Below are 179,239 nucleotides of genomic sequence, written 5' to 3' on the forward strand. Positions count from 1 at the left end.
GCGTTGCAGAACCTGGCCATCGCGTTTGACCATTACAACGAATCGCATCCGCACAGCGCCCTGAAATACTGCTCACCACGCGAGTTTCGCCAGCGAGCAAATTCATCAACTTAAGCGTGGCCGCATGTCCGGTCATGCAGGGGCAAGTCCAACGACAACGCGTGCTTGCTGAACGCATATCACTCGCGCATCCAGTATTTAAAGGGCAAGATAGCGACCACCGATCCGTCGTATCCGAACGACGACTCCAAGGATGAGGGGGACTGACTGGCGCGTTTTGTTGCAATGGTCAAAGCGTACAGATCCCATTCTGAAATTTCAAACCGAGGGACATCATGTGTATTAGCTTGGTCTGCACCTCATAGCTAGTCTCGTCCTGTACATTTGGCGGTGAGAGCGTCGCGCGCAAAGGCGATACCTGTTGCCCGACTGAAGATGCTGGACTGAGGACGCGCATGGACGATCCATGCGACATCCGCCGAAAAGCAATCAACCGCGCCGCAAGTTGACCAAACCGGCCCGGACCCTCGCGCCCGACATCAACAGAAACAACGTGCCCACTCCGCATCCGCGGCACGACACACCTTAAAATCTTCCACGGAGTCCCGGCATCCAGTCCACAGTACCGACACACCCCGCACCACCATCACAACTCCCTCCCGAGCAAAACCCCGCCAAACTCCGCCAACTCCTCGTAACCTCAAGGCGTCCCAGCCTGATAGCACGACTGCGTGCCGCTCGTCTGATAGATAAGCCGATAACCACTCGTAGCCGTCGCACCCGCTTGCCTGGAGGCAAGCGTCAGCCAGCCTTTCCTCGTCTGCGGCAAAGGCTTGATCACATAGGCGGCGAGGTGCGGATCGGTTGTGGCCGCGTCGGCCCCGACAATGCGCCGCACATGCGACAGGCGCTCCGCATACCAGCCGAGAAACGGCCGATATGCGGGACCGGCGTAATGGCTGTCGATGATCATCCACGGGTCGTGTCCGGGCTGTCCGAGGTTCGCGGCGGTGTCGGTCGGGCCCAGCAGCGCCAGGAAGTCGCCTCCAAGCCGCGAATCCGGCTGGCCGATGCGGCTCAGGTCATACTTCGCGCGGTCGGCACCGGCCTGTAGATCGCTGAAGCGCTTACCCGTCCACGTGATGACGTGTGCGAGCTTGTAATCGGCGGCGAACGTGCCACTGCCTACCGTGTCCTTTTGTGTCACATAAAGCAGATCGCCGGGCAGCAGGTATTGCTCCATCGTCGCAAGATTGCCGCGGTTGATGTCGAGCAGTACGCCCGTCAGCGGATCCACACCCGAAGACGGCGTGCTGCACGCCTGCACGCCGATCGCTCCAGACAACTGATTCGTCGCCAGTCCCGCGAAGTTGTAGACCCACGACGTGAAGTTGGAGCAGTCCGCGCCGTTCCACATCAGCGCCGACGTGATGGCGGGCGGCGTTTGCGCCGTGGAGGTCTGAACACTCTGCGAGCCGTCCGCCCCGCGCTGCGCGGTGCAGGTCATTTTCGGCGAATGCGGATCGGCCGAACCGCCGCTGGTGCTGCCCGCCGACGAATCGCGATAGTCGATGCTTGCGGTGTTCTCCGGCGGCGTCCAGCCCGGAACGTGATGGTGGCAGTAATTGAGGTTCTGATCGACCCAGTAGTTTTCGATCGCCATCACGAGTTCGCGCCTGAACGTATCGATGTCCGTGCAGGCAGGCGGCGCCGAGATCGCGCCATAAATCGCCGCGTGCGGTCCCCACGTGCTCGTGGTCGGGTAGGTCGACCAGTTCGTGCTCGTCATGCCCGGCACGAGCGACGCCTGCACACTGTTCTTGCGTCCCTGGAAAAGCCACAGGTTCTCATTGAGCAACGCCACACGGTCGCCGCACGCACTCGCCGACGCGCTAGCGGTCTGGTGGTCTGAAGCCCGCGTGGTCCCAAGCATCGAGAGCGCGGTGACGCCCGAGTGGTTCAGCGGGTTCGTCGCAAAGTTGGCGGCGCCGGTGGTGACGTAGCAGGCGTCGTCCGCGGGCGCGACGAGCGAGCCGTCCGCGGCGATATTGCCCGCCCCGGCGTGGCAGGCCGCGAGCGTGTCGCCATTCGCGGACTGCGCGACGATGCTCTGCACGCTCGCAACCACGGTCAGGTCGTTATCGACACGGCTTTGCGATTCGGCGCCGAGCGCGAACGCCATGCGGTTGCCGTCAGCGACCGTGCTGCTAGTGCTGGCCGTGGTGCTAGTTGCCATGAAGGCGGGCGGCGTCTGCTGCGGATCGATGCCGCCGAGGAACGCGGAGACTCGTGTGGCCGCGGCCGCGACATTCGACGCCGTGAGCCCGCCCGCCGTCTGCGCATCGACGACCACCGCGCTCGAATACGGCGTGATGACCATCGTCGACGGCTCGGCGAGATACACCGCAGACAACACGGATTGTCCGACCGGTGCGCGCACGCCGGTCGCTTCCTCGGTATAGCTGCCGCCGGTCGATTGCACGAGCAGCGGCCAGTGCGAGGCGCGCGGCAACACGAAGTGGCCGTCGGCGTCGGTCACGACGGTCGCGAGCGGTGTCGCTGCCGCATGCCCGTTTGCGTCGACGGCATAGACGGAAACCGTCGCGCCGGAGACTGTCCCGAGATAGACACTGCCGCTGATCGAAGGCTGCGGGCTGGCAGTGCCGCCGCAGCCGGCAAGGGAAACTGGCAGTAGTGGGAGCAGGGTGGGGAGGGCGGTAAAAGCGCCCGAAGCGCGCGGAAAATGCATTGTTGTCTCTCAGCTTCTCGTGAATCTGTTTGGAACGTCATCAAGATTAACGGCAGCTTACAAAACAACTTGATGCAGAGTTCCGAGCGCGGCACACGTTATGCGAATTATCGGAAGAAGCTCTTTCTCAACCGGCAAGGAGATGAAAATGGCTCAGCATCCGGCTCGTTCGCAGAACCACCGCCATCCGGACCAACCGCGAATGGAAGAAATTACGCGTGCGCTCGAAGGCGCCGCGTTTCCTTCCACGCGCGACAAACTGGTCGAGTTTGCAGAGCGCCAGGGCGCCGACGGCGAGGTGCTAGCTGTGCTTAGGAGAATGGGCGACCGCCATTTCGACAGCATCTCGGCTGTCGTTCGCGAGGCATCGAACGTGGAGTAGCGCTGCATGTCTTTAGAGATTGCGGCGGCTTGTGCAGGCCTCGCGTGCAATGACCTGAAAAGCCTGACAGGAGTTTGCGATGTCGAAGCCCCGGGGCAATCAAGACCCGCGTAAATCGCCAGAATTGAGCACCAGCGCAAGCGTGCCGACGAGGATGAAACTGAACGCCCACACGGCGTCAAGGTTGAACCAGCTGCGCGACACGAACTTGAGCCCTAGATAGCGATACACGAGCCACGCGATCAGTCCGCCGGCGAGCACCATTGCCGCGGCATGCACGCCGGAGACCAGCAGCGCCATGCCGAGCCGCGCTTCCATCAATGTCTGCGCCGCCTGGTGCGCCCGGTCGGCATCGTCGGCGCGGCAAAGGCCCAGATAGATCGGCACGAGCATCAGCCCGGCGCCGTGCGCAATTGCGATCGCGAACGACCACAGCGCAAGCCGCGATGGCGCGATCCGGGCGAGCACGCGCGGATGTCGTCGCCAGAGCAGCAGGACAACGCCGAACCCGATCACGAGCACGCTCGCGCCAGTCTGGATTTCGCGCTGCCATGCAAACACGACGGCGAGCATGGCAAACGGCATCACCATCAGAAAGATGGCCAGCACATGTCCGGCCGCGAGATAGAAAAGAGCGGTGAAGAGCGCACGCGAGCGCCTTTGCATCAGGGCGTTCGACACCGCAAGCGGCCATCCCATCGCCGGATTGGCGCCGTGATAGCAACCGCTTGCGACGACCGCGAGCCAGAGGCCGGTCTGCGACCAGCCGCCGCTCAAATGCCCACCGACGGGTAGCAGAACGAATCCGTCGAGCAGTCCCCCCCTTCGAGACGAATCTGGTGCGCGCGGTAGCCATCGGGAAACTTCACCCAGAAGTCGTCGGCGAGTGTCAGGCCGCCGCCAGGATCGGCGTGCGCCATGACTTGCGCCGCGGGCACGCCGTTCGGATAGAACTGGTTGTCCCACGTCGAGTAGAGCGAGTTGGTCCAGTACACGCGCTTGCCGTCGCGGCTGATCTCGACCATCTGCGGGCCGCCTGCAAACGCCTCGCCGTTCGGATGCGGCGTGCGACGCACGATTCCGCCGAGATGAACCGAACCGGCGAGCTTCGGCTTGCGCGGCTCGGTCACGTCGTACTGCCGCATTTCGCCGGTGCCCCAGCAGGCGACGTAAAGAAATTTGTCGTCGATGGAAAGATCGATGTCGGTGACGAGCGGCGGTACCGCGCCGAAGCCCTGCAGCAACGGCGGCAGCGACGCCGCGTCGGCCGGCTCGGGCGGAATGGTCGCCGTCTTCTCGATGTGGAACTGGCCGCCCTCGCGCCACCATGTCCAGATCGAGCCTTCCAGGTTGGTCGTGTCGACCACCACGCCGATAAATCCATATTCGCGGCTCGGATCGTGAGCGGGACGCACTTCCAGCGCCATTTGATGATTCGCGCCGAGGTCGATCGTCTGGACATTGCGCCGGGCGCGCAGATCCCAGAAGTGGACTGCGTGTCCGTATTTGTTCGACAACAGATCCTCGGGCACGATGCCGTTCTCGAACTGCGGCGGCAACGCCCACTCGCTCGACACCATATAGTCGCGCGGCAGATTCCACCAGAAATCGTAATGTTTCTCCTGCGGTCCGCGATCGATTTCCCAGCGGCCGAGCACGTCGAACGTTTCACAGTCCATGATGAAGATGCCCGGCGGCCCGTCGGTCCCATCCGGCCCCGCGCCACCGAGCGTACTGACGTAAATGCCCTCGGGGCCGCAATGAACCGTGTGCGGACGCGAGTAACCTGTCTTGCGAAAAATTTCCTCGGGCTCGATGATTTTGTGAATCCGCGCCTGCGTCGGATGCGGCTTCGTATCCACGATGTAAATACGCGACGAGCGCATACCGGGAATAATCAGGAAGCGCCGCTCGAGGAAGGCGTGGCCGGTCAGCGGCGACAGCGCCGACGAACACGCATTCCAGCCGAAATGATGAAATTCGTCGCCCCTGTTCGGCACCGGCACTGTGTGGACGACCTGGCTGTAGGTGGGCGAGCCGGGCTTCACGTCGATAACGGCGAGCGCGTCGGGCTGCGAAAAATCGGGGCTGAGCAGGAGCGTGTACGCGTATTCTTCCGCGGGCGCATCCATTGCAAGTTTTGGCGACGCGTGGAACGTAGGATCCGGGCGCATACCCATGACGGCTCTCCTCTGTCTGACCGCGCGCGGGCTTGGCGCCGAGCGCGCTCCGGCTTTAGATGTAGTTCACGGCGGCGCCGAGAGCAACCGGAACTTTCATGGAGCTTGCTGGCGCCGATCTTGCCAGCGTCGTGCGTCGCAGCGCCTTAAGCGCTCCGTCGGCCGCCATCGGGCGTCAGCGCTGGCGTCTTTACGCGAGGTTCGGCGGGCCGGCCCGCAGCACGTCGACGTGTTTGGGGATCAATCCAAGGTCGAGAAACGCATCCGCGATCTGCTGCTGCTCGGCGAGAATGGCGCGAGTGATCCGCTCCGTGCCGAACTGCTGACGGGCCACGACGACATCCACGACCGGTTTCGGCAAGCCCCACAGCTGCGCCAGTTCGCTCGACATCTGATCCTTGTTGAGGCTGCCCCATTGATCGACTTTCTCGATCTCTTCAATCACGATCCGTATCACGTCGGGGTTCCTGGCTGCATAACTCTGCGACGAGAAGTAGTAGCCGCGATTGCCCACGACGCCGCTGGCATCCGCCAGTACCCGCGCACCGAGCGACTTCTGCGCGGCCGCAAAGAACGGGTCCCAGATCACCCATGCGTCGATGGACGCGCGCTCGAACGCAGCGCGTGCGTCGGCGGGAGCGAGGAAGGCGACATTCACGTCGGCATACTGCAAGCCATGCTGACGCAGCAGCTTGACGAGAAAATAGTGAACATTGCTGCCGCGATTCAGCGCAATCTTTTTGCCCTTCAAATCCGCTATTGCACGGATTGGCGAACCCGGTGGCACGAGCACGGCTTCGGATTGCGGTCGCGGAACCGTTGCTGCGACATAGGCGAGCGGCGCGCCGGCCGCTTGCGCAAAGATCGGCGGTGCTTCGCCGACATCGCCGAAGTCAATCGAGCCTACATTTAGCGCCTCCAGTTGCACGGGGCCCGCGGCGAACTCGGTCCAGCTCACCGATACGTTCAGCGGCGCCAGCCGTTTTTCGAGGGTGCCGCGCCCCTTCAGCAGATTCAGATAACCCTTCTGGTTGCCGATCCGCAAAGCGCGTGGCCCGCGCGCTGGTGCCGCTGGCGCCGGCGCTTGCGCAAGAGCGAGCGGTGCGGCCACTGCGGCTGCCGCGGCTACGGCAGCGCCAGTGGAAAGCTTGAGAAAGGCGCGGCGATTGGGTCGTGTCGTTGTCGTGGCCATGGCAGTCGGGAAGGTTAGGGATGCATCTGGCGAGCCATCCTACCTGCGGGCGCGAAGTTGACGAACCGATCTTTCGCCGTAAGCAAATGACGACAGATGGAATAGACGGGAGCCTGGATTGCGCGGAGGCGCGGTTCCCGGTTGCGCTGAATTCAGACGACCATTGAACCGCCATATGGTCTACCGCACATAACGCTGCAATTGGCCCATGACAAACTGTAAGGCAGAAGCTGGCGATTCCCAGGACGAAACACCATCCACTCTGCGACCACCCTGCATGAGGAGTTATGGAAAGTGCCTCTAATCAAGCTTTGGACTCCGTATTGAAGCAGGTGACCGACGAAAGGCTCGACGCATTGAGCGAGGAGATGGACACAGTCGGCATAAGCGCACTTCGGGACGTCCTTTCGCCGGCTGAAATAGCAATGGCGGGCAACTACGTTCAGCGCGAACTGGACAAGCATGAACGCCAGCACTTTATTTACGCCGGACGCCCGTGGCTCGATGCCTCACCGCTCGCGACGTTTGGGCAATCTCCGCATCTGCGGCGCATACTCGCGGGGCTGTACCGCCGAGGCACCGGGCGAGCCGCACCCGATATCGACATTGTCGCCGCGCTTCGCGTGCTGTCGGGCGACCTCGGACTCAAGGCATCGAACCTCTTCCACTACGACACTTATGTCGTCACCGCCCTGTTGCCGCTGATCATTCCGAACGCCCCCAACGAGCCGCGCGGCGATCTCGTGATGTATCCGAACCTGCGCCGGGTGCGGTCTTCATCGGTGATTAATCTGGCCGAAAAAGCACTGGTGCAAAATTCACTGACGCGCTCGGTACTCGCGCGAGAAACGGTGCAGCGTGCGCTCGGCGCACGCATTTTGCCGCTGGAGCCGGGCAATCTGTATTTTTTCTGGGGAATGCGATCGCTCCACGCGAACCAGGCGTGCCTGCCGCACAGCGTGAGATCCACGGTCCTGTTTCATTTTGCCAACCCGCACTCGGGAGGCACAGTGGACAGACTGCGCGAGTGGGCTCATCACAGGAATTCCGCGCCGTCCGAGCGTGCGAGGGTTCCGCTCACTCAGGCTCGGAACACATTCGACGACCAGCAATGAATCTGGATCGATCGTGCGACCGTTTCTATCCGAGTAAGGAAGCGTTACGTTAGAAGCCGGCCCCACTCGAAATCGACGCGATCGGGCCTCATAGGGACCACGCCTGCGCCTGGAGTGAACGTGAGTTCGCCGAAGTACACAGCATTGCCCGGCGCATACAAGTCGACGCGAACATAGTTGAAGTCTTCGGCCAGTACAGCGGCCATGTCCAGTATCGAATTCAGATTCTCCGGAGGCGGTGGCGGCGTTGTGCTGCGGGCATACGGGCCAATGCCCACGTCGAGATGATTCCAGTGAACGTCGAATACATCGCCACGTGTGTTATTGCCGAACCGGTCCGAGATGACGACGATATACATCATCGGTCGTCCCGACTTTCCGCCGAAGCAATGAACCTTGTAGTCAGCGGGAATCTGGCGATGCTCGTCGAGAAGAAGTTCTTCGAAGAAAATCCGTGGCCGAATCTGCCGGTAGTGACGCTCCCGTGCAATCAGGTAGAAGTCCGTAGACATCCAGCGATTGGCCATAGTCCGCAACCCGTCGAAAGTGACTTTCGACTTATCCTGCACGATCTCCACAAAGCTACTGCCATGATTCGCCTTCATCACAAAGGCGTTGGGTAGCGCATCGAAGACCGGCTGCGTGAAAACGTCGGGCGACGAAATCAGCGGGACCAGATGTTGTTCGCCAACTTTCGCCTTGACATAGTCTCTCACGGTCAACTTATCGGTCAACGCGGCATATCGCGGGTCAGGCCGCAGGCTGCGCTGCAGGATTTTCTCGTTGAATGTCGTGGGACGAAGCAATCTCGGAAAGCGCCCGATGTGCTTCCGATGCAGAAGGCTGAGGAACAGCGCATCTGGAAGCAACTGTTTTGCGTTGTCCTTCACCAGCTGAAGGATCGCACTGGACGGCTGCCACATGGTCTGTCTCCGAATAGAGGGCACTCAGTTATGAACCATCGCGACAGGTCGGTCAGTGGACGCGACATGTCGCACGCGCGAACCGACCGTTTTGTTGGGGTCGGCCGCGCGCGATATGTCCATTGCTTCGCCAGGTTTCTGGCGGTCAGCAATGGATTAGGTGTCCTGGCATCTAATTGTCATACTCAAACGCCCGCCCGCTCGTGCAGTAGCCAAAGCAGCGGGGTGGTTCAGCATATCCCGGAGAAGGCCTCTCGAAAGCTAGTGGCGCAAATCGTAGAGATATCGGCTAATTTGGTTGTATGGTTCGCGGAAGGCGGTCGGTGGCTTGTCTTCATTGGCTCCAGCCGAGCGGGAGAGAGGCGAGGTTTGCCTGCACAAATGCCGCAATTCCGCCTTCGTCAACAATCTGTCATATCCGTTTACGGATACCGCGTTTTGACCGCTCTGGCAGGTGGATCGTGCTCATATATCTGCCGCGCGGCCTGAAGTCCGTCGCCATGGCATCCCCCAGACATTCCTTAGTCTGAACATTGTTGTCTGAAGCACAACACGGTGATCGCCGCGAGGGCTCTACTGACAACTAAAGCTCGAACCTACAATTCGTCTCGACAAAGGCATTCCGTGCAACGAGTTAAACGTTGGACTGAGCGGCCGGATATACATGGCTCCATAACGACGAATCGCGGTTTCGATTCGTTAGTAGTCCAGCGGAGCATGTCCATTCGGCTGACTGAACGCGCCGACCAAACCCTTCACTTGTCTTCTTTACAACGGAGTTGAGCATGAAATTGCGTGCCGCTTTGCGAGCCACCGTCTGTTCCACAACCTTGCTGGCGATTGTGCCGGCCCCTGCGTTTGCCGAGCCGTTTTCAGTGAAGGTCGATGGTTTGAATCGAGGGCAATTCGCGAACGAACAGGTGTACGGCGGATTCGGCTGCCGAGGTGAGAACGTCTCTCCACACATCTCGTGGTCGCATGTTCCGGCGGGGACGAAAAGCATCGTCGTCACTATTCACGACCCTGATGCGCCGACCGGCGGTCTCGGCTGGACACATTGGGAAGTAGCCAACATTGCGCCGTCGCAGACGTCGATCGAAAAGGGCGCGTCCGGAAATGCAAACCTGCTGCCGGCGGGTGCTGTTGAAACACTGACCGACTTCGGCGACTCGAAATACGGTGGACCGTGTCCGCCTCAAGGCGAGTCGCATCGATACGTCGTCACAGTTTCCGCGCTCTCTGTGACGGGCATCGATGTAAAAGCGGCGTCGAGCCCGGCGCTCGTCGCATACCAGATGCATGGAAAGGTTATCGGGCAGGCGCGCTTTGTCGCGCGATATCACCGTTCGCTGGAGTGATTGCGTCTTTCAATAGAAGGTTGTCAGGCAGTCTTTCGCCATGCGCCTTCAGTCATCTAGTCAGGAATTCTTGTGTCAGTGTCACACGGCGCAAGATCAAACGTCTTGTGAGAGTGCGGTCATTCGACCAGACCATATTTAATCGAACGTCTCACACACGACATGCACCTTGGTAAATCGTATCGCCTCACCGAGTTCCTCATCTGGACACGAAGGCAGATCTACGCACTCGTCATTTGTGGCTCGGTGCCCGTCATTCTCTACAAGTACGCGTCGATGACGTGGCTCTCGGTGCCGTTCACCATCGTCGTACTGCTCGGCACGGCGACGTCGTTTATCGTGGGCTTCAAAAACGTGCAGACGTATAACCGTGCAATGGAGGCACAGGACGTCTGGACCGAGATTGTCGGCGCGAGCCGCAAGTGGGGACAACTGTCGTGCGCGTTTCCGCCTGAACGGAATTTCAGCCGCGAACTGATCTGCCGGCATCTCGCGTGGCTAACCGCATTGCGATACGAACTGCGTAGCCCTCGAATCTGGGAAAGCATGACCCGGCGCTTCAATCTCGAGTATCGGCGTCACTATCATGTTCCCGAATGGGAAACAGCAATCGAAGACGTTCTGACGAACTATCTTTCCAGCACCGAGAGTACGCGCGCGCTCGCCTCACCGTCGGCGACAACGGCGATATTGAGCATGCAAAGCGATTGCCTTAAGTCACTGCACCTCGCTGGGCATCTGAACCTGTCGTTCTATCTCGAACTTCAGCGGGCGACTGGCGACTTCATCGCGCTTCAGTCGAAAGCCGAGCGCCTGAAAAACTTCCCTTACCCTCGCCAATACGCGACGATCAGCGCGTTGTTCGTGCGGTTTTTCTGCTTTCTATTTCCGTTCGGTCTGCTGCAGGAATTCGACAAACTCAATAGCGGCGCAAGCGGACTCATGCACGGCAACATGATCTGGCTCGTCGTGCCATGCAGCGTCATGGTTTCGTGGATGTACACGTCGCTCGCGCAAGTGGGCGAAAGCACGGAAAACCCTTTCGAAGGAAGCGCGAACGACGTCCCCATTTCCACGCTGTGCGCCGCGATTGAGCGCGATCTGCGCTGGATGCTCGGGGAGCCGGTCGAACATGCGGCGCGCCAGGTCATCGCGCTTTAGATTGGTGTCTCACGGACAACACAGTGAGGCGCTTCGCATGGCTTCCGACCGTCTGCCGCCAGGACTACGATGGTTCTGTACGGCATATCGCCGGCGCCGGTGCGTGGCTCGTGTGCACCGGTTTTATCCTCGCTGGAGCAACCATGACTCAACGCATCAACTATATGCAGCAATCGCCGGAACTGTTCAAGAAGTTCGTCGCGTTCGGCCTCGCGGTGAAAGAGACTGGCATTGAAACGTCGATCTGCCAACTGGTGTCGCTGCGCGCATCGCAAATGAACGGCTGCGGCTTTTGCGTCGACATGCACGTGAAGGAGGCGAAGATTCACGGCGAGCGCGAACTGCGTTTGCATCATGTCGCCATCTGGCGCGAGTCGACGCTGTTTTCTCCGCGTGAACGCGCGGCGCTCGCATGGACGGAGATCCTGACGAAGCTGCCGGAAGGCGGCGTGCCCGATGACATCTTCGAACGCGCTCGCACTCAGTTCACGGACCAGGAACTGTCGAACCTGACATTTCACGTAATGGCGATCAATGGCTGGAACCGCGTTAACGTGGCGTTCAGGACTGTGCCAGGATCAGCAGACGCGGCATTCGGACTCGGCAAGGCGAACCTGTCCTGAGCGACGAGTCCAGTCGCGTATCTTCAGCAACACGGAGGACACCATGCCTGAATTCAGAAAGCTTGCGATGATCGCCGCGGCGTGTCTCGCGCAAGCGGCTCACGCCGCGCCCGACGCCGTCGTCACGCCCTTGATGGAGAAGCCCCTAGCGGATTATCCGGGCAAGGAAGCGCTGATGATCACCGTTGTGTATCCGCCGGGCGCCGCCGATCCGGTGCATGTGCATCGCGCGCACGGTTTTATCTACGTGCTCGAAGGCACCATCGTGATGGGTGTGAAGGGCGGCAAGGAAGTCACGCTGACGCCCGGTCAGACTTTCTATGAAGGCCCGAACGACGTGCATACGGTCGGCCGCAACGCCAGTGCCACACAACCAGCCAAGTTTCTCGTGCTGCTGTTGAAGGACCAGAATGCGCCAGTGCTCGTGCCCGTGAAGTAACGTATCGATAGTACTCGCGGCGCGCTCAGCAAAGAGCCGCCGCGGGCCTCAATGACATGGCCTGGCAATTCAACGCGCATCAGTGAATGCGTATCGGTGCTTTCCACATGACGCTTGCCGACGTCGCGGGCAATCAGACCGACAGCTAAACGAAGGGTCCGGGCATGGCTAATGCAACGGCATCCAGACCGGTTCTGATACAGAAATGGAAAGCCATGTCCACCACGCACACCGTCACCAGACGTCCATCGACGATCGCTCCCGCCATCTTCGAACTGTTCAACCCCATACCCTACGGACTGTTCGTCGGCACCTTGATCTTCGACGTCATCTACATGGCGACGCGTAATGTATTCTGGGGCAAGGGCGCCGCCTGGCTCGTGACAGTGGGCCTCATTATCGCGATCGTGCCGCGCCTTCTCAATCTGGGGCACGTATGGGTGCAGCGACGCCGCCGGGTATCGCGCATCGAACGGCTGGACTTCTGGCTCAATCTGCTTGCAATCGTCGCAGCAGTCATCAATGCATTCGTGCATAGCCGCGACGCCTATGCGATGGTTCCGGAAAACGTGATTCTGTCCGTTATCACTGTCGTGCTGCTGAGCATCGCTCACGTTGCAATGGCAATCGACAGACTTCATCGCGTGGAGGCGACTCATGAATAAGCTCGCCACGACCAGCGCGCTCGTCGTCGCCATGTCGGCGCTGATGAGTGGGTGCAACGAACACGCGCAGTACGATGCGTCGCATCAGGCTGGCGCCAATCCGCCGATGCCGGAGGCGCGCAATTTCTTCGCGCCGCCAATGCAGGTTCCAAAATACGTGGGTTGGCAGAACGGCGCCACGCCCAAGGTGGCTGACGGCCTGAAGATCGAGAAGATCGCCTCGGGGCTCGAGCACCCTCGTCAGGTCTATACGCTGCCCAATGGCGACGTTCTTGTAGCGGAATCCAATAGCCCGAACGAAGAGGCTGTTACCACGCCGAAGCAGGTCATCGCGGGACTTATCGAAAGCAAGTCGGGGAAGAAGGCGAAAGGCGCTAATCGCATCACGCTGCTGAGAAAGTCTGCGAATGGCAGCGGCGAATGGGAGCGTCACGTGTTTATCGACAATCTGCACTCGCCATTCGGCATGCAACTGGTTGGCGACACGCTCTACGTTGCCGATACCGACGCAATCCTGAAGTTTCCGTATAAGGCGGGCGTAACCAGCATTAGTGAGCGCGGCGTCGAGCTTGCCGATCTTCCCAATACGGTCAACCACCACTGGACGAAATCGTTGCTGGCCAGTCGCGATGGCAAGAAGCTGTACGTAGGCGTCGGCTCCAACAGCAACGTCGGAGAGAACGGCCTGGAAGTCGAGTACCGGCGCGCAGACGTACTGGAAGTCGATACGGCTACCGGTGCAAGCCGCATTTACGCAGCGGGCATTCGCAATCCGACGGGGCTACAGTGGGAACCGAAGACGGGACAACTGTGGGCCATCGCGAACGAGCGTGACGAGATCGGCGCAGACCTGGTGCCGGATTATCTGACGTCGGTGAAAGAGAATGCCTTTTACGGCTGGCCATACAGCTACTACGGCCAGCACGTCGATCCCCGCGCTCAACCGCAGCGTCCCGACCTCGTTGCCAAGGCGATTGCGCCTGACTTCGCAATCGGCTCCCATGTCGCGCCGCTGGGACTGATGTTCTATACCGGCAACAACTTGCCGGCGCAGTATCGCGGAGGCGCGTTCATCGGCGAGCACGGCAGTTGGGACCGCTCGCCGTTGAGCGGCTACGTGGTCTCGTACGTGGCGTTCGAGAACGGCAAGCCGGTGAGTGCGCCCAAAGATGTCGTGACGGGTTTTACATCCGCCGATCAGAAGCAGTTGTATGGCGCGCCCGTGGGCGTCGCCCAGGATCGGGACGGCGGCCTCCTGATCGCCGACGACGTCGGCAACGCTATCTGGCGTGTGACTGGTACAGGCGGCTGATGTACAGGTAACGTGGCGCGCCTTCATTCGGCCGGGGCGCTCGTCATGCTGGAACACGCCGAAGTGCGCTGCGACGACAGGCATCAGCATATCGTCTCGAGGCACGAGATCCATCATTCGTACCGGAGCTTCAATGCCCACTCGCAACCGCACTTCGCATTCCGACCAGCCGACGTCCGACGTACCGACGGAAGCGACTGCGCCTTCAGAGACCGCGCGACGCCTCTTTCTCAGGCGAGGCGGCGCGAGCCTCGCAGCCGCACTCACGGTCGGCTCGGCCAGCAGCGTGTTGGCCGCAGGTCCAAACGGTGCCGATACGAACCAGGTGAAACTGCCGCTGATTCAGGACCCGGACACCGAGCAAAAGGAAGAAACGCCAGACGCGAACTTGCCGCCTGATGAGCGTGTGGGATATGCCATCGTCGGACTCGGGCGGCTGTCGCTGGACCAGATCCTGCCTGCGCTTGCGCAGTGCAAGTACTCGAAGGTTGCCGCGCTGGTTTCCGGCGACAGGACCAAGGCACTTCGCGTCGCACGTCAGTACGGCGTGCGGGAAGCGGACATTTACGACTATCAGAATTTCGAGCGCCTCGCCGACAACCCGCGCGTACAGGTCGTATATATCGTGCTGCCGAACGGCATGCATAAAGAGTTCACGCTGCGTTCCGCAAATATCGGCAAACATGTTTTGTGCGAGAGGCCGATGGCAAACAGCGCGGCGGACTGCGAGGCAATGGTCCGGGCGATGAAACGCGCCAACCGCAAACTCATGATCGCGTACCGCAGCCAGTACGAGCCGATGGACCGCATGATTGTGAAAATGGTGAAGGAAAAGCAGTTGGGGCCATTGCGTGAGTTCGTCGCCGGAAATTCGCAAAACGTCGGCGATCCGGGGCAATGGCGGTTGAAGAAGTCGCTGGCGGGTGGCGGCGCCATGCCCGACATCGGACTGTATTGCCTCAACGCGGCGCGCTTCCTGTCCGGCGAGGAGCCGCTGGAGGTGGTTGCGTCGGTGCACCGGCCGGAAAACGATCCGCGTTTTGTCGAAGTGGAGGAATCGGTGCACTTCATTCTGCGCTTTCCGAGCGGATTCACGGCAACGTGCATGTCGAGCTACGCGAGTCACGAGTCGCGCTTCTTCCGGCTGCAAGGCTCGAAAGGCTGGGTCGAAATGGATCCCGCATTTGGTTACAACGGCCTGCGGTTGCGCCACGGCATGCTCGTGGAGGGCAAGTCCGCGACAACCGAGTTGCAGATCGATCCGCAGAACCAGTTTGCGCGGGAGATCGATCACATGTCCGTGTGCGTCAAGGACGACATCCAGCCGCACACGCCAGGCGAGGAGGGCTTGCAAGATCAGCGCATCATCGACGCGATCTACGAATCCGCCCGCACCGGGCGCGCGGTCAAGCTTGCGCAACCGTCAGCGCCGACGCGTGGCCCCGAGCCGCAGCAGGAGACGTTCTGAAGCACGCGTGCGAGCAGAACGGGCTTTGCGGCACGCACACCGAGGTTCGACTGTCGCACTACCTAGAAGCGGTAGTTGAGAGACGCCAGCGTGTTCAGTTCGCTGCGGCGCTCGGTGATCGGGCTCGCCGCCGCATAGTGCTGCAGCCGCCCGACAGTGACCGCGACCGAGCCTACCCAGTGCTTCGAAAAGTCGTAGCTGAAGTAGCCGTTCAGATGAATATCCCGAACGCCAGAACCGGTTCTATAGACCGGCAGTCCTGATGCCGCGCTCTGCTGGCTAGACACGCCGAAGAAGGTCCGCGTGTAGAGCGCATCGGCCCATGTGAAGCCCGGGCCAATAGAGAAAAGGCCGCTTCCCACAGGCACCGACGCAAGCAGGTCCACCGGAACGGTTTTGCCCTGGCCGTGCCCCGCAATGTCCTGATACAGGGCGACGGAGCCCGTGAACATCCATACCGTGTAGTCGGCGAACAGTTTGAGTTTCGGGCCACCATGCACGTTGCCCAAACCGTGCAGGTGCGGATCGTCCTTCTCGTTGCGTGACTGGAAATCGAAACTCAGCGCCGCGCCGACGTGATAGTTTGTACTGCGCAGCGCATTGACGCCCAGCACGTCCGGCCCCTGCGAGAAGACCCGGTCATCGTAGGAGATATCGAGCGAAGGGAATGGGAACACCGTGGTATGGCGCGAGCCGGGCGACTCCGGCGTCACGATGACGCCCGGCCCGACCGCCACTTTCCATTTGCTGTCACCGGGGGCCGCTGTCGCTTCGGCCGCGCGCGCGGTCGAAGCGGGCAGAAAACCCACCAGCGATAGCGCGAGCGCCGCGGCGCCCACGGTTCGATGCGTGAACGTCCGCGCTTTCATGCGTCGTCCTTGCCGATGGCAGCAAGCTGCCGCAAGCGGCGCGCGAGCGCTTTGGATACAACGGGGCTACGCGGCTCTCCAGATCCCGAAGCCGCTTCGCTCTCGCGCAGAAACGATGCCGTTTCGCGCGCAACGATCTCGCGTTCGTTGTCCGATGTGATCATGTGGTACGAATCGTCGAGGTAGATGGTGCGCAGAAAGGTCGAACCGAGCGCCAATGCCGCGGATTGGGCGGTACGCGGGCTCGACGTTTCATCGTCGATCGCGTGGATGACGAGGCAGTCGTTGCGGATACCACGAATCTGCGAGCGGACGAGCGATGCAAGGCGGCTTGCTTCGTGCAATGCGGGCAGTGCAATCGTCGACGGACCGACTTCGCTGAAATTCGAGCGCTGCATCGAGCGCGCGATCTTTGCACGCAGCGCTTCGTTGCGCAGGCCGTAGGGTTCCGACTCGCGATACTGCCAGCGCGAACGTAGGGGCGTGTAGTAAGCCCAGCCAAGAAGAAAGCGGTACCAGGGAATGGCCCAACCGTTGTAGGCGAGTGTAAGCGACAGCAGCACGACCGCCTGCGCTTGCGGGCGTCGATGGGCGAGTGCGAGCGCGAGCGCCGCGCCCATCGACAATCCACAGATAGACACCCGGTCGAATCGCGCGGCGAGCGCATCGAATTCGCTGGTTGCGGCGTCGAGCCAGTGTTCCATTGTCTCGCCGCCCGTGCCGGCGCTATAGCCGTTGAGCACCGGGGCGCACACCGTGAAGCCCTCGTCGCGCAGGAACCGCCCCAGGTAGCGCATTTCGAGCGGCGAACTCGACAGACCGTGCAGCAATAGCACGGCGTGTCCGCCGCCTTCGAGAAAGATGGACTGCGTTAATGATTTCATGTGTCGGTCGCCACGCGCAGCACGAGGAAATCGCCTGCGTGAGTCGTAAATTGTTCGCAGATGCAGTCGACGACGCGCGCAGTGCCTCCGGCAAGGTTCGAACCGGCGGCGAATCGCACGCGATGTGAACCGGCCGAGAGCCCGTTCGAGAGCCGTCGGATATCGTCCGGATCGACTTCGGAAAGGCGAGGCCCCGGCGCCAGATCGGCAGGCAATCCGGCGAAAGCGTGCGATGCGACGGCCAGGGCGGACGCTGTGCCGGCGCCATTGCGCCGCAGCGGCTCACGTTCGAGTGCCTGAATCAGAATGAACGTCTTGTGATGGTGCGATAGATGCCTGAGGAGCCGGTGCGTTTCGTCAATGGCACGACGGGCGATTGCGCGCTCGTTGTCATGGCGAAGCAGCATTTCGTAGCGCGATTGCGCCACTGCAGCGATCAGTTCGGCGCGAAACTGCACACGCCGCAGTTTTTCGAGCAACGTGATCAGCACGAGCGTGACGACTGGATATGACACCAGCAACAGCAGGTCTGCCCGGTCGAAGACTGCGATGGTCACGTAGGGCGGCACGAACAGATAATCGGCGAGGCCCAGTCCTGCCAGCATCACGGTCAGCGCCGGAGCAAGGCCGAAGTGGTATTGAACGAGCACCGCCGCAATGCAGAACGCGGTGCCAGGCATGACGGGCCCGAGCAACGGATGAAGCAGCATGCGTACTGCGCTCGCGATGGCCAGCGCGGCAGCAGCGGCGAGCCACCGTCGCTTCCCTTGAGGTGCCCAGCAACGGGCGTTACGGACTTTCATATGCTATTCGGGGCCGCGTCGGCTGCGCTATTGAAGTAACGGTGTTTCTGTTCAGCGGGCTGTGTCTCGCCAAAGCCTGCACCATTAACAGTGCAGGGAATTCGCGCTTCCCGGTAATTTGGTTCGAGGTGTTTCAGACGCTGCTCCCGGTTTCGATCCGTTGGAGCGCATTTGCTAACGGCATCAAGCTTGTCATGCAGAAAATGGAGTTTGTTTCCTGGGCGAAGTCCAAACTGGCGCTTGCAAGATTTAACTTGAGTGCGCTTCCTCATGTACGGTCCGGAACTCCGGCAAAGCTGTGTCTTCGTCAGCCGCTGCGTCTATTCCTGCGCCTTAATGGGTTTACGGCTTCGGGCGCAAAAAGTTGAGCTATGGATAATGCGCTGCTGACGTGCAGAAGCCCGCTCTGGCTATTCGGAGGGTTAACCCAGGCGACGATATGGGCAACCTGACCTGTTCGAACTACTTCAAAAGCAAACGCCCGAGTATCAGTAATTCTTCGAATTGAGTGACCAGCTCAAAACATAAAGCAAATAGGAGCGTATAACCTGGCCCCGGAGATTTTCGTAGCCATCGCAGGATCGGAACTGCAAAACGGGTTCTGACGGCGTCTCGCGTCATTGTCCACGTGGTGGCCGCTCCGAAAGCCGCGCCCGCCAGTATGTCTGTCGGATAGTGCCAGCCGAGATAGACGCGCGGCAGGCATATGAAAATCGCCGTGTGCAGTAGCGCAAGTACACCGACGGCGCGCCAGACGAGAAAGATGCCGGTGGCGACCGACACCCACAGCATGGCGTGATCGCTCGGAAACGAGCTCCACGTCGGCAAAACGGCAGCGCCCAGATCGTCCGATGGAAATTGCAGGTGCAGCTCCGGGTTATAAACCGGCCGCATCCGGAACGGTAAGAAGTGAGCGACGATTCTGAACGTTGCGAGCGCGAGCAACGCGCTCAGGATCGTCGCAACGACCATTTCTCGTTCCCATTCTGCCCGCTGACCGGGTTTGAACCAGATCCACCATAACACCGCCACGAGCGCCAAACCTTTGAACGTGTATAGAGCCGCAAGGACTCTGATCGGGTGGTTCAGTATGGGCAGATCTGCAGCAACGCCGGTCAGGAAAGTCTGGATTGCGGTATCGAAGACATTCATCGGCAACCCTCGTAGCCTGTTTGTTATAACCAGAGTTCTTTTTGCGCCGGTGGCCATGCCGTCATGGCGGAAGGGAAGACGTGACCCCCGCAGTTGCGTCCACGATTTATAGGCCTTGTTCTCAATCCGGTATGTGGGAAGAACCACCTAAGTTTTCGCCCTTGACCTCGCGAGGCACGATTGTATTCGGCGTGGCGGGCCGCTTTAGGTGGCAAATGCCCAATAGTCCCTAGGAATTTCGGAGCATTGGCTGGGAATTTGCCAGTCGTCTTCACATGGATGTCATCCACTATCTGCAATGCATTTAAAACGGGAATTCCGCGATTGTTAAATCTTGCAAGACGCCGGAATAGCCACGTCTTTCTGTGGACAAATGAAAAATCGTATGAGAAAGTTGCGCGGAATTTGCAACTTTCTTTTCATTACATTGGAATTTGCACTGCAGCGGCTTTAGTGCAACGCACCGCGAAAAAGTCCCAACAGGCTATTAAGGGGCAATACAAATGAATATGGGAAGCGAAAAACGATCAGGCATGCGTCTGGCCGAAGGAGACCCTTTTCCAGGCCGCCCGTTGCAGCTAATGCCTGCCTTTGCTCCCCTTATGCCGCGATCATTTGGACCTTCGTAAAACCAATGCCTGGCAGGGCGGCAGGCCGGCTGCGTAGCCGCTCAGCAGCTTTCTAGCCGAGGCTCAGCCATTACCCCGTAACTTGAATTCCTGCACGGCGAGGACGGATTCGCTCGCCCTGGAAAACTCGTTATCCGTGAACACCTGAAGGGGAAAATGGCTAGTCGCGCCTGTCCAAAAGACACACGGCTGAAGTTCTTCGTCCATTCAATATAAATAGTTATCCTAAATGTAATGGCTGTAAACAAACACGCTTGTCGTTTCCAATTCGAATTGTGAATCCTTACAGGAAAATAACCATGAATAAGGCATATCGGACAGTCTGGAACGCGTCACTAGGGGCTTTTGTGGCCGCCTCGGAACGGGACAAAACGCGCGGCAAAGGGAATTCGGGAACCTGTGCCCCGGTAGTCGATGGACGAGACGGCGATCGTCGCAGCACGTTGTTGCACGGAGCGAGTCTGCGCATCTTGCCAGCGCTCGTGCTGGCGGCCCTCGGCGCATGGGGCACGCAGGCGCAGGCACAGGTCAATTGCTCAACATCACCTTATAACTTCTTCAACGGCAGCGATTCGTGCGCGGGCTTTTTGTCCACGGCCAGTGGTGGCGGTGCGACTGCGCTGGGTTACGCCGCTAACGCTACAGGAATCAATGCCACGGCCGTCGGCTATCAGGCGATCGCCAATGCAACGAATGCGCTTTATCTGGGGGCGCGCAATGCTCCGGGCACCGGCGCGACCGCTGAATCGGCGATTGCGATCGGTACCGATGTTGCCGCTAGCGGATCGGCCGCCATTGGTATCGGCGTCGACGCAGTCTCCAGCGGCAACCTGTCAACAGCCGTCGGCCCGTCGGCGAAGGCGACCGGAGACAACGGGGTTGCACTGGGCGCGAGTTCCAGCGCAGCCGCTTCCGGCGCTGTGGCATTGGGCAGCGGAGCCATCGGTTCGCAAACCAATGGTGTAGCCGTTGGTTCGGGAGCCAATGCTGCCGGTGTCAATGCAATCTACATGGGCTCGCGCACCGCCGCGGGCACCGGTTCGTCCGGACAATCGTCGATTGCGATCGGTACTGACGTCACCGCTACCGGCGACTATGCTGCCGCCTTCGGCTTCCAGTCGGTGGGGAGCGGAGCCGCAGCTGTTGCAATGGGCTATATCGCCGACAGCTCGGGCACGCATGCCGTGGCCGTCGGTTTTCAGTCGATCGCGAGCGGCCTCAACTCCGTGTATCTGGGAGCGCGTACCGTCGCGGGCACGGGCGCAACGGCGGCGGGAGCGATTGGTATCGGCACCGATGTGCGAGCTTCGGGTCCCTCTTCGCTGGCTGCGGGCACGGTGGCCGCCGCCACTGCCCAGAATGCAGTGGCCTTGGGGGCGGGAGCCGCCGCGTCGGGACTCAACTCGCTCGGCATGATGAACGGCTCCAGCGCCAGCGGCGCCAATTCGATAGCGTTGGGCGGGGCGGATTCCGTCGCCGAAGGCGGGTCGTCCGCACCGGCGGCAGTAGCGGGCGCCGCAGCGTCGGGCATTCGTGCGGTTGCGATCGGCTCAGGCGCGAGTTCGGGCGGGTCCTCGTCGATTGCGATAGGCGATTCGGCTTCGACGGGTACCAATGCCAATGCCATTGCGATGGGCACGACGGCGACGGCCTCGGGAAGCAGCGCTGTCGCGTTGGGCAACCAGACCGTGGCGAGCAACGCGAATGCGACCGCGGTTGGCTCTTCGTCGCAAGCCCTCGCGGCCTCGACGGTTGCGATCGGCGATAGCAACAAGGTTGCCGCAGCGGCCGGCGCCGGTTCCATAGCGGGCGGCCACAATTCTCAGGTGCTGAGCGGGACGGGCGCTGTCGCGCTCGGTCAGGCGCAGACGGTCAGCGGCAATGGCGCCGTCGCCATCGGCGACCCGAATAGCGCGACCGGCAATGGCGCGATTGCGGTCGGCGCGGATAACACGGCGACCGGCAACGGAGCGATCGCCCAAGGCAACGGCAACATCGCGAATGGCCAGGGTGCGGTCGCCCTGGGCAACGCCAGCAACGCGAGCGGCGCGAGCGCGCTCGCATTCGGCGATACAGCAGTCGCGAACCAGGCGGGCGCGATTGCACTCGGCGCCGGCGCGTCGGCCGGCAACGCCAACAGCGTGGCGCTCGGCTCGGGCTCCCAGACCGGCACCGCAACGCCGACCGCGAGCACGACCATCAACGGTACGGTCTACAACTTCGCCGGCACCGCGCCGACCAGCGTGGTGAGCGTGGGCGTGGCAGGCACGGAGCGCCAGATCCAGAACGTGGCGGCGGGCCGTCTTAGCGCGACGAGCACGGACGCCGTGAACGGTTCGCAGTTGTACCAGAGCAATCAGGCGATCGACGCTCTCGCAGCGACCGTCGCGACTGACAAGACTCACTACTTCAGCGTCAACGACGGCGGCACGCAAGGCGGCAATTACAACAACGACGGTGCCACCGGCGTCAACGCGTTGGCGGCAGGCGTGGGCACCGTCGCTGCCGGCGCGGGCAGCACCGCTATTGGCCAGGGCGCGACGGCGAACAATGCAAACGACGTGGCGCTCGGCAGCGGCTCGACGACCGACGTGACCGTGGCGACCACGGGCGACACCATCAACGGCACTGCATATGCGTATGCCGGCACTTCGCCCGCGAGCACGGTGAGTGTCGGCAGCCTCGGTCACGAGCGCACCGTGACGAACGTGGCCGCGGGCCGTGTCAACGCGAACAGTACCGATGCAGTGAACGGCTCGCAGCTTTACGCCACCGATCAGGCAGTCGATAACCTCGCCAGTGTCGTGACGGCGAATGCGAAGCACTACTACAGCGTCAACGACGGCGGCACGCAGGGCGGCAACTACAACAACGACGGCGCCACTGGCCTCAATGCTCTGGCCGCGGGTGTCGCGGCGACGGCGAGCGGCGCGAGCAGCTTCGCGGGTGGCAACGGCGCTTCGGCACTAGCCAATAACGCCGTTGCGCTAGGTTCGCTGTCGAGTGCGTCGGTCGCGGGTGCCGTTGCGATCGGTGCCGGTTCGGTGTCCGACCGGGCGGTGCTCTCGGGCGTCGGCTCGATCGCCAACGGCTCGCATGCGATTCCGTTCGATACCAGCGATCAGACGTTGCTCGGCGCGGTGTCCTTCGGCAGCGCAAGCGGCAACACGTATCGGCAGTTGACGAACGTCGCCGACGGTACGCAGCAGCACGACGCCGTCACCATCCGCCAGTTGGCAGGCGCACTGTCGTCGTTTGCGGTGACTGGCCAGATGTACTTCCATGCGAATTCGACGGCGGCGGACTCGCTCGCGGTCGGCGCGGAGTCGATCGCCGTGGGACCGACCACGGTCGTCAACGGTGACAACGGTGTGGGCATGGGTAACGGGGCGATCGTCGACGCAACCGCGCCCGGCGGCGTCGCGATCGGCCAGGCCGCGCATTCGGCGCAGGCGGACGCGATTGCGGTGGGCAGCGGCTCTGTCGCGAGCGGCGCGCAGTCGATTGCTCAAGGCGCGAATGCGAGTGCCGCAAACGCCGGATCCGTTGCAATCGGTTCAGGCGCGCACAGCAGTGCAATCGACGCGCTTTCGCTCGGGGCCGGCGCGGGCGCGACGTTTGCCAACAGTGTCGCGCTCGGAGCCGGATCGGTGACGACGGTCGGCGCGTTGAGCAACTACATCGCTTACGGACTGAGCAGTCCGCAGTCGTCGGCGGGCGAGGTCAACGTCGGCAACCGGCAGATTACCGGCCTTGCTGCGGGCAAAGCCGGCACGGACGCCGTGAACGTCTCGCAGCTCGATGCGGTGACCAACCGGTTGACGACGCTCATCAACCAGCAGACCACCAATAACGGCGGCAGCTTCTCGTCGTCGCCCGGTACGCCCACGCCCCCGACGCCTTCGGGATCGAACTCGTCGGCAGGCGGGCAGGGCGCCGTGGCTTCGGGCAACAACAGTTCGGCGGTCGGTAACGGCTCGACGGCGTCGGGCAGCGGTTCCACAGCTGTAGGAGCCGGCGCGACATCCACGGGCAGCGGCTCGACGGCGCTCGGCGCGAACAGTAACGACGGCGGACGTGCGAATGTGGTTGCGGTCGGTTCCAGCGAGTCCACCCGGCAGGTGATCAACGTGGCGGCCGGCACCGCGCCGACCGACGCGGTGAACGTTCAACAGCTGAACGCGGCGTTGTCGCAGGCAAACGCATACACGGACGCCCGCGTGAACGAACTGCAGAACGGCATCAATTCGACGGCGCGCAACGCGTACTCCGGCATCGCTGCAGCGACTGCGTTGACGATGATTCCCGAAGTGGACAAGGACAAGACCTTATCGCTCGGTATCGGCACGGCGGGCTTCCGCGGTTACCAGGCGGTCGCGATCGGCGGTACCGCGCGCCTCGCGGAGAACCTGAAAATGAAGGCCGGCGTGGGCATGAGCCCAGGCGGCACGACCGTCGGCGTCGGCGCCGCAATGCAATGGTAAGTCGTGAGAGCGGGACCGCAGCCGCGTGTCCCGCGTTCTCTGCGTTTGCCGCGTTTTCCGCCACACACAGTCTATGGAGCACCTGATGAACCGACTATTTCTTGCAAGCCTATTTACGACCGGCGTCCTTCTCGTGAGCGGATGCACGGCAGCGAGTGGTCCGTCCTTTAACGCCTATTCCGTCGACGCAAGCAACGGCGTCAGGACCTACCGGGCGGAGTGCCACGGCCTCCTGGAAAGCGCGGCGACCTGCACGAAAGTGGCGCAACACATCTGCGGCGACAAGTCTGTACAGCCGATCGAACGGATCGACCGCGTTCGCGAAGCCGACGACAACCGCAATGACCCTCGCGTTCTGCTGTTCAGTTGCGCTCAGGCGTCCGACAGCAAGACGTCGGCCGAACCGCCTTCGACGGTTGACGAAGGCGCGAGGATCGGAGACGTCGATCACCGTTCAGGAACTAAAGCGATGTAACCGTGAGGCAGCGCGGCCACGCTCGTCTCGGGCGTTGGCCGCCGTCTCGCCGACCTGAGCGACCTGCGCACGTTCAAAAACAAACGCACCGGCAGGTCGCGAAAACCGTACTTGCATGCCAGATCCCAACAAGCGCGGGGGAGTCTTACTCATCGCCTTGTTAAAAGCATGCACGCGGGGTCGACCTGCGGACGCATCCAGCGCCCTGTCATCCGGCGCTCGCATGCAAAACCGGGATGCCGCATCAATGCGTCGTTGCTTTCCAGGTCTTCGTTTCCTAATCTGGTCGGGAGGCTCCGGTCGGAGAGGCCGGTGAACCGTCACGCGATTTCCTGGAGGTCCGAAGTGTCCTTTGATCGTACGGAGACAGCCGTAGTATTCATCGACCCGCAAGTCGATGTCCTGAGCAAGTCGGGTAAGAATTGGGGCGCGGTGGGAGCGAGCGTGACGGAGAACAGGACGGTCGAAAACATGCTGCGAATCTTCAAGGCGGCAAAGACCGCGAAATTTCCCGTCTTTATATCGCCACATTATTTTTTCCCGACCGACCGCCTGTGGAAATTCAACGGACCGTTGGAGTCCGATGAATTCGCTACCGGGACGTTTGCGCGTAGCGGTCAGTTGAATCTCGAAGGTTTCGACGGATCGGGCGCTGACTGGCTCGACGAATTCAAGCCCTACATCAACGACGGCGAGACGGTTGTTGTGAGCCCACATAAGGTCTTCGGACCGCAAACCAACGATCTCGTCCTTCAACTGCGCAAGCGTGGCGTGAGCAAGGTGGTACTGGGCGGCATGCTTGCCAATATGTGCGTGGAATCGCATCTGCGCGACCTGCTCGAACAGGGATTCGAGGTCCACGTCGTGAGCGATGCGACTGCGGGACCACGTCACCCCGTTTGGGGCGATGGATATAAAGCGGCAATGGTCAATTACGCGTTTCTCGCGCACGGCGTGGTGACCACCGACGAAGTTGTCGCTTCAATGAAATGACGCACGCGTAACCAGCATTTCCCAAACTAACTGCGTTCGACGATTGCCTCATCAATGCGCCGCTTCCGACTCGGCGATATGCCGCGCGATCGTCGCATTGACCTGGTCGGCGTGCGTGAGCGGCCCCATATGTCCCGCGCCCTCGACGATTGCAAGGCGTGCCGCAGGCAGCAGCATGGGCAACCGCTCGGCGATCGCCCGCGTCGGAACCGGCGCATGTTCGCCGCGCATGATCAACGCCGGCACGCGCAGGCTCGTGTAAGCGCTGGCGGGCGTGCGTTCATCGAGAAGCGCGCGAAAGTCGAGCGGCGCCTTCGGCGCCCAGCGCGTGAGCGCGGCCTGCACCGAGGGCCGCAGCGCATCCCATGCGCCCCGTCCACTCCAGTAGTCGACGAACGAAGCCGCCGCACCGCGATAGTCGCCGCAGCTGACTCCGTCGGCGGTGCGCTTCGAGATCGCGACGATTTCCGAAAGCGCTTCGACTCCGTAGGTGCCCATCGCCTTCAGCAGGTGAAACGCCGACGGTTCGTACAGCGTCAGGCTCGCAATGCGCTCGGGCCGCTCGACAGCCGCGCGCAACGCCACGCCACCGCCGTACGAGTGGCCGACGAGATGCACCTTGCCACAGGCGGCGTCGATGATGCCGACCGTCCTCGCCGCCTCGTCGGCAAGCGTGAACGCGCGCTCGCCGCTCCATGGGCCGGTGCTGTCGCAGCCATAGTGCTCCGGCGCGACGAACGCGTGGCGCGAGCCAAGCGCCTCGCCGAGCTTGCGCCATTGCGTCGCGCCGGAGCCCGAGCAATGCAGAGCGATGACGGTCGTTGGAGATGAGCAGGTTCGCGATGCGATGGCGTTATTCATGTCGTTCCTGAGGAGTCGGGTAGTCGAGGAGTCGGAAGCACGGACGCCGTGCCGGGGAGTCTCTACTATCGGTGCGACGCCGCCGCCTGGCTATGCTCGAGACGCCGGAAGATTTGCTCTGCCATCCGAACTGATTGACGGACAGTGCCGCGTTGAGCGAGGTCAGCCGTCGATATCGAGCGACTGCATGCGACGTTCAAGCTCGCACATGTCCACGGCAGATGCGAGGTACGCGTCCCGACGGCTGTGTTCAGCGCGGTCGAGCAGCTCTTGCAGCAAGAGAAACAGATAGATGAACATGATGCCCTCCGGTCGACGACCTGGTCGATTCAGTACCAGCGCGAACGGGGCGCGACGCAACAGCATCCGGTGGGATGCACGGTGGCTCGCGCTACGGCTGGACGCGGTGTATTGCAGAGTCCATGCCATATCGCTGCAAGCCTTGTTTAGCGGTGATTCGGACATTGCCGGGCGCGACGAATTCGATAAACTGTCGTAGCGTCGCCAACACGGATTCATGCGAAAGTCGGCATGACACGAACACCTGTTTGTTGCGGCGGGAAATGTGAGCGGAGCTTGAGAAAGCAGGCGTAGGGATTGCTCTTAGTTTCTGTCGCCTCCGTGAGGAGGCGTTATCGCACAGCAACGGAATCATCACTCGAAAGACGAACAACCCGAGGAAACACGCCAGCCGCGCCGGCATGGCGTCGCCCCTGTTTCGCTCGCACCGAAGGACACGCACCATGAGCAGACTGCTGACAAACTGGTCGACGCTTTTCGCCGTGACGATGCTGGTCGCCGGTTGCGTGGCTCCCGTCATGCCGTACACCGGACCGCACCTTACCCCGACGGAGTGCCGCGACCTCGCGGCACTGAGAACAAACGCGCCGCCGACCATGGCGCAACACCAGAGCGAACTCGGTGCTCTGAGAAAGGCGGGCTACGACCCGTCCCCGTGGTATGACCCGTACTATCCGGACGACCTCCAGGCGGCACAGCGCCTCGTCGACTACTGGTTCCAGACCGAGTGCCAGCGGCCTCAGTCCGGCTGACCGTCATTCCACAGCAGTCGAGGCGAGGACGAACCAGGACGCTCATTTGTAATGGTCCGATAGGGAGCATCCGGAATACAGACTGGCGCAACGCTCGTTTCTCTGGCTATGGACCATGTCCGGGCGCGGGCAGATTGCGCAAGTAACGAGCGAGCCCGTCAGATTCAACGGACTCGCGCAGTCCGCGCCCAGGCGCCGATCGTCTGTTAAGCCGCCCTTGCAGGAACCTTCGACAGAAGCGGCCCCAAACCTTCGGCGAACGTCAGATGCGAGATGACAGCATCGCGCAGTTTCGGGTACGGAAGCTCTGCGATCATTGCCGTCTGCACCGAAGCCATGACCTCTCCTGCCTCCGGTCCGATCATCGAGAATCCCAGGATACGGTCGTCTTTGGCGTCGACGAGAACCTTCATGAATCCCTGAGTTTCGTCGGTCGCTTCAGTTCGCAGCACATTGCTCATTGGGAGTGTCGCGACGCGAACCGCAATACCGTCGCGAAGTGCATCGCGTTCGTTCAGACCCACGCGTGCGAGCGGCGGATCAGTGAATAGCGTGTACGGAACCAGGCGGCCGGTTGTCGTTCGATCTGTGCCCGCGAGGTTGTCGCGCACTATCCTGAAGTCGTCTACCGAAACATGCGTGAACTGCGGACTGCCCGCGACTTCGCCGATTGCCCATACGCCGGGTGCCGATGCCTGCAACCTGTCGTTGACGCGAATGTATCCGCGTTCGTCGACTTCGATGCCTGCCTGCTCCAGCCCGATACCGGCCGTGTTGGGAACCCGTCCTGCCGCAACGAGGATGTCACTGCCTTCAATCACCCGTTCCCCCGAAGCGGTTCTCAGCACGACGCGAACCTGCGTACCGGAGCGGCCTTCGACACGGACCGTTTCAGCACCCGTCACGATATCGATTCCTTCGTTATTCAGAATGCCACGCATCTCTTCGCTGATGTCCACGTCTTCGCGAGCCATCAGGCGGGCGCCGCGCTCGACGATAGTCACGCGACTTCCGAAGCGGCGATAAGCCTGTGCCATCTCGATGCCGATATAACCGCCGCCCAGCACGACCAGATGCGCTGGCGCGTAGTCAAGATCGAGCGCGCCGATATGCGTCAGCGGTCCGGCGGCCAGCAATCCGGGCACATCGGGAATTGCAGCGTGCGTGCCGACATTCACGACCACCTGATCGCCGGCGAGCGTGCGCGTGCCGCCGTCTTTCAGTTGCACCGCGATCGTCTTCGGTCCGATGAAACGGCCGGAGCCCATGATCAACTCGGCGCCGCTCGACGCATACGCCTGCACGTGAAACGCCGCCTCTCTCTCGATCATGCCGCGCTTGCGTTCGCGGACCTTCGCCATGTCGACGGCGATCGGACCGGTCGTCGTGCCGAAGTCGCCGGCATGCCGCGCCAGATGCGCGACCCGCGCGCTCCATATTTCGTTCTTGCTCGGCAGGCAAGCCACGGCAGGGCATGACCCACCGACCCACTGCCGTTCGACTACGGCGACCCGTTGTCCCGATCGTCCCAGATGCCACGCCAGAAGCTTGCCGCCCTGGCCGCTGCCGAGAATCAAGGTATCGAAATGTTCAACTTGAGACATGAAATCCTCCAGTACACCTGCGAGTGAGTGTGGCCAGTGCGGCGGCGATCCGGCTTTCCGCCGGATCACAACGATGCGGCGAGCGGCACGTCACCGCGTGACGAATCCGCCCGACTACGCACGTGTTATTTGACCGGCGGGAAATCGACGTCAGTGTCGTTAATGCGATTGAATGTATTCGTGAAGATCGTCATGGCGATCGCCAGCGAAATCTCGGCCAGTTGCGTGTCGCTGTAACCGGCGGCGCGAATGGCGGTGAACTCGTTTTCATCGATCGTGCCGCGCGTGCTCTGCAGCGTCAGCACGAAGTGGACGAGGGCGTCACGCTTCGCATCGCCCGTCGCCTTGCCCGCGCGAATCTGACGGAGCGTCTCGGGCGAGAGGCCGGTCATCTTTCCCAACATCACGTGAGCGGCCACGCAGTAATCACATCCCGTCTGCTCGCTGACGAGCAGCTTGATGGTTTCCAGATCCTGTTTGCTGAGACTGCTAGACGCGAGCGCGCCTTCCGCGTCGAGCACGGCGTTCAATGTCGCGGGTGCGACGTGACCGACCGTCGCGAACAGGTTCGGCACGCTGCCGCCTGCGATCTTCCGTACCCGTGCATAGACTTCGGCGGTGGCGCCCGTGGCGTTCGAAACTGCGGGAATTGCAATGCGACTCATGATCGACCTCATGCGGTGGTGGTTAGGAGCCTCCACTTTAGGGTCGCGAAATGATCTTGTTGAGCCTTTGGATTGCCAATATCATGCTCAAAAGTATCAACCGAGGTAGCTATGTCACTCACGCTCGATTGGCTCAGCCGTCTGCTCGGCATGATGACGGTGCGCGGGCAGCTCGAACTCCGATGCTCGTACGGCGCTCCGTGGCAAGTCATCTACGACGATTCCGCTGCCGGGGAAATGCCGTATCACATCGTGCTCGGCGGATCGGCCATTCTTGAGACGCCGGGCGAGGGCAAGCCGCAAGATCTTGGCGCTGGCGACATCGTGATGTTGACGCACGGTTCGGCCCATATTCTTCACGACGGCAGCGGCGCGCGCCCGAAACCTGCGCGCCAGCGCCAGACGTTGAACCTGACCGTCAGCGAAAATAAAGGCAGTGGTCAGCGCCTTGAAATGCTTTGCGGTCGAATCGTGCTGGCGCCGCCGCATGACCGCCTGATCCGCGCATATCTGCCGCCTCGGCTCGTTGTCCGGACATCGGCCGCAAGGGCTTCGTCCAGCGCTGAGACGCTTGCACAACTGAAAGGGCTGATGGCGCTCATGCAGGCGGAATCGAGTGCGGACAGGCTGGGCGGCTATGCAATGCTGAACGCGCTGTCTACGGCGTTGTTCGCGCTTGCGTTGCGTATGTCCGGCGAGTCTGACGAGGCGCCGACAGGCTTGCTGGCTCTCGCGGGACATCCGCGCCTCGCCCCGGCGCTTGCAGCCATATTCAACGATCCGGCCTATCCGTGGACTCTGTCTGAACTGTCCGAACTTTGCAGCATGTCGCGCGCGACGTTGCTCCGCCACTTTCAGGACAAGGTCGGACGCTCGCCCAATGAACTCCTGACAGATGTCCGGATGGCATTGGCCGCCAATGAGTTGAAAAAGCCAGGCGTGTCCACCGAAGTCGTAGCCGAGACGGTCGGCTATCAATCCGTCGCGGCGTTCCGTCGGGCCTTCACCCAACATCTGGGCATGACGCCCGCCGACTGGCGTCGTTCGGAGGACAAGCAGCACGGACAGTCATGATTTGCACCCGCTCCGGCCCGTCGCAGCGAAGATTGTCGCTGCGACGCAAATAAATATTCGAAGCATTCGACGGATTTTTCCCGCTGCCGCGTTTAAAAAGAAACGAAGCCCTGCCGCGCTTCGATACTGGATGAATGGGAGAAACCGACATGACATCGAAAACGCCGCTTCACTTCGGACGCAACGTGCTCGCCGTCGCGGCGACCTGCGCCGCCGCGCTGACCGCGGCACCTGCTATCGCCCAAGCCGTGATCATCGCGCCTGTCGCGCCACCGCCGCCCCGCGTCGAAGTCTTGCCCGCGCCGCGAGCGGGCTATGTGTGGGACCAGGGCCGCTGGCGTTGGCACCACGGTCGTTACGAGTGGGCGCCGGGCCATTGGCAGCCGGTTCGCGCCGGTTATCACTGGGTGCCGGGACATTGGGTGCAGCGCGGACCGAACTGGCGCTGGGTCGAAGGCCATTGGGCGTGAAGGCCTCACATGACTCAAGGAGGCAAGCTGCCATGAAAACACTGTTGATATTGCTGCTCGTGGGGTCGCTCGGCGGTTGTGTGGTCTACCCGGCGCGGTCGGTCTACTATCGTCCGGCAGTCGTCGTGTATTGAACAACCGCTTGAACGACCGCTTGAACGACCGCTTGAAAAACCGCGCCCGGATAATGCACGCGCAACGGACCTACGAGGATAAAGCCGACGTGAAGCGCATCGCACGTGTGTCGAAGGGTGCGGCCTCTTGAGCGAACGCGATCCCGACGCGGAATTGCTGGAGCAGGTCGGCCGGCAAGATCCGGCCGCTGTGCGCACGCTGGTTGCGCGCAAACTGCCGCGTCTGCTCGCGGTCGCCACGCGCATGCTGGGCGATCGCATGGAAGCGGAAGACGTCGCGCAGGAAGTATTCGTGCGGATCTGGAAACAGGCCACGCGCTGGCGAGAAGGCGAGGCGAAATTCGACACGTGGATTCATCGCGTCGCACTCAATCTTTGCTATGACCGCCTGCGCGGCCGGCGCGAAGATCCTGGCGACGACCTGCACGATGAGGTCGATCCCGCCCCGCCGCCGGATGCACGGCTCGAAGCGCGCGCCCGCGGCGAGCGTGTTCGCGAAGCACTCGCCGCCTTGCCCGCGCGACAACGCGAGGCACTGGTGCTCACTTATTACCAGGAGATGTCGAACACCGACGCCGCAGCACTGATGGGCGTCACCGTCGATGCGCTGGAAAGTCTGCTGGCCCGCGCGCGCCGCAATCTGCGCGCTCAACTGGCCGACAGCGGCCTTAGCAAGGACAATTCATGACGCCGGAAAGATTCCACCAGATCGTCGAAGCCTATGGCGCCGATCCACGCCGCTGGCCGCAACCGGAGCGGGCAGCGGCGCAGGGCTGGGCGGACGCGCATCGCGCGCAAGCAGATGCGTACCTGGCTAAAGCCGCCGAGCTGGACACGTGGCTCGCTGCCGACCATGTTGCGCCGCCGGACGCGGCACTGCAGCAGCGCATTATCGGCAGTGCGCCGCGGCGGCGGCCTGCTGCGCAGCGGCGCGCATGGTGGTGGTCAGGCGCGGCGGTCGCGGGTGTCGGCTTGCTCGGCGGCGCGGCCGGCGCTTTGGCCGTGTCGTTTTTCGTATTGACCGAGACGGTTCCGCCGATGCACGAGTCGTCATATCTAACGTCGAGTTTCGGTGGTTCATCCGCCGACTGGAGCGGCGAATGAACAGCCGGACATGGAAAATCGTTCTGGTGGCCTCGCTGGTGCTCAATGTGTTCCTGCTGGGCGCGATTGCCGGTGGCGCCTATCAGTGGTTTGCGGCGCGCGGTGCCACGACGCCGCTCGTCGCGCAACAGCGCGCGTTGCGCTTTGCCGCGCAGACGCTTTCAACCGAGCGCCAAAAAGAGTTTGCCGACAGCCTGAAGACCGGGCGCCGCGAGGCGCGACAATTCGCGCGCGAGGCACGCGAAGGGCGGCGCGAGGTGTTGCGTCTGCTGGCCGCTCCGCAGCTCGATCGCCCTGCACTCGACGCCGCCCTCGCTCGCACGCGTGCCGCCGACAGCAATCTGCGCGCGCAGGTGGAAAGCAGTGTGGCGGATTTCGCGTCGGGGTTGTCGCCTGAGGAGCGGGTCAAGTTCGCCGACAGCCTCCGCTTGCGCGGACAGTGGCGCGAGCCGCAGTCCGGCGCCAGCGTCGCGCGGCCGGCGAGTCCGGCATCTTCGGGCGATTAAAAAATCAGACGGGCGCGACGGATATCTCTCGCACCGCACGTTCAAGCTGTATCTAACGCCGAAGAGGATCGCATGGCTGCGCAACCGAACCTTACCGCCGCTGCAATTGCGCTGAATCGTTTCGGCCTGGGCGCCCGCGCCGACGATACGCCGCCCGCCGACCCGAAGGCCTGGCTACTCGCGCAGTTCGATCAGTATCAGCCGAAGCCAGCTGCGTGGGCGAGCCAGCCTGACTCGCTGGCAATCTCGGGCGAACTGGAGCAGCAGCGCATGCAGTTGCGTATGCAGACCCAGCGCAATCCGGGCGGCGTGAGCATGCCCGCACAAACGAATGCTCAGACAGGCGAGCAGGCGGCATCGCAAAGCGACACGAAAAAAGATAAGGAAGCCGAACGAAAGGCGATTCGTGCGGAAATACGCGACAACTATCGATCGTCCGTGAATGCGCGGGTGGTGAGCGCACTGACAACACAGACGCCCTTTGTCGAGCGGCTGGTTCATTTCTGGTCTAACCATTTCGCAGTGTCGACGGAAAAGCCAGCTGTGGCCGCGCTCGCCGGCTCATTCGAAGCCGAAGCGATCCGTCCACATGTGCTGGGCCGCTTCGAGGACATGCTGGTCGCAGTGGAACGTCATCCGGCCATGCAACTGTTTCTCGATCAGACGCGCTCGGTAGGGCCGGACAGCGTCGCGGCGATGCGGGCGGCGCAGCGAAATCCCCAGAGCAAGCGCGGCCTCAACGAAAATCTCGCGCGCGAAATCATGGAGCTGCATACGCTAGGTGTACGCAGTGGCTATAACCAGGAGGACGTGACCGAATTCGCCCGCGCACTGACCGGTTGGAGTCTCGCTACCGGACCTCGGAATCCCGGAAATACCGCCAACGCCGGCAGTTCAGCCAGTGCAGGCATGCAGGCAAGCCGTCCGATGCAAGAGGCCTCGGCGCCGGGCAGCTTCGTGTTTCGCGACGCCTTGCATGAACCCGGCTCACGAACCATCATGGGCCGCCGTTATGATCAGCCCGGCGAACAGCAGGCGCTTGCAATCTTGCATGATCTCGCCAGCGCGCCCGCAACAGCGCAGCACATCGGCTCGAAACTGGCCCGTCATTTCATTGCCGACAATCCGCCGGCAGGCGTGAGCGAGCGGCTTGCGGGCGTGTTCGAGCGCAGCGGCGGCGATCTGCCGTCCGTCTACCGTGCATTGCTCGACATGCCGCATGCGTGGTCGCCCGTCGCTGTCAAGTTCAAGACGCCGTGGGAATGGGCGATCTCTTCGATGCGCGGGCTCGGCTGGCAAGACCTTGGTAATCAGCAGGCTGCGCCCATCCTGGCGCAACTTGGTCAACCCGTGTGGCGGCCGGGCTCGCCTGCCGGTTACGACGATATTGCTGCAAGCTGGGCCGCGCCCGATGCGCTGGTGCGCCGCGTCGAAGTGGCGCAGCGCCTGGCCGCGCGCGTCGGCGACCGGCTCGACGCGCGTTCGCTGGGGCAGGTGCTGCTCCCGGGATCGCTCAGCGCGCCGAGTGCTGTGGCCGTCGCACGTGCCGAAAGCGCATCCACGGCCATCGCACTTTTGCTGGTCTCGCCCGATTTTCAACGGAGATAGTCCATGTCTTCACGCCGTCAATTTCTGCAGATTGCTGCTGCCGGAGCGGGCGCAATTCTCGTATCGCCGCGCATTGCTTTCGCGAGCGTCGTCACGGATCGGCGTTTCGTGTTCGTGATTCAGCGGGGCGCCGCCGATGGCCTGAACATCGTCGTGCCCTACGCGGAGCCTGCCTATGCAACGTTGCGCGGCGCGCTTGCGATCGATGCATCGAGCGCGCGTCGCCTGGACGGCACCTTTGCGCTGCATCCCGCGCTCGTGCAGATCGGCGCCATGTACGCGGACCGTCAGGCGCTGTTCGTGCACGCGGTGGCGTCGCCGTATCGCGACCGCTCGCATTTCGACGGACAGAACGTGCTCGAGACGGGCAGCGCGTCGCCATATCGGGTGAAGGACGGCTGGCTGAACCGGCTCGTCGCTCAATTGCCGAGCGCACGCGAAAACGCGATTGCGTTCGCGCCGACTGTGCCCATGGCGCTGCGCGGCAATGCGGAAGTAACTTCTTACGCGCCTTCAGCATTGCCGCAAGCGCCGGACGATCTGCTCATGCGCGTCTCCCAGCTATACGATCAGGACGCGCAGTTGCGCCCGCTGTGGGAATCGGCAATGACGGCGCGCGGTCTTGCGGGCGACGCGGGCGCGCGCCAGGACCCCGCGAGCCTCGGCAAACTGGCCACCAGTTTCCTGTCACGCGATGACGGCCCGCGTATCGCAATGATCGAAACCGGCGGCTGGGACACGCACAGTGCGCAGAACACGCGCCTTGCGAATCAGTTGAAGGCGCTCGACACGATGCTCGCGGCGCTGCGCGACAACATGGGCCCGGCCTGGAGCAAAACCACCGTACTCGTCGCGACCGAGTTCGGCAGAACCGCGGCCGCGAACGGAACTGGCGGCACCGATCACGGCACGGGTTCGGTGGCGATGGTATTGGGCGGAGCGGTCGCGGGCGGGCGGGTCATCGCGGATTGGCCCGGTCTCGCGCCTCGCGATCTTTACGAAGCGCGCGACCTCAAACCGACCACATCGCTCGACTCGCTGATTGCCGGTGTCGCGAGCGAAGGCCTCGGTCTCGACCCTCAGCGCACGGCTCGCGCGCTATTCGGTCAGACCGTCGCGACGAAGCCGCTCACAGGTATCGTGCGTGCATAGTGCTGCGCGCGCTAACCTCGGCTGACTCCCACGTCCACATGCTCCGGCGACTCGATCGCTTCCATCAGCAACGCAATGAACGCGGTCACTGCCTGTGGAAGCGTGCGGCCCGCCATCGTCTGAATCTGCAGCGTGCGCTGGTGCAGTTCGGGGTTTGAAATCGGCACCATGGCAAGTGAGTCGGACACGAGGCGGCTGTGTACCGTCAGATAGCCGGTCAACGTTATCGCGTCGGTGTAGCGCACGAAGTTTTGCAACGCCACGTGATAGTTGCTGGCGATTACCGGCTCGAAGATCAGCCCTTCGAGACTGCATGCGATATCGAACAGTTGCCGTATCGTCAGAGTCTGGCTCGGCATGGCGAGCGGCCACGGCAGCAGATCCGCCAGCGAGACGCTGGCGCGCGCAGCGAGCGGATGGCTCTGCCGCATCAGCGCGTACACCGGTGCGCGCTGTGCGTAATGCACTTGAACGTCCCGCTCCGGCACCATGTTGAAACATACCGCCACGTCGTGCGTGCCTTCACGCACGCGCTGCGTCGCTATCGACGGCGCGGAGACGTCCAGCTGGAAATGCGCTCCGGGATGCATCTTGAGGAACTGCGCAAAAACGAGCGGCAGGAAGTCCGGTGCAACGCCTTCCGAACTCGCAATGCGAATGGTCGCGCGTTCGCCGGCCGAAAGGCCGCGAATCTCTCCGGTGACACGTTCGTCCTCCAGTTGACTGCGGCGGGCGTGGTTGGCGAGGAGCCGCCCGGCATCGGTGAGTACCATGCCGCGCGGACGGCGCTCGAAGAGCGGCGTTCCCAGTTGCTCCTCGAGCCTCGCGATTTGCCGGCTCAAAGCCGACACGGCAACGAAAAGCCGCTCGGACGCCTTGCTCAGCGATCCGCTGCGCGCGACTTCGAGGAAATAGCGCAAGGCTGTCTGGTCCATTGGATGCGTTAGTCCCGGTGACGACCTTTGCCGTTCTGGCAAAGGTGGGTGAGAAATATTGTAATTGTGCAGAAATATCGGCCACCACAGCATGGGTGTTGACCCGCTGCCGCATGCGCCGCGCACTCTGACGCGGCGGCGCAACGCAGTTTCCAGCGCACCCGACGGAGACCGAGTTGACCCGACATACCGCCATTGAGCTAGCCACCGAAGGCTACCGATCCGGCCAGTTTCTCGCCGACCTGCAACGCCGCGTCGCGCTGCGCACTGAAAGCCAGGAGCCGGAGCGCAACTCGCTTCTGCGCGCCTATCTCACCGACGAACTGACGCCGCGCCTCGAAGCATGGGGCTTCGTGTGCCGCATCGCGGAGAATCCGCACGAAGGCGCGGGCCCATTTCTGATCGCGCATCGGCATGAAGGCGACGATCTGCCGACCGTGCTCAGCTACGGTCATGGCGACGTGGTGCGCGGCTACGACGCGCAATGGGCCGACGGCCGCTCGCCATGGGAGGTGAGCGTTGACGGCGAGCGCTGGTATGGCCGCGGCACCGCCGACAACAAAGGCCAGCACAGCATCAACCTGGCCGCGCTGAAAGCCGTGATGGATGCGCGCGGCGGCAAGCTCGGCTTCAACCTGAAGCTGTTGTTCGAAACCGGCGAAGAGGTCGGGTCGCCCGGTTTGCACGCACTCTGCACCAGCTTGCGCGCCGAACTTGCCGCCGATGTCCTGATCGCCTCCGACGGCCCGCGTCTCGCCGCCAGCCGCCCGACGCTCTTTCTCGGCTCGCGCGGTGTAACCAATTTCCGGCTCGATGTGAACCTGCGCGACGGCGCGCATCACTCGGGCAACTGGGGCGGCTTGCTGCGCAATCCGGGCATCGTGCTCGCCAACGCGATTGCGTCGATGGTCGATGCCAACGGCCGTATCGCGATCGAAGGGCTTCGTCCGCCGCCGGTGCCAGACGCGGTGCGGCGCGCGCTGGCCGACATCAGCGTGGGCGGCAACCCCGGTGAGCCCGAAGTCGATACCGACTACGGCGAGCCGGGCCTGACGCCCGCCGAGCGCGTGTTCGGCTGGAACAATCTGGAAGTGCTCGCGTTTCGCACCGGTAACCCCGAAAAGCCCGTGAACGCCATTCCGCCGTTCGCGTTTGCGCACATGCAGCTGCGCTTCGTGGTGGGCACCGCCTGGTCCGATATCGCCGGCATCGTGCGCCGCCATCTCGACGCGCACGGTTTCCAGATGGTCGAAGTGAGCGTCGAGCGCGGCGCGCCCGCGACGCGCGTCGATCCGGAGAACCCGTGGGTACGGTGGGCGTTGCGCTCGCTTACGCAAACGACCGGCGCGCAGCCGGTGCTGCTGCCGAACCTCGGCGGAACGCTGCCGAACGATGTGTTCGCCGACGTGCTCGGCATGCCCACGTTGTGGGTGCCGCATTCGTACCCCGGCTGTTCGCAGCACGCGCCGGACGAGCATCTGCTCGCGCCGGTAGTCGAAGAAGGTCTGCGCATCATGGCGGGCCTGTTCTGGGATCTCGGTACGCGCGAGGGCGACGCCCCCGACGCGAATCCGGCCGCCAATCTGCCCCGTCAACCGTATCGAGGACAGCGCAATGAGTACTGACACCGCCGCCATGCAACAACCGCTCGACGCCGCGCAGTCGCACAACATTGCGCGCCTGATCGTGGCGACATCGATAGGAAACGCGCTCGAGTTCTACGACCTCGTCGTGTATGGCTACTTCGCTTCCACGCTGTCGCGGCTGTTTTTTCCGACGCACGACCGCACCGTTTCGCTGTTACTTACGCTCGGCACGTTCGCGTTGTCGTATCTCGCGCGTCCGGTTGGCGCGCTGGTTCTCGGTTCATATAGCGACAGGCACGGCAGAAAGGCCTCGCTCACACTGTCGATTGGGTTGATGACGCTCGGCACAGGACTCGTCGCCGTCATGCCGCCGTATGCGACGATCGGCATCGCCGCGCCGATCCTGATCTTCCTGTCGCGCTTGCTGCAGGGCTTTTCGGCCGGCGGTGAATTCGGCAGTTCGACGGCGTTTCTCGTCGAGCATGCGCCGGCGCGCAGCGGCTTCATGTCGAGCTGGCAGTTCTCGAGCCAAGGCGCGAGCACCTTGCTCGCGTCGTTGTTCGGCGCCTTGCTGACCGGCCTGCTGACGCCGCCGCAACTGGAAGGGTGGGGCTGGCGTATCCCATTCCTGTTCGGCATGCTGATCGGTCCCATCGGCCTTTACATTCGCCGGCGCATGGACGAAACACCGGAATTCGCTCGCGCCGAAAAGCTCGCGTCGCCGGTGCGCGTGGTGCTTGCGACGCAAAAGGAACGGGTGCTCGTTTCTATCGGCTCGCTCGTGCTCACCACGACCGCGAATTACATGCTGCTGTATATGCCGACGTACGCGACGCATCAGCTCAAGCTCTCGCCGTCGTCGGGATTCATTGCGACGCTCGTGGCGGGTTTCATCATGATGGCACTGGTGCCGGTGGTCGGACACCTGTCGGACAAGCTCGGGCGCATACGCATCATGTTGCCGGTCGGCGTACTGTTTCTGGTGACGGTGTATCCGGCCTTCATGCTGATGAACGCCTATCCGTCGTTGCCCATGCTGCTGGCCTGTGTGATCTGGGTCGCGCTGCTGAAAGCAACGTACTTCGCGCCGATTCCCGCGTTGATGGCGGACCTTTTCCCTGTTGAAACGCGCACAACCGGCATGGCGTTCGCCTACAACATCGGCACGACGATTTTCGGCGGCTTCACGCCGGTGGTGGTCGCGGCGCTGATCGCCTTCACACATAACAATCTGGCGCCCGGTTTGTATCTGATGATCGCCGCTGTAATCAGCCTCTTCACGCTGATGTGGGCGCGCCGTCGTCTGCATGTGCGGTGAGTGCGCGGGGTTCATCGCGGGTCATCACCTCTGCACGCACAACAACTGTCCAGAAAACTCACAGGAAATACGCATGAACGAAGCATTGCAGCAGGCCATCCAGTTTTCCATCGAGCATGAATCGACGTGGGATCGCCAGGTCGATGCCAACTGGGGCGTGCATGTGAAAGACCCGGCGCCGTGGAACCGGCTGCTCGGACCCGTGCATGACCGGGGGCCGGTCTCGGGCGCGATTGCGCTCGACGGACACAAGCTCGCGACGTGGGGTGAGCCCGACCGCGCGGACCTCACGTTCAGCATTGCGAAGACGTATCTGGCGCTGCTCGCGGGCGTGGCCCACGACCGCGGCCTGCTGTCCGATCTCGATGAGCCCGTGCGCGTGCGCGTGCCGGGGATCGGTTTCGACGACGATCACAACGCAAGCATCACGTGGGCGCAATTGCTGCAGCAGACGAGCGAATGGCAGGGCACCTGCTTCGGTTTGCCCGATCAGGCGGATCACTATCGCGCGGTCACGTTCGGCGAGCCGCCGAATGGCAAGAAGGGCGATCTGCGTCCGCTACAGCAGCCGGGCACGTATTGGGAGTACAACGACGTGCGCATCAACCAGCTTTCGCTTGCGCTGCTGCATCTGTTCGGCGACCCGCTGCCGGACGTGTTCCGCGAGGCGATTGCACGGCCTTCAGGAGCAAGCGAAGCCTGGGATTGGGTCGGCTACGACCACTCATGGGTGGAGGTGGGCGGACGCCGCATGCAGTCGGTACCGGGCGGCACGCACTGGGGCGGCGGCATGTCGATCAGCGCGAACGATCAGTTGAAGATCGCGCAGATGCTACTCGACGAAGGCGTCGCATCCGGACGCCGTGTGCTGTCGAAGGAGTGGATCGAGCGTATGCAAACGCCTTGCGCGATCGCGCCGTTTTACGGCTATCTCGTCTGGCTCAACACCGGACAGAAGATGTTCCCGAGCGTGCCGGCATCGAGCTATTTCGGTGTGGGCGCGGGAAGCTCGTTCATGTGGGTCGAGCCGACCCGGAGGCTCGCCGTCATAGTGCGCTGGCTTAATCCCGAGCATGCGGATGAGTTCTTTGGGCGTGTGTTCGATGCAGTCGCGCAGTTGCGGTGACGGCCACTGGGGTGAGCACGGCACAGATGCACATTGAGAATTCGCTCGGCCGAAACAACCGGATCGTGGACAATGGCGCTCCGGGAACACGATCGCGCCGGACAGCCGGCCGCGTCGTGGTCCGCACAAATAAAACGGCGGCAAGGTATCCGCCTTCAATTTGCTACGGCGTCAGCGAAACGGAAACCGTCCAGTGCGCACCAATCAAAGTGCCTTCTTTGCCTCTTTGTTTCTGTCGAGACTAGCGGACCAGATTCTGCTCTTTCTGGTGCCCCTGGTCGTCTATCAGACTACGCATGAGACGTCGTGGTCCGGTATTGCGTTCTTCATCGAGGCGCTCCCGAGGTACCTGGTGTTTCCCTTTTGCGGCGTCCTTTGTGACCGGATATCGCCCGTCAGGATTCTGCGTGTGAGCCAGTTGTATCGCGGCTTCGCGTGTATTGCAGGCGTTATCGGATACGCAATATTCGCCGGCATTGGTTGGCTCGTCGTACTTTCAGCGTGTTGTGGCGTTCTCACGAGTCAGGGACTCGTCGCACGAGAGGTGTTGCTGCCCCAGGTATTCAAAAATCAAAAATTCGAACGAGTCCTGTCGCACTCGCAACTCGCCGACCAGATAGGCGTGGTTGCCGGCCCCGTATTAGCCGCGTTGATGTTGGGTTGCTGGAGATGGGAGTTCGTTGTCGTGGCAACGGCGATTCTGTTTTTCGCCGCGGACTGGGCGACCGTCTTATGGCAACGCACGAGCGACTTCGAACTGTTAGCGCCTGAGGTTGCCAGGGGGCCCTGGTCCGCGCCAATCAAGGTCGCGTTAGATCACGTCGCGCGCCTGCCGAAACTGAAAAAACTCGTGGCGCTGGCTGCGGCGGAAAACCTCGTCATTGGCGTTACGCTGGCGACTTCGGCGGCGATGGTGACCGGCGTGCATCATCAATCCGATGCTTTCTATGCGCTTTTGCAGACTGCCGGGGCTATCGCAACCGTCGTCATTTTGCTGGTGATCGCGAGAACCGCAATACCTCGGCGAGTGCTGGGCCTGCTGTCATTCGTGGCAATATGCGCTGGCGGGATCGTTGCAGGTGTCAGCCCGTCCCCCTGGGGCTACGCGATCGGCTTTCTGCTGATTGCAGGCTTCGACAAGATGTTCAGCATCTACATTCGGACTGTGCGGCAGACAGTCATTCCACCAAGAGATTACGGCAAGACTCTCGGTGTGGTCATCATGCTCAACAATTCGACGCAGCCGCTTGCGGGCTTACTGGTCGGCCTGTTCTCGGGACACAACCGCGTCGGTCTGGTAATCGTATCGATCTCGCTCATGATGGGCGGCTCAGGGGTTCTTGCTCTGGCCATCGAGGCTCGGCGCCGCCACGCGAACAAACGCCTTTCGACAACTCCACCGAAAGCATGATCAAACCAATGCACAGCCAACGCTGTTTCATCCCGGTGATTCCGCCGCGCCGCCTATCTTGCTGGACGCCCGCGACTGCACGCTCGACAGATGCTCGCGCATGCATCGCGCCGCCGTTTCACCGTCACGGGCTTTCATCGCGTTGACGATTGCCTGATGCTGCTGGGCAAAATAATGCCGCGTCTCCTGGCTGACGGTTTTCTTTCGAACCTCCGGCTTGACGCGCATGCCGTTGATCACTTCCATGAGCGCAATGAGCGCGGGATTGCGGGTGGCCTGGCTGATCAATAAATGAAAGCGGTGATCCCATTGCTGCCACTCCTCGTCGCTGTTCGCGGCCGCGTTTTTCCGCGCGCACTTCTCAAGTTCGAGCAGATCGTCCCAGCTAGCCTTGGTCGCGGCGAGTTCCGCCAGCGCGGGCTCGAAAAGTAGCCTCATCTCGGCGATATCCGCTGGACTGGTGCCCGCGCGCAAGCCGCGCAGCGTGGGACCGAACTTGAGCGGCCGTGCTCCCAGATACGTGCCGCGTCCAACTCCGCGCCATACGCGTCCCGACGCCTCCAGCGAGGCAAGCACCGAGCGCAATTCCCTTCGACTGACGCCAAGTTCCTCAGCCAGCTTCCTCTCGGGCGGTAACGCGTCGCCGTCTTTGAGCTGATGACTTGCGATATACCCGAGCAGGCCGCTCAACGCTGTCTCTTCCATTCCATTCGTCCGAACCAATGAATATTGGTATCAAAGATAACAGATTGACGGCGCACTGACGCTATGAATTTCATGCAGTGCTTTTTTGGCTTGTATTACGCGGCTATATTCCAGGTTAGCATCGAGGAAAGGGTGGCGTCATCCAAGGCCCGCTGATCGAATTGATACCTTTAAACATTGGTCCAGCAACCGGTCGCAGCGATCAAAAGAGGAGTAGGGCATGTCGTTCACAACTCGTCCCGAACTGATTGGCACGTTCGGAATGGTGGCGTCGACGCATTGGCTGGCCAGCGCGTCGGCCATGGCCACGCTGGAAAAAGGCGGCAATGCCTTCGATGCCGCTGCAGCCGCGGGGTTTGTACTCCAGATCGTCGAGCCGCATCTGAACGGTCCCGGCGGTGAGCTGCCGGTGGTGTTCTACAGCGCCCGTGAAGACCGGGTTCGAGTGCTTTGCGGCCAGGGCGTGACGCCCGCGAGCATGACGATCGGGCGTATGCGCGAGTTGGGGCTGGAAGTGGTGCCGGGGACCGGACTTTTACCGGCGGTGGTACCGGGGGCATTCGGTGCATGGATGGCCATGCTGCGCGACTATGGCCAGTTGCCGCTCGAAGACGTGTTGAGCTATGCGATCGGCTATGCGGAGAACGGCTACCCGGTGCTGCCGCGCATGGCTTCGTCGATCCTCGCGATCAAGGATTTTTTTCTCACCGAATGGCCTACCTCGGCCGAACAATGGCTGCGAAATGGCGACGCGCCCACGCCGAATCACCTCTTCGCCAATCCGGCGATCGCCACCACCTACAAACGCATTCTGCGAGAAGCGACCAGCCGCAGCGACCGCGCCGAGCAGTGCGAACGGGCTCGCGAAGTGTTCTATCGCGGGTTCGTGGCAGACGCCATCGACCAGTACTTTCGGTCCACAGCCGTTCTCGATACTTCAGGCCAGCGCAATCGCGGCTTGCTCTCCGCCGACGATTTCGCTCGGTGGGAGCCCTCTTATGAAGATCCGGTGTCCTACGACTACGGCGACCTTCGCGTCCACAAGACGGGTCCGTGGGGGCAGGGACCGATGTTCCTGCAGCAACTTGCGCTGCTCAAGGGCTTCGATCTCGCGGCGATGGATCCGCAGGGACCGGATTTCGTCCACACGGTTATCGAGTGCTCGAAGCTCGCGTTCGCCGACCGCGAGGTCTTCTACGGCGACCCGGCGTTTGCCCATGTGCCGCTAGATGTGCTGCTCAGCGACGCCTATAACGACGAACGTCGCAAGCTCATCGACCCGCAGCGTGCGTCGCTCGAATTTTGTCCGGGAACGCTCGGCGACAGCGGGCGCCGCGCCGCGCGCATCATGGCGCTCGCCGGGAAGGAACAGTTTGGGGGCTTCGGGCAGGGAGAGCCGACCTTCGCGCCGCTGCCTGAACTTCGAGGCGACACCGTACACCTCGATATCGTCGACCGGTGGGGCAACATGGTGTCGGCTACGCCGTCCGGCGGCTGGTTGCAGGCGTCGCCGGCGGTGCCCGGACTCGGGTTCAACGTCACCACGCGTGCGCAGATGTTCTGGATGGAAGAGGGCCTGCCATCGTCCTTGGGTCCTGGCCGACGTCCTCGCACGACGCTGTCGCCCACGCTCGTTACCCGCGCGGGCAAACCTTACGCGGCATTCGGCACGCCCGGCGGCGACCAGCAGGATCAGTGGTCGCTCCAGCTGTTCCTGAAACATGTGCACGCCGGCATGAACTTTCAGGCCGCCGCGGATTCGCCGTCGTTCCAGACCGCTCATTTTCCCGGCTCGTTCTACCCGCGCGCGATGCAGTTGGGCAAGATGTCCGCCGAAGCACGCTTTCCGGAAAGCACGCTCGCCGAATTGCGCGCGCGTGGACACGATCTGACCGTGGCGGAGCCGTGGGCATTGGGGCGGGTCTGCGCGGTGGGCATCAGAAATGGCCTGATGCGCGGCGCGGCGACGCCTCGCCAGATGCAGGCATATGCGATCGGGCGATGAACTTCGTGCCCGCGATCAACGCGCTCATTCCTCCATGGAGAAACTCGCCATGTCCGCTGTAGCTGCTCGTCTTGAACGGCTCCCGTTATCGGGATTTCATCGCAAACTTCTGCTGATCGGCGGGCTGGGGTATCTGTTCGACGGACTCGACTCGTCGTCGCTTGCGTTCCTGTTACCGGTCGTCAGCAAGCTGTGGCATTTGACGAGCGCCGAGACTGGCCTCGTTGCCAGCAGTACCTATATCGGGTACTTCTTCGGCGCTTTTCTGTCGGGCGTATTCGCCGATCTCATCGGCCGCCGCCGCATCATGATGACGGCGCTGGCGATCTACTGTGTCGCGTCGCTCGCGAGTGCAGCGGCAACCGACTGGCACACGTTCTTCGCATTACGCATCGTCGCGGGTTTTGGCTCCGGCGCGGAGACCGTGGTGATCGCGCCATTCCTCGCGGAATTCGTGCCGCGGCGCTACAGGGGAATGTTTTGCGGCGCACTGGTCGGTTTCATGTCGTTCGGCTATCTGAGTTCGTCGATTCTCGGCTTCGTCGTGGTCAGAAATTTTGCCGATGGCTGGCGGTATCTCGCCGTGGTCACGTCGTTGCCGGTCGTCATGCTGCTCTGGTGGCGAAGGACGCTGCCGGAGTCGCCGCGATGGCTCGAAAGCCAGGGCCGAACCGAAGAAGCGAATCGCATCGTAAGCGCGATCGAATCATGGTTCACCGGCCGCGGCATTCATCTTGCGCCGGTTGCCTCCGTCCGCATGATGCCGGCGACGGCACCGGCCAAGGGTCGCGCATTGCAGAACGTGTTGACGTTGTGGTCGCCGCGACTCGCGCGTACCACGGCGGTGAGCTGGCTCATGTGGTTCTCGGTCGCGTTCGCGTACTACTCGTTCTTCTCGTGGATCCCGAGTCTGCTCCTCAAGGAGGGGCTCACCATGACCAAAAGCTTCGGTTATTCGATCGCGATCTATGGGGCGCAGATCCCTGGCTATTTCTCTGCGGCATGGCTCAATGAACGCATCGGACGCAAAGCGGTGGTCGCCTCGTACATGCTGCTGGGCGGCATCGCGGCGATCGCGCTTGCGTTCTCTCACACGGGAATCGGCATCATGCTTGCGGGCATATGCCTGTCGTTCTTCATGAACGGCGCATTCGCGGGCGTCTATGCGTACACCCCGGAAGTGTTTCCCACTGCAGTCCGCACGACGGGCACGGGATCGTCGTCATCGTTTGGCCGCATCGGCTCGGTGAGCGCGCCGATTCTGGTCGGCCTCGTCTATCCGGCGTTCGGGTTTCTGGGCGTATTCGCGATGACCACGACAGTTCTGCTCGTCGGAGCATGCGTGGTTTTCTGCCTCGGTATCGAGACTCGCAACCGTTCGCTCGAAGATATCGAGGCCGAGGAGTTCGGGCGTGCGCAGGATGTTCGAGGTCCGCTCAGTTCCACGGAATTAGGCGGCTGAACGCCGCGATGTGCCAACTCTTCGTTTATAGAACATGCAAGCCAACAGCATCGTGACTACGCCGCCCGTCCCGCAAACGCTGGACATTTCCCATCTGGAACATCTCGCCAGGGCCATGCGGCTCAACGGTCAGCCGGTGGCGCTTTTCCGTGCGGTTCATGAGGTGGCGGCAAGCGTGATCGGCTTCCGCCTGCTCACGATCATGTCTTACGACGCCGGGCGCGAGGAAGTCGAGCGCGCTTATACGAACATGCCAGACGTGTACCCAGTTGGCGGGCGCAAGAAAAAACGCGGCACCGCGTGGGCCAGACAGGTTCTGCATGACCTTGAGCCATTTCGCGCAGAAACGCCGCAAGGCATTCTCGAAGCGTTCGACGACCACACGGTGATGACCGGCATGGGCCTCGGATCGATATTGAATATCCCTATCGCGTACAACGGCGTGTGCATCGGCACGATGAACCTCACACACCGGGAAGGGTGGTACACCGAGCGGCACGAAGCGCTTGGCTTGCTGATCGGTTCGTTCCTCGCTCCCGCTCTGATCGCGGGCAATACGGTATCCGCCGTCAGTTCGGGTTCTCTCTGACATGACTACAACTCCCCGCGCTACGGCAACGGCAACGGCGACGGCAACGGCAACGGCAACGCAAAGCGCGGAATCGCAAGGCCGTTGGCTGCTGGTCTTCGTCCTTTCCTATCTCGCGCTAATGGCCGATGGCGCCGACGTGATGATGTACGGCCTGACCCTCACGCGAATCAAGGACGATTTCGGGCTCAGCAATGTGCAGGCAGGAGCGTTGGGAAGTTTGACGTTGGTAGGCATGGCCGCGGGCGGGATACTGGGCGGCTGGCTGAGCGACCGTGTGGGCCGGGTGAGGGTGGTCGTATGGGCGCTGACGCTCTTCTCGCTCGGCGCGGGACTGCTCGGGCTCACTCACAGCTTTCTGCAGTTCGCGATTGTTCGCTTCATCGGTTCGTTGGGAATCGGCTGCATGGTGCTCGTCACCACGCTGGTTGCCGAATACGTGCCCACCGAAAGACGTTCGTTGATTCTCGGCGCGTTGCAGACCGCCATTTCGGCCGGCTATATTGTGGTGATCGCGCTGAGCAGCTGGATCTTGCTGCACTATGGCTGGCGCACGCTGTATTACGTGTCGGCGGTTCCCGTGGTTTTTGCGCTCGCGATCAAATTTGCCGTGCCCGAGCCGACCAGCTGGCGGGCAAGCCGTGCAGCCGACCGCAATAGCCAGAACGAAAGCGGCACTCATGGCCAGAGTGGAGCGCGATTGCGCGACGGCCGCTACGCCGTGATTTTCCGCACCCGACAGACGCGCACGCTGTTCATCCTGTGGACTCTCGCCTCTGTTTTCATTCTTTCCGGCTTTTATGGTTTGAACAACTGGCTACCCACGTACCTCGAAAGAGAACTGCATATCAAGTTCAGTTCACTGACCGGCTACATGATCGGCACCTACGTGGTCGCCTTCATCGGCAAGATCTTCGCCGGCTGGCTGGGCGACCGTTGGAGCCGGCGCGGCGTATACGTGCTGGGTTGCGCGGGCGCCGCGCTCTTCTTGCCGGTCATCATCTTCTGGCATACGCGGGAGAACATTGCTGCGCTGATGCTCTTTTTCGGCTTTCTATATGGTGTTCCGCTCGGCACGATCGGCACTTTCATGTCCGAGAGCTTCGCCACTTCGATCCGCGGCACTGCTGTTGGCGGTTCCTATAATGTTGGCCGGTTCTGCGCGGGCGCAGCGCCTATTGTTATCGGCTACCTCGCCACGCAGTTCTCCATCGGCTTCGGCTTTCTTGTCGTGGGTGCGGTTTTCTTTCTGAGCGGCGTCACGGCGCTGTTTATCCCGGACCGCCTGTACGACACCGAGCGGCCATCCACGCCATGACGCTTCGAGTTTCACACCAAAACATTCAGGATGCGGTGGATCGTCGTCTCCCGCGCAGAGGCAAGAGGATCGTCCTATCAGCGAAGCGATGGAAGATAGGAGAATCGTAGCCACTTTCTGCGGATGGCGAAACGGTGATGCGCGCTCTTGTACGCATTCCCGAACTCACCACTGCAGTTCACCAGGAAGCGGCAACCGGCGGCTGTGAAATGTTAAGGATCGACGAAGTCACGAATAGCGAAAGTTTCCCCGATCGATGCGATGTCGCGGTGATAGGCGGCGGCATCGTCGGCGTCAGCACCGCGTATGAACTGGCGCGGCGCGGTGTCCAGGTGGTTCTGCTCGAAAAGGGCGTTATTGGCGGCGAGCAGTCGGGGCGCAATTGGGGTTGGGTGCGTCAGCAAAACCGCGACCTCTATGAGTTGCCGCTCGCCATGCAAAGCCTCAGGCGCTGGGAGGAACTAAGCGGAGAACTCGGCGAGGACATTGGCTTTCGCAGGGCTGGCATTTTGTATGGCACGGAGCTTCAATCGGACGTCGCGCAATGGGAGTCGTGGATTGCGCGCGCACGCGAGATCGGTTTCAACAGTGAGATCCTCAGTGCGCGAGAACTGGCGGCGCGCATTCCGTCCGGACGTGCAAGGTGGGCTGGCGGTCTGTGGTCGGTCACGGACGGCCGCGCCGAGCCGTCGAAAGCCGCGCCTGCAATTGCACGCGGGGCGCAACGGCTTGGCGCCAGGGTCTTCCAGAACTGCGCAGTACGCAGTCTGGACATGAGTGCAGGACGCGTCGGCGGCATCTGGACGGAGCGCGGCCGGCTCGCTGCCGACACCGTTGTGCTTGCCGGAGGCGCCTGGAGCGCGTTGTTCTGCCAGCATCATGGTATCGATCTGCCTGCCATTAACGTAATCGGAACGGCGTTGCGCACCGCTGAGGCACCGGCGGTCGTCGAAGGCTGCTTCTCCGGACCTGACTTCGCGTTGAGGCGGAGGTTGGACGGCGGCTACACCATCGCGGTCCCCGGCTATGGACGGGTCGAACTCGCGCCGCAAAACCTGCGGCATTCGGTGAAGTTCCGCACCATGTTCCGCAGCAAGCTGAAGAAGAAACTCAAGGTTCGCGTCGGTGCCAGCTTCTTCCACGGACCAGAGGCGAACGCGACGTGGCGCGACGATGACATCTCGCCATTTGAACGGACACGGATACTGGACCCGCGTGTCGATAGCGAATGGCTCGAACGCGGCCTGCGCAATGTGGCCCGCGTGTTTCCCGAGTTGTCGGGCTTGCGGATCGCTCACGCATGGGCGGGCGCAATCGACACGACGCCGGATCTTGTCCCGATCATCTCGAAGGTCGATGCGAAACCGGGTCTTGTGATCGCCTCCGGCTTTAGCGGTCACGGCTTCGGGCTAGGGCCCGGCGCGGGCTTACTGGCGAGCCGGCTGGTAATGGACGAGGCGCCGCAGTTCGACATGGCCCCCTACAGACTGACGCGCTTTTCCGACGGAACGAAACTGAACAGCCCCGAAATGATGTGAGTTGAATTACGGGGACTAGTTCTCGTGGCACTGCAATGCGCGGTGAATGGAGTGCGCCTTTGCAATTAAACGCGACGTGCTACGATTGCCATCGTCAAGTTTTTGGCTGTCGCACGTCCATGCACAAACTGGCTTACCTGCTCGTTCCTTTGACGCTCGCCGCACCGTTATCAGCCTTCGCGCTTGGCGGTGAGAATGTGGAATACGACCAATGCATTCTGAATTCTTTAGCGAATAGCCAGAGCAGTTACGCGGCACGTGTCATCAGAAATTCGTGCCAGGCACTGTACGTAAACGGTGCACTGCTTTTGCCGCGCGAGAAGTCTTATCACGTGTGTATCTTGCAAAATGTCCAGAACGTGAGAGGGGCATTTGCAGTCAACGAAATATTGCACGCCTGCCGCCGCCAGAATCGGATGTGAGTTGTGCGCGCCGCGATTCGATATCGGCAAGCGCGAGCCGGTACCCGGTTCGCGGTTCACCGACCGCGCGGATAGAAAATGCCGACGTGACGTAGCTCGCTCAAACAGGCAGGGTGTGCCTGCCTGTTTTTCTACTGTTTAGCCGGCGTGCGCGAAGGCGCGTGTCGTGCGAGTCCTGGGCGGCCGGTCCCGCAGCAGCAGTGGCATCAAACGCCGGTTGGCTGTGCGCGCGGCCCACTCGCAATACTCGGCGCTGCCGAGCACCCAGCCATTCAGCGTGGACTGCATCAGTTTTTCGACTTCGAGTTGATCAGGGGACTGTGCGCCCAGATCCCGATAAGCCTCGTGACGCTCGAACGGCGTGTTGCCGAGCGCGCGATAAAGCGGGTGATCCTTGATAAAGCTATCGACACGCAGCCCGATATGGTGCGAGTAGCTCGACCACCGGTATTTTCCCGGCTCGTCTACAAGGTTGCCTCGCACCGGCGCATGATCGATGATCTGGCTCGCCAGCAGAAAATATCGATCCGGCTCGATCACGGTTGCCCGGTACCCGCCACGCCACATCGTGCCGCGTCGTCCGTGGCGTCGATTAAAGGTCTCGACATAGCGGCGGCCCACCGCCTGCATCGCCATGGCCACGCTCGACTCATATGACGGCGTGACCAGAAATTGCACCGCACCTGGCATCAGGACCCAGGCGTGGACTGCCAGGTCGGCGACGCGCGCTGCGTCTGCCAGGCAGGCGAGGAAGTACAGGTAATCTCCTTCGTCCAGGAATGCGGGCCCCGTGAGCCCCTGCAAAATAACGTGTTGCGGTTGATCTGGAACGTAATGACGTGCGAGCCGTGTCATGCTGAATTAACCGGAAATCCGATGTGAGAAAGCGTTCCGACAGGTAACGAATGTGTGACGGTGCGTGAAGCAGGTATGAGATGGAATTCTAGTGGTGATAGGCGCGAGTATTCATCGCGAATAGGCCTTTGTTCTAGCCTCATTTCGCTGAATTGGCGTGCGCTGCCATCGCTGGTTTTATGCCAACGCTGAATCGCAGTGGGGTGCTAACGCAACTCGCCGGTCTGATTGTGTCGATGCGGAAGGACGAAGTGGGATCGATGGGCTGGCGGATGCGAAGCAGCGATCAGGCGCAATCACGTGCGTCTGGGAGACCTCGGCGGTCAGACAGGTCGTCGGCTTCTTTGGAAAGTGCGCCTGATGTCGTTATCAGGCGCACCTGGGACTTTGCGAGACTGTGAGTCGCCTACGACTGTCCGGACACCTGCTCGCGCCACCGGTAAGCCTGCTTCCACCCAAGCAAACGCTTGAGCTTTTCATTACTCAGCAAGGTCTCGAATTCACCGAGCGGTTTTTTCACCGGCACATTCGGGTAGTAAGTCTTCAGCAATTCCGCGACCGGCCGGTCGGAGGAGACGTCGTCTGCGGCTACATTCATCACCGTGAAGCCCAGTCCATCCTTTTCGATGCCGAGACGGCAGGCCGTTGCCAGATCGCGGCCGTCGATATAGCTCCATGCAATGCGCTTTCTCAAGGCGGGGTCCTTGAGCCAGGTCGGGAATTTCTGGTAGTCCACCGGGTCGAGTACATTGCCGATGCGCAAGCAGTAAATATCCGCGCCCGTGCGCGCATGAAACGCCTTTGCTGTCACTTCATTAATGACTTTCGACGTGGCGTAGCTGTCCATCGGGTCGACGGGATACTCTTCATCGAGCGGGAAGTACGCCGGGTCGCGATGCCGGTGCGCGAACACCACGCCGTAGGTCGTCTCGCTCGAAGCGACGATGACCTTCCTGATGCCGAGCTTTGCAGCCGCGTCCAGCACGTTGTAGGTGCCCATCACATTGATACGGAACACCTCGTTGTCCGTGGTGACGAGAATGCGCGGAATGGCGGCGAAATGCACGACGGCGTCAATCGGCTTGGGCTCGATGTCGTCGTCGAATTCTTTTGCCGTGGTCGTCGACGAAAGTGCATTGAACACCTGTCCCGCATCGGTAATGTCGGTGATCAGAGTCCGCGCGGTGCCTTTGGCCATTGGCACGCGGTCCAGATTGAGTACTTCGTAGCCGTGCGCCACCAGATCTTCTACTACCCATTTGCCGGCAAGTCCGCTGCCGCCCGTCACAATCACTCGCTTGGTCATGCCTTGTCTCCTTTGCAGTTCATCAAGCCACCCGACGGCAATGCGCCGCTGACGACACCAGACGCATCGTAACGCCACACCCTGCGCGATGCTGTGACGCCCGTCATAGGCATGTGGGCATTCATCGCGCTATCTGCAGACAATCTACGGGTCAATCCCGATACGAATCTATGACGCGCGTCACAGATTTCCGCATGTCCGCGCTCCTATGATCTGTTCCGAGCCTGTAAAGGAGGAGCGATCGGTGACTGCAATATCGTCGAAGAAGGAACCCCCGTCCGGGCGTGCCGCTGACTGGATCAGGGCGTGTTTGCGCATACGCGAGCTGAACGTGCTCTCGGTGCTGCTGCTCGTTGGACTGCTGATCAGCGTTTTCTCGCCGTACTTCCTCACGACCAACAACCTGATGGGCGTGTTCCGCTCGTTTTCGTTGATTGCGCTCATGTCGATCGGCATGATGCTCGTGATCATTACGGGCGGCATCGACCTCTCGGTTGGATCGGTCATGGGCCTGTCGTCGCTCGTTACCGCGCTCGTCTTCCAGCATGGTTACAACGCGCCGGCGGCCATTGGGGCGGGGCTCGCCGTGGGAATCGCGGTCGGCGCATTCAATGGCTTCATGATCACGTGGATACAGTTGCCGCCTTTCATTGCGACGCTTGGCACGCTGTCGATCGGGCGCGGCCTCATGTACATCATCACCAAAGGCGTGCCCGTCACGCCCGACGTTCCCGACAGCTTCACATTCATCGGCCAGGGTTACATTGGATTCGTGCCTTTTCCGGTCGTCATTCTTCTGGCCATGACGGCCGTCTTCTCCGTCGTCATGCGACAGACGCGCTTTGGCCGCTACGTGTACGCGACTGGCGGCAATGAAGTGGCCGCGCGCTTATCCGGCGTGCGCACCGCGCGCGTGAAATTCACGGTCTATGTGCTATCCGGCCTGATCGCATCGATGGCAGGCGTCATTGCGTTCTCGCGCTTCGTGTCGGCCGAGCCGGCTTCTGGCTTCGGTGCGGAACTCGATGTCATCGCGGCGGCGGCCATCGGCGGCGCGAGTCTGTCGGGCGGGGCGGGCAGCGTGGAGGGCGCGATCATCGGCGCGGCTCTCGCGGGAATCATTACGAATGGCGTCGTGCTGCTCAACATCGATACCTATGCGCAGCAGGCCATCACCGGCTGCGTAATTCTCATTGCCGTCAGCATCGACATCTGGCGCGTGCGTCGCAAGGAACGCTAGGAACACTGAACGCTGCAACCATAACATCAGGAGACATGCATGAAACTCACGCAACGATTCACCGCGAGCGCCCTGGTCGCACTAGCCGCATCGGTTGGCGCAACGGCTCACGCCAAAGACGCAAAAGATATTTCCGTCGCTGTTATTCCCAAGGTCGCGGTGCCGTTCTTCGACGACTGCAACAAAGGGGCAAAGACGGCGGCCGACAAAGCCGGTGTGAAATATCAATGGGTGGTGCCGCAAAACACGCAGGGTTCCACGCAGGTACAGATTATCGAGGACCTGATTTCGAGGCATGTGGATGGCATTGCGATATCGGTGAACGAGCCGAAGTCGGTCGAAAGCGTGATGAAGCGCGCAGAGCAAAGCGGCATCAGGGTGCTGACGTATGACTCGGATTCGCCCAGAAGCGGACGCTCCATGTATATCGGCACCAACAACGAACAGGCGGGCGCGACCATGGCGGAGACGATGGGCAAGGCGCTCAATGGTCAAGGCGAAGTGGCGATCATTACGGGCCAACTGGGCGCGGTCAATCTGAACGAGCGTATCGCCGGCATCAAGAAAGGGCTGGCGAAAGATCCGGGCATCAAGATTGTCGAGACGCAAGGCACCGACGACGATCTGGCCCGCGGCGTCTCTGTGGTCGAAACCACGCTGCGTGCGCATCCGCAACTCAAAGGCATCTTCGGCGTGAGCCAGGTGGGCGGGCCGGCGGTCGCGAAGGTGCTCAACACGAAGGAGTTCGGCACGATGAAGGGCAAGCTCGAAGTGCTTGCCTTCGACGATCTTCCCGACACGCTTAAGGGGCTCAAGGAAGGCTATATCCAGGGCATCATGGTTCAGCGTCCGGTGACAATGGGCTCGCTTGCTGTCGAACACCTTGTTGCGCAGATCCAGGGCCAGGAAGCGCAGCCAAAGGACATCGACACCGGCGTGACCGTTGTCACGAAAGACAATATGACCAGCTACACGAAGTGATGAGCCACGTGACAGGCGTGCCTTTTCTGGAGATGCGTAACATCTCCAGAACTTTCCCTGGCGTCAAGGCGCTCGACCGCGTGAATCTGGAAATACGCGCGGGCGAAGTGCTCGCGCTTGCCGGAGAAAACGGCGCGGGCAAAAGTACGCTGATGAAGATACTGACCGGCATTTACGCGCCCGATGCCGGCGGCACTATTCTTGTCGAAGGGCAGGAAGTTGCACTCGCCGACAGCCATCACGCTCGCGCACTTGGCGTGAACATCATTTATCAGGAGCTTGCGGTTGTCGGCAATCTCACTGTGGGTGAGAACATTTTTCTGGCGAGAGAACCGCGTACACGGCTCGGACTGATCGATCGTCCGCGCATGTATCGCGAGGCGCGCGAAGTGCTGGCCACCATCGACATGGATATCGATCCGGCTACGCGCGTGAGTGAATTGAGTGTCGGCCAGCAGCAGATGATCGAGATCGCCAAGGCCCTCTGCGCGCGGTCCAAGGCCATTATCATGGACGAGCCGACAGCATCGCTCAGTCATCACGAAACCAGCGTTTTGCTGGGCATCGTCAAGCGCTTGCGCGAAAGAAACATTGCGGTGGTCTATATCTCGCATCGGCTCGAAGAGATTTTCGAACTCGCAGATCGCGTGACGGTACTACGCGACGGACGCACGGTCGGCACCGCGCCCATTGCCGACATGACGCGCGAGACGCTTGTGCGCCTGATGGTGGCCCGCGAGTTGAGCGAACTCTACGGCGAGCCGCAGTCTCATGCGAGCCGCGATCCCGTGCTCGAAGTGCGAGCGCTGTCGCTCAAGCCGGTCAGGAAGGCAGAGCCTCGCATCCGCGATATAAGCTTTACGCTGCATCGTGGCGAAGTGCTCGGGATCGCCGGGCTTGTCGGTTCGGGCCGCACCGAGATAATGGAAATGATCTTCGGAATGCGTGCGTGCACGGGATCGGTCAAGGTAGAAGGCAAGCCGGTGTCGATCCGCAATCCGCACGATGCGATCAGGTCGGGCATAGGTTTCGTTACCGAAGACCGCAAGGCCCAGGGGCTCATACTCGGCATGACTGTGCGCGAGAATTTCAGCCTTACTCATCTGGAGCGCTATTCGCCGTTCCAGTTCGTGCAGCATGCGCGAGAACGTGAGAGCTGTCGGCGGTTCGTCCGTATGCTGGGAATCAAAACGCCGGGCGTCGAGCAGAAGGTCGTCAACCTGAGCGGCGGCAATCAGCAAAAGATCGTGATCGCCAAGTGGGTCGCGCGCAGCCCGAAAGTGCTCATCGTCGATGAACCGACACGCGGCATCGACGTAGGCGCGAAAGCGGAGGTGCACGCGCTCATTGCGCGGCTCGCGGCAGAGGGCATTGGCGTGATCGTCATCTCTTCGGATCTTCTCGAAGTGCTCGCCGTCAGCGATCGCATCTTGACTGTGCGGGAAGGACGCGTCAGCGGGGAATTGAGCAGGGCGCAAGCTTCGCAGGAAAAAGTGATGGCGCTCGCCACCGCTTGATAACCATCAAACGAAGTAATGGATACGAATATGACCACGATCGTCGTTATACACACCGGCCCAGTCACGGTCGATCCCCTCAAGGCGCAGTTCGCCGAGCAGTTGGCCGATGCGCGTGTCGTCAATATCGTCGACGACAGCCTGCTGACCGATGTGCGTTCGGCGGGCCGCCTGACGCCCGAAGTGACACGCCGTTTATATAGCTATATGGCGAACGCCGAAGCGCTCGGCGCGGACATCATTCTCAATGCGTGTTCGTCGGTGGGCGAGGCAACCGACCTCTTGCGCAGCATGATCCGCACGCCAATCGTCAAGGTTGACGAAGCGATGGCCGAGGAGGCCTGCGCGCTTGGACCGCGGATCGGCGTTCTCGCAACTGTGTCCACGACGCTCGAGCCGACGGTGCGTCTGATCCGCAAAAAAGCCGCCGAGCGCCGCATCGAGATTCAGGTGACGGAATCCATCGCGCCAGGTGCATTCGAAGCGCTGCTTGCGGGCGACGCCGCGAAGCACGACGAGATCCTCAAGCGCACGATTGTCGAACTTGCCGATCAGGTGGATGTGATCGTGCTCGCGCAAGTCTCGATGGCGCGCCTCGTGCCGTCGCTCGGCTCGCTCTCAGTGCCGGTACTGTCGAGTCCTCAAAGCGGCGTAGCTTCGGTCAAGCGCGCATTAGCGGCGCTCTGAACTCGCGTGGAGCCGGATTCGCGGGCAGTGCAGCAAAGGCCGGCGCTTTGGTGATGTACCGCGTGACGAAGGCGGGTGTCAGCACGATTTTGCGCTCATGCATGTCGACGAAGCCTTCTGACTTGAGGTCGCTAAAGTGCCGGTTGACCGATTCGCGCGACGTGCCGATGAATTCCGCGAGCTTGTCCTGTGCGATCGGCAAGTCGATCAAAACAGTATCGCCATGCTCCGGATGATCGAAGGGCGTGCCCACTTGCCCCGAGAACATGACGAGTATGTTGACGAGCCGCTTTCTCACGTCGTGTAACGAGAGATTCTCAATCAATTGCTGTGCTTCCTGCCAGCGCAGATAGTGGTTGCGCAGCACGAACTGGTTGATGACGTCGTAGCGCGCAAGCAGTTCCTTGAAATCCGCTTTACGGATATAGCAGACCATGCTCGGCGTGAGCGCCTGTGCGTGATGGGAGTAGTTGTCCTCATTGAGAACATCGCCATCGCCGAAAATCATGCCAGCCTTGACGAAGGCAAGTGTGATTTCCTGGCCGTCTTCGGTGAGGCGATAAAGCCTTACGCTGCCGCTCTTGAGCAGGTACACATGCTCGCTCGATTCATCCGGCCTATAGATAACGGTGTTCTTGCGTAACGTGCGATGGTCGCTGAAGGCGGGCATCACCTCGTCGAGGCAATGACACTGGATCAAAGAGAGCAATTCGCTCTTGCCGACAAACCACATTGCCGTCTCCTTAAAGTTGCCTTGCGAACTTTGGCGCCTTATCAGGCGTTTGTAATAACGCTGCTTTGGTCCGATTCATTCTACACACGGAGCCTCGAAAGGCGCTGAAGACAACGCGCCAGAAATGTTCGCGAGAGCTGGCTGCGGAAAACCGTTTTTGCGCAACGCAGCGCGTCGCAAAGCCAACGACGACAGGGTCGAGGGCAATGGCATGTTGCGCGAGCGACGCGCGGCGCTACCCGCGAACCGCGCTCGGCGCGAAACGAAACCAAGGGAAATTCCCTACAAAATCATCAGATGTCTGATGTATATTTGGTCCAGTGACGAGCGAGAGAGCAACATGCGCCTAAGCGTAGAGCGATCGATGAGCGACAAGATCCAGGAGTCGCTGTTGACCATGATTCGTGAGCGCAAGCTCAAGCCTGGTGATCAGATTCCCACGGAATTGGAGCTCTGCGAGCTGCTCGGCGTTGGCCGTTCGAGTTTGCGCGAGGCCGTGGCGCAGATGATCTCGCATGGGCTCCTCTCACGCGTGCAGGGACGCGGCACCTTCATCAGACAAATTTCGCTGAAGCTGCAAGGCGGTCTGGATGATCTGATGTCTGTGACCGACATGATCAGGAGCGTTGGCGCGGTGCCTTCCACGAGCCGTATTCAGATGGACAGCATTGCGGCGTCGGAGAGTCTTGCCGAAAAGCTTGGGATCGCGCCCGGCGAAACATGCATCCGCATCGAACGGGTGAGGCGTGCCGACGATGCAATTGCCGCTTACTGCATCGACACGATCCCGAAAACGCTTTTCGATGAAGCTCAAGGTGAATTAGGCGAATCGCTCTTTGGCATGTTCGCGCGCACAGGACGGCGCTTATCGCATACGCACACATCGATACAGCCGACCATCCTCACGCCGCGCGATCTGCCGGAACTGGGCGACGGATTCGGCATGTTTCTCCTGCTGGACGAAGTAGATTTCGATCAGAGCGGCGAGCCGCTTTGCTATAGCAACGACTACTACAACACGAGCATCTTCAAGTTCGATCTGGTGCGCAAGCGTCGCTAAAGACGTGTCCAGGTCGATGGGCGCCGGAAGCAACATCGGAGGAGGCACCGATGGAGTTTGAAGCCTTTACCGCAGGTGAGCTGGCAGCGTATCTCGGCGCCATTCCCAAGGTGCGCGCGCTGCTTGGCGAGCCTGACGATCTGGACGTAGCCGAAGTGGGCGACGGCAATCTGAATTACGTGTACTTCGTAACGAATGCGAAGGCGCCGCAGCGCAGCGTCGTGGTCAAACAGGCGCCGCCTTTTCTGCGGCTCGTCGGCAAGACGTGGCCTCTGTCGTGCCAGCGCATGGAGCACGAAGTCGCAGCACTGCGCCGCTTCGGCGCGCTCTGCCCACAGCACGTGCCGAAGGTGTATCACGCCGACAGCAAGCGTTTCCTGATGGTCATGCAAAGGCTTGCCTCGCATTGCATCCTGCGGCAAGGCCTCATTAACGGCATAACCTATCCGAAGCTTGCTGCGCATCTGTCCACTTATCTTGCGCATACGCTTTTTTACGGCTCCGATCTCTTTCTGGCGCCGGATATCAAGAAGCAGGCTATGAGCGCGGCCGTCAATGTCGAGTTGTGCAGGATTACCGAAGATCTCGTATTCACTTTTCCCTTCGAAGACCATCCGTCCAATGTGTATAGCCCAGCACTGCCGTTATCCGTGCTCGAGCGCCTGAGAACGAACGAAGCATTGCGTATTGCCGCAGGCGACATGAAATGGGCATTTATGAATCGCGCGGAGACGTTGCTGCATGGCGACCTGCATACCGGCTCCATCATGGTCAACGAGGAAGAAACGTTTGTCATCGATCCGGAGTTTGCGTTTTACGGGCCGATGAGCTTCGACATCGGCGCCTTGCTGGCCAATCTGCTGCTGGCCTATTTTTCCCGCGACTGGCATGGCCGTGCTGACGGGCGAGACCCGGCGCCTTACGAGGAATGGCTGCTCGCGCAGGCGATCGGTATATGGAATGGCTTTAGCGAGCAGTTCGTCGCGCTCTGGCGCGATCACGAAAGCCGCAGCGAACGCCGCTTCATCGGCGGACAGACCGACTCGCGCGCAGTCGAAGGCTATCGCGCGCATTTCATGCGCCGCCTGCTTGCCGATACGCTCGGCTTTGCGGGCTGCAAGATGATTCGACGCATCGTGGGCATGGCGAAGGTCGCGGAAATCACACGCATACCGGATGCGCAGGCACGGGCACGGATCGAAGTGCGGTGTCTGCGTTGTGCCGAAGCCTTGCTCGTGGAACGCGACGCGCTGACCGATATCGAGCAGGTCGCCATGCTTGCGCGCGAGATTCGGCGCGAGACGCACACACACGTTTAACGCACACGGAGCTTTCATGGTTGCGCAGTCCCTGTTCCCCGCACTGGCCCCTACGATCGAATGGCGCGACGACGCTCTTCTGCTGCTCGATCAGACCCGCCTGCCGCATGAGGTCGTGGTGGAGCATGTCGCCGATGCAGCCGCCGTATGGCGGGCCATTCACGAACTGCGCGTGCGCGGCGCGCCCGCCATCGGGGTTGCAGCAGCGTATGGCTTATGTGTGGCCGTTCGGGATGCGCGCGCATTGCCGCTCGCCCAATTCCGGGCGGAACTCGAACGGCGGGCGCGTTGGCTCAATACGGCACGTCCCACAGCTGTGAATCTCAGCTGGAGTCTCGGACGCATGCTGCAACGTGCGCACACGTGTGGCGCGAGCGATTCGACTGCGCTTTACGAGGCGCTAGTCGAAGAAGCCCGGCAGATTCATGCGGAAGACCAGACGCTGTGCGAAGGCATCGGCCGCCACGGCATGCCGCTCATCAAGCAGGGCTGCGGCGTGCTCACCCACTGCAACGCCGGCGCACTTGCGACCACTGGCCTTGGCACCGCCACGGCACCGATTTACGCAGCGCATCGCGAGGGCATAGCGTTCAAGGTATTCGCGGACGAAACGCGGCCGCTGCTGCAGGGCGCGCGGCTGACTGCATTCGAATTGCAACAGGCAGGCGTCGACGTGACGCTGATCATGGACAGCGCAGCCGCTTCGATCATGTCCCAAGGGCTCGTCGATGTAGTGATCGTCGGCACCGATCGCGTGGCGGCCAATGGGGACTTCGCCAACAAGATCGGCACGCTCGGGGTTGCCATTGCAGCGAAGCATTACGGCATACCGTTCTACGTGGCCTGCCCGTCGTCGACACTCGACTTTCGCACGCCGACCGGCGCGCAGATCGAGATCGAGGAGCGGTGCGACGAAGAGGTTACGCATTTCGCGGGGCAGCGCACGGCGCCGCACGGCATCAAGGCTCGCAATCCCGCATTCGATGTAACGCCGCACGAACTCGTCACCGGTTTCATCACTGAACGCGGCATCGCGAAGGCGCCGTTCGAACGGTCGCTCGGCCAGTTCTTTCCGGCGGCGGGGAACGCGGCATGAAGGCGGCGCAGGAACGCGCGCTGCGCCGGGGCATCGTCGAGACCTCGCTCGAGATGGAGCGGCTCGGCATCAACCAGGGCACCTCCGGGAACGTGAGCGCGCGTCTGGGCGAGGGTTTTCTGATTACGCCGAGCGGCGTGCCGGCTCGCGAGTTGCGCGAAGAAGGCATCGTCTGGTTACCGCTCGACGTGGACGACGACGCCGAGGTGCTGCATGTAAAGCGCCCGTCGTCTGAATGGCGCATTCATCGCGACATTCTTCGCGCGCGGCACGAGATGCATGCGGTCGTGCATACGCATTCGACCGCGGCCACTGCTATGGCAATACATGGACGCGATATTCCGGCGCTGCATTACATGGTTGCGGCAGCGGGCGGCGATTCGATTCGCTGCGCGCCCTATGCGCTCTTTGGCACGCAGTTGCTCTCCGATCATGCGCTCAAGGCATTGCAGGACCGGCGTGCGTGCCTGCTTGCGCATCATGGCGTAGTCGCCCTGGGTGACGATCTCGCGCGCGCCCTGTGGCTCGCGCACGAAGTGGAAGTGCTGGCAAGGCAGTACCTGCTCGCCTGTCAGCTGGGTCCGCCGCCGCTTCTGTCGGACGTGCAAATGGAAGAGGTTCTGGAAAGGTTCAAGACGTATGGCAGACCGAGGCATGCCGAGCGTTAGTGCGCTTGCTTCAAGGGAAATTATCGTTAGCACCGCAGTGAATAATCTACAACGGAGACGACTATGGCCTGGAGTTCAGCAAGATTCGACGGATGGGACGTATTGGGTAAGCCGACCTGTGCGGTGCTGCTGTGTGCGGCAGCCGCGCTTGCCGGTTGTTCCAAAAGCGACAACAGCTCGACCAGCACCACTTCGGGCCAGGCCGCGAGCGCGCCGGCCAGCGCGCCCGTGGCCAACGCGTCGGGCGGCAAGACAAAAGTTGGATTTTCCGTTTCTACGCTCAATAACGCTTTCTTTGTCGGCCTGAAGGCTGGCGTGGAGAAGGGCGCTAAAGAGCAGGGCTTCGACCTCGTGCAAACCAATGCGAATGGCGACGCGCAGCAGCAGGTGAACGACGCGATCAATCTTCTGAGCCAGGGCGTGACAGCGCTCGTGCTCAATCCAATCGATTCCAAGGCCATTATTCCCGCCGTCGAAAAAGCCAATTCGATGAACATTCCGGTGTTCATGCTGGATCGCGGTTCGGACGGCGGCAAGGTCACGTCTTTCGTTGCATCGGATAACGTCGCGCTGGGGCAGACGGCGGCCAAATGGATTGCCGACCAGTTGACGAAGCGCTACGGCTCCGCCAAAGGCAACGTGGTCGATCTGATCGGGCTCGTCGGCACGACGGCCGCCACCGATCGCGAGAAAGGCTTTAGCGACGAGATCGCCAAATATCCCGACATCAAGGTGGTCGCTCGTCAGGAAGGCGCGTTCGATCAGGAGAAGTCCCTCAACGCAATGACCAATATCCTGCAGAAGTATCCGCAGATCGACGCGGTGTTCGGCGCCAACGACGACAACACGGTCGGCGCGGAAAAAGCGATCGACAATGCCGGCCGCTATAAGCCGCTCGGCGACAAGCAGCACATTCTGGTCATCGGTGCGGACGGTACCGCGCAGGCGCTGTCGGCGATTCGTGCCGGCAAGCAGGACGCGACCATCTCGCAGAACCCGATTCAGATGGCGGCGAAGTCGCTGCAATTCGTCGCCGACTACAGCGCGAAGAAAGAGGTGCCGGCGAATTATGCGTGGCCGACGCTGCTGATCGACAAGTCGAATATCGATTCGGATGCGACGAAGAAATACGGGCTGTGGTCTGAGGAAGTCAAACAGTAAGACAGGCCGCGGGCTGCGTCGCATCGGACAGCGCGCAGCCCGCAAACGGAAAGAGGCGACATGACAGTGCAAGCCGAAGAACGGGAGCCCGCGCCCGTGAACAGATCCGTGCCGTTGCTGCGCATGCAGGGCATCGTCAAGAGTTTTCCGGGCGTGAAGGCCTTGCGCGGCGTGAGCCTTGAATTGCAGGCGGGGCACGTCATGGCGATCGTCGGCGAGAACGGCGCTGGCAAGTCGTCGCTCGTCAAGACGCTGTCCGGCGCGTACGAGCCAGACGAAGGCACGATCGAAATCGACGGAGTGCCGCTTGCGCGCGGCACCAATGCAGCGATAGATGCCGGGGTCGCCGTCATCTATCAGGAACTCTCGCTGATCAACGACATGACGGTCGCGGAGAATCTGCTTCTCGGCCGCATGCCTGCGCGCAAGGGTTTCATCATGCAGCGCGAGGCGAATCAGCTCGCACGGGAGGCGCTCGCGCGTGTGGGCCTCGACAACGTGCCGCCGTGGATGCGCCTCGGCGATCTGCCGCTCAACAAACGCCAACTGGTCGAAGTGGCGAAAGCCATTACACGCGATGCGCGCATCCTCGTCATGGATGAGCCGACCGCGGCGCTGCAAAGTCAGGACATCGTCAATCTGTATGCCGTGGTGCGCAGGCTGCGAGCGGCGGGCATGGGCATCATCTTTATTTCACATCATCTTGAAGAAGTGTTCGAACTCGCCGATTCGGCGGTCGTGATGCGCGACGGCGCCACTGTCGGTGCGCGTCCCATGTCGGAATGGACCGAAGCCGCACTCGTGCAGGCGATGGTCGCGCGCAATCTGGAGTCGTTCTACCCCTGGGAGCCGCGCGAATACGGCGATGTCGTGCTCGAAGTCCGTAACCTCGTCAGCGCGCCTCTGCTGCGCAATGCGAGCTTCAATGTGCGGGCGGGAGAGATTGTCGGTATCGCGGGAATTGCGGGCGCGGGGCGCACCGAACTGCTCAAGACGATTTTCGGCGCGCTGCCGGCGACGGGCGGCGAGATACTCATCAAAGGCAAAAAGATCGCGAATCACTCGCCGACCGAAGGCGTGCGTCACGGGCTCGTGTACACGTCGGAGGATCGCAAGCTCGAGGGGCTCGTGCTCGATGCCAACATCGAAGAAAACATTGCACTGTCCAGCCTTAAAGCGCTGGCGAACGGCGGATTTGTTAGCGGTGCGAGGAAGCGCAAGCTGGCGCGAGATGCCAGCACACGATTCGGCGTGCGGGCGTCTTCGGTCCTGCAGGTCACGCGCACGCTGTCGGGCGGCAATCAGCAAAAAGTGATTCTCGGGCGCGCCACCGCAACCCAGCCCGTCGTCATCATGCTCGACGAGCCGACGCGCGGCATTGACGTAGGGGCGAAGACGGAAATCTACGCGCATATGGTGGCCATGGCGCGGGCGGGCGGTGCGGTCGTCATGGTGAGTTCCGAATTGCCGGAGCTGCTCGGCATGTCGGATCGCGTGCTCGTGATGTATCGCGGCAGCATCGTGACGGAAATTCCGCGCGAAAAAGCGCATTCGGAAGCTGTCATTCAATGGGCTACAACAGGAGCAGGCGCATGACCTCCACGGCAGCCAACCGTGCGGATACGGAGGCGCTGTCGCGCCGCGTGATCCGCCAATTGAGAAGCGGGATCGGGCCACTGTTCGCCGCGCTCGTCATCATCTGTATTGCTTTGTCGATTGCATCGCCCGAGTTTCTGACGACCAGTACGCTGACCAACATCATGGTGCAGGTGTCGGTGGTCGGCATTGCGGCGGTGGGCGGGACCTTCGTCATCATTACGTCGGGAATCGATCTCTCGGTCGGTTCGCTCGTCGCGTTGACGGGCATGGTCGCTGCGACTGTCATGGCCGGGTCGAGTCCGGGGGCGATCGGCCTCGGCATTGCGGGGCTTTGCGCGGCGCTCGCGGTCGGCGCTGCGGCAGGCGCATTGAACGGTCTCGCGGTTGCGTGGCTGCGGCTCGTGCCCTTCATCGTCACACTGGCGATGATGGCCATGGCGCGCGGTTTGACTCTCGCCATTTCGGATGGCCGCACCAAGTTCGATTTTCCGAATGCCTTCACGGCATTCGGCGCAAAGACGGTCGCCGGCTTGCCGATGCCGATGATCGTCATGCTCGTGATCTTCGTCATAGGTCATGTGTTGTTGCGAAAGACCACGTTCGGCCATCAGGTGTTCGCGGTGGGCGGCAATCAGGAAGCCGCGCGTCTCGCGGGTATCCCGGTGCATCGCGTCGTGTTCCTCACTTACATGCTGGCCGGCGTGACGGCCGCAATTGCCGGGATCGTCCTTGCGGGGCGGCTCAATTCCGCGTTGCCTTCCGCAGCCAACGGGCTGGAGTTGCAGGTGATCGCCGCTGTCGTGATTGGCGGGACCTCGCTTGCCGGAGGACGCGGGTCGATTGTGGGAACGTTCATCGGCGTCGTGCTCATCGGCGTGATCAATGTGGGATTGTCGCTGCTCGGCGTGAATCCCTTCTGGACGCAGTTCATACAGGGCGGCGTCATATTCGCGGCTGTCCTGCTGGATGCGCTCAGTCAGCGACGCAAGCAGTGAGCGTCTTTTTGCATTCTGTGAAAGCACCCCGAACCGGAGGAGCACGACATGAAAAAAATCATCAACGAACCCGATGCCTTTGTCGATGAAATCATCGAAGGCCTGCTTATCGCGCATCCGGCATGGATCAAAAGCGCAACTGCGGACAAGCGGGCGCTGGTACGCAAGGACGCGCCGAAAGCGGGGCGCGTGGGCATCGTGACGGGCGGCGGCTCGGGTCATCTGCCGGGCTTTCTCGGCTACGTGGGCGAGGGTTTGTGCAGCGGCGTCGCGGTGGGCAACGTTTTTTCATCGCCGTCTGCCGAGCAGATACTGGAAGCGACGAAAGCTGTGAATGGCGGCGCCGGTGTGCTCTACGTGTATGGGAACTACGGTGGCGATGTGCTCAACTTCGATCTCGCGGCCGACCTGGCCGAGCCGGACGGCATCGAGATCCAGACGGTCGTGCTGACCGACGACGTGGCCTCCGCGCCCAAGGAACGTGCCGCGGACCGGCGCGGCGTGGCCGGCATGCTGTTCGCCTTCAAATGCGCGGGCGCCGCGGCGGAACGCGGCGACTCACTGGACGAAGTGGCGCGTATCTGCGGCAAGGCCAATGCCAATTGCCGCACCATGGGCGTGGGCCTGTCGCCGACGATCCTGCCCGCTGCCGGCAAACCGACCTTCACCCTGCCCGAAGGCGAGATGGAGATCGGCATTGGCATTCATGGCGAGCCCGGCACGCACCGCGGCAGCCTCGAATCCGCGGATGCCATTGCCGAGCGCATCACGCGTGAGATTCTCGACGATCTGGATGCGGAGAAAGGTTCACGCGTCGCGTTACTCGTCAACGGACTCGGCGCGACGCCGTTGGAAGAGCTCTATCTGCTCTATCGACGTTCGGCGCGACTTATCGCGGATCGCGGATTGAAGGTGGCGCGCTCGTATGTGGGCGAATATGTGACGAGTCTCGAGATGGCGGGCGCATCCATCACTGTGATGCTGCTCGACGACGAACTTCAGGCGCTGCTCGAAGCACCGGCAAATTCGCCGTTCTTCCGCGACGGCACGCCATCCTGACGAGGCATGCGATGAGTGTATCCAACAACGAACTGCGCGAGTTTCTGACGCGCGCATTGAATGCGCTTCCCGCTCACGCCGACGAACTGCGCGACCTCGATGCCGCCTTGGGCGATGGCGATCTCGGCATCACGGTTCGCGCGGGATCGGCAGCGGTCGTCAATGCGCTTGCCGCATTGCCCGACGGCGCATCGCTCAGCGATGTGCTGCTGGCCGCGGGCAAGGCCTTCTCGACCGCCAACCCGTCCACGTTCGCGGCGCTCGTGGGCGGCGGTCTGCTTGCTGCTGCCAAGGCGGTGCCCGGAGTACAAGGGATGGGGCGCGCCGAAGCGCTGGCGATTGGGCGCGCGGTGGCGGCTCGCATCGTCGAACGCGGCAAGAGTCAGCTCGGCGACAAGACGGTGCTCGATGCGCTGCTGCCGAGCCTCGATACGCTGGAGGCATCGCAAGGCAGCGCCGTCGAGCTTCTCGACGCGATGATCGCGACGGCGCAGGAAGGCGTCACCGCGACGGCCTCCATTCAATCGAAAAAAGGCCGTGCCGCGTGGGTGCAGGAACGAAGCATCGGCCATGCGGACCCCGGAGCAACGGCATACGTGCGCTTCTTACAGGCGCTGCGCGAGGCGTGTGCTGGATAGCGCAATTCGAGGTGGGGCCGCTTTGCTTGCTCGGGTAAGAAAACTGCGTTGAAGGGGCGCCGGCCTTTCTACATCCGAAGCTCTGTATCGCGCGCAATCCCGCAATCGGGCTGTTGAACGTCATGCTGCTCCCACTGGCACCGTGTACGGTGCCAGTCGGGACCGCTTGCGTCGTATGGACCTGTCGCTTCTCCATTAGTGCAGGCTCCGTTCAACCTCGAAGCCAGACACCGGCGTCTGGTCGACAACACTTCCTGTCTACACGAAATGTCTCTGAAGGACACTGGCTGTCCGGAAAAGACCTTACGTGGCGAACTGCATCCACACTACTATCACTCGCACAACAGTCCGTCGGATCGGGCTGCGATCGTTCATAGGCATGACGCGGCGCACCAATGTCGCGCGCAGGGCCGTGCGTTCGGCATAAGCGCACGAGATCATAGTTAGATATACGAAATAAATATTCGACGCCGTTAAATTGTCGAATGTGGCGTGAGTGGAGCCCCGGCGGCGGCAACGCGATCTGAATCTGGCTGTGGTGAAAGCGTTATCGATGCGTGTGGCGAGGCGAGCGCCCAGACGGCGAGTATGGCGTTCTCATATCGGAGACAGCATGATTTCACTTGATACTCGTATCTTGAAGATAGCGGCCGTGGGCGCGTTCTGGATGACATCGGCGGCCTCGGCAGCCACCGGCGCCGCGAGACCGCCCGCGGGGCCCGTAGCCGCCTGCGAACGTCTTCAAGGCTTTGTCGTCCCTCCATTCGAAATCGGCTTGTCCACTTCCGGCGCGACCGTGGTTTCCGTCAAGCCGGTTGCTGCGAGCGGGACTGGCGCAAAAGCTTTACCGGATTACTGCGAGGTCACAGGCAAGATATCTCCGCTCGACAGATCCGCGCCCGACATCCAGTTCAAGGTCGGACTGCCTGCGCAATGGAACGGCAAGATCGTCATGTTCGGCGGTGGTGGTTTCGACGGCACCATCCCCGACATAACGGGGAACGTACCGAACGGCCCGGTCGACGAACTGGTGCCGCTTGGCCGCGGCTACGCAACCTTTGCGAGCGACTCGGGCCATCAGGCCAACGCGCTCGGCTCACAGGACGGACGCTTCGGCTTGAACGACGAGGCAGTGAGAAATTTTGGCGGTGACGCGTTGAAGAAAACGCACGACGCGGCGCTCGCCATCATCAAGGCGCGGTATGGGCATTGGCCGCATAAGGCTTATTTCGCCGGCGGATCGACGGGCGGCCGCGAAGCCGTGACAGCGATTCAGCGCTGGCCGTCCGATTGGGACGGTGCGATTGCATGGTATCCCGCATGGGACGACGCTGCCGCGCTGCTCGGCGGTCAACGCATGAACCGTGCGCTCGCGAAACCCGGTGCCTACCCCTCCGTTGGCAAACGCAAAGCGCTGTACGACGCGGCGATGCAGGCATGCGACTCGCTCGACGGCGTTGCCGACGGGCTTATCAGCGACCAGCAGCAGTGTAACGCCCGGTTCGATCCGGTTACCGCTACGTTGAACGGCGCTCCGCTGCGTTGCCGGAACGGCGCGGACACCGGCGACAATTGCCTTTCGGACCCACAAATCGAGGCTCTGAAAACAATAAACTCGACGACGCATTTTCGCTTCCGGCTCGTGAGCGGCGAAACTCAATACCCCGGATACAACGTCTGGGGAGCGGACCTGGGCATCACCACACGGAGTTCGCCAGTCGAGCCCGTGGTCACGTTTCTCGCTTTCGGAACGTCCCAGCCGGCCAATCCCATGCCTGCAAGGGCGCCATACATCAGCGTTCTAACCGACCAGTGGTTCAAGTACGCCGTGACGCGCGACCCTGACTTCAATTCACTCTCGATCGACCCCGAGCAGCCCGGCGTGTGGGCGAACCGTATTAGCGAACTGAGTTCGCAGCTCGATGCAAGCACGGACATCTCGGCTTTCAGGAGGCACGGCGGGAAGTTGCTACTGGTGCATGGATTAGCCGATGTTCTGGTCAGTACGCGCGCGACCGAGGAATACTATCGGCGGCTACAAGAGCAGTTCGGCATCCGTCAAGTCGATTCCTTCGTACGCTTCTACGAGATTGCAGGAATGGGCCATGCGGTGAGCAGTACCTTCAACGCGACCTGGGATTCACTGTCCGCGCTCGAGCAGTGGGCCGAGAGAGGCAAGGCCCCTGTCGCGCAGGTAACGACCGATACCGCTGGCGTGCCTGGCCGCACGCGGCCGCTGTGCGACTACCCCGAGTGGCCGCGGTACGTAGGTGGCGACGTCAATCGGGCCGAATCGTTTCAATGCTCGCGATGAGCGATTGGCGTGACACCGATTAAGTCGCCGACAGGGCCGCCACAGAAAATGCGGCCACAGCCGCAACGACAAAAGGCGTAAAACGCAGAGATATCGGCAGGCGTGGGCAGGGCCAGCAGCTATTCTTCAGACGTTGTTGCCAACGCATTTGCGCTCGGCTCTGCTGGTCATCTGCAGCCCTTCCACCGATAGGCGGAAAAAGGGGGTGTATGTCACGTCCTCAACTACCTCGGCCTGCGCGACGCGCACTGCGGCGTCGAGATTCGAACGCGGGCTTCCTGCTGGCCATCGGCATTTCGCTGACTGAACTATCCCTGACACCTGTGGCACTCGCGACGGGCAGCCTTCCACAAGGCGGCACTTATGTGGCAGGCACCGGCGCGATAGCAGGTCAGGGCAACGGGCTCCTGATTACTCAGCCGGGTTCAACGCGCGGGGTGATCGACTGGAACAGCTTTTCGATCGGCAAGACCAACAGCGTGACGTTCGAGAACGGCTCCGGCGCGACGCTGAACCGGGTGACGGGCGGTTCACCGTCTGCCATATTCGGCAGGCTGAATGCGACGGGCAGCGTCTATGTGATCAATCCGCAGGGCATCGTCGTTGGACCATCGGGCGTTATTGCAACCGGCGGACGCTTCGTGGCGTCGACGCTGGACATCTGCAATGACGCCTTCATGCAGGGCAGCGGCTCGCTCACGCTATCGGGCACCTCGAACGCAGCCGTGATCAATCTCGGCAAGATCAGTTCGAGCGGCGGCGATGTATTCCTGATTGCGCGGCATAACGTCATCAACGCCGGCACCGTCGCCGCGCTCAACGGCACGGCGGAACTGGCTGCGGGCGAGCAGGTGCTGCTGCAAGACTCTGCCGGCAGCAAGCAGGTGTTCGTGCAGACAGGCAGTCAGGGTACGGTCGTCAACAAGGGGCGAATAGCCGCCGCGCAGGTCAGCTTGCAGGCCGCCGACGGCAACGTGTATGCGTTGGCTGGCAAGGGCACGCGCATCCGCGCGACGGGCACCGCGAGCCGCGACGGCCACGTATGGCTCGTCGCTGACAGCGGCCGTGTCGAACAACTCGGCAAGATCGCCGCAAGCAACGCTGACGGCAGCGGCGGAATCGTCGACACGCAAGCGGCCCAACTGGAGTTGGGCAGGCACGCGGTGGTGAATGCAGGTGAGTGGAATCTCTCGATGCCAAGCTTTACGATCGATGGCGACGCTGCGCATGCTTTGCAGCGCAGTCTGAGCTCGGGCACCTCGGTCGATATCAGCACGACGGGTGCCAACGGCGCGACGGGCGACCTGGGTATCGCATCGAGCGTGCGCTGGCGCGGTCCCGCTTCGCTCACGCTTGCCGCATACCACGACGTCTCGATCGCCGCGGGTACGACCATCGCGAACGATGGTGCAGGCAATCTGAGCTTGCGCGCCGACGCATCCGCCGTCGACAACGGCGGCAGCGTCATCAACAACGGCACGCTGGACTGGTCGAAGAGTACCGGCATCGTCCGTGCGTTTTACGACATGAACGGCAGCTACACTCCGGGGACGAACCTTGCCAATGCAGCATGGACAGCCGCTCCGTATAGCGGCGTCGTCACGCAGATAACCGGCTATAAGCTGGTCAATTCATTGAGCGATCTGCAGAACATCTCGCTCGATCTCGCAGGCAATTACGCGCTAGGCAAGGATCTCGACGCGAGCGCAACCAATACGTCATTCGCTTTCTCTTCGCTCGGTAATGCCGCTACGCCTTTCTCCGGTCAGTTCGATGGCTTGGGCCACGTGATTGACAGGTTCTCACAATCCGATCGAGGTTTAATGCCGGCGGTAGGACTGTTCGGTGTAATCGGTCCGACAGGAGTCGTGCGCAATCTCGGGATGACGAACGCCAATCTCAGCACCTATACCTACTCTCCAGCAGGAATTGCGTTCGGCATTCTGGCCGGGCTGAACCAGGGCATCATCACATACAGCTATACGAGCGGCTGGCGCGGCACCGCATCGTTCGAAGGTGCGACGACCGGCGGACTGGTCGGGCGGAACGACGGGTTGATCGAGCGCTCGTCGAGCAGCGCGTTCGTCGGTTCGGCTGGTCTTCTGGGTGGACTTGTCGGTACCAATACCGGGACCGTTTTGCAATCCTACGCAAGCGGAAACGTGAGTGCCGGCTACCATGGCATTGCGGGCGGATTGATTGGCGGCAACTCCGGAATCGTCTCGCAATCCTATTCGACTGCCATCGCGTATGGGGGGGTGAGCGCGGGCGGCATCGCCTATTCGAACTCGGGAACAATCGAGCAGTCGTTCGCGGCGGCTCTGGTTCAAGGTTATTGCTGCAGCCCGCCGGATACGTCAACCAGTTTCGGCGCTATCGCCGCGTACAACACCCCAGCGGCTGGCGCAGGGATATCAACGAACGTCTATTGGGACAAACAGACGACGACCCGAACCGCCAGCGCGGGGACCGGCCCGCAGCTGCCCGAGTCGAACGGGCTGACCACTGCGCAGATGAGCGACCCGGCCAGTTTTGTCGGCTGGGACTTCGGACCGACTGGCGCGTGGGTGATGCCTCCCTTATCCTCGCACCCAGTTCTCAGATGGCAAGTCACCGGGCACTGAATCACGCCGCTTGAATGAGCGTCGGGAGCGTCGCACCACGCGGCGAGCCGGTGTTCAGGGCAGATCAAATACAGAAAGCCCCAGAGCAATGAAGCCTTTGGTCCGCTTGTAGCGAGTTGCCGCTTTGTCGCGGAAGCGGGTGTCGCCGACGTTTCCGTCCCGCTAATCAGCGCATCCACTGGATATGTAAAGTTCCGCGCGCCCGACTGGGCGCAGGCGCTTATCAACGGTTGATCTCGCCTTTTCTTTCCGGAACGCGTAGCTGCTGGGCAACGGCGCTCCCGGATGTGAGGGGCGTTTCGCGTCAACTGAAGCATGTCAGCCAGTCATTTCTGCAATGACGGCAACGTGCTGGACTCCACATCACGTGAGCGGTAGCTTCTTCAAACGCGCAAAACTCGCGCTCGGTGTCTCCATGAGACGACACATGGCTAGTCTTTTCTTCAAGGAGCGCACATACGATGGCAACTGACAAAACCGCACTAATCATTGGTGCTTCCCGCGGACTCGGCCTGGCGCTTGCGTCGGAGTTCAGTGGACGCCAGTACAACGTAATCGCCACGTCGCGAGGATCGTCTCCAAAGCTGGCAGAACTGGAGGCGCAATGCTCGGGGAGAGTGACGACCGAAACCGTAGACGTAGTGGACCTGGAATCGGTAAGGGCGCTTTATGAACGCCTCGATGGTCACAAGCTTGACGTGTTATTTGTCAACGCGGGCGTTTGTAAGGCAAACGAACTCACACCGTTGCAGGTGGACGAAAGCGACTTTCTCGACATGATGCTCACCAATGCGCTCAGTCCGATGCGGATCGTCGAAATGTTCCACAACCTCGTCGCGGAAAACGGTGTAATCGCTGTGATGTCGTCCGAAATCGGAAGCATCGAAAACTCCGCCGGGTTCTGGGAACTGTACAGTTCGAGCAAGGCAGCCTTGAACATGCTGATGAAAGCCTTCTCGCAACGTCATCCTCAAGACAGCCGCGCGCTCCTTCTTGTGGCGCCGGGCTGGGTTCGAACCGACATGGGCGGCAGCAATGCGACGCTGGATATTTCTGAAAGCATTCCGCTTGTCGTGGACATGATCGAAGCAAACTTCGGGGTTCCGGGTCTGCGCTTCACGGATCGCTACAACAAGGCTATACCTTGGTAAGTGCCAGTGCGCCAACAGGGTGGGGTGTCCGGCTTCCGACCCGCGACGCCCCTTGCTGCTTTCACGCGTGTTGGTAAGCCCGTCAAGGTCCCAGGTAGAAATCAAACGGAATAAGCTCGACCGCCCATCCGCCTTCTTCGCCCAGTGTGGCGGCCGGGTGCATGGACGCGATGCGCAACGCTTCGTCACGGCTATCCGCCTCGATGATGAACAGGCCGCCCACGACTTCCTTCGATTCCGTGTAGGGCCCGTCCGTGACGTGCGTCTTGCCACTGAGCGGGCGAAGCGTGCTCCATTTGTCCAGATCGCCAAGCGACGCGGAGATCAGAACCTTGCCGGTAGCCCGCATCTTCTCGTCTAATGCGGGGCATTGGCTCACCAGAGCCTTGACGGCTTCTGGTGTCATGGCGGCGAATTTTTCGGGGGTGAAGTAGGCCAGGCCGAGGTATCTCATGGGAGTTCCTTTGGGTGGGACATACACCTACGACGAACCTGATGATCGAAAATCGACATTCTCCGAAGAGAATTTGTAGCGGGTCACGCCAGCCTGTCGTCTTCCCGCAGCACCCGCTGGACGGCCGGTCTATCCCTGATTCGCTGATACCACGCCTGCAGGTGGCGATACGGACCGAGATCGATATTCGCGTGGTACACCGATTTCATCCACGAGGCGGTGCCCCATCCTGTCAATGCGAAAAGGTAAGCATCGGCAATCGTAAAGCTGTCGCCCATCAAAAACCGCTTACCGTTTAATTGACGATCGATCCAGCCGAATCTGCTTTCGAGCTTCGGCCTCGCGGTATCGACCCACTTTCCTGCAGCCACCGCATAAAGCAGCGGAATGAAGCCCTTATGGATTTCGGTGCTCAGGAAGTTGAGCCATTCGAGCAGCCTGTAACGTTCAATCGAACCATGAGCGGGCGCGAGTTTCGATTCCGGCGACTGGTCAGCAAGGTACTGGGCGATGACGGTACCCTCACGCAGAAATGTGCCGTCCTGCAATTCCAGAAGCGGCACGTAGCCAAGCTCGGAGACATCGTAATAGCTCGTCCCGTCTGGCAGCAAATGGCGCCGCGCGTCGACCGTGACGACATCGGCATTGAGCCCCGTCTCCTGCAATACGATGCAGATTGCTTGCGAACAGCTTCCAGGCGCGTGATACAGCTTCATGCGGTCTTCCTTTAATGATCATGTTGCGAGAAGTATCCCGCGCAAAGGCTAAAAAAAGAAGAAGGCAGAAGTTTGTGATATAGGTACAAAAACTATACCGGACAGAAAAGCAATGAGGCAGAGTGCAACGGGATGTTCGATCGAAGAGGCCATGCGTCTGCTAGGTGGACGCTGGCGTTTGCTGCTGGTGTCCTATCTGCTAGATGGGCCGAAGCGCTTCAATGAGCTTCGCCGTGATGTGCCGGGCATATCGCAGCGCATGTTGACGCTCGACTTGCGGGCGCTGGAGCAAGCGGGGCTGATTCAGCGGACGGTCTTTGCAGAGGTCCCCGTGAAAGTCGAGTATCGACATCACGAGTGACGGTGAACGGCTAAAGCCAGTCATCGAAGTCATGCGCGAGTTCGGCCTCTGGCTAAAAGGGCGCCCGATTCTGGACTCTCAGGAAGCGGACCTCGAGTGTGCAGAAGATGCATCGCAATAGATGCCTTCGCGGTTTTCCGAATGGGTGACTGGTGCTTCTACCCGTCAACCGCTCACATGACATATCCTCTTGCCAATGTCACTACGGCCACAACAAGGCCACAACGCGGCCACAACGCGGCCAAAACACGAATAGACATGGAAGACCCCATCATCACCACCCGCGCAGCGGCCGAACTTCTGGGCGTATCAATCCGCACAGCACAGACGTGGATTGAAGAAAATGCTCTCGACTCGTGGAAGACGCCAGGCGGACACCGCAGGGTGCGCCGCAGCGCCGTGATGGATCTCATGGCCCGACTGGCGCGCGAAAGGATTCAGGGACCCGCACTGGTTCTGGTGCATGCGCCACAGCACAAACTTCAGCGGTACGTCGATACCCTCAGCCTCTCGCCCGAATGCACGGTGCACGTGGAGGCCGACACTTTCAGAACGTTGCTCACTGCCGGCTATCTCTTACCCATGATCGTCGTCCTTGAACTGGGTGGCGGCGACAGCGACGGTCAGCGCATTGTTCAACGGATTCTCAGTCATCCGGGGCTCGGTCATACCAGTATCGTCGTGACGGGTGAAGCAACAGGTGAGGACCTGATTAACCTGGGGGCTTCACGCAGCCGCGTGCACATTCTTCCTGCTAACTGGACCGCGGAAGCGCTGCAGAGCAAAGTGCGCCAGTTGCTGAGCGACAAGGGCGCGCTTGCTCGGACTGCAACTGGACCGGTCAGCGGGGAGCCTGCCACTAACGAGTCGCAGCGTCTACTGGCCGTCGCCGCCGCTGGCGTCGTCGATACACCTGAAGAAGAAGCGTTCGACGAAATCACGCGGCTGGCCGCAACGATCATCGAGGTACCCATTGCGCTGCTGACGCTGCTCACACCTGACCGCCAATGGTTCAAATCTCATTGGGGCCTCGACCGGCAAGAGACGCCCCGTTCATGGGCGTTTTGCAACTTCACTGTCCTGCAGGATGACGTGTTCGTCGTCGAAGATGCAACAGCCGACCGGCGTTTCGCCGAGAACCCGCTGGTGACAGGCGAGCCGCACATCCGGTTCTATGCAGGCGTCAACATCCGCGACATCCAGGGTTACGCGCTTGGTTCGTTGTGCGTGATCGATCGGGCGCCAAGAAGGCTGCCTCATTCTCACCGTGACGCGCTGGCCACGTTGGGTCGCCTCGCGTCTGACCGTATCAACCTGCGCATCAGGGAGCGGCAGCTTAGGTGGGCGGTTGCGGCATCCGCCAACACCAATCCGGCGGGGAGCGCCTGACAGTCCCGGGCGACCGGGAGCCTGGTCGCCGAGCCCGCAAACGAGCTTGTTTTGAAGGCCGAGAGACGGCGTTAGGCTTGTGCGGTTGGCGTTAGTTGGCACCGCTACGCACGCACGACTGTGACGCCCGCAGATTTGATCTGTTTAATCACTTCACGGTCGGCGTCCTTCTCGACCACGATGGTCTGTGCGAGCGAGATCTCACCGATGACGAACCGCGACGCCGCGTTGAGCTTGGACGACGACGCGAGCACGACTGTTTCTGCCGCACGCGCAGCAAGCGCGCGCTTGATCGCGGCTTCCTCGAAATCGCCTGTACTCAGGCCCGCCTGTGGATGAACGCCGGTCACTCCCATGAAGTACCAGTCTGCATGGATGCGCGAGATGCCCTCCATAGCAGCGGCGCCAACGGCAACGATTGAATGCTTGTAGAGCCGGCCGCCGATCAGAATGACCTCGACGCAGGGATGCTCAGCGAGCGCCGTCGCGACGCTCGGGCTGTGCGTGACAATCGTCGCACGCAGATCAGCGGGCAGTGACTTGACCAGCAATGCGGACGTGGTTCCGCCGTCAATGATCGCTGTCTGTCCGGGCGCAATCATCATGGCCGCTTGCCGTGCGATCCGCTGCTTGGCCGCTGTTTCAATGTCGCGGCGCGCCTCGAACGGTGCGAGCGCCGGAGAAACGGGCAAGGCGCCGCCGTGAACGCGTTGCAATAGTCCTTCCGCAGCCAGTTCGCGCAGATCCCGGCGAACGGTGTCTTCCGACACGCCGAATTCAACGCTCAACTCTCCCGCGAGCACCTGGCCATCGCGGGCGAGCGCATCCAGGATAGCTTTCTTACGTTGCGTAGTTAACATTGGGGTGCACGAAATATCTTGATATTGCACGAAACTGCACGATACCATGAGCGCCATTCGCTGTCGACTGGAGACGCCATGAGCGCAACGAAAGACCGGGTTCGCATCGTCGAGTCAACCACGCTCTCCGACGATTGGTACACGCTGAAAAAGGTGACATTCGACTTTCTCCGCCGCGACGGTACGTGGCAGCGTCAAAGCCGCGAAACGTACGATCGCGGCAACGGGGCAACTATCCTGTTGCATAACCGGCGCACAGGAAATGTCGTGCTCACGCGCCAGTTTCGAATGCCCGTGTTCGTGAACGGGCACGACGGCATGTTGATCGAGGCGGCCGCCGGTCTGCTCGACATGGCCACGCCGGAGGAGCGCATACGCCTCGAAGCAGAGGAGGAGACCGGGTATCGCGTGAGCAATATTCGCAAGGTCTTCGAGGCTTACATGAGTCCAGGATCAGTGACCGAGAAGCTCTACTTCTATCTGGGCGAATACGACGCGTCCACGCGCGTGAACGATGGCGGGGGCATCGAAGACGAGGGCGAGGATCTCGAAGTGCTCGAAATGCCGCTCGGGACCGCTTTGCAACTCGTGAGAAGTGGAGAGATCGTCGACGGCAAGACGATCATGCTGTTGCAGCATCTGGCGTTAAGCGAGATTGCGGAGGCAGGCCGAGCATGAAGGCCAACTCGCTCTGAGTGCGGGCCGTTATCGCTGTCTGCAGCAAGCGCTTTCTGAGGACGGTGAGCTCATCGTGAACGTGCCGACCCAGTGCGCTCTTCCCAACCTGACGTTCGAATCAAAGCACGCTTAAGGGAATCTTAAGGCAGCGGGTGCCGTTTTCCTCGGCAGGAGGCAGATCGCCAGCCCGCATATCGACCTGCACGGAAGGCACGATGGGGACGGGCGTCGCCAATGTGGGCGTGCGTTTCAAGTATCCACTTAACGTGCATGCCTTTCTGGCGCACGAACTCGATGACCCGGTCCGCATTCGTCGTTGCAGTGCGTCCTGACTTTGGGTCATAGTCGAGAACCGGGTCAACGATCGCGCATTCCAGTTGCCCGGACTGGAAAACCACGTGACTGACCGTGCCGGTCACCGGATCGAAGTACGGCTGAACCGTGGGCTGCATGCTGAGCTCCTCAGAGATCGTTCATTCTATTCACGAACAATATATTGTTCAATATAATGTACATGTGTGAATTAGAGGATGATGACATGAGGAAGAAGTCCGTCCCGATCGACTTTTCGGCGATGCCGGCCTCGGCAGAAAAAGCCTGCGCGCTGCTGAAGGTGCTGGCTAATCCCGACAGGTTGCTGCTGATGTGTCAGTTGTCGCAAGGCGAGCTGTGCGTGAGCGACCTCGAAGAGCAACTGGGAATACGTCAACCTACGCTTTCCCAACAGCTCGGCGTACTTCGCGACAACGAACTCGTCGAAACACGCCGCGAGGGCAAGAGCATCTTCTATTCCATCGCGAGCAAGGAGGCGATTGCGGTCATGAACGTGCTCTACGACCAGTTTTGCGCCCCTTGAAGATGAGGACTGACCATGTCGATTGATACTGCGAGTTTTACGCCCGGCCTGTCCCTGACGGGAGGTCTAATGATTGGCGCCGCAGCGGCGATGCTGGTTCTCTTCAACGGGCGCATTGCGGGCATCAGCGGCATTCTCGGCGGCCTGCTGAGCGGGTCACACAAGATGCTGGGATGGCGGATCGCTTTTCTTGCAGGGTTGATCGGTGCACCTGTGCTGGCGAACCTGCTCGGAGACCCGATAGCGCCTGATATCGAAGCAGGGTGGGTCCAGATACTTCTCGCAGGATTTATGGTTGGCATCGGCACGCGCTACGCAAGCGGTTGCACGAGCGGCCACGGTGTCTGCGGCATCTCGCGGGGCTCCGTTCGTTCGCTTGTCGCGACGGCAATCTTCATGGCAACCGGTTTTCTGACCGTGTTCGTGTCCAGACATTTGCTGGGAGGCTGAGATGAGTTTGCTCGTGGCCATGTTGTCCGGCCTGCTGTTTGGAGTGGGCCTGATGGTGTCTGGCATGGCCAATCCTGCGAAGGTGCTGGGATTTCTCGATCTCGCGGGACGATGGGACCCTTCACTTGCATTGGTGATGGCAGGAGCGATAGCTGTCGGCGCTGTAGCGTTCCTGTTTGCAAAGCGTCGCAAGAAGTCGCTGCTGGGTCTGCCCATGCAGATTCCGGCCAGCGCGAACGTGACGTTGAGACTTGTACTGGGAAGCGCGGTGTTCGGCGTTGGTTGGGGGCTCGCGGGGTTTTGTCCCGGACCGGCACTTGTCGCGCTGGGCGCCGGCCTCCCAAAGGCGTGGGGTTTCGTGGCCGCGATGCTCGCCGGCATGGGCGTGTTCGAGTTCATCGAGCGAGCTAGCCAGCGTCGGCAGGATGGTGCGCTCTGATTGGCGGTACAACCGCGCGGTGAAAGGTCTCGCGCGGATGCGCCGGTTCAGATTGCAGGCCGTGCCTGATCGTTCTTCGTTTTGGCCGAACGCTTAGCTCGACCGCTTCAACAACACCTCTTTGAATACGGGCATCGCTGAAAAAACATTCGGCCAACCAGCGTAGAACGCGAGTTGTGTCAGCATTTCAGACGCCTCGGCGTTGGTCAGCCCATTGTCCATCGCGCGATTCAGGTGATACGGAATCTGCGCCACCTGACCATTGGCGACGAGAGCGCTTACGGTCACGAGGCTTCGGTCGCGAGGGACGAGTCCGGGACGCAGCCAAAGATCGCGAAACAGCGCATCCGTCGTGTACTGAACCACGCCGGGAGCAACCGCGCCGAAGTTCTCCTGAACCATCTCTGCACGCTGTTTCTCGGCGGCTTCGTTCAACGGCAGAGGTTTAACATCGGCCGGGGAGAGTTGGTCGGGGCCAATGCTACGTTCATCAAAGACGCGTTTGACAATCGCGGAAGCAGCCGTTGCATTGGCCCACCCGGAATAGAAAGCCAGATGCGCGATCATTTCCGAGATCTCCGCGGGCGTCACGCCGTTATCGAGCGCTAAACCAAAGTGAAAAGGCATCTCAATGGTCTGGTTGCGGGCGATGAGCACGGCCAGGGTCACAATGCTCCGATCGCGGGCGGAGAGCTGCGGCCGTTTCCACAATCCGTCGAGCACTGTTTGGTTGGTGTACCGCTCGAACGCCGGAGAAGCCGACTTCAAATCAACGGTTGTCAGCGAATCTTGCATGTTTCTCGTCCTTTCCAGATTCGTACAGGCGGCCAGCAAAACGGCCACGCAAGCTACTGCGACCAGGCGCGATATGAGGCGTGCTTGCGGGCGTGCTTGCGGGCGTGCTTGCCGATTACGGTTTGCGATATTGCTCATCAGTGACTTTCTCGAGCCATTCGACGTTCTTGCCGTCGAGTGCTTCCTGAATCGCGATGTGAGTCATCGCCGTGGTCTCAGTTGCGCCATGCCAGTGTTTGTGGCCCGGCGGGCACCAGATCACGTCGCCTGCGCGGATCTCGACGCGCTCTTCGCCTTCGCATTGAGTCCAGCCGCATCCGGCGGTGACGAGGAGCGTTTGACCGAGCGGATGCGTGTGCCACGCTGTGCGTGCGCCAGGCTCAAACGTCACGGCGGCGCAAGACACTCGCGCGGGCGGCGGCGGGGTGTTGAGCGGGTCGATCCGGACAGTTCCGGTGAACCATTGTTCGGGACCTTTCATTGATGGCTGCGAGCCAGCGCGTTTCAGTTCCATGATTTCTTCGCCGATGTCCGATTAACGTAATACACATGTCCACAATGTAAGCCTTGGCCGGCTAATGGACTAGGTGGCAAAATCGGGATGCCCTTATGCGCTGGAGCATTAATGAACGAAGACTTCAACGATCTCGCCGGTTTCATTACCGTTGCCCGGGAGCGCAATTTCACTCGCGCGGCGGCGCAACTGGGTGTTTCGCAATCGGCGCTGAGTCGGACCGTGGCGGGTCTCGAGCGACGCATTGGTCTGCAACTCCTGACGCGAACGACCCGGAGCGTTTCGCTGACTGAGGCGGGGGAGCGGCTTCTGTCTGCTATCAGGCCACGCTTCGAGGAAATCGAGGCTGAAGTTGCCTCGTTACGAGGGATGACAAATCGGCCGAGCGGCACCGTCCGGATTACCACTACGGACTACGCCGCCAACACCTTTGTGTGGCCGCGGTTGCAGCCTTTGCTGCGTCGATATCCCGAGCTCAAGATCGAACTGGTGAATGACTACGGGCTAGCTGACATCGTTGCCGATCGCTTCGACATTGGCGTGAGGTTGGGCGATCAGATAGAGAAAGACATGGTCGCAGTGCGTATCGCGCCTGACATGACGATGTGCATCGTAGGTTCGCCGAAATACCTGCAGTCGAGGCCGCACGCAAAAAGGCCGCAAGATCTCACTCTTCATAGCTGCATTAATCTGCGCTTACCGACGCGGGACTCTTTACTGCCCTGGGAGTTGTCGAAAGGCCGGCGCGAGTTGCAGGTGCGCGTCGAAGGACAACTTACGTTCAACAACGTCTATCAGATGGTCGATGCAGCCCTTGCCGGATTTGGCCTTGCATACGTGCCGAAGGATCTGGTCGAGCAATACGTCCGCGCTGGGAAGCTTGCATGGGTGCTTGAAGATTGGTGTCCGACCTTCGTCGGGCATCACGCCTACTATTCGACCGGAAGAAAATCTTCGCGGGCGGTCCAGCTTGTAGTCGATGCGCTAAAGGCGGGTTATCAAAGCGTGCGGTGAACGTTGTCAGTACATCGCTACGTGTGAAGAGTTCAATGGGCGAGCGCAAGCCCGGGTCGAAACGATCAACCGGAGACCCTCCCAGATATGACCGTCCGGATCCTCGAAGCTGCGGCCGTACATGAAGCCGAAGTCCTCCACAGGCGTGGGGTCGGCCCTGCCGCCGGCACCGCTCGCCTTATCGACCATGCTGGAAACTTCGTCCCGACTATCCGCCGAAAGACACAACAGCACCTGCGCGTCCGTGTGTGCGTCGACGATTCGCTTGCTGGTGAACTGGCGCCACTTGTCGTGCGTGAGAAGCATCGCGGAAATCGTCTCGGAGAACACCATGCGCGCTGCGGTGTCGTCACTGAATGCGGGGAGGGCAAGAATCGACAAAAGCTGATCACGCCTTGAAACCAAACTCCGGGTGGCGCGCGAGAAAGACCGGCAGGTCGGTGGTCGGAGGTTTCGCCGGTACGTCGAAGAACATTTCGCACACCCAGCCGCGGTGATACGAAGCGTGGTTCACGAGATGCATGAACATGGCGCCGCGCGACATGACGGAACGCTCGCCCGAGATGAACGCGAACGAAAGCTCTTCGTCTAGCGAGGCGTCGGTCTGGGCATCGGCCCAGCTTTCGAACCATGCGTTGAGTTGCTGTTGCGCGACGCGCAAGCTTTCCAGGTCGGCGTGCAAAATCACGTTGCGCGAGGTGAAGCCGTGTTCCTTGCGTTCGAGATGCGCCTTCCAGATCAGATCGACCACGTAGTTGTGGTTAAGCGTGCCGATCATTGTCTTGAACAGCGTCTGCCGGATCTTGACGACTTCATCTGGCGGCAATGCGGCGGTAGCGTCGAACAGTACGGTGTCGGCCCAGGTTTTATAACGGGAAAGAATGCGAGCGGTTTGGGTATTGAGCATGCCGGGTTCCTCAATGATTCGTTTGCCTCGTTCAACACATCCAGTGGCGCGCGACACGCGCCGCATCGACATCTCTCCGTCGGCTGAATACGCTGTATACAATTATACATCGGGACGTAGTAGGCCGCATTTAGCGGCCACAACAGTCGCGCCACCGTACCGCATGCGAACACGGACTAACTCAACCGGAAGACCGCCACTGCGTCGCGCAACAGCCTCGCCTGATCGTCGAGCGAGGTGGCCGCGGCCGCTGCCTGTTCGACCAGAGCGGCGTTCTGCTGCGAGACCTCGTCCATCTGCGATACGGCGAGGCTCACCTGTTCGATGCCATCTCGCTGCTCGTCGGACGCGCTCGCTATCTCCCGCATGATTGTGGTGACACGCGTGATCGAGTCGCTGATCTCGTGCATCGTTTCGCCGGCGACGCTGACGAGTTGCGAGCCCGACGCCACACGTTCGACCGATTCATCGATCAGGGTCTTGATTTCCTTGGCGGCCGCGCCGGCGCGTTGCGCGAGCGAACGCACTTCCGACGCGACCACGGCGAAGCCCCGTCCCTGGTCGCCGGCGCGGGCGGCTTCAACGGCGGCGTTGAGCGCGAGGATATTGGTCTGAAATGCAATGCCTTCGATCACGCCGGTGATGTCGGCGATCTTTTGCGAGCTGCGGTGGATTTCCGTCATCGTTGCCACGACATTGCCGACGACCTGCGAACCGCGCGCTGTGACGCTATGCGCCGACTCGGTCAGCAATTGCGCGGTGCGCGCGTTGTCCGCATTCTGCCGGACTGCCGCGGTCAATTGCTCCATGCTGGCCGCCGTCTCCTGCAGCGAGGCCGCCTGTTCCTCGGTGCGCTGCGAGAGGTCGTTGTTGCCGGCGGCAATCTGCCGCGTAGTGCTGGCAATGGATTCCGAGCCGCGCGTCACTTGCCGCACAACCTTATCGAGACCGCCCTGCATCTGTTGGAGTCCGTCGACGAGCTGGCCCATTTCATCGCTCGTGCGTGCGCGAAGCGACCCAGTCAGATCGCCTTGCGCAATGCGCTGCAGTGCCGCAAGCAGGCTGGAGAGGGGCATCACGATCGCCCGACGCAATCCGTAAGCGCAGGCCGCGCAAATGGCGAGCCCCAGTGCGATCAGCACCGCGCCCACGACACGCAACCTTGCATTGAAACGCTCGGCCGAAGCAAACGCCTGCTTGCCATATGCGCTCTTCCAGCGATCGAGCGCCTCGCTGCTATTCGAGAGCACGGTCGAGAGCGGCGAGATCGCCTTCGATGCGATGCGGTCCGCCGTGTCGCGATCGCCTTTTTTGAGTGCATCGGCGAGCGGTACGATGCCACGCTGAACGAGTGCAGTGCGCGCCTCATCCACGCGATCTGCAAGCGCCTGCTCCTCTGGCGGAAGCCCGAGTGAACGGTAGGCGTGCCACGCGCGATCGGAGTCCGACAGGTGGCCGAGCGCTTTCGCGACGGCCTCCGGCACATTGGCGCCCTCGGGATGTATCAGCGCGCGATTCAGCACCGCGCGCGCGATCTCCAGCTTCAGATTGGCCCTGCCCACGGCAATCGATGCGGCCAGCTGGTTGGAGTAAGCGTAGTCGAGCGCGTCGTTCGAACGTTGTATCGCGAGCTGCCCGAGCATACCCACCGTGACGATGACCACGCCCAGCACGGCCATCACGGCCGAGAGCCGGCCGGAGATTGAAAGACGACGAAACATTTTTTGTCCCCGATTAACATCTGGTCTGAATCAGTTTGGGTCTCTGCCCGAACCGCTTTGTTGTCCCCATTCGTGAGGCGGCGCGTGATCTGCATCGCGCCGTAATGGCCGCGCGTCTGCTGCTATCACCAGAATCAGTGACGCGCGGTAATAGCGCAGTTCGTCTGCTCATTCACCGCAACGTCCAGCCTCGTTTTTGCATCCTCAATCCGGAATTCGCCCGGTAAGGCGACACCGTTCCTGACCGCTGTGACCTCGGCCAGAATCGATACCGCGATTTCCGGTGGCGTACGGCTGCCTATGTAAATGCCGATGGGCCCGCGCAGACGGTTGAGTTCATCGTCGGTGAGATCGAAATGCGTTTCGAGCCGTTCGCGCCGCGCGGCATTGTTGCGGCGCGAACCCAGCGCGCCGACATAGAACGCCGGCGTTCTGACCGCTTCCATCAACGCGAGATCGTCGAGCTTCGGGTCGTGCGTGAGCGCGATCACGGCGCAGCGCTCGTCCAGTTTCATGTCGAAAACGGTGTCGTCAGGCATCGTGCGCACGAGCGTCGTGCCCGGCAGATGCCACACGTCGGTATATTCCTCGCGCGGATCGCACACGGTGACCTGATAGTCGAGTCCAAGCGCGATCTGGCAGAGATACTTCGAGAGCTGACCTGCGCCGATCACGAGCATCCGGTAACGCGGGCCGTGAACGGTCAGCAACATGCGGCCGTTGAAATCCATGCCGTCGGCTGAGTGAGCCGGAAGGAGTTTCACCGCGCCGTTTTTCATGTCGAGCGAACGTGCGACGAGCTGGCCTGCCATCACGCGCCTGCAAAGTTCGTCGATACCGCTTGCGCGCGTCAGCGGCTCGAGCACGAGCTCGATCGTGCCGCCGCACGGCAAGCCGAAGCGGTGCGCTTCGTCGGCGGAGATGCCGTATCTGAGAACTTCCGGGCGTGTCTGCTCGATGCCCTGGCGGCGCACGCGGTCGATCAGATCGTCCTCGATGCAGCCGCCCGAAACCGAACCTGCCACCGAGCCGTCATCCAGAATGGCGAGCATCGCGCCTTCAGGCCGCGGCGACGAACCCCACGTCCTCACAACGGTCACGAGCAGCACGCGCCGGCCGCTTTCGATCCAGCGCGCGCTCGCCTTCAATACTTCGAGATTGACGCTATCCATGAACACACCGTGTAGTTGCCCGGCCTGAGCCGGGGTTCGGCGAAGTCGCGTTAATGTCGCTTTAATGTCGCTTTAGTGCCGCTTCAATGCCGCGATAGCGCCGAGCGCAACGACATCTCGCGCGCAGCCTCGGGCGTGATGGTCCGGTTGAGCATGAAGCAGGCGACACCCGCCGCGAGCAGCGGCAATGCACCGAGCAGAAAGATCGTGCCGATCGGCGTGCCGACGGCGATCAGCAAACCCGCCAGCAGCGGGCCGATGATCGCGCCGATCCGCGCCACGGCGAACGAGGCTCCGGTGGCAGTCGATCGGATGAAGGTCGGATAGATCATGCTGGAAATCGCATTGAGGCCGATGTTGCCGCCCAGCACCAGCAGACCCGAGATCAGCGCCATCGCCATGGTGAGACTCGCGCCCGTGCCGACCGCTACGCCGAGTGCCGCTACCGGAATGGCGCCGAGGATCATCGTCAGCGTCATGACCGATACGCCCTTACGGTCGATCAACCAGCCGAAGAACCAGCTGAAGCCGGCGCCGAGCTGGAACAGCGCCTGGCTGCGCGCTGCGTTGGCGTAGCCGATCTCGTCGGTCAGAAGCGTCGTCATCCATTGCGAGAGGAAGAAGTGCGTGACGAACGAAAGACCGAGCCCGAGCCACAGGAAGGCGGTCATCGCAGAACGGCCCTCGGTAAAGAGGTGCCTCACCGGCACACCCGTGCGGATCTGCTCCGGAATCGAGAAGCGTGTGTCGTCGGCGAAATGCGCGCTCGGCTTGAGCTTGCGCGCGTAGTGGAGAATGCGTTCGCTGCCAGGCTTGCGCAGCGTCAGGTAGCGGATCGATTCAGGCAGCCCGATGAGCAGGATGATGCCCGCCACTACCGCGCCAGCGCCGCCCACGTAGAAGACCGAGCGCCAGCCATACGCCGGGATGATCTCGGCAGCGAGCAGGCCGCCGCCGGAGGAGCCCGCGGTATAGCCGAGATAGAGCAGGGTGATGATGAGCCCGCGCTTGCCTGAGCGCGCGTAGTCGGTGATCAGCGAGACCGCCATCGGCATGCCGCCGCCAATGCCGAGCGCTGCGCAAAAGCGCAGGACCGACAGTTCGACCAGGTTGTGCGCGAACGGCACGGCGAACGTGAAGACACCGAACAGCGAGGTGGCGAGCAGGATCGCGCGGCGCCGGCCGATCCGGTCGGCCAGCATGGCGAACACCACCGAACCCGCCATCCACCCGACGATGCTGATGTTGAACACGGGCGTCATCAGCGCCCGGTTGATGCCCCATTCCTTGATGATGCCGGGGGCGGCGTAATTCAAAGCCTGATTGTCGAAGCCGTCCGCGAGCATGACGAGCGCGCACAGAATGAAAAGGCTCACAGTGAACCAGCTTCGCTCCTGCGTCTCGATGACGTGGGCTATATCGACGGTATTGTTTTGAGTCATGGCTGTCTCCGGATGCCTCTGCTCCACGGGTTGTTCAGTGCGGCGTGCAAGCGTGCGCTTATTCGCCGTGGCCACCCGAGGCCTCCCGTACCGGAGTTTCCGGCTTCACACCGCCTCGCCGGTTGGCCCACGTACGTTCACCCGTTTCGCGCCAGCCGCCGGAGGTCGCCGCTTCTGCGTACTCGTCCCAACGCTTGTCCCAGTCGCCGAGGTGATAGCCATGCCATGGCGGCTGCGGCGTCAGGCTCGGCAGATTCAGCTCTTCCCAGATCTTGCGTGCCGCGCTCATGTATTGCTCCTTCGGCAGCGCGAGCGGCGGCATCGGATGCTTGAGCGTCGCGTCGATCAGCAGCGTGCTTTCGAGCGGCGCGCGGCCGGACTTGGGACCGTGACCGCTCGCGCGGTAAGGCGTCACGTGCAGGTCATGCGTGAAGTCGGAGCGATAGGCGAGGGACCAGAAGATCGCATCGGCGTTTTCCGGGTCGATGTCTTCGGAAACGGCGATCACGAGCTTGCCGCACTGCGCCTGCAGCGTCGCGGCGCCTTGCAGACCGCGCCAGACTTCCGCCTGCTGCGTACCGCGCGCGAACTGCAGGAAGATCACCTTGCGCAGGTTCGTGAGCGGTTCGTGCATCACCACGCGCTTGATGCCGCGCACGCCCATCACCTTGCTCAAATGTTCAAGGTACAAAGGCTCGTAGGCAACCTTCTTCAGCACGGAGCTTTCGCTCGGTGTCACCTGACTGATGATGGAGACGAAGACAGGCTTCTTCTTCATCGTGATCGCGGTGACGTGCATCGACATGTTGTAGTCTTCGAGCGCGATGTGGCCGTGGCTTTCGCCGAACGGACCTTCGGGCTCCAGCGCGTCGGTGTCGATCAGACCTTCGATCACGATTTCGGCGTCGGCGGGAACGACGAGATCGATGGTCTTGCAACGCACCACCTCGACAGGAGCGCGCATCAAACCGCCGGCGACGGCCATCTCGTCCTGATCGATCTGCAGTTTTTGCGGACCGGTGAACAGCACGGCGGGCGCGCAGCCCAGCACGATCGCGCACGGCATTTTCTCACCCATCGCGCGATATTTTTCCCAGTGCAGATAACCGCCCGCACCCGACAGACGGCTCGCCATGCGCACGCCCAGCCGGTCTTCCGATTTCAGCGCGGCGCGGTAAGTGCCCATGTTCTGCACGCCGCTCTCCGGATCTCTGGTGACGCACAGCGTAGCGGTGAGATAGGGCGCAGCGTCGAAGCCGGGCGTGGAGACGGGCACCGGCAGACGCGACAGGCCTTTTTCCTTCAGCGCATCGCCGCTGATCACCACTTCCTGACAGGGCGCCTCGTTCACCATGACGGGCGGGACCGGCTCCGCAATCGCTTCGGTCCATGCCTTGCCGATCTGCTCGACCGGAAGACCGAGGCCGGTGGCGTAAATCTCCGGCGAGGCGGCGAGTCCGCCGACCAGAACCGGGATGTCGTAGGTGTGTCCTTCGCCGTCCACGACGTTGGTGAAGAGGAAAGCGCGACGCTGATCTTCGTGCAGGCCGCCCTGGAACTGCCAGCGCGCGAGCGGGTGCAACTCGGTGTCCTTGTTGATCGGCCGGTCGATGCGCGTCAGGAGGCCTTTGGCTTCCAGCCGGGCGATATGGTCCTGCAAGTCGCGCGGCGCGCCGCCGGTTGCCGTTTGCGAGTGGTCTTGGGGCAAGGGTGACATTCCGTTTCCTAATATGAGACCCAGCTGGGTAAATCCGTAGGATTGTATGATTGCATGTGAATAAGACGGCTGTCAACGCGACGCTGCGCCTGGAGCCCGGTCGCGGGCTCGCGACGCGGCGTCGCTCAAAGACCGCCCATGCACAGATATTTGATCTCGAGGTAGTCCTCGATGCCGTACTTCGAGCCTTCGCGGCCGAGGCCGGACTGCTTGACGCCGCCGAACGGCGCGACCTCGTTGGAGATGAGGCCGGTATTGATGCCGACCATGCCGTACTCGAGCGCCTCGGCTACGCGCCAGATCCGGCCGATGTCGCGGCTGTAGAAGTAGGCGGCGAGTCCGAACTCCGTGGCATTCGCCGCGGCGATGGCCTCTCTTTCGTTCGTGAAGCGGAAGAGCGGGGCGACGGGGCCGAACGTCTCCTCGGTCGCAAAACGCATCCGTGCGGTCACGTCGCCCACCACGGTCGGTTCGAAGAACAGCTTGCCCGCCCCATGGCGTTTGCCACCGGTCAGCACGCGCGCGCCTTGCGCGACGGCGTCGGCAATATGCGCCTCGACTTTTTCCACCGCCGCTTCGTTGATGAGCGGCCCTTGCGTCACACCGCTCTCGAATCCGTTGCCGACCTTGATGCGGCCGACCGCCGCCGCGAATTTTTCTGCGAACGCGTCGTACACGCCGTCCTGCACGTAGAGGCGGTTCGTGCAAACGCAGGTCTGCCCCGCGTTGCGGTACTTCGAAGCGAGCGCGCCTTCGACGGCGGCGTCGAGATCCGCGTCGTCGAAAACGATGAAGGGCGCGTTGCCGCCGAGTTCGAGCGAGAGCTTCTTCACGGTGGGCGCGCACTGGCTCATCAGCATGCGGCCCACTGGCGTGGAACCGGTGAACGAGAGCTTGCGCACGATCGGATTGCTCGTCATCTCGGCGCCGATCGAACGCGGGTCGCCGACCACCACGCTGAACACGCCGGCCGGCACGCCCGCGCGATGCGCGAGTTCGGCGAGCGCGAGCGCCGACAGCGGCGTGGCTTCCGCGGGCTTCAGGATCATCGCGCAGCCGGCGGCAAGTGCGGGCGCGACTTTGCGCGTGATCATCGCGGCGGGGAAATTCCACGGCGTGATCGCGGCGCATACGCCGATCGGTTCTTTGGTCACCAGCATCCGTTTGTCGGCGGCGGGCGAGGCGAGCACGTCGCCGTCCACGCGCTTGGCCTGCTCCGCGAACCACTCGATGAACGACGCTGCATAACCGATCTCGCCTTTCGCTTCCGCAAGCGGTTTGCCCTGTTCGGCCGACATGATGATCGCGAGGTCGTCCGCGTTCGCGATCATCAGCGCGTGCCAGCGCTTGAGGATCGTCGATCGCTGTGCGGCGGTGAGCTTGCGCCAGCCGCGCTGCGCGTGCTCGCCGGCTTCGATCGCTCGACGCGTTTCGGCGCCGGTCATGAGCGGCACGTCGGCGATCTTCTCGCCGGTTGCGGGATCGTCGACGGCAAACGTGCGTGCATCGTCGGCGCCACACCATTGCCCGTCGATGTAAGCAAGCGTGCGCAACAGGCTCGGGTCTGCGAGCCGGGAAAGCGGATTGGATTCAGTCATGGTCATCGCGAAGAAAGCCCGCCGGCACGCGTCGCGCGACGGGTCTGGAAGTAGGGAAACGGCGCGGGCGGTGCGCTCGTTACGACTCGTGTTGCTGCTCTTTCCAGCGTTTGATCACGCCCGTCTCGATGTCGAACAGATCGAGCATGCGGCCGACCGTGTGATCGACGATATCGGCGATCGTCTGCGGCTTCGAATAGAACGCCGGGACGACCGGCGCGATGATCGCGCCCATGTCCGAGAGTTGCACGAGCGTGCGCAGATGGCCTCCGTGCAGCGGCGTTTCGCGCACGCCGAGCACGAGGCGCCGGCGCTCCTTCAACACGACGTCGGCCGCGCGGCTGATCAGAGAACTCGTGATGCCGGTGGCGATCTCGCTCATCGAGCGCACCGAGCACGGCGCGACCAGCATGCCTCTGGTTTTGAACGAACCCGACGAAATAGCCGCGCCGATGTCGCCGGGCGAGTACCAATGCGACGCTCGCGCGCGAAGGTCGGCGGCGCGGATGTCGGTCTCATAGGTCATCGTCAGTTCGGCGGCCTTGCTGATCACGAGGTGCGTCTCGATGCCCGCCTCGGCGAGCAGTTCGAGCGCGCGGATGCCGTAGACCACGCCGGACGCGCCGGTGATGCCGACGATGATGCGCTCCGGAGTGCTGTTATTCGTGCCCACGATTGCCCTCGACGCCGCGCACGGGCGAATTCGGCTCGACGCCGCTCTGGCGGCGCGCGTGATACGACGCGTCGCGCTGCATCCACTCGCCGCGTGTTGCCTGCTTCGCGTTGCGGTCCCACTCCGCAGTCCAGTCGCCGAGCGAGTAGCCGTACCACGGCGACTCCGGCTTGAGCTTCGGCAGACCGAGGCGCTCCCACAGCGCCTTCGCGTTTTCCATGTATTCCTTCTTCGGCAGCGCGAGCGGCGGCATCGGCGTCTTCATCGTCGCGTCGATCAGCATCGCCGAATCGAGGCCCGTATCGTGGTCCGAGCGCGGACCATGGCCGTGCTCGCGGTACGAAATCAGCTTCACGTCCTCGACCGGATTGCAGCGATAGCCCATCGCCCAGAACACGGCGTCGGCATTGTTCGGATCGATGTCGTCGTCAATCGCGATGACGAACTTGCCGATGGCGGCCTGCAGCGACATCGTGCCGTACAGCGCGCGCCAGATTTCGGTCTTCTTCGAACCGCGCTCGAACTGCAGGAACACGAAGCGGCGCAGATTCGTGAGCGGCTCGTGCAGCGACACTTTCTTGATGCCGCGAATGCCCAGGTGATCGCGCAGATGGCGCAGGAACATCGGCTCATACGCAAGACGCTTGATGACGCTCGATCCGGACGGCGTGACCTGCGAGATGATCGACGTCAGCACCGCGTCCCTGCGGCGCGTGATCGCCGTGACTTCGATGGAGAGGTTGTAGTCTTCGAGCGCGACGTAACCGTGGCTCTCGCCGAACGGGCCTTCCGGTTCCAGATATTGCGGATCGACATAGCCTTCGACGACCACTTCCGCTTCGGCCGGCACCAGCAGATCGACCGTGCGGCCTTTGACGACGCGGATCGGCGCGCCGGCGAGACCGCCCGCAACGCTCAGTTCGTCGGTGTTCGGACGCAGCTTCTGCGGACCCTGGAACGCCACGACGGGCGGCGCGCCGAGCACGATGGCGACCGGCATCTTCTCGCCTTTCGCGGCGTACTTGCGCCAATGGTCGAGACCGCCCGCGCGCAGGTTCACGAGCATCATCATGCCAAGGCGCGTGGCGGATTTCAGATGGCCGCGATACGTGCCCATGTTCTGCACGCCGGTGTCCGGGTCGCGCGAGATCACGCCCGTCATCGTCATGTACGGGGCGGCGTCGAAGCCCGGCGTCGAGATCGGCAGCGGCAGCGATTCGAGGCCGTTGCCCGGACCTTCGAGATCCTTGCCTTCGATCACGATGTCGTGCACCGGGCCGCTTTCCACCACGACGGGTGGCACCGGATTGTCGATCGCGCGATTCCACGCATCGCCGATGTCGTCGAGCGACGGCACGTTCATGCCGATCCGGTAGATTTCCGGATTCGCCGCGATGCCGCCGACGATGACCGGAATGTCGTACTTGCGGCCCTTGCTGTCGACGATATTCGTGAAGAGGAACGCCTTACGCTCCGCTTCGGGAATGCCGCCGCGGAACTGCCAGCGCACGAGCGGATGCATTTCGGTGTCTTTGTTGACCGGCTCGTCGATGCGGTACAGCAAACCTGCTGCTTCGAGACGCGCGATGTGGTCGTGCAAGTCCGCGTAACCGGCATTCGCGGAAGTGTTGGAAGTAGTGTCTTGATCTGCCATGGCTGGGTGTCCCGTAAAGCACCGCATTGCGCGGCGCCCTTATTGCCTGAAGTGTTGCCCGGTGCGCGAAGCGCGCCGGTAGTATTGCGGCGAGTAAAGAAGGCGTATTAGCGGCGCATCGACGTCATCGCGTTGGCGAGCGACGCACCCGCCATTTCGCTCGCGAGCGAGAAGTCGGGAATCGTGATCTCGCGGAAGTACGTCTTCAGCGTGGCAATCGCGATCCGGTCGCGCGTGCAGATCGAGGCGACCATTGCGTCCGCACGCTCGGCGAGCTTCGCGGCTGCGACGACCTCTGCGACGATGCCCCACTCGCGTGCGTTCGCGGCGTCGATCGTCTCGGTCAGATAGACCATGTGCGCAGACGCTTTCGGCGGCACCTTGTAACGCAGCACGGACAGCACGAGCGTCGGCGGCAAGTTCTTCTGCAGTTCCGGCAGGCTGAAGCGCGCAGTATCGGCAGCAACGGCCAGGTCGCACGCGGTGACGAGTGCGCAGCCGAAACCCTCCGCGTCGCCTTGTACCTCGGCCAGAACCGGCACTTCGCTCTCGTGCATCGCGCGGTAGACGTCGAGAATCGGATCGGCCACGTTACGGCGGAACTGCGCGGCCGTCGGCGGCGTGGCCGGCGGGGCGCCGACCGCACGGCCGCGGCAGAACGCAGGACCGGACGCGCGAATGCGGATGATCTTGACGTTGTTGTCGCGGCCCGCCTTGCGGATTTCCGCGGCGAGCGCGCGCATGGCTTCGAGCGTGAGCATGTTGCCCTGCTCAGGCTGGCCGAGAGTGATCCGGTATTCGGATTCGTGGAGCGCTGCGGTGAATTCGGTCGTCATGGAGTAAAGTCCAAACAATGAAAACAGGGAAAGGCGCCCGCGCTCCGCGCATGGGAGCGGGGCCTGCGCAGGTCAGCGCGCGTAGGCGCCGGCCTCCTTGAGCTTCTGGAACACGCGCTGCGGAACGAGCGGTGCTTCGGTGAATTCGACGCCGTATTCGGACAGCGCGTCCTCAATTGCAGCGACGATTGCTGCCGCCGCCGGGATCGTGCCGCCTTCGCCCGCACCCTTCACGCCGAGCGGATTCAGCGGCGAGGGCGTTTCGAGGTGCACGATGTCGATGTTCGGCACGTCGGTTGCCATCGGCAGCAGGTATTCGCCGAAGTTGGTCGTGGTGGGCTGCGCGTTCTCGTCGTATTGCATCCATTCGAGCGTCGCGTTGCCGATGCCGTGTGCAACCGAGCCGATCACCTGGCCGTCGACGATCATTGGGTTGATGAGCTTGCCGGAGTCGTGCGCCATCACGTAGTTGAGGATCGTGATGTGGCCCGTCTCGCGATCCACTTCGAGTTCGACGACAGCGGTGCCGTTGCAATACGTCGACTGCGCGGGCGAAAAGTATTTGGTCTCTTCGAGTCCGGCAGTGAGGCCCTCGGGCATCGTGAAGCCGGGCATGCCCTGCGAGATTTTCGCGAGTTGCCCGTAGCTCATACGCTGCTCGATGCCGGCGCGCCGCGCAACGTGACCTTCTACCAGCAACAGTTCTTCGGGCTTGCACTTCCACAGGTGAGCAGCGAGCGTGAGCATCTTTTCGCCCACGGCCTGCGCGGCGATGTAGACGGAGTTGCCCGCATTCACCGTCACGCGGCTCGCGAACGTGCCGACGCCCATCGAGATGCCGCCCGTGTCGCCCGTGATGACGTCGATCGTTTCGAGCGGCACGTTCAGCTGTTCCGCGCAGATCTGCGCGAAGGTCGTCTTGTGGCCCTGGCCTTGCGGCGATGCGCCCGTGATCACGGCGATGCGGCCGTTCGCCTGCACGCGCACCGTCGCGCCTTCGAACGGACCCATGCCTGTGCCTTCGACGAAGCTCGCCATGCCGATGCCGATGAAGCGTCCTTCACGGCGCGCCTCGGCCTTGCGTTGCGCAAAGCTCGAATACTTCGCGCGCTCGAGCGCCGCTTTCTGGCAGGCCGGATAGTCGCCGCTGTCGTAACGCAGCGGGCTGCCGTCGCGATAGATGAAGCCCGCGTCGTACGGCATCTGCTCGGGCTGGATCAGGTTGCGCCAGCGTAACTCCGCGCGGTCCATGCCGAGTGCGCGTGCGGCCTTGTCGAGTATCCGCTCCATCGCAAACACCGCCTGCGGGCGGCCCGCGCCGCGCACCGGCGAGGTCGCGCATTTGTTCGTGTAGACGACGTCGAGCTTCGCGCCCATCGCCGGAATCACGTAAGGGCCGGGCGTGGTCGTGATCGAGATGTACGGCGTGATGATGCCCCACGGCAGGAACGCGCCGTTGTCGTGCACCATCTCCAGTTTCACGCCTCGAATCTTGCCGTCGTTTTCGAGCGCGATTTTCACGGTCCACCACTGGTCGCGTTCCTGCGTGACCGCGAGGAAGTGTTCGCGCCGGTCTTCGATCCATTTGACGGGGCGCTTGAGCGCAACCGCCGCAATCGCGACAAGCGCTTCTTCCGGATAGAACGGCAGCTTCGGACCGAAGCCGCCGCCGACGTCGTTCATCAGCACGCGCAGCTTTTCCGCGTCCCATTCGAGCAGTTCGACGAGATTCTTTTTCTCGTGGTGCGGCGCCTGGCCCGACGACCAGACAGTCAACTCGCCGTTGGCAGCGTGAAATTCGGCGAGATAACCGCGGGTTTCCATCGGATGCGCGGAGCCGCGGTTCTGCCAGTAGGTTTCCTCGACGACGTGCGGCGCGCCGTTGAAGGCCGCGTCGATGTCGCCAAAACCCATTTCGATATGCGCGACGACATTGTCTTTCGCGTCGGTGTGGCAAAGCGGCGACTCGGGGCGCAGGCCGTCGCGGCAATCGGCCACGGCGGGCAGCGTGTCGTATTCGACTTCGATCAGGCCGCACGCGTCTTCGGCGATATAGCGGTTGTCCGCGACCACGAAGGCCACCGCTTCGCCCGCGAACGTCACTTCCGTCGAGGCAAGCAATTCCTGCGTGCGCTCGAAACGGATTGCCGGATTCGGCAGCATCGAAGGCGCGCGGCCCCGTGCGCGGCCGCTCAGGTCCGCGTGTGTGTAGACGGCGTGCACACCCTTCAGTTCGCGAGCGGCCGTGCAGTCGATCGAGACGATTTTCGCGTGCGCATGCGGGCTGCGCAGCACGGCGGCTTGCAGCATGTTCGGCAGATGCACGTCGTCCACGTAGGAACCCTGACCTTGCAACAGCTTCTTGTCTTCGGTGCGCGTCACGCGCTTGCCGATGTAGCGCTGGTCGGTGGGCGCTCCCTTCAGATCGGAAATTTCCATCGTGTTACTCCGTAGCATGTGCCGCAGGCGTCGTCGACGCTGCCGCACGCTGATCGCGGATGCGTTGGGCTGCAAGCAGCGCAGCGGCCACGATCGGCTGATAGCCCGTGCAGCGGCACAGATTGCCCGTGATCGCTTCGCGGATTTCCGATTCGCTCGGCGAATCCGTTTCGTTCAGCAATTCGGTGAGCGTCATCAACATGCCGGGCGTGCAGAAGCCGCATTGCAGCGCGTGCGTTTCGGTGAAGGCTTTCTGCAGTTCGTTGAGCGTGCCGTCTGCGTGAGCAAGGCCTTCCACGGTCGTCAGCGAGCGGCCGTTGACCTGGGCGGCAAGCGTCAGACAGGCGCGCGCGGTGCGGCCTTCGATCAGCACGGTGCAGGCGCCGCATACGCCGTGCTCGCAACCGTAGTGCGTTCCGGTGAGTTCGAGGTCATGACGCAGGAAGTCACCGAGCATGCGCCGCGATTCGACTTCGCGCTCATAAGCGGTGCCGTTGACGACGACTCTGACAGTACGAGTCTCCATGTGCATCTCCTTAGTCACTCTACGATTGTCTTGCGACACGCGAGAACGCACGTTTCAGCGCTCTTTCGGTCAGGACGCCTGCAAGATGCTGGCGGTAGTCGGTACTGACGTGCGCGTCGGTCATGACGTCGAGCGCGCTGGCGGCGTCGCTCGCCATGCGCAGCGCGGCGTCGTCCATCGGGCGGCCGCGCAGCGCGGTCTCCACGTCGTGCATGCGGACGGGGCCGGGCGCAACGCCGCAGATCGTGAGCGACACGCGGTCGAGGTTGCCTTGCGCGTCGGCGGTGCAGAGCGCCGCGACGCCGACGATCGCGTAATCGCCATGACGTCGCGCGAATTCTTCGAAAGCATAGCCATGACCTTCGGGCCAGATGTCGAGCGAGATGCCTGCGAGCAGTTCTCCTTCTTCGAGCGCGGGCGTCATGTACATCACGGCCCAGTCGGACATCGGCAATTCGCGGTGCGTGACCGCGCCGTCTTCATAGCGTGCAATGGTCAACACGCCGTCGAGCGCGGCGGTGAAGCACGGCTGTTCCGACGAAGGATCGAGCTGGCACAGACTTCCGCCGAGCGTGCCGCGATTGCGGATCTGCTTGTGGCTCACGAGCTGATACGCCTCCCGGATCAGCGGCGCGCGTTGAATGACGAGCGGCGACAATTCGATGTCGCGTTGCCGCGCCATCGCGCCGATGTGGAGGCGATCGCCGCGCTGCTCGATGCGGGTCAGTGCTTCGACGCCGTTCAGGTCGATCAGATGACTCGTCATCAGATACCGGAAGTTCATCATCGGCATCAGCGACTGACCGCCCGCCAGCACTCGCGCGTCCTCGAGCGTGCCGAGCAGTTGCACGGCTTCGTCGAGCGTGGTCGGCGCGTGGTACAGAAATTCACTGGGTTTCATGCGTGCTCCGATAGTGCAGCGGTGGCATCTTCAATGTTGCTGTTTAGCGCCGAAGAGCCGCGCGAAGAAATTCCGGACCGACTGCCACATGGCTTTGCGCATGAGCGCGCCCGCGTCGAGCGGAACAACCGGCGCAGGTGCGGGCGGCGGGCGGCGCGTTTCGACGGCCGGGCGCGACGCATCCGTCGTGGCGGTCTGCGTTGCCTCGTTGATCCCATTAGTTTGATCGCTGGGAGCCGATGCGGCGCCGCCGGACGTCGCGTGCGTCGCGTGCGCAGCTTGCGCCGACGTAGCGGTTTCAGCGGCATACGCGGCGTCGGACTCGATCAGCGCGGTCAGATTCTTCGCGAACTGGTTCAGCAACTGCTGCGAGAGCGCTTCGATCATTCCGGCGCCGCGTCCATACTGCGCGACGGTGCCCGACAGATTCACGTCCGAGACGACGTCCACTTTGGTCTTGCCGCTGCCGGCGTCGGTCACGGCCGCGTTGATCTGCGCATCTGCGCCGCCGCGTCCCTTCGTGTCGGTGCCGCTTGCGGACACCAGGACCTTGCGGTCTGCGTCGTTCTGTTCAGCGATCTTGAATTTGCCCGCGAATTTCAGCGTGAGCGGGCCGAGCTTTACGGTGAAGCCACCCTTGTAGCTGCCGTCGGGCTGCTGTTCCTTCAGTTCCGCGCCCGGAAAGCACGGGGCGGACCGTTCGATGTCGATCATGGTCTTCCAGACGTCGGACGGCGGTGCATCGACGGTGAAAGACGAACGGATTGTGATTGCCATACTGCCTCCTCGAGACGATCGGCCGTGGCAGCCGCCGCTCCATTTATTCGGTCACTGCTGGGCCGCGCGGCGTGCGAAAAGGTGTTCGCGTGCGCACGGCCAGCGTTTCATTTCATTGAGCAAGGCTCGACAGAAAATCGTCGAACACCGTTGCGAAGACTTCACGCATGTCGAATGCGCCGAAATGCGCGGCGCCCGGCACCACGACAAAACGGCTGTGCGGCAGCGCGTCTGCGATCTTCTGCGATACCGCCGGCGCGATGCTCGCGTCGGCCTCGCCCGCGACGACGAGTGCTGGCGCTTTCACGCGGGGCAGCTCGCCAAGGTTATCCAGCTGCGAGATGGCCTGCCAGTTCGCGCTCCAGCTATACCAGTCGTCGGCGGCAAGACGTGCGCGGCATTTTTCGACGAGATCCGGGCGCGGGGTGTCGGCGGTGAACCAGCGTGCGATCGTGTCGTCCGTGACTTCGGACATCGAGCCCTGGCGGCTCATGTCGCCGCGCGCAAGGATGCGCGGACGCACTTCGTCGGGGAAGCCGCCCGCCGTGCCGCACAGAATCAGCGCGCCGGCGAGTTCCGGAAACTGGATCGCAACGCGCTGCGCAATCATGCCGCCCATCGAGACGCCGATCAGCGTGGCGCCGCTCAGGTGCTCCTTGCGCAGCACGGCGGCGACGTCGGCCGCATGATCGGCGAGCGTGACGGGCGACGTGATGACGCTCGACTCGCCGTGGCCGCGAAGGTCGATTGCGACGACGTCATAGGACGCCGCCCAATCCTCGACATATTCGTCCCACCAGCTCCGGTCGACGCCGATCGGATGAAGCAGGACCAGCGGCCGGCCCGTCCCGCGACGGGAGTAGGCGATGCGGCCTGCGGGGAGTTCGCAGAAAGTTGACTGAGACATGACTTGTACAGGTAACGCGTCGGTGACAGGTGTTTCGCGCCCGGCCGCCGGATGGGCAGCTCGCGGCGCGCAACGCCTGGAACTCCCGGAACCGCCAGGCGGACGTGCCCGAGATGAATTGCGACGACGGATCGCATGTGCCGCGATCTTGACGGATCGCTTGCGGGATTCAGGCCGTTGCGGCGGCTTTTGCCTTCAGATCGAGCACGACCGCTTTTGCCCGGCGCAGCCCTTCGGCGGCAACAGGAATGCCTGCGTAGACGCCTGCCTGCAGGACAACTTCGGCAATTTCCTCTTCCGTCACACCGTTGTTGACCGCGCCGCGCGTATGAACTTCGAATTCGTGCCAGCGGCCGAGCGACGCCAGCATCGCGAGGTTCAGCATGCTGCGCGTGGCTCGCGTGAGGCCGTCCCGGTTCCACACGTTGCCCCAGCATACGTCTTCCGTGTACTCGAGGAACACGGTGTCGAAAAGATGAGGATTCGCGTTGTTCTGCGTATGGTTCGCGCCCAGTACTTCCTTGCGGATCTTTGCGCCGATGGCACGACGTTCGGATAGCGTGATGTCTTCCATGAGTATCCTTCGAGTTTGTCCAGCGGTTGTAGGATTGTATAATGAGAGCGAGTATCGGAGCTTAGCCGTCGAATGTCAATATGATTGTATTACGAAGTATGGCGGCTCCTATTTTTCTACGGCAAAGGGAAGGGATGAATACCAATAGACTGGTTGTGCGGCCGGTGGCCACGCTGCGGCAGCAGGTGATAGATGGTCTGCGTGCGTGTATTAGCGATCTGACGTTCAAACCGGGCGACCGGCTGATCGAGCGCGAGCTCTGTGAAATGCTCGGCGTCAGCCGCACGCTTGTTCGTGAGGCGCTCAGCCAGCTGGTCGCGGAAGGGCTCGTGCAGATCATTCCGCACAAAGGTCCGATCGTCGCCGTCATGACGGGCGACGAGGCGCGCGGTCTATATGAAGTGCGCGCCGTACTGGAGGCGCTTGCGGGCCGCCAGTTCACCGAGCGGGCAACCGAAGAACAGCGTACAGCGCTGAAGAATGCATTGAACGAACTGGCGTCGATGCGCGACATGCAAGGTCAGGAAGGCACCATGCGCTTCCTGAAGCAGAAGGCGCAGTTCTACGACGTGATCCTCGAAGGAGCGGGCAATCCGGTGCTCACCGAGATGCTGCGTCTCGTCCATACCCGCGTGATGATGCTGCGTGCCACTACGCTTTCCCAGGAAGGCCGCCTCGTGCAGAGCTACGACGAGATCGCCGCGATTGTCGACGCGGTGATGCGCAACGACGCCGACGCTGCGGCGGCGGCGTGCAAACACCATGTCGAGCAGGCGGAAAGGCTGGCGGTTCAGGTTCTGGCCGTGGCAGCCAATGACTAGCAGCGGTCATCGCAACGGCGGCGTATGCCCGCAGTTTGCCTGACCTGATCCATCCCGCATAAGGCAGGGCGCGCCAATTGCGCGCGTGCCGTCCGTCTGGCTGTCGTGTCGTAATACAATAATCTGTATTGCAATCTAATTGCATTACGATATACTGCGCGCATTGACGAAAGCGGGCCTATGACCCGTACCAATCACACCGCTCGCCCTCACGGCGGAAGATCAGGAGACGGGAACCATGGGCACATCGCAGGGCGCCAAGGCGGCGCCGGTGGCTTCGGTCGACGCGCAGGCATACAGATTGTCGCGCTATCAGTGGCTGGCGCTGATTTCAGCGTTCCTCGGCTGGATGTTCGATTCGATGGACCTGAATCTCTTCACGCTCGTGCTCGTGCCCAGCGTGAGCCAGCTGCTGCATAGCACCGACGCAACGGAAATCAGCAAGATCGGCAGCTACATCATTGCGGGCAAGCTGCTCACGTGGGGGATCGGTGGCGTGCTGTTCGGCGTAGCGGCGGACCGGTACGGCCGCTCGCGTGTCATGGGCCTCACCATCCTCATCTATGCGGCCTTCACGCTCTTGAGCGCATTCGCAAAAACGTGGCCGCAGCTTGCCGTCGCGCAGGCAATGGCCGGTTTCGGTATCGGCGGCGAGTGGGCGGCGGGCGCCGCGCTCGTCGCCGAATCATGGCCGGGGCGGCAACGCAACCGCGCCATGCAGATCATGCAAATGGCGTTCGCGTTCGGCTTTCTCGCCGCGGCGCTCGACAACCTGCTGCTCGGCCGATTCGGCTGGCGCGTCGTGCTCGGTGTGGGCGCGGCGCCGGCACTCGTCACCATTCTCGTGCGCCGCTTCGTGCCGGAGCCGCAGCGCTGGGTGCAAGTGCGGGAGAGCGTCGTCGCGGAATCGGCGATGCAAACCTTCACCGCCATTTTCGCGCCGGGACTTCGGCGCAAGACGATCATCGGCGTGATCGTGTCGTCGGCGGCCATGCTCGGCTGCTGGGGCGGTCTCACGTTCCTGCCGAGCTGGATTCATCAGCTTTCGGCTGCCGCTGCCGATCAGCGCAACATCGGCACCACGGTCAGCTACGCGTTCATCCTGATGATGTTCGGCGCGACGCTCGGTTATCTGACACTGATCTGGATGCTCGACGCCTTCGGCCGACGCATGTCGTATTTCATATTTTCATCAGGATCGCTGATTGTTTCGCTCGTGCTGTTCATGACGGTGCACGACGTCGGCGGCGTGCTCTGGCTCATGCCTGTGTATGGCTATTTCGTGATCGGCGCGTTCGGCACGTTCGCCGCCTATCTGCCCGAACTTTTCCCGACCCGTGTGCGCGCAACCGGCCAAGGCTTCTGCTGGAACATGGCACGTGCGTTGACGAGCATCGGACCGATCGCAGGCAACGCGGTAGTGAGCAGATTCGGCTCGTTTCCGGCGGCGTCGGCTGCAGTGTCGCTGCTCTTTATCGTCGGCATGGTGTCAATCTGGTTCGGTCCGGAAACGAAAGGCGTTCCGCTCGACAACTGAAGCTCGCCGACAGCAGGCGCGCGTCGCCAGACAGGCTTTCCTTTTGGTTCAATGGAACAAACCTTGAATACACATATGCCGAAACCCGGCGCATCGACCCGAGACGCCACTGCGGACATTGCGCCGGCGGGCGTGTTCGACATCGGGATCAACGGGCGTTTGCCGCTGCCGCAACTGGCCGTGCTCGCGCTGCAGAACGTATTCGGCATGACCGGTATGTTCGTTTTTCCGGGAATTCTCGGGCGCGCCTTTCATCTGGCCGATGAGCAGATCGCCTACCTGTACGGAATGACGTTCATCGCATGCGGGATCATCACGATCCTGCAATCGGTGCTGCTGTTGCGTCTGCCGATCGTGCAGGGTCCTTATGCAGGCAGTTTCGGTGCGCTCCTGACGGTAGGGCATTTGCAGTCGGGCGGGCTCGGCACGGCATTCGGATCGTTCTTCGCCGCGTCGCTGATCTGGTGCGTGCTCACGGTGCCGATCCGCGGACGCAGCGTTGCAGGCGTATTCGCGAAGCATCTGCGCCTGCCGATCATCTCCGGAATGATGGTGATGCTGATCGTCGTGCAGATCGCAAGCGTTGCCTTGCCGACGTGGATCGGAAGCACTAAAAGCCCTGGTTTCCCAGTCGTGAATCTGCTTTCGGGCACGGTGGCGGTGGCGGGCATTGTGTTCGCGATGCTGTGGGGCGGACAGCGTATGCGTCGCGTGGCGATCCTGGTGGGCCTCGCGCTCGGCACGTTGGCCTATACGCTGTTTCAGCCCGTGTCGTTCACCGCGGTTGCTGCGGCGCCGTTCCTCGTCGAGCCGCGCATCTTTCCATTCGGCTTCGGCGTGAGGCCCGATCTCGTCGCCGTGTTTCTGCTCGTGCTGATTCCCGCCGGCATGGGATCGATGGCGCTCTATCAGGCTGTTGCCGAATGGGGCGATGAGACACTGAGCCCCGGCCGGATGTCAGAGGGCCTGTTCGGCGTCGCACTCGGCTCGGTGGTCGCGGCGGTCTGGGGCGGCTTCAGCACCATTGCGTATCCGGACAACATCGGCATTCTGCGCGCCACGAGGGTGGGCTCGCGTTTCGTTACACTCGCCGCCGGCTGCCTGCTGATCGTACTGGGCGGTTGCGTGAAGTTCGACATGCTGCTGGTCGTCCTGCCGATTCCGGTGATCTCGGCTGCCGCGACGCTGCTGTTCGGCATCGTCTTCATGCACGGCGTGCATATTCTCGCGCAGGTGGAATGGGACGATCGGCGGCTGATCGTATCGGGGCTCGCGTTTCTCATTGGCCTTGGTGGTCTATTCATCTCGCCCGAAGTGATTCACGCAATGCCGCTGATGCTCCAGCTCGTCGTTCAGCAGCCTGTGATTTCGGGCGGTCTGACTCTCGTCATATTGCACTCGCTACTTTGCTCGAAACAGAAGGCGCCGAACACGCCTTCGGCTGCGCCGTCGCGCACACAGAATCAGACATAAGCAGGGCAGGAGGGCGGACATCCCTGCGCGTCGTTTTCCGGTGACGCGCATAGATATAAAAAGTAGAGACCACAGAATCTATATTTCGTAGTCCGTAAAAACCGTCGACGTCGTAAACGTGACTGGACATATCCTGGCATGTCCGTCGCGCGCCGGCTCGCATGCGCTCGTCCAGGTTGGAGAAGCAGGAGACTTAGATGCGAATAAGACTGAAAGTAATGGCACTGATTATTGGCGCTGCGTTTTGTGCAGAAGCCGCTCACGCGCAATCTAGTGTGCAGCTTTATGGACTTCTCGATGCGTTTGTCGGCTACAAGAAGCCGATGAATGGTCGGGCGAGCGTGATCGCCGGTAATGGCGGCATGACCGCGCCGTACTTTGGTCTGCGCGGCACGGAAGATCTGGGCGGCGGCACCAAGGTCGTGTTCGATCTCGAAGGCTACTTCAACATTCAGACCGGCGCGATGGGCCGCACCGGCTTTCCGCAGGACGGACTGTTCTCGCGTAACGCGTATGTTGGCTTGACCGGCCGTTACGGCACGGTGACGGCCGGCCTGATTCCGCCGTTGCTCTGGTTCTCGACGATCACTTTCAACCCGTTCTTCAACTCGTTCGTGTTTTCGCCGATCGTGCTGCAGAGCTACGTCGGCGTGAATGGACAGGGTGTATTCGGCAATGCGGGCGAATGGTGGAACTCGGTGTACTACGCGTCGCCGTCGTACAACGGACTCGTAGGACGCGCGATGTATTCATTCGGCAACGAAGCGGGCCATCCCGGCCAGAACAAGTGGAGCGGCCAGGTCTCGTACAACAACGGCGGTTTCGCGACCTCGGTCGTCTATCAGCAGATCAAGTACAGCCTCAACGCCGGCGATCTCGGCACGCTGATTCCGGGGCTAACCACGCAGTCCGTAGTGAACCTCGGCGTTTCGTACAGCATGAACTTCGTGAAGCTCTACGGACAATATCAGCACGTGTGGGATTCCATCTCGAACGGCGATGTCGGCATCGACACCGCACAGATTGGTTTCGCCATTCCCGTGGGCGTGGGCCGGATTCTCGGTTCGGATGCTTATTCAAAGAGCTCCGGTCACGCGTCCGTCTATCGCAACACGTGGGCGCTTTCGTACGACTACCCGCTGTCCAAACGCACCGATGTCTATGCCGCGGTGCTGTCCGACCGCGCGAGCAGGATGGCGACCGGCACCACAGTCGGCGGCGGTCTGCGCACGCAATTCTGATTGATGGCCCACTGCGCCGAGTGCGCGGATTTCTCGGGCAATCCCCGAAAGATGGCGGAGGGATGGGCAGCGCATGGCATGCCCCCTCGCCTCACAGATTAACGATTTCAATGGAGGAGATATGTTTGAAACTGGAGTAAGGGGGCGCGGCACGCGCAGGATCGGCATGCGGCGCTCGCTGGCGGCAATGACACTGGTGGGACTGTCGAGCGGTGCAGCGCACGCACAAAGCAGCGTTACGTTGTATGGCTCGCTGGACGGCGGGCTGCGTAATCTCGTGAACGGCACCAAGGCAGGCGGTGCAGCGCTGTCTATGGCCTCGAACGGCGTCTATAAATCGAATCGCTGGGGATTTCTTGGGATCGAGGACCTGGGCGGCGGCTACTATGTACGCTTCAATCTCGAAGCGGGCTATATTCTGTCGACTGGCGCGAACAGCGCCTCTAACAACACGCTGTTTTCGCGCACGTCGACGGTTGGAATCGGTGGCCCGTTCGGTCAGGTAGACGTGGGGCATCAGTTCACACTGCAGCACCGCCTGATCAAAGACTTCGAGCCATTCGATCTGCGTTATCTGGGCATTACCGAAGCGGCGGCGATTTCGGGCGGCACGAGCGGCCGCGACGACAACGCGATCCACTATCACGGAGACTTCGGTCCGTGGACGCCCCGTGCGGTCTACGCGCCGGGCGGCATCGCGGGCAGTTTGTCTAGCGGCTCCATGATCGCGGGCGGCCTGAATTACCACACCAGGATGTTCAAGTTCGGCGCCGGCTACACGCATCGTTCGAATCCGCTTTCGACTACAGCGACCACGACCCCGTATTTTGCCAACAATCAATACACCGCTGGCGGTGCCGTGACGATCGGTCCGGTCGATCTGATGGCGGGCTATTCGCTCACTACACAGTCCGTTCCTTCGACGGTGCACGGCGAGACTCGCAACCAATACCTGTGGGGCGGTTTCCGCTATAAGGTGTCGTCGTTCTTCAACGTGACGGGCGCGTATTACGACAACAAGAACTCGACGGCCGGCGTGGACGGCAGGAAGGACGTTTCTATTCTCGGCGTCACCTATTCGCTGTCGAAAAGCACACAGTTCTATGCTGACGTCGACTACACGCATTTCACTGGCGGCTATGTCACCAACGCGACGCTCAACCCATCCGGACATGCGAAGCAGACCGGCGTCTCATTCGGTATGAACCACAATTTTTAGTGCTTTTGAGTGGCTACCGAAGGAAACCTCCTGGAGGGAAAGCGGATTCCGACTTCCGTTCTCCGGGAGGAGTACTTCAATCGATGCGCCTCGCACGGGCGTTACATAGCCAGAATTTCCCTGACTGCATCGTCGATGAACCTGACGTCGACGGGATTGGCCGCGGGGCCGCCCGCAAAATGACCCCACACTGATTCGATAGGCCGCAGTAGTGCATTGGGCATCTTCGAGACTTCATACTCACTGTCTTCCGGCGGAAAATATAGATCGGTGCGCCCGGGCATCACAATAGCTTTCGCTGTGATACTGCCCAACGCCCGATCGAAATCACCTTGATAAAGCGAATTCGCGGAGATATCGGCGTATTGCCAGCTCCGCATCATTGACAGAATATTGTTCGCGTCTTTCTTCAGGAAATCGCCTTCCCAGAAGTGAGTGATGAAGTCCTCCAGCGAGCCATATCCCATGGCTTCCATGTCGAGCCGTTGACGTAAAAACGCCTGCGAAAATCCCCACCCGGCAAATACACGTGCGGCAGCGCGCATTCCACGCGTCGGCGGCGTATCGTAGAAGCCGTCGCGGAATTCCGGGTCCAGCAGCAAAGGTGCCTTGAGCCCTTCTATAAATACGAAGTTGTGCCGCGAGCACCGTGCCGCTCCACAAAACGGCAGTATGCGTTCTACCATCTGCGGGTACATCGCCGCCCAGTGGAACGCCTGCATCGCGCCCATCGACCAGCCGGTAACGAGCCTGAGCGACTCAATGCCGAACTTCTCGGTCACGAGGCGATATTGCATCGCGACGTTGTCGTATAGCGTCACGAGCGGAAATCGTCCACGGTCATAAGGTGGAGGATTGTTGCTCGGCGAACTCGATACGCCGTTGCCAAACATATTGGGGACAATGATGAAGTACTCACGCGGGTCGAGCCCCATGTGCTCGCCTATCAACCATTCATTGTCCGCATGACTGCCGCTATAAAACGTCGGGTAGACAATCGCGTTGTTGCGTGCCGCATTCAGCCGGCCATAGGTCTTGTAGCTGAGCAGCATGTCGGGCAGCGTCGCGCCGGACTGCAGCACGACACGGCCAAGGTTGAAAGTTTCGAAGTCCGTCATGAGAGCCTCTTATTCAATTGGCGACGACGTTAAGGAATTTTCGAGTGCGTTCGTGAGTCGGGTTGTCGATAACCTGCTGCGGCGTACCTTGTTCGATGACTTCGCCGCCATCCATGAAAACGACGCGGTCAGCGACATCGCGGGCAAAGCGGATCTCATGGGTAACGACGATCATCGTCATGCCGGCATCAGCGAGCCCTCGCATCACGCCAAGTACTTCTCCGACAAGTTCTGGATCGAGAGCTGAAGTCGGCTCGTCGAAAAGCATCAGCTTGGGCTTGATCGCGAGCGCGCGCGCAATCGCCACGCGCTGCTGCTGCCCGCCCGATAATCTATGCGGTAAATAATCTTCATGCGCGGCGAGGCCCACGCTTTTCAACAGGTCCCGGCCAAGCGCTTCTGCTTCGGCGCGCGGCACGTCATAGACCTGCCGCTGTGCTTCCACAATATTGTCGAGCGCACTCAAATGACTGAACAGATTGAAATGCTGAAATACCATGCCCACGCGCGCTTCGGCGCGTGCGCGTGCGAGGTTGTGCAGCGGCCGCACCGTGCCGCCGCCGCCCGGCACTTCCCGGTAACCTACGTACTGGGAATCGACCTTGATCGTCCCCCAGTCGAGCGGTTCAAGATGATTGATGAGCTTGAGCAGCGTGCTTTTTCCGGAACCGCTCGGACCCAGAATGACGACCACTTCGCCGTGCGCGATCGACAGATCGACGCCGCGCAAAATCTCGCGTTTGCCATACGATTTCCAGACGTTCCTGCACGCGACGAACGGTTCGTCGCGCTGCCGTGGCGTGCGGCTTTCAGCGGGCAGTAGCGTGCCGATCCATGCGTGATCATTCGGCTCCACCACCTGAGCGGCGACCGGCAAGACTACTTGTGCGTCGGGCTGTTTCGCATCTGGCGTCGAAGCGCGCAGTCCGAACCACGAGAATGTAAGTTTGCGGTCGCGCTCGTGATCGAAGAGGCGTTCGAGCCATACCTGAGCTAATGAGATCCCGCTCGTCAGGAACAGATAGATCACCGCAGCCGCGCCGAAGACAGTGAAGAACTTGAAGTTCTGACCGACGACCTGTTGTGAGCGAAACGTGAGCTCGTTGACGAAAATTACCGAGGCAATCGACGTCAGCTTCAACATGCCGATGGTGTCGTTGGCGAGACCGGGAATCACCGCCCGCATGGACTGCGGCAGGATGATGCGGCGTAACGTCAACAACGGTCCCATGCCGAGTGCCGCGGCCGCAATGGATTGCGACCGGTTCACCGACAGAATGCCCGCACGAAACAGTTCAGCGCTGAACGCAGCCTCGTTCAATGCGAAGCCGATAACAGCAGTCGAGACTTCATCGAAGCGCAGACCGATCAATGGCAAAGCATCGAAGATAAAGACAAGCTGTAGCAGTTGCGGTGTCCCGCGCACGAACCAGATGTAGCCCCACGCCGCCGAGTTCAAAGTCCTGAACCGTGAGAGCCGCATTAGCGCAAGACCGAGGCCGAGCACAAGCCCAATCGCCATTGCGATCAGCGTGATTTTCACCGCAATCCACGCGCCGCCGAGCAGGAATGGCGAGCCGACATAACCTACCAGTTCCCTGAAACCGTCGAGTACCTGGACGCCATCAAGACCGGCGGCCATCGCCGGCTGAAAGACCAGCATGGCGGCGATACCGAGTGCGCCGACGACGTTTTGTTTGATTCGCAATGCCTTCATGTCAGAACCTGATTCATGACGCTACGGACACACCCAACGGCGTGCCGCGCAGGCAGCCTTTATTGAGTAAGCAGCGTGCTCGGCATTTCGAGCGACGGATCCACGCCGTAGTGCTGGAACGTTTTCTTCTGAGTCTGATTCGCCTGCATGATCCTGAGTCCGTCGGACACGGCGGCGATCATATCGGCGTTGCCTTTCTTCACACCCACGCCGATCTTCATGCCGCTCGTCACCATGAATCCGCGGGTGTAGAGCTGCGGGTTCTGTTTCGCGAGACCGTCGACGAGCGCCAGGTCGTACATCATCACGTCGGCACGATGACTGGCGACGAGGCGTGCACCCGATGCGATATCGGCTGAAGTCATGATGGTCACGTCCGATTTGCCTTCGGCCTTGCACTTCGCGGCCTGCGCTTGCGCCATCGTCAGTTCGACGGTGCCGATGCCCGCTGTGACGGTGAGGCCGCAGAGCTTTGCGATGTCATCGATTTTCTTCGGGTTGCCGGCGGCCACCAGGCCGCCAGTACCGGCCTGCATATACGTGACGAAAGTCGTTTCCTTTGCGCGTTCGGGCGTGTAGTACAGCAAGTCCCACATCACATCGATCTGTCCGGCGCGCAGTGCCGGCAGCAGACCAGGCCAGCCGGCGGTGAAGAACTCCGTTTTAACGCCCGCGCAATCGAACACGGCGCGGGCCATGTCGGCATCGGCACCGATAATCTTGTTGAAGTCCTTGCTGTCACGAAACGCATACGGCGGCGACTCCGGATCGACGCCGATCTTGATGGTCTTTCCGGCCAGGGACGGATATTTCTGTGCCACTTTCGACGGCTCGCACGATTGAGCGGATGCGCCTTGTGCGAGAAGAAGGCTGATGACAGCGCATAAGAGAAGCTTGAACGCTTTTGACATGGACATGGCGGGACCTTTGAAGAGGTTGAACAAAATATCGGTTAAACAGGTGGTATGGCGATGCGAGAAGAGGGGGAGTCAATGGCCAAGGAAGTCCATGTGACTTGCGATCGAACCCGGCGTAGTGATGCAGATCCGGCCTTCGTCGCGCGCGCGGACGATATGCTCGAGCGCTCGCCGCAAGTGAACCAGGCGGTGCGGCTGTCCTGCCAGGTATGCATGCAAGGCAATGCCCATCACCAGCGGCTCGCGGGCGGACTGCCGCAGCATCTCCTCGAAGTGATCTATCACCAGATCGGCGAACGACCTTGCGTCCATCTGACGCGCGAGGATCATTGGAATATCGTTGACTTCTTCCGGGTACGGAATAGCCCACAGCGGCTGACCGTTGCGTGTAACGAGGCGCGTGGGTTGATCGTCGTGACACCAGTTGAGCGTGTACTGGTAACCCGCTTCCGCCACGAGATCGCTGGTGACGTGACTCTCGGACAACCACGGCGATAACCAGCCCGCCGGCTGCTGTGCACTTTCCGCGGCGATTCGCTCGCGACATGCCACGATCAGCGCACGTTCGTCGGCCTCGGACAGCGTTCCCTGTCTTTCTGAATTGGTATGGCCGTGGGCGACAAGTTCATCGCCGCGTTGGGCGAACGCGGCGACCAGGTCAGGGCAGTGATCATAGAGCGCGGTATTGATGATGCCCGCTACCGGTAGCGCCAGTTCATCGAACAGATCGAGACAGCGCCATGCTCCCACGCGCAACGCGTACTCGCGCCATGCGTGATTCAGTACGTCTGGCTCAGGCATCACTGGACCGATGGTGGGGCCTAGTCCTTCGCCGAACGCAAAATGTTCGATGTTGAAACCGATGTAGACAGCGAGGCGGGAACCGTCGGGCCAGCGATAGACAGGACGGCCGCCGATCGGCGAATAGTCAAAGCGCCCGTGGCCGGCCAGCGCGCGATATGCGGGAGAATCCATGGTGCAGTGTCCTGTCGAACGGCGCGCACGCCTGTGTTCACGTCAGGACCCATCGTACGGAAGCCAAAATCGCCGCATCGTGCTTGCTGCGAACAAACTCTTGTACGCGCGCGTATTGAAGCCGCCGCTTGCTACGTCACGCTACGTCACGCGGAGAACAGCGATTTCCGGATGATCGCGTGCACGCCCCAATTGCCGTCTACCACCTGCGTCACACCGAAGTCGATCGCGACTGAGATCAGCGAAATCGCCTCGTCCTCGGACAGGCCCTTGGTGGTCATGAGGAAACGCCGCGTTTTTATGAAAGCGTCGCGCATCGCGAGGTCAAGGGTGGATTTTTCGTACACGGCGCTTTGCGCGCTGGTACCGAACTCGGCCAGATAGTTTGGATAGCTGAAGCCGTGGAGAACCCATTCGTCTGCGGTTTCTACTAACGGATACGTGAGGTCGGCGTACACCTGGTTGGCGAGCGTTTCTTTCTTGTGAAGCACTACCTGGAATTCGCCGGTGAGCGAACACTCGATCGCGGTGCCGCACAGTTCCGAGTCTCCCTGCGATGCATGCGGGTCGCCGATGGAGAGGAGGGCGCCGGGCACGCCGACCGGCAAGAACACGCTCGCGCCGCGGGTGACGCGCCAGTTGTCAAGATTTCCGCCGAAGGTCGAAGGCGGAATTGAATCGATTAGCCCGTCCTGCTGCGGCGCGACGCTGATCACGCCAAAATGCGGACGCACTGGAATCTGGACATTCTTCAGGATGTCGTGATTCTCAACCACTGTCGAATGATCGACCGGCACGCCGGGATAATCGATTGTCGGATGCATCACGCCGAAAGGATCGCGCTGGGGTGTCCAGCGAAAGTTGTAGACGGCGCGGGCGCAGGCGGTCTCGCTGTCGTTTGCGTCCGCATCGAGTTCATAGATGGTGACGACCTCGCGCGGTTTCGGCTCGGTCAATAGCTCGCGATAGTGGAATCCCCACCACGCGGCAGCATTGCTGCCGAACGCACGGCCGGCGAATTTCGGATTGGCGCACCGTCGCGGGTGAATGTCGAGGATGCGCACTTCCAGCACGTCGCCGGGTTGCGCGCCGCGCACGGCGATAGGTCCGGTGCAGATGTGCACGCCGAAGCCTTCTCCCGCGCCACGGCCGTAAATGGACGCATCCATGGGCCCCGCGCCGCGCCGGTTCACGTTCTTACGCGCTGCGGTCCAGTGGAACACGCTTTCGGCGCCAGGATCGCCGCGCACCATCCGCTCCCAGTCGTCCGCTGCGTGTTGCGTGAGTGTTTCGATAGTCACGGTGTCTGCACTGTCGATTTCCAGCACGGGCTTGAGATCGTGACTGAAGTAGCCCCAATGAATCGTATTGGCGGTTGCGCGCAGCAGATGATGACGCGGCTTGCTGGACTCGCGGGTGGGCGATGAGGAAGGAACTTCGGGTTGCGTCGCAATGTACGGCTCGTCCGCGGCTTCCTGTACGGCACCCTGGCCGGCGAGTTGTGCATGCACGAGCAGGTTCCCCGCGTTGACGGGCAAGCCGCGTGAGATACGCCGCACGAGATGGCGCGCCAGTTCGAGACTCGCTTCGTGCCGGAAAGTGCGCGGCGATGCCCGATATTGCTCCCGGAACGCGCGGCTGAAATAGGCCGCGTCATTGAAACCCCAGCGGAAGCAGACATCGGCAATGGAGAGCTTTTCATATAGAGGATTGACCAGATCCGCGCGGCAACGCTCCAGCCTGCGCGAGCGCAGATAAGTCGAGAAATTCTGCCCGACTGCTTCGAAAAGCTTCTGTAAATAGCGCGGCGAGACGCGCTCCTGTTTCGCTATCGATGTGAGCCCGAGATCCGGATCGGCCAGATTGGCCTCGATCGTTCGGCACACGCGCGAGAAAAGGGCGGCTTGAGATGGAGTGAGACCACTGAAGCTGCCTTCCTTGTCATGACCGACGAGAGACGCGACGAGGAACTCCGCAAGCGCGAGTTCCAGTGGACGCAACTCGTCGAGCGTCAACGTTTCCACGCTTTCCGCCACCGAGCGCAGAAAGCCGGAAAACACATGGCCGATACCGGCGTCTCCTGGCAACCGCCCGGCACGCAATGAAAACGGTGTTAGAAGACGTGCGTTGATCGCAGCGCGGGGCACTCGGATCACAAACGCCCGAAAGTCTGACGTGAACGAAAGGAGCGCTTCCTCGCGCGAGGAAGCATAGACGATATCGCCGGTAGCAACGCTCTCGCTCGCACCGTCGGCAACGAGCGTCAGGCAGCCGTCGATATGCAGCACGATCAGAAGACTGTCTGCGCCGTCGACATTGAGTTCGATGGTTTGCGCGAAAGCGGCGAGCGCGATCAACTCGAAGCCGTTGGTCGACATGCGTGACCTGACGGTGCCATGCAAGTGGGGCGCGGCTGCCTCAGGCGCGCCGGAACGCAGGCCGAATCGGCCCAGCGCCTCTTTCCATGCTCGCAGGCGATCTGTCTCGGCGTATGACTCGGTGGTGAAACGCTGTAGATCCAACCCAAGGCTCCCGTACGCTGACGAACGTCAGTCGAGTTGTTCAAGGGCAATGTCCGTGCCATCGATAACAGCCCGGTTGGCGCCGCAGCGCTGCGCCACGGCAGTGCGCGGGCGCACCGCCGTGGCGCGCGCGCACAGCTCACGCGCGAGGTCGTTTCTTCGGAGGAAAAATGCTGCGGGGGATCTTGCAGTGAATGCCCTGACGGCCATCGACCACCTGCGTCACGGAGAAATCGGCCGCCACGCTCATCAGCGAATAGGCGTCGTCGCGCGATAACCCTTGCCGTTCGGTGAGCAGAAGCAACATATCGCGAGAAGCGTTTCTGGTCGCGATATTCAGGTCTTCATCGAAACCGTGGACGATCCAGTAATCCGGCGTCTCCAGCAACGGTGAAGGGAATGTAAAGTCCCGCCGCAACACGATCTGGAACATCACATTGAGCGAGGCCTCAATTGCGGTGCCGCTAATCTCGCCATCGCCTTGCGATACATGCGGGTCGCCGATCGAGAATAGACCACCGTCCACCGCGACTGGGTAATACATGGTGGATCCAGCGCCGATGCGCCAATTATCGATATTGCCGCCATGCGCGCCTGGTGGCACGGTGCTCACGCGGCCAGCCACGTCGGGCGCGACGCCTGCGGTGCCCAGGTGAGGGCGCACCGGCACACGAATGCCTTCGAGCGCGAGTTCCCGGCAGCAGTCCCGAACGTCCGATCGCTTGCCCGGCACCAGATATTTTCCCGGGTAGTCGTATGCATACAATGCGTGAGCCGTATTGGACGTCTGATCGAGCTCATAGATCGTGACCCGCTCTTTGTCGAAGTCGGTAAACAGATGACCCCAGTGCGCGGCGAGATTCGAGCCGTAATTGAAACGCGGGGTCATTTGTAAGTAACGCACCTCGAGCAGGTCGCCGGGTCTCGCGTCTCTCACGAAGATCGGCCCCGTCATGAGATGCACGCCGGGTTGCCGATCGGATTCCGGAATCGTGTCGTAGAGCGCCCGCACCGTGTCGTCCATCATCAGATCGGGCGCGTCGCCCGCATGATGCGTGATCGCTTCGGCGCGCACGAAATCGCCGCTCTCGACGATCAGCGCGGGCGCTAGCGCCGCGTCAAAGTAGCCCCAGTGGACATTCCGTGTAATGGCTGGCAGTTCGTGAAGCATGCTTGGCTTAGCTCCGTAAGAGTATGCGGTCGGTGCGGCGCTACCGATGGCAGATCGTACGGGCGACAAAATGCAACGACTTGGGCGACTGCGCACAAAAGCTTGTGCGTGAGCGAATCACGCCTACAGGCTCTGACTTACTTCAGTAGCGACTTCAGCGAACGCGCGCGCAGCGGCAGTTCGATATGCACCTTTGCGCCGCAACAGCGCGGCTGTTCGCTGCGGTAACGAAGGTTCGAGCTTGAGGAGCGACAGATCACCGTTTTGCCGCGCGATGGCCGCGGGCAGTATGGTCGCGAGCTGACTGCAGCCGACAATCCCGATGACAGCACTAATAGAGTTGGCCTCTACTGCTATGCGCGGTGCCACGCCGTGCTCGCGGCAGTAGTAATCGATGTAATGCCGCGTGGCGAACGTTTCGTTTAGCAGTACCCAAGCTTCCCGTTCGAAGTCGCGAGGCGTTAGCGCGCCGCGCTTCCTCGCTCGGGGATGCGAGTTTCCGACCACGACAGCAAGCGCCTCGACAAGCAGAGGCTCAGTTTCGATATCGGGTGAATGCGTGTCTGCGAACGCGATGCCCATATCCAGCTGGTCTTCGTTCAAAAGTACTTCCATCCGTTCCTGCGACATCTCCTCGATATTCAGGATGATGCCGGGATAACGCTGGTTGAACCTGTCGACAAGCGGTCCGACGAGGTAGGCGGTAAACGTCGGTGTCATGCCGAGCCGCAATGACCCGCGGCTCAGGTCGTGCACGTCGTGAATAGCTTGTCTACCGGCGTCCAGATCCTGTAGCGCTCGTTGAGCATAGAGCAGCCACGCCGCGCCGGCGTCGGTCAACCGGATTGTCCGGCCACTTCGATCGAGCAATTGCACGCATAACGTGTCCTCGAGCTGCCTGATCTGCTGCGACAGGGTGGGCTGCGAGACATGCAGTGCCTCTGCCGCGCGCGTGAAATTGCGATGCTCGGCCACGGCGAGGAAGTAGCGGATATGTCGGAGCAGCATGGTCCCTCACTATAGGCGTCTCCTATAGAAACCATAATAAACCGGTCTTGGACGCTATGGTTGAACGGATTCATGCTTCGACCATCGGTTCACAACTTGCCGGAGGGGCGAAGAGATGAAAGACATCATTGACGGTTTCCTGAAGTTCCAGCGCGACGCCTTTCCCCGACGCTCCGAGCTGTTCAAGCGGCTGGCCACGAGCCAGAATCCGCGCACTCTCTTTATCTCGTGCTCCGACAGCCGGCTTGTCCCCGAACTCGTTACACAGCGTGAGCCGGGAGATCTGTTCGTGATACGCAACGCAGGCAACATCGTGCCGTCGTACGGTCCCGAACCCGGCGGCGTTTCGGCAACGGTGGAATACGCTGTGTCGGCGCTCGGTGTCACCGACGTCGTGATCTGCGGCCACTCGGATTGCGGCGCGATGACCGCAATCGCCGCCTGCAAATGTTTGGACCACATGCCCGCCGTGCGCAACTGGTTGCGCTATGCGGATTCCGCGAGAGTCGTCAACGAGGCGCGCGTGCACGCCAACGAGCGTGAGCGCGTCGACTCGATGGTCCGCGAAAACGTGATCGCTCAGCTGGCGAACATCAAGACGCACCCATCCGTGAGACTCGCGCTCGAACAGGGGCATCTCGCGCTGCACGGCTGGGTCTACAACATCGAAACCGGTTCTATTGATGCGCTCGACGGTGCGACGGACCGTTTTGTTTCTCTCTCCGAGCATCCGCATGTCTGTGCAACGCCTGCACGACTTTCCCGCGCTGCCTGAATCCTGTTCATCAACTGAAGGAACCATCATGACCCAGTCGCAATTCAGCCAAACCACTCGCCAGAATCTCGCGGATGTGATCATCGACGCGAAGATCCGCAAGAACCTGACCTTTGAGCAGATCAACGAAGGTACCGGGCTCAGCCTCGCATTCGTCACGGCTGCGCTGCTCGGCCAGCATCCGCTGCCTGCCGATGCTGCCAAGGTCGTCGCCGACAAGCTCGATCTCGATGAAGGCGCCGTACGCCTGTTACAGAGCATTCCGGTGCGCGGCAGCATCCCGGGGGGCGTGCCGACCGATCCAACGATCTATCGGTTCTATGAAATGGTTCAGATCTACGGCTCAACCCTCAAGGCGCTCGTGCACGAGAAGTTTGGCGACGGCATTATCAGCGCGATCAACTTCAAGCTGGACATCAAGAAAGTGGACGATCCAGAGGGTGGGTCGCGGGCCGTGATCACGCTCGACGGCAAGTATCTGCCGACCAAGCCGTTCTGAGTCGACAGTGAAGCATTTTCGGGGCGATGTGACTTCTGCCTGCTGATACGAATCACGTTGGACTTCAGCGGAAAACGTGGTTCGCTCCATGAAAAGGGAGATATGAAAGTGAAAGTACTTGTCAGACTCGGAACGATTGCAAAAGAAGCCGTATTAACCAGGCTCGTGTTGGTACTGGTTTCCATCGCTGCGAGTTCTTTGCTAGTTTCCACGTCAGCTGTGGCCGATCCCGTGAGCCCGTCCTCGACGAGCACGAGTGCAACGCCGGATGACTATTTTCATACCGGTGCAGGCGCACGATATCTGCGGCGTGCCGATGAAGACATCGTCGTCAATCCTCAACGCGGAAACATCACGGTGCTGATGGGGTCCGGTGGCAACATCACGGTTCTATCGGGCAGGGACGGTAAATTCCTGGTGGACGCGGGCATCAGCAAGTCGCAGCAAAAGGTCCGGGCGGCGCTCGACAACATCGGTCCCTCGCCGCTGAAATACGTGGTCAATACTCATTGGCACTGGGACCATACCGACGGCAACGCGTGGATGCATGAGGCGGGTGCCACTATCGTTGCCCAACGGAATACCGCAAAGCATCTGACTGAAACGACGCATGTCAATGCGTGGAACTGGACCTTCGACCCGGTGCCGGCAGATGCGCGCCCGACACTCCTGGTCGATCACAAGAAGACTTTCAATTTTTCGGGCACCAGCGTCGAAGTGGAAAATTTCGGCGGTGGCCATACCGATGGCGATCTGTGGGTGTACTTCAAGAATGCCGATGTGCTTGCTCTCGGCGACACATTCTGGAACGGCATCTATCCATACATCGACAACGAGGACGGCGGCAGTATCGACGGCGCGATCAATTGGGCCAACAAAGCTGTTGCGCGCACAACTGATCACACGATCGTTGTCCCCGGTCATGGCCCCGTTGGTACGCGAACTCAATTGATCGAGTTCCGGGACATGCTTGTCACGGTACGCAATAACGTGATGACGCTGAAGCAGCAAGGTAAATCGCTTGACGAAATCATTGCCGCCAAGCCGACCGCCGCCTTCGATGCAAAATGGGGGAATTTCGTGTTCAACGGCGATCAGTTCACGAAGATGGTCTACGCCGGTCTGCAATCGGGAAACTGAACTTCGCCGCGCGCCATCGTAGGCGCTAGCTCATGTGCCCCACGACGATGCGTGGGGCGGCCCGCTGTCGCGAGGGCAGCAGTGTTACCGTGTGCCAGATGGCGAACAGCGGGTCGTGACGGTGGCTTCATCGCCACCGAGATTCAACGAAATTGCTTCTACTTACCCGATGCCGGCGACTTCACACTCGGCGTCGCCAAGGTGTTGTTGCCGCCCACCGGTGCGGTGGCGCCGGAAGTCGAATCGCTGTTAACGCTGCTCGGCAGACCCGAATTGGGACGGCCGGACATGCCGCTGTCGGAATTGGTGGTGCCCGGTGTGCCGTAGCCGCCCGTTGCACTATTCACCTGGTTTGCGGGGCTAGCGGTGCTGCCTGCCGAACCGTTCCCGCCGGAGCCACCGGCGGCCTGTGCGTAGGCGCCGCCCGACAGCGTGAGTGCGGCGACAGCCGCGAGTAACGCGCTCGTTGCCTTGCTCATGATTTCTGCCTCCTTTGTCAGAGAGAATTGGGACGCAGCCGTTTGCCGCATCCTTAATACCTGTGGAGCAATCAATGTGCCGGGCCTCGCGCGGTGGCAAAAAAATGCATATCGAATGTCCGGCGGGGAGCGAGCCATTCCTCATGTCGCACTGCCGGCTTGCACGTGCGGCCGAACGTTGGGTCAAACCATCGGCCGCTATTGCTGCGTGAGCATCAGGTTCAGGTTCTGAACCGCAGCGCCGGATGCGCCTTTGCCAAGATTATCGAAAACCGCTGAAAGCAGAACGTGCCCGTGATCCACGGCAGGAAATACGCTTAAGCGCATGTCGTTGGTACCGTTCAGTACTTGCGGGTCCAGGTGCTTCTCAGCGCACGATTCATGCAGCGGCACGACACGCACGTGGATCGCCTCGGCATAGTGGCGTGCGAGGCATGCGTGTAACGTCGCGCCATCTACGCCGGGTGCCAGCAACCGCAACTGTAAGGGCACCGTCAGCACGATGCCCTGGCGGAACGCCCCATACGCAGGCACGAAGACCGGACGCTGCGCGAGCAGCGCGTGCTGCTGGATCTCCGGCGTGTGCTTGTGCGCGAGATCCAGACCATATACCTGGAATGAAGGCGCGTTGATGGCATCGGGACCTTCATGCTCCTCCACTCCGGCACGCCCGCGTCCGGAGTAACCGGACACCGCATGAATGCTGATAGGGTAGTTGTCGGGTATCAGCCCGGCCTGCAACAGCGGACGCAGCAAGCCGATCGCACCCGTCGGGTAGCAACCGGGATTGGTGACCCGACGTGCGCTCGCAATGCGCTCAGGCTGTCCCGACGTCATTTCCGGAAAACCGTATGTCCAGCCCGTCTGCGTGCGGTGGGCCGAACTTGCGTCGATGACCCTGACGGCAGGATTAACGATGGCGTTCACCGCCTCGCGTGCGGCGGCATCGGGCAAACAGAGAATCGCGATGTCGCAGGCGTTGATGGCTTCTGCGCGAAGGCGTGCATCTTTGCGTTCTGCGGCGGCAAGCGTGAACACCGTGATGTCGGTCCGATTGCGCAGCCTTTCATGGATCTGCAGTCCGGTGGTGCCTTGGTCGCCATCGATGAAAATAACGGGAGCGCTCATACGCGAAATACTCCGAATGGTGGTAATGGACGGGAGGAGCCTCCATGTTCATCGAACCGCTAGAATAGGAAAAGTTGAATTTTATAACCTTTCAATTCAGTTTTCCTGAATCGGGACGTCGACATGCGAGAGATCAGTCTGGACCGCCTGCGTACTCTGATTGCGATTACCGAGCGTGGCTCGTTTGCCGATGCAGCGCGCGCGCTGAATCTGGCGCCGCCGACGGTCAGCCTGCATATCGCTGAACTCGAAAGTCGCATCGGGGCGCCGCTCCTGTCGAGAAAGCGCGGTCAGGTGAGGCCGTCGGCAATAGGTGAGGTGCTAGTGGAGCGCGCGCGTCGACTGCTGGCCGATGCGGAGCAGGCGTTGGACGATATTCAACGCCAGGTGCAGGGGATAGAAGGGCGCGTGCGGCTCGGCGCGTCGACCGGCGTGATCGCGTACCTGTTGCCGCAAGCGCTCGAGGTGCTGCGCGAGAATAACCCTGCAATCGATATCCAGCTTGCGGTACTCACGTCGCATGAAACGCTGTCGCGCCTGGCGGATGGGACGCTGGATATCGGGCTGGTCGCGCTGCCGCAGCCCCGCGTGGCTGGACTCGTGATAAAGCCCTGGCGCCGGGACCCTGTAATGGCCTTCGTTCCGGCGCATTGGCGGTGCCCCGCCCGGGTGACGCCTGAATGGCTCGCCGCTCAACCTCTCATTCTCAATGATGCGACTACACGTCTCTCGCGCCTGACGGCCGAGTGGTTTGCGACCGCGGGGCATCATCCTGCGCCGCGCATCCAGCTCAACTACAACGACGCGATCAAGAGTCTGGTAGCGGCAGGATACGGCGCAGCGCTGCTGCCCCATGAGGCCACCACGCCAGTCCCCGATCGGCGGATTGTCATGCGTCCACTGCGCCCGGCGTTGTGGCGTCGGCTCGGCATCGCACATCGGGCGGGGTACGTTGAGCGTTCCACTCAACATGTACTCGATGTGTTGTGGGACCTACGATTAGCTTAAACGTTGCCTGGTCATCGAATTTGACATCGGGTTTCATTGACAGCGTGGCCTCGTGTTAAGCGTTTTCTATCACCTGCGATTCGCGTATTTCCTATCTTTCCTGTACCTTATTTACTACATTTAATCCGCCATGCGAATCAATTGATGACTCAAGCCGGGCCACGAGTCAGTTTCGGATTCAAGTCACTTCCAACTACTAGCGAGACGTCATGGGAAAACACAAAATCACTTTTGCAGTTGCGATGCTGTCACTGCTCGCGACAATCCAGACTGCGCTTGCACAGTCGGTCCCGGTACCGGTCATCACCGACAATTTCATTCGTGCGGAATCCGATGCAGAGTTGGCTAAGGTGGTGAAAAGCAACGGATTCGGCAAATTCTTCCACAACAGGGAAATTGCTCCGGTGGACCAGCAGATCGTCGTGCGCGTGAATCGGGATACGCTCTATTCTTCGGCAGTGTTCGATCTCGATGCTGGTCCGGTGACCATCACCTTGCCCGACGCGGGAAAGCGCTTCCGTTCGATGATCGTCATCAACCAGAATCACTATGCTCAGGAAGTCGTCTACAACCCCGGCAGATACACGCTGGACAGAAAGCAGATCGGCACGCGGTATGTGCTCGCAACGGTCCGTACGCTAGTCAACCCGGCTGATCCGGGCGATCTTGCCAAGGCTCATGCGTTGCAGGACGACACCAGGATCGAGCAGAAAAACGTTGGAAGTTTCGACGTGCCCAACTGGGACGAGGCAAGCCAAAAGAAAGTCCGCGACGCGCTTCTGGTGCTTGGGGCAACTCTGCCTAGCGCGCGCAAATCGTTTGGCCGTGAGAGTGACGTTGATCCGGTCCACCATCTCATCGGTACAGCAACTTTATGGGGCGGAAATCCGGATAAAGATGCTATCTATCTCACCCGGACTCCTTCAAGAAATGACGGTACGACGATCTATAAGATCCACGTTGACCGAGGCGTACCGGTTATTGGTTTCTGGTCGGTAACCGTGTATAACGCGGCGGGACTGATCGACCCGAATCCACTCAACGCCTACTCGTTGAACAACACCACCGCGCACAGGAACGCGGACGGCTCGGTGGATATTCAGTTCGGCGGATGCGACGGAAAAGCATCCAACTGTTTGCCCATCGCTGCAGGGTGGAACTACACGGTACGCTTGTATCGGCCCAAGCCGGAAGTTGTGAACGGCAAATGGACGTTTCCGGAGGCTCAGCCGGCTTGAGAGAAGTTGGCTGGCGGTCGGGAATCGTGCAGATAGGCAATCGGACGGGAGTTCGACGGCCCAATCGTTCGCATGAAGAAAACCGCGCCCAATGTTCCTGTTTGACAGCGCTCTCCGCGTGCCGCGGTTCGCGTCAGTCGACGGGCGGCACCGCACCTTCCAGCAAGGTCTTGATTAGCCGCGCGCGCCGCTTTTCGAGGTCCGCGATCTGGCGATCGATGGCTTCGAGCCTTGCCCGCTGGACGTCGGTGATCTGGTCGCAGGAGCGGGCGCCTTCGATTAAAAGCATGCAGTCGGGAAAGCCGCGAATATCGTCGATGGTGAAACCGGTCGCGATCATGCGCTGAACCTGCTTGACCTGCGTGACTGCCTTCTCGGGGAACATGCGATAGCCATTGCTCGCACGTACCGAGGCAAGCAGACCGTGTTCGTCGTAATGCCGGATTGATCGCACGCTCGCGCCGGTGAGTTGCGAGAGTTGTCCGATCGTCAGCAGTTCCTGTGAGGGTGTGTCTTTCATAAAGAGCAGGCTAGCATAATTTGCTTGACCATCACACCAGTGTAAGGGTTGAGACTAGCCGCACTGACACTTCCTCGGGAAAGACAATGACCTTACGAACGTTCCCTCGCTTTCTGATCGCCGTGTTCTGCGCAGCAACACTGCTCGCATCCGCACCCGAGGCGATCGCGGCGCCCACCAGCTATACGGTGACATCGACGGATGGGGTGAAGCTTGCGGTTCAGGAAAGCGGTGATCCGGACGGTCCGCCCATCATTCTGGTGCATGGGCTGCTCGGTAGCCGCCTGAACTGGGAAGCTCAGGTGCAAAGTCCAGAATTGCGCCGATACCGGATCATTACGTACGATCTGCGCGGCCACGGTCTGTCGGACAAGCCGTCCGGTCCGGAGCCATACCACGACGGAAACCGTTGGGGGGACGACCTCGCAGCGGTGATCCAGGGCTCGCACGCGCGCAAGCCCGTCCTGGTCGGGTGGTCGCTCGGCGGTGTGGTGATATCGAACTACCTCGCAAAGTATGGCGATCGCGCGGTCGCGGGTGCCGTGTATGTCGACGGCGTGGTCGAGCTCGCGCCGGTTCAGATCGTCGACCATCCCGATGTGTATCGGGACATGAATTCGCCGGATCTGAAGACGCATCTCGACGGCGAGCGTACCTTCGTGGGCCTGTGTTTCAACCATCGACCTGACGCCGATACATTTGACCGGCTGCTCGCGAACGCCGCAATGGCATCATGGGACATGCAAAAAGAAGTGCCGACAATGACGGTGTTCGCTGCCGAGGGGCTCGGCAAAGCGCGCGTGCCGTTACTCTTCATCTACGGCGGTCACGACGCGCTGGTCGACACGCATGCGACGCTGGCTCGCGCGGCCGCGCTGAATCCGCGCATCGTCAGCAAGGTGTACGCGGACTCGGGGCACGCGCCGTTCATCGAGGAAGCCGCGCGTTTTAATCGCGATCTGGCGGAGTTTGTGAGGTCAGCGTCGCAGCAATGAAGCCACGTTTTGCGAGGAGATGGGCATGACGCAGGGAGACGAGCAGGACTTCTTTCCGGGCTTCGCGAGCCTGGACGTGGAAGCGGGCGATGTCTCGTTTCGCGGCAGGATCGGCGGGAGCGGATCGCCGGTTCTACTTTTGCATGGTTACCCGCAAACCCACGTCGCGTGGCGATTCATTGCGCCGACGCTCGCGAGGTCGCACACCGTTATCGTGCCCGATCTGCCGGGGTACGGCGACAGCCGCACCCGCAACGATCAGCCGCGTTGGACCAAACGTCGCGTAGCCAGCGCGCTCGTCGAGCTGATGGGCCGGCTCGGGCACGAGCGATTCGCGGTGGTCGGGCACGACCGGGGCGCTCGGGCCGGATACCGGCTTGCGCTCGACCATCCTCAATGCGTTGCGGCATATGCCTCGCTGACCGTGATACCGACGCTCGATGCATTCGCATCTATCGAGAAGACATTCGCTTTGAACGCCTGGCACTGGTTCTTCCTGGCGCAGCCCGGCGATCTCCCGGAGCGGATGCTTGCGGCTGACCCGGACGCTTATCTCGACACTGCACTGGCGAAGATGGCCGGCGGTATCGAGCGGATCGATCCCTTGGCCCTCAACGCCTATCGAACCGCGTTCAGGAGTCCGCATGTGCGCCACGCCATGTGCGAAGACTATCGAGCCGCTGCTTCCGAGGACCTGGAGCACGATGCAAGCGATGCAGCTGCGGGACGAAGACTCGCCTGTCCTGTCCTTGTACTGTGGAGCGAGAGCGAACAGAAGGCCCGAAGCATACTGCCTCTCGACACGTGGTCCCGATGGGCAGCGAATGTGACGGGCAAGGGGCTGCCCGGCGGCCATCTGCTTCCTGAGGATGCGCCAGGTGAGGTCTTGACGTCGCTTCAGGATTTTTTGGCCGGACAGCTTTAGCGTTGGCTCCCGCGAAGACCTTGGCGGTTCTGAGGTCGATGGACAGCCAGGCGACCCATACCGTGGTTCGGCGCCGGTTCCCGGCCGCCCGCGTAGCGCGTCAGGGTTTAATGACCGAAACGATGGGAACCTCGCTTTCGGAGACCGACTGCCGCTCGGCAATGTCCATAGCTTCGACCACCCGATTGCGACCGCGTGCCTTCGCCCGATACAGGGCCGTGTCTGCCAGCCCCAGGAGGGCGGGCGCCGATTCGGGCGGATCTGGGAAAGTGCTGGCCATGCCGACCGAGACGGTGACGGGGGCCCCGGCCGGTGATGCCGATCTGATCGCAAGTTTCTCGACAGCGGTTCTTAGCGATTGCGCGACGCGTAGTCCCGCCGCCGGTTCGCATGACGGGAGAACCACCACGAACTCTTCGCCACCGTAGCGTGCGACAAAATCGCCGTGGCGCCGCAAGGTGCCTGATAGCGCCCCTGCGACTTTCTTCAGGCAGTCGTCGCCGGCCATATGTCCATACGTGTCGTTGTACTGCTTGAAATGGTCGACGTCGAGCAGCAGGACGCATAACGGCTGTTTGCTGATCGAAGCTAACGAAAATTCGCGGGCGAACCGGTCGTCGAAATAAGCACGGTTGAAAACGCCGGTGAGGCCGTCGCGTGCCGAGGTCTCAACGAGTTTCCGGTGCGTCTCGGACAGTCGCCGATACAGACCCGTAGTCTCGTAGATCAGCATGCCGAGCACTGCGCTTGACGACACCATCGAAGCGACACGCGCTGCGTACCATCCGACGCTGTATCGCGCGCCCGCCGAAAGGGTGAGTGTCACGTCAATGAGCGCACCGACTAGCGCTACGGCGAGCCACAAGTCCATCAACGAGCGCACGCGGGTTGTCGACACATGAAGCCCCAGCGCCGCGAGGCAAAGCGCTTCGACAATGATCCCTGCGGGGCTGTCCGACAACTGGGTGTACGAACCGGATCTCGCGACCAAAGGCGGGAGGTGAGATTGTCCCGCAGTGGCGAGGATGCACAGTCCGACCGCCACAGCGACGGCGCCAACCGCGACGACTCTGGCAAGAGTGCGGTGCGTCAAGCTCGCGGGAACCGACCGGGCGAACAAAGATGCCGTCACCAGCGCGGGAAAGCCGCCGTGCCACAAAACCCAGATCCATACCGCCGTCTGCGGTCCTGCACCTAAGAGGCCGGTAGGGGAGAACACGCCCGGAAAGACGAGCAGTTGGATCGCGGCGACGACACTGGTGAACGAATAGGCGCCGCTGAGCGCCGCGAACAGCAGCCGGCCTGAGACTGCGTACTGTGTCCACAGCAGCAGGGCCGTCAGGGCCTCGGTCAAGGTAACCCAGGTCGAGAACACTGGGAGAAATGGCGGAACTACCGGGCCCGGATCTTTGGCATATGGCCAGACCAGAACGGCGGCGGCAATCGCCAGCACGGCGACAACCGCGGCCATGACTTTATGTCGGGGCGTGGACGGCAGGTGGACAAGCGTCGTTTGCATTGGAAGAGGAGTCACGAGTGCGGCGGGCGCCACTATAACCCGGCCGCGGCGGGGAACCCTTCGTTTTGACGGCAGCATGCGGGATTTCTTGAGCCCGGCGCTTTCCAGGCGGTCGCCTTGCCCGTTTTATTCCGACGCGGTGTTTGTCATTCTTGCCGCGAGGCAGGTCCAACTGGACCTGTCACGCACTCGAGAAAGAGGTCACGCATACACATGGCGGAACCGTTTCGGTTCTGTCGAACCGCGCGGCGGGAACGACCTCCATGGTGTTTCTACCACCTGCGCATAGAAAGTCGCCGAATAAGAGTCTGTCTATCGGCCACCCTCCATCGCAAGTTCTTCGGGCTTGATGCTGGCGATCGGTTGAAGGATCGAACTATCGAATGTCCGGGGCTCGCGCTGCTTTGCCAGCAGTTCCGGCAGATCGGGATTGGCGAGCGCGCCGCGTCCGACCGTCACCAGATCTGCCCCGGCGGCCAGTGCGTTTTCAATCCGCTCAGCCGTGTGCAAGCCACCGTTTGCAGTGATTGTGACCTTGGGCGCATAACGGCGTGCCAGCGTCACGAGGCTGTCGTGCGTGCCTTCGAAGGCTGGTTGCCATGCCTCGTGCTCGGTCACGTGAAGGAAGTCGATGCCCGCATCCGCAAGTGCGCCGAAGATCACTTCTGCATCCGCCTCGCCCCCCGACCACTTCGAACCAAAGTCATTGACTTTGCCTTGCGAAATCCGGATGCCCACGGGCACAGCATTTCCAACGTTGTGCCTGACAGCGTTCACGACATCGACGAGCAGTTGCGTCCGGGCCTTCGTGTCGCCACCCCAACGGTCGGTCCGACGATTGGTACCCGCAGTCAGGAACTGATCGAGGAGGTATCCATTGGCGCCGTGAATTTCCACGCCGTTGAACCCGGCGATATTCACGGCACGTCGTGCCGCGTCGGCGAAGCCCTGGATCGCCTCATCGATCTCGGCGTCGGTTATCTGTTTCGGCTCGGGATAGAGTCCCTCGCCCCAGTAAAACGTCATCTGTTCACCCTTCGGGCGAACGACCGACGGTCCTACTGTATGGTTTCGGTAAACGTTGCCTTGACTCAGCGCGCCGGCATGCATGAGTTGCGCGAACACGAGGGTCCCATGCTCGTGCATCTCCCGATTGAACGCTGACCACGCCTTCGCCTGTTCGTCGTCGGCCAGGCCCGGCTGAAACCGGTATCCTTGCGAGAACGCCTTGTCGGTATAAATGCCTTCAGTCGTTACCAGCCCGAAGCCACCTTTCGCGAATCGCTTGTAGTAGTCGAACATGGTTTGGGTCGGCTGCCCGTGTTCCGTGGCCGTAATACGCGTCATAGGCGCGACGGCGATACGGTTGCGTACTGCGATGCCGTTGCGGTTATACGGGGAAAGGATAGGGGAGGTTGAGTCGTTCATCTGGCCGCTCGTCTCGTGAAGGAAGGTGATTGCATGGTAGGCGGCGAGAGCAGCGGGAAACAGAGCCTGGACCGTGAAGCCGCCCTAACATTTTTGGATATAACCGATGCTCCTTCCAGACGTTCAGACATTCCTCGCCGTAGCGTCAGCAGGAAGCCTGTCAGCGGCGGCGCGTCAGCTGAACGTGGTGCCTATGCAGGTCTCGCGGCGCATTGCCGCGCTCGAAGAAGACCTCGGCGTGCGCCTCTTTCATCGGACCACTCGGTCGCTTACGCTGACAGCGGAAGGCGAGGCTTTTGTCCCGTACGCCAAGGCAATGGTCGATGCGGAAGCGGGCGCGCGAGCGGAACTGAGTCCGTCACCGGGCACTGCATCCGGCGTGTTGCGCATGACCGCACCGAGTGGTTTCGGACAATCCGTCGTTTTGCCGATGCTGCCAGGCTTGCTGGAAAGCAACCCTGACCTTCGTATCGACCTCGATCTGTCGGATCGGCAAGTCGATATAGTGGGGCAGGGACTGGATCTCGCGTTGCGCATTGCGCCGCTGGAAGATTCAGAACTGGTGGCCAGAAAGATTGCCCCGAACCCACGCCTTATTTGCGTGTCGCCAGGGTATGTCAAGCGGTATGGGCGGCCTGACACGGTCGCGGACCTCGACCAGCATCGTTGTATCAAACTCGATGCTGTCGGGCGGTGGCCGCTCGTCGTCGGCGGCAAGTTGATACGCAAGCGTATTGAAGGCTACGTCACCACCACGAGTGTTGAGGCGGCGCGTACTGCTGCTGTGCAGGGACTGGGCATTGCTATGCTGACCCACTGGGATGTATTCAGGCAGCTAGCTGACAATTCGCTTGTGGAAGTGCGTCTGCAGGACGCCTCCATGGAGGACCTGTCGGTCTGGGCCGTCATTCCGAGCCGGCGATATGTGCCCAACCGCGTGAATGTGTTTCTTGCTGCGCTTCAGAAGGAACTCTCGGATCTGGCGGGAAGGCGCGGTTTACAGCCGCTCTAAACGTTAGGTGAACTTGCGGCGAGCCCCGCAGGCCTAAAGGCGTCGTCAAGTGTTGCCGATATAACATAGTGTGGCCGCGTCAGGGACGCTGGCTATCCTTTCAATCGATACCTCGCCAGGTATCAAGGTATGGTTATGTCCGCTTTGCCCAGTACATCGCACGAGTTCATTGACGGCATGACGATAGGTATCGCTGTCGTGACGCGCGATTCGCGCGGTGAACCGGTCGTCAGCGCGTGCAACGACGTCTTCCTGGCAATGATGGACGACGCTCGCACACATCCGCGATCTTTTCCTGTGCCACTCGAGACATCGATGCTGGACAAGGCAGGGTGTGGATTGCGCGAAAAGCTCGATGCGTGCTTCGACTCGGGCAAAGTCCAAGGACCGGAACCGACCTGCGTGTCCCTCGATGGCGCACGGACATGGCGAGTCGCACTGGAGCCGATGGTCGGTGCGCACACGCCTACTGTCTGCATGACGATCATTGGCCAGGCCCCGACGCGGCAGGTGTCGCGTGAACTGGAAGCTAGCGCATCGCGGTTTCAGGCCGTGATCGACTCGGCTTACGACGCAATCGTCACCATTGACGAGGAGCACCGCATCAGACTGTTCAACCGCGCGGCCGAGAATCTGTTCGGTTATCGGGCGGACGAAGTCATCGGACAGCGGATCGAAATGCTGTTGCCGGAGAAGTTTCGCGGGAACCATGCGCGCAATGTGCGGCAGTTCGCAAACTCGGCGCAGAAAAGCCTGCGCGCGGTGACGCCGCCGCGCATGGACGAAAGCAACAGCGTGTACGGGCGGCATCGGGACGGCACGATTATTCCGGTCGAGATTGCGATTTCGAAGATTGAACTCGAGGGCGAAGTGGAGTTCACTGCTGTCGTTCGCGACATCTCCGATCGTGCCCGGCTTATCCAGCTACTCAAGAAACAGGCGGTCACCGATGCGCTGACTGGCTTGCCGAATCGCCGCGAGTTCATCGATTCCGTCGAAAAAATGCTTGCCGCCGATGGTGTGCTGTCCGTTTTCATTCTAGACATCGACTACTTCAAGAAGATCAACGACAGCTACGGCCACGATATTGGCGATGAAGTCTTGCGCGTGCTGGCAGATGTGGGCATGACGATCCCGTTTGAGTCGAAGCTATTCGCGCGCTGGGGCGGCGAGGAGTTCGTCGGAGCGCTGCCGGGCGCGGACGCGTCCGTCGCGTTCCGCATCGCCGATGCATTGCGCAAGCGCTGTGAGCAGCAGGAATCGGAACACGTGTGGCGGACGAAGCCGATTGCATTCACGGTGAGCATTGGCGTGGTGACGCGTGAGGCGGGCGAACGCGACGTCGACGCGCTGATGCGGCGCGCAGACCGTGCGCTTTATCGCGCGAAAGAGACTGGAAGGAATCGTGTCGCGGTTGGGTGAGTGAGCGCGAGTCGCGAGTCGTGGGTTCGGTCGACATTGCTCATGTCCGGCTGGATCATACGGGACTCGGTTGCGTAGCCGAGAGCCGCGCGGACATGGCGGAAGGCGGTCGAATCTGCGATGATTGTTTTCCGTCATCGTGGCTCGTGGCCGCGCTGGCCCATTGTGGCCCATTGGTGCGCAAAGCCGGCACAGGCGCGTCGGCAGGCGGATCCTGCAAGCGGTCCAGCAAGCGAAGAGAGCTCGATTATGGCCAGACTTCGAAATCTTGCCGCAGCCGTTCTGATTGTCATGCTGGCCGCGTGCGCCAGTCTGCCCCCACAAGTCGGACGCACGCCGACCTATGCGGCGCAAGATACACAAGCGACGCCGCTTGCCGAGCACTTCGCGTCCGGCGAGCACGGACATCCTGGCGAGAGCGCGTTCCACTTGCTACCCGATTCCGTCAACGCGCTCCTCGCGCGGGTGATCCTTACCGAAAAGGCTGAGAAAACACTCGACCTCGAGTACTACATCTGGCACAGCGACCTGACGGGGCGCGCTCTTGCGTTGGCCGTGCTGAAGGCGGCGGACCGCGGCGTCAGGGTGCGGGTACTGCTCGACGATCTCGGCACGAACGCCGACGACCAGGCGTTGCTCGCATTGAGCGCCCACCCCAGCATTTCTATTCGGCTCTTCAACCCCGTGGCGAGCCGCCGGTTCAAGAAGATTTCGGCTGCACTCGACTTCTCGCGCGTGAACCGCCGCATGCACAACAAGGCACTGATCGCCGATAACCGGGCTACGATTCTGGGCGGCCGAAATGTCGGCGACGAATATTTCGGTGCGTCGAGTGCAGTGTCATTCGGGGATCTCGACGTGTTGATGCATGGGCCGATCGTCCAGGATGTCTCGAACTCCTTCGACACGTTCTGGAATTCCGATGCGGCCTATCCGATCGACCGACTGATGGGCACCCCCGCAGACCCCGAAAAACTCGCGGCGTATCGCGCCGAACTGGACCGCTACGTCGCTTCGGAACAGGCCTCACCCTATGTCGCGCACGCGAGACAGCGGCTGGCTCAAGTCATCGAGAAGGGCGCCGCCGAGTATAGCTGGGGCAAAGCCACGCTGCTCTACGATGACCCGTCGAAAGTCACGCGCGCCCCTGAAGAGTCGCAAGGCCGCTTGTTGACCGCTCTCAGAGCGCAGGACCTTCATCCGAGTCGCGAACTGCTGATCATCTCCCCGTACTTTGTACCTGGAAAAAATGGCGTGGCCTGGCTGCGTGAGTTGACTGAAAATGGCGTGCGCGTGACGGTGCTGACCAACTCGCTGGCGGCAACCGATGTCGCCGCCGTTCATGCGGGATATCGGCGCTACCGCGAAGACCTGCTCGCCGCGGGCGTGCAGCTCTATGAATTCAAGCCCGTTGCAGCAGGCGTAGACGCGGCGAACAAGAAGCAGTTCTTCGGTTCGTCGAAAGCATCGCTGCATGCGAAGACGTTCGTATTCGACCGTGAACGGGTGTTCATCGGCTCGATGAATCTCGACCCGCGCTCGGTCCACCTCAACACTGAGATCGGCGTGTTGTGCGACAGCGCGGTGATCGCGAACCAGGTGATCGGCTACGTCGAACCGCGGCTGAATCAGATCGCGTGGCAGCTCGTACTGCGTACCGACGCAAACGGCAGTCGCAAAATCGTCTGGATCGATACCGCTGCGGACGGGACGGTGAGGGAACTGCACACAGAGCCGGACACCACCGTCCTGCGCCGCACCGGTGTGTGGTTCATGGGTCTGCTGCCCATCGAATCGCAGCTTTGAGCTGACGGAGGCATGCTCACGTCGCTGCCGGTCTGCAGCCGCATGCCGCTGACGTCGGAATGCTCGCGCTTGTCCCGGTACTCGCGGTACTCGCCGGTCTCACGCCTGCGAAAACAAGTTCCGAACTGCCGTCTCTTTCATATACTGCTCATATCAGCATCGCATGTTGGCAGCTACGAAACGTCACGTTGACTATCTCCGGTCGAGGCCATATGAGTACTATCGTGCCGGACGGACATGCCGAACCCGAACGGCGTGAACCGATTCTTAATACCGTTGATCGTGTCTGTGAAATATGTTTTGGCCTGTTCATGGCCCTGACATTCGTCGGCGCCGTCAAGGCAGTGACTGCACGCGAAGATGAAGGGTACAGGATGTTCTTTGCCGCGCTCGGATGCAATCTGGCGTGGGGCCTCGCCGACGCTGTGATGTACCTCGTACGCACGCTCGCCGATCGAGGGCAGCGCCTGAAACTCGCGCAGACCGTACAGCGGGAGCAGGACCCGGCGGTAGCCTTGCGGTTGTTGCGCGAAGCATTGCCCGAGAAGCTGGGGCGGCTCGTCGAAGATGCCGACCTCGAGCCGATCCGCGCGCGCCTCGCGACCGCATCGACGCTGCCACCCCGAGCCGGTTTTGTGCGTGGTGACTTCGTCGGCGCGCTAGGCATTTTTCTGCTTGTGGTCCTGGGTACGTTTCCCGTTGCGGTGCCGTTTCTCGTCGTGAGGGATGTCACAACGGCACTGATCGCCTCGCGCGTGCTCACTCTCGGGATGCTTTTCATCGCCGGCTTTGCGCTGGGGCGCTATACCGGTGCAGGGCCAATGAAGGCAGGTATTGCCATGATCGCGGTTGGCATTCTCCTTACGATGGCAATCATTACGCTCGGCGGCTAACGACTCCGAGCCGACTCGGGCGGAAACGGGTCGGTGACCTTTCAAATTAGAATCGTTAGCATTTCGATCGAGGCAACCGTCGGCTTGCGGCATCGCTTCTAACGCCTTTGAGCGCGACAGCCGGGCCTGAAAAATCATGGTCAACACGTCTTTCTTCGCCGGCGAGAAAGGTGGCGTCATGACCCAGATCAATCCCGGTTCTCAGGTTACTTCTACTCTTCTTTCATGAACTCGTCGTCCTTGCTACGGTAATTCACGTATGCGCGCTCAAAGCGGGTTCTCCCGACAATAGGGCTCCGGCTACCGGTATGCGACGACGGGTCTTATGCCACCCGTCGACATGGTCGGCTCGCGAGCGACCTGGGAGGAAGTGAAAATGTCTCGCAATCTGGACATACATCAGCGTGCGACAGTCACTGCCGCACCGTCCGCCGAAGAGATACTCAAGGATAGTGATGATTTTTCCGTAGTCCTTGGAGGTCCGTTCTTCCAGCTTCTGTGTCGCGCGCACATGGCCAACGATACGCTGGCTCTGATACGCCAGCGCATCGCCGTCATCGCGCTGCTGACCTGGGTGCCTCTCGCTGCGCTTGCCGCGCTTGAAGGGCATCTGCTGGACCGGACTATCGCCGTGCCGTTCCTGTACGACTTCGAAGTTCATATCAGGCTCCTTGTCGCAGTACCGCTATTGATACTCGCCGAGCTTGTCGTGCATCGGAGGCTCCGCCCCATTGCACGAGCATTCATTGACCGAAAAACGATTCCAGAAGCGTCGTCAGCACGGTTCGATGAGGCAATCAGGTCCGCATCCCGCCTGCGCAATTCCGTGCTTGCCGAGGTACTGATGCTTGCATTCGTCTATGGCGTCGGCGTTCTTGTCATCTGGCGTCACTACACCGCACTCCACGCAAGTACCTGGTATGCGACGGCCTCGCAGGACGATCTCAAGTTATCGCTCGCCGGAATGTGGTACGGCTACGTGAGCCTTCCAATCTTCCAGTTTCTGCTGCTTCGCTGGTATTTCCGGTTGTTCGTCTGGACCCGGTTTCTCTGGCAGGTCTCACGTATCAAGCTCAGCCTTGTCCCGACCCACCCCGATCGGGTCGGGGGGCTCGGCTTCCTCGCAAACACGGTCTATGCGTTTACCGTCCTGCTGGTAGCGCACGGTGCCATGTTGGCAGCGCAATTCGCAAATCGAATCCTGTTTACGGGCGCAGCGCTCACCGAGTTCAAGGTAGAGACTGGGGCGATGGTTCTGTTTCTCCTCTGCATAGTCTTCGGACCGCTGCTGGTTTTTGCCCCCCAACTCGCGAGTGCTAAACGCACAGGGCTGGGCGAATATGGCTCTCTGGCCCAGCGCTACGTGCGCGAATTCGATGAAAAATGGCTGCGAAATGGCGGGTCGCAGAACGAACCGCTGGTCGGCAGCGCAGATATCCAGTCGCTGGCTGATCTTGCGAACAGCTTTGAAGTCGTCAAAACCATGCGAATTGCGCCCATCACGAAGGACGCAATCCTACGGCTCGCCGCCGCCGTTCTTGTGCCCATCGTGCCGTTAGCGCTCACCATGATGTCTCTTGAGGAGTTACTGAAAAGACTATTCGGTTTGGTGTTCTAACAAGCCGGCGGTTGGCGGGATTCTGTTACGGGTCCGAGGAAGGAGAAGACCCGCCATGCTAACGGATGTACTTCTTGTGTTTCTCCCGATAGCGATTGCTCTGGATGCCCTGGCTACGGCCTCATATCGCCCGTGTCGCCGCATCGATGTGCAATCCGCCCGGCAGCAGCTCGCGACGCGGGAACCGTACAAGCACAAATGCCCGCACTATGGCGGGATTACCTGGAATGCGCGCGAAGTGGAACTCGATTTCCCGGTCCGTCTCGCCCTCTCGAGGTTGGATCACATTCATCATGTCGAGACGAACGCGTTTGCTCTGCACATAAAGGTGATCGGACGGTTTCGACAATACATTGCATACGCACTCCAGCTCGAGCTCGGCCTGCGTCCCGGGCACCCTGAGGCTGGCAAGTGTCTTCGTATGCTCGTCGATCTGCTCTTGAAGTCGATCCAGCTCGGCGAAGTCGGTACCTGAGTCGGTACCGGAGTCGGTACTGAAGGGCGCGCCGACGACCGCCCGCAGACCCGTGCCTTGCCGTTCCAACAGCGCGACTCGCTGCTCGATCAATGCTCGCGATTGCGTCGCCAGATCACGTTGCCTCGTGGCGAGACCTGCAAGGCCTTCCAACGCCAGTTGATCGATCATGCGGTGCGCAATCTCCGCACGCAACGACACGTCAGAATTGCCGCAGATTCTAATGCGATGATCGCTGAAGCACAGCGTAGTTTGCGGCACGTCATGACGAACGGAGTCTCCTTCCATGGTGACGCCCAATGTGTGCCGCTCGGTCATTGCCATCCCGAGGACGGCGTATGCTTCGGTTAAATTGGTCTGTCGATCGAAATAAGCACGCAAGGTTTCCGACCGGCTAAAGGCTTCAGCCAGATCGTCGCGCGTCGCAAAGAAGGCGCGGATTGCCGGATCGCGCGACCATGCGTCGGCGTTGGCATCGTGCGGCGGCGGCAGCGAACCGACAAGATCGTCCGCATAGCGCAATGACAGAGTCACCGCGTGTGTGAGCTTCGCCTCATAGTGACGCGCATACTTTAGTCCAGGGTTCATCGAAAGAACACGAGCAACCGCTTCGCTGGTCCTCGCATCCGGAATCGTATGCGCCTGCTGACGCCTGAACAATTCATGGAGAAATCCCATTTCGTGACTCCGGCCGGCATGTCCCAATGAACAATGAATAAAGCAAGGTTGGCGAACCCAGCTTGATCTGGAGCAAACGAACTCACGACCCACTCACGTCCACGCGGGAGTGACCACCGATCGAGCCAATTGCAGCAAGTTCAAAGACGTCGTAGCCGACTTCACCTTTGGTCTTGTCCCACACCCGCAACCTGCTCCTTGACGACTTTCGCCATCAGGTACGCGCGTTCTGTTTCCAGCAAAGATTTCGCGTCGATTCGCCCAAATATGTCTAAAAGCGGCGCAATCAATCCTGTCCAGCCCGTCTGATGACTAGCCCCCAGACCAGCTCCGTTGTCGCCGTGGAAGTACTCGTAAAACAGGATCAGATCGCGCCAGTGCGGATCGCTCTGGAATTTTTCCGTTCCGCCGTAGACGGGCCGTCTGCCATCTTCGCCGCGCAGGAAGGTGCCCGACAATCGGCGGACAATTTCCTCGGCCACTTCGAACAGCGACATCTGCTGGCCAGAACCGGTAGGACATTCGACCTTGAATTCGTCGCCGTAGAAACTGTACAGATTAATGAGCGCCCGCACGATGAGCAGATTGACCGGCATCCAGACGGGCCCGCGCCAATTGGAATTTCCGCCGAACATGCCGGTATTCGACTCGGCCGGCAGGTACTGAACCGTGTAGTCGATGCCACCAGTACGAAATACGAACGGGTGGTCCTCGTGATAGCGCGAAAGCGACCGGATGCCGTGAGGTCCAAGGAATTCGTTTTCGTCGAGGAGATAGCCGAGCACGCGCTCGAGTTTCTTCCTGTTCAGAATGGCGAGCAGGCGTCTTTTCTTGTAACCGATGAAACCTGCTTCTGTTGGTGCGACCTGCGCAATCAACTCTGGATGGCGTTCGCGAAACTGGGCAATCAACTCCATCAGCTTCGGATACCGGTCGACCGCATCTCCTTCGAATACCGTCGACGCGCACAACGGCAACAGCCCTACCATCGATCGCACCTTCAGCCGTGTTGCCTGGCCGTCCGGAAGGCGCAGCAGATCATAGAAGAAGCCGTCTTCCTCGTCCCACATTTCGTCGTGATGTACGCCACGGCGGTCCATCGCATACGAAATCCACATGAAATGCTGGACGAACTTGAAAGCAACCTCTTCATAGAGCGGATCGTATTCCGTCAGCAGGGTGGCCATCTCCAACATGCACTGGCAATAGAACGCCATCCACGCGGTTCCGTCCGCCTGCTCCAGTGTGCCTCCCGTCGGGAGTTGTGCGCTCCGATCGAACACGCCGATGTTATCCAGCCCGAGGAAGCCGCCCGCAAAGACGTTCCGGCCGGAAGGATCTTTGCGATTGACCCACCAGTTGAAATTGAGCATCAATGCCTGGAACGACCGCTCGAGGAAGCGGGGGTCTGCACGGCCCAACTGTTTTTCATACTTGTAGAGCCAGAGCGTGGCAGCGGCATGTACCGGCGGATTTACATCGCTGAAGTTCCACTCGTAAGCAGGAATCTGTCCGCTAGGGTGGAAGTACAGATTCCGCAGCATCAACAGCAGCTGTTCTTTGGCGAAGTCGAAATCTACCAGCGCGAGCGAGACCGTGTGAAACGCCAGATCCCAAGCCGCGTACCACGGATACTCCCACTTGTCAGGCATGGAGATCACGTCCGCGTTGAGCATGTGGAACCAGTCAGTGTTGCGCACGTCGCGTCGAGCCGAGTCCAGCAACGGATGGCTCTTATGCTCACGTAACCACTTTTCCAGGTCGAAGTAGTAATACTGCTTGCTCCATAACATCCCGGCCAGCGCCTGCCGATGAACACGGCGCTGATCTTCCGTCAGCGTCTTTGGCGCAATGCGCTCGTAGAACTCGTCGGCCTCGGCGATGCGGCTGTCGAACACCTTCTCGAAGCCGTCGAACGCATTCTCCATTTGCGCTGCTATCAACCGCAGCCGGAACGTCTTGCTGCCTCCGGCCGGCACCTCGACAGCATAGTGAGCCGCTGCCTTCGTGCCGCTTTTCGCGGGATTGACCGCGTCCGCTCGCGAGACGACGTAGTCGTGAAACGCGTCCTTCACGTAAGGAGACGAATTCGCCACGCCCCACAGACGCTGAGCATTGCTTTCATTTTCGGTGAACAGAGCCTCGCAATCTCCATCGCAATATAGCCAGTACTGCCCTAGCTCATGATGGGTGGCGCGGATAATGCCGGACCCCGCTTCGGTCAACGAGGGTTTCCGGTCGTCGCCGCCCCACGACCAGGTGTTGCGGAACCAGAGTGTCGGCAAGATCCGGATCTGTGCCGCATCCGGTCCGCGGTTGTGCACGGAAATCCGTACGAGTATGTCTTCCGGATCTGCCTTCGCGTACTCTACGAACACGTCGAAATAGCGGTCTTCGTCGAAGATGCCAGTGTCGAGCAGTTCGTACTCCATTTCTGTTCGCGATCTTTTGCGGTTGGTTTCGACAAGGTCGCGGTACGGATATTCCTTCTGCGGATATTTGTAGAGATACTTCATGTACGAGTGCGTGGGCGTACTGTCGATGTAGAAGTAATACTCTTTCACGTCCTCGCCATGATTGCCTTCGCTATTGGTGAGACCGAACAGGCGCTCCTTCAGGATCGGATCTTGCCCGTTCCAAAGCGCGAGCGCAAAGCAGAGCCGCTGCTGATCGTCACACAGTCCGCCGAGTCCGTCCTCGCCCCATCTGTACGTGCGTGAACGCGCCTGGTCGTGCGAAAAATAGTCCCATGCGTTGCCGTCGTCGCTGTAATCCTCCCTGACCGTCCCCCATTGCCGTTCGCTCAGGTAAGGTCCCCACTTTTTCCACGGGACCTGAGCTTCACGCTGTTCGTTCAAACGCTTCTGCTCCGTGACATCCACAATTGCGTCAGCCATGGTTTCAGCTCCGATACTGGGGTGAATCGATTCCGCTCGACCGTCGTGACATACCCGGCTTGACGTCGTCCTGATGGCACACTTTTCGCCTGACTAAGATGAACGTACCGACCCTTGGAAACTCAGGCACCGTTCCGAAACTACGTCTCGACTCAAATTCCTCCTGAACGATCAACCATACGGTGAATGCAGCCAATAGGACTTTGGTCCCACGGTTCGATAGCACTACGCAAATTGAGAAATGCCGACAGCCTCCTGTCGAACGGTCACCGCGCGCGCGGTTCAAGTTTCGTCGCCACCAGCGAAGAGGCCATGCTCGGGCGGCGCCTGCTCGTGATCGATACATTGGACATGCCAGTGCCCAGTCATCAGCGCGCGGCCGCGCTTCGCGCACCATTGCGCGCGCCCGGTTTCGCCTTCAAAGGGACCGTCGCAACCGTTGAGTTCCAACCCTTCGAGAACGCATAGCGGCGTGGCGTCGTTGGGGCCGCACACGAGCGTATTGCCGCAATCCACGTGCAACGAACCCCATTCCGGCAGTTCCAGCCCGAGGTGACCCTCGCGCGACCATCGCCGCGTGTCCTCATCGAGCCAGAGGATTGCAAAAGCCATCGGATGGACGCAATTGAATGTATCGAGATGAACTGTGAGGCGCATGACAATCTCCGAACGTAGCTGCCGTCAATTGACCCGGACTACGGAAACCGTGGTTTTCGCAGGGCGGTTATTGACTGAGTACCCATTGCACCAGCGTGTGTGCGTCTTCTGCCGATATCGGCCCGCCACGATCGGCTGGCAACGGCATCGCCATGTCGCCCCAATGCGCCTTGCCGCCTAACCGCAGCTTGTGCTCAAGCATGAATTGCGCGTTTGGAACGTCGCGGTAGCGAGCGGCGATCTGCTCGAACGACGGCGCGAGGAAGGGCGCGTCACGTGTATGGCAGAACATGCAGTGATGCTGATCCACCAGCGCGGCCGGCTCCGGCTCGGCCTGAACGGCTGTAGCAACCAGCAGAAACGCGGCACATGCGAGACGGCAGCGACGGGATATGGCGTTCATGGCGCGCGCTTCTGTTCATGGGAATGAGACCAGTGTAAGGTCCGCCGCTGCTGCGCCGTTGACCTCGATCAACCGGCATAAGGCGTGTGAATTTGACCGGCAGCGCGTAGATCCTATGCTGATGAGAGGCACACTGCGATGAGACCGCATACGCCATACAATCGGGTGGCTGTCGCGAAGATTTGGGCTTCAGAGCCGATTCACTGCGCGAAGAAGATCTGCTCGCTGCGTTTGAATTGATCGGCGTCGCATCGAACAAGCAGACAATCAATCTGCTAAACGGGAATGGCGCAAAGCCGTGCTCTTACACAGTGGTTACTTCCGCTTTTGTGACTGAAGCCCACGAATCTATTGTTTTGGGGCGACAGAGGTTCAGTACTGACCAAAGGGAGTTCCTATGCGCGCAATGGTTTTCGATGGTGACTCACCAATCCTATGCGAAGAGGATGTGCCGGATCCTACGCCCGGTATTGGAGAAGTGCTGATCGATATCCACGCGTGCGGCGTGTGCCGCACCGATCTTCACCTGGTCGATCGCGAGATCGCTCGTCCTAAGCGGCCCGTTATTCCCGGTCATGAGATCGTCGGCACGGTGGCGGAAGTGGGTGCCGGCGTGACGGGTTTCGCTGTCGGAGATCGCGTGGGCGTGCCGTGGGTAGGTTACACATGCCGCCACTGCCGCTACTGCCTTTCGGCGCGGGAAAATCTCTGCGACGAGGCCCGTTTCACCGGCTATACGATCGACGGCGGTTACGCTCAACGCACAGTCGCAGACAGCCGCTACTGCTTTCATCTGCCGGTACAGTACTCCGATATCGAGGCGGCGCCGCTGCTATGCGCAGGACTCATCGGCTACCGCACCTTGAGCATGGCGGGCGACGCACTGCGCATCGGTATTTACGGTTTCGGTGCCGCGGCGCATATCGTCGCTCAAGTGGCGCGTCATCAACGGCGCACGGTCTATGCATTCACGCGGCCCGGCGATCAGGCGGCGCAGCAACTCGCACTACGGATGGGTGCGGCGTGGGCGGGTGACAGCAACGAGGCGCCGCCCGACGAACTGGATGCGGCGTTGCTGTTCGCCCCGGTCGGCGCGCTCGTTCCACAGGCTTTGCGCGCAGTCGTGAAAGGGGGCGTAGTAGTTTGCGGCGGAATTCACATGAGCGACATTCCGTCGTTTCCCTATTCGTTTCTATGGGGCGAACGGCGCCTTGTTTCGGTCGCAAATCTGACTCGCGACGACGGGCTGGCTTTCATGCGCATTGCGAGTGAAGCGCGGCTCACGCTTGAAACCACGACTTATGCGTTGGAGGACGCAAATCGCGCACTCGCCGACCTGCGCGATGGCCGCCTGACGGGCGCAGCGGTGCTCGCCATCAAACCCGAATGAGGCCGTCGTGATCGAGAATCCGGATGTCCTTGCCGCGCGCATCGAGTAAGCCGTCGCGCTGGAACCGCGACAGCATCCGGCTCACCGTTTCGAGCTTGATCCCAAGATAGCTGCCAATTTCCTCGCGCGTCATGCGCAGATGGAACTCGGCCGGCGAATAGCCGCGCTTTCTCAGGCGCTCCGACAGATTCAGCAGGAACGTGGCCACACGCTGTTCCGCTGACATCGTGCCGAGCAGCATCATCTGCGACGATTCACGCACGATCTCGCTGCCCATCATACGGTGCACGTGCTGCTGAACGGCCTTCACTTCGCGGCACATCGTCTCGAGCAGATGAAACGGAATGATGCAGACCTTGCTGTCCTCGAGCGCTACCGCATCGCAGCTATGGTGACCGGAGCACACGCCGTCGAACCCGAGGGAATCGCCGGCGAGATGAAAGCCCGTCACATGCTCCCGGCCGTCGCGGTGCATGACGACGGTCTTGAACGACCCGGCCCGCACTGCATAGATGCTCTCGAACGGATCGTTCGCGCGGAAGATCGTCTCACCCTGCCTGATAGTGCGTGACGGACAGATGAGCGCTTCGATTCTCTGCAACTCCTCGGGCGTCAGGCTTTGCGGCATGCACATCGGACGCATCGAACACGACGAGCAGCGCATCGCGTCCTTGCGCGTCGCGCGGTCCGTGGTACGTCCCTGTTCCGGCGTCGATGCAACATGCAGCGGGACGAATGTGCGAGAGCTGACCGGATAAGAGACAACGTCAGACATGATTTGCTCCAGATTGAAGAGGGGTGCGTGCACGATGTTCGCTGGCGATCCGCTGGATCGCGCTTCGCGCAAGTTCGAATTCGCGAGTCTTGTCGAAAAAGTATTGCGCGCCGCACGTCAGGCACGCGCGCCGGAACCAGGCGCCGGATCGGTTCGTCAACACCATCGTGATGACGTGAGGCATGCGTTGCGCGAGCAGGGCCAGCAATTCCATGCCGCTACCGCCGTTCAGATGCAACTCCGTCACCACAAGGTGAGCTGCGCGGGCCTCGATGCCCGCGAATGCGGCACCGGGCTCCTCGGCCTCACCGACAATTTCTACGCCCTCGAGTGAGCCGAACAGCGCAGCCATACGGCGCCGTACCGGGAATGCATCGTCGACGAGAAAGACACGCAGGGCGGGGTGGTTGAGGCCTGAGTTCATGCCTCGAAGTATCGGCCGCGCCATCTCAAAATAAAATCGGCGAGGAGCGAACTTGGAGTAGGCGACGAAGAAGGGCTGTAGGGCGATTCCTACAGCATGCGTCGCAGGCCGCCAGCGGGGCGGTGGGGGCGTTTAAATATCGTCCTCTTCGTCGCTGACCAGTTTGTGACGCATCGCATAACGCACCAGCGCGGCTTCGTGCGGCATCTGCATCTTTTCGAGGATGCGCGTCTTGTAGGTGCTGACGGTCTTGGCGCTCACGCACAGCTCCGCCGCGATTTCCGTGATCGTCTGACCGGCAGCAATGCGCTTGAGGACGTCGAACTCACGATCTGACAGGCGCTGATGTGGCAACAGATCGGTGGGCTCGTTCAGGCTCTGCGCGAACCGCTCGGCCATCGCAAGGCTCACGTAGACGCCGCCTGCGGCCACCTTTGTCACCGCCGCCACAAGCTCGGCGCTTGCGCTTTCTTTCGTCAGATAGCCGGACGCGCCCGCCTTGAACGCGCGCACTGCGTATTGCTGTTCGGCGTGCATGGTCAGCACGAGGATACGCAGCGCCGGCTTTTCCTCTTTGATCTGTTTTATCAGCTCGACGCCGTTGCGGCCCGGCATCGACAGATCGAGCACCAGCACGTCTGCAGCGGAAGCGCGAATCAGCGCGATGGTACTCGCACTGTCACTTGCTTCGCCCACCACTTCGAAGCCGCTGGCCCCCTTGAGGATATGACGTAGACCATCGCGCACGAGTGCATGATCGTCGGCGAGCAAGACCCGGGTCATGATTGCAGCTCCTGCATTTGCACTGCCTCCGCTGGAATGGTGACGCTCAACGCAAAGCCGTTGCCTTGTGAGGTTTGAATGTCGACGGCGCCCCCGAGCATGTGCGCGCGTTCGCGAATGCCGAGCAGACCAAACGACTTGCCCGCCAGTTCGCCGTCACGATGCGCGCCCTGGCCGTTATCGGCGATGCGCAGCACGAATGCCTCGTCGCCGGCGCGCAGGCTGAGTGTGACGAGCGTGGCGTCGGCATGGCGCGCAACGTTCGTCAGCGCCTCCTGCACGATCCGGAAGAGGGCTGTTGCGCCCGCGGGGCTGAAGCGGGCGTCGCCGGTTTCGATGTCGCGCTCCACGTCGATGCCATAGCGGTTCGTGAAGTCGTTCGCGAGCCACTCGACTGCGGGGATCAGTCCGAGGTCATCGAGCATCACCGGCCGCAGATCGGCGGCAATGCGGCGAACCGACGCCACGGTCGCGTCGATCAGGCGGCGCATGCCCTGCAAATGGTCGCGAACCAGCTCGCTGGCTGACCCGCCAAGCGTCTCTTCGACCGATGAAATGTCCATTTTCAGCGCAGTCAATTGCTGACCGAGGTCATCGTGCAGTTCGCGTGCGATGCGCGTCTTTTCGTCTTCGCGGATCTTCTGCAGGTTGGCGGACAGTTCGCGCAGTTCCTCGCGCGCCCGCTGCTGGGCATGCTCGGCACTGACCCGTTCGGTGACGTCCCGCAGCATCACGGTGTAGAGCCTCGCGCCGCCGTCGCGAGTCTGCGAGATGGAGGCCTCGATCGGGAATTCCTCGCCGTTTGCGCGCAAGCCGGACAGCACGCGCTGCCGGCCCATTTGCCGGTCGGACACGCCGGTCACGCCGAACTGTTCGACATGCCGGGCGTGCGCTGCGCGAAACCGCTCCGGAATGAAGCGTTCGAGCGATGCGCCGATCGCCTCCATTGCCGTGCAGCCGAAAACCTGTTCTGCCATTGGATTGAAGAGCACGATGCGCTGCTGTTCGTCGATGGTGATGATCGCTTCCATCGACGAACGGATGATTGCCATCATGCGCGCTTCGTTCACACCGGACTGATTGATTGCAACGCTTGCCTCGCTGCGCGCAAAAGAGGCTTCCCGGCGCGCGCGCAGAAGCATGAATGCACTCGTGGCGACGAGCAGCGCCGCGGCGACGCAGATGAACAGCACCGGATCGAGCCAGCGCCGCGCGGCCAGCATCACTGCCAGTGCCGCGACGAAGACGGCGGCTGCCGCGAGCGCGGGCCGCGCCGCAAACCAGTTCGACCGCTCGTGCGGCACCGCAGTGTGCGGCGTGGGCGTCTTACCGCTGACGGGCATGTGCGCCTCTTGACATGATTGCGAACAGGAATCCTTGCGCTGCAACACGCCGCCGCAATGCTGCGCCAGAGCCAGGCACTTCGGTTGAGGGGCGGGTCCGCAGTCCACGTGGGGGGGACCGCAGTCTATTCGCGCGCAAAGCTGATAGTTGCTCTCATTGTCCGCGATACGCCGGATTCGTGCTAGTGCGCGCGAGCTGCACCGGCGGATGCTTGCCGATCAGTGCGACATCAGTACGGGCACGGTCATCGACTTGAGGATCGTGCGCGTCGCACCGCCCAGCACCAGTTCGCGCCAGCGTGCATGACCGTATCCGCCCATCACCAGCAGGTCGGCTCCTGTGTCGGCAACCTGCGAGAGAAGCACTTCGCCGATCGAGCCATCTGCACCTGTTTCGATGTCGAGCACATCGGCACGCACGCCGTGCCGCGCGATCACGGTGGCGATATCCGCGCCGGGAATGCGTGCGCTCCCGTCTTCCTGCATGCCGTTGACAGTGAGAATCGTGGTGTTTTGCGCCGCGCGCATGAACGGCAGGGCATCATGCACGGCGCGCGTGGCTTCGCGGCTGCCGTCCCATGCCACCAGGATCCGGCTGCCCGTCGTCCGCTCGTTGCGCGCATACGGCACGAGCAGCACCGGACGGCCGCTCGAAAGAATCAGGTTCTCCGGAAAGAAGTCGCCGACATACGATTCGGCATCGTCCGGATTGTCCTGGCCGGCGACGATGAGATCGGCACAGTGGCCAAGTCGCGGCATCGCAAAGCTCGCGGACTCGTCCACGGCGATCCATTCGCCTTCTACTTCGGCACGCCGCAGTTCCGCATGGAATAACCGCTGGAGCGCCTCGCGCCGTTCCGCGCGTCGCTCTGCGTGCTCGCGGTAGTACTCGGCGGTACCGGCCATCACGTACAACGACCGCGGGTCGGGCGAGAACAGCGCGAATACGCCGGTCAGATGCGCGCCGAAATGTTTCGCGAGAGACAGTGCGGTCTCGAGCCGCGGATGGGCATTCGCGCTCGTGTCGAGGTGAACAACGATGGTCTTGTAGCTCATGGCGGAGGCTCCGGGAGAGTGAACGTGACTCTGGGACAGGTGAGCTTGAGTCTAGGAACGATGGCGTCTGTCCCGTTGATGCAGATCAATGGCGATACACGCGCCCCGGGTCACGGGATGGTTTGACCTGGGTCATGTGCAGCCGTACGTCCCCCTCTATGCTCGGGACAAGCATGGCGCACGAGTGCGCGCCAGTGAGCTGTCCATCAAAGGAGCGAGTCATGTCAAAGCCACGCGTTCTCATCGTCTTTTTCTCACGTACCGGTACCACGCGCGTGCTTGCTACCGCGCTTGCGGGCGTCCTGTCCGCCGACGTCGAGGAAATCTGCGACCTCAGCGAGCGTCGCGGAGCGTTGGGATATCTGCGCTGTGTTATCGACTCGTGGCGCAAGCGGCGGGCCGAGATCGTCCCGGCGGGGCTCGATCCTTCACAATACGACCTCGTGCTCGTGGGCACGCCTGTCTGGGCGGGAGCGGTGTCGGCGCCGGTTCGCGCGTACCTGCTCCAGCACCGCTCCAGGTTTCGCCACGTCGGGTTTTTCTGCACTTTCGGCGGCCTCGGCGCCGAAGCCGCTTTCGAAGAAATGCACTCGCTCGCAGGCAAGGCGCCGGTCGCGCAATGCAAGGTGCGGGCTGCCGAGATGCAACGCGGCGTGGCGACGGCGTCGTTTGAACTGTTCGTCGGCGTATTGGAACGTCACCTCGCGCATTACACCGCGCTCGAATGGGCTTGCTGATTCGCCGGCTCGTCTAGCGCGGCGGCGATCGCGTTTCTCTTGAGCAGGCGCGTGCTTCGTCGAGGGTCATCGGCTCGACAGCCGCCCGGCGCACAGCATCGTTCCGTTAGTGATGGCGTAGCTCGGAAGCCGCGCCGTAGACCACGCGCGGATCGTGTTGACCTTTATACACAGCCGGAACGGTCCGGTTCAACCCGAGCAGCGTGTAGACAGCGGTCTGAGCGGAACGGACCGAATATTCGACGGTGAACACGACGTCGTTCGGCAACTCGCAGAACTGTCCGACAAACGCGAGGTTCGCCCAACCTTCGGGTACGACTTGCGGCCGGTCGCCGCGCTTGCGGCGCAGGAACTGACTGGTAATAAACGGCATCACGCAGGGGATGCAGATCGCGTCGTCGAGAATACGCTGGGCCTGCGCCTCGATCTTCAGATGGCCGAGCAACTCCGTCATGATTTCGCGGCCTGTGCATTCGACCATCGGCTTCGCGATGAAATTGCCCGGGCGGTCGACAAAAAGCCCGTAACCCCACAGCACCTGGACGTCTTTCGGCTGACCGATGAAATGCGGTTGATGCGGCAGCACGATTGACGCGAGCCAGTTCGATTGCGGGAACGTGATCAGACCGCCTTCGCCCGGCACGTTGCCGGTCAGATCGCGAATGAGACGGAACAGCGTAGGATCGTGCAGCGTCGCGGTGAAGGAGAGCCACCTGGATTCGTCGACGTGATCGGCGAAAACAGAAGGATGGCCGAACTCGGTGCGCCCGGCGGCGATGGTTTTCCAGAGCGCCCATGCGCCGCTGCTGTCGTTGCCGTCGTTGCTGTCGTTGCCAGCACATGCGGCTGGGCGGTCCGTGCCGCCCAGGCTCGAGCCCGCTGTCATCGAGCCGAGCGTAACGATTACTTTGTCGTGTTCGCCAAGCGGAATTTCATCGCGACAATTGTCGTGCTCGCAGACGATGGCCGCAACCCTGTTCAGCTCGCCGCTTTCGTCATATCGAAGGTCCACCACACGTGTGTGGTTGCGGAACACCACGCCGTGTTCGTCGAGCCATTTGCGCAGCGGCCGCACCATCGAGTCGTACTGGTTGTAGACCGTGCGCATGATGCCGTGCAACTGATTGAAGCCCGGCGTCATGTGCGCGAACCTCAGCAGATAGCGGCGAAACTCGGCGGCGCTGTGCCAGGGCTGAAAGGCAAACGTCGTGCACCACATGATCCAGAAGTTGGTGTCGAAGAAATCAGCGTCGAAGTGATCCGAGATGCGGCTATCGCCAAGCAGCGCTTCCGGTTCGAACGAGAGGCGGCCTAGCGTGAGCAGATGCGATTCGGCGAGGCCATAAGCGGGTGCGTCCTCGCGCTTGCCGTCGCGCACGAGCCGCGCTTTCGACGACGTGCGTATCGTCCTGTTCCAGTCGAAGATTTCCTTCGTCACGCTGCTGCGGCCGTCGAGGGTGGGGATCGAGTCGAACAGATCATACGTGCACAGGTACTTGCTTTCCAACATGCGGCCGCCGCGTACGACGTAACCGTCCCGCGGTGTGCCCGCGCCGTCGAGGCTGCCGCCCGCGTCGCCGAGTGCTTCGAGAATCGTGATGCGGCAGCCTGGCACATCGGCGTCGCGGATCAGAAACGCCGCTGCCGCGAGCGACGCAATACCGCCGCCGACAAGATAGAAATGGCCAGAGTCAATCGCTTCGTCGCGAGCCTGACGCGTGAGTGCGCTCACGCCGGCATAGTCGGATCTTTTCATGATGGTCCCGCAAGGTAATGACCGTGAACGTATAGACCATACCCGCGGAGTGGAAATGCGCGTTGCGCTGGATCAACGGGGCCTACGGTGGCGCGGCCCCAATACCTCGTTGACGCAGGTCAACCGTCAGGCATGGATACGCGCCCATGATGGTCTCGTCGACTCACCGATCCGCGTGGCTTTCGCGGCCGCAGCGGTCGAGAGAAAGTACAGTTCGCGCGGAGGCGGTATGGGAATCGATATGCAGATCGTCTATCTCGGCTTTGCGGGGTCTGCGCAGATCGAGTCCGAGGCGGCCGCACAACTGGTGCGCCTCGAGCGGTTCGGCAGATGCATCTCGGGGTGCCATCTGGCGCTGGAAGCCATCCGCGAGCGTGCAGGGTACGGCGTACCGGGCGTGCGCCTTGACGTGCCCGAAAACGTTTCAGACCAACGCCTGTTCGATGCGCGCCTTGACCTCGTGCTGCGCACGAGAGAACTCGTTCCCATTGAGCATCGGCAAAGCCACGATCCGGATGAAGCGGTGCGAGCAGCCTTCGACGCGGCTGAGCGGTTTCTGGGGCGCCGTATTGCTCGCGCCTGAATTGCGATACGGGTTCCGGGTGCCAGGACCAACGTTTTTCAGGAGGCAGCTATGTACGCAAATGTTGTGGTGGCGCTCGACGGCAGCCAGGCAGCGAAGCACGCGCTAAGCGAGGCGATTCAATTAACGAAGCTCTCTCGCGGCAAATTGACGGCCGTCTACGTGCTGGATCAGTCGGCGGCTTTCACCTACGCAGGAGCATGCGATCCGCATCTTCTGACTGACGCCGCACGGCAGGTCGGAACTACGCTGCTACACGACGCGCTGCACCAGATGCGAGAACTGAACGTCGTGGGCGACAGCGAGATCGTGGAGACACAAGGCTTCGCGGAAGATATTGCCAGCGCGTTGCTGCGCTGCGTGCAACGGCGCGGCGCGGACCTCGTCGTGATGGGCACTCATGGACGGCGCGGGTTTCGGCGCATGGTGCTTGGCAGCGTTGCCGAGCGCTTCGTTCGCCATACGACCTGTCCCGTTCTACTGGTTCGCGAACCCGCAGATGCAGAGCGTCAGGCGCCGCTTTGAGCGATCACGCCTTCGGTCTATCTACTCATTCGATGCATGCCACCGCCGGCGCTTTGACCCGCGAGCGCGGTCCGCACGGCCGCTAGTCGATTGCGCATACCGACCCTGCGATCGCCGTCGCGCTCGACCTCGAACAGACGCTTCATTGCGGCTCTCACAAATCGGCTGCATCGAAGTGGCCGACGGTCTGCGCGAGGACAGGCACGCTATCGCGCGACAGGCGCATTTCGGCACCCAAGGTGCTTCGGTTCAGCCAGCTTCTCGCCGCTACCGCCAATCCAGCCGCGGCACAAAATAGATAGACGTTTTGCACAATGGCGCCAGCGCTTGCATAGGCAAACGGCTCGCGTTGAGACGAGGCAATGTCCTGCATGCGCGCGAGGTCGGCGACATACACCAGTTCGACGGGCGCCTCGCCGACAAAATCCTGATAGCCGGTCAACGCCCGCAGATCGGCTGCGATCACGAGATCGAGGCCATGCTGTAGCGGATCGTAGAGATACATGCCGCGTGCGAGTGCAACATAAATCTGGATTTCGTGGAGTGCAAGAACAGAAGGCGCTGTGCGTCTGTCGTTTCCTTCAGGATCTTTCCGGTTCACGCCGTTGGCGGCCCACAGCAGCTGTCCGAGCGTTGCGTCGTCAAGCCCGGTTGGCGCAAAGCGTCGCGTCGTGCGCCGTTTGGAGAAGGCATCCATGATGGGCATGCCGCCGCTCGACTGGGGCGGGGGCAAGACGATGCGCGGTGTCGGCTCGCCATGCACGGGGCGCGCCTGCGTCGGGTTGGGTGTAGTCGTGCCAAGTCTGAAAAAATGCTTCATAGCAGCCTCATCGGACCGACGTCGGCCTTTCAGGACACGCTTTCGGCAAGCGGTCGGCGCGGTGAATGAGCCGCCGGCTGGCCACGTCCGACGCGCAGTAGGACTTGCGGTACGGCGTCCATTTTTAACGTGGCACGCAGCTGCTCGCGCAGCGTATTTATCTCGGTTGGCTGATTAAGATAGGACGCAGTGATGCCGGTGTTCGCCGCGACCAGCAACAGCCGCTCGAGCGCCTGGCCGGCCGAGAGCCACGCAGGCGCCTCGTCCGTCGACGTCCCAAGGCAGACGAGAAGGGGTGACCCCGCGGCGAGCGCATGGTGCGCGGCGGCGAGTCCGCCGCCCAGATCGAACGTGCGAACAACCGAGGCAAGCAGCGGCGCGGCAACATCAAGCAGCGCTGCCATGCCGTGCGACAGCGCAGGCATGCCGTCATCGCGGCGTCGAGGGTGAATCCAGCTCGCCAGTTCCCGGCGAAAGCGCGGGTCGTTGAACTGGATGCGGTCAGCATCGGCGACGAGCTCGGCAAGTTTCTCGCGCAGCGATGCGCCCAAAGCGCAGGCGGCATCGGCGCCCTCGGCCTCGGCGGCGTCGACGAGTTGTTGAAGGAGCCCTGACGGTAATGGCTCGTCCGGGAAGATCTCGCGTGTCGTGACGCGTTGGCGGATTGCCGGAAACAGCGGTGGCAGCGTAGCGTCGCAGCGGCCGTCGGGAACGATTTGCACATGCGCCAGCACGTCTGGATCGAGACGCGAGGGAAACAGCGTGATAGCGTAAGCGAGCGCGAAGTGGCTGAGCGCCACGCGCAGGTTAAAGAGCGCCGCGCCGCAACTGATGATCAGCTCGCGGTCGAACGGATCGACCACCGGCAATGCCCGCCGCCGGTCCGCGCAGAGCGTCACGCTGTCGCCGTCGACGATGAAATGCCACGGCTGCGTGTTGTGGTTGGAGGGCGCCAGCACCGCATAGCGCAGCGCAAATCGCAGCTTTTCGTGGATGCTCGCGGTGCTGTCCAGCTCCTGTTCGTCGACGGACCAGGCGGCCGTCTGCGGCAGTGCGCTCATGTCGTGGTCTCCTGCACGAATTCATGTCATCACTGTGTCAGGCCGGGCCGTGCGCGGGTTGATCTGGATCAGCCGTCGTGCAGCGGGTTACACCGGCGCACGAGATCACGGCGAGCTCGTCGGCGGATTCCAACTGCGAGCAGCAGATAACCGTACAGTCCTCCGTCAAACGTGAACCTGCGATGCGGCTCGCTTGACGCACGTCAATCGGGCTACCTCAGCCGGGTCTAGAGTCATTCATACAGCGCGCGGCAGTCACGCTGACGTGTAAGGTCGACTCGGTAGCCGTGCGCGGTGCTGCGTGGGCAGTGCGGGTGTGCATGCGGTCGTCGACAACTTGACGGGGGCATACATGCGCCTCTGCCCGCTTGACCACAGGACCGGTGCCGCTGACGCGTCCCGGTCCGTTCGGTTCACGGAACTCCGAGTAACGGGGAGCGTTTCATGACGATTTCGGGCAACGTGGGCGACGGCGACTGGTCCGTTGTTGCCACTACACACTGTACGGCGGGCGGCTTCGGCTGCGCGATCCAGATCAGTCATCACACGCCGCAAGGCGTATTCAAACACGAGTTCACGCACAGCAGCATCTTTCCGACCGAGCGCGAAGCGATACTCGCGGGTCTGAGCGAGGGGATGGACTGGGTCCGGCTCAAGATGTCGAACACGCTTTCCGTGCGTGCTGGCTAATGCAGGGTGAGGGCGGCAGGGTGAGGGCGGCAGGGTGAGGGCGGCAGGGTGAGGGCGGCAGGGTGAGGGCCGGACGGAGCTTCGCGCCGCCCGCCACTGGCGCCGCTCAGTCGAGCTTCAGCACGATGCGGCCGTCTACCTTACCGTTCTTCAGTTCCGCGAGAACGTGATTGATGTTGTCCAGCCGGTCGAGGTGAATCCGCGCGCGCACGCGACCTTGTGCGGCGAAGTCGAGCGATTCCTGCAAGTCCTTCCGGGTGCCGACAATCGAGCCGCGCACAGTAATGCCGTTGAGCACCGTTGAAAAGATCGGCAGTGGAAAGTCGCCTGGCGGCAATCCGTTCAGCGCCACGGTGCCGCCACGGCGGACCATGCCCAGCGCCTGTGCAAAGGCGCTGCGTGAGACGGCGGTCACGAGCACACCGTGCGTGCCGCCTATTTCCTTCTGGATTGCGGCTGCGGGGTCGCACTCGAGAGCGTTGAATGTCAGCTCCGCGCCAAGCTCCCGTGCGAGAGCCAGTTTGTCGTCCGCGATGTCGACGGCCGCAACGCGCAGGCCCATCGCGATCGCATACTGAACCGCGACGTGGCCGAGTCCGCCGATTCCGGAGATCGTGATCCATTGGCCGGGCCGCGTATCCGTCACGCGAATGCCTTTGTACACGGTCACGCCGGCACACAGAATGGGCGCGATTTCTTCGAACGGGACAGACGCGGGCAAATGTCCGACATAGTTCGGATCGGCCAGCACATATTCGGCGTAAGCACCGTTGACGGAGTAGCCGGTGTTCTGCTGCTCGTGGCACAACGTTTCCCATCCGCCCAGGCAATGCTCGCAGTGACCGCACGCCGTGTAGAGCCATGGCACGCCGACGCGATCGCCTTCCTTGAAATGGGTGACGCCGTCGCCGACGGCCGCGACGTACCCAACGCCTTCGTGGCCCGGAATGAACGGCAGTGCGGGCTTCACCGGCCAGTCGCCGTCGGCGGCGTGCAGGTCCGTATGACAGACGCCCGATGCCTTCACATTGACGAGAATCTTTCCGCGCTCGGGCTTCGGGACGGGAACTTCCTCGATGCGCAAGGGCGCACCGAATTCGTGAACCACAGCGGCTTTCATAAGCTGAGCCATGAACTTTCTCCTCATGATGGTTACCTAGCGTCCAGTATCGGCTCCATGCATCCAACGAAATTGACCTCGGTCAGTCAACCGTGACGAAACGCTGTCGCACGCAAGCGTCGCCGGGATGATCCACGTCAAGCGGAAGGGGAGCGTGCAGGCCTAATCTGATATTGCACAGGGGCTTGTCGGCGTCACGGATTGACATGTGCGCCGTCTAGCCCCGAACTGAACGACTTAACCTTGAGGAGGCTTACCATGCGCGCATCTGATGTCATGACCACCAACGTGATCTCTGTCACGCCCGACATGACCATCCGTCAGGTTGCCAAAGTTTTTGTCCATAACGGCATCAGCGGCGCGCCGGTGATGGATACGGACGGCAGCATCGCCGGCATGATCAGCGAGGGCGATCTGCTTCGCCGTTGCGAGATCGGAACCGACGAGCGCAAGCCTACGTCGTGGCTGGATATCTGGTCCGCGAGTCACGAGGCGCGCGACTACGTCAAGACCCATGCGCTCAAGGTGAGCGACGTGATGACCACCGAGGTGGTGACCGTGCAGCCCGACACGCCGCTAGGCGAGGTTGCTGGCATTCTCGAGGCACGGCACATCAAACGAGTGCCCGTGACGAATGCCGGACGTGTCGTCGGAATCGTTAGTCGTGCCAATCTCGTGCAAGCGCTCGCGAGCGTGCCAGATGAACCGGTGTCGGACGCGACACTCTCCGACGCCGAAATCCGTGCTGCCCTGATGGGCAAACTGGCAGGGCGCAAATGGGGTTTTGCTGGCCGCAATATCGTGGTGACGGACGGCGTCGTGCATCTATGGGGCGTCTTCCAGTCGGCGGAGGCGGTGAATGCCGTTCGCGTTGCGGCGCAAAACATACCCGGCGTCAAGCATGTGGAGGATCACACCGAGCCGTATCAAATGATACCTGGCATCTAGTAGGCGCGGGGCAAGGCGGGGCGGTTCGGCGCACCGCACCCGGAGCGTCACGATCGTGTCGCCTACGTGGTCCCTGGCAGTGGACTGGAGACAAGAACGGCAGCCGAGACGAGCACAGCAGCGAGCACAATTGATTCGACGTGCAAGACAGCGGCAAACCGCTTCAACGGTCGTGCAGTGAACTCCGAGGACGTTTCTGTCAGGGAGATGGGCAGCCGGGGCATCTCGAAGAACCGGTTATGTCCGCCAAGCGCGGCGGCAATACCCACGAGAGCAAGCTTAACCATCAGGACGCGTCCATACGTCGATGTCCAGAGGTACTCCGCTGCATTGACTCCGCGCCAGCCACTGTAGGCACCAGTGATGAAGATGGCGGCGAGCGCCAACGTCGCGGCGTCGGAAAGCGATTGAACGAACGCCGCAGTGTCCGCCCGCTCAGCGGCGGGCGCACGACATATACGGGGCATCACGATGTAAGTTGCGACAAGCACGAGCCCCACCCACACGCTGATAGCAAGCAGGTGCACCCAGTCTACCCATACCGGAAGACTGAATGCGCCTGCATCGATGGGGTGTCCTCCGTGGCTGCGCGCCAGCGCAACTCCTGCGAGAGCGAGCCAGATCGCGGGCTTGAAACGAATCGGACGTCGAGCCTGCACGAGCGACAGAATCACCACCAGTAGCATGAACCCCGCGCCTGCCAGCCAGGCATGGCCGAAGTCGGTTTCCACAAGCATTGCACGGGCGGCTGGACCCGCCTCTTCGAGGGTCGACTCACTCATTAGCGCACAATGAATCCAGAACGCGAACGCACTGGACACCAACGCGGTAAAAGAAGCGATGCGCAAGGTGAGAAGCAGATGGACACTGACGCTCGTCTGCCATCGTGAAGTGCTGCGGGAAAGCCACCTGTCACTGAGCAGAACACCTATAAGAATAGCGAAGCTGATGTTCTGCAGTGCCACAGATGCCAGCCGCAAAATGCCGAGGAAACCGTCGTTCATTACTTCACCGCGAATGTATAAGAGCCTTTGGTTTTGTGAGCATCATGCGTCATGACTGCCCACTGCACCGTGTACGAGCCGGAGGCGAGCTTGGGGACCTCAACCATGAGTACGCGCGGGTTCGACGAATCTGCCCTTGCTTTGTCCTTACTCGCCGTTGTGCCCGACGCGTCAACGACCTTGATCGAGCTAAACGCGGATTCGAGGTCTTCATTGAAAGTCAGACGCAGCATGTCAGGCGACGAGTCGACCGCGCTGCCGGCCGCTGGGATCGCGCTCTCCAGCTTGCCGTGCGCGAACGTGATAACAGGTGAAAGCGCGGCAGCTGCGGTCGCCGCTGCTGTAACGAGTAATCTGGATATCTTGATGTTCACGAGTGTGTCGTCCCTTAACTCAATCGCGGCGCAGTGTGTACTGCACCGCTGGAGCGCTATTAAAAGCTCACTGCTTCTGCAGTTTCGTCACAGTGAGCGCGCCGTCAATTTCTTCGGCAACGAAGTCAATCTTGTCGCCCACTTTTACCTGTGAAAGCATGGCTGGATCTTTGACCTTGAACACCATCGTCATGGCCTCCATATCCAGATTCTTGAGCGGCCCGTGCTTGATGGTCAGCTTCCCGGCGGCGTTATCCACCTTCTTCACCTCGCCGTGCGACATGTCGTTCTTCGCGTCTGCGCCCTGTTGTGCGCCGCCCGCCATATTCATGTTGCCCGTATCGCCCGCGGCATATGCGGTCGCGGATACGGCTACAGTGCAACCCATCACGATGGAAACAATTGCGTTCTTCATCAAGACTTCTCCCACAGTTGAATTAACAAATATCGGCCGGAGCCATGTCCGGCGTGTCACGAAATCAGCTTTCCGGCAGCTCACCGGTGTATTCGTACGCGACCGTTCCCTTCGGATGTTTGAACCAGCCCGGGTCACGGTAGTCGTTGCGGCCCAGTCCTTCGCGCACCTTCACGACGCTAAACATGCCGCCCATTTCCAGCCCACCGAACGGCCCGGTACCTGTCATCATCGGTAGCGTGTTGTCCGGTAGCGGCATTTCCATCTCGCCCATCGAACCGCCCGCGCTGCCCATTGCCATGTAGTCCGGGACGAGCTTGTTGATGCGTTTGGCGAGGTCCTTCTGCGGCACGCCAATCAGGTTCGGGACCTGATGCCCCATCGCGTTCATCGTGTGATGCGACTTGTGGCAATGAAACGCCCAGTCGCCAGGCCGGTCCGCGGTGAACTCGATGGCACGCATCTGACCGACGGCAACGTCGGCGGTCACTTCAGGCCAGCGTGCGGCGGGAGGAATCCATCCACCGTCTGTTCCTGCGACCTCGAAGCTGTATCCATGCAGATGGATGGGATGATTGGTCATCGTCAGGTTGCCGAAGCGGATGCGCACGCGGTCTCCTGCGCGGACCGGCAGCGAGTCGATGCCCGGAAAGACCCGTGCATTCCATGTCCACATGTTGAAGTCCGTCATCTCATTGACGCGCGGCGTGAAGCTGCCCGGGTCGATGTCGTAGGCGGACATCAGGAACACGAAGTCGCGGTCCACCCGCATGACGCCGCGGTCTTTCGGATGGACGATGAAGGTGCCCATCATGCCCATCGCCATCTGCACCATCTCGTCGGCATGCGGGTGATACATGAACGTGCCGTGCTTCTCGAGCTGGAACTCATAGACGAACGTTTTGCCCGGCGGAATGTGCGGTTGCGTGAGACCGCCCACACCGTCCATGCCGGACGGCACCAGCATTCCGTGCCAGTGAACCGTCGTGTGTTCCGGCAGCTTGTTGGTCACGAAGATTCGAACCTTGTCGCCTTCGACCGCCTCGATGGTCGGACCGGGCGCCTGGCCGTTGTAGCCCCACAGGTTCGCCTTCATGCCGGGCGCCATCTCGCGCACCACGGGCTCGGCAATCAGATGGAATTCCTTCCAGCCGTTCTTCATCCGCCATGGCAGCGTCCAGCCATTCAGTGTGGCCACGGGCGTATAGGGTCGGCCGTTGGGCGGCACCAGCGGCGGTTGCGTGGCGGTCCTGTCCATAGTTGGCGCTTCTGGAAGTGACGCTGCGCCAGCCTTGCTGACCAATGCTGCGCCGAGTAGCGCCGCGCCGGAGCCGCCGAGAAATGTTCGACGTGAGACCATGATCATTTACCTTCTGAATTCGTCGGCGATGCCGGGTGGGTCGCGGAAGCAGGCAACGGCGAGTCCTGCACCGGGGCCGGTGGTGTCGGCGGCGCGTCGCTCTGCGGTGCGCCAGGCGTCGGTGCCATTGCGAGCGGCGGAAGGCGGCCGCCAAGCGACTGTTGCAAGTCCGTCTCCGCAAGCCAGTAATCTTTCAGCGCGTCGATGTATCCGTTGACGGCAGCCACCTGGTCGCGCGAATCGGCAAGCAGTTCGAACACGCTTGCGAGCATGCCGTTGTAGCGCAACAGCATTTCGTCCGAGATAGTCTTGCGTACGAGCACGACCTCATCGCGGTAATGCTTCGCAACGTCGTAGCTCGTCACATAGCCGGAGTACGACTCGCGTACTTCGGAGCGGGCGTCAGTCGCCGTCTGGGCGAGCCTGTTCGCCGTCTGCATATAGATGGCTTCGGCGCGTGCGACCTTCGCGCTGCCCCAATCGAAAATGGGAATCTCGACACTGATTTCGTATCCGTGCTCGTGTCCTTTATCGGTCTCGAAGTTGTCGAGATAGCCAACATCGAGCGCATTGATGAATCGGGTCGCCTTGCTGAGCCCCAGCGAGGTTGCAACGCCTTGTGTCCGCAGCTTCGCCGCCTGTATGTCGAGGCGGTTCTGCATCGCAAAGCTTTCGAGGTCGTTTAGTTGCGGCCTGTCCTTCGGGAGGTCAGGCAGACGGTCCGGCAGCTTGTATTGGGTTCCGGAGCCCCACAGGCCCATCGTGCGCGTGAGCTTTTCGCGGGCCATGACTGACTGCTGCCGCACCTTGGCCAGCTGCGCAACCGACTCGGCGTAAAAGGCCTGTTCGCGCGCATAGTCGAGCTTGCTGAAGTTGCCTGCCTGCCGCATGCGCAAGGCAAGTTCTGCCCCTGCCTCGGCGGAGTCCTTGACCTGAGCGGCGTATTGGGCTGCCTGCTCCACGGCCACAGCATTCACATAGGCTTTTCGGGCATCGGCGGCCACGGCGAGCATCGCATTGGCCGTCTCGAGCTTTGTCTGTTCGAACCGCCGGCTCTCGATGCGCGTCGCCACAGGCAGCGTGAGCACACCCAATACGCCCATGGAGAACGCTCGGCTGATACCGAAGCCATCGCTCCAGTGCGTCCGGCTGAAAGTAAAGCCCGGATTGGGCAGGCGGCCAGCCTGGACGAGGTCGGCTTCGGAAATACCGAGCTCGGCGTAGGACGCCTGAAGTCCCTGGTTATTCAGCAGCGCGACCTGAACGGCGTCATCCATGCCGAGTGGCTTCGACAGCAGTTCCTGCGTACGCTTGAAAGCAGCGACGCGGTCTTCGTCGTTTTTCAGGTAGACGGCGTCCTTACCAAGTCGCTCGGACGCAGTCGTCGATACGGTGTTGAATCCGCCGTCCTTTGAGAACGTCGTGCAGCCGGCCAGAAGCATCGTCGCGAGGGCAATGCATCCCACGCGGTTCGGGGCGAGATATCGAATCATTTCGACTCGCCTCCGTGCCCGTGGCCGCCTTTTTCACCCGCTGTCGCAAGTGGTTGCTGACTGTGCTTGATGCCCGCCGTGCTTCGGGTTGGCGCAACGGCACGGTTTAGCTGCTGCCAGCTCGGCGCGTCACGGTCTTGCCATGACTTGTAGCCGTCGAAGGCAGACTCAACGATGACGACCGGAACCGATGCCGCTGCATCAGTTGGGTCGGGAACTGCAGTCGTCGCGTGCGCGAGCGACGACAACGCTGCGCCCGCGCCCAGGAGCGCCGCAGAAATTGTTCGCATGAATTTTTCTCGTCGTGAACCATCCAGCGTCCGTTACGGACACCGGAAAACTTGCAGGCGCAGCCAACGGATGCGCGTGCGCGGACTAGACGAGAATGAAGCGGGGAGGACGTTCGATGCCGTCAGTCAGGAACGACACGACAGCGGTAGCAGGGGGCAGCGGAACTGGGAAGTGGGCCCGGTCAGCCGAAGCGGACACCGCAGGCACGGGCGGTAGCGCAGCACCGACGCAACAGGAGGCGCAGGTCAAACACGCATGAGTGTGATGGGCACCGCTGTGGTTGTGGCCACGATGGTCGTCATGGTCGGCTACGAGCACATGTCCATCAGATGATTCGTCCAGATGGAGATGGTCAGCGGTTGCTTCATCGACCGCTTCCGGGGCGGCACAAATCATCGAGACGGCCGCAAATGACTGAACCGGAAGGCTCAGTGCAAGCAGCACGACGAGAAAGAGTTTGCGCCAGTAGGACATGGGTGCAGAGTCTAGCATGCGCTTAAGACTTCTGTAATCGTCCGGAGGTGTCAGTCCGTAACGTTAAAGCGGGTGCGTCGTGGCAGCGGCCTTCGGCACCCAGTCTCATTCGACGTCGCGCGAGGAAGGATTAGGAGCCAGAATCACTTCGTACTCGGGCTCCCACGTCACGCTGTCCAGTTCGGCGATCTGCTCGCCGCTGTCCGGACGCGGATCATGACGAGCAGCGAGATAGACGGGCGCGTCGGCGCGCAGCGGCAGAATCGTCAGCATGAGCGGTGCGTCCGGATCGATCGCCACATTGCGCACGCCGATGCGCCACGGCAAACCGTTATAGAAGTGATCGTCGATCAGTTCCGTGCCGCTGAAAAGGCGCGCCACGTCGCCCCGATAGCGGATCGTCAGGTAAGCGTTGCCGAGACCATGCGCGTGGAGCGCGTCGCGAGTCACGTCGATGCGCCAGGCGGCCGTCTTGCCGAACGTTTCCGGCAACGGCGCGACAGCGGCGTTGGCCGTGCCGCCGCGCATGACCGGCGGTACGGCTTGCGGCGCGCGAAGCGGCGTGACGCGCACGTCGAATGCCGACTGCGGAACGTGCACACGCAAACGCTGGAACATGCCTTGGCTCGATGCGTCGATGTTTGCGTGATCCGCCTGCAACGCGGACGGCAACTGAAGCAGCGGCGGATAGACATCGACATCGAACGCCGAAGCACTGTTCGAGCGCAGCACGAGATGGCCGTCGCGTTCGAAGGCGAACGCGTCGCTCAGTATGAGCCTGCGCCGGCCGTCGAACGGCAACACGCTCAGTCTCTCCGCGTCCTTCCGCAAAAGCGTGACGAAGACGAGGCGCGCGCCGCCGCGATCCGTGACGACGAACGCCGCGCCGTTGCGCGGCCGCACCACGAGCACGCCGTCGGCTTCATGCTGGCTCAACGCCGGCTCACCGCCAGGCGCGGGCGTCATACTGCTTTCCAGCGCGGCGATCGTCGCCACGCTGCGGGAGTCGAATGCGAACTCGGGCGCGATGCCGTCGGTGGCCGCGAACACCTGAACATCGCCATCGTCGCTCGATATCCTCGTCACCGGCTGCGCGGTCGCGTAACGCAACTGCACGCTGCCGAATCGCAAGCCGACCGGCCAGATGAACGATGTGCCCGGCGCAACGTCGACGGGCTCCACAGGCAGCGCGACGCTGCCGCTCGCAAGCTTCACCGAGAAACGCATGCCTCGATGCGCTGGCATCGCATGTTCGCGGACGTGATTGTTGAAGAACAGGAACCCCTGGTCGCCGTTCGCGCGTACGGCGAAGCGCGGCGTCGCGAGGTCGGCGGGACCGTGCGATACGGTGTCGGGTGCATACACATCACATGGCGCAAGCACTGCGCCCCACTGCCTGAGGAAGTAGTGAATCGGCCGCAGCTTGCCGAGCACTTCGCGCGCCTCGCCATTCGCGCCGAACGGAGCCTGGAAGTCGTAATTGACGATCGGCACGTCGTTGTAGCCGCCGCTAGCCGTCGACTCCTGGCCGTCCATGTCGCCGGGCGGATTGCGTCCACCGTGCAGCATGTAATAGCCGTACAGGTTGACGCCTGAGCCGAGCTGCACGGGCAGCATCGCGGCGATGTCGTCCGCATCGAGGACCGGCCGCCGCCGGTACATTGCGGGCACGCCGCCGCCGAACTCCGCGCCGAGAAAGGGCGTTTCGTGTGCGACGGCGTCGGCATCGCCCGGCGCGTCGCTGTGAGTCTGAGCGCCGAGATCGCCACCCACCCGGCTGGCGAAGCGGAATCCATAGACCTCGTTCGGCGGCGACATGTGCGGCGACACGCCCCACGGGAGATCGGGATAACCGCCGAACACAGGCGCGACTTCGCCGCGCGGAAAGACCGCGTTGTCCCAACCCGTCACCGTGTACAGCGGCACGTCGAGCCCCGCATCGCGCGCGAGGCGCTTGAGCGTCGCGATGTGCGCGGCACCTTGCTGCGCACCGCTCAAGTTGTACTCGTTCTCAAGCTGGATGCCGATAACAGGTCCGCCGTCCTTCCATAACAGGCCGTGCAGCTGCGCGGCGATCTGCGAGAAAAGTCTTGCCACGTAGTGCAGATAAAGCGGGTTGTCGCCGCGCGTGGGCATCTGATCGACGACCCAGCCAGGCAGCCCGCCATAGCGAACCTCCGCATGCACCCAAGGCCCGACGCGAATCAACGCGAGCAGTTCACGCTTCGCGCATGTTTCGACGAAGCGTCGCAAGTCGAGGCGTTCGCTCCAGTCGAATGTGCCCGCGCGCGGCTCGTGATGGCGCCACACGACATACGACGCGACGATATCGACGCCGGCTGCCTTCGTCTTAAGGAGCGTGTCGTCCCATTGACTGGCCGGCAGCCGCGCGTAGTGAATCTCGCCCATCACCGGCAGCCACGGCTTGCCGTCGCGTGTCAGATAGCGGCTGTTGATGCCGAGGGTGCCGCCGTCGGGCGAGGTCGATGTACCGACGCGCAGCGTGTCGTGCAACGGCGCGGTGGCGGGCGCGCTGGCGTCGATGCTCAGCGTGAGCGTTGCATGGCCGCCGGCCGCGCTGCCGGTGTTTGCGTCGGCGTGGTCGGCGGCGTGGCCGGTCAAGCTCGTCATGCCTGAGTCCACACGCACACGTCCGCGGTGCCGAGCGTACGGCTGCCCAGCACGAAGCGGGCGTTTGCCGGTGCAGGCGCTTCGACGGCTTGCGCGCCGAAGTTGAACGCGAAAGTCAGCGGGCCGCGCCTGCGAATGCGCACGCCTTCGGGCAGGTGAACGGGATTCAGCGACGCATCGCGTGCCGCCGCTTCGAGCAACGCGCGATGCAACGGCGGATCGAACCATGCGCTCGCGTAGCGGACGCGATCGCGCGCGACGACAGCAGGCCAGCCGTCGTCGAAGCGCGCCAGCACTTCGACGCCGTCGCGCGTTTCCAGATGCTCGCGCCAGTGCAGTGCGATCCCGGACACGCCGCCGAGTGTGGTGGACGGTTGCAAACTCGGGCGCAACGAGTCGACCTCCAGCACCTTGAACGGCAGCAGCGTCTGCAACGGTCCCGGCGGCAGTTCGGAAGGAATCGCGAAGTCGAGTGTCTTCGAGCCCGTGCGCGGCCCGATCACCCACTGCGCGCCCGAGCGGCGAACCGTGTCGACGAAGCCGGGCGGCAAGACCGCGAGCCCCGGCACGACGATCAGCGCGTAGCCGTCCAGGTTCGCGTGCGCCGATACGATATCGACGTCCAGTGACATCTCGCGCAAGGTCCGGTAGTACTCGAACGCGAGCGTCTGATAGTCAAAGTCTTTGGCGTGGCGCTGAATCTCGAACATCCATTGCGTCTCGTAATCGAACACGAGAGCGACGGGTGCGCGGCCCGCCGGCCCGCTTTGCGCGAGCGCCGACAGTTCCGCAGACTTCGCGATTTCCTGCGCCGCACGCGCCACCTCGCGACCGCCGGGCGACGGCGTGTTGTCAGGCAGGTGCAGGCCCGAATGCATCTGCTCCTGCGCGAACGGCGCCTGACGCCAGCGGAAATACGACACCAGTTCCGCGCCGTGCGCGAACGCTTCGTAGGCCCACAGCCGCACCATGCCGGGCGCGGGCACGGGATTCCACGGCGCCCAGTTCACCGGTCCGGCCTCCTGCTCCATCACCCAGAAACGGCCGTGGCCGATGCCGCGATAGCGGTCGTGATCGAACGCGGACACGTCGGGATGTCCGGTGCGCGCATAGCGGGCCTTGTCGGCTTCCGTGAGCGCAATAACTTCGGTGCGGGCGATTGGGTAACTGTCCCACGTCGCCACGTCGATACTGCCGTTCGAGGCGAAGCGGTAGTGATCGAAGGTGGTGAAGAAACCCATGAAGTTGTGCAGCACGTCTGCATGCGGCGCGTGCCGCCGCACTACCTCGGCCTGTTCCCGGTGGAAGCTCGTCACCTCGTCGGACATGAAGCGGCGGAAGTCCAGCAGATGAATCGGGTTTGCGTCCGTCGGCGTGAGGTTCGGCAGTTCGATCGAGTCGAACGACGGATACTCCATGCTCCAGAACACGTTGCCCCAGCGCGTGTTCAGGTCGCCGACGGTCTCGTAGCGGCGCGCGAGCCATCCGCGAAACCGCTGGCGAGCCGCGTTCGAATAGCTCGGCACGGTCTCGTGACAGCCGAGTTCGTTATCCGTCTGCCACGCGACGACGGCCGGATGCGCGCCGTAGCGCGCGGCCATTGCTTCGGTGATGCGCACGCATTCGCGCCGGTAGGGCTCGCTGCAAATGTCGTAATGACGGCGCGAACCGTAGTTCCATGTCGTGCCGTCGGCGCGCACCGGCAGCATGTCGGGAATCGCTTCGACGAGCCACCTCGGCGGCGACGCCGTCGGCGTGCCGAGCACGATTTTCAGGCCCGCGCCAGCCAGCGTGTCGATCGCCCGGTCGAGCCATGCCCATTCATAGACGCCCGCGCGCGGCTCCATGCGGCTCCATGCGAATTCGGCGATACGCACGTGCGTGATGCCCATGTCGACCATGCGTCGCGCGTCGTCGGCCCACATCGTGTCGGGCCATTGTTCGGGGTAGTAGCAGACACCCAGTTGCATTGTCGTGATCTCCTGAGATCGGTGTTGTGCCGCGCTGCGCTCGCACGCGCGGTCTACGTTGAGCGACCGCTCAGCCCTTGCTGGCGCCGAAAGTGAGTCCGGCAACGAAGTGCTTCTGCATCGCGAAGAACTTCAGCACCGACGGCAGCGCGGCCAGCACCGAGCCCGCCGCGACCAGGTTCCAGGCGGTCGTCCATTGGCCTTTGAGCGCGGCGACGCCGACGGTGATCGGCGCGGCGTCGTCGCCTTGCGTGAGACACAGCGCCCAGAAATAGTCGTTCCAGACGAAGGTGAAGACGAGGATGCCGAGCGCCGCGAGGGCAGGGCGGATCAGCGGCAAGACGATGCGTGCGTAGATGGTCCATTCGCTCGCGCCTTCGACGCGCGCGGCCTCGATCAGCTCGAAAGGCAACTGCTTGATGAAGTTGCGCAGAAACAGCGTGCAGAAGCCCGTCTGAAATGCGACATGAAAAATGATGAGCGCCCAGACGGTATTGAACAGGCCCACTTTGAGCGCCATGTCGCGCACGGGAATCATCAGGATCTGCACCGGCACGAAGTTGCCGGCGACGAACGTGAACAGCACCACGATGTTTCCGCGAAAGCGATACGTGGCGAGCGCGAAGCCAGCCATCGACGCGAGCAGGATCGCGCCGAGCACGGACGGCACCGTGATCAGCATGCTGTTGGCGAAGTAGTGCAGCATCGGCGTTTGCGTGAGCGCCGCGCCGTAGTTGTCGATGAGCGCGAAGTGCTTCGGCCAGGTCCAGTAGTCGCCTTGCGACAACTCGTCGGACGAACGGATCGACGTGATGAGCACGGCGAGCATCGGCAGCAGCCACACGAACAGCGCGACGGGCAGCGACGCTTTGTACAGCGCGCGGCTCCACGGTTTCCAGCGTTCGACGGGAAGCGGGTACATGTGAGTCTCCTTTTTCGCTCTATCGGGAAGCGCGCGGCTCAGCGTTCCTCGCGCAGCATGCGGCGCAGATGGAACACGATGTAGACGAGCATGATCGCGAACAGCACGACGGCAATCGACGCCGAATAGCCTTCGCGGTAGTACTTGATGGCCTGGTCGTACATGTAGTACGCGAGCACGGTGGAGCTGTCGAATGGACCGCCGCCGCTCATCACCGAAATCAGATCGAAGCTACGCAATGCGCCGATTACCGTCAGCACGACCGCCATGAAGGTGGCGGGGCGCAGTTGCGGAAGAATCACATGCCAGAGCAGGCTCCAGCCTTTCGCGCCTTCCATGCGGGCGGCCTCGACGACTTCCGGATTGATGGAGGTCAGGCCCGTCAGATACAGCACCATGCAGTAGGGCGTTTGCGGCCACAGCGCGGCGAAGACGATACCGAAGGTCACGGTGCGCGGGTCCCCGAGCACGGGAATGCCGTGTCCGACGATCAGCTTGAGCAGACCGAAAGCGGGATCGTAGAACCAGCTGAACACGAGTCCCACCACCACGCCCGACAGCACGAACGGCGCGAAGAACAGCGACTTCACCACGCGCATGCCTTTGATCTGCTGGTTCAGATACAACGCGAAAAGCAGGCCGAGCGGCGGAGCGAGCAGGAAGAACACGAGCCAGATCAGATTGTTCTTCAGCGCGAGATAGAACGTGTCGGTGTGGAACAGCTCGACGTAATTCGCAAGACCGATGAAGGTCCTGGGCGTCATGCCGTCCCAGTTGTAGAAGCTGAGCGCGATGCTGGAGAAGATCGGATAAATCACGCAGAGCGCGAACAGCGCACAGCCTGGCAGCAGGAAAAAGAACGCGGCGCGATGGCGGGCGCGGCCCGAGACGGACGCGCGTCGGCCGCGCGCCGTCGGCAGACGGGCAATGGACGTGGACATGACGAATCCTCTTTCGATGCAGAAGCGGATCAGTGTGGCGGGGCGGGGCGAACGACTGCCTGCGAGCCGCCCCGGTGTGAAGTCCTGTGACGGCGTGGACGTCTGCACGACGACCACGCCCGACATACCTGCCGCCAGCAGACTCAGTTGTGGTAAATGCGCTTGCGCGTCGCTTCGAGACGAGCAAGCAGCGAGTCGAGTTGCGATGGGTCGTTGTAGAACTGCTGCATCGCCTTCATGCCTTCGTCCGCCATTTCTTTCGTCATGTCGCGGTCGTAGAACTGCGCGATGCCGCCGGTCGTGCTGGCGAGCGTCTGGAACCCGACTCGGGAAATCGGATCGGCGGGTTCCGTTGCCTTGCTGTTCGACGGCAACTGGCCCCAGCCGCGCGCGAGGTCCGCGTTGATCTCGGGCGTCTCCATGAAGGCGAGCAGACGGCGCGCGTCAGTCTTGTTCTTCGCTTTCGCGGGTATCAGCAGCACGTTGACCGGGCCGTCTTCCGCCACCGGCACTTTGGGGTCGATCACGGGGAAGCGCATGAAGCCGATCTGCCCTTTCACACTCGACGGAAGGCCCGCCGAGAAGAACGTGCCCATCAGCATCATCGCGGCTTTGCCGTTCACGAGGAAAGGCCCGATCGAATCGAGGTCGTACGAAAGCGCGTTGTCGATGTAGTAATGGTCGTCCATCAGCGTCTTCCAGGTCGTGTAGACCTTCTTCACGCGCGGATCGGTGTAGGGCACTTCACCTGCCATGAGCTTCTGGTGGAACGCGTTGCCGTTGATGCGCAAGTCCAGATAGTCGAACCACGCGGCGAGCGTCCAGCTATCGCGCGCGGCCACGGCAATCGGCGCGACGCCGCTCGCCTTCAGTTTTTTGCAGGCGTCGAGCAGTTCGTCCCAAGTCTTCGGTTCGCTCGAAATGCCCGCTTTCTCGAACAGATCCTTGCGGTAGAAAAAGCCATATGCGTCGTACCCGAGCGGCGCGGAATACTGCTTGCCGGCGTATGTCGATGCCTGTTTGACGGACGCATACTGCTGGTCCCAGCCGTTCTTCTTCCAGTCGCCCGAGAGATCTTCCAGCAAGCCGCGCTTTGCGTAGTACGCCATGCGCTCGCCGTTATGCCACGAGACGACATCGGGAGGATCGGTCGCGAGCCAGCCGCCCATTTGCACCTTGTACGCTTCCTCGGTGATGTACGTGACTTTCAGGTCGACGTCGGGATTCGCTTTCTTGAACTTGTCGAATGCGTCCTGCCACGTCGAGCGCTGATTGCCGCGCGCCGACACGTTGATGTTCAACTGACCGGCGTCGGCTTGCGTCGCGAAACCGCTCAGCACCGTTGCCGAGAGAGCGAGCGCGACCGTGACGGCGCGCGGACTGAATGAGGCAAGCCGCGCAAAGCGGCTCGTGTGCGTAAAGGCCATCGTGTTGTCTCCTGTGACTGCGTTGTCGGCCGCCCGCGTCCGCGAACGGCGGTTGCTGCGAGCCGCGACGGCTCTATGACCGGCTGCGGCGTTTCGCGCGCGACAAGGCCGAATGCGAGCCTTGCGCGCCGCATTCTCATGCCGTCTGTAGCGCGACGGCCTGCGCGTTGCCGACGATCGTCCGGTGCAGTGCAATGCCGTCTTCGTCGAACAGGTGACACGCATCGGCGGGCAGATGCAGTGCGAGCCGCTCGCCATTGCGCACATGCAGGTCGCCGGGCGCTTTCGCGATCAGCGTGCCGCCCGCATGGTCGGCGTGAAGATAGCTGTGCTCGCCGAGCTGCTCGGTCAGCAATGCGTTGACGGCGAGCGTCGGCGTGCCGCCGTCGAACCGCACGTGTTCGGGACGAATGCCGAGCGTGACGCGCTGTCCTGGCTTGAGGCGTCTGCCGTCGACCAGCACGCGCAACGCGGTGCCGGGCATGCTGACTTCCACGCTGTCGTCGGCGATGCGCTCCACGACGCCGTCGATAAAGTTCATGCGCGGCGAACCAATGAAGCCCGCAACGAACTTCGAGCGCGGCCGGTGATAAAGCTCCAGCGGCGCACCGATCTGCGCGATGCTGCCGAAGCGCTGCGTTTCCGCGCCTGCGTGCAGCAGGACGATCTTGTCCGCCAGTGTCATCGCTTCGATCTGGTCGTGCGTCACATAGACGACGCTCGCCTGTGCGTAACGCTGATGCAGCCGCGCGATTTCGATACGCGTCTGACCGCGCAGCGCGGCGTCAAGGTTCGACAGCGGTTCGTCAAACAGGAACACGCCCGGTTCGCGGACGATCGCGCGGCCGATCGCCACGCGCTGGCGTTGCCCGCCCGACAGTTCACGGGGCTTGCGTGCGAGGAGGGCGTCGAGTTGCAGCACGTGCGCCGCTTCGCGCACCTTGCGGTCGATCTCCGCTTTCGGTGTTTTTGCCAGCTTCAGACCGAAGGCCATGTTCTCGTAGACCGTCATGTGCGGGAACAGCGCATAACTCTGGAACACCATCGCGACGCCGCGCTCGGCAGCCGGCACGCTGTTCATCGTGCGGCCGCCGATGGTCACGTCGCCGTCGGTCTGATCTTCGAGGCCGGCGACGATGCGCAGCAAGGTCGACTTGCCGCAGCCCGAAGGGCCGAGGAACACGCAGAACTCGTGTTCGCCGATCTCAAGGTTCAGGTCGCGAAGGACCGGCGCGTTGCCGCCGAAAGTTTTCTGAATGCCGCGCAGGGAGATGGCCGCCATGGTCGGTCCTCCGTTTAAGCGCTTAAAAATCGGTCGACGAAAAACGCCGCAACGCTTGCGGTGCGGCCATTTAAGCGGTTAAATTCGAGGATGCGCGGCAGGGTGCTCATGACTGTCTCCTGATCGTTTCGAGAAAAGGTAGCGCAAGCCGGATGCGTCGCGCAACATCTGATTGGCGCTCCCTGAATATGGGAAAATTCTTGATCTTCTGCTTATGGCCACATTGAGTGATGTCGCGCGTCGCGCGAATGTGACGGCGGCGACCGTTTCGAACGTGCTACGCAATCCCGACAAAGTGCGGCCCGAAACGTCCGAGCGGGTGATGCGCGCGATCCGCGAACTGGGCTATCGGCCGAATCTCAATGCCCGAGCGCTCGCAGAGGGCCGTTCGCCAACACTTGCGCTAATGCTCTCCAGCATCGCCAATCCGTTCTATCCAGAGTTCGTGCTGGCGGCTGAACGCGCCGCGCGTCGCGCCGGCTATTTCCTGATGGTGTGCAACACCGACGACGACGCCGAGACAGGGCGCGCGTACCTCACGCAGATCGCCGGCACGCTCGCCGAAGGTGTACTCGTGCTGAACACGGACATCGCGATCAACGAGCTGTGCGCGTCCGCGGCGGTCGGCGCGCCAATCGTGTTGAGCCTATGGGAGCATCCCGAGGAGTTGCCCGCCTTGCCGTGTGTCGCCGTCGACTTCGCGCACGCGGGCGCGCTGGCGGCGCGTCATCTGCTGGAACTGGGACACCGCGACATCGGCATGCTGGTGGGAGACGGTTGCGGCGGCTTGCAGGACGCGCGCGCGAACGGTTTCAGATCCGTGATGCGCGATGCGGGCCTCGAACCCGACGACGCCGCCGTGCTGCAGATTCCCGACACGATCGACGCGGGCTTCACCGCCTGCATCGAATTGATGGAGCGCGAGCCGCATCTGAGCGCGCTGTTCGCGACGAACGATCTGCTGGCCATCGGCGCGTTGCAGGCGCTTGCCACGCTCGGACGCAAGGTGCCCGACGACGTGTCGGTGATCGGCATCACCGATATCCAGCTGGCGCACCAGGTGCGGCCCTCGCTGACGACGGTGGCGATCAACACGCAAGCCATCGCGGAGGCGTCGATCGAGTTGCTGATCCGGCTGATTCATGCGCCGGACGCCGCTGCGCCGCCGGCTTCCGTCGTCGCGCCGTTGCCGACGCTGGTGCGCCGGCAGTCGACGTGAGGGGAAGTCGATGAATCCGAAAGTTGAACGATGGGGCACGCCGTTTTCTCATTTTGGCAATTTGGTGGGCGAGGTCGTCTTGCGGGAGATCATCGTTGGTGATTTGACATAAGATAAATTATCAACGATTTTGGTATGTTCTGGGCCGTTGCTCAGCGCACGGCCTCACGACGTTACATACCGCAACCGTGACATGCGCATATGGTAGGTTTTGCGAGCGCGTTCTGTTGCGGGGATTTCCATGTTCGTTCAGATCGGTGCCGACGTGGTGCCGCGAGCACTCCAAGGCGTTCTGCTGGTCGACAGCAATCATGTTCCTCGATACTGGGCCGCGGTCTGGCTGGTCATCGCTGCGTCACAGTGGGCTACGTCGACGCAGACGATGCGACTGCGGTTCATCGAGAATCTGTACGAGCACGCGGATCGATCGTTCAAGGCAAATGCGCTCGATGACGCGCTATCCAGTGTTGATGAAGCGCGGCTTGCCGACATTCTCGAGTCGTGGTTCGTGAGTTTGCGCAACCAGCCTGTCGCAAGCAGCGGCAACGAGGACCGGTGGCGGACCGGACTGGGTTTCGTGACGTCGGTGGTCACGTGGCTTTCGAAGTCTGGCGACGCGAACATGCAGCAGATTGAAGCGCGGATCCATCGGCTGTCGACGCTTTACCGCCAGTTGCACATACGGCAAGGCGGCCGTACGGAGACTCTTCGATCGCTGCCAGCCGGCGTGGTCGAAAGTCTCTATCAGATACTGGATCCGGAATCGGATACCAATCCGTTCCGACGTTCTCATACGCGCTGGCGGGTCTTCATCGCGTTCGTGTTGATGCTCCATCAGGGACTACGGCGAGGCGAACTGTTGCTGCTGACCGCGGATGCCATCAAGAGCAGCCATGACCGCAAGCTTGATCGGACACGGTACTGGCTGAACGTCCGACAGAATGGATATGAAGAAGCGGACGGCGATAGCCGCTACTCGAAACCCAGCATCAAGACCATCTATTCGATCAGGCAGATTCCTGTCAGCGACGCGACTGCCCGCCTCGTGCAGGTCTATTGCGAAAATTATCGGGGCCGGCCTTCCCATTCGTTCATGCTGAATGCCCAGACTGGCGGCCCTCTGTCCACCGAGTCGCTGACAAAGATCTTTACATTGATATCGAAAGCGCTGCCCTCCGAGATACGGCAGGAACTTTACGATCGCACCGGGAAAAGGACTGTGACGTGCCACGATCTCCGCCACACCTGCGCCGTGTTGAGGCTTCACCAGTTACTGGAGCGCGGCGACGCGATGGCCGAAGCGCTACAGAAGATGCGCACATTCTTCGGCTGGTCGAAAAGATCTGACATGCCATCGCGCTATGCCCGGGCTGTCTTCGAAAACAGGCTCGCGAGCGTATGGAGCGACGAATTCGATGATCGTGTGGCCGTGTTGCGCTCGCTTCCGAAGGGCCGTTGAACATGCCGAAAACTCCATCGGCCCAGATCCGCCCCCGAATCGAGCCATCGACGCTCGAACGCATGCTGAGATCGTTGCCGCAACTGCCGCCCGTTGTGCGTTACTACGACGACTTCGACGACAAACTCCGCTCCTTGTCTGAAGTTCGCCAAAGCGATGCCTTGGGGCTTCATATCAACGGTCGACTGTTCCGGCTTGACTTTAGCCGCTACCCTCCGACATACAGTGCTCTCCAGAAGCACCTGCTGGTCTTCCTGCTGGGCGAAGATCTGCATATCTCGACCTGCTTCAATGTTCTGAACGCAGCAATGCATCTTGATGTGCATGACGTCGAACACATCGTCGAAGCCGGACCGACAGGCATCTCAGCGATATGGTTGGCACTGCGCGCCCGTCAGTTGCCCGTTCACGCCTATCGCTTCGTTAAGGCCGTGCTCCGTCTCTTGTGCCGGCATCGACTATGTGGATGGTCCGAGTCCTACCTGACCTATGTCAGTACTTCCCTGCCCGGCCCCGCAACAGACAAGTACGCCCGTGTGCGATCAGGCGATGTGTTCCTGTCCGCCGACGAGGAAGCCGCGATTGTTCGCTATCTGGATGAAACGTCTGACCTCGTAAGGGCAAGTGGCTGGTCAGGGCTCGCGTATGAGGCGCTCTGCGACGCGGCGATGGTGCTCTGTTCCTATCAGTTTGCCATGCGTCCGATTCAGGTCGCGATGCTGACGATGCGTGACATACGAATCTGGAAACCGGAACCCGACACCGAACCGACCGTGCATCTCACGTTCCTGATGGTCAAACAACAGGGAAAGCTTCGAAAGAGGCCGATGGTCCGTCGTGTGAAACAGGAATGGGGGGTACTGTTCATTGCGTTGGTTGCATATGCAGACTCTCAGGGCCGCAATGCTAATGATCGCGTCTTCGGCGTCAGTTCGAATCATGAAGCCGGATCCCGCATCGCTCGCCGTTTGGAACGTCTGATCGGCGACGATGCTCGCGCCATGGACCTTCGTCATACCGCTGCGCAGCGGCTCGTTGACGCCGGCGCAAGCCACGAAGAACTCGCCGAATTCATGGGCCATTCGCATGTGCAGACCGGACTCGTGTACTACGAGACATCGGCCACCCACGCGGAACGGGTCAACCGGGCGCTCGGCGCGTCGGACATATACCGGCGCGTGGCGAAAATTGCGCACGACCGGTTCATCCTCCCGGAAGAGCTCACCCTTCTTAAAGGTGAACAACAGATCGCTGGTGTGCCTCACGGCATTCCGATTGCAGGTATCGGCGGATGCTCTTCGGGACAGCCGGCCTGCCCCTATAACCCGGTCACGTCGTGCTACGGATGCAGGAAGTTCATGCCGTTGCACGACAGGTCGATGCATGAGCAGGTGCTGGCCGCCATGCGTGAAGTGGTTGTGTTCTTCGACCAGAGTTCCCGTGGCGACACCAGATCGCCGGCCTACCTTCAACTGCAACGCACGATCGCCGAGATACAGACGGTCATCGAAGAACTGGAAGACAACGACCGATGAACCCACACTACTGCGCGTTCATCGAGCTAGGCAAAACGCTAGCCCGTGAGAAAGGCCTGTCGTGGGACATGCCTCTCGATGAAACAGGCGTCGCACGCGACGGTGTCGGCTGGAACCTGACCGCTATTGCCAATGACGTGCCGCCACCGACGCATTATCTGCGAGACCTTGGCGCTGATGCGAAGGCGCTGGCGATCATCAACGCAGAGCGCGCCGAGCGCGACCTGACGCCACTGGCACGCCAACCGCTGTCTCCCTCATGGCAGGACCTGGTCAAGGCAGCAGTCGCCGAACAGTTGCTGTTCAAACGGAACACCACCGGGTATGTCTCGCAGTCCATCGCACGTCCGCTGCGTGTAATCGCTACATGCGTGGACAGCGAGCCATGGCAACTGACCGTCGACGATCTGCGTCTGGCGATCCGCGTCGGAAAGGAGATCCAGGCCACAGGGAAGCTGGGAGACCTGGTGGCCGGCATCATCAAGATAGTGTTCGACGCCCAGCACCTTTGCGACGCTGGTCAGTCGTACTCATCGCTCGCCGTTCCCCGCATAAAAATGAAAAGTGCGATCAGGGCGAAGCATACCTGGTCGCAGGAGGAGTTGCGCACTGACCTCGAGGCGCGCAAGCGTGAGGAGCGGTTGCCGGAGCGCCGGGCGTTCTGGGAGCTGACCCGCATCGTGATGACCGAAAAGCCGCGTACGTTCATGGACGATCTGCGATTCGCCGCGATACGGACAATGATCGTGACGGGGCTTCGTATAGGTGAAGCCGCGCTGCTACCGGTTGACTGGCAGCGTGAGCGAACTTACGTCGACTTGAAGGGGCGCCCTGCCAGTGAATCCGGTGGCATCTCAACGTCGCTCATGATTCGCCACCTCGCCGAAAAGCAGCAGATCGAGGAGTCGGATAGCCGTGTTCTGTTCGAGAATACCCAGCCTGTGCCAGATATGTTCCGGCAATTGCTTACCGACACGCTCGATCACGTCGCGAAGCTCACGGAGCCGCTGCGCGCGACGCTGAAGTTGCAGTGTGAGACCGGTCGGCTACTGCCCTGGTATCGGGCCAATGACCTTGTGCCGTTCACGGAAGCGTATGTGCGGCTGATGGGCAACCCGTTCTGGCTGGACATCGAGCGCGACCCGTTCATCGAACGTTATCGAAAGAGCTTCAATCCTGATGTGCTGATCGACCTGCAGCGATATCAGGCAGAAAGACCCGGGAATGGTCCGATCGCGCTGGATATGGCGGTATATCAGTTCGGGAAACGCCTGCTCGACAGGATGCGTGACGGGCAAATCGCATTGCGCTTCCGACGTGCTGATGGCAAGGTCATCGGAGTCCGGGAGCGCATGGGCTGGCACAACACCTACCTTCGCATCGACGAGCTGGAGGAACATATCCGCTCCACGACACCGACGAAGGTCTCTGATACATCCCCGTTGCCGCTGGCGGTCGGTACCGTGCAACCTTGGGAATTCCTGTTCGTTCAGCCGAAGCGCTCGCTTGCTGAAGAACGGAACGACGGGCTCTGCGACGTTACGCGGTTCATGGCGGTGAGCCGCCCGGATCCACGCTTTATTGGCATCGGGCTTGGTTACGACAAGGCAGTGCCGTCGTTGTTCGAGAAGTATGGAGAGACCGGAGAAGACAGGGCTTTGAAATTGGAGCCACACATGCTGCGTCACCTGCAAAACACCGAACTGTTCCGCCTGGGTGTGGCCGATACGATCATCTCGAAGCGCTTCAACCGGCGCAGCGTCGCACAGAGCTACGAGTACGACCATCGCAGTCTTGCAGAAGACCTCGACCAGATCGAAATCCCGCAGGACATCGAGGTCATGCTCGGCGAGAAGGCCAGCACGGTAGCCCGGCTCATCAAGGGCGGCAAGGCCAACGGCCCGATCGTTGATGCGTTCCGGCGCATTCAGGAAACAGAGGGCGACGCTGCCGCATACGAGTACCTGCGCGCCGAAGCGGACGGCTTCCATGCCACGCCGTACGGGCACTGCCTGAATTCGTTCACGGTTGACCCCTGCCCCAAACACCTCGAATGCTTCGCGGATTGCCGCCACCTCTCGGCGACCGATCTGCCGGAGAACCGGCAGAACCTGATCCATCTCGAGGGCAAGTTCAAGCTCGCGCTGGAAACGATCAAGGCCAGGCCATCGACCAGCATTGGCTGGAGGAACCAGCTCGATCACGCGGAGAAGCGGCTGGCCGGCGTACAGAGGCTCCTTGCAACACCATCGGGCAAACGTCCCTTCCCTGACGGCGTTGACCTGTCACTGCCGCGGCAACGTGGAGTACTTGATGACTGAACCGAACGGGTCCGGCAACGACGCGATGCGCGAGATTCTCGAAGCGTTGCTCGCCGATGATGAAGACATTACAGCTCGCGCTGTCGCGCGGCTGCACCCGTCCATCAACGCAGCATCGTCAATTACGCGCAGCGAAGCGCGGAGCACGTTGCTCGCTGAATATCAGCAGCGGCAGGCCGCATACCGCCGCTGGCGCGGCCGCGTTGGCAAACGGTCTGGCGCCGACACCGCAGCGTCGCTCACCGACAGGGACATCAGGATTGCAGAACTCGAAACCACCGTGCAACTGCTGACGGCTTCCCACCTTGCAATGTTGCGCGCGGTCGGCGAACTGGGCGGCTTCAGCAAATGGGCCAGATTCTATGCACAGTATCGCGACGCGCGCGACAGACTTGCGAAACTTGGCGCGATACCGGAGGCGGCAATATCTCCAATGCCGGAAGAGAGCCCGAAGCGCCGTGGAGATAGAAGGCGGCGTTGACTGTCTGCGTGACGTGATAGTGTTTGCATGATCGCCACAGCCACGAAATGGCTGCGGTTCGGCGGCGGAAGCCGCCTCTCTCCCGAAAGGAGCACGAAATGTCTTACCCACCCTGCTTCCAGACATTGCACGATGAGCCCGGCCCCGTCGGATACCTCGGGCGAGGTACGCATTATTCTGTTTTACGCGTACCGACGTGGCACGACGAACTGATGAACCAGATTCAGTACGGCAGGTTCCTCGACTTCGCAATTATCTGGGACGAAGATCACGACGACCGGGTACTCGATGCGATCCTGATCATGTACCTCACTGGCCTGCTTGCACCGGTGCGATTCATCGGCGAACGCAAAGGCGTGCTCTCAGTGCTGCTTGCACCCGCAACCGTCAAGACTTGGGACGAAGACACGTTCCAGCGATATCGCGAGGACGTCGGCGACGTATGCGCCCATCTTGATGATCCGTGGACAGCGGAAATCAACAGCATGGATAGCACACAGCATTCGATCATCCAGGCGCCTGCTGAAAACGTCGCGACCTATCTGAAGAACATCGACATGCTGTGGCAGCTCGGAACGCGGTCTACCCTTCCTGCCTAGGCAGCACGGATTCGCAACAACATCCGATCATGCGATGCCACGACCAGGCCGCCGTTGTTGCGCAGTCGCACGTCCAACCGCGCAACAGACGGTGCACTTCGATGACGCAACAGCCCTTCAGCGAATATCGGTGCCTGTGGATAACTTCCCCGCTATAAATAAAGGAAGAGTTGAAGAACAAACCTTCGCAACACGATGCCCGAGGTGCCAAGAATCAACGGAATGGATGTTAGTCCAAATTTCAGATGTCGCGTTTCCGCTAAATTGAAATGTCCGGTTTCCTGCTTCGGGCTGCCTGCTGTAGTTCTGGGAACTAAATAAGGGAAAATTTTGGAACTAAATCAGGGAAAAGTATGCACCGCAGCCGTTTCCCAACTTTAGTTCCAAATGAACGGTGTTCGCGCGTCCAAACGCTCCCGTTCTCAGCGAGTTTTTCCCGAATTTAGTCCAATCCGTAGAGTTTTCCCATATTTACTTCGAAACTGCACCTGCAGACAACGCAAGCCGCTTTGCCGGTGCGCACGCTCTCGACTGTCGCAAATCTCTACACTTACAGCCATTTAACGCCTCAAGTGGTCGCGCTGCAAGGTCGATAGCAATGGCAGGTAGATCGACCGCAGTCCGGCGGAATAAGTCGAACGTGCTCGCCAGCCGTGTCCGAAGCCAACTGCTATTCTTCATAACGTTAGACGGGTCTCAGCACGCCTTACTCGCGTGGAAGCAGGACAGTTCGAAGACGGCTGCGCGAACTAGCGTTGGCTTAAGTAAATTTGTTCCCGTTTTTAAAAGTAATTTTGTTCCTGGCTCCCTGGACGGGATCAGCAGTCCGCAAGCTTAACTTCATTGCGCTTTCGCTCTGACGAAACGGAGACTGACGGGACGCACGTTCGCCTGCACGAGATCATAGTTAGATCCCTGTTGATGGTGTCATGCACGTACCAAGATCAGGTGTGGCTGCAACGCGATACGACATTGCGGACTGCTCGTCAGCCTCCGAGGCGATGCCGATGAGCGGACTTCGCAATTGGATACTAGTCTTGCCCGGGATCAGCTGCGGACGACCTGCCATACAAATGGTAGCGCGCTTCGCTATGACTATCCTGTGGCCTCGCTTCGGATGAGCAGGTTTTGATTCGACGACTTCAAATCATGCGGAGCTTCTCACTCAGGCTGCTATCGTCGGCGACTTGAATCTGACTGGAAGTGGCCGCCTGCATCGCGGCGGCTCGACAAGCGCGACGGGCTCATTTCCCTTCAAATGCCTTCCTTATCTGCTGCGCCCGCTTGGCGTCATCGGCGTGCAGATAGATGGACGTGGTTGAGACCGACGCGTGCCGCAGGTTGTCGCGGACGGTCGTAAGTTCAGCGCCGTTCGCAAGCGCGTGCGTCGCGTGCGTGTGCCGCATCCAGTGGGGACTCGCCCGACGAAGCTTCCCGGCAAGCGGTGGACGGTCGGCGGCGATAAGATCTGCCACCTGGCGGAAAAACCGCTTCAGCACGGCCCACAAGCGCATGCCACTGATTTCCCGCGCGTCATCGGCATCAAGACTTCCGACGAGAGGTGTGTCGGGCTTCCACCGCGTCGGCGAAACGGGGAGTTGCCTTCCCAGCAGATACCGCGTGAGTGCGTCCCACGCGAGCGGTGGCAATGCGACCTTCCCCGCCTTTTGCCCCTTGCCTGTCACCCGCAGCCAGTGCCCACCGCGCGCATCCCTGTCTATCTGGCCGAGTCTTGCCCCGACCAGTTCACTGGCCCGCAAGCCGGTTGCGAAACCGAAATCGAGCACAAAACGGAGCCTTTGGGCGGCGGGTGCGGACCAGCCACACGACCATTCGAGTCCGTCGGCGATCGCCCGAACCAGCAGCCATTCGCCTTCCGTGAATACGCGTGACGCATCGAGATCCCCTGTCTTGGCGCCACCCCTGACCTTCACGCCTGCGAACGGGTTGGCGAGCACGTAGCGCTGTTCGATCAGCCAGCGGAACAGCGCGCCGAGGATCGACAGCGCGTGCGCGGCTGAACGTGCCGACAGGTTGCCGGCAAACGGGCGCCAGTCCGGCGAGTTGCGCGGTCGCAACGGCCCGACCCAGCGCTCGCGCGGGCTCGGGCGCCGCAGGAAGGAGCGATACGCCACCGCATCTTCGGTGGTGAGCGACGAGAGCGCACGGCCGCGATCAATAATGGCCCACAGGATCAGCCGTTCGGCTTCCTTCCGGTACGTACGCTGCGTGGCCACCGATTCGTGCAGCGACAGCCACGCGTGCACCGCCTCGTAGTCGTTGCCCGCATCGAGCGTGCAGGTCGCGGGCGGCGCGCGGAAGGTCCCCGCCGAGCCGTCAACCTCGTGCGGCAGTCGCAGGCTCTCCCATGGCACGATGCCGCGCGGGGTGTCCGTTGCGATCAGTGCCCTCGCCCGCTCCGTCAGCGCCGGATGGGCACTGAAGAATGACTCGATGCGCCTCGCACTGGTGGCGCCAAGATCAGGAATGGCTTTCCACCACTGCCGTCGGCGCGGGACACGCACCGTCAGGTCCGCGAGCGTGACGATCCCGTGCGCGTGCAGCGCACGGACTGCCCGTGCAGGGAACCATTGTTCGACGGGATCCGCGATCTGCGGTTCGGGCGGGCGCGCATGCCGCAACTGGTCGATCGCGTGCGTGACCGCTTTTGCGTGACGGGTACGCTCGCCGGTCGGATGCGCCAGCAGCACCGCCAGATCGTCGCGATGCGCCCGCCGCGCAGCCGCCACGAGTGCACGCCGTATCTCGCCCAGTACGCCGCGCGCCGAACGCGGCTGCCCTGCCCGTCCTGATGTCCGTCCCGGCAGGTAGCGGGCGACCGCTTCGCGGGTCGACAGGCCGGCATACCAGGCGCGCAGCGCGGCCAGCGCGTCGGCGCGCGGAAAGTCGTCGGGTCCGTTTCGCTCGGCGGCAGTGAGGCGCGTTTTCATGAGCGTGAGTTTCGCACAGAAATACGGCTATCAGGATAAGAAGGGTTATCTTTATACAACGATTTTAGATCCGGGTTCAGCGACCGGACTGGCTGCACGGACGAGGAGCAATCGAACGGATCGGACCATTTTTCGGCCGAAAGCCGATGCTCACCGTTGAGCCCTCGTGCGGCCGGAGTGCACCGCTTTGCCGACATTGGCAGTGAGGTGCAGTCGAACGTCGGCTCCTGGGAGAGGCGAACGAGTCTTCCCGACCCGTTTCGGCCAGTCAATTGGCCCGGAAGCGGTCGTTGGTCGTAGCGATGCGAACGCAGATCAAATCCGCGATAGGGAGGGTTCGTCAAAGTCGATCCTGAAAACAGTCTCGTCTTGGTAGTGCTGCTGTAGGTCGATCAGGACCGCATTCGAGAGTACGGTCGCTAAGGCGATTTTCAGCGTTGGTGTAACGCCATCGAGGTGAAAGGAGAACTCCCATCCTGACGAGACATCGAGCCAGGACACGAATAGGTCCTCGCAACCGGTCTCCCAGAACTGAACGTTCTTCATCACACCATCGGATACCTCATCAACAATCGCAGCACGGGATACCGCAACCTGCCGGCCATCGTCGCTCCAGTGCGTTATCAACCCACTATCAGGGTTCGCGAGCAAAAGTCCAAGAGGCTGAAGCAAGTTTTCGACGAAGCGAAGATTTTCCGGAAATGTACCCTTCAACAATATGGTCAGTATTGGTTTCGCCATGGTGTTCGGTTGGCTGTTCGCCGATGTCGTAGTAGACGAGTCGTCGCCTGGCAATGTCCCATCAAGGTCGATTGTCGATGATTTCAGTGTGGGCGTCGAACGGCCGCTGTTGGCCGATTCTGTTGAAAAAGTCGTGTTGTGGTTGGGGGCGCAGAAGTTGGCGACACGTTTCCGAGTTGTGGCGCTTAGCGAAGTGGCGAACTTGAATCAGGCAGCGATCCCCCGTTGCT

Annotated in this window: 163 protein-coding genes and 2 pseudogenes; 85 read left to right on the forward strand and 80 right to left on the reverse strand. The window is 61.5% G+C overall.

Annotated elements, in window-relative coordinates:
• A partial coding sequence (locus ACTJLB_RS25165) for an integrase core domain-containing protein (RefSeq protein WP_440782493.1) occupies positions 1 to 114 on the forward strand: 114 nt, incomplete at its 5' end.
• 586 nt (positions 115 to 700) lie between these two features.
• On the opposite strand, the gene ACTJLB_RS25170 is transcribed toward ACTJLB_RS25165, so the two are convergent.
• A complete protein-coding gene (locus tag ACTJLB_RS25170) occupies positions 701 to 2,749 on the reverse strand; it encodes a hypothetical protein (RefSeq protein ID WP_440784833.1) in 2,049 nt (682 codons plus the stop codon).
• Positions 2,750 to 2,897: 148 nt separating this feature from the next.
• Here ACTJLB_RS25170 and ACTJLB_RS25175 point away from each other — a divergent pair, with 148 nt between their 5' ends.
• The gene (locus ACTJLB_RS25175; protein WP_020067797.1) at positions 2,898 to 3,131 is read left to right on the forward strand and encodes a DUF2795 domain-containing protein; all 234 of its coding nucleotides are present in this window, start codon (positions 2,898 to 2,900) and stop codon (positions 3,129 to 3,131) included.
• A gap of 99 nt (positions 3,132 to 3,230) precedes the next feature.
• On the opposite strand, the gene ACTJLB_RS25180 is transcribed toward ACTJLB_RS25175, so the two are convergent.
• From ACTJLB_RS25180 to ACTJLB_RS25190, 3 genes are all read right to left on the reverse strand, one after another.
• Complete coding sequence (locus tag ACTJLB_RS25180) at positions 3,231 to 3,908, reverse strand: hypothetical protein (RefSeq protein WP_408425186.1); 678 nt, start codon at positions 3,906 to 3,908, stop codon at positions 3,231 to 3,233.
• A complete protein-coding gene (locus ACTJLB_RS25185) occupies positions 3,905 to 5,311 on the reverse strand; it encodes a selenium-binding protein SBP56-related protein (protein ID WP_440784834.1) in 1,407 nt (468 codons plus the stop codon). Before ACTJLB_RS25185 ends, ACTJLB_RS25180 begins: the two co-directional genes overlap by 4 nt.
• Before the next feature lie 190 nt (positions 5,312 to 5,501).
• Positions 5,502 to 6,503, reverse strand: a complete 1,002-nt coding sequence (locus tag ACTJLB_RS25190) for a sulfonate ABC transporter substrate-binding protein (RefSeq protein WP_440784836.1) — start codon at positions 6,501 to 6,503, stop codon at positions 5,502 to 5,504.
• 332 nt (positions 6,504 to 6,835) lie between these two features.
• Here ACTJLB_RS25190 and ACTJLB_RS25195 point away from each other — a divergent pair, with 332 nt between their 5' ends.
• Positions 6,836 to 7,618 carry a hypothetical protein gene (locus ACTJLB_RS25195; RefSeq protein WP_256972153.1) on the forward strand — a complete coding sequence of 261 codons (783 nt, stop codon included), beginning with the start codon at positions 6,836 to 6,838 and terminating at the stop codon, positions 7,616 to 7,618.
• Positions 7,619 to 7,662: 44 nt separating this feature from the next.
• Here the strand turns inward: ACTJLB_RS25195 and ACTJLB_RS25200 are convergent, their stop codons facing one another.
• Complete coding sequence (locus ACTJLB_RS25200; protein ID WP_440784837.1) at positions 7,663 to 8,541, reverse strand: ATP-grasp fold amidoligase family protein; 879 nt, start codon at positions 8,539 to 8,541, stop codon at positions 7,663 to 7,665.
• A gap of 785 nt (positions 8,542 to 9,326) precedes the next feature.
• Here ACTJLB_RS25200 and ACTJLB_RS25205 point away from each other — a divergent pair.
• From ACTJLB_RS25205 to ACTJLB_RS25235, 7 genes are all read left to right on the forward strand, one after another.
• The gene (locus tag ACTJLB_RS25205) at positions 9,327 to 9,899 is read left to right on the forward strand and encodes a YbhB/YbcL family Raf kinase inhibitor-like protein (protein ID WP_440784838.1); all 573 of its coding nucleotides are present in this window, start codon (positions 9,327 to 9,329) and stop codon (positions 9,897 to 9,899) included.
• Between the two features lie 162 nt (positions 9,900 to 10,061).
• Positions 10,062 to 11,060, forward strand: coding sequence for a bestrophin family protein (locus ACTJLB_RS25210; RefSeq protein ID WP_440784839.1), 999 nt, complete (start codon positions 10,062 to 10,064; stop codon positions 11,058 to 11,060).
• A gap of 143 nt (positions 11,061 to 11,203) precedes the next feature.
• Positions 11,204 to 11,683 (forward strand): carboxymuconolactone decarboxylase family protein, encoded by a 480-nt coding sequence (locus ACTJLB_RS25215; RefSeq protein WP_440784840.1) that lies wholly within the window; start codon positions 11,204 to 11,206, stop codon positions 11,681 to 11,683.
• Between the two features lie 43 nt (positions 11,684 to 11,726).
• Positions 11,727 to 12,122, forward strand: a complete 396-nt coding sequence (locus tag ACTJLB_RS25220) for a cupin domain-containing protein (protein ID WP_087753720.1) — start codon at positions 11,727 to 11,729, stop codon at positions 12,120 to 12,122.
• 215 nt (positions 12,123 to 12,337) lie between these two features.
• Positions 12,338 to 12,787, forward strand: a complete 450-nt coding sequence (locus ACTJLB_RS25225) for a DUF2231 domain-containing protein (protein WP_020067786.1) — start codon at positions 12,338 to 12,340, stop codon at positions 12,785 to 12,787.
• Complete coding sequence (locus ACTJLB_RS25230; RefSeq protein ID WP_440784841.1) at positions 12,780 to 14,099, forward strand: PQQ-dependent sugar dehydrogenase; 1,320 nt, start codon at positions 12,780 to 12,782, stop codon at positions 14,097 to 14,099. Before ACTJLB_RS25225 ends, ACTJLB_RS25230 begins: the two co-directional genes overlap by 8 nt.
• A gap of 133 nt (positions 14,100 to 14,232) precedes the next feature.
• Positions 14,233 to 15,567, forward strand: coding sequence for a Gfo/Idh/MocA family protein (locus tag ACTJLB_RS25235; protein WP_440784842.1), 1,335 nt, complete (start codon positions 14,233 to 14,235; stop codon positions 15,565 to 15,567).
• A 62-nt stretch (positions 15,568 to 15,629) separates the two neighbouring features.
• Here the strand turns inward: ACTJLB_RS25235 and ACTJLB_RS25240 are convergent, their stop codons facing one another.
• Genes ACTJLB_RS25240 through ACTJLB_RS25250 form a run of 3 tightly spaced genes read right to left on the reverse strand, consistent with a single transcriptional unit; the run spans position 15,630 to position 18,123 of the window.
• On the reverse strand, positions 15,630 to 16,436 hold the full coding sequence (locus ACTJLB_RS25240) for a MipA/OmpV family protein (protein WP_440784843.1): 807 nt from the start codon (positions 16,434 to 16,436) through the stop codon (positions 15,630 to 15,632).
• Positions 16,433 to 17,320, reverse strand: coding sequence for an alpha/beta hydrolase (locus tag ACTJLB_RS25245; RefSeq protein WP_020067782.1), 888 nt, complete (start codon positions 17,318 to 17,320; stop codon positions 16,433 to 16,435). Before ACTJLB_RS25245 ends, ACTJLB_RS25240 begins: the two co-directional genes overlap by 4 nt.
• Positions 17,317 to 18,123, reverse strand: coding sequence for a DUF4118 domain-containing protein (locus ACTJLB_RS25250; RefSeq protein ID WP_087753716.1), 807 nt, complete (start codon positions 18,121 to 18,123; stop codon positions 17,317 to 17,319). Before ACTJLB_RS25250 ends, ACTJLB_RS25245 begins: the two co-directional genes overlap by 4 nt.
• A gap of 41 nt (positions 18,124 to 18,164) precedes the next feature.
• On the opposite strand from ACTJLB_RS25250, the gene ACTJLB_RS25255 reads away from it, so the two are divergent.
• Entirely contained in the window at positions 18,165 to 18,491 is a 327-nt protein-coding gene (locus tag ACTJLB_RS25255) for a hypothetical protein (protein WP_440784844.1), read from the forward strand.
• A gap of 94 nt (positions 18,492 to 18,585) precedes the next feature.
• Here ACTJLB_RS25255 and ACTJLB_RS25260 read toward each other — a convergent pair whose 3' ends face one another.
• Positions 18,586 to 19,275 (reverse strand): phosphatase PAP2 family protein, encoded by a 690-nt coding sequence (locus ACTJLB_RS25260; RefSeq protein WP_020067780.1) that lies wholly within the window; start codon positions 19,273 to 19,275, stop codon positions 18,586 to 18,588.
• 928 nt (positions 19,276 to 20,203) lie between these two features.
• Between ACTJLB_RS25260 and ACTJLB_RS25265 the strand changes: the two genes are divergently transcribed.
• The 3 genes from ACTJLB_RS25265 to ACTJLB_RS25275 all read left to right on the forward strand — a co-directional run bounded on the left by ACTJLB_RS25265 (position 20,204) and on the right by ACTJLB_RS25275 (position 25,856).
• A complete protein-coding gene (locus tag ACTJLB_RS25265; protein WP_440784845.1) occupies positions 20,204 to 24,388 on the forward strand; it encodes a YadA-like family protein in 4,185 nt (1,394 codons plus the stop codon).
• A gap of 85 nt (positions 24,389 to 24,473) precedes the next feature.
• Complete coding sequence (locus ACTJLB_RS25270) at positions 24,474 to 24,863, forward strand: hypothetical protein (protein WP_408489680.1); 390 nt, start codon at positions 24,474 to 24,476, stop codon at positions 24,861 to 24,863.
• Between the two features lie 345 nt (positions 24,864 to 25,208).
• Positions 25,209 to 25,856 carry a cysteine hydrolase gene (locus tag ACTJLB_RS25275; RefSeq protein WP_310066872.1) on the forward strand — a complete coding sequence of 216 codons (648 nt, stop codon included), beginning with the start codon at positions 25,209 to 25,211 and terminating at the stop codon, positions 25,854 to 25,856.
• Positions 25,857 to 25,907: 51 nt separating this feature from the next.
• Here the strand turns inward: ACTJLB_RS25275 and ACTJLB_RS25280 are convergent, their stop codons facing one another.
• On the reverse strand, positions 25,908 to 26,717 hold the full coding sequence (locus ACTJLB_RS25280; protein WP_440784846.1) for an alpha/beta fold hydrolase: 810 nt from the start codon (positions 26,715 to 26,717) through the stop codon (positions 25,908 to 25,910).
• Between the two features lie 162 nt (positions 26,718 to 26,879).
• Positions 26,880 to 27,017: a DUF3563 family protein gene (locus ACTJLB_RS25285; protein WP_020067775.1), complete on the reverse strand. Its 138-nt coding sequence runs from the start codon at positions 27,015 to 27,017 to the stop codon at positions 26,880 to 26,882.
• 443 nt (positions 27,018 to 27,460) lie between these two features.
• On the opposite strand from ACTJLB_RS25285, the gene ACTJLB_RS25290 reads away from it, so the two are divergent.
• The gene (locus ACTJLB_RS25290; protein WP_020067774.1) at positions 27,461 to 27,769 is read left to right on the forward strand and encodes a DUF4148 domain-containing protein; all 309 of its coding nucleotides are present in this window, start codon (positions 27,461 to 27,463) and stop codon (positions 27,767 to 27,769) included.
• A 206-nt stretch (positions 27,770 to 27,975) separates the two neighbouring features.
• On the opposite strand, the gene ACTJLB_RS25295 is transcribed toward ACTJLB_RS25290, so the two are convergent.
• Positions 27,976 to 29,373, reverse strand: a complete 1,398-nt coding sequence (locus tag ACTJLB_RS25295; protein WP_440784847.1) for a mercuric reductase — start codon at positions 29,371 to 29,373, stop codon at positions 27,976 to 27,978.
• 125 nt (positions 29,374 to 29,498) lie between these two features.
• The gene (locus ACTJLB_RS25300) at positions 29,499 to 30,038 is read right to left on the reverse strand and encodes a carboxymuconolactone decarboxylase family protein (RefSeq protein ID WP_440784848.1); all 540 of its coding nucleotides are present in this window, start codon (positions 30,036 to 30,038) and stop codon (positions 29,499 to 29,501) included.
• Positions 30,039 to 30,149: 111 nt separating this feature from the next.
• Between ACTJLB_RS25300 and ACTJLB_RS25305 the strand changes: the two genes are divergently transcribed.
• The 7 genes from ACTJLB_RS25305 to ACTJLB_RS25335 all read left to right on the forward strand — a co-directional run bounded on the left by ACTJLB_RS25305 (position 30,150) and on the right by ACTJLB_RS25335 (position 36,086).
• On the forward strand, positions 30,150 to 31,112 hold the full coding sequence (locus ACTJLB_RS25305) for a cupin domain-containing protein (protein ID WP_131315599.1): 963 nt from the start codon (positions 30,150 to 30,152) through the stop codon (positions 31,110 to 31,112).
• Between the two features lie 149 nt (positions 31,113 to 31,261).
• On the forward strand, positions 31,262 to 31,582 hold the full coding sequence (locus ACTJLB_RS25310) for a YXWGXW repeat-containing protein (protein ID WP_440784849.1): 321 nt from the start codon (positions 31,262 to 31,264) through the stop codon (positions 31,580 to 31,582).
• 261 nt (positions 31,583 to 31,843) lie between these two features.
• Entirely contained in the window at positions 31,844 to 32,404 is a 561-nt protein-coding gene (locus ACTJLB_RS25315) for an RNA polymerase sigma factor (RefSeq protein WP_440784850.1), read from the forward strand.
• The gene (locus ACTJLB_RS25320) at positions 32,401 to 32,820 is read left to right on the forward strand and encodes a hypothetical protein (protein WP_440784851.1); all 420 of its coding nucleotides are present in this window, start codon (positions 32,401 to 32,403) and stop codon (positions 32,818 to 32,820) included. The genes ACTJLB_RS25315 and ACTJLB_RS25320 overlap by 4 nt, the downstream gene beginning before the upstream one ends.
• Entirely contained in the window at positions 32,817 to 33,326 is a 510-nt protein-coding gene (locus ACTJLB_RS25325; protein WP_440784852.1) for a periplasmic heavy metal sensor, read from the forward strand. The genes ACTJLB_RS25320 and ACTJLB_RS25325 overlap by 4 nt, the downstream gene beginning before the upstream one ends.
• Before the next feature lie 72 nt (positions 33,327 to 33,398).
• Complete coding sequence (locus ACTJLB_RS25330; protein WP_440784854.1) at positions 33,399 to 34,934, forward strand: DUF1800 domain-containing protein; 1,536 nt, start codon at positions 33,399 to 33,401, stop codon at positions 34,932 to 34,934.
• 3 nt (positions 34,935 to 34,937) lie between these two features.
• Complete coding sequence (locus tag ACTJLB_RS25335) at positions 34,938 to 36,086, forward strand: DUF1501 domain-containing protein (RefSeq protein ID WP_440784855.1); 1,149 nt, start codon at positions 34,938 to 34,940, stop codon at positions 36,084 to 36,086.
• Between the two features lie 11 nt (positions 36,087 to 36,097).
• On the opposite strand, the gene ACTJLB_RS25340 is transcribed toward ACTJLB_RS25335, so the two are convergent.
• Positions 36,098 to 37,021 (reverse strand): LysR family transcriptional regulator, encoded by a 924-nt coding sequence (locus tag ACTJLB_RS25340; RefSeq protein ID WP_020067758.1) that lies wholly within the window; start codon positions 37,019 to 37,021, stop codon positions 36,098 to 36,100.
• Between the two features lie 176 nt (positions 37,022 to 37,197).
• Here ACTJLB_RS25340 and ACTJLB_RS25345 point away from each other — a divergent pair, with 176 nt between their 5' ends.
• From ACTJLB_RS25345 to ACTJLB_RS25360, 4 genes are all read left to right on the forward strand, one after another.
• Positions 37,198 to 38,646 (forward strand): M20 family metallopeptidase, encoded by a 1,449-nt coding sequence (locus ACTJLB_RS25345; protein WP_440784856.1) that lies wholly within the window; start codon positions 37,198 to 37,200, stop codon positions 38,644 to 38,646.
• Positions 38,636 to 39,925, forward strand: coding sequence for an MFS transporter (locus tag ACTJLB_RS25350; protein WP_020067756.1), 1,290 nt, complete (start codon positions 38,636 to 38,638; stop codon positions 39,923 to 39,925). The genes ACTJLB_RS25345 and ACTJLB_RS25350 overlap by 11 nt, the downstream gene beginning before the upstream one ends.
• 73 nt (positions 39,926 to 39,998) lie before the next feature.
• Positions 39,999 to 41,051 carry a serine hydrolase domain-containing protein gene (locus ACTJLB_RS25355; RefSeq protein WP_440784857.1) on the forward strand — a complete coding sequence of 351 codons (1,053 nt, stop codon included), beginning with the start codon at positions 39,999 to 40,001 and terminating at the stop codon, positions 41,049 to 41,051.
• Between the two features lie 193 nt (positions 41,052 to 41,244).
• Positions 41,245 to 42,462 carry an MFS transporter gene (locus ACTJLB_RS25360; protein ID WP_440784859.1) on the forward strand — a complete coding sequence of 406 codons (1,218 nt, stop codon included), beginning with the start codon at positions 41,245 to 41,247 and terminating at the stop codon, positions 42,460 to 42,462.
• A 27-nt stretch (positions 42,463 to 42,489) separates the two neighbouring features.
• Here ACTJLB_RS25360 and ACTJLB_RS25365 read toward each other — a convergent pair whose 3' ends face one another.
• Positions 42,490 to 43,167 carry a FadR/GntR family transcriptional regulator gene (locus tag ACTJLB_RS25365; protein WP_087753700.1) on the reverse strand — a complete coding sequence of 226 codons (678 nt, stop codon included), beginning with the start codon at positions 43,165 to 43,167 and terminating at the stop codon, positions 42,490 to 42,492.
• 220 nt (positions 43,168 to 43,387) lie between these two features.
• On the opposite strand from ACTJLB_RS25365, the gene ACTJLB_RS25370 reads away from it, so the two are divergent.
• The 6 genes from ACTJLB_RS25370 to ACTJLB_RS25395 all read left to right on the forward strand — a co-directional run bounded on the left by ACTJLB_RS25370 (position 43,388) and on the right by ACTJLB_RS25395 (position 50,501).
• On the forward strand, positions 43,388 to 45,172 hold the full coding sequence (locus ACTJLB_RS25370) for a gamma-glutamyltransferase family protein (RefSeq protein ID WP_440784861.1): 1,785 nt from the start codon (positions 43,388 to 43,390) through the stop codon (positions 45,170 to 45,172).
• Positions 45,173 to 45,221: 49 nt separating this feature from the next.
• Positions 45,222 to 46,634 (forward strand): MFS transporter, encoded by a 1,413-nt coding sequence (locus ACTJLB_RS25375; protein ID WP_131315584.1) that lies wholly within the window; start codon positions 45,222 to 45,224, stop codon positions 46,632 to 46,634.
• Positions 46,635 to 46,668: 34 nt separating this feature from the next.
• Positions 46,669 to 47,223, forward strand: a complete 555-nt coding sequence (locus ACTJLB_RS25380) for a GAF domain-containing protein (protein ID WP_440784862.1) — start codon at positions 46,669 to 46,671, stop codon at positions 47,221 to 47,223.
• A gap of 1 nt (position 47,224) precedes the next feature.
• Complete coding sequence (locus ACTJLB_RS25385; RefSeq protein ID WP_440784863.1) at positions 47,225 to 48,541, forward strand: MFS transporter; 1,317 nt, start codon at positions 47,225 to 47,227, stop codon at positions 48,539 to 48,541.
• A gap of 209 nt (positions 48,542 to 48,750) precedes the next feature.
• Positions 48,751 to 50,079: an NAD(P)/FAD-dependent oxidoreductase gene (locus tag ACTJLB_RS25390; protein WP_440784953.1), complete on the forward strand. Its 1,329-nt coding sequence runs from the start codon at positions 48,751 to 48,753 to the stop codon at positions 50,077 to 50,079.
• 119 nt (positions 50,080 to 50,198) lie between these two features.
• The gene (locus tag ACTJLB_RS25395) at positions 50,199 to 50,501 is read left to right on the forward strand and encodes a VF_A0006 family four-cysteine protein (RefSeq protein ID WP_408165186.1); all 303 of its coding nucleotides are present in this window, start codon (positions 50,199 to 50,201) and stop codon (positions 50,499 to 50,501) included.
• Positions 50,502 to 50,639: 138 nt separating this feature from the next.
• Here ACTJLB_RS25395 and ACTJLB_RS25400 read toward each other — a convergent pair whose 3' ends face one another.
• Both ACTJLB_RS25400 and ACTJLB_RS25405 read right to left on the reverse strand, forming a co-directional pair.
• Complete coding sequence (locus ACTJLB_RS25400; RefSeq protein WP_088176376.1) at positions 50,640 to 51,356, reverse strand: transposase; 717 nt, start codon at positions 51,354 to 51,356, stop codon at positions 50,640 to 50,642.
• Between the two features lie 406 nt (positions 51,357 to 51,762).
• Positions 51,763 to 52,662 (reverse strand): NAD-dependent epimerase/dehydratase family protein, encoded by a 900-nt coding sequence (locus ACTJLB_RS25405; RefSeq protein WP_131315574.1) that lies wholly within the window; start codon positions 52,660 to 52,662, stop codon positions 51,763 to 51,765.
• 244 nt (positions 52,663 to 52,906) lie between these two features.
• On the opposite strand from ACTJLB_RS25405, the gene ACTJLB_RS25410 reads away from it, so the two are divergent.
• The 4 genes from ACTJLB_RS25410 to ACTJLB_RS25425 are packed head-to-tail and all read left to right on the forward strand — an operon-like array spanning position 52,907 to position 57,087.
• The gene (locus ACTJLB_RS25410; RefSeq protein WP_020067744.1) at positions 52,907 to 53,902 is read left to right on the forward strand and encodes an ABC transporter permease; all 996 of its coding nucleotides are present in this window, start codon (positions 52,907 to 52,909) and stop codon (positions 53,900 to 53,902) included.
• Between the two features lie 39 nt (positions 53,903 to 53,941).
• Positions 53,942 to 54,883, forward strand: coding sequence for a sugar-binding protein (locus ACTJLB_RS25415; RefSeq protein ID WP_440784864.1), 942 nt, complete (start codon positions 53,942 to 53,944; stop codon positions 54,881 to 54,883).
• Positions 54,883 to 56,400: a sugar ABC transporter ATP-binding protein gene (locus tag ACTJLB_RS25420; protein ID WP_440784866.1), complete on the forward strand. Its 1,518-nt coding sequence runs from the start codon at positions 54,883 to 54,885 to the stop codon at positions 56,398 to 56,400. Before ACTJLB_RS25415 ends, ACTJLB_RS25420 begins: the two co-directional genes overlap by 1 nt.
• Positions 56,401 to 56,430: 30 nt before the next feature.
• Positions 56,431 to 57,087, forward strand: a complete 657-nt coding sequence (locus ACTJLB_RS25425; RefSeq protein ID WP_440784867.1) for an aspartate/glutamate racemase family protein — start codon at positions 56,431 to 56,433, stop codon at positions 57,085 to 57,087.
• Here ACTJLB_RS25425 and ACTJLB_RS25430 read toward each other — a convergent pair.
• Positions 57,062 to 57,820, reverse strand: a complete 759-nt coding sequence (locus tag ACTJLB_RS25430; RefSeq protein ID WP_088176379.1) for a Crp/Fnr family transcriptional regulator — start codon at positions 57,818 to 57,820, stop codon at positions 57,062 to 57,064. The genes ACTJLB_RS25425 and ACTJLB_RS25430 overlap by 26 nt on opposite strands.
• Positions 57,821 to 58,184: 364 nt before the next feature.
• Here ACTJLB_RS25430 and ACTJLB_RS25435 point away from each other — a divergent pair, with 364 nt between their 5' ends.
• The 12 genes from ACTJLB_RS25435 to ACTJLB_RS25490 all read left to right on the forward strand — a co-directional run bounded on the left by ACTJLB_RS25435 (position 58,185) and on the right by ACTJLB_RS25490 (position 73,504).
• Positions 58,185 to 58,880: a GntR family transcriptional regulator gene (locus ACTJLB_RS25435; RefSeq protein WP_227471287.1), complete on the forward strand. Its 696-nt coding sequence runs from the start codon at positions 58,185 to 58,187 to the stop codon at positions 58,878 to 58,880.
• A gap of 50 nt (positions 58,881 to 58,930) precedes the next feature.
• A complete protein-coding gene (gene mtnK / locus ACTJLB_RS25440; RefSeq protein WP_440784868.1) occupies positions 58,931 to 60,199 on the forward strand; it encodes an S-methyl-5-thioribose kinase in 1,269 nt (422 codons plus the stop codon).
• 16 nt (positions 60,200 to 60,215) lie between these two features.
• On the forward strand, positions 60,216 to 61,295 hold the full coding sequence (mtnA, locus tag ACTJLB_RS25445) for an S-methyl-5-thioribose-1-phosphate isomerase (protein WP_440784869.1): 1,080 nt from the start codon (positions 60,216 to 60,218) through the stop codon (positions 61,293 to 61,295).
• The gene (locus tag ACTJLB_RS25450) at positions 61,292 to 61,963 is read left to right on the forward strand and encodes a class II aldolase/adducin family protein (RefSeq protein WP_440784870.1); all 672 of its coding nucleotides are present in this window, start codon (positions 61,292 to 61,294) and stop codon (positions 61,961 to 61,963) included. The genes mtnA and ACTJLB_RS25450 overlap by 4 nt, the downstream gene beginning before the upstream one ends.
• A gap of 63 nt (positions 61,964 to 62,026) precedes the next feature.
• Positions 62,027 to 63,124, forward strand: a complete 1,098-nt coding sequence (locus tag ACTJLB_RS25455; protein ID WP_020067735.1) for a sugar ABC transporter substrate-binding protein — start codon at positions 62,027 to 62,029, stop codon at positions 63,122 to 63,124.
• Between the two features lie 60 nt (positions 63,125 to 63,184).
• A complete protein-coding gene (locus tag ACTJLB_RS25460; RefSeq protein ID WP_440784871.1) occupies positions 63,185 to 64,720 on the forward strand; it encodes a sugar ABC transporter ATP-binding protein in 1,536 nt (511 codons plus the stop codon).
• Complete coding sequence (locus ACTJLB_RS25465) at positions 64,717 to 65,718, forward strand: ABC transporter permease (protein WP_020067733.1); 1,002 nt, start codon at positions 64,717 to 64,719, stop codon at positions 65,716 to 65,718. The genes ACTJLB_RS25460 and ACTJLB_RS25465 overlap by 4 nt, the downstream gene beginning before the upstream one ends.
• 48 nt (positions 65,719 to 65,766) lie before the next feature.
• Positions 65,767 to 66,777, forward strand: a complete 1,011-nt coding sequence (locus ACTJLB_RS25470) for a dihydroxyacetone kinase subunit DhaK (RefSeq protein ID WP_440784872.1) — start codon at positions 65,767 to 65,769, stop codon at positions 66,775 to 66,777.
• Between the two features lie 11 nt (positions 66,778 to 66,788).
• Positions 66,789 to 67,415, forward strand: a complete 627-nt coding sequence (locus tag ACTJLB_RS25475; protein ID WP_440784873.1) for a DAK2 domain-containing protein — start codon at positions 66,789 to 66,791, stop codon at positions 67,413 to 67,415.
• A 613-nt stretch (positions 67,416 to 68,028) separates the two neighbouring features.
• Entirely contained in the window at positions 68,029 to 69,729 is a 1,701-nt protein-coding gene (locus tag ACTJLB_RS25480) for a tannase/feruloyl esterase family alpha/beta hydrolase (RefSeq protein ID WP_440784874.1), read from the forward strand.
• 209 nt (positions 69,730 to 69,938) lie between these two features.
• Positions 69,939 to 72,353: a two-partner secretion domain-containing protein gene (locus ACTJLB_RS25485; RefSeq protein ID WP_440784875.1), complete on the forward strand. Its 2,415-nt coding sequence runs from the start codon at positions 69,939 to 69,941 to the stop codon at positions 72,351 to 72,353.
• A 461-nt stretch (positions 72,354 to 72,814) separates the two neighbouring features.
• On the forward strand, positions 72,815 to 73,504 hold the full coding sequence (locus ACTJLB_RS25490) for an SDR family NAD(P)-dependent oxidoreductase (RefSeq protein ID WP_440784876.1): 690 nt from the start codon (positions 72,815 to 72,817) through the stop codon (positions 73,502 to 73,504).
• Positions 73,505 to 73,586: 82 nt separating this feature from the next.
• Here ACTJLB_RS25490 and ACTJLB_RS25495 read toward each other — a convergent pair whose 3' ends face one another.
• Positions 73,587 to 73,958, reverse strand: a complete 372-nt coding sequence (locus ACTJLB_RS25495) for a YciI family protein (RefSeq protein ID WP_088176389.1) — start codon at positions 73,956 to 73,958, stop codon at positions 73,587 to 73,589.
• An 83-nt stretch (positions 73,959 to 74,041) separates the two neighbouring features.
• Positions 74,042 to 74,674: a glutathione binding-like protein gene (locus ACTJLB_RS25500; protein WP_440784878.1), complete on the reverse strand. Its 633-nt coding sequence runs from the start codon at positions 74,672 to 74,674 to the stop codon at positions 74,042 to 74,044.
• 112 nt (positions 74,675 to 74,786) lie between these two features.
• On the opposite strand from ACTJLB_RS25500, the pseudogene ACTJLB_RS25505 reads away from it, so the two are divergent.
• A pseudogene (locus ACTJLB_RS25505) lies at positions 74,787 to 75,156 on the forward strand (winged helix-turn-helix transcriptional regulator).
• A gap of 137 nt (positions 75,157 to 75,293) precedes the next feature.
• Complete coding sequence (locus ACTJLB_RS25510; RefSeq protein ID WP_440784879.1) at positions 75,294 to 76,424, forward strand: GAF domain-containing protein; 1,131 nt, start codon at positions 75,294 to 75,296, stop codon at positions 76,422 to 76,424.
• 104 nt (positions 76,425 to 76,528) lie between these two features.
• Here the strand turns inward: ACTJLB_RS25510 and ACTJLB_RS25515 are convergent, their stop codons facing one another.
• Entirely contained in the window at positions 76,529 to 77,284 is a 756-nt protein-coding gene (locus tag ACTJLB_RS25515) for a DeoR/GlpR family DNA-binding transcription regulator (protein ID WP_310066903.1), read from the reverse strand.
• Positions 77,285 to 77,362: 78 nt separating this feature from the next.
• Here ACTJLB_RS25515 and ACTJLB_RS25520 point away from each other — a divergent pair, with 78 nt between their 5' ends.
• Positions 77,363 to 77,962, forward strand: a complete 600-nt coding sequence (locus ACTJLB_RS25520) for an NUDIX domain-containing protein (protein ID WP_020067722.1) — start codon at positions 77,363 to 77,365, stop codon at positions 77,960 to 77,962.
• A gap of 236 nt (positions 77,963 to 78,198) precedes the next feature.
• Here the strand turns inward: ACTJLB_RS25520 and ACTJLB_RS25525 are convergent.
• Positions 78,199 to 78,414: pseudogene (locus ACTJLB_RS25525) on the reverse strand (MBL fold metallo-hydrolase); the annotation flags it as partial.
• An 86-nt stretch (positions 78,415 to 78,500) separates the two neighbouring features.
• Between ACTJLB_RS25525 and ACTJLB_RS25530 the strand changes: the two are divergent.
• The 3 genes from ACTJLB_RS25530 to ACTJLB_RS25540 are packed head-to-tail and all read left to right on the forward strand — an operon-like array spanning position 78,501 to position 79,707.
• Entirely contained in the window at positions 78,501 to 78,818 is a 318-nt protein-coding gene (locus ACTJLB_RS25530; RefSeq protein ID WP_440784880.1) for a metalloregulator ArsR/SmtB family transcription factor, read from the forward strand.
• A gap of 15 nt (positions 78,819 to 78,833) precedes the next feature.
• Positions 78,834 to 79,268 (forward strand): YeeE/YedE family protein, encoded by a 435-nt coding sequence (locus ACTJLB_RS25535; RefSeq protein WP_408130719.1) that lies wholly within the window; start codon positions 78,834 to 78,836, stop codon positions 79,266 to 79,268.
• Position 79,269: 1 nt separating this feature from the next.
• Positions 79,270 to 79,707 (forward strand): DUF6691 family protein, encoded by a 438-nt coding sequence (locus ACTJLB_RS25540; RefSeq protein WP_440784881.1) that lies wholly within the window; start codon positions 79,270 to 79,272, stop codon positions 79,705 to 79,707.
• Between the two features lie 93 nt (positions 79,708 to 79,800).
• Here ACTJLB_RS25540 and ACTJLB_RS25545 read toward each other — a convergent pair whose 3' ends face one another.
• Together ACTJLB_RS25545 and ACTJLB_RS25550 are read right to left on the reverse strand one after the other, a co-directional pair.
• Positions 79,801 to 80,502 carry a carboxymuconolactone decarboxylase family protein gene (locus ACTJLB_RS25545; RefSeq protein WP_440784882.1) on the reverse strand — a complete coding sequence of 234 codons (702 nt, stop codon included), beginning with the start codon at positions 80,500 to 80,502 and terminating at the stop codon, positions 79,801 to 79,803.
• A 115-nt stretch (positions 80,503 to 80,617) separates the two neighbouring features.
• Entirely contained in the window at positions 80,618 to 81,016 is a 399-nt protein-coding gene (locus ACTJLB_RS25550) for a (R)-mandelonitrile lyase (RefSeq protein WP_440784883.1), read from the reverse strand.
• 111 nt (positions 81,017 to 81,127) lie between these two features.
• Here ACTJLB_RS25550 and ACTJLB_RS25555 point away from each other — a divergent pair, with 111 nt between their 5' ends.
• The gene (locus ACTJLB_RS25555; RefSeq protein ID WP_425181024.1) at positions 81,128 to 82,030 is read left to right on the forward strand and encodes a LysR family transcriptional regulator; all 903 of its coding nucleotides are present in this window, start codon (positions 81,128 to 81,130) and stop codon (positions 82,028 to 82,030) included.
• Positions 82,031 to 82,036: 6 nt separating this feature from the next.
• Here ACTJLB_RS25555 and ACTJLB_RS25560 read toward each other — a convergent pair whose 3' ends face one another.
• The 16 genes from ACTJLB_RS25560 to ACTJLB_RS25635 form a co-directional block, all read right to left on the reverse strand.
• Entirely contained in the window at positions 82,037 to 82,411 is a 375-nt protein-coding gene (locus tag ACTJLB_RS25560) for a glyoxalase/bleomycin resistance/extradiol dioxygenase family protein (RefSeq protein WP_440784884.1), read from the reverse strand.
• Between the two features lie 7 nt (positions 82,412 to 82,418).
• Positions 82,419 to 82,937 carry a DinB family protein gene (locus ACTJLB_RS25565; RefSeq protein WP_440784885.1) on the reverse strand — a complete coding sequence of 173 codons (519 nt, stop codon included), beginning with the start codon at positions 82,935 to 82,937 and terminating at the stop codon, positions 82,419 to 82,421.
• A 176-nt stretch (positions 82,938 to 83,113) separates the two neighbouring features.
• On the reverse strand, positions 83,114 to 84,658 hold the full coding sequence (locus tag ACTJLB_RS25570) for a methyl-accepting chemotaxis protein (protein ID WP_440784886.1): 1,545 nt from the start codon (positions 84,656 to 84,658) through the stop codon (positions 83,114 to 83,116).
• A 134-nt stretch (positions 84,659 to 84,792) separates the two neighbouring features.
• Positions 84,793 to 85,830 carry an XdhC family protein gene (locus tag ACTJLB_RS25575; RefSeq protein ID WP_440784887.1) on the reverse strand — a complete coding sequence of 346 codons (1,038 nt, stop codon included), beginning with the start codon at positions 85,828 to 85,830 and terminating at the stop codon, positions 84,793 to 84,795.
• Between the two features lie 83 nt (positions 85,831 to 85,913).
• Positions 85,914 to 87,272 carry an MFS transporter gene (locus ACTJLB_RS25580; protein ID WP_020067712.1) on the reverse strand — a complete coding sequence of 453 codons (1,359 nt, stop codon included), beginning with the start codon at positions 87,270 to 87,272 and terminating at the stop codon, positions 85,914 to 85,916.
• A gap of 58 nt (positions 87,273 to 87,330) precedes the next feature.
• The gene (locus tag ACTJLB_RS25585; protein WP_440784888.1) at positions 87,331 to 88,989 is read right to left on the reverse strand and encodes a UbiD family decarboxylase; all 1,659 of its coding nucleotides are present in this window, start codon (positions 88,987 to 88,989) and stop codon (positions 87,331 to 87,333) included.
• A gap of 125 nt (positions 88,990 to 89,114) precedes the next feature.
• Positions 89,115 to 90,587, reverse strand: a complete 1,473-nt coding sequence (locus tag ACTJLB_RS25590; protein WP_440784889.1) for an NAD-dependent succinate-semialdehyde dehydrogenase — start codon at positions 90,585 to 90,587, stop codon at positions 89,115 to 89,117.
• A gap of 79 nt (positions 90,588 to 90,666) precedes the next feature.
• A complete protein-coding gene (locus tag ACTJLB_RS25595; protein WP_204521407.1) occupies positions 90,667 to 91,260 on the reverse strand; it encodes a UbiX family flavin prenyltransferase in 594 nt (197 codons plus the stop codon).
• Positions 91,247 to 92,914, reverse strand: a complete 1,668-nt coding sequence (locus ACTJLB_RS25600; RefSeq protein ID WP_440784890.1) for a UbiD family decarboxylase — start codon at positions 92,912 to 92,914, stop codon at positions 91,247 to 91,249. The genes ACTJLB_RS25595 and ACTJLB_RS25600 overlap by 14 nt, the downstream gene beginning before the upstream one ends.
• Before the next feature lie 107 nt (positions 92,915 to 93,021).
• Entirely contained in the window at positions 93,022 to 93,750 is a 729-nt protein-coding gene (locus ACTJLB_RS25605) for an enoyl-CoA hydratase/isomerase family protein (RefSeq protein ID WP_440784891.1), read from the reverse strand.
• Between the two features lie 72 nt (positions 93,751 to 93,822).
• Positions 93,823 to 96,189 carry a xanthine dehydrogenase family protein molybdopterin-binding subunit gene (locus tag ACTJLB_RS25610; protein WP_310350316.1) on the reverse strand — a complete coding sequence of 789 codons (2,367 nt, stop codon included), beginning with the start codon at positions 96,187 to 96,189 and terminating at the stop codon, positions 93,823 to 93,825.
• A gap of 4 nt (positions 96,190 to 96,193) precedes the next feature.
• The gene (locus ACTJLB_RS25615; RefSeq protein WP_020067705.1) at positions 96,194 to 96,715 is read right to left on the reverse strand and encodes a (2Fe-2S)-binding protein; all 522 of its coding nucleotides are present in this window, start codon (positions 96,713 to 96,715) and stop codon (positions 96,194 to 96,196) included.
• Between the two features lie 19 nt (positions 96,716 to 96,734).
• Positions 96,735 to 97,616 carry an FAD binding domain-containing protein gene (locus tag ACTJLB_RS25620; protein WP_020067704.1) on the reverse strand — a complete coding sequence of 294 codons (882 nt, stop codon included), beginning with the start codon at positions 97,614 to 97,616 and terminating at the stop codon, positions 96,735 to 96,737.
• A gap of 30 nt (positions 97,617 to 97,646) precedes the next feature.
• Entirely contained in the window at positions 97,647 to 98,393 is a 747-nt protein-coding gene (locus tag ACTJLB_RS25625; RefSeq protein ID WP_440784892.1) for an SRPBCC family protein, read from the reverse strand.
• A 112-nt stretch (positions 98,394 to 98,505) separates the two neighbouring features.
• Positions 98,506 to 99,300 (reverse strand): alpha/beta fold hydrolase, encoded by a 795-nt coding sequence (locus tag ACTJLB_RS25630; protein ID WP_440784893.1) that lies wholly within the window; start codon positions 99,298 to 99,300, stop codon positions 98,506 to 98,508.
• Positions 99,301 to 99,469: 169 nt separating this feature from the next.
• Positions 99,470 to 99,874, reverse strand: a complete 405-nt coding sequence (locus tag ACTJLB_RS25635) for a carboxymuconolactone decarboxylase family protein (protein WP_020067701.1) — start codon at positions 99,872 to 99,874, stop codon at positions 99,470 to 99,472.
• Between the two features lie 134 nt (positions 99,875 to 100,008).
• Here ACTJLB_RS25635 and ACTJLB_RS25640 point away from each other — a divergent pair, with 134 nt between their 5' ends.
• The 5 genes from ACTJLB_RS25640 to ACTJLB_RS25660 all read left to right on the forward strand — a co-directional run bounded on the left by ACTJLB_RS25640 (position 100,009) and on the right by ACTJLB_RS25660 (position 106,165).
• The gene (locus tag ACTJLB_RS25640) at positions 100,009 to 100,695 is read left to right on the forward strand and encodes a GntR family transcriptional regulator (protein ID WP_020067700.1); all 687 of its coding nucleotides are present in this window, start codon (positions 100,009 to 100,011) and stop codon (positions 100,693 to 100,695) included.
• A 238-nt stretch (positions 100,696 to 100,933) separates the two neighbouring features.
• Positions 100,934 to 102,232 carry an MFS transporter gene (locus ACTJLB_RS25645; RefSeq protein ID WP_440784894.1) on the forward strand — a complete coding sequence of 433 codons (1,299 nt, stop codon included), beginning with the start codon at positions 100,934 to 100,936 and terminating at the stop codon, positions 102,230 to 102,232.
• A 63-nt stretch (positions 102,233 to 102,295) separates the two neighbouring features.
• Entirely contained in the window at positions 102,296 to 103,705 is a 1,410-nt protein-coding gene (locus ACTJLB_RS25650) for a uracil-xanthine permease family protein (RefSeq protein WP_440784895.1), read from the forward strand.
• A 197-nt stretch (positions 103,706 to 103,902) separates the two neighbouring features.
• Entirely contained in the window at positions 103,903 to 104,946 is a 1,044-nt protein-coding gene (locus ACTJLB_RS25655) for a porin (protein ID WP_027804573.1), read from the forward strand.
• 121 nt (positions 104,947 to 105,067) lie between these two features.
• Positions 105,068 to 106,165: a porin gene (locus ACTJLB_RS25660; RefSeq protein ID WP_051120960.1), complete on the forward strand. Its 1,098-nt coding sequence runs from the start codon at positions 105,068 to 105,070 to the stop codon at positions 106,163 to 106,165.
• Positions 106,166 to 106,266: 101 nt separating this feature from the next.
• On the opposite strand, the gene ACTJLB_RS25665 is transcribed toward ACTJLB_RS25660, so the two are convergent.
• The 7 genes from ACTJLB_RS25665 to cynR form a co-directional block, all read right to left on the reverse strand.
• Complete coding sequence (locus tag ACTJLB_RS25665) at positions 106,267 to 107,283, reverse strand: alpha/beta fold hydrolase (RefSeq protein ID WP_440784896.1); 1,017 nt, start codon at positions 107,281 to 107,283, stop codon at positions 106,267 to 106,269.
• 13 nt (positions 107,284 to 107,296) lie between these two features.
• Positions 107,297 to 109,000, reverse strand: coding sequence for an amino acid ABC transporter permease/ATP-binding protein (locus tag ACTJLB_RS25670; protein ID WP_440784897.1), 1,704 nt, complete (start codon positions 108,998 to 109,000; stop codon positions 107,297 to 107,299).
• 59 nt (positions 109,001 to 109,059) lie between these two features.
• The gene (locus ACTJLB_RS25675; RefSeq protein ID WP_440784898.1) at positions 109,060 to 109,917 is read right to left on the reverse strand and encodes an ABC transporter substrate-binding protein; all 858 of its coding nucleotides are present in this window, start codon (positions 109,915 to 109,917) and stop codon (positions 109,060 to 109,062) included.
• A 72-nt stretch (positions 109,918 to 109,989) separates the two neighbouring features.
• Entirely contained in the window at positions 109,990 to 110,892 is a 903-nt protein-coding gene (locus ACTJLB_RS25680) for a polysaccharide deacetylase family protein (RefSeq protein ID WP_131315526.1), read from the reverse strand.
• A 146-nt stretch (positions 110,893 to 111,038) separates the two neighbouring features.
• Positions 111,039 to 113,414, reverse strand: coding sequence for an acetamidase/formamidase family protein (locus ACTJLB_RS25685; RefSeq protein ID WP_440784899.1), 2,376 nt, complete (start codon positions 113,412 to 113,414; stop codon positions 111,039 to 111,041).
• Between the two features lie 139 nt (positions 113,415 to 113,553).
• Positions 113,554 to 114,585 (reverse strand): acetamidase/formamidase family protein, encoded by a 1,032-nt coding sequence (locus ACTJLB_RS25690; RefSeq protein ID WP_131315522.1) that lies wholly within the window; start codon positions 114,583 to 114,585, stop codon positions 113,554 to 113,556.
• A gap of 123 nt (positions 114,586 to 114,708) precedes the next feature.
• Positions 114,709 to 115,593 carry a transcriptional regulator CynR gene (gene cynR, locus ACTJLB_RS25695; protein WP_440784900.1) on the reverse strand — a complete coding sequence of 295 codons (885 nt, stop codon included), beginning with the start codon at positions 115,591 to 115,593 and terminating at the stop codon, positions 114,709 to 114,711.
• A 115-nt stretch (positions 115,594 to 115,708) separates the two neighbouring features.
• On the opposite strand from cynR, the gene ACTJLB_RS25700 reads away from it, so the two are divergent.
• The 3 genes from ACTJLB_RS25700 to ACTJLB_RS25710 all read left to right on the forward strand — a co-directional run bounded on the left by ACTJLB_RS25700 (position 115,709) and on the right by ACTJLB_RS25710 (position 118,007).
• Positions 115,709 to 116,368 (forward strand): carbonic anhydrase, encoded by a 660-nt coding sequence (locus tag ACTJLB_RS25700; protein WP_214880684.1) that lies wholly within the window; start codon positions 115,709 to 115,711, stop codon positions 116,366 to 116,368.
• 28 nt (positions 116,369 to 116,396) lie between these two features.
• The gene (gene cynS, locus ACTJLB_RS25705; protein ID WP_020067689.1) at positions 116,397 to 116,867 is read left to right on the forward strand and encodes a cyanase; all 471 of its coding nucleotides are present in this window, start codon (positions 116,397 to 116,399) and stop codon (positions 116,865 to 116,867) included.
• A 102-nt stretch (positions 116,868 to 116,969) separates the two neighbouring features.
• The gene (locus ACTJLB_RS25710; protein ID WP_440784901.1) at positions 116,970 to 118,007 is read left to right on the forward strand and encodes an MBL fold metallo-hydrolase; all 1,038 of its coding nucleotides are present in this window, start codon (positions 116,970 to 116,972) and stop codon (positions 118,005 to 118,007) included.
• A 158-nt stretch (positions 118,008 to 118,165) separates the two neighbouring features.
• Here ACTJLB_RS25710 and ACTJLB_RS25715 read toward each other — a convergent pair whose 3' ends face one another.
• Positions 118,166 to 118,486: a hypothetical protein gene (locus ACTJLB_RS25715; protein WP_310066930.1), complete on the reverse strand. Its 321-nt coding sequence runs from the start codon at positions 118,484 to 118,486 to the stop codon at positions 118,166 to 118,168.
• A 198-nt stretch (positions 118,487 to 118,684) separates the two neighbouring features.
• The gene (gene argC, locus ACTJLB_RS25720; protein WP_440784902.1) at positions 118,685 to 119,614 is read right to left on the reverse strand and encodes an N-acetyl-gamma-glutamyl-phosphate reductase; all 930 of its coding nucleotides are present in this window, start codon (positions 119,612 to 119,614) and stop codon (positions 118,685 to 118,687) included.
• A 123-nt stretch (positions 119,615 to 119,737) separates the two neighbouring features.
• Here argC and ACTJLB_RS25725 point away from each other — a divergent pair, with 123 nt between their 5' ends.
• Together ACTJLB_RS25725 and ACTJLB_RS25730 are read left to right on the forward strand one after the other, a co-directional pair.
• Complete coding sequence (locus ACTJLB_RS25725; RefSeq protein ID WP_020067685.1) at positions 119,738 to 120,622, forward strand: LysR family transcriptional regulator; 885 nt, start codon at positions 119,738 to 119,740, stop codon at positions 120,620 to 120,622.
• A gap of 209 nt (positions 120,623 to 120,831) precedes the next feature.
• Positions 120,832 to 121,860, forward strand: a complete 1,029-nt coding sequence (locus ACTJLB_RS25730) for a DUF1214 domain-containing protein (RefSeq protein WP_440784903.1) — start codon at positions 120,832 to 120,834, stop codon at positions 121,858 to 121,860.
• Positions 121,861 to 121,993: 133 nt separating this feature from the next.
• Here ACTJLB_RS25730 and ACTJLB_RS25735 read toward each other — a convergent pair whose 3' ends face one another.
• The gene (locus ACTJLB_RS25735; RefSeq protein ID WP_288825699.1) at positions 121,994 to 122,380 is read right to left on the reverse strand and encodes a MerR family transcriptional regulator; all 387 of its coding nucleotides are present in this window, start codon (positions 122,378 to 122,380) and stop codon (positions 121,994 to 121,996) included.
• Between the two features lie 86 nt (positions 122,381 to 122,466).
• Here ACTJLB_RS25735 and ACTJLB_RS25740 point away from each other — a divergent pair, with 86 nt between their 5' ends.
• Positions 122,467 to 123,375: an alpha/beta fold hydrolase gene (locus tag ACTJLB_RS25740; RefSeq protein ID WP_440784904.1), complete on the forward strand. Its 909-nt coding sequence runs from the start codon at positions 122,467 to 122,469 to the stop codon at positions 123,373 to 123,375.
• 25 nt (positions 123,376 to 123,400) lie between these two features.
• The gene (locus ACTJLB_RS25745) at positions 123,401 to 124,300 is read left to right on the forward strand and encodes an alpha/beta fold hydrolase (RefSeq protein ID WP_440784905.1); all 900 of its coding nucleotides are present in this window, start codon (positions 123,401 to 123,403) and stop codon (positions 124,298 to 124,300) included.
• Between the two features lie 100 nt (positions 124,301 to 124,400).
• On the opposite strand, the gene ACTJLB_RS25750 is transcribed toward ACTJLB_RS25745, so the two are convergent.
• Both ACTJLB_RS25750 and ACTJLB_RS25755 read right to left on the reverse strand, forming a co-directional pair.
• Entirely contained in the window at positions 124,401 to 125,771 is a 1,371-nt protein-coding gene (locus ACTJLB_RS25750; protein ID WP_440784906.1) for a sensor domain-containing diguanylate cyclase, read from the reverse strand.
• A gap of 360 nt (positions 125,772 to 126,131) precedes the next feature.
• Positions 126,132 to 127,247, reverse strand: coding sequence for an NADH:flavin oxidoreductase (locus ACTJLB_RS25755; RefSeq protein WP_440784907.1), 1,116 nt, complete (start codon positions 127,245 to 127,247; stop codon positions 126,132 to 126,134).
• 106 nt (positions 127,248 to 127,353) lie between these two features.
• Here ACTJLB_RS25755 and ACTJLB_RS25760 point away from each other — a divergent pair, with 106 nt between their 5' ends.
• The 5 genes from ACTJLB_RS25760 to ACTJLB_RS25780 all read left to right on the forward strand — a co-directional run bounded on the left by ACTJLB_RS25760 (position 127,354) and on the right by ACTJLB_RS25780 (position 133,998).
• The gene (locus ACTJLB_RS25760; protein ID WP_440784908.1) at positions 127,354 to 128,259 is read left to right on the forward strand and encodes a LysR family transcriptional regulator; all 906 of its coding nucleotides are present in this window, start codon (positions 127,354 to 127,356) and stop codon (positions 128,257 to 128,259) included.
• 135 nt (positions 128,260 to 128,394) lie between these two features.
• A complete protein-coding gene (locus tag ACTJLB_RS25765; RefSeq protein ID WP_440784909.1) occupies positions 128,395 to 129,681 on the forward strand; it encodes a sensor domain-containing diguanylate cyclase in 1,287 nt (428 codons plus the stop codon).
• Positions 129,682 to 129,930: 249 nt separating this feature from the next.
• Positions 129,931 to 131,487 (forward strand): phospholipase D-like domain-containing protein, encoded by a 1,557-nt coding sequence (locus tag ACTJLB_RS25770; protein ID WP_440784911.1) that lies wholly within the window; start codon positions 129,931 to 129,933, stop codon positions 131,485 to 131,487.
• 212 nt (positions 131,488 to 131,699) lie between these two features.
• A complete protein-coding gene (locus ACTJLB_RS25775; protein WP_392395060.1) occupies positions 131,700 to 132,380 on the forward strand; it encodes a hypothetical protein in 681 nt (226 codons plus the stop codon).
• 376 nt (positions 132,381 to 132,756) lie between these two features.
• Positions 132,757 to 133,998: a hypothetical protein gene (locus tag ACTJLB_RS25780; RefSeq protein WP_440784912.1), complete on the forward strand. Its 1,242-nt coding sequence runs from the start codon at positions 132,757 to 132,759 to the stop codon at positions 133,996 to 133,998.
• 121 nt (positions 133,999 to 134,119) lie between these two features.
• Here the strand turns inward: ACTJLB_RS25780 and ACTJLB_RS25785 are convergent, their stop codons facing one another.
• The 4 genes from ACTJLB_RS25785 to ACTJLB_RS25800 form a co-directional block, all read right to left on the reverse strand.
• Positions 134,120 to 135,151 carry a hypothetical protein gene (locus ACTJLB_RS25785; RefSeq protein WP_440784913.1) on the reverse strand — a complete coding sequence of 344 codons (1,032 nt, stop codon included), beginning with the start codon at positions 135,149 to 135,151 and terminating at the stop codon, positions 134,120 to 134,122.
• Positions 135,152 to 135,312: 161 nt separating this feature from the next.
• Positions 135,313 to 138,048: an MGH1-like glycoside hydrolase domain-containing protein gene (locus tag ACTJLB_RS25790; protein WP_440784914.1), complete on the reverse strand. Its 2,736-nt coding sequence runs from the start codon at positions 138,046 to 138,048 to the stop codon at positions 135,313 to 135,315.
• Between the two features lie 282 nt (positions 138,049 to 138,330).
• Entirely contained in the window at positions 138,331 to 138,705 is a 375-nt protein-coding gene (locus tag ACTJLB_RS25795) for a DUF3564 domain-containing protein (protein ID WP_310066942.1), read from the reverse strand.
• 67 nt (positions 138,706 to 138,772) lie between these two features.
• Positions 138,773 to 139,108 carry a c-type cytochrome gene (locus tag ACTJLB_RS25800; RefSeq protein WP_179214059.1) on the reverse strand — a complete coding sequence of 112 codons (336 nt, stop codon included), beginning with the start codon at positions 139,106 to 139,108 and terminating at the stop codon, positions 138,773 to 138,775.
• Positions 139,109 to 139,505: 397 nt separating this feature from the next.
• Between ACTJLB_RS25800 and ACTJLB_RS25805 the strand changes: the two genes are divergently transcribed.
• Positions 139,506 to 140,498, forward strand: a complete 993-nt coding sequence (locus ACTJLB_RS25805; protein WP_440784916.1) for a zinc-dependent alcohol dehydrogenase family protein — start codon at positions 139,506 to 139,508, stop codon at positions 140,496 to 140,498.
• Here the strand turns inward: ACTJLB_RS25805 and fnr are convergent.
• From fnr to ACTJLB_RS25830, 5 genes are all read right to left on the reverse strand, one after another.
• Positions 140,485 to 141,273, reverse strand: a complete 789-nt coding sequence (gene fnr / locus ACTJLB_RS25810) for a fumarate/nitrate reduction transcriptional regulator Fnr (RefSeq protein WP_440784918.1) — start codon at positions 141,271 to 141,273, stop codon at positions 140,485 to 140,487. The genes ACTJLB_RS25805 and fnr overlap by 14 nt on opposite strands.
• Positions 141,266 to 141,697 carry a response regulator gene (locus ACTJLB_RS25815; RefSeq protein ID WP_392395065.1) on the reverse strand — a complete coding sequence of 144 codons (432 nt, stop codon included), beginning with the start codon at positions 141,695 to 141,697 and terminating at the stop codon, positions 141,266 to 141,268. The genes fnr and ACTJLB_RS25815 overlap by 8 nt, the downstream gene beginning before the upstream one ends.
• Before the next feature lie 132 nt (positions 141,698 to 141,829).
• Positions 141,830 to 142,480, reverse strand: a complete 651-nt coding sequence (locus tag ACTJLB_RS25820; RefSeq protein ID WP_114199222.1) for a response regulator — start codon at positions 142,478 to 142,480, stop codon at positions 141,830 to 141,832.
• The gene (locus ACTJLB_RS25825) at positions 142,477 to 143,823 is read right to left on the reverse strand and encodes a PAS domain-containing sensor histidine kinase (protein WP_440784921.1); all 1,347 of its coding nucleotides are present in this window, start codon (positions 143,821 to 143,823) and stop codon (positions 142,477 to 142,479) included. The genes ACTJLB_RS25820 and ACTJLB_RS25825 overlap by 4 nt, the downstream gene beginning before the upstream one ends.
• A 219-nt stretch (positions 143,824 to 144,042) precedes the next feature.
• Positions 144,043 to 144,879: a universal stress protein gene (locus ACTJLB_RS25830; protein ID WP_204521380.1), complete on the reverse strand. Its 837-nt coding sequence runs from the start codon at positions 144,877 to 144,879 to the stop codon at positions 144,043 to 144,045.
• Positions 144,880 to 145,100: 221 nt separating this feature from the next.
• Between ACTJLB_RS25830 and ACTJLB_RS25835 the strand changes: the two genes are divergently transcribed.
• Positions 145,101 to 145,616, forward strand: a complete 516-nt coding sequence (locus tag ACTJLB_RS25835; RefSeq protein WP_088176441.1) for a flavodoxin family protein — start codon at positions 145,101 to 145,103, stop codon at positions 145,614 to 145,616.
• Between the two features lie 106 nt (positions 145,617 to 145,722).
• Here ACTJLB_RS25835 and ACTJLB_RS25840 read toward each other — a convergent pair whose 3' ends face one another.
• On the reverse strand, positions 145,723 to 147,372 hold the full coding sequence (locus ACTJLB_RS25840) for an oleate hydratase (RefSeq protein WP_440784924.1): 1,650 nt from the start codon (positions 147,370 to 147,372) through the stop codon (positions 145,723 to 145,725).
• Between the two features lie 229 nt (positions 147,373 to 147,601).
• Between ACTJLB_RS25840 and ACTJLB_RS25845 the strand changes: the two genes are divergently transcribed.
• Entirely contained in the window at positions 147,602 to 147,955 is a 354-nt protein-coding gene (locus tag ACTJLB_RS25845) for a hypothetical protein (RefSeq protein ID WP_440784954.1), read from the forward strand.
• Positions 147,956 to 148,006: 51 nt separating this feature from the next.
• On the forward strand, positions 148,007 to 148,480 hold the full coding sequence (locus ACTJLB_RS25850) for a universal stress protein (RefSeq protein WP_440784926.1): 474 nt from the start codon (positions 148,007 to 148,009) through the stop codon (positions 148,478 to 148,480).
• A 154-nt stretch (positions 148,481 to 148,634) separates the two neighbouring features.
• On the opposite strand, the gene ACTJLB_RS25855 is transcribed toward ACTJLB_RS25850, so the two are convergent.
• Both ACTJLB_RS25855 and ACTJLB_RS25860 read right to left on the reverse strand, forming a co-directional pair.
• A complete protein-coding gene (locus tag ACTJLB_RS25855) occupies positions 148,635 to 149,300 on the reverse strand; it encodes a nitroreductase family protein (protein WP_440784927.1) in 666 nt (221 codons plus the stop codon).
• 29 nt (positions 149,301 to 149,329) lie between these two features.
• Entirely contained in the window at positions 149,330 to 150,361 is a 1,032-nt protein-coding gene (locus ACTJLB_RS25860) for an Acg family FMN-binding oxidoreductase (protein ID WP_440784928.1), read from the reverse strand.
• 444 nt (positions 150,362 to 150,805) lie between these two features.
• Here ACTJLB_RS25860 and ACTJLB_RS25865 point away from each other — a divergent pair, with 444 nt between their 5' ends.
• Positions 150,806 to 151,051: a UDP-glucose 4-epimerase gene (locus tag ACTJLB_RS25865; RefSeq protein ID WP_204521374.1), complete on the forward strand. Its 246-nt coding sequence runs from the start codon at positions 150,806 to 150,808 to the stop codon at positions 151,049 to 151,051.
• Between the two features lie 106 nt (positions 151,052 to 151,157).
• On the opposite strand, the gene adhP is transcribed toward ACTJLB_RS25865, so the two are convergent.
• A complete protein-coding gene (gene adhP / locus ACTJLB_RS25870; protein ID WP_087750400.1) occupies positions 151,158 to 152,183 on the reverse strand; it encodes an alcohol dehydrogenase AdhP in 1,026 nt (341 codons plus the stop codon).
• A 246-nt stretch (positions 152,184 to 152,429) separates the two neighbouring features.
• Here adhP and ACTJLB_RS25875 point away from each other — a divergent pair, with 246 nt between their 5' ends.
• A complete protein-coding gene (locus tag ACTJLB_RS25875) occupies positions 152,430 to 153,119 on the forward strand; it encodes a CBS domain-containing protein (RefSeq protein ID WP_440784931.1) in 690 nt (229 codons plus the stop codon).
• 62 nt (positions 153,120 to 153,181) lie between these two features.
• On the opposite strand, the gene ACTJLB_RS25880 is transcribed toward ACTJLB_RS25875, so the two are convergent.
• The 13 genes from ACTJLB_RS25880 to ACTJLB_RS25940 all read right to left on the reverse strand — a co-directional run bounded on the left by ACTJLB_RS25880 (position 153,182) and on the right by ACTJLB_RS25940 (position 167,703).
• Positions 153,182 to 154,123 carry a copper resistance D family protein gene (locus ACTJLB_RS25880; RefSeq protein WP_440784932.1) on the reverse strand — a complete coding sequence of 314 codons (942 nt, stop codon included), beginning with the start codon at positions 154,121 to 154,123 and terminating at the stop codon, positions 153,182 to 153,184.
• Positions 154,123 to 154,497, reverse strand: a complete 375-nt coding sequence (gene copC, locus ACTJLB_RS25885) for a copper homeostasis periplasmic binding protein CopC (RefSeq protein WP_440784934.1) — start codon at positions 154,495 to 154,497, stop codon at positions 154,123 to 154,125. The genes ACTJLB_RS25880 and copC overlap by 1 nt, the downstream gene beginning before the upstream one ends.
• 67 nt (positions 154,498 to 154,564) lie before the next feature.
• Entirely contained in the window at positions 154,565 to 154,912 is a 348-nt protein-coding gene (locus ACTJLB_RS25890; protein WP_408412565.1) for a copper-binding protein, read from the reverse strand.
• A gap of 64 nt (positions 154,913 to 154,976) precedes the next feature.
• A complete protein-coding gene (locus ACTJLB_RS25895; protein ID WP_440784936.1) occupies positions 154,977 to 156,272 on the reverse strand; it encodes a multicopper oxidase domain-containing protein in 1,296 nt (431 codons plus the stop codon).
• Between the two features lie 2 nt (positions 156,273 to 156,274).
• Entirely contained in the window at positions 156,275 to 157,765 is a 1,491-nt protein-coding gene (locus ACTJLB_RS25900) for a TolC family protein (protein ID WP_440784937.1), read from the reverse strand.
• Positions 157,762 to 158,055, reverse strand: a complete 294-nt coding sequence (locus ACTJLB_RS25905) for a hypothetical protein (protein WP_088176452.1) — start codon at positions 158,053 to 158,055, stop codon at positions 157,762 to 157,764. Before ACTJLB_RS25905 ends, ACTJLB_RS25900 begins: the two co-directional genes overlap by 4 nt.
• Positions 158,056 to 158,140: 85 nt before the next feature.
• Complete coding sequence (locus ACTJLB_RS25910) at positions 158,141 to 158,548, reverse strand: hypothetical protein (RefSeq protein WP_440784939.1); 408 nt, start codon at positions 158,546 to 158,548, stop codon at positions 158,141 to 158,143.
• Between the two features lie 87 nt (positions 158,549 to 158,635).
• Positions 158,636 to 161,161, reverse strand: coding sequence for a beta-galactosidase (locus ACTJLB_RS25915; RefSeq protein ID WP_440784941.1), 2,526 nt, complete (start codon positions 161,159 to 161,161; stop codon positions 158,636 to 158,638).
• Positions 161,158 to 163,131, reverse strand: a complete 1,974-nt coding sequence (locus ACTJLB_RS25920) for a beta-galactosidase (protein WP_440784942.1) — start codon at positions 163,129 to 163,131, stop codon at positions 161,158 to 161,160. The genes ACTJLB_RS25915 and ACTJLB_RS25920 overlap by 4 nt, the downstream gene beginning before the upstream one ends.
• 70 nt (positions 163,132 to 163,201) lie before the next feature.
• The gene (locus tag ACTJLB_RS25925) at positions 163,202 to 164,053 is read right to left on the reverse strand and encodes a carbohydrate ABC transporter permease (RefSeq protein WP_440784943.1); all 852 of its coding nucleotides are present in this window, start codon (positions 164,051 to 164,053) and stop codon (positions 163,202 to 163,204) included.
• A gap of 38 nt (positions 164,054 to 164,091) precedes the next feature.
• Positions 164,092 to 164,994, reverse strand: a complete 903-nt coding sequence (locus tag ACTJLB_RS25930) for a carbohydrate ABC transporter permease (RefSeq protein ID WP_408412577.1) — start codon at positions 164,992 to 164,994, stop codon at positions 164,092 to 164,094.
• Between the two features lie 143 nt (positions 164,995 to 165,137).
• On the reverse strand, positions 165,138 to 166,421 hold the full coding sequence (locus tag ACTJLB_RS25935) for an ABC transporter substrate-binding protein (protein WP_020067662.1): 1,284 nt from the start codon (positions 166,419 to 166,421) through the stop codon (positions 165,138 to 165,140).
• 136 nt (positions 166,422 to 166,557) lie between these two features.
• Positions 166,558 to 167,703, reverse strand: coding sequence for an ABC transporter ATP-binding protein (locus tag ACTJLB_RS25940; protein WP_440784944.1), 1,146 nt, complete (start codon positions 167,701 to 167,703; stop codon positions 166,558 to 166,560).
• A gap of 214 nt (positions 167,704 to 167,917) precedes the next feature.
• Here ACTJLB_RS25940 and ACTJLB_RS25945 point away from each other — a divergent pair, with 214 nt between their 5' ends.
• The 6 genes from ACTJLB_RS25945 to ACTJLB_RS25970 all read left to right on the forward strand — a co-directional run bounded on the left by ACTJLB_RS25945 (position 167,918) and on the right by ACTJLB_RS25970 (position 175,317).
• A complete protein-coding gene (locus ACTJLB_RS25945; RefSeq protein WP_020067660.1) occupies positions 167,918 to 168,922 on the forward strand; it encodes a LacI family DNA-binding transcriptional regulator in 1,005 nt (334 codons plus the stop codon).
• Between the two features lie 241 nt (positions 168,923 to 169,163).
• Entirely contained in the window at positions 169,164 to 170,381 is a 1,218-nt protein-coding gene (locus tag ACTJLB_RS25950; protein WP_440784945.1) for a tyrosine-type recombinase/integrase, read from the forward strand.
• A 2-nt stretch (positions 170,382 to 170,383) separates the two neighbouring features.
• Positions 170,384 to 171,916: a tyrosine-type recombinase/integrase gene (locus ACTJLB_RS25955; protein ID WP_440784946.1), complete on the forward strand. Its 1,533-nt coding sequence runs from the start codon at positions 170,384 to 170,386 to the stop codon at positions 171,914 to 171,916.
• Positions 171,913 to 174,237, forward strand: coding sequence for a hypothetical protein (locus ACTJLB_RS25960; protein WP_440784947.1), 2,325 nt, complete (start codon positions 171,913 to 171,915; stop codon positions 174,235 to 174,237). The genes ACTJLB_RS25955 and ACTJLB_RS25960 overlap by 4 nt, the downstream gene beginning before the upstream one ends.
• Entirely contained in the window at positions 174,230 to 174,718 is a 489-nt protein-coding gene (locus ACTJLB_RS25965) for a hypothetical protein (protein WP_440784948.1), read from the forward strand. The genes ACTJLB_RS25960 and ACTJLB_RS25965 overlap by 8 nt, the downstream gene beginning before the upstream one ends.
• A 98-nt stretch (positions 174,719 to 174,816) precedes the next feature.
• Complete coding sequence (locus ACTJLB_RS25970; protein WP_440784949.1) at positions 174,817 to 175,317, forward strand: hypothetical protein; 501 nt, start codon at positions 174,817 to 174,819, stop codon at positions 175,315 to 175,317.
• Between the two features lie 1,244 nt (positions 175,318 to 176,561).
• On the opposite strand, the gene ACTJLB_RS25975 is transcribed toward ACTJLB_RS25970, so the two are convergent.
• Positions 176,562 to 178,268 carry a phage integrase family protein gene (locus ACTJLB_RS25975; protein ID WP_440784950.1) on the reverse strand — a complete coding sequence of 569 codons (1,707 nt, stop codon included), beginning with the start codon at positions 178,266 to 178,268 and terminating at the stop codon, positions 176,562 to 176,564.
• 315 nt (positions 178,269 to 178,583) lie between these two features.
• A complete protein-coding gene (locus ACTJLB_RS25980; protein ID WP_440784951.1) occupies positions 178,584 to 179,009 on the reverse strand; it encodes a hypothetical protein in 426 nt (141 codons plus the stop codon).
• Here ACTJLB_RS25980 and ACTJLB_RS25985 point away from each other — a divergent pair.
• Positions 179,008 to 179,239 (forward strand): hypothetical protein (locus tag ACTJLB_RS25985; protein WP_440784952.1); only part of this gene is annotated, 232 nt, incomplete at its 3' end. The two genes, ACTJLB_RS25980 and ACTJLB_RS25985, sit on opposite strands and share 2 nt — an antisense overlap.

Origin of the sequence: Paraburkholderia sp. 22098 (genome assembly GCF_052045935.1) — a bacterium.
Classification (GTDB): domain Bacteria; phylum Pseudomonadota; class Gammaproteobacteria; order Burkholderiales; family Burkholderiaceae; genus Paraburkholderia; species Paraburkholderia caledonica.

Bases quoted from the DNA above. Each gene is read 5' to 3' on its own strand.
- ACTJLB_RS25590 (WP_440784889.1), bottom strand. From the start codon at position 90,587: ATGACTGAATCCAATCCGCTTTCCCGGCTCGCAGACCCGAGCCTGTTG.
- ACTJLB_RS25580 (WP_020067712.1), bottom strand. From the start codon at position 87,272: ATGACTCAAAACAATACCGTCGATATAGCCCACGTCATCGAGACGCAG.
- fnr (WP_440784918.1), bottom strand. From the start codon at position 141,273: ATGTCTGACGTTGTCTCTTATCCGGTCAGCTCTCGCACATTCGTCCCG.
- ACTJLB_RS25915 (WP_440784941.1), bottom strand. From the start codon at position 161,161: ATGACGAGCTTGACCGGCCACGCCGCCGACCACGCCGACGCAAACACC.
- ACTJLB_RS25760 (WP_440784908.1), top strand. From the start codon at position 127,354: ATGCTCCTTCCAGACGTTCAGACATTCCTCGCCGTAGCGTCAGCAGGA.
- ACTJLB_RS25895 (WP_440784936.1), bottom strand. From the start codon at position 156,272: ATGGTCTCACGTCGAACATTTCTCGGCGGCTCCGGCGCGGCGCTACTC.
- ACTJLB_RS25670 (WP_440784897.1), bottom strand. From the start codon at position 109,000: ATGAAGGCATTGCGAATCAAACAAAACGTCGTCGGCGCACTCGGTATC.
- mtnK (WP_440784868.1), top strand. From the start codon at position 58,931: ATGGAGTTTGAAGCCTTTACCGCAGGTGAGCTGGCAGCGTATCTCGGC.
- ACTJLB_RS25540 (WP_440784881.1), top strand. From the start codon at position 79,270: ATGAGTTTGCTCGTGGCCATGTTGTCCGGCCTGCTGTTTGGAGTGGGC.
- ACTJLB_RS25645 (WP_440784894.1), top strand. From the start codon at position 100,934: ATGGGCACATCGCAGGGCGCCAAGGCGGCGCCGGTGGCTTCGGTCGAC.
- ACTJLB_RS25230 (WP_440784841.1), top strand. From the start codon at position 12,780: ATGAATAAGCTCGCCACGACCAGCGCGCTCGTCGTCGCCATGTCGGCG.
- ACTJLB_RS25365 (WP_087753700.1), bottom strand. From the start codon at position 43,167: ATGGAAGAGACAGCGTTGAGCGGCCTGCTCGGGTATATCGCAAGTCAT.
- ACTJLB_RS25170 (WP_440784833.1), bottom strand. From the start codon at position 2,749: ATGCATTTTCCGCGCGCTTCGGGCGCTTTTACCGCCCTCCCCACCCTG.
- ACTJLB_RS25775 (WP_392395060.1), top strand. From the start codon at position 131,700: ATGAGTACTATCGTGCCGGACGGACATGCCGAACCCGAACGGCGTGAA.
- ACTJLB_RS25785 (WP_440784913.1), bottom strand. From the start codon at position 135,151: ATGGGATTTCTCCATGAATTGTTCAGGCGTCAGCAGGCGCATACGATT.
- ACTJLB_RS25925 (WP_440784943.1), bottom strand. From the start codon at position 164,053: ATGTACCCGCTTCCCGTCGAACGCTGGAAACCGTGGAGCCGCGCGCTG.
- ACTJLB_RS25435 (WP_227471287.1), top strand. From the start codon at position 58,185: ATGAGCGACAAGATCCAGGAGTCGCTGTTGACCATGATTCGTGAGCGC.
- ACTJLB_RS25965 (WP_440784948.1), top strand. From the start codon at position 174,230: ATGACTGAACCGAACGGGTCCGGCAACGACGCGATGCGCGAGATTCTC.
- ACTJLB_RS25495 (WP_088176389.1), bottom strand. From the start codon at position 73,958: ATGAGATACCTCGGCCTGGCCTACTTCACCCCCGAAAAATTCGCCGCC.
- ACTJLB_RS25390 (WP_440784953.1), top strand. From the start codon at position 48,751: ATGTTAAGGATCGACGAAGTCACGAATAGCGAAAGTTTCCCCGATCGA.
- ACTJLB_RS25500 (WP_440784878.1), bottom strand. From the start codon at position 74,674: ATGAAGCTGTATCACGCGCCTGGAAGCTGTTCGCAAGCAATCTGCATC.
- ACTJLB_RS25330 (WP_440784854.1), top strand. From the start codon at position 33,399: ATGGCTGCGCAACCGAACCTTACCGCCGCTGCAATTGCGCTGAATCGT.
- ACTJLB_RS25380 (WP_440784862.1), top strand. From the start codon at position 46,669: ATGCAAGCCAACAGCATCGTGACTACGCCGCCCGTCCCGCAAACGCTG.
- ACTJLB_RS25900 (WP_440784937.1), bottom strand. From the start codon at position 157,765: ATGATTCGATATCTCGCCCCGAACCGCGTGGGATGCATTGCCCTCGCG.
- ACTJLB_RS25185 (WP_440784834.1), bottom strand. From the start codon at position 5,311: ATGGGTATGCGCCCGGATCCTACGTTCCACGCGTCGCCAAAACTTGCA.
- ACTJLB_RS25465 (WP_020067733.1), top strand. From the start codon at position 64,717: ATGACCTCCACGGCAGCCAACCGTGCGGATACGGAGGCGCTGTCGCGC.
- ACTJLB_RS25215 (WP_440784840.1), top strand. From the start codon at position 11,204: ATGACTCAACGCATCAACTATATGCAGCAATCGCCGGAACTGTTCAAG.
- ACTJLB_RS25320 (WP_440784851.1), top strand. From the start codon at position 32,401: ATGACGCCGGAAAGATTCCACCAGATCGTCGAAGCCTATGGCGCCGAT.
- ACTJLB_RS25340 (WP_020067758.1), bottom strand. From the start codon at position 37,021: ATGGACCAGACAGCCTTGCGCTATTTCCTCGAAGTCGCGCGCAGCGGA.
- ACTJLB_RS25600 (WP_440784890.1), bottom strand. From the start codon at position 92,914: ATGGCAGATCAAGACACTACTTCCAACACTTCCGCGAATGCCGGTTAC.
- ACTJLB_RS25715 (WP_310066930.1), bottom strand. From the start codon at position 118,486: ATGAGCAAGGCAACGAGCGCGTTACTCGCGGCTGTCGCCGCACTCACG.
- ACTJLB_RS25840 (WP_440784924.1), bottom strand. From the start codon at position 147,372: ATGAAAAGATCCGACTATGCCGGCGTGAGCGCACTCACGCGTCAGGCT.
- ACTJLB_RS25295 (WP_440784847.1), bottom strand. From the start codon at position 29,373: ATGTCTCAAGTTGAACATTTCGATACCTTGATTCTCGGCAGCGGCCAG.
- ACTJLB_RS25375 (WP_131315584.1), top strand. From the start codon at position 45,222: ATGTCCGCTGTAGCTGCTCGTCTTGAACGGCTCCCGTTATCGGGATTT.
- adhP (WP_087750400.1), bottom strand. From the start codon at position 152,183: ATGGCTCAGCTTATGAAAGCCGCTGTGGTTCACGAATTCGGTGCGCCC.
- ACTJLB_RS25640 (WP_020067700.1), top strand. From the start codon at position 100,009: ATGAATACCAATAGACTGGTTGTGCGGCCGGTGGCCACGCTGCGGCAG.
- ACTJLB_RS25270 (WP_408489680.1), top strand. From the start codon at position 24,474: ATGAACCGACTATTTCTTGCAAGCCTATTTACGACCGGCGTCCTTCTC.
- ACTJLB_RS25635 (WP_020067701.1), bottom strand. From the start codon at position 99,874: ATGGAAGACATCACGCTATCCGAACGTCGTGCCATCGGCGCAAAGATC.
- ACTJLB_RS25385 (WP_440784863.1), top strand. From the start codon at position 47,225: ATGACTACAACTCCCCGCGCTACGGCAACGGCAACGGCGACGGCAACG.
- ACTJLB_RS25305 (WP_131315599.1), top strand. From the start codon at position 30,150: ATGTCACTCACGCTCGATTGGCTCAGCCGTCTGCTCGGCATGATGACG.
- ACTJLB_RS25865 (WP_204521374.1), top strand. From the start codon at position 150,806: ATGACGATTTCGGGCAACGTGGGCGACGGCGACTGGTCCGTTGTTGCC.
- ACTJLB_RS25880 (WP_440784932.1), bottom strand. From the start codon at position 154,123: ATGAACGACGGTTTCCTCGGCATTTTGCGGCTGGCATCTGTGGCACTG.
- ACTJLB_RS25615 (WP_020067705.1), bottom strand. From the start codon at position 96,715: ATGGAGACTCGTACTGTCAGAGTCGTCGTCAACGGCACCGCTTATGAG.
- ACTJLB_RS25570 (WP_440784886.1), bottom strand. From the start codon at position 84,658: ATGTTTCGTCGTCTTTCAATCTCCGGCCGGCTCTCGGCCGTGATGGCC.
- ACTJLB_RS25370 (WP_440784861.1), top strand. From the start codon at position 43,388: ATGTCGTTCACAACTCGTCCCGAACTGATTGGCACGTTCGGAATGGTG.
- ACTJLB_RS25400 (WP_088176376.1), bottom strand. From the start codon at position 51,356: ATGACACGGCTCGCACGTCATTACGTTCCAGATCAACCGCAACACGTT.
- ACTJLB_RS25950 (WP_440784945.1), top strand. From the start codon at position 169,164: ATGTTCGTTCAGATCGGTGCCGACGTGGTGCCGCGAGCACTCCAAGGC.
- ACTJLB_RS25800 (WP_179214059.1), bottom strand. From the start codon at position 139,108: ATGAACGCCATATCCCGTCGCTGCCGTCTCGCATGTGCCGCGTTTCTG.
- ACTJLB_RS25605 (WP_440784891.1), bottom strand. From the start codon at position 93,750: ATGACGACCGAATTCACCGCAGCGCTCCACGAATCCGAATACCGGATC.
- ACTJLB_RS25835 (WP_088176441.1), top strand. From the start codon at position 145,101: ATGTCAAAGCCACGCGTTCTCATCGTCTTTTTCTCACGTACCGGTACC.
- ACTJLB_RS25235 (WP_440784842.1), top strand. From the start codon at position 14,233: ATGCCCACTCGCAACCGCACTTCGCATTCCGACCAGCCGACGTCCGAC.
- ACTJLB_RS25660 (WP_051120960.1), top strand. From the start codon at position 105,068: ATGTTTGAAACTGGAGTAAGGGGGCGCGGCACGCGCAGGATCGGCATG.
- ACTJLB_RS25475 (WP_440784873.1), top strand. From the start codon at position 66,789: ATGAGTGTATCCAACAACGAACTGCGCGAGTTTCTGACGCGCGCATTG.
- ACTJLB_RS25405 (WP_131315574.1), bottom strand. From the start codon at position 52,662: ATGACCAAGCGAGTGATTGTGACGGGCGGCAGCGGACTTGCCGGCAAA.
- ACTJLB_RS25890 (WP_408412565.1), bottom strand. From the start codon at position 154,912: ATGAAGAACGCAATTGTTTCCATCGTGATGGGTTGCACTGTAGCCGTA.
- ACTJLB_RS25675 (WP_440784898.1), bottom strand. From the start codon at position 109,917: ATGTCCATGTCAAAAGCGTTCAAGCTTCTCTTATGCGCTGTCATCAGC.
- ACTJLB_RS25620 (WP_020067704.1), bottom strand. From the start codon at position 97,616: ATGAAACCCAGTGAATTTCTGTACCACGCGCCGACCACGCTCGACGAA.
- ACTJLB_RS25490 (WP_440784876.1), top strand. From the start codon at position 72,815: ATGGCAACTGACAAAACCGCACTAATCATTGGTGCTTCCCGCGGACTC.
- ACTJLB_RS25190 (WP_440784836.1), bottom strand. From the start codon at position 6,503: ATGGCCACGACAACGACACGACCCAATCGCCGCGCCTTTCTCAAGCTT.
- ACTJLB_RS25535 (WP_408130719.1), top strand. From the start codon at position 78,834: ATGTCGATTGATACTGCGAGTTTTACGCCCGGCCTGTCCCTGACGGGA.
- ACTJLB_RS25630 (WP_440784893.1), bottom strand. From the start codon at position 99,300: ATGTCTCAGTCAACTTTCTGCGAACTCCCCGCAGGCCGCATCGCCTAC.
- ACTJLB_RS25935 (WP_020067662.1), bottom strand. From the start codon at position 166,421: ATGGCCTTTACGCACACGAGCCGCTTTGCGCGGCTTGCCTCATTCAGT.
- ACTJLB_RS25765 (WP_440784909.1), top strand. From the start codon at position 128,395: ATGTCCGCTTTGCCCAGTACATCGCACGAGTTCATTGACGGCATGACG.
- ACTJLB_RS25710 (WP_440784901.1), top strand. From the start codon at position 116,970: ATGAAAGTGAAAGTACTTGTCAGACTCGGAACGATTGCAAAAGAAGCC.
- ACTJLB_RS25470 (WP_440784872.1), top strand. From the start codon at position 65,767: ATGAAAAAAATCATCAACGAACCCGATGCCTTTGTCGATGAAATCATC.
- ACTJLB_RS25210 (WP_440784839.1), top strand. From the start codon at position 10,062: ATGCACCTTGGTAAATCGTATCGCCTCACCGAGTTCCTCATCTGGACA.
- ACTJLB_RS25555 (WP_425181024.1), top strand. From the start codon at position 81,128: ATGAACGAAGACTTCAACGATCTCGCCGGTTTCATTACCGTTGCCCGG.
- ACTJLB_RS25680 (WP_131315526.1), bottom strand. From the start codon at position 110,892: ATGGATTCTCCCGCATATCGCGCGCTGGCCGGCCACGGGCGCTTTGAC.
- ACTJLB_RS25730 (WP_440784903.1), top strand. From the start codon at position 120,832: ATGGGAAAACACAAAATCACTTTTGCAGTTGCGATGCTGTCACTGCTC.
- ACTJLB_RS25335 (WP_440784855.1), top strand. From the start codon at position 34,938: ATGTCTTCACGCCGTCAATTTCTGCAGATTGCTGCTGCCGGAGCGGGC.
- ACTJLB_RS25480 (WP_440784874.1), top strand. From the start codon at position 68,029: ATGATTTCACTTGATACTCGTATCTTGAAGATAGCGGCCGTGGGCGCG.
- ACTJLB_RS25875 (WP_440784931.1), top strand. From the start codon at position 152,430: ATGCGCGCATCTGATGTCATGACCACCAACGTGATCTCTGTCACGCCC.
- ACTJLB_RS25425 (WP_440784867.1), top strand. From the start codon at position 56,431: ATGACCACGATCGTCGTTATACACACCGGCCCAGTCACGGTCGATCCC.
- ACTJLB_RS25200 (WP_440784837.1), bottom strand. From the start codon at position 8,541: ATGTGGCAGCCGTCCAGTGCGATCCTTCAGCTGGTGAAGGACAACGCA.
- ACTJLB_RS25460 (WP_440784871.1), top strand. From the start codon at position 63,185: ATGACAGTGCAAGCCGAAGAACGGGAGCCCGCGCCCGTGAACAGATCC.
- cynR (WP_440784900.1), bottom strand. From the start codon at position 115,593: ATGCTGCTCCGACATATCCGCTACTTCCTCGCCGTGGCCGAGCATCGC.
- ACTJLB_RS25355 (WP_440784857.1), top strand. From the start codon at position 39,999: ATGAACGAAGCATTGCAGCAGGCCATCCAGTTTTCCATCGAGCATGAA.
- ACTJLB_RS25250 (WP_087753716.1), bottom strand. From the start codon at position 18,123: ATGAAAGTCCGTAACGCCCGTTGCTGGGCACCTCAAGGGAAGCGACGG.
- ACTJLB_RS25415 (WP_440784864.1), top strand. From the start codon at position 53,942: ATGAAACTCACGCAACGATTCACCGCGAGCGCCCTGGTCGCACTAGCC.
- ACTJLB_RS25845 (WP_440784954.1), top strand. From the start codon at position 147,602: ATGGGAATCGATATGCAGATCGTCTATCTCGGCTTTGCGGGGTCTGCG.
- ACTJLB_RS25530 (WP_440784880.1), top strand. From the start codon at position 78,501: ATGAGGAAGAAGTCCGTCCCGATCGACTTTTCGGCGATGCCGGCCTCG.
- ACTJLB_RS25455 (WP_020067735.1), top strand. From the start codon at position 62,027: ATGGCCTGGAGTTCAGCAAGATTCGACGGATGGGACGTATTGGGTAAG.
- ACTJLB_RS25325 (WP_440784852.1), top strand. From the start codon at position 32,817: ATGAACAGCCGGACATGGAAAATCGTTCTGGTGGCCTCGCTGGTGCTC.
- ACTJLB_RS25980 (WP_440784951.1), bottom strand. From the start codon at position 179,009: ATGGCGAAACCAATACTGACCATATTGTTGAAGGGTACATTTCCGGAA.
- ACTJLB_RS25700 (WP_214880684.1), top strand. From the start codon at position 115,709: ATGAAAGACATCATTGACGGTTTCCTGAAGTTCCAGCGCGACGCCTTT.
- ACTJLB_RS25290 (WP_020067774.1), top strand. From the start codon at position 27,461: ATGAGCAGACTGCTGACAAACTGGTCGACGCTTTTCGCCGTGACGATG.
- ACTJLB_RS25805 (WP_440784916.1), top strand. From the start codon at position 139,506: ATGCGCGCAATGGTTTTCGATGGTGACTCACCAATCCTATGCGAAGAG.
- ACTJLB_RS25245 (WP_020067782.1), bottom strand. From the start codon at position 17,320: ATGAAATCATTAACGCAGTCCATCTTTCTCGAAGGCGGCGGACACGCC.
- ACTJLB_RS25655 (WP_027804573.1), top strand. From the start codon at position 103,903: ATGCGAATAAGACTGAAAGTAATGGCACTGATTATTGGCGCTGCGTTT.
- ACTJLB_RS25690 (WP_131315522.1), bottom strand. From the start codon at position 114,585: ATGCTTCACGAACTGCCAGCCATTACACGGAATGTCCACTGGGGCTAC.
- ACTJLB_RS25795 (WP_310066942.1), bottom strand. From the start codon at position 138,705: ATGCGCCTCACAGTTCATCTCGATACATTCAATTGCGTCCATCCGATG.
- ACTJLB_RS25975 (WP_440784950.1), bottom strand. From the start codon at position 178,268: ATGAAAACGCGCCTCACTGCCGCCGAGCGAAACGGACCCGACGACTTT.
- ACTJLB_RS25815 (WP_392395065.1), bottom strand. From the start codon at position 141,697: ATGAACTCAGGCCTCAACCACCCCGCCCTGCGTGTCTTTCTCGTCGAC.
- ACTJLB_RS25550 (WP_440784883.1), bottom strand. From the start codon at position 81,016: ATGGAACTGAAACGCGCTGGCTCGCAGCCATCAATGAAAGGTCCCGAA.
- ACTJLB_RS25575 (WP_440784887.1), bottom strand. From the start codon at position 85,830: ATGGATAGCGTCAATCTCGAAGTATTGAAGGCGAGCGCGCGCTGGATC.
- ACTJLB_RS25565 (WP_440784885.1), bottom strand. From the start codon at position 82,937: ATGCTCAATACCCAAACCGCTCGCATTCTTTCCCGTTATAAAACCTGG.
- ACTJLB_RS25220 (WP_087753720.1), top strand. From the start codon at position 11,727: ATGCCTGAATTCAGAAAGCTTGCGATGATCGCCGCGGCGTGTCTCGCG.
- ACTJLB_RS25260 (WP_020067780.1), bottom strand. From the start codon at position 19,275: ATGAATGTCTTCGATACCGCAATCCAGACTTTCCTGACCGGCGTTGCT.
- cynS (WP_020067689.1), top strand. From the start codon at position 116,397: ATGACCCAGTCGCAATTCAGCCAAACCACTCGCCAGAATCTCGCGGAT.
- ACTJLB_RS25960 (WP_440784947.1), top strand. From the start codon at position 171,913: ATGAACCCACACTACTGCGCGTTCATCGAGCTAGGCAAAACGCTAGCC.
- ACTJLB_RS25205 (WP_440784838.1), top strand. From the start codon at position 9,327: ATGAAATTGCGTGCCGCTTTGCGAGCCACCGTCTGTTCCACAACCTTG.
- ACTJLB_RS25265 (WP_440784845.1), top strand. From the start codon at position 20,204: ATGAATAAGGCATATCGGACAGTCTGGAACGCGTCACTAGGGGCTTTT.
- ACTJLB_RS25825 (WP_440784921.1), bottom strand. From the start codon at position 143,823: ATGCCCGTCAGCGGTAAGACGCCCACGCCGCACACTGCGGTGCCGCAC.
- ACTJLB_RS25770 (WP_440784911.1), top strand. From the start codon at position 129,931: ATGGCCAGACTTCGAAATCTTGCCGCAGCCGTTCTGATTGTCATGCTG.
- ACTJLB_RS25740 (WP_440784904.1), top strand. From the start codon at position 122,467: ATGACCTTACGAACGTTCCCTCGCTTTCTGATCGCCGTGTTCTGCGCA.
- ACTJLB_RS25905 (WP_088176452.1), bottom strand. From the start codon at position 158,055: ATGCGAACAATTTCTGCGGCGCTCCTGGGCGCGGGCGCAGCGTTGTCG.
- ACTJLB_RS25520 (WP_020067722.1), top strand. From the start codon at position 77,363: ATGAGCGCAACGAAAGACCGGGTTCGCATCGTCGAGTCAACCACGCTC.
- ACTJLB_RS25955 (WP_440784946.1), top strand. From the start codon at position 170,384: ATGCCGAAAACTCCATCGGCCCAGATCCGCCCCCGAATCGAGCCATCG.
- ACTJLB_RS25910 (WP_440784939.1), bottom strand. From the start codon at position 158,548: ATGCTAGACTCTGCACCCATGTCCTACTGGCGCAAACTCTTTCTCGTC.
- ACTJLB_RS25820 (WP_114199222.1), bottom strand. From the start codon at position 142,480: ATGACCCGGGTCTTGCTCGCCGACGATCATGCACTCGTGCGCGATGGT.
- ACTJLB_RS25240 (WP_440784843.1), bottom strand. From the start codon at position 16,436: ATGAAAGCGCGGACGTTCACGCATCGAACCGTGGGCGCCGCGGCGCTC.
- ACTJLB_RS25850 (WP_440784926.1), top strand. From the start codon at position 148,007: ATGTACGCAAATGTTGTGGTGGCGCTCGACGGCAGCCAGGCAGCGAAG.
- ACTJLB_RS25510 (WP_440784879.1), top strand. From the start codon at position 75,294: ATGGAAGACCCCATCATCACCACCCGCGCAGCGGCCGAACTTCTGGGC.
- ACTJLB_RS25610 (WP_310350316.1), bottom strand. From the start codon at position 96,189: ATGGAAATTTCCGATCTGAAGGGAGCGCCCACCGACCAGCGCTACATC.
- ACTJLB_RS25780 (WP_440784912.1), top strand. From the start codon at position 132,757: ATGTCTCGCAATCTGGACATACATCAGCGTGCGACAGTCACTGCCGCA.
- argC (WP_440784902.1), bottom strand. From the start codon at position 119,614: ATGAGCGCTCCCGTTATTTTCATCGATGGCGACCAAGGCACCACCGGA.
- ACTJLB_RS25830 (WP_204521380.1), bottom strand. From the start codon at position 144,879: ATGAGCTACAAGACCATCGTTGTTCACCTCGACACGAGCGCGAATGCC.
- ACTJLB_RS25945 (WP_020067660.1), top strand. From the start codon at position 167,918: ATGGCCACATTGAGTGATGTCGCGCGTCGCGCGAATGTGACGGCGGCG.
- ACTJLB_RS25395 (WP_408165186.1), top strand. From the start codon at position 50,199: ATGCACAAACTGGCTTACCTGCTCGTTCCTTTGACGCTCGCCGCACCG.
- ACTJLB_RS25725 (WP_020067685.1), top strand. From the start codon at position 119,738: ATGCGAGAGATCAGTCTGGACCGCCTGCGTACTCTGATTGCGATTACC.
- ACTJLB_RS25930 (WP_408412577.1), bottom strand. From the start codon at position 164,994: ATGTCCACGTCCATTGCCCGTCTGCCGACGGCGCGCGGCCGACGCGCG.
- ACTJLB_RS25625 (WP_440784892.1), bottom strand. From the start codon at position 98,393: ATGGCAATCACAATCCGTTCGTCTTTCACCGTCGATGCACCGCCGTCC.
- ACTJLB_RS25300 (WP_440784848.1), bottom strand. From the start codon at position 30,038: ATGAGTCGCATTGCAATTCCCGCAGTTTCGAACGCCACGGGCGCCACC.
- ACTJLB_RS25970 (WP_440784949.1), top strand. From the start codon at position 174,817: ATGTCTTACCCACCCTGCTTCCAGACATTGCACGATGAGCCCGGCCCC.
- ACTJLB_RS25665 (WP_440784896.1), bottom strand. From the start codon at position 107,283: ATGACGGACTTCGAAACTTTCAACCTTGGCCGTGTCGTGCTGCAGTCC.
- ACTJLB_RS25755 (WP_440784907.1), bottom strand. From the start codon at position 127,247: ATGAACGACTCAACCTCCCCTATCCTTTCCCCGTATAACCGCAACGGC.
- ACTJLB_RS25285 (WP_020067775.1), bottom strand. From the start codon at position 27,017: ATGTTCATCTATCTGTTTCTCTTGCTGCAAGAGCTGCTCGACCGCGCT.
- ACTJLB_RS25790 (WP_440784914.1), bottom strand. From the start codon at position 138,048: ATGGCTGACGCAATTGTGGATGTCACGGAGCAGAAGCGTTTGAACGAA.
- ACTJLB_RS25735 (WP_288825699.1), bottom strand. From the start codon at position 122,380: ATGAAAGACACACCCTCACAGGAACTGCTGACGATCGGACAACTCTCG.
- ACTJLB_RS25225 (WP_020067786.1), top strand. From the start codon at position 12,338: ATGTCCACCACGCACACCGTCACCAGACGTCCATCGACGATCGCTCCC.
- ACTJLB_RS25450 (WP_440784870.1), top strand. From the start codon at position 61,292: ATGAAGGCGGCGCAGGAACGCGCGCTGCGCCGGGGCATCGTCGAGACC.
- ACTJLB_RS25545 (WP_440784882.1), bottom strand. From the start codon at position 80,502: ATGCAAGATTCGCTGACAACCGTTGATTTGAAGTCGGCTTCTCCGGCG.
- ACTJLB_RS25750 (WP_440784906.1), bottom strand. From the start codon at position 125,771: ATGGCCGCGGTTGTCGCCGTGCTGGCGATTGCCGCCGCCGTTCTGGTC.
- ACTJLB_RS25175 (WP_020067797.1), top strand. From the start codon at position 2,898: ATGGCTCAGCATCCGGCTCGTTCGCAGAACCACCGCCATCCGGACCAA.
- mtnA (WP_440784869.1), top strand. From the start codon at position 60,216: ATGGTTGCGCAGTCCCTGTTCCCCGCACTGGCCCCTACGATCGAATGG.
- ACTJLB_RS25745 (WP_440784905.1), top strand. From the start codon at position 123,401: ATGACGCAGGGAGACGAGCAGGACTTCTTTCCGGGCTTCGCGAGCCTG.
- ACTJLB_RS25430 (WP_088176379.1), bottom strand. From the start codon at position 57,820: ATGTGGTTTGTCGGCAAGAGCGAATTGCTCTCTTTGATCCAGTGTCAT.
- ACTJLB_RS25920 (WP_440784942.1), bottom strand. From the start codon at position 163,131: ATGCAACTGGGTGTCTGCTACTACCCCGAACAATGGCCCGACACGATG.
- ACTJLB_RS25515 (WP_310066903.1), bottom strand. From the start codon at position 77,284: ATGTTAACTACGCAACGTAAGAAAGCTATCCTGGATGCGCTCGCCCGC.
- ACTJLB_RS25585 (WP_440784888.1), bottom strand. From the start codon at position 88,989: ATGTCACCCTTGCCCCAAGACCACTCGCAAACGGCAACCGGCGGCGCG.
- ACTJLB_RS25310 (WP_440784849.1), top strand. From the start codon at position 31,262: ATGACATCGAAAACGCCGCTTCACTTCGGACGCAACGTGCTCGCCGTC.
- ACTJLB_RS25420 (WP_440784866.1), top strand. From the start codon at position 54,883: ATGAGCCACGTGACAGGCGTGCCTTTTCTGGAGATGCGTAACATCTCC.
- ACTJLB_RS25350 (WP_020067756.1), top strand. From the start codon at position 38,636: ATGAGTACTGACACCGCCGCCATGCAACAACCGCTCGACGCCGCGCAG.
- ACTJLB_RS25280 (WP_440784846.1), bottom strand. From the start codon at position 26,717: ATGAATAACGCCATCGCATCGCGAACCTGCTCATCTCCAACGACCGTC.
- ACTJLB_RS25855 (WP_440784927.1), bottom strand. From the start codon at position 149,300: ATGAAGCATTTTTTCAGACTTGGCACGACTACACCCAACCCGACGCAG.
- ACTJLB_RS25940 (WP_440784944.1), bottom strand. From the start codon at position 167,703: ATGGCGGCCATCTCCCTGCGCGGCATTCAGAAAACTTTCGGCGGCAAC.
- ACTJLB_RS25485 (WP_440784875.1), top strand. From the start codon at position 69,939: ATGTCACGTCCTCAACTACCTCGGCCTGCGCGACGCGCACTGCGGCGT.
- ACTJLB_RS25860 (WP_440784928.1), bottom strand. From the start codon at position 150,361: ATGAGCGCACTGCCGCAGACGGCCGCCTGGTCCGTCGACGAACAGGAG.